Origin of the sequence: Pectobacterium quasiaquaticum (genome assembly GCF_014946775.2) — a bacterium.
Classification (GTDB): domain Bacteria; phylum Pseudomonadota; class Gammaproteobacteria; order Enterobacterales; family Enterobacteriaceae; genus Pectobacterium; species Pectobacterium aquaticum.
Window position 1 is genome coordinate 401,464 of record NZ_CP065177.1, and the last position, 230,686, is coordinate 632,149.

A 230,686-nucleotide genomic window follows, 5' to 3' on the forward strand; every position below is an offset into this window, starting at 1 on the left:
CCACCCATCATTCGGCCCATCATGTAGCCAGCCATCAACGGCATCCAGGACATACCGCCGCCCTGCTGAGATTCTGCTGCCATACCAGCCTGTGCTGGTGCAGGCGTTTGAGTACACTGCGCTTCGCCAAATTCTGCTACGCAGTCTTCTTTCGTTGCGTATTTTGGTGCCGTTTTTTCTGCTTCTTTTAACGCATTATTGTATGCAGTGGTGCACTGGGCAGCCATTGATGGGTTAGCTGACGAACAATCATCCGCATTCTGGTAGAGGGAGACGGTTTCGTCAGTTTGTTCGCAGCCCGCGAGGAAAAATACGGCGCTGACGGCCAAAGCAACAGGTGCCAAACGGTGCGTCCGCCATTCCTTGCGGAACGTTTCCTGATTAATATTTTTTGTACGTTTCATCGTGTTTATCCCAGAGCAAAGCATCACGGCCAATAACCAATAAGTGTGCCTAAGAATAGGGGAACGCTGCTTGAATTTAAAGCGGCAATAGGTGTAACGGGAGGTGCCTTTACGTTGCTATACATTCTGTCGTGCAACGTTTCGCTTTATAAAGAAAGAAGACGGTTTCCGCATTCTGATGCGTTGCGTTATTTTTTGGGAAAGGCGCGAGTATAAAAAAGGGGAACCGTGGTTCCCCTGTATTTGATGCGTGTAAACGCGGCTACCGATTAACGCTGCGCCGAGGCGGTAGTGGCCTGTGGAGCATTGTTGTCCGTTAAGGCTGGCGTGGTGGATACCGGTTGACCCAGTGACGCATTCAGCGCTTGCAGGTCGGTCTCGCTCAGCGTGCCTTGCGCGGATTTGATGTTTAACTGATTGATCAGGTAATCATAACGTGCGTTGGAGAGCTGTTGTTTGGCGTTATACAGCGTGGTGGTGGCATCCAGCACGTCAACGATGGTGCGCGTTCCTACCTGATAACCGGCTTCCATCGCATCCAGAGAGCTTTGTGCAGACACTTCAGCCTGTTTGTAAGCGTTGATGCTGCTGATGGAGGCAGAAATATTGTTAAAAGATGAACGTACCGTCTGGATCACAGAACGGTGTGCGCTTTCCAGCAGTTCGCTCGAGCTAACATAGCTGTGCTGCGCCTGTTTGACCTGAGAGCTGGTCGCGCCACCGCTATAAAGCGGCAGAGTGAAGTTAATGCCGACTTTGTGCTGCCCAGCGTCTGAGTCGTTAAACGAGTTGCTGTTATTCGTCCGTGAGCCGGAGTAACGAGTATCACTCACGCCCGTTGATGCGGTGAGATCCAGCGTCGGCATATAGCCTGTTTCGGCGGAGCGAATCTGCTCACGTGCCAAATCCTGGCTCAAACGTGCGGACAACAGGTTCAGGTTGCGATTTTCAGCTTCTTTCAGCAGGTTGTTAACGGCTTCAGGCTTCTGCGTAGAGAAACGCTCAATGTTCAGGCCAGCCAACTGCGGGTAGAAATTACCGGTAATCTGGCGCAGTGATTCCAATGCGTTATCCAGCGTATTACGCGTCAACACTTCATTGGCCAACACGCTGTCATACTGAGCACGGGCGTTCTGGACGTCAGTAATGGCAACCAGACCCACGTTGAAGCGTTGTGTCGTTTGGTCTAACTGGCGATAAATCGCCTGCTTCTGCGCATTGATGTAGGAGAGCGAGTCAATCGCACGCAGGACGTTGAAATAGGCGGTTGCCGTGTTTAGCATCAGGTTTTGCTGAGCGGTCTGATAGGTAACGTCTTCAATACCCGCTTGTTTTTCCTGCAACGTCAGCGCACGCCATTTGGACATGTCGAACAGGGTCTGAGTCAACTGCAGTGAAGCGCCTTTGACGTTGCTGTCGACGCCTTTGCTGTCACGGTAGCCCCTGTTATAGGTATAGTCGGCCCCTAGATCGAGTTGAGGCAGTAACGGGCTGCGCGCTTGATTAATTTTTTCAAACGCGGCGTCGCGGGTTGCCGCAGAGCTGCGTAAATCAGGGTTGGTGCTTTTTGCCTGCTGGTAGACCTGTAACAGGTTTTCCGCCTGACTCATGGCGCTAAAACCGCCCAGGCTCAGACCAATAAGAAGAGGGAGCAATTTCTTCATTTGCATTCCTTGTTGTGCAGCAATCTCGCGATGGTAGCGCTGTCTGTAGACGAATAATTGTCGATTCTATCAGAATCTGCCAATAGGATAAGGTAGCTGAACGTGCCATCTTTCAGCGGAATATGTCCACAGAGTCAGGTAAATTGACCTGTTGGATGATTCAGTGCGGCGTTTTGCTGTTCAGTAAGGCACCGAAAAGTGATGCGATGGGTGGGAATCCCCTCACTTGGCCGACGTCACGCCTAATAAATGTTCAAAAACAATGATGAGTATAATGACAGCGGATTCCGCCATACAATACCAGATTCCATTAATACTTGTTACAGGAGTACAGCCATGTCGTCTTCCGCATCCAGTTCGGTTACTTTCACTAAAGATGATGTAGAAATTATTGCACGCGAAACGCTGTACGACGGTTTTTTTTCGCTGGAGCGCTACCGTTTCCGTCATCGCCTGTTTAATGGCGGCATGAGCGGTGAGGTCAGCCGTGAGATCTTCGAACGTGGCCATGCCGTCGTGTTGCTGCCTTACGATCCGGTGCGTGATGAAGTGGTATTAATAGAACAGATTCGTATCGCTGCCTACGACACCAGCGCGTCTCCCTGGCTGTTTGAGCTGGTGGCTGGCATGATTGAGCCAGGAGAAAGCCACGAAGAGGTGGCGCGGCGCGAAGCAGAGGAAGAAGCTGGATTAAGGGTTGGCCGTTGCCGAGCAATAATCAACTATCTTGCTAGCCCCGGCGGCACCAGTGAGCGTCTGGCGGTGATGGTGGGCGAAGTGGATACGCGTACGGCGAAAGGGATTCACGGCCTGGCGGAAGAAAATGAAGATATCCGCGTACATGTGGTGAGCCGTAAACAAAGTTATCAATGGGTTGAAGAAGGCATCGTTGATAATGCGGCGTCTGTCATTGCCTTGCAATGGTTGGCATTGCACCATGAAGAACTGAAACGTGAGTGGGTGGATTGAATTTATGAAACGTTATACTCCGGATTTCCCAGCCATGATGAGGCTATGTGAAACCAACTTCATGCAATTGCGGCGTTTGCTGCCAAAAAATGATGAAGTCGGCGAAATCGCGGTTTATCACGTCAATAATGCGGTCTATCAACTGACGATTCTTGAGTCTACTCGCTATACCTCATTGGTGGAAATTAAGCAGACAGCGCCCACTGTCAGCTATTGGAGCCTGCCAATGATGAGCGTTAGGTTGTATCATGATGCGTTGGTTGCGGAAGTGTGTGCCAGCCAGCAGATCTTTCGCTTCAAAGCACGTTATGATTATCCGAATAAGAAGTTACATCAACGTGACGAAAAGCACCAAATTAATCAGTTTCTTGCTGATTGGCTAAAGTATTGTTTGGCGTATGGTTCGATGTCGATACCGGTTTTTGATACCCAATAGATTTCAACACGCAGGAAAGTGGCTGGCGAGCCACCAAGGGAAACCAACGTATTCTGCAATTTGAAAGATGACGGGTAGAGACAGATTTACGTAACCAAGGACACCATTTGGAAAGCCTGTTGACACTGCCTGTGGCGAGTGGCGCCAGAGTCAGGATTTTACAAATAACAGATACCCATCTTTTTGCGGGCGAGCATGAAACCTTGCTGGGTATCAACACCTATCGTAGCTATCACGCTGTGCTGAATGCCATCAAGGCTCGGCAGGATGTGTTTGATTTGATCGTCGCGACAGGCGATTTGGCACAGGATCACACGCTGCAAGCCTATCATCATTTCTCGCGCGGAATTGCGGAGATCCCTGCACCTTGCGTATGGCTTCCGGGTAACCACGATTTCCAACCGGCGATGGTCGATGCGTTGGCTGACGCCGGTATTGCGCCGTCCAAGCATGTGCTGCTGGGCGACAAGTGGCAAATTATCCTGTTGGACAGTCAGGTGTTTGGCGTGCCGCACGGTGAGCTGAGCGAATACCAGCTTGAATGGCTGGAGCGCAGCCTGAAAAGTCAGCCCGATCGCTTTACGCTGCTGCTGCTGCATCATCACCCGCATCCTTCCGGCTGTACCTGGCTCGATCAGCATAGCTTGCGTAACGCGCATAATCTGTCTGCGGTGCTGGATCGCTATCCACAGGTGAACACCGTGCTGTGTGGTCATATTCATCAGGAGATGGATTTTGACTGGCACGGCCGCCGCTTGCTAGCCACGCCGTCGACCTGCGTACAGTTTAAACCGCACTGCACTAACTTCACCATTGATGACGTGGCGCCGGGCTGGCGCTATCTGGACTTGCTGCCTGATGGCCGTCTGGAAACCGAGGTCTATCGTCTTTCAGGCAGCGAATTTCTGCCTGACATGGATTCGGACGGTTACTAATGCCAACGCTTCTTTATCTGCACGGCTTCAACAGTACGCCACAGTCGGCGAAAGCGACGGCACTGAAAACGTGGCTGGCAGAGCGGCACCCTGAAATTGACATGGTGATTCCCCAGCTTCCACCGTATCCGTCGGAAGCGGCCGAGATGATGGAGTCGCTGATTATGGAGCGGGCCGGTCGTCCGGTGGGCATTGTTGGCTCTTCCCTCGGTGGTTATTATGCCACCTGGCTATCCCAATGTTTTATGCTGCCTGCCGTGGTGGTGAACCCTGCGGTGAAGCCGTTTGAACTGTTGCTGGACCATCTGGGCGACTATCAGAACCCCTACACCGGTGAAAAATATGTGCTAGAGTCTCGGCACGTTTACGATCTGAAGGTCATGCAGGTTGACCGACTGGAATCGCCGGATTTGCTCTGGCTACTGTTGCAGACAGGGGATGAGGTTCTGGACTATCGTCAGGCAGTCGCGTATTACACGGCCTGCCGTCAAACTGTGGAGTCAGGGGGCAATCATGCCTTTGTCGGATTTGAGCACTTTTTCGCACCGATTGTGAATTTTTTAGGGCTCACGACAGACTGAATCACCACACATAGGCATTGAAAAACGAAGCGCCGAAAGCGGTTCGTTAAACACCATTCACTGAACTCAAAGAATTAACGCAAACTATGGCTCAATCAAGTTATAACGCTGATGCGATTGAAGTACTCAGCGGACTGGAACCGGTGCGCCGTCGTCCGGGAATGTACACCGATACCACGCGTCCTAACCATCTGGGACAAGAGGTCATAGATAACAGCGTTGATGAAGCGCTGGCGGGCCATGCACGCCGTATTGATGTGATTCTGCACGCCGATCAGTCGCTGGAAGTCATTGATGACGGCCGTGGGATGCCGGTGGATATCCACCCGGAAGAAGGCGTACCTGCCGTTGAGCTGATCCTGTGTCGCCTGCACGCGGGCGGCAAATTTTCCGGTAAAAACTACCAGTTTTCGGGCGGCTTGCACGGCGTAGGGATTTCCGTGGTGAACGCCCTGTCTACCCGCGTTGAAGTTACCGTTAAGCGCGATGGTCAGGTGTACGACATCGCGTTTGAAAACGGCGATAAAGTGCAGGAACTCACTGTAACCGGCACCTGCGGACGTCGTAACACCGGAACACGCGTGCATTTCTGGCCGGATGAGAAGTTCTTCGACAGCCCCCGTTTTTCCGTCTCCCGTTTGACGCACCTGCTGAAGGCCAAAGCGGTCTTATGTCCCGGTGTGGAAATCATCTTCAAAGATAAAGTTAACAACACCGAGCAGCGCTGGTGCTATCAGGATGGCCTGAATGACTACCTGTGCGAAGCGATAAATGGCCTGATCACGCTGCCGGAAAAACCGTTTCTAGGGTCGATTACTGGCGATACTGAAGCCGTGGACTGGGCGCTGCTCTGGCTACCGGAAGGCGGTGAGCTGTTGACGGAAAGCTACGTGAACCTCATCCCGACGCCAATGGGCGGGACGCACGTTAACGGCCTGCGCCAAGGCTTGCTGGATGCGATGCGCGAGTTTTGCGAATTCCGCAATATTCTGCCGCGCGGCGTGAAGCTGAGTGCAGATGACATCTGGGAACGCTGTGCTTACGTGCTGTCGGTCAAAATGCAGGAACCGCAGTTTGCCGGGCAGACCAAAGAGCGTCTCTCTTCCCGTCAGTGCGCCGCGTTTGTGTCCGGCGTGGTGAAAGACGCTTTCAGCCTGTGGCTGAACCAGAACGTACAGGCTGCGGAGCAGTTGGCCGAGCTGGCGATTTCCAGTGCTCAGCGCCGTATGCGTGCCGCCAAAAAAGTGGTGCGTAAAAAGCTGACCAGTGGGCCTGCGCTGCCAGGCAAACTGGCGGATTGTACCTCGCAGGATCTCAACCGGACGGAACTGTTTCTGGTGGAAGGGGATTCGGCGGGCGGATCGGCGAAGCAGGCGCGCGAACGTGAATTCCAGGCGATCATGCCGCTGAAAGGTAAGATCCTGAATACCTGGGAAGTCTCCTCCGATGAGGTGCTGGCGTCGCAGGAAGTACACGATATTTCAGTCGCGATCGGTATCGATCCTGACAGCGCCGATCTCAGCCAACTGCGTTACGGCAAGATCTGTATTCTGGCGGATGCGGACTCCGATGGCCTGCACATTGCCACGCTGCTGTGTGCGCTGTTTGTCCGCCATTTCCGGGCGCTGGTTCAGGGCGGGCATGTTTATGTCGCGATGCCGCCGTTGTACCGCATCGATCTGGGCAAAGAAGTTTACTACGCGCTGGATGAAGAGGAAAAAGCGGGCGTGCTGGAGCAGCTTAAGCGTAAGAAAGGCAAGCCTAACGTGCAGCGCTTTAAAGGTCTGGGCGAAATGAACCCGCTACAGCTGCGCGAAACTACGCTGGATCCGAATACTCGCCGTCTGGTGCAGTTGACCATCAGCGAAGAGGATATCGATCAGACGATGGCGATGATGGATATGCTGCTAGCGAAGAAACGCTCGGAAGATCGCCGCAACTGGCTGCAAGAGAAAGGCGATAAGGCGGAGATCGAGGTCTAACGCTTGAGTAAACACCTCATCGAGGCAGGTATATTCGTTTATAAAAGTCACGCGGTGTATTATCGCAATAGTCAGCTAGTGGCGCGCATTACCTGCTTTCTCGATTTTATGAGCGAGGAACTCACAGAAAATCCGCTGTGAGGTGTTGCCCACAGCGGTAGAAAGGTACCTAAAACGTCGATCTGGCAAAGTGTTCGTCCAGGTGCCTGCGTTAATCAGCAAAATGCGCGCTTGCGCATAACACTATTGATTAAAAGTCCACATTCACACCCAGTTGGAAGGAACGACCAGGCTGCACGGAGAGGGCGCGGTCATACTGTCCCTGCCGATCGTTGGTTTCAATCTGACGGCTGCTGAGATAATCCCAATACTTACGGTCAGTCAGGTTATACACGCCACCGCTGACTTTCACGTTCTTGCTAATGCGATAGTAGGCGGTCAGGTCAACCATGCCATAGCCGGGAATGCGCATATATTCGGTATTCGAGGTGGCGATCGCGTTGCCAGCATTGGTATAGCTTTCGCGACTGGTATCCTTCGCCTGCTTACCTTTCTGGAAGGTAGATGTCAGGGCAGCACCGTAGCGTTGGGCAGGATCATCATAGGCGATACCTACCACGGCTTTCATTGGCGCAACGCTGTCGAGATCGACATAGCGGTCGCCGAGGTAGCGCGATTGCGATTGGCCTTTGGTGTAGCCAAACGCCAGCGTGGTGCTGAGCCCATCAACCGCTGGGAACCAGGTGCCTAGCTGTATTTTGCTGCTGACCTCACCACCGTAGATGTAGGCTTTATCGCGGTTTTCCGCCTGATATATCGTGCTGATATTACTTGGTACATTGACGAATTTATCGGGGTTGGCGCTACGACGGTAGCGGGTATTGGCGATAAAGTTCTTATACGTGTTGTAGAACAGCGCGGTACGGAAGGTGACCCCCTCCGTCGCTTCCCCTTTTAATCCCCACTCTACGTTGTTGCTGGTTTCCGTTTTGAGGTCGCTATTGCCGATAAAGGCATACTGAACTGGTCCGGCATAGTTGGCGTCCAGGTTGGTGCTGCCATAAAGCTGGCTGGCATCCGGGAACTGTGCGCCACGACGGTACTGCAAATAGGTTGTCAGCGTCGGCGTGATGTCATAGAGGAAGCTCAGAGACGGCAGGACTTGCGTATCGCTGTTGGCTTTGCCGTACAGTTTGTTGACATCGGATTCACTGATGACACTGCCGTCACCGCTCAGGCGAACCGTATTGGTCGGTTTGGTACGCTGGTGGATGGCGCGTACGGCAGGGACAACCGAGAAGGCGTGCCCCGCCAGATCCCACGTAGCGGTATCCTGCACAAAGCCGCCGACGGTGTAGCTGTTGCTATCGGCTTCTGGCTGCATGAGGTTATTGGCACCCGTTTGATTCGGTGATTGCCTGAACGGGCGCTCTGTCTTGCTTTGGCTGGCGTTAAGACCCCAACTGAACTCGTGGCGATCCCAGCTTTTCACCATATGGGTATCGAACCCATAGGTGGTGACATTGTAGTCAGAATAGACGCGGTGGCTATCTGCTGCCGCCATCCCTGTGGTTGCGGGCAGCCAGGTATTGTCGTGTGATTCGCTGTTTTGGAAGTAAATGCGGCTATCAACCAAATCGACCAGCGTGTTGTTAACGGGCGTCCAGCGATCTTTCAGGCTGGCGGTCCAACGGCGTGTCTCGCTGCTCTGTTGCGCCGTGCCGTAAATGGTGTTGTTGCTGCTTGGCAGACTACCCCAGTAGTCATAATGGGTGTGGTTAGTTTTATGGTAATAATCCAGCGTACCGGTGAGCTGATGCTCATCGTTAGCCTGCCAAATACCGGACGCCAAAATGGCGTTAGAGTGCCAGTTGGCGGGGTAAGCGGCGATCTCGTCGCTGTTATTACGCGTTTGCTGGCCGTCGCGGCGGCTGAGCACGACAATGCCGCGCAGTTCGTCATCACCGCCTGCGGCGGTGATGCCATTATGCCAACCATGGTTGGCGGAATCGTAGTCACTCTGGAAACCGAAGTAGTCCTGCTTGCCTGCTTTTAGGTAATTATCGGCAGATTTTGGCCGAAAGGAGACGCTGCCCCCGAGTGCGTTGACCGTATTTTCTGCGGAGGTGACGCCCGACTCAATATCGACGCTGCTGTACACGTAAGGGTCGATATAGTCCCGTCCCATGCCGAAGGTATTGAATCCGGCACGGCTGGCGTAGCTGCGGCCCGTGGCATTAGGCAGGGCGATGCCATCGGTATCGATCGCTACACGGTTGCTTTCAATGCCGCGAATGTTGTAGCCCGTGTAACCGCCGCGGTCGAAGCCGCTTTTCCCTGTATTGCTGCCGCCGCTGGATCCTGTTGCGCTCACCAAAGGTTGATAGCGCATGATCGTGCCGAAATTGTTGCCGCCTTCTCTTTGCATGTCTGCGGCAGTCAGCGTCGTAATTGAACCGGCTTTTTTCTCGACTTTTGGCGAGTGAACCGTCATCACATCGTCAGTCTGTCCCGTTTTCGACGCCGAATCGTCTTGATTCTTCACGTTGAGTGCGTTGTTACCTGTGGTGCTATCCGCTGCCATCCCGTTCAGCGCAACGCCAGTCAAGATGCCGGTGAGAAGAATTTTATTTAAATTCTTGTTAATTAACATAATGATACTCTGCTATAAGGTTGTTCTGGCCAGCGGCGTTGGGGAAACATGGCGTGCTGGTCGCTAACGTCTGCAAGGGAAATGCAAAACGGCAAATAACATTAATTATCATGTGGTAATGATAACCATTATCAATATGCTAAGCATTATCATCTGATGTTGCAACGATGATGAATAATTCTTAATGAAACGGGATGGTTGCTATCAAAATGAAAGCGACTGGCTATGCCTCAATGAGGCGTAATGAAATGACTGACTTATGAAACCGAACACTACGAGCTGGACGATGATGAAGCGCTTAACCGCGAGTACCCGGACTCATTCTGGATACCGGCTAAAGAAGTACGTGACTCACTCCTGTGGCGCGGTTCCCTGCGAATGGTTCCCTGTGACATCACCTCATTAGATAAGGTACTATTCTCGCCAAACATACCGCCGCTATGGCGTGCCGGAAAGCGTAACCATCGCGCCGCGATGTGAGGGAAGTGAGATAAATGAGTGAGATGACTCATGACGGCGCAGAAAGCCTTGCGCTGCGCACGTTTACCGAAAATGCATACCTAAATTATTCCATGTACGTCATCATGGACAGGGCATTGCCGTTCATTGGCGATGGCCTGAAGCCTGTGCAGCGTCGCATCGTGTATGCGATGTCCGAGCTGGGACTGAATGCCAGCGCCAAATTCAAAAAATCTGCCCGTACCGTGGGTGACGTGCTGGGTAAATACCATCCGCACGGCGACAGCGCCTGCTATGAAGCAATGGTGCTGATGGCGCAGCCGTTCTCGTACCGCTATCCGCTGGTGGATGGTCAGGGGAACTGGGGGGCACCGGACGACCCGAAATCCTTCGCCGCCATGCGTTATACCGAATCGCGGCTGTCCAAATATGCGGAACTGCTGCTGTCCGAACTCGGGCAGGGCACGGTCGATTACACCCCGAACTTTGACGGCACGATGCAAGAGCCGAAGATGCTGCCTGCGCGTCTGCCGAATATTCTGCTGAACGGCACCACCGGAATCGCCGTAGGGATGGCCACGGACATACCGCCGCACAACGTGCGTGAAGTCGCCGCCGCTGCGGTAATGCTGCTGGAAAACCCGAAGGCCTCGCTGGACGAGTTATTGCAGCATGTTCAAGGGCCGGATTTCCCAACAGAAGCTGAAATCATCACGCCACGCGATGAAGTGCGCAAACTCTACCAGAATGGCCGTGGTTCCGTGCGTATGCGTGCGGTGTGGAAGAAAGAAGACGGTGATGTCGTGATTACCGCGCTGCCACATCAGGTTTCTGGTGCCAAAGTGCTGGAGCAGATTGCCAGCCAGATGCGTGCGAAGAAGCTGCCGATGGTCGAAGACCTGCGTGATGAATCGGATCACGAGAATCCAACCCGTCTGGTATTGGTGCCGCGCTCGAACCGGATCGATATGGATCAGGTGATGAACCACCTGTTCGCCACGACCGATCTGGAAAAAAGCTATCGCGTTAACATGAACATGATCGGTCTGGATGGTCGCCCGAGCGTGAAAGGGCTGGTCGAGATCCTGAGTGAATGGCTGGTCTTCCGTCGCGATACCGTGTGCCGCCGTCTGAACTACCGTCTGGAAAAAGTGCTCAAGCGCCTGCATATCCTTGAAGGTTTGCTGATCGCGTTCCTGAATATCGATGAAGTCATTCATATCATCCGCACGGAAGATGAACCGAAGCCCGTTCTGATGCGCCAGTTCAGCCTGAGTGAAACACAGGCTGAAGCGATCCTGGAGCTGAAATTACGTCATTTGGCCAAGCTGGAAGAGGTGAAAATCCGCGGTGAGCAGGGCGATTTGGCAAAAGAGCGCGATCAGCTTCAAGCACTGCTGGCGTCAGACCGTAAGCTCAGTAACCTGATTAAGAAAGAAATTCAGTCCGATGCGCAAGTCTATGGTGACGATCGTCGTTCTCCGCTGCATGAACGCAGCGAAGCCAAAGCGATGAACGAGCACGAGTTAACGCCTTCCGAACCGGTCACCATTGTGCTGTCGGAAATGGGCTGGGTACGCAGTGCCAAAGGGCATGATATCGACCCAACTGGGCTGAGTTATAAAGCGGGTGATAGCTTCCGTGATGCTGCGAAAGGGAAAAGCAATCAGCCTGTGGTGTTTATTGACTCTACTGGCCGCAGCTATGCACTGGATCAGAATGAGTTGCCTTCTGCTCGTGGTCAGGGTGAACCGCTAACAAGTAAACGCACGCTGCCGCCGGGTGCGAAGGTGGAACAAGTGCTGATGGCCGCAGACGATCAACTGCTACTGATGGCATCGGATGCAGGCTATGGTTTTGTGTGTACCTTCAGTGATTTGGTGACGCGTAACCGCGCAGGAAAAACGCTGATCACGCTGCCGGATAATGCGAAGGTGCTGGCACCGATCGAGATCAACGGCGACGATAATCTGCTGATGGCGATCACTGCCGCAGGCAGAATGCTGCTGTTCCCTGTATCCGAGCTGCCACAGCTGTCGAAAGGCAAGGGCAACAAGATTGTCTCCATCTCTTCGGCTGATTTTGCGGAAGGCAAAGATCGTCTGGCTCAGTTGCTTCTATTACCGCCGCAGGCTTCTGTCACGCTCTACGTTGGTAAGCGCAAACAGTTGCTACGCCCCAATGATTTTCAGAATTATCAGGGCAAACGCGGACTGAAAGGCACGTTGCTGCGTGGGTTAAAAGGTATTGACCGGATTGAGGTGGATGCACCCCAGCAGGTTGACACCACCGGCAGCAGTGAAGAATAACGCTTCCGTATTGTCTTGTGCATGTTGAGAAAGGCGGTGTCATATCGCCTTTCTTTAGTTTCTGGTTGCCATCCCGCTGCAAATTGAATCACCGTGTGTTTTAGCGCGGAATCGCTATACTAGCGGCGGCTGTCGGCTCATGAGGTTGCTATGTTATCCATTTTGCGTTTTTTTATTGTCATTATATTTTCGATTTTGATCTGTATTTTTGGCTTGTTTTACTGCCTGTTCAGCCCTCGAAATCCCCGCCATGTCGCGACCTTCGGCCATCTTTTTGGTCGCTTGTCTGTGGTGTTTGGCTTGAAAGTAGAAATGCGGATACCGGAAGAAGCGGCGCATTACGGCAACTGCATCTATATCGCGAACCATCAGAACAACTACGATATGGTCACGGTATCTAGCGCGGTTCAGCCTCGTACCGTTACCGTGGGTAAGAAAAGCCTGCTGTGGATCCCGTTCTTCGGGCCACTTTATTGGCTGACGGGTAACTTGCTGATTGACCGTGAAAACCGCGCCAAAGCGCATGGCACCATTGCCCAAGTCGTGAAGCATATTAAAGAGCGCAACACGTCTATCTGGATGTTCCCTGAAGGTACGCGCAGCCGTGGACGCGGCCTGATGCCATTCAAAACCGGTGCCTTTCATGCTGCGATTAGCGCAGACGTGCCAATTGTGCCGATTTGCGTTTCTACGACCAGCAACAAGGTGAAGTTGAACCGCTGGAATAACGGACTCGTTATCGTAGAAATGTTGCCACCCATCGATACCCGCGCATATACCAAAGAGCAGGTTCGCGAACTTGCTGCACACTGCCATGATGTGATGGCTGCTAGGATTGCGGAGCTGGATGCGGAAGTCGCGGCACGCGAAGCAGCAGACAAAAAATAAACTTACCCCATCGAGTTACGCGATTATTGCTTCCGATTGCCTATTTAAGAACGAATCGGAAGATAAACTTTGCTTACGGTTTATTGGAGTTACGGAGTCATTATGTCACTCAGCCGACGTCAGTTTATTCAGGCATCGGGCTTTGCGTTATGCGCGGGTATGACACCACGGGTGGCGAAAGCCAGTGGGAATCCCATCGCATTGCCGATACCGCCATTACTGGAGTCGCGCCGAGGCCAGCCTCTTTTTCTAACCATGCAACGTGCCCATTGGGCATTTTCCGGTGACCGTAAGACCGCCATTTGGGGCATCAATGGCCGCTATTTAGGGCCGACGGTGCGGGTCTATGACGGCGATGACGTTAAGCTGATTTATAGTAACCGCCTGAATGAGCCTGTCGCGATGACGATCGGTGGGTTGCAGGTGCCGGGGCCGTTGATCGGTGGCGCGGCTCGTATCATTTCTCCAGGAAGCGACTGGTCACCGGTGTTGCCCGTTCGTCAGCCAGCAGCGACCTGCTGGTATCATGCGAATACGCCGAACCGCATGGCCCCGCATATCTATAACGGGCTGGCTGGGCTCTGGCTGGTGGAAGACAGCACCAGTAAATCCTTACCGCTTCCCAATCACTACGGTGTTGATGATTTCCCACTGATTATTCAGGATAAACGACTGGATAACTTTGGTGTTCCTCTCTATAACCCGCCTTCTAACGGTGGATTTGTGGGGGACTCGCTGCTCGTCAACGGCGTGCAAAATCCTTTTGTTGAAGTGTCCCGTGGCTGGGTTCGCCTGAGATTGCTGAATGCCTCGAACTCCCGGCGTTACGTGATGCGGTTGAGCGATGGGCGAGCGATGCGTGTGATCGCCAGCGATCAAGGGTTGCTGCCTGCACCGATGGCGGTGAACCAGCTTTCTCTCGCACCCGGCGAACGGCGCGAAATACTGATCGACATGTCGCAAGGCGAAGACGTCACGCTAACGGCAGGTGAGTCGGCTGGGATTATGGATCGTCTGCGCGGGCTGTTTGAGCCTTCCAGCATGCTGATTTCGACTCAAATACTCACGCTGAAGCCGACGGGGCTGTTGCCATTAGTCACGGATAACCTGCCGATGCGTTTACTGGCCGACAACATCATTGAAGGCAGCATTAGCCGCACGCGCGAATTCCGGCTGGGTGACAGTCTGCCTGGCATCAACGGCGCGATGTGGGACATGACGCGTGCTGATGTACAAACCCAGCTTGGCCGCTGTGAGCGCTGGATAATCCACGCTGACACGCCGCAGGCTTTCCACATTCAGGGCGTCAAGTTCCTGGTGCGCAGTGCCAATGGTAGACCACCGGCGGTGGAAGACAGCGGCTGGAAAGATACGGTGTGGGTGGATAACGATGTCGAGCTGTTAGTTTATTTCACGCAGCCCTCCTCAATGGCGTTCCCTTTCCTGTATTACAGCCAGACGCTGGAACTGGCCGATCGCGGTTCGACGGGACAGCTCATCGTACAGTCTGCGATGTAAACCAACCGATAGCCTGCCGGTTTCTCTGCGTTACCCTCCGCCGTGGCAAATGTGACGCCCTCCCCGTCTGACGCACCGCTCGCTTGTCAGACGGCAACGCTTCCGAGACTCATCTGTTTCTTAATGTGATCCACCTCTATTCAGACAAACCAAAATTAAAGATGCGAAGCTGTGCGGACGATACCTTACATATTGATGTTGCTATTAATTAAGGGTGAATAGCGTTTTTGCGTCGTGCGCTGCTTCGGATCGGATTGTGCTAAAAGAACATTTTTTATTACAACAATGCCAGAGCCCGTGCGTTTCGTTTCGTCATGAAATCAGGTCCACTTTCTGTTTTAACCTGTACGTAGCCAGAACGCTGCGTCACTAAAAGGGCTGCACTATGCGGGAATTACTGCTTTGGGTCAGGGATCAACTGGCTGGAGCGCCGTCGGCGCCTCGCTACATGCAGCTCGCGTCGTTGCTTGAATCAGAAATCAGCCGTCGTAAGACGTTATCTGGCCAGTTCTTACCCGCCGAAAGACTGATTGCTCAGCAGTTGGGATTGTCGCGCGTAACGGTTTCCCGTTCCTTGTCGCTGCTGGAAGAAAAAGGGCTGATTGTGCGACAACAGGGGGTGGGAACCCGCGTGGCCCAACGGCTTAACTACACGTTGAGCGCCGAGGATGAAGGTTTCACCGCGCTGATATTGAAACAAGGCGGCGTAGCTGGCAGCCTGTGGTTAGAAAAGACAATACAGATTCCATCCGCCGCCATTGCCGCGAAAATGTCTCTGCCGGAAGGCGAGGCTGTCACCTATCTGCGACGCGTCCGGCTCAGTAATGGCGAGCCCGTTTCACTGGAAACGACCTGGATACCGCAAGAATTCCTACCCGACCCTGAAGCGCTTGAGCAGTCTCTCTATCAGTATTGGATGACGCGTGATATAGCGCCTGACAAAAAACGCTATCGTTTCAAAGCGATTGCCTGTACGGCAGACATTGCCACGCTTCTTGGTATCGTGGCGGAGTCCCCAGCGCTGTATTGCCAACTGCATGTTTATAACGAACAGGGTGAACTGTTGGAATACAGCGAAGCACACTGCCGTAGCGACGTGTATGAGATTCAGTTTGCTGATTAGGATGAGAAGAAAAATGCCAGCACGGTGAAGGCTGGCATCGAAGGGGGATAGAGTCGATCCCAGTAGCCCTAATGGGATGAGTTCTTAGTCGTTTCTCGGTTCGTCAGGGTCCGATCCCAGACGTTTCCCACAGTCCAGCTTGGCAATGTCACTAAGCTCGTCTTTATCCAGACGGAAATCAAACACCTCGAAATTTTCCTTGATACGCGACGGCGTGACCGATTTAGGAATCACCACCAGCCCACTGTCCAGATGCCAGCGGATCACGATCTGTGCCGGCGTTTTGCCGTATTTTGTCGCCAGTTTACGGATAATGGGATGGTCGAAGACGCCTGCGCCACCCTGCGCCAGCGGGCTCCAGGATTCGGTCTGGATATGGTGCGTGGCGTTCCAGGAATGAAGTTGCTTTTGCTGGAGAAGAGGATGCAGCTCGATTTGGTCGATGACCGGCAAGACGCCCGTTTCTTCTTTTAGCCGCTGTAAGTGGTGAGTATGGAAATTACTGACGCCGATACTTTTCGCCAGACCCTGCTCTTGGAGTTTGATGAGTCCACGCCAGGCATCCACGAAGGTGTTCTGTTGCGGGAGCGGCCAGTGAATCAGGTAGAGATCGATATAATCTAATCGAAGTTTTCTCAGGCTCTCTTCCAGCGCTTTTTGGGGATCGGTGTGATCGCCATTCCAGAGCTTGGTGGTGATGAACACCTCTTCACGCGGCAGGTTCGCGGCACTCAGTGCCTGACCAACGGCCTCCTCGTTCTTATAAATCGCGGCGGTATCGATCGCCCGATAACCGATGGACAATGCTTCAGTCACGGCGATCACTGTGTCCTCACTGCTTGCTCGCCAGACACCAAGGCCCATCTGGGGCATGATATTGCCGTCCGCCAGTTTAACTTTCGGTTGCGTCATCTCACTCTCCTTTTATATCCATTAATCCATGCAAATATCATAGGGTTAACGGGATGGGCGACCTGTTCATATCACGGGCAGAGAGGAACGTAATCCCACGCAGGAACAGGCATATGATTTTAGTTTAGTAGAAAATTTGGTCGGTTATAGGTTGGCTGATGAAATCAAGCCCGTGCATATTTTGCATTATATACATAAGTAATTACTCACTTACACGCTAATCAAAATTGAGCAAATTATCGCCTCATTTACCATTAGCCTATCAAAACAACACATTTAAATTGGTTATTCCTTTGAATAATTTATCACTAACGCAAACTTTCAGCATAACTGCGCATTCTGCGCAACTTCTTGCTCACTTTCTGGTTGAAATCACTTTTTGCGCAATAGATGCCGTTTTTTCGCGAGGTCTGCGCAACTTCTTGCTCAAATTTTGCTTAAGGAAAATTTGAGTTAAGTAAATATCGTTATAAAACATGCAGATGAAAGTTGGCATGTGGATTGCTATACAGAGCGTGAAGTTATTCATTCTGTTTAATAACTCATTTCGTTCAACAACTCATTTCGTTCAACAACAAGGAGCAAGACTATGCCAACTCCATGCTATATCAGCATCGAAGGTAAAACTCAGGGCAACATTACTGCGGGTGCTTTCACGTCTGATTCGGTCGGTAACATCTATGTGCAAGGCCACGAAGATGAAATGCTGGTACAGGAATTCAAACACATTGTCACCGTCCCAACCGACCCACAGTCTGGTCAGCCGTCCGGTCAGCGTGTGCACAAGCCGTTCAAATTCACTGTCGCGCTGAACAAAGCCGTTCCACTGATGTACAACTCCCTGGCGTCCGGCGAAATGCTGCCGACCGTGACCCTGAAATGGTATCGCACCTCGGTGGAAGGCAAGCAAGAACACTTCTTCTCTACCGTGCTGACCGATGCCACCATCGTCGACATCGACTGCAAAATGCCACACTGTCAGGACCCGTCCAAACTGGACTACACCCAGTTGATTGAAGTGTCGCTGGCCTACCGCAAAATTGACTGGGAGCACACCGTTGCCGGGACTTCCGGCTCTGATGACTGGCGTGCACCGGTCGAAGCGTAATCCTTCTGTTTCTAACCCGGCCACCGTGCCGGGTTTTCTGCGTTTTTCTCAACGCGATGCTTTATCAACATGAACTGTGGTGTGAGCAGACTCAGACCACAGCGCAGGTTTTTATTTTAATCAGGATAGTGACGTGCCGCTCTGGGAAAACCCGAGGCGTGCGGTAGCCATGGTAACGGCGAAGGAAAAAGGAGAGGACAGGTGGCAAACAGTACAGGATTACAGTTCACCGTAAAGGTCGGTGCCCTGGATGCAGGCACTTTCGCGGTGGTGGATTTCAGGCTGGATGAAGGGCTGAACCGGCCTTTCAGCCTGTCGCTGAGTCTGGCGAGCGCGCTGCCGGATGTCGATTTCGGCGCGGTGCTGGACCAGCCGTGCGAGCTGATGATCTGGTATGAAGGCGAGCTGAAACGTCGGGTCAGCGGGATTATCAGCGGCTTCACGCAGGGTGACACCGGATTCCGGCGCACGCGCTATCAGATAGACGTCCGTCCTGCCCTGTGGCGACTGGGATTACGCACCAACGCCCGCATCTTTCAGGCGCAGAAGCCGGAAGCGATTATCGGGGCGCTGCTGGAAGAAGCCGGTATCACCGACTACGCCTTTGCGCTGCGCCATGCGCACGCGCCACGCGAATACTGCGTGCAGTATCGGGAAAGCGATTTAGCCTTTATCACCCGACTGGCCGCCGAGGAGGGCATGTATTTCTTCCACGAATACGAAGAAGGTAAGCACCGGGTGGTGTTTGCCGACGATGCGGGCGCACTGACCAAAGGCCCCGAGTTGTTCTTCAACTTGGCGACACAAGGGCTGAGTGAGGGCGAATATGTCCGGCGCTTCCACTACGCAGAGCGGGTGAGTACGGCCGAAGTCGAGTTGAAAGACTACAGCTTCAAGACACCGGCTTACGGGCTGTCGCACAAGAAAATGAGCAGTGAGCTGGCACACCAGCGCGAAAGCTATCAGCATTACGACTACCCGGGGCGCTATAAGCAAGACCCGAGCGGCAAGGCGTTCAGCGGCTACCGGCTGGATGCGCTGCGCTCAGGGGCGGTGACGAGCGAAGGCGAATCCAACTGCGCGGGGCTGATGCCGGGTAACACCTTCACGCTGACGGAGCACCCGAATGCGGCGCTGAATGCGGTGTGGCAGACGGTGAGCGTGACGCACGTCGGGCAGCAGCCGCAGGCGCTGGAAGAAGAAAGCGGCGGCGAACCGACGACCATGAGCAACAGTTTTGCGGTGGTGAAAGGCACGACGACGTGGCGTGCTGCCATGCCCTACAAACCGATGGTGGACGGCCCGCAAATCGCCACTGTCGTCGGCCCAGCGGGGGAAGAGATCTACTGCGATCAGTATGGTCGGGTAAAACTGCAATTCCCGTGGGATCGCTACGGTGCGAGTAACGACCAGAGTTCCTGCTGGGTGCGCGTCAGCCAGGGCTGGGCGGGCGGCCAGTACGGGATGATCGCCATCCCGCGCATCGGGCATGAAGTGATCGTCAGTTTCCTTGAAGGCGATCCGGACCAGCCGATTGTCACCGGGCGTACTTTCCACGCCACCAATCCGACGCCGTATCCGCTGCCTGCTAACAAAACGCGTACCACGCTTCGCTCCAAAACCCATAAAGGCAAAGGGTTTAACGAACTCAGCTTTGAGGATGCGACCGACAACGAAGAAATCTTCCTTCACGCCCAGAAGAATATGGCGGTGCGGGTGCTCAATGCTAAAGATGAGCGCGTGGACTATAACCGCACAACGAGTATCGGACATGATGAAGAACTGGTGGTCGCCAACAATCGTAAAGTTACGGTGGAAGGCAGTCAGGATCACAAAACCACAGGCCATCATTTATCGTTAACCGAAGGCGATCAGGGTATACAGGTTAAGGGCGATCTGACGCAGAAAGTCAACGGCGTATTCAGCGTGGACAGCAATGGCGATCTGACGCTGCAAAGCGGCAGCAAACTGACACTCAGAGTCGGGGGCAGTTTTGTGGTTATCCACGCTGGCGGGGTGGACATCAAAGGACCGGCGATTAACCTGAATTCAGGTGGTAGCCCGGGCGATGTGGCACTCCCTGCCGATCCGGCGATATTGAAAGCGGCCGCCGCCACAGGGACGCTGTTTGTCGCGCACTGTCCGGTAAAGGAGAAAGGAAACAGTGAGTGAAATCGTACAATATGCCGTTATCGACGGTTCCATTGAAGAGGGGCTACTGGATTTTTTGGCTGAACACGATGCGCCGCATTGTTGCTTATATGCAGAGCCATTACAGCAGGAGTTAATCCCGTTGGCTCCCTATTTAGTTGAAGTCACGCAGGAGGTTTCATCCTGGTTGGTGAATAAAACTTCTCCGTGGGGGATCTATTTATTTACGTCGGTAAGCATGAAGGATTTACGCCAACACTTGCGTAAATATTTACAGGTTCTTCTTCCCTCAGAAGATAAACCCGTGTTTTTCCGTTTTTACGATCCACGGAATATCTGGGATTTATGCCATGTTTTGAGTGAATGGGAATTGCATTGTTTTATGGGCCCGATTGAAAAAATGATGACTGTCCATAGTGCAATAATCCGGGAAGAGCATTTTCAGCCCGTCCGTGCCCAGTTTCCGCCAACGGCTAAAAGTCGAATGAAATTGTTCAGAATCAGCCAGCCACAACTTGATTTACTGAATCACTATGCGGAAATGAAATACATCGGGGGGTTAACGACTAAAACGATTACTCAATACGCAGAAAAAATACAATATGTTGTACCGCATACTCCCGAATGGAAAATGAGCCAGACGGAGGACATTTATAACGGCTTAAAAGATAGCCCTGAGCGCTTAACAGTCAACGAGTCTGTGAGCGAGTGTTATCATTTTTGTAAGGCAAAAGGCATTGAAGACGATCGCGCTATTCGCGGATTATTGCATTTGTTAATAGAAAAAGAGATGTATTCATTAAAAAAAATCCCGCCGCTATGGCTGGATTTATTAAGTAATGAAAACTTTCCCGGCCATTACCGGGTTGAACGTTTGCTTAAAGACACTCTGGGATATATTCCCCGCTAAAGGAAAAGCCTATGTCTGAAGGAAAAGTCTCACTTGCGGCGGGCAGTGCCTGCGCACATTGCAATCATCCCGATCCCTGTACTTATGAGATAACGCTCGATGCATTCGATGAGAAAACGCATGCCTGGCCTGTGGAGCAGAACATTCATCTCAAAGTCTTAGATGATGGAACCGGCAGTCAGGGAACGATAAAAATAGAAGGGAAGTGCGAGAAGCCAACCTGTCCGCAGGCCACGTTGGAGAGTGGAAATGAGACAATTGCGTTAAAGAACGGAACGCCAAACCCCATCACGCTCTATTACAAGAAACCGGCTGATAGTGAGCAGGATGATCCGCCCGTCGATCCGATATGGTCCTATTTCAATCGTATTCATTTGCCCTCTGATGCGATTGCTGCGCCTCATCGTTATCAACTGATTACACAGGGCTGTACGGGGAAAGCGAGTTATGCACAAATAGATGTTTATCCTGAAGTGGAGCTACGGGCTGTTATCGGTTTCAGCTATGCGCTAAGGGGAAAAGAACGCACCTGGAAAGAGCGGCGGGATGAACAGATCGCTGCCAGAAAAAAGATGGAGAATACCCAGCCTAAAAACGGCAATAAACTGCGGAGTGGCTGGACATTGCAGACCGATCAGTTTCAAATCACGCAGGAGCAGAAGCTGAATATTGAGTACGGGTTAAAAATCGGTGGTACGGAATATTCGGCTAAGTTTGCGGAGATGACGCGCAATAGAGTCAAAACGGTCAAAACGCTGGAACAGATTGGCAAAGTAGAGCGCTTTTTATCGAATATCAACAAATATCTCCTGCCTGAGCCCGACCCTGAAAAAAAGGGAACGCGTGAGTATCGTCCTTTTGATTTCTCCGTTGAGCCGATTAATCTTGGGGTGTCCTATGCGTATCAGTGCAAGGACAGCGTAGATGACGCTACGCATTTTATGGGTTTTTACGCCGCGCCATTTCTTAGCATGAGTATGAAAATAGACCTGATACAGCTTCTGGCGGCCTATTGTAAAGTAGAACGTATTGCCGCGAAGTGCCGGGAATATATCGCGAAGGGCGGCAGTTCCCTCGAGTGTTATATACAACTGACGGCAGAGCTGCATTTTTCTGTCGGTGCGGCCTATAAGCAAGCACAGTGGACCTTCGCGCCAGAGGACGACAACAATAAACTGGCTTTTGTTCTAGAAGGGGTTGTCAGCCAATCATTTGAAACAGAAGTATTATTTGTTGAAATAACCTTAAAGGCAAAAGGAAGCCTCAAAACGGAAGCCGGAATGAAACTGGATCCACATAAGGACGGTATCGATTTGGTGGGATATCACGATGGGATTAAGGCTGAAGTAGCATTAATGGCTGATTTTAAATCAGCACCAGATCGTGGTATGAAAGGCAGTACGGACGATGAATATTCATACAAATCAACAACCGAATTGGCTGGGCCATTAAAAGCGGATGAGTCTGCGATGAGAATTAATTTGTTTGGTAAAGAGAGAGTCATTACCAAGCCAGAAGTGATACCTGCCCAGCCGTGGGCAATGGGATCGAATCCCAACTATAATGCAGTGCAAAAAACGAGTCAGGAACCTTGGGCCATGGGATCCAATCCAAAACGCTAGGAATACAAGGAAAGCGCATGATGGGGAAGTTTTTTCAATGGAAATGCCTAATACTGTCAGGAGTGATGATGTCTACCGCCAACGCAGCTAATGAACCGTTAAGAATCCGTAGTGTATTCGATATTAACTCGGCGTTCTGCGCCATCAAGACTAACGGCGTCCTTGGTATGGATAACCGAGATTCTGCGGTGGCTGGGAGAGGGTTTGGTACATCCAGTACTAACGCATTGCTTGCGTTGGAAAATGGCGAAAATGAGATTACGGTTGAAATAGGAGCGCTGGGCTGGTTCTCACAGGAAACCATTAGTGGCAATACGAGTAAGGCATTTAAGCCGGATGCAGGGTGTAAAGTGGCCCTCACTGCGTTTAAAGGTGAACAGTCGAAGATATTGAGCCAGCTCGCAATCGCTATCGGTAAAGACGGTATTCCTTATGCGCAATCAGGCGGGGAAGTGGACAGTGCTAAACCTGAAAAAGTGATGGTAAAGAAAATCACAGCACAGCAGGTTGAAATGGGACATCTCTCCTCGGATTATCTGATCGATAACTATTTCCCTGCTGGTATGGAGCTCTATCAGTTTACTAAAAAAGTCCATCTTAAGAATATCCCTGAGTGGAAATGGACAAAAGCAACCCCGTTCACGGGCAAGCCAGAACAGATTCAGGCGCTAAAGATTGCTTATCTCGATCTCTGGCACCTTTTAGCAGAAAAGAATGATATAGAAATAAAGAGATATCTTAATGAGTCTTTGAAAGCATGGGCAATGACTACTGGGGATAATATTGATGATGTTTACAAGAGTAATACATTTGTAGATGATTTAAAAAGTAATAATTTTAAAATGATTAACATCAACTGGAATGATTATGAAGTTGAGGTGATGAATAATCATAGAATGGTTCGTTTTATAAACAAATCTGATCCAAGTTTCTCTCCATTAAGTTATTTTATAGTAAATGAAAATGGCAGTAAGCGGCTTAGAGGATATTCACCAATTTTTTCCTTCATTGATGGTAAGTTTATTCCTGTTATCTAATTTTAGGGAAGGTTAAATTCGCTAATATCTGGAGTGAGTGAATAACTTACTCCAGTGATTCATGTTATTAATCTAAGTAATGGAAAAGTCAGTGATGAGTATCCTTAACGATTGGCAGAATAATTTTTATCAATATTTTACTTTATTACTAATGTGTGTGATAGCTTATAAAAATTCGGTAAATCAGGCTACCAATTCTGAACGCGGTATAGAGAAAAAGTCGGGAGAAATCATGAGGGGAAAATGGCGTAAATGTATGCACGTGGTTTTTGTGGGGCTAATCATGATGTCTACCGCTAATGCTACTGAGGAACCGTTACGAATTCGCAGCGTATTTGATATTAACTCGGCGTTTTGTGCTATCAAAACTAACGGTGTTATTGGGATGGATAACCGTCATTCGGCGGTCGCTGGAAGAGGATTTGGCACCTCCAGTACTAATTCATTGTTATTTTTGGAAAATGGCGAAAATGAGATTACGGTTGAAATCGGGGCGCTGGGTTGGTTCTCACCAGAAACCATCGGTGATGAAGCTCGCGGGGTATTTAAACCGGATGCAAGATGTAAAGTCGCTTTAACCGCGTTTAAAGGTGAACAGTCAAAGGTATTGAGTCAGCTCACTATTGCTATTGGTCAAGACGGACTTCCTTATGCGCAATCAGGCGGAGAAGGAGGGGCAAACAGCGATAAAGCCGAAAAGGTGGTGGTAAAGAAAATTTTCGCGCAGCAGGTGGAAAAGGGACATATTCCTGATAAATATTTCTCTGATAATGATTTTCCTGCTGGGATGGAGCTCTATCAATTTACGCAGAAAGTCCATCTTAAGAATCTCCCCGAATGGAAATGGACGAAAGCGACTCCATTTACTAACAAACCAGAACAAGCTTTGGCACTTAAACGTGCATACCTTGACCTCTGGTATATTTTAGCTGAAAAAGATAATGCAGCGATAAAAAAAACTTTTAATGAATCGTTGCAAGCATGGGCAATAACTACAGGGGAGAGTGTCGATGATATATATTCTGATCTTTTCTTTGATCTTAAAGATCCTTCATTCAAAATGATCCCTATCAATTGGAGTGATTATGAAATTGAAGTAATGAATGATCAGCGGATGCTTCGTTTTATCAATAAGTCAGACCCTACATTTTCTCCCATTTCTTATTTCACTGATGAGGGGGGGGAGAGGTTTATTGGATCCTTTTCCCCCATATTTTCCTTCATTGATGGAAGGTTTATTCCTGTTATCTAGTTTTTAGTGAAGATTAAAAATATACGGATCTCTGGAGTAAGTGAACCACTTACTCCAGTATTTTAATTTAACGCCTAAAATAGTCATGTTATTCGTTTGAGCAATAACAAATTTAGTGATGAGTATCCTTGGCTGATAACGGAATTGTGTGCATTAAGTTTTAATTCGTTAAAATAATGTGTAATACTAAATTGAAAATGAGAAAGTTTAGGCTGCTATTTTTATTTTAGTCATCGATAAAATCAGGGAGACATCATGAGGGAAAAATGGCGTAAATGTATGCACGTAGTTTTTGTAGGACTAATCATGATGTCTACCGCTACTGCCGCTGAGGAACCGTTACGAATTCGCAGCGTATTCGATATTAACTCGGCGTTTTGCGCCATCAAAACTAACGGTGTGCTGGGGATGGATAACCGTCATTCGGCGGTGGAAGTGTGACGATTGGCTGATTGGCTGTGGTGCTTATGCTCTATACGGGCATAGGGCATATCCGCTGGCATCTCTTTTCCGATCACGACGAGTCTACAACGACAGGAGCGTTGATGTATCAATATGTGGTTTAAATATCTGTCTCGTTTTTTAAACGGAGCCGGCTTTCTGTTGCTACCGGTCATACTCTCTGCCCTGCTTATCGCTGCTGGCAAAATTTTTCATCTGATCTTTGGCGATGCGTTTTTCAATATGCTCTTAACGCCAGTTGGGATTATTGCGCTGGTTACCGTACCTGCTCTGCTATTTTATGGCTGTTCTGCACTTCTTCGCGTCGCTAAGGATGATGGCTCGGGTACGCCTGAACCTCCTCAGGGAAAGGCCGCCTCCTGCCATGTTGCTACCCGCAGCCCAACAATAAACATCACAACCACTACGACAAAACGTACGCCATTGTGGAAAATCGTGCTGAATAGTCTGACGCTTATCGCGCTGATACTGATTCCTTTTTTCGGCGTATTGGGCATTATTGCACTTATGGGTATCGTAATTTTCCGAATTATGCAGCCATCAGCTCAGCGCCGTTTTATGCGCTTTCAAGAAATGTTACCTGGCAGTAAAGTGCGTTCAATGACGGCCGGCATGGTTCAATTGGAAGGCAAACTGGTGGCGCAACAGCAGATGTTGGCACCGCTGAGCGAAGAGCGCTGTATTGGTTACTACCACTGTGTTACTGAAGAAAAACGCGACCGTGAGGGGAGAACGCATTACCGGATCATTCATGAGGAGCAGTGTTGCCATCCATTTCTGCTGCGTGACGGCACGGGTAGTGTGCGGGTTGATGCCATCGACTTGGACTTCCATCTGTTATCGGTTAATGCACAGCGGCGCAGTGGACGCGAAATTGAGCGAGAATATATTGTTAAACAAGGCCACAAGTATCTGTTGATTGGTAATGCAGTCCGGCATGGTGATGACTGGGTGATCACGCGCGACAAATTGCACCGTGTATTCGGCATTGCTCCCATCGGCAATATCCAGCGCCGCAAAAAATTAACGGTTGTGTTTAGCCGTGCTCGTTACTTTTTGGTCGGCATCGCTCTGGCGATAGCGCTGATACTCGCGGTTCCCATTGAAGTAAAACAACATCAGGTCGATATCCACTTTGAGCAGTTGTTTTCGTTCTCTTTTTACTCACCCTCAATGTAAGAGAGTATGAAATGAATTACCGCAGCGTTTGCAGCAGCATGCTATCTGCGTGGGAAGATAGAATCGCCGAGCGATGTGAATGCCCTAACAAAATACCACCTTGTATAATCGTGGCATCAATACGTTTCCTAGCCTGACGCTGGCGAAGCTGATGTGTGATCATCTCCATCCGTTATTACAATTATTTCTGAAGAGACATGTCATGCTGACCTTACCTTTTAATTTTCTTTTTCTGGTGCAAGAGCCGGGCTACGCACTGTTGATCGCTTTCTTAGGCCCATTGGCAATAATTATTATCCTTGGACCTTTCTTACACTCCCCGACATTTAAGTGGCTGAGTGGGGTGTTAGCAGGAACTGCCGCAATCGTGTTTTTTCCAGGGTTTGCACTGTCCATTATTCTGTTGTTCTGTGGGGTCAGTGGAGTAAAAATTTTGTTCTGCTGGCTGGCGCTACTTTTAGGCGTTTTGAGTTTTGTGCTGCTTAATCACCGCCGGCTCAGTGTGGTTGTCAGTGAATATAACCGTAAGGCTGGCTCTGATATAGGTTGACACTTTTCCGATATTAAAATGCCCGATTCGGTGCATCAAGCGTTTGGTATTTTAGGGGGATTACCTTCTTATTCGAGAGTAACTCGCACACGTATTTAGGATAATTCAGAATAATATTTCTGGAATAAATAGCTTTCTTAGCTCGATATTGTAACGGATATATTAACAAGGACTAAAAATGGGCAATGCCGTTAAATTAGGCGATAACGACACCGGGCACGGTAGTCATCCGCCAACCTCCGTCGTAGCGGGTTCCTCAACCGTTAAGGTTGATGGTTTGCCACTGGCTCGCCAAGGCGACCCTCTGGCTCCGCACGGACATAGTCGAAGCATCAGCGGTGGTTCATCGAGTGTATTTATTGATGGTAAACCTGCGGCGCGTTCTGGGGATGGAGTAAGTTGCGGTAGTGTGTTGGTTGGCGGGGGAACGGTAAATATTGGATGACATTTTATCGATACTTGGCTGAACAGGTGTGGTGAGTATTTGGTTCCACTGTGTTACTGCCTATCTGTTATTTTTAGATAGGCAGTGGCGTAGCTAAATACGGGGTATCTTAACGTGCTGCCTCGTAAATCTTCTGGCTTTCTTCCAGCGTGATGTCGCGATGTTCGCCTAGCGCCGTCAGGCCGTGCTCGCTGAGTTTGGCGACCAGCGTCGGAATGGCGCTGCCATCCAACTGATAGTCAGACATGCGAGTCGGCACGCCCATTGTCTCGAAGAAGTCACGCGTGGCAGCAATCGCGCCGTCGATGCGCTGATCTTCGCTACCGTCACGCAGGTTCCAGACGCGCTCGGCGTATTGCAGCAGTTTGTCGCGCTTCTGGGATTTTCTTGCCGCCAGCATGGCAGGCAGAACGATAGCCAGCGTCTGGGCATGGTCAAGACCGTGCAGCGCCGTTAATTCGTGTCCCAGCATGTGGGTTGACCAGTCCTGCGGCACGCCTGCGCCAATCAAGCCGTTCAACGCCATGGTGGCGCTCCACATCACATTGGCTCTGACCTTGTAGTTTTCCGGTTCAGCCAGTGCGCGCGGGCCTTCTTCAACCAGCGTCAGCAGTAAACCTTCCGCAAAACGGTCCTGTACTTTGGCATCGACGGAATACGTCAGGTACTGCTCAACGGTGTGAACGAAGGCATCGACCACGCCGTTCGCGATCTGGCGAGCGGGCAGGGTGTACGTCACGACCGGATCGAGCACGGCGAAAAGCGGCTGCGTGTGACGTGAGCGGAAAGCGAGCTTATCGTTAGTCGATTTGCGCGTGATGACCGCGCCGTTGTTGGATTCCGAACCGGTCGCTGGCAGGGTGAGCACCGCCGCCATTGCGACGCCGCGATCGATTTCCGCGCCGCCGGTTTGCAGAATATGCCAGGGGTCTTGTGCGGCCTGATAGTCTGCGGCGGCAGCGATAAATTTCGTGCCATCAACCACAGAGCCACCGCCAACCGCCAGCAGGAAATCAATCTTCTCCGCCCGGACGATCTCGACGGCTTTCATTAGCGTTTCGTAGGTCGGGTTGGGTTCAATGCCGGAAAACTCACGGACATTACGGCCTTCTAAGGCACGATAGACCTGATCCAGTACGCCATTGTACTTCACGCTGCCGCCGCCGTAGGTGATGAGGATACGGGCGTCGGCAGGGATTTCTTTACCTAATTCAGCAATCTGGCCTTCGCCAAACAAAATCTTGGTAGGGGTATGGAGTGTGAAATTTAGCATAGGTTATTTGTCCAGTTTAAAGCCCTGTTGGAGGATCGTGGGCAAAACTTTCGGGAAGTAGATGTGCTGATAGTAACTGGCGGTGTTATCACCCCAGTTGTCGCCGTCTGCGCGGCCGGTTTGCTGCCAGTGTGCCACCAGCGTGTGGTTATATTGCTCAATCGCCGCAGGCAGAACGTCCTGATGATAGGTTTCATCATGGCGGAAGGAATTCAGTGGCAGGCGCGGTTTCTGATGCGCAGGGGTATCCACGTAGCCAATCGCAACGCCTGCAACGGGGAACGTCAGTTCAGGCAGTCCCAGAAAGTCGATCATCGCCTGTGGTTCGCGACGAATACCGCCAATCGGGACGATGCCCAGCCCAAACGAGCGTGCGGCGGCCATCAGCGTGCCGAGCGCGATGCCGACATCCGTTGTGCCGGAAATCAGGCTTTCGAGGCTTTCATGCGCGTGCTGCTGCTTGTCGCTCATGGCAATCCCAACCTGCGTTTTATGCATGTCCAGTACTACGGTGATGAAGATCGGTGCTTGGGCAATCCACGGCTGGCCGCCAGCCAATTCGGCAATGCGTGCTTTGCGTTCTGGGTCGCGGGTGACGATGAGCGAGACCTGCTGAGAGTTTACGGACGTCGGTGCCAGATGTGCAGACTGAATAATGGCATCCAGCACGTCATCGGGAATCGCTTTATCAAGATAGCTACGTTCACTGCGGTGTGAAGTGAACAGTTCAATCGTTTTATTCATGTCTTTTCCCGTGGGATGAAAGGGTAACGGTATGCTCAGTATTGTCATCAACCCACGTAAGACGTTCAATGCACATTTCTGTTTGCTTATTGCCTATTTCTCCAAAATACAGGAGAAAAGGGTGATAATAATTCGCGAGTATGTCATTTTGTTTCTTCTGTCAGGAGAGAGGCTTCGGACAGGAAAAGCAAACCCGTAGCGAGAGAACACCATTTTGACGCGAACCCAATACATGTTGACGGACAGCCAAAGCATGTCGACGGAAAACCCATGTGGGCAGCTTGTTCAGAAACAAGATGTTCAGAAACAAGATGTTCAGAAACAAGACGTTCAGAATCCAGTAGAACAGCAGCAGACCGTGCGGCAGCGCATCGTGCAGCAGGCAATACGCTGTTCAGCTAAAAGCTGGGCTACGCCGTCGCTCGTCCCGCAGGTCAGAATCCTGTATACGGAACAGCACCATCCGCGTGTGCCGGTGATGTATGAACCGACGATCGTCATCATTTTTCAGGGGCAAAAGATTGGTTATCTGGGCGGGAAAACGTTCCAGTATGACCCAGAAAACTACCTGTTGATGACCGTGCCGCTGCCGTTCGAATGTGAAACGATAGCCAGCGTTGAACACCCGCTGGTCGGGATGGCGATTCGTATTGATATCCAGATGCTTCAGGATTTACTGATCGATATCGGTGACGACGACAGCGCGATCCGCCCCTGTTCCTGCACGTGTGGAGTGAACAGCGTGTCGCTGACCGATGAGATTTTGTGTGCCGTTGAACGACTACTGGATGCGATGAATAACCCGCGTGATGCCCGTGTGCTGGGCCCAGCGATTGTGCGCGAGATTATCTATCATATGCTCTGCGGTGAACGCGGTGCGGCGTTACAGGCGTTGGTGAATCGGCACACGCATTTCAGCCAGATAGCAAAATCTCTGCGACGTATTGAAAACCACTATGCCGATAGCCTGAATGTGGAACAATTGGCGGCTGAAGTGAACATGAGCGTCTCGGCGTTTCATCACAACTTTAAGGCCGTCACCAACACATCGCCGTTGCAGTACCTGAAATCCTACCGCTTGCATAAAGCGCGGGTTCTGATGATCAACGAGGGGCTGAGAGCGGGCGTTGCGGCAGCTCGCGTAGGGTATGAGAGCGTGTCGCAGTTTAGCCGGGAATTTAAGCGCTATTTCGGTGCGACGCCAAGCGATGAAGTCACGAGAGTAAAGGCCAGTAACATGGCGGTTGAGGGAAGCTGAAGACGTGAAGAAAACGTGCCGTTGCGCGATTAGGCGACCGCACGTTTTTTGCGCCACACCATAACAGCCATGCCGATCAGGCCGCTAACCAGCAAAATAATCGGGAGCAGGATCAGCGCGGTCATCACCTGATCTTCATAGCGTTTGACTAGCGGAATGTGGCTGAGCGCATAGCCGAGCGTGACAATACCCCCAACCCACAGTAGACCACTGAGCCAGTTGAAAATCTGAAAGCGCGTATTGTTTAACCCAGAAATGCCCGCCATCGTTGGCAGCAGCGTGCGGATAAACGCTAAAAAGCGGCCAACCAGCAGCGCCGCCAGACCGTGCTGGTGGAACAGATGATAGGCGCGCTGGTGGTAATGGGCGGGAAGCTGTAACAGCCAGCCCTTTACCAAGCGCGTATCACTCAGCCAGCGCCCTTGAAGGTAGCTGAGCCAGCAGCCGAGGCTGGCGGCGATGGTGAGCAGAATCATTGTAGGGAAAAAGCTCATCACGCCTTTGGCAATCATGGCGCCCGTGAGCAGCAACAGGCTATCGCCGGGCAGAAAAGAGGCAGGGAGCAGACCGTTTTCCAGAAACAGTGTCGTGAACAGAATGCCGTAAACGACCCAAACAACGTGGGGATCGGCCAGTGCACTAAAATCCTGCTGCCAGAGCGCCTGAATAATGTCGTGAACCACACTCATATGACTTCCCGCAAGTGACGATATTCACTATCTCTCAGGCTGCGGCGTGGAACGCTGGGCTACCTGAAATCTACTGCCTATCAAGCCCTAATGGGCAAAATGCCTTGCCGCATGATGAGAATGCGACAGGGCTTAATGCTTAATTTTGGTTAAGGTAACGCAGTTTTTTGGTAAGCGTTGACTCACGGTTATCATAACGCATTACCCACCGCGCCGCAGGGGAAATCAAGACGCGTCGGTTTTATGGCCGTCACACTTTCTCTATTTTGTTTCCTGCAGGTCGTTTGGCTGCGTTGATTCTGCTGACGACTTGCTAGGTTCTCAGTCTGCTGAAACCCGCAGCCAGATCGTCAATCAGATCGTCACTGTCTTCAAGTCCAATATGTAACCGAATAAGAGTACCAGTAAAATCCACGCCGCCAGCAGGGCGGATGGCGGCCAGATCTTCCGGCTGATTCGCCAGAATTAGCGACTCAAAGCCGCCCCAAGAGTACGCCATGCTAAAGTGCTCAAAGTTATCCAGATAATGCGCCAACGCTTCTTTGCTTAATTTCTCTTTCAACACAAAAGAGAACAAGCCGTTGCAGCCCTTAAAGTCGCGTACGTAGAATTCATGCCCTTTGCACTCTGGTAAGGCTGGGTGGTTAACCACTGCGACGTCGGGTTGTTCCGCTAGCCATTTCGCAATGCGGATGCTGCTTTCCTGATGCTGTTTGAGTCTAACGCCCAATGTGCGCAGGCCACGGCTGGCGACATAGGCGGTATCGGCATCGACCATTTGTCCCATCAGGTAAGAGTGTTCACGTAGTTGCGCCCAGCAGCGTTCGTTAGCGACTGCCGTGCCTATCATGGCATCGGAATGGCCGACAATATATTTGGTGGCGGACTGAATGGAGATATCAATATCAAAGTCGAATGCCTTGAACAAAATGCCTGCCGCCCAGGTGTTATCAATCATGACAATAATGTCGGGATTGATGCGGCGCACGGCTTGTACGATGGCGGGCACATCGTGGACTTCCATCGTGATGGAGCCGGGCGATTCGAGAAAGACCACTTTGGTATTGGGCTGTATCAGCTCGGCAATATCGGCACCGATCAGCGGGTTAAAGTAGGTGGTGCTGACGTTCATCTTGCTGAGAACTTTATTACAGAAATCCTGCGTGGGTTCATAGGCCGAACCGGTCACCAGCACATGATCGCCTGCTGAGACGAAAGAAAGAATGGCGTTAGAGATAGCCGCTGCACCGCACGGGTACAACACACAGCCCGCGCCGCCTTCCAGCTCAACCATTGCTTCCTGAAACGAAAAGTGTGTCAGCGTACCGCGGCGACCATAGAACAGCGCCCCCTTTGCTCGGTTAATCGTGGCGTTTTTTTTGTCCTGCACGGTATCGAATACCAGAGAGGACGCGCGCTGAATCACGGGGTTGACGGAGCCGTGGGTGAATTTCTTGCTGCGTCCTGCGGCGACTAATACTGTTGCCGTTTTTTTGCTTGTCATAACCACTATCACCTTTTCTGTTCAGTTCTGCCGGATGACTCACTACACCGACGATTACCAACGGCGAATGCAGAGGGAATCGTGGGGCGGGGCATGATTGGATGTATAAGCGTTCGATTGATGAGGTCTACGTTATCACGGCTTGGACGGCGTGTGGGCGGGTTTTGTCACGGCGGGAAAATGCGCCGCACCGCTGGCATACCCGTGGAGAACGGGCTTTCTGCCCGTTCTGCGGTGAGAAGGTCGGAAGTAGGTGAAAATATTTCAGGTCAGAAAATGTCGGGAAAGCGCCATGTTGTTTGCATTGCTGCGAACAACATGGCGCAATGGGGCGTGCGTTAACCCGTATGGACGCCAAAGAGCTTAGGCAGCCAGAGCGAGATGGCCGGAATATAGGTGACCAGCATCAGCACAAAGAAGAGCCCGCAGTAGAAGGGCAGCATCGCTTTAACGACCTGTTCTATTTTCTGCTTACTGACTGCACTGGCGACGAATAATACTGAGCCAACTGGCGGTGTGATTAGGCCAACGCCCAAATTCACCATCATGATCATACCGAAGTGAACAGGGTCAATGCCGAGTGATACCGCTACCGGTAAAAGTACTGGAGTGAGGATTAAGATTAACGGCGCCATGTCCATCAGCGTGCCAAGTATCAGCAGCATGATGTTAATGTACATCAGGATGACGTACTTGTTATCCGAAATGGAGGTGAAAAACGCGGTAATGCGGCTCGGTAGCTGCATGTAAGTCATAACGGCCCCGAAGGCGGCGGCAAAACCGATCAGGATCATCACGATTGTGACGGTTTTCACCGTGCGGTACATCAGCGTAGGCAGTTCAGACCACTTATAGTCCTTGTAGATAAACATGGTCACGAAGAAGGACCACAGACAGGCGATGGCTGCTGACTCGGTTGCGGTAAAAATGCCTGACAGAATTCCGCCCATAATGATGACAACCGTCATCAAGCCCCACAGGGTATCAACAAAGATTTTCAGCGCTTCACGAAAGGGAACCACTTCGCCTTTTGGATAACCCCGTTTATGCGCAAAACCTACACACATGACCATGAGTGTTAAACCCAGTAAAATCCCCGGTAGAATGCCTGCGATAAATAAAGCAGCGATAGACACTGAACCGCCAGCAGCCAGTGAATAAATAACAGAGTTATGGCTGGGAGGGATCAATATTGCCTGAACGGAACCGCTGGCAGTAACGGCAGCAGCGAAATCACGTGGGTAGCCTTTTTTCTCCATCTCAGGGATCATCACTGAACCAATCGAGGCTGTATCTGCTACCGAAGAACCGGATATGGCACCGAAAAACGTGGAAGCGACAATATTAACCAGCGACAGGCCGCCGCGAATAAAGCCAACGAAGATATAGGCAAAATTAACCAGACGGCGGGCGATGCCGCCTTCGGCCATAATGGCTCCAGCCAGAATAAAGAACGGGATAGCCAGTAATGAGAACTTATTGACTCCACTGGTGATTTGAATCATCACCGCTTCCAGCGGAATGTCGATCCAAAAGGCACCGATAATGGCACTCAAGCCAACGGAATAGGCGACGGGCACACCAACGGCGAGCAATATCGCTAATGATGCAAGTAAAACAAAGGCATCCATAATACTCGCTCCAGATTAGGCATTGCCCATTATGACCACAGGGCGTTTATCCTGCGGGCCAAAGCAAATGCGTTCGATGATGAATAAAAAAGTGATAAATGAACCTATCGGAAGAGGTAAATAAGTTTGCCCAGCACTTAATAACGGAAATTCGGCAACCTGTTGTTCCCAAAGTTCAAGACAAAGCTGAATGCCGTAATAAAGAATAAATAGTGTTATTAACATCATTAAAAGATCGGCTAGAAAAGCACAGCCTTTTTTCATCGTTTCTGATAAACGATCGGTTAACATCGTGACAGCAATATGCGTACAGGCTCGGTAACTGACGGCAGCACCAACAAAGGTGAACGTCACCATACAAAGAATTGATATGGGTTCTGGCCAGGATATTCCCTCATTCATGATGTAACGAGAGAATATGCCAATTGGAATAATTATAGTCATGATGAGTAAAGCAAGGCCGGATACCCACATAGCAATTTTATAGAGGATATCCATGGCTAAAATATATTTATTTGCCATCTTATTTACCTGATGAAGATAAGAACGGGTAAATGCATCGTGATTTACCCGTATTTTTAGCGGTTATTTCACGTCGGCGACGGCTTTAATCAGATCCTGATATTTGGCACCAAACTGATCGCGTACGGACTGAGTGGCTTTGAAATAATACTCGGTATCAATGTCATGGAATTGAACGCCGCCGGCTTTCATTTTATCCAGAGATTGTTGCGTATATTCCTTCCACAGTACACGCTGTTCCTGCTGCGCTTCTTTCGCCAGCTTCAGGATAAGATCCTGATCTTCTTTGGAGAGTTTGTCCCATTTGGCTTTGGAATACAGGAATAGCTCAGGAATAATGAAGTGACGGCTCCAGGTATAATTTTTCGCTACTGGTAGGTAGTTGTGTGCGACAAACGTTGGTGGGTTATTTTCGGTGCCGTCAATCACGCCGGTTTGCATGCCGCTGAAGACTTCACTGACGCCCATGGCGATTGAGTTAGCCCCCATCGCTTTGAGTGTGGCCAGCGCAACTGGGCTACCCTGTACGCGAATTTTCATGCCTTTGAGGTCTTCTGGTTTCACCACCGGATCTTTGGTGATTAAGTTACGCGTTCCCGCGTCCATCCAGCCCAGGAAAACCAATTTTGATTTACTGCTCTGGGTAATCTTGTCACCAATTTCCTGTCCGATTTGGCCATCCAGCACTTTATGCAGATGATTTTCATCACGGAAAATATAGGGCAGTGTGAAGACTTCTATTTCCGGTAAAATCGCCGCAACAGGCGTCATTGATACGCGAATAATATCAATGGCACCGAGCTGCGCCTGCTCAATCATTTGTTTCTCATCACCCAATACTCCGCCGGGGAAGGTTTTAATTTCCAGTCTGCCATTTGTGGCAGCTTTTAATTTCTCTCCCATTTTCTGAACGGCGACGACATTCGGGTAACCTTCAGGGTGGACATCAGAGGCTTTAATTTGTTGTGCCTGAATCGCGTGGCTCATCAAGAGTGCAGTAGAACCCAGACAAACGCCGATCAATGTTTTCGACAGCTTCATTGAGTTATCTCCAGAGGTGGGGTGATATTATCGGTAATAAAATGGTGATTTAAAAATATAAACCCATGAGAAATAGTATGATGAAGAATGGGTTTAATGATGAGAAAACGACCGCCTATTACGTATTATTGTGGCGTATGTCAGTATTCTCTGCGAGTTAAGCTAACCTATTATACAACTTCGTAGAATGACTCGCGTCACAAAAGAAAAAGCTAATATGAAATGCTGTTTTATATGGATTTAATTTCTATTTGACTTATAGAGATATACATAACTTTTTGTTTTTATTTATCTTATCGTGTGATTATTCATCTGTTTACTTCAACAAACTTATCGCCAGCCATCATGAAATGGTGTAATAACTTAATGTTGATCACAAAAGCCGATCATAAAAATCTTGGCTATCGCACTGTGTTTTAGGGGGAGCCTCTGTCTGATATATTCTTGAACGCTATTCTTCTTGTCGTTCTTATGCCTTTCCTGTCGATGTGCAGGTAATACCCCCAAAAACCCTGTCAGAACGCAAGAAAAAGTGTGTTATCTGGTGTAAATAATAATGAGAACGACTATCAATTCGTTCAGGGTTTGGTATCATTTCAGGCTGCGTTATTGCGGCATTATACCTGCGGGTATGTGCAGGTATTGTACAGAACGAACGGTGGAGGCACAGCGTGAAGACGGCTGTCAGTAATACAACTCAACAGGTGTTATCAACCTGGCAAAAAAAACGTAGCGCGTTCAGCGCATTTTCCCGTAGCGTGCTGGTTATCCTGCTGTGTACGGCGGGACTAAGTGGAAATGCGTTTGCGGCTCCCGCAACGGCGCCGTTGTCGACACAGAATGCAACGTCAGCCGCGCAGCCTGCTGCTGCGTCCCCTTCTGCCCCTGTGACGACCAACGCACAGGCTTCGGCATCAGCACTTGCGCTGCCTGCTAGTGCTGCACCGGGCACCAATAACCTGATGAAAACCGATTTGTCCGTCTGGGGTATGTACCAGCACGCCGATGTCGTGGTGAAGACGGTGATGATCGGTTTGCTGCTGGCCTCAGTGATTACCTGGGCGATCTTCTTCAGTAAAAGCGTTGAGATGGCTGGCGCGAAACGCCGCCTGCGCCGTGAGTATCTGGCGTTGGAAGAGGCGAAAACACTGGAGGACGCGCTGGAAACCGCGGACGCGTTCAAAGCTGGCAGCGTCGCACAGCAACTGCTGGTTGAGGCTCAGAACGAACTGGAGCTTTCCGCACGTTCTGATGACAACAACGGAATTAAAGAGCGCACCGCGTTTCGTCTGGAACGTCGCGTGGCGGCTACAGGGCGTTACATGGGGCGCGGTAACGGCTATCTGGCGACGGTCGGCGCGGTTGCCCCGTTCGTGGGGCTGTTCGGTACGGTATGGGGCATCATGAACAGCTTCATCGGTATCGCACAGACGCAAACCACCAATCTGGCGGTAGTGGCGCCGGGGATCGCAGAAGCTCTGCTGGCAACGGCGATCGGTCTTGTTGCTGCGATTCCTGCGGTGGTCACCTATAACGTCTTTGCTCGTTCGATTGCTGGCTACAAAGCGATGGTCGGCGATGTGGCTGCACAAGTGCTGCTGCTGCAAAGTCGCGATCTCGACGTGGCTGCCAGCAACGATAACCGAGCGTCTTCAGTTACGCATAAACTGCGGGTGGGCTAAGTCATGGCGATGCATTTGAAGGAGGACGTGAGTGATGACGGTGAAATGCATGACATTAACGTCACGCCGTTCATTGACGTCATGCTGGTTCTGCTGATTATCTTCATGGTGGCTGCGCCGTTGGCGACGGTCGACATTCGTGTCGATCTGCCTGCTTCATCGGCAGCACCCCAGCCGCGACCGGAAAAACCGCTCTATCTGACGGTAAAGGCGGATAAGCAAATGTTCCTGGGTGAAGAGGTGGTTAGCGAGCAGTCGCTGGCGCAGGTGCTGGATGCGAAAACCAGTGCTAACAAAGAAACGACCATCTTCTTTCAGGCGGATAAAAGCGTCGATTATGAAACCATCATGAGCGTAATGGATTCACTGCGTAAAGCGGGCTACCTCAAGGTCGGCCTGGTCGGTGCGGAAACCGCTGCCGCTAAATAACGGCAGCGGGTTGTGTTGTAAGAAGGAATGCGGGGTGAACGTTCAAACCGCGTTCCTTTTTTTACGTCTGTAGGTTTACGTCTAGATGATTTGGGCGTTAGCCTACGCCCGCGAATCAGGATGACGCCAGTGAATACGCGTCGGGATATAGCGTCGATCTTCTTCAAGCGGCTGTTGTGCAATCAGGCTGGTCACCATCTCAAAGCTGTTGCGCGCCAGATTTTCACAATCCTGTGCCACGGTATCGATCTTCAGTGGTAAGCAGTCAAACAGATAGTGATCGTCAAAGCAGCACAGTCGAATGCCGCTTTCCATCAGGTTATGCTGGTTCATATAGCGCAGCACGCCTTCCATCAGGCCACAGGCGGCAACAAACAGCGCTTTTGGCGGACGACCCAACGTTGCACATAGCTGAGCAAACATTTCATAACCCGCACTGGGGTGATAGCTGCCGTGAATAATCCACTCCGGCTTGTAGTCGATACCTGCGCGCGTGAGTCCAAGCTGGAAGCCTTCCAGACGGTGGCGAGTCGGGGAGATTCGCGGCTGGCCGCCAAGGAAATAGAATTCATCACGATGCTGGCGGGCGATACGTTCGACCATTTCTGCCGTGGATTCTACCGCTTCGGAAATCACCATTGGCAGCGTGGAATCACCAATCATTCGGTCAAACTGTATGACGGGCAACTGCTGATTAATTTTCTGATATTCGACATCGCTTAACAGGCTGGAAGCGACAATCAGGCCATCGACCTGACGCTGCACCAGACTGTTGACCGCCATCATCTCCTGACTGGCGTTTTCGTCTGTGCAGGCAATCAGCAGTTGTAGCCCCGCTTCACGGCACAGCATTTCCAACTCGCGGGAAATCACGGCAAAGCCGTAGTTGGTCATTTCTGGCACCACCAGCCCCAGCGTGTTGCTGCGTGAGGAACGCAGCGAACGGGCGTGAATACTGGGCTGATAACGTTGTTCGTGCGCGACGGCTAAAATGCGGTCGCGGGTTTCATCAGAAACCCGAAACTCTTTGCTACGCCCGTTAAGCACCAGGCTGGCAGTGGATTTTGATACACCGGCCAGCGCGGCGATGTCACTGATTGTTATGCGTTTAGTCGGTTTCACCGCGAGGTCTGCTATCAGAAAAAAGGAGAGTTATTCTATCACGCATGGCGCTAACAGCCAGTGCTGTAGCGTTAATCGCCCAGAGCCGCTGAATGTCATGGTTGCTTCGCTTTCTGGGAAATAGCGTGCAGACATCACGGCTTCACCGTCGTTGATAAAAATTTCAATGCTGGAGCGATCGCACAGGATCTGCAATTGGTTCAGATCGCCGCGCCAGTAGCGATGCTCGGGCTCGCCGGTGCGACGGTTACGTCGGCTCAGCGTGACGCGTTCACCGTCCCAACAGAGAACCAACTGGGAAGCGAGGCTTAGCTGGAATTCTCCCTGCACGGTGATAAGGATTTCCGCGCTGCTAGCGTCCAGCGGAGACGCGTAGTCTGCGGCACCCTGCCAGGCGTAATGCTGTCTGCGCAGCAACTGCAACTCGCGCGCAGGACGTTGATAAACGCGATCGTCATGCAGCGTGAGTTCACGCGGGCAGGTCATGGTATGGATCCAGCCATGTTCGATCGTCGGTTCAAAAAATTCATTATCGTCGGGAATCGACATCCAGCCGAACAGCAGGCGTCGCCCGTCTTCACTCAGCGTGGTTTGTGGAGCGTAAAACTCGAAGCCGAGATCCAGTTCGTGGAAATCCTGATGCGGGTAAGCGCCGTTTTCGTAATTGAGTGAGCCGATGAAATAGCCAGCCTGAAAGGTATTCAGGTAGCGTTCCTCTTCGGCGGGAACCCCCTGTGGGCAACAAATCAGGACGTCTTTGCCATCCAATGGGAACAGGTCTGGGCACTCCCACATGTAGCCAAAATCACCAAGTCCGCCTAGACGGGAACCGGCGATCTCGCCGATCTTCTCCCACGCCAGCAGATCGGCAGAACGGTAGAGCAGCACCTTGCCCTGAAGAGCGAGATCCTGTGCGCCGAGTACCATGTACCAGTGGTCGTCATGACGCCACACTTTGGGGTCGCGGACGTGACCGGTGTAGCCGTCGGGGAGCGTTAGGACTGCTCCCAGCTTGTCATATTCACCGTTAGGATTCTCACGGGCGAGGCACTGAAACGCGGTACGCGAACCGTTATCGTATTTCACGTTACCGGTGTAGATCAGCGTGATCGCGCCATGATCCACTACGGCAGAACCGGAGTAGCAGCCGTGGCTTTCATAGCTTTCGCTCGGTACCAGCGCGACGGGTTCATGCGCCCAGTTCACCAGATCGGCGGAACTCCAGTGCCCCCAGAATTTCGCTCCGTGGGCACAGGCTAAAGGATTCCACTGATAAAACAGATGGTAACGCCCGTTGTGATGAATAAATCCGTTCGGATCGTTGAGCAGACCAACGTTCGGAGACAGATGCCATTCTGGGCGATACGGATCTTCCTGTTTGCGTGAATGGCCTGACATCAGGGCGTGGACCATGCGTTTTAGTAAGTGGACTTCCTTCATTATTCGCTATCCGTTTTATATTTCAGCAGTAAGGAAAGGATAAAGGCGGCACCAAACGCAATTAACATCCCAATCAGGTAGTTAAGCATTGAGCCCCCTTGCACAATCGCCAGTCCCGGAAAACCGGTCAGCCCGACGGCCGTCATATTGACGTGATTGAAAACCACCCATGCGCCACCGAGTGCGCCGCCTGCCAGCGCCGCCAGGAACGGTTTAATGAAGCGCAGGTTGATACCAAATATCGCTGCTTCCGTGATGCCTAGCAGACAAGAAAGCCCAGCGGGAACGGCAATCGCTCGGGTTTTGGCATCACGCGTTTTGAAGTATACCGCCAGACACGCGCCGCCCTGCGCCACATTCGCCATCGCCCAAATTGGCAGCAGGAAGTTGACGCCGATATTCGGGTTGCCAAGCAGTCCAGCTTCAATGGCATGGAAGCTGTGATGGACGCCAGTGATCACGATAACTGAATAGAGGCCGCCGAACAGTAAACCGGCCAGCCAGCCAGCGTGAGCAATCAATGTGCTGAGAACCAAAGAAATGCCATCGCCCAGCGCCCGTCCAGCCGGACCGATGAGCAACATGGCGACAAAGCCGGAAATGATGACGGTTAAAAACGGTGTGACGATGATGTCTAGCGCATCCGGTACGACTTTACGCAGGCGTTTTTCCACGATGCTCATGAACCAGACGGCCAGCAGGACCGGAAACACGGTGCCCTGATAGCCGATCATGGCGATGTCCATGCCGAAGAAATGCATGGTCTGGAAACCACCGGCGACGCCCCAGGCGTTGGTCAACGCTGGATGGGTTAGGATACCGCCCAACGTCGCGCCCAGATAAGGGTTGCCGCCGAATTCCCGCGCGGCGGTAAAGCCGATCAGAACCGGTAGAATAATAAAGGCAGCGGAGCTGAACATATCCAGCATCACAAAGATCGCGCTGCTGGAATCGACCCAGCCGTAGGTCTTGATCATGCCGAGCAGCCCCATCAGCAGACCGGACGCGATAATCGCCGGCATGATAGGGACGAAGATGTTCGATAGCAGGCGCGCCAGACGTTGCAGCGGGTTCAGTTTTTTCGCGGCAATCGAGGCGGCTTCGGATTTGCTTGATTCACTGATGCCTGCCGCTTTGATGAACTCGGCATACACCTTGTTGACCAGCCCTGTGCCGAAAATGATCTGCATTTGTCCGGCGTTCTGGAAGCAGCCTTTCACGCCGTCGACGTTCTCGATCGCTTTCTTGTCAGCCAGACTGTCATCATTCAGCACCAGACGCAGGCGAGTCGCACAGTGAGCCGCGCTGTCGATATTCTCTTTTCCGCCAAGAAGGGGGATGAGCGCGGCGGCGGTTTTGTTGATATCCATGTTATTCCTCTTTTTCAATCGGATATGCAGTGTCTTTGGCGTCGATTAGCGTGTAATCGACGCCAAGGCCGGGCAAGGGTTAGAACCAGGTTTCCATCTGGATACCGAAGTTCCATTCGCCGCCTGCTTTAAAGCCGGTGGAGCCAAACGTATCTTCACTGGAGTAGTTATCCAGTCGTTTATCCCAGTCCATGTAGCTGGCAAACACGCGCAGTTCAGGGCGGCTAAAGAAGTTACCGATATCGCCAACCTTGAACGTCGGTGCGAAGGTCAGCTTGTAGAAGCCGCCGCTCACCTGATTCAGGCTGCGATAGCCGCGCGGATCGAGGTCCATGTATTGATAGCTGCCTTCATAGGCCAGTGCAAAATTTTCGGTGATTTCCTGAATCAGGCGCGCATTAAACGTCACCCATTCGTAGCTATCCCCGCTGACGTAACGGTCTTTGCTGGTTTGCGCCAGAATGGACGGGGCGAAGCTCCAGGTCTTGTTCAGCGCGGTAGTACCGTAGGTCGCAAAGCGCCAGGTGTTGGCATCGTTGGTCAGGTTGCCGTCGGCACCGATGTTTTTCACTTCGCCACCCAGACCGTGACCGTAGAGGATCGCAGTTTTCGATGTCCCGTCGCGCAAGCCGTAGAAGCTGTCGCCGTGGTAAGCCACCATCGCGTGATAGCCTTTGTCGCCCGCATTGGTGTTAGTAACGACGGTGTTATCGCGGCTGGTGCCCGTGTTTTCTTTTACATCGTTGTTCTTCGCGGTTAATCCGCTCAGCATGAACTGGAATGGCCCGACGTAGTTATTAGCAGTAAAGACGTAGTTTTTGATGTCGTTATCCAGCGAGGTAATTTCGCCGAGGCTGCGGCCATACAGTGAGAAGTTACTTTTGGCGCTATCCGCCCATTTCACGTCATAGATCCCGCCGCCGGTGCCCGCGAGGAAGACCACGTCGCTGTCCAGCCAATGAATATCAAAGTTATCGCGATCGAAGCGTTTACCCGCCCACAGCGTGGTGTCCTTAAAGGCACCGGTGAAGGTTGGCAGTGAACCCAGCTCGACGAAGGCTTCACGGATGTTCAGGTCGCTGGTGGCTGCCGTCCAGTCGTTATAGCTGCGTTGGCCGTCCGCCATCATCACCTTGAAGCGGGTGGTTGCGCCGTTATCCAGCTTTTGTTTGTGCTCCAACTTGAGCTCGACGTAGGTGTCGTCTTCATTGCCTAAACGGCCAATATGTCCGCCAGTTTGACCCGCAGGGGACATACCTGGTCCGATATCAGTTTTGGAACTGGTGGCAGAATCATTGATCGACAGGCCAGAACGCGCGTAGCCGTGGAATTCAAATCCATCAGCGAATGTTTTTTGCTTAGCCAGCGCCGTTGTGCGCTGTTCCACCTGCTGGGTTTTTTGTTCGGTTTGGGTCGTGCGGGTGGCTAGCTGCTGGGTTTGCTTTTCAGCCGCATTGGCTCTGGCTTCGGCGGCCTGAGCGCGGGCTTCAGCCTGTTGCAAACGCTGCTCCATGGCGTTCAGACGGGCTTCAATACTGTCGGTGTTGGCAGCGGCAACATAAAACGGGGAGGAAAGTAATAATCCTATCGTCACAGCAAGGTGGCTTGGTTTCATTTTTTCGTTCTCGTCGTGAAGGCGATTTATTGTTTTTGTATTTCTCATGTTTAGCTAAATTGCTAAACCGGTTTTTCAAGAGGAAAATAAAAGCCAGCAGAAGGGTTAGCAAGAAATTTCACTCACCCGATTCTGTAACTGTGATCCTGACTACAAAACCGGGTGGTAACCGTATCAAACGAGGGGATTAGGGCTTGGCTAGGGGCGTGCGTGCAACTGCTGAGCGTGGGGGAGTGCGGTCATCGCGCCTTTCGCCGTGGTAGCCAGTGCGCCGCACCGCTGCGCCTGCTCGATAATTGGGTCCCAGCTACGCGGTTGTGACAGGTCGTCATACTGCGCCAAGCCGTGCAGCAAACCGGCGACGAAGGCATCCCCCGCACCGGTGGTATCGACGGGCGTCACCGACGGTGCGGCAAAGTGTTGTAGCCGATGGCGATCGTGCAGCCAGACACCTTCGCCGCCCAGCGTCACTAGCAAGAGCTGGGTAGGATAGTGCTGCATAAACTGCTGAATCCCCGCTTCAACATCCGGTGTTGAACAGAGAAAGGCCAGTTCTTCACGCGATAGCTTCACCACGTCGGCCAGCATCAGCGCCTGTGTCAGGCAGTCGCGCAGCTCCTGCTCGCTTTGCCAGAGATCGTCACGGATATTCGGGTCGAAGCTAATCCATCCCTGTGCGGCTTTCACCTGCTGCATCGCCGCAAATGCGGTGCTGCGCGAGGGCTCCTGTGAGAGTGCAATCGAGCAGAGGTGCAGCCATTCTCTCTGGCTGAACACCGGCAGGTCTTCCGGTTGTAAAAACAGATCGGCACTTGGGCGCACCATAAACGTGAAGGTGCGTTCTCCTGTTTCATCGAGGCTCACGACCACGGTTGAGGTTCGGTGGAGCCTATCGTGCGCCATATAGCGAGTATCAACGCTTTCCTGTTCCAGCACTGTTTTTAGAAAATGGCCAAAAACATCGTCACCGACACGACCAACAAAGGCACTGTTTCCCCCGAGTCTGGCAATGCCGACCGCCACATTGGCGGGCGCGCCGCCAGGACATTTCAGATAGCGTTCCGTATCTTCTGGGATGAGATCGACAACCGCGTCGCCCATGACCCAAATTCTGTTTGCCATAACGTTACTCTTATCCATGATAATTAAACTATTTGCTAAAATAGAAGAATCGGTTTAGCTGTGCAATATCATTATGAGAATGTCTGAGGATAAAATAACAGTAAAGAAATAAGCTGGGGGAGACGTTGTGAGTTACAGGAATATTTTAAGTGTATGGGTAATCATGTTTTTTTTGACATAAAGGCGTAGAAAAAGGAAAGTGAACGCGATCGAGTTTTCGAACACGCGGGCTAAATAAAATACATTTTTGCCCGATACTCTTTATGTCGTTTAGCGGTACTGCGCGGCTGTCATAAGAAGGAAGATACCAAGAAGGAGAGAATGGCATGGCTCATAAAATCTTGGATAACATGTTGGATGAATTAAAAACGGTAGTGAAACAGCACGTCGGTGAGAGTGCTGATGTTCAGATTGACATACGCTATCTGGAAGGTGGACGTAAAGCGCTTCGTATTACCATTCCTGATATTTCCACCCTGGAAATTGAATTTAATCGGCGTTCCGATCGTGCGTAGTTACAACCTGCTTTGGGGAATATGGGCGATATGGGCTTTATTGGTTATCGCCTGGCTTATTGATATTTATAGCGAATTTCCCCTTCACTATTACGGTCAGGGAGTGGCTGCCGTCCTCGCCGCAAGTGCCACGATCGCATTTTTCTATACTGTTAAAAGGAATAACACGATGTTTTCATTCGATAAAAACAAAAAAGACGCCAAAGAATCGCAAGAGCGCAGTGAAATAAACAGCTCTCCCGCTATCAGCCCATCGAACGAGTTGATTAATTCAGTGAACCCTGTGCGCGTGAAAAAAGACACCTTCATTTCTCAGGGCGCGCGTATGACGGGCTCTCTGGCCGTGGATGGCAACATTACCGTAGAAGGCCGAGTAGAAGGTGATGTGCAGTGTGATAACACGATTAAAGTGGAGCACACCGGTCAGGTCAACGGCGAAATGAAATCGCAGCAGATCGTTATCAACGGTCGCGTAGAAGGACGCATAGCCGCCAGCGTCGTTGCCATTCTGGCGCAGGGAACAGTCTTCGGCGATATTTTCACCGATGAACTCTCTATCGAAAAAGGCGGTGTCTTCACCGGCCAATCCCACCCGCTGACCCCGCCAGCGCAGAGCCAGGAAAAACTGACCTACGTGGAAAAGAAAAAAGAGAAAACCAGCAAAGCCCCCGCAGAGCAAGAGAACGTCGTCGCGCTAGCGAGTAATGCGCCGACGGCGTGAGGCTCGTTCTTAACCTCTGAATGATTGCTTAGTCTTCCCCGCGTCAGCGGGGATAAAGCATTGAGGATTGAGGCAGCTAAAGGATTAGCTGTTCTGGTTCGCAGTTGTAAAGCTTAGCCAGCTTTTCTCGGGTGCGCTTCTGCGGCCTTGAGTCTGGGGACTCGAGCTGGGAGACGGCTGCTTGGGTCATGCCAAGTGCGGTTGCCACCTCTTGCTGAGAGAAGCCTCTGAAAATTCTCCAGGCTGCCTGTAAGCTGACGTCTTGATCAATATGAATGCTAACCACTTCATGAGGAATGGAGACGTCATCCTCTGCGCTATGAGTGTAGGGAATACTCTCATAAAGGGCTGGGTCGTCAGCGTTTTCAATAAGTTTCTGATATAACTCATACGGAACAACAGCATATTCAGGTTTGCCGCTTTTATCCCGAATCACTTGTATGCTCATAGTGTATTGCTCCAACATTTTCTTTCTATGGGTGAAAATCAGTTGTGGTGTAAAAGAAGAATGCGCTTTCCTTCTCAGTATGTCGTCGTTGTCCTTCGCTTGACTTCAAGTATCTCGCACACTTGTGGTACATCGTTGATTAGCTGAAATATAATGCGGTAATCCCCAACCCGTAGCCGATATTGCTTGCCAGACGACTCGAGTTTTTTCAGATCCAGATTCACATCTGGAAATGTACTCAGCTCGCCCACTTTTTCTTTGATTCGTTTTCGATATCTGGTGTCAATGGTGCCGAGTTGTTTTAATGCCCGTTTTGACCAACTAACCTTAATCATGAATCCCTCAAACGAAATCCTTCCCTGATATAAGTTAATTATAAGACAATTTAAATATTATTCTCTTTTTTCTTATTTTTTGTTTATGGTTCTGCTGGGTTTTCAGAGATACACCTACAGAGCAGAGCACTTGGTCGCCTTTGCCTGTGTGTCCCCCGCACGGAACCAAATCCCGCCTCTGGCTGGCGCGATGGGGGATTACGTGTCAGTATTAAAGCACGCCATTTTTGCACTCATCGTCACGGTGAGGCGCTATACCAATGATTTTTGTCTTCCATACGTTACCGTAAGGAGGTGATATGAAAGTTGAAGCCGCAGAGTCGTCCGTCTTTGCCAGCCAGCAGGTGATGGCGAAGCGTTCAACAGAGCATGCAGAGAAAGCGGCGTTGTCCGAACAGCTCCAGTCTTATCAGGCGGGCAGCGGTGCCGTTCCTGTGGGCCAGACGACGCGGTATGATTTCACCCGCATTAGCCCTGCCGAACTGTATGAAACAGTAGAAGGCCTTGTCAGCAGTGGGCGGTTGGGACGTGAAGAAGGTTCCGCGCTGCTGGGTTTTGTCTCGTCGCCAAGATCCGAAGGGGGGAGTATTCCGCCTTCCAATGTATTCCAGCCGATTAATGTTTTCGACACCATTCAGCAAGGCGTAGCGGGCGCATCATCCCGCAGCGAAGTGCAAAATACCGAAAGCCTGCAACGTGCGGCCGAGGCACTGAATCGCTTTCAGGGGCAGGTCTCCAGTATTAGCGTTTACGTCTAGCGTATTCCAGTGCGCAAATAGCCTGATGACATCATCCTTTTCCCCTATCCCCGCGTATGTGGGGATAGTCGTTTTACCGCGTGTTCAGCGCTGGGTCCGAGCTTTTATCTCCGTCAGCAATGCGCTCATCGGCATCCGCGAGTAACGTCAGTTCGCTCATGTTTTTTCCTTTATCAAGATGATGTTAATGCTGTTAGTGACGGAGCTGAGATGTGCAGCGTCATTTTCCAGAAGAGCAGCGCTAGCAGGTTGGCGGCTGCGCTAAGGATGCTCATGCCTGACCAGCCTACAACGCCATAAGCTGTCGTGGTTGCCATCGCACCAAGGGCTGCGCGTAGTAAACATTGGCGATGCATTGCGGTAAAGATCACCTTCGGTGACGGATGACGTGGTATGAATAGGGCTCGTTTTCATAGTACGTTTTTTTGCAACCAAAAGCGGTGGTCAGTTTTTCAGCTTGCGGATAAGGCCAGTAGGATGAACAGAAAAAGGAGAGGAAATATTTATGGTGAAGCGCACAAGTCTGAAAGAGGATGTGTGCCCTGTCACCCGCGCGCTGGATGAGGTTGGCGATCGCTGGGTGTTGCCAAAAATATGCCATGCTGCCGCATTCTGCGGAAGGGCAGTTAGTGGTCGGGCAGGATACGTTCGTTCAGAAAGTGGATTGAGGCAGCGTAATGCAGAAAAAACTGAGAGAAGCAGGTAGCGATCTTGAGGCAATCTCCCGCTATTTGAAGAAGTTGCACGTACTGACGTTATGCGTAGGTGAAAATTCGGAATTATGGTGTGCGAGTTGCTTCTATACTTATGACGATCAACAGATAGCCTTCTATCTAATGACGGAGTTGCAGACGCGCCACGGAGAAATAATGGCAAGGCTGCCGCAGGTGGCCGGTACGGTGAGCGGCCAGCCGAAGAGCGTCATGTTGATTAAAGGCGTGCAGTTTCGGGCGCAGGCGGTGCAGTTGGAAGGGGATGACGCGCAGCAGGCCAGAGCGCGATACAACGCGCGTTTCCCTATTGCCCGGGCATCGCAAGCGCCGGTTTGGCGGCTCGATCTGACAGAAATCAAAATGACGGACAATACGTTAGGCTTTGGTAAGAAGCGCCACTGGCAGCGCTAACGTTTGTCATAACTAACATTTTCCATACATAACAACAGAAACGTAAAAAGATGGGATAGTGAAAGACGTTGAGCAAGGGGGAAAACCGATGAGCCGAGTACTGTTATTAGGTGCAACGGGGTTAGTGGGGCACGAGTTGTTAGCGCTGTTGAAAGCCAATAATCGGGTAGAGACGATCTATGCGCCGACCCGTAAGCCGCTGGCACCGTCAGAGAAAGTGGTGAATCCGCACGATCCCGATCTCTCAGCCGCGCTGGCGCAATTGACCGATCCTGTCGATATCGCGTTTTGCTGTCTGGGATCGACGCTCAAGACGGCAGGCAGTAAGCAGGCGTTCCGCTATGTGGATTACACGCTGGTGGTGGAAGGCGCAAAAGTGGCGCTGGCGCTGGGCGCGACGCACCTGTTAGTCGTCAGTTCGATGAGCGCGAGTGCGACGTCGCCTTTCTTCTATTCGCGCGTGAAGGGGGAAACGGAAAAATCGCTGCGTCAGCAAGGCTGGCAGCATCTGACATTGGCACAGCCGTCGATGCTGCTGGGGGAAAGAGAAGATAGTCGTCCGCTAGAAAGTCTGGCCGCCCCGCTGTTTCGCCTGTTCCCAGCAAAATGGCGAGCCATTGAAGGGAAAACGGTCGCGCAGGCGTTGCTGAATCAGGCGTTCTCACCCGAGCCCAAAGCGCGGGTCACCGTGCTCGAATCCGATCAATTACGTTCACTGGGTAAGCAGCAGGCGCTTCAGTAACCTCTTGTCGATCAACGCAGGCGGTGGACAACCTGATTGCTGCTGCCGCGCCAGATCAGTGCGGGATCTTTCAGATCTTGCACAAACTTTCCATCGACTAACACGTTGATGAGATCGACCACCCGCTGTTGCTCCGGCGTCAGCTCTGCCAGCACGTAGCCCGTCCAGACCCAGATATCTTTGCCGGGGCATTCCGCGCGTATCCGTTCGACCAGACGCAGGATGTCAGGCACGTTCTGTGGGTGAAGCGGATCGCCACCAGACAGCGAAATGCCCTGCCGTGGGATCGTCGTATCCTGGAGATCGGCGATGATCCGATCTTCCTGTTCCTGCGTAAACGGCTGACCGGAGTTGAGTCTCCAGGTGCTTTTGTTGTAGCACCCCACACACTCATGCACGCAGCCAGCGACAAACAGCGTGCAGCGGGTGCCAGGGCCGTTGACGACATCAACGGGATAATACTGGTGGTAATTCATACGGTAAGCCCATGTTGTAAAGCGGGCGCGTGTTGACGGTGCCGCGTAAGTGGGGCCGCATTGCGGCGGCCCAGAAGGGATCACCCCAGTTGACCGTTGCCTAAATGCTTGATGCGGCGCTTCACTTCTTCCTGCTTACCGGCGTTGAACGGGCGTGCATCCGGGCTGCCGAGGTATCCGCACACGCGGCGCGTGACGGAAACGCGGGCCGAATCGTGATTGCCGCATTTCGGGCAGGTGAAGCCTTTGCTGGTGCACTCAAATTCACCGGTGAAGCCACACTCATAGCATTCGTCGATCGGCGTGTTGGTGCCGTAGTAAGGCACGCGGCTGTAGCTGTAATCCCACACGTCTTCCAGCGCTTTGAGGTTATGTTGCAGGTTCGGGTATTCGCCGTAGCAAATGAACCCCCCGTTAGCCAGCGGCGGATAGGGCAGCTCGAAGTCGATTTTCTGGTAAGGGTTCACCTTCTTCTCCACATCAAGGTGGAAGCTGTTGGTGTAATACCCTTTGTCCGTCACGCCCTGAACGACGCCAAACTCGGCGGTATCGAGACGGCAGAAACGATCACACAGGTTTTCGCTCGGTGTGCTGTACAGGCTGAAGCCATAACCCGTTTCGTCTTTCCACTGCTCGGTGGCGGCTTTCAGGCGGGCGATAATAGCCACGGCTTTGGCACGCAGCGTCTCGTCATCAAACACGTGTGTTTGGCTACCGAAGAGCGCGTTAATCGTTTCATGCAGGCCGATGTAGCCCAGTGAAATCGAGGCGCGTCCATTCTTGAAGATATCCGCAATGTTGTCGTCCGCTTTTAAGCGCACGCCGCAGGCCCCTTCCATATACAGGATTGGCGCAACGCGGGCTTTCACGTTTTCCAGCCGCGCAATGCGCGTCATCAGCGCTTTCTTCGCCAGCGTCAGACGCTGGTCGAGCAGCGTCCAGAAGCGGGTTTCGCTGCCTTCGGCTTCCAGCGCGATGCGCGGCAGGTTCAGGCTGATCACACCTAAGTTATTGCGGCCGTCGTGAATCTGCTGGCCGTCTTCTTCATAAACACCGAGGAAGCTGCGGCAGCCCATTGGCGTTTTGAACGAACCCGTGACGTTCACGACCTGATCGTAATTCAGAATATCTGGGTACATGCGCTTGCTGGCGCACTCCAGCGCGAGCTGTTTGATATCGTAATTTGGATCGCCCACTTTGTGGTTCAGACCGTCGCGAATCGCAAAGACCAGTTTCGGAAAGACCGCTGTTTTGTGGTTTTTACCCAGCCCGGCAATGCGGTTGCGCAGGATCGATTCCTGAATCAGACGCGATTCCCAACTGATGCCGAGCCCGAAGCCAAAGGTCACGAACGGCGTCTGACCGTTAGCGGTGTGCAGCGTGTTGACTTCATATTCCAGTGACTGGAAGGCGTCGTAGCACTCTTTTTCCGTGCGGGTTAAAGCATAGTTTTCCGCATCCGGAATCTGCCACTCTTCTGCCACCGCTTTATGTTTCGCATGGCTGGCGGTGACGAACGGCGCCAGAATTTCATCAATACGGTTAATCGTGGTGCCGCCATAAATGTGGCTGGCGACCTGCGCGATAATCTGCGCGGTGACGGCGGTAGCAGTGGAGATCGACTTCGGCGGCTCAATCTCCGCATTACCCATTTTGAAGCCGTTGGTTAACATGCCATCCAGGTCGATCAGCATGCAGTTAAACATCGGGAAGAAGGGCGAGTAATCGAGGTCGTGATAGTGAATCTCACCGCGCTCGTGCGCCAGCACCACATCACGCGGCAGGATGTACTGTTTGGCGTAATGCTTGGCGACAATACCAGCCAGCAGGTCGCGCTGGGTGGGAATCACTTTACTGTCTTTGTTGGCGTTTTCGTTCAGCAGCGCCATGTTGCTCTGCTCGACCAGACCGCGAATTTCCTGATTCAGACGACCGTGGCGTTCACGCGCAATATCGCGGTCATGGCGATATTCGATGTAGGTACGCGCCAGTTTTTTGTAATTGCCGGACATCAACAGGTTTTCGACCGCGTCCTGAATATCGCGGATATCTACGCGCGATTTATCCTGCATTTGTTGAGCGACCGCACAGGCAACAGTTGCACAGTAGTCTGCATCATTGACACCGGCTGCATGTGCCGCACGTTCGACCGCCTCTTTGATACGCACTTCATCAAAAGGCACCTGGCAACCGTCCCGTTTAATCACGACTGGTTTCACGTTTTCTTCCTCTGGAAAGGTTATCCACAGGCGAAAACCGTAACTGACAAGGGTTACAGGGGGCTGTGGATGACATTGTGGATAAACACTATATGTAGTTCGTGTTTACAGGATAGGCACTATATATTGAAATTGCATCGGGGTGTTTGCGCTTTTATCGCTGTAAAATTGATGTAGAGCAAAGAAATTCCCACCTAGTAGATAAATCGAACTTGAACAACATTTGACCAGGTTGAGTGTGGGGGGCGCGAAGGCTTGCGATACGCAGTCTGGCGGCTTATTGGGAGTTTTTTTATGGGCAGGAGAGTAAAAGTACAGAAATATCTGAAATGCCAGATGGTGTTTTTCGGCATTCGTCGTAAGCGTGATGGTGACTACTGAATGCCGATGACCGATGAAGGGGCGAGTTACTGTTGACTATCAGGGAAGGGGGGAAGCTGACGGAAGGTATTTACTAGCCCTTCTGACCAGGCTTTGCGGATCGTGTTGAAATAGGCGTTGTTTTCGGTAACGCGCTGTTGCTCACTGCTGTCAAAACTGCCAGTGCGGTAAATCATCACGTCCAGTGGCAGGCCGACCGACAGATTACTGCGCAGGGTGGAGTCGATAGAAATCAGCGCACAGCACATGGCTTGTTCCAGAGGGGTATCCATCGTCAACACGCGATCGATGATCGGTTTTCCGTACTTACTCTCGCCGATCTGGAAATAGGGAGTGTCTGGCGTGGCCTCAATGAAGTTGCCTTCAGGATAAATGTGGAACAGCCGATGTGTTTCACTACCAATCTGGCCGCCTAGCAGCAGGTTGCAGCCGAAATTGGTATTACTGCCGCTCTGCTGCGCGCTGCTATCGCGGTGAATCACTTCTCGCACGGTTTCCCCGAGTAGCATCGCGGCGTCATACATGGAGTTAACCTGCATGAGATTGGGCGTATGCTGCGCGTCAATACGGGCGTTGAGCAGGCTGATAATGCTTTGCGTTGTCGCCAGGTTTCCCGCGCATTGGATCACTAACACGCGTTCATTCTCATGCTGGAAAACATAGAGTTTCTTGAACGTTGCAATGTGATCGACGCCCGCATTCGTGCGGGAATCGGAGGCAAAAACCAGGCCGTCAGACAGACACATGGCGACACAGTACGTCATAAGGTACCTTTTCGTTAAAAATTCTACTGTTGCTGCTGCACCTGCTGTTGTTGTTCAAACAAGCGGACTTCAGCTTCTGAAAACATCTCTTCGCATCCCCCTCCCAGTCGTGTACCGCGAACCGGGCAGGCATCCATATAATCCATGCCTACGGCCAGTCGCAGATGCTGATGGAGCTGTCGGGCATTGTTGGTAATATCAAACCCTTGCCAGTACCCGTTTAGCCACACCTCTGCCCAGGCATGCATGGCGACATGGTGGGTATCCTGACTGTACACGTAACCGCTGACATAGCGTGCTGGAATACTTAGGCTACGGCAGCAGGCGAGAAACACATGCGTGTGATCCTGACAAACGCCTTTCTGCATAGCAAATGTTGCCGCCGCGGTATCCTGTACCTGCGTCGCGCCGGGAGTATACGGCATTTTCAGCCGTAATTCCGCCATCAGCGTATTCAGGCTCTCTTCCGCTGCATCCGGACGGTAATAGCGTTGTGCAAACGCGCGAATCTCACTGTCGGCTTCGGTCAGCGGCGTCGGGCGTAAAAAAACTAACGGTGACAGCCCATCCTGTATTGCGGGATTTTCTGCTGCGCCGCTGTCGAGAATATCGACCACGCCTTCCGCATAAATCGTAATGTCCTGATGCGGGTGATCGAGTGTCAGCACATGCAGTACATTACCATACGCATCGGTGGTTTGAACCGCTGAGGTGGGTAGCGTTAGCTTCCACTCCCGTATTCTCTGATGGGCGGAGTTTTGCGGCGTCAGGCGCAGGTACTGGGTGCTAAACTTCACTTCTTCATCGTAGCGGTAGTGGGTGAGATGGTTGATGGTGAGTTTCATAGCGCCTCCAGATAGGTATGACGAATGCTGTCTGCCAGTTCATTGATTTTAATTATGAAATTGTTGAGGTACGTGGATAAATCCTGCGCCAGAATGTCATCCAACGTACTGAAACGTAGCTCGACGTGCAGCAGATGAGCGAGCCGATGTGGCACTTTGGCGCGTTGACTGCCGATGGCTTCCAACTGAAGCACTAGATCGCCGACGCAGGCGTGCAGCGAACGCGGAACGTCCTCGCGTAAGACCAGCAGTTCGGTAACGGTTTCTGGGCTGATAGGCTGGCGATAGATGCTGTGGTAAGCCTCGCGTGCGCTCACTGCACGCAGCAGAGTATCCAGACGATAATACTCGCGTACTGGGTCGGGGTCGTTATTGAGCTGTTGGTGTTTCACTTTCAGCAACTGCGCGGTTGCATAGGCGCGCTCAATCAGTGTGCCAACACGAATGAAGCACTGGGCGTCATTGCGCAGCAGTGTGCCGAACATCGCACCGCGAAACAGATGGGAACGCTCTTTCACCCAGTCAAAAAACGCATCAATCCCGATATGATCAACACCCTGATGCCGCAGGTTCCGAATATCGATGCGGGTCGCGTTGATACACTCCCAGACCTCGGAGGACAGGCTGCCGCGCACGGCGTGCGCATTGTTCCATGCCATTTCGATACAGTTGTAGATGCTGCTGGGGTTCTCGCTATCTAGCGCGAAGAAATTCAGCAGGTTATTCATGGAAAATTGGGGGTAGCGCTGCTGAAATAGCTCATGCGTGACGGTCAGGTTCAGGGGTAGATACAGATCGCGCTGCTGCTGGCTGTGGCGCGGCATCATCGAAAGTTTGTAGGTGACATCCAGTACACGGGCGAGGCTTTCTGCCCGTTCCAGATAGCGAGCCATCCAATACAGTTCACTGGCAGTACGGCTTAGCATGATTCGTCCTCCTCCATGACCCAGGTGTCTTTGGTGCCGCCGCCCTGTGAGGAGTTGACGACCAAAGAACCTTCGGTGAGTGCGACACGCGTCAGGCCGCCGGGAATCAGTCGGATTTCCTCACCGGACAAGGCGAAAGGGCGCAAATCGATATGTCGGGGAGCCAGACCGTCATCGATGAATGTTGGGCAGGTGGAGAGCGCTAAGGTTTCCTGACCGATATAGTTGTGCGGGTGCGCGAGTAAACGCTGGCGGAATGTCTCGATTTCCCCACGCGTGGCCCGCGGGCCGACCAACATACCGTAACCGCCTGCACCGTGAACTTCCTTCACTACCATGCTATCCAGATGATCGAGCACATAGCGCAGATCGCTGGGGTTGCGGCACTGCCAGGTAGGAATGTTGTGGAGAATCGGCTCTTCAGACAGGTAGAAACGAATCATTTCTGGCACATAGGGATAGATGGATTTATCGTCGGCGACACCGGTGCCGACAGCATTCGCCAGTACGACGCCACCAGCACGATACACGGACAACAGACCGGGCACGCCGAGCATCGAATCCGCGCGAAACGCCAGTGGGTCGAGGAAGGCATCGTCCACGCGGCGATAAATCACATCCACCTGGCAGGGGCCTTCCGTGGTGCGCATATACACGGCCCCCTCTTTCACGAATAAATCCGCGCTTTCCACCAGCTCGACACCCATTTGCTGCGCCAGAAAGCTGTGCTCGAAGTAGGCGCTGTTGAAACGGCCCGGTGTCAGCACGACCACGGTAGGGTCGTCAACGAGTGTGCTTTCACGTAGGGTCTGTAGCAGATAGCTGGGGTAACGTTCAACAGGGGCGATGTGCTGGCTGGCAAAGAGGTCTGGGTAGAGCCGCATCATCATTTTGCGGTTTTCCAGCATGTAGGAGACGCCGGATGGGGTGCGCAGGTTATCTTCCAGTACGTAATAATGGCCGTCGCTGTTACGCACCATATCGATCCCAGTGATGTGGGCGTAAATGTTGTTATGCAGGTTCACACCCTGCATACAAGGTTGATACTGCTCATTCGCCAGTACCTGTTCACTGGGGATAATACCGGCCTTGAGTATGTGCTGCTGATGGTAAATATCGTAGAGAAAGGCGTTCAGTGCCTGTACCCGCTGACGGATGCCGCGATCGAGCAACTGCCATTCGTGGGCGGGAATAATGCGCGGTACGCTATCGAAGGGGATTAAGCGCTCGGTGCCCCCTTCCTCGCCATAAACGTTAAAGGTAATCCCCACGCGGTGAAACAACAGTTCCGCCTGCTCTTTCTTCTGTTTAATGGCCTGTTGGTCGGTTTGTTGAAGCCATTGCCAATAGGAATTGTAATGTTGACGTTGTTGGCCTTGTGACGAAAGCATCTCGTCATAATAAGGCACAGATGGAAGTTTCATTTTTATCATTGTCATCCCCAGGCAGCACGCTTAATAGCGATAATGGGACAATGCATAAAATGCGCCATTTTGAGAAAAGCGTGATGTAGTCAGAGGGGAAGAGGATTTTTTCCTCTAATTGGTGCGTAGCAAGGAAAGTCTGCACTGAGGGGGGAGAATAAAGACGCTAGAAATCAGCAAGACGCAGCCATAATGGTGCGTCTTGCGAAGGGAACGAGCAATAATGGTGCTTAGCGACGAACGGCGATCGCTTCGATCTCGATCTTCACGTCTTTTGGCAGGCGTGCGACTTCAACGCAAGAGCGAGCCGGGAACGGTGCGCTATGTTCGTTGAAGAAGGCTTCATACGCGGTGTTGACCAGCGCGAAATCGTGCAGGTCTTTCACGAACACGGTCATTTTCACGATATCGGAAACTTTCAGGCCAGCGGCTTCTACGATCGCCTGAACGTTTTCCAGTGACTGACGCGTTTGGGCGGTGATGTTATCTGCCACCAGACCGCTTTTCGGGTGCACGGGGATCTGGCCGGAGGTGAAGATCATGCTGCCAAGGTCGACGCCCTGAACATAAGGGCCGATGGCGGCTGGGGCGTGCTCAGTGCTGATAATGCGTGACATGGTATCTCCTTGATGGGGGCGTAAAAGGAATGCGGACGCCGCCATTATTCAAAAAAGCCCCGCGACAGGCAATGTTCATCGCGGGGCAACGCAGAAAACTAGCGATCTTGCAGTACCGCCTGACGCTCAAATTCTTTCTCGCAGTACTTACATTTGAGGTGAACGTCGCCGTCGCGCTGCTTCACGCTGAATGACGATGAAACCGGCTCGCTGCGGCTGATGCAGTTGCTGTTCGGGCAAGTTAGCACGCCAGTAATGTGGTCTGGCAGTGTCGGCACCAGCTTGCGCACCACGTCATAATCATCGATCTGATTGACGGTCGCCTGCGGTGCGTAGATCGCCAACTGATTCGCCTGCTGTTCGGTCAGGAAGACGTTCTCGATCTTGATCAGATCTTTGCGCCCAAGATGGTTGGACGGCAAGTTCAGGCCGATGGTGATGCGCTGGTCTGTCGCGGTCAGTTTAAACAGCGTCAGCAGCTTAAAACCCACCTGTGCGGGAATGTGGTCGATCACCGTGCCACGTTTGATCGCTTCAACCTGTAATTTATTATCGTGTGTCATGATGGCTTCTTCCTCTTACAGAACCAGTTCGCGATTCAGGACCAGCGCCAGCAGCGCCTGACGAGCATAAATACCGTTGCCTGCCTGCTGGAAATAATAGGCGTAAGGCGTGGCATCCACATCAATGGTGATCTCATCAACGCGCGGTAGCGGGTGTAGTACTTTCAAATTCGGGCGGGCGCTGTGCAGGTCAGCCGCGCGCAGGACAAACTGGGATTTGATGTTGATGTATTCGGACGGATCCAGACGCTCTTTCTGCACGCGCGTCATGTACAGAATATCCAGCTCGCCGACGACCTCATCAATGCTGTTGTGCAGGCTGTAAGCAATATTCTTCTCTTTCAGCATGCTCAGAATGTAGTCCGGCATCGCCAGCGCATCTGGAGCGATGAAGTAGAAGCGGTTGCCTTCAAACTTCGCCAGCGCTTGCGTGAGTGAATGCACGGTGCGGCCATATTTCAAATCACCGACCATCGCGATATTAATGTTATTCAGTCGGCCCTGCGTTTCCTGAATGGTGAACAAATCGAGCAGCGTCTGCGTCGGGTGTTGGTTCGCGCCGTCGCCAGCGTTCAGAATCGGAATACCGCCGGAGAACTCGGTCGCAAGGCGGGAAGCACCTTCCTGCGGGTGACGCATCACGATGGCATCCACGTATTGGCTGATGACGGAAATGGTGTCGGCCAGCGTTTCGCCTTTTTTCCCCAACGACGTGTTGTTGCTGTCAGCGAAACCGACGACGGATGCGCCCAGACGATGCATCGCGGTTTCAAAGGATAAACGCGTCCGGGTGGAGGCCTCGAAGAAGCAACTGGCAATCACTTTATGTTTCAACAATTCAGGCTGAGGTTTGGCTTTCAGGCTGGCGGCGACACGCAACGCCAGTTCCAAATCTTCCCGACTGAGGTCGTTAATCGAAATAATATGTTTTTGATAGAGCGGATTGACCATGTTGTCTTTCTCCTAACGTGTACACAGGAAATGTCGTATCGGGTTGCCCAGATTGTGGGCCAAAAAAAAGCCCCTCATTGAGGGGCTTTCTTCATTGAATAATTGAGCAACGGAAAGGAAAACGCTAGCTGGCTGCCGGATGGCAGTTGTGGTTGAGAACCAACATAAGCAGCGGATTTTTTGGTGTAACGGTGCATGACCCCTCCCAGCAAACTGTCGGGAATTATACGCGCCGACTAGGCTATTTCAAGCAGAAAACGTGGTTTTTTACGCATCGCAATCGGTTGCGGGTCGCGTGCGGTATGCATAGCGCTCGCGGGTGTAAGAGGGGAGACTGAGAAGAGTGATGGGCAGTTCACTTTTTCGTATTAACGCGCTGGCGGGCGTCACATTTGGAGAGTATAAGGTTTGTAAAACAGGGTTTCATTTTTATATCAACGAGGGTTTTTATGATTACTGGCAACGTCCACCACCTTGAACTGGTTCCTTATCTGCCTGCCAAACTGCGTGAAGCAATTGAATACGTGAAGAAAAATATTACGGCGGATACCCCGCTGGGCAAGCATGATATCGAAGGTAACAGTGTGTTTGTGCTGATCTCCAACGACAGCACCGATCTGCTGGAAAAACGCCGCGCCGAGTATCACGCCAAATATCTGGACATCCAGATCGTGCTGTCCGGCGTGGAAGGGATGACGTTCAGTAACCTGCCAGCGGGCAAGCCCGATACCGATTGGCTGGCGGATAAAGACATTGCTTTCCTGCCTGCGGGCGAGCAGGAAAAACAATTTGTGATGCAGGAAGGGGATTTTGTCGTCTTCTTCCCTGGCGAAGTGCATAAACCGCTGTGTGCCGTTGGCGAACCCGCGCACGTACGCAAAGCTGTAGTGAAAATCGACGCATCGCTGGTGTAGGATTGCTGTGAACAAGGACGTTCAATCATAAAATGGAGAAAATAATGGCAATAATTCCTCAGATGCCCGCTGGTGGTTTTCCTCTTCTGCTTAAAAATCTCTATGAGGCTCGCAGAAATGGTATGCCACGGAGTATGGCTGTTCCGCAGACCTACTATTGGTTTTATCAGCAGGTTCGTAATGGTGGCCCGTGGGATTACAAGCAGCGTGATCGTTCGCTGGCTAACTTCGGTAATTTTAATTACGGTGCGGCGGGTACGGCTGCGGGAATTATGCCAAATATATTGTTGATGGGAGCTGGCTGGGCCCAGAGTCGGGCAGGCACTTCTCGACCTGACTGGGGATATTGGTATCATCGGCCACCCTATGGTGATGATCCACGCGATCAGTTCTGGATTCAACAAGGAATAGACTATGCACGCCTGCACGGCTATTAAGTGGGGGCATCGTTTATTGACAGCGGTACTGCTCGTTGCTGTCGTCGGTTTCTGTATGATTCAGTTCTTATCATCTGGCCGCTATAATGATCGGCTTTACAGCCAAAAACCGCTTACTGATAAAATCTGGCTCTATGTGACCCAGTACCAGAATGCTGGCGCGACGGATTCTGACGTTTATCGCTACTATCTTTACCGTCATATTGATGGCGATCCAATGAACGTACTTGGCGATTCTGCGCCATTTCTGACGGCAGACCGTAGCGACGTGTCAGTTTCCGGAGTGGGGAGCCGTATTACGGTCAAAATGACAGGCAAAATTTATTCATTTAGCAATTCATCATTTTTTTATGACGGTAAAATGCCAGTCATGCCTACGATTGATATTGATGCAAAAGGGATCAATGCTTGGAGAGAGTAGCGGCTTGTTTCAATATGCAGAATTAAGGCAAGAATCGTGTTTTCTGTGGTTCAGCAACAAAAACTATTACTGTTTTGAGCGATGAAACAGTCTGCCTCTGATCTGTTTTTAAAACATCTCAGAGGCAGGTTAAACCTTAATCCTGAACCAGCGTAGCGACCATCACCGCTTTGATGGTGTGCATGCGGTTTTCCGCCTGATCGAACACGATGCTGTGCGCGGATTCAAAGACCTCATCCGTGACTTCCATTCCACCGTGCAGACCATATTGCTCCGCCATTTGTTGGCCCATCGTCGTCTGATCGTCGTGGAACGCAGGTAGGCAGTGCAGGAACTTCACCTGCGGATTGCCCGTCTCGGCGATCATTGCCATGTTCACCTGATACGGTTTCAGCAGCGCGATACGCTCTTTCCAGGTCTCTTTCGGTTCCCCCATAGAAACCCAGACATCGGTATAAATGAAATCTGCGCCCGCGACGCCCGCAGCGATATCTTCCGTTAGCGTAATGCTGCCACCGGTTTGTTCTGCCGCCGCCTGACACTCAGCCACCAGACCAGCATCCGGCCAGCAGGCTTTTGGCGCAACGAGGCGTAAATCCAGCCCGGTGAGCGCCGCCGCTTCCAGCATGGTGTTGCCCATGTTGTTGCGCGCATCGCCAACATAGACGAGCGTCATTTCTGACAGCGATTTACTCGGCAAATGTTCCTGCATCGTCAGCAGATCTGCCAGCAGTTGCGTAGGGTGGAATTCGTTCGTCAGCCCGTTCCAGACCGGCACGCCCGCGTATTGCGCCAGCGTTTCGACAATTTGCTGGCCGTAGCCGCGATATTGAATACCGTCGTACATTCTTCCCAGTACGCGTGCAGTATCCTTGATGGATTCTTTATGGCCGATTTGGCTGCCGCTTGGGCCGAGGTAGGTCACTTGCGCGCCCTGATCGTATGCAGCAACTTCGAAAGAGCAGCGAGTACGAGTCGAATCTTTTTCGAAGATGAGTGCGATGTTTTTACCTTGCAGGCGGCGGGCTTCTGTCCCGTTTTTTTTGTCGGCTTTCAGTTTCGTTGACAGGGCTAAAAGATTGGCAATTTCTGCGGGTGTAAAATCCATTAACCTTAAAAAGTGACGCTTATAGAACGGTTGCATGATGTACCTCTCCATGTGGCTCAACACTATCCCCGTCATACTTCAAGCTGCATGTGCGTTGGCTTCTCTTACTCACCCCAGTCACTTACTTGAGTAAGCTCCTGAGGATTCGTGCGATTGCCGCCTTCCTGCAACTCGAATTATCTAGGGTATATCTATCGGATTAAAAGCTATTCATTGAATTAAAATTCACTTTATATGTGTAATTATTCAAATTCAAGTGGTGATATCAAACTTTGTGGTGGAGCAAGCCGCAGGGCTGTGGGACAATAAGTAATATTACGTCGATTAATGAGGACTGAGGCATGGCAAACCGCGAATTACTGGAAGAGCAACGGGAAGAGACACGCCTGATCATTGAAGAACTGCTGGATGATGGCAGCGATCCTGACGCGCTCTATACCATTGAACACCATTTCTCTGCTGAGAAGTTTGAAGTGTTGGAAAAAGTCGCTGTAGAAGCCTTCAAGTTGGGTTATGAAGTGACGGATGCGGAAGAACTGGAAGTGGAAGAGGGCGTGTTACTGATGTGCTGCGATGCTATCAGTGAAGTTGCGCTGAAGGCGGAGATAATCGACGCGCAGGTAGAACAACTGCTGGCGCTGGCAGAACGCCACGGCGTGAATTACGACGGATGGGGCACCTACTTCGAAGATCCTGATGGTGAAGGCGAAGAAGACGGGGATGATGAAGATTTTTATGATGAAGATGATGACGGCAAGCGCCACTAATTATTGAGTCATTAACTCGAAAGAATACGCCTCACTGAAAACGCCGCCGGAACCCCTGCGGCGTTTTTTATTCGATATGACAGCGCGTGATTACTGCATCTTAAGCCGATTACAGTACCTTCAACATCGTCACTTCACAGTCGGTGTGGCCCGTGTTACCCATTGAGTGGGGAATCAGCTCGAAGCCCAGTGACTCATACAGTCGGATCGCGCTGGTCAGGTGGCCGGTTGTTTCCAGATAGCAGCGGCGAAAGCCGTGCTGACGCGCAAAATCAAGCGCCTGTATCGCCAGCTGACGTGCCAGCCCTTTGCCCCGTACGACGGGTAAGAAATACATTTTCTGTAATTCACACACATCTTCTTCGCCTGCGACTAGCGGGGCAATGCCGCCACCGCCAACCACGCGGCCTTCATATTCAACCACCCAGTAGGCGCTTTTCGGCTGGCTATAGAGGGCAAACAGCGCGTCCAAATTGGGATCGGAAACGGTATAGCCTTTATCAGCCGTCAAACCAAATTCAGCAGAAACCTGACGGATGACCTGAGCGATAGCGGCATCGTCTCGCGCAGTGATTGGGCGTACCTGAAGATTGGCGGAGGTCGCGGTTGTCATAATACGTACTCTTGCTCTTACGGTTTACGAGGGGGACTGATCTTAGCCGATTGTAATACCATTTCAGACCACATTGATGCAACGTCTATACCCGTTCTTCCTGGTGTTCTTCGCGTGGTATCTGTGGTGATTTTTATTCCATATCCACACTCACGCGCCAGCATTTTCTACTGTTAAAGCCATAATATGACACTCTGGAGCTTGAATTATCTAAGATATAAGTAAAATTTCCTGCAATCTCTTAAGATATAAATATTTAGATAGCGCTATTCCTTACGGTTTATAAGACTACTCAGTTGTTTAATTACTGTTAAGTTTTATTGTTGTCGTTAACAAGGCATGCTTAAATAAGCCGCTTTTTGTATGCCAATAACGTGTCTAATGAAACGTTATTGAGTCTTATTTCTTTTAGGATGAAAGGGTTATGACAATCAATATTTCAGAAAATAGCGCGCAGCATCGCGTGCAGTTTCATGGTAAGGCTGGGGAATATTTTGCAATTTGGCTGGTGAATGCATTATTAACAATAATCACCTTAGGTATTTATTCTGCCTGGGCAACAGTGCGCCGCCGCCGTTATTTCTACGGTAATACGGAAATTAACGGTGACCGTTTTGATTACCACGCACAACCCATTCAGATCCTCAAAGGGCGTTTGCTGGTTATCGCTGGAATCGTTTTGTTTTATATTGTGATGATGATGTCACCTGAGCTTGGTACTGTTATCGCGTTGGCATTTGCGGCATTGATTCCGATTATTGTGATCCGCAACTGGCGTTATGACGCCATTATGTCCAGCTACCGTGGCATCCGTTTTAACTATCATTGCCAGACTGGCCGCGCGTATTGGGTATTACTGCTTTGCCCTATTCTGCTGCTGCTGGCGTTTTACGCCGTGTTGGCCGTAGCGCTGTTGATTGGCTCGCAGAGCGATAGCCCGATTCTGATTGGATTCATCTTGCTGGTAATTGCTATTCCAGGGTTTGCCGCAGTAAACGGCATCATGAAAATGATGCAACTTGATTTTTATGTGAATAACCTGTTCTTCGGCAAAACAGCGTTTAAAGCGGAATTGACGAAGGCAGCATTTATTAAATTCACCCTCATTAGCCTGCTGATTTTTGTTCCTTTCTTGATCGCGTCGCTGTCATTTATGAGCTCATTCTTTTTCACGCTGTTCCAAACGATGATGATGGGTGGTGGAAATGAAGAACTCGTGATGATGATGCTGCTGAGCAACATCTTCAATATGGTCATGATGGTTGTCGTGGCGCTGTTGGGTGTGCTGGTTTCCAGCAGCTATCTAGTGGTCGCACAGCGTAATTATCTGTTTAATCAGACGTCGCTGAATGGCGGTGTGAAATTGCACTCTTCCATGCAGACGCTGTCTTACATGGGGCTGCTGATAACCAATAGCCTGATCACTATTTTCTCTTTTGGCTGGGCTGCACCGGTGGCAGAGATTCGTCACGCGCGCTATATTGCGAATGCGACAGCGGTTGAAGGCGATCTAGCACTGCTGCATGTTCAGGCTCATCAGGACACAGCAAACAGCGCACTGGCCGAAGAAGCCGTGCAGGCGCTCGATTTGGGTGTCGGTCTCTAAGGCAGGAATATGAATATTGAGGGGCATTATCAATACCCCGGATTGGCGGCCCGCGTGGCCGCTTCTCTTCATTTAACGGACAACGGTTCGATGATGGTGTTGAACACTGGGTCATCGAATACGACATTTGCATTAGAGCAGGTCACGGTTTCCGATGCGCTGGGCTCGATTCCTCTAACGCTCACCTTTCCTGACGGTGGTCGCTTTGTTCCTGCCGACGATCCCACTTTTCGCACCTGGTATTCCGCACGACGTCGCCCAGGACTTGTCCATCGTCTGGAACGCCATAAACGTGGCGTCATTCTCACGCTACTCGCCACAATTTTGCTCGTCATAAACTACGTTTACGTCGTTCTGCCGTGGGCAAGTTCCGCGCTGGCGCTACGGATGCCTAGCGCTATCGAACAGCAACTGGGGCAAAACACGCTAACGCTGTTACGGCACAGTGATTTTAAGCCTTCGGAACTGCCTGTTGAGCGTCAGCAGGCGATGCAAGCGCTGTTTCAACAGGTTATGCCTGCTGATATGCGGGAAGATAAAACGCCACTGCGCCTGGAAATTATGTCTGCGCCTATCGGGCCGAATGCCTTTATGCTGGCGGATGGCACGCTAATTATCAGTGATGATCTGGTGAAGCTGGCGAAAAATGACAACGAGCTGGCCGCCGTGATGTTGCATGAAATGGGGCACCACGCCTATCGCCACCCAATGCGCATGGTGGTGCGTTCATCGCTGGTATCCCTGACTTTCATGTGGATGACGGGGGATGTTAGCGGCGTGGGGGATACGTTGTTGCAGTCTGCTGCTTTTATCAACGAGATGCAGTTTTCCCGCGATATGGAACGGGAAGCCGATGCATGGGCAATAGCAGAAATGCAGCTACAGGGCCGTTCGCTTCAGTCGATGCAGGCAATGTATCGGGCCTTGATCGCTCACGACCACACTCAGGATGAGATTGATTCGCTGGATTTACCTGACTGGCTGAGTACGCACCCCGATATGGATGAGCGGCTGAAAGTCATTGAAAGCGAGATCAATAAGTACTAATCCTCAGGTCTCGCTTCTCACCTCGATCTAACCTACCTTATGCCGATCGTGTGTGGTTTCACAGCACACGATCCCTTTTCTGCTAGACGTTTGAACAAAAAAAATACGACTTGCTGTTTTTATAAACGAGAATGTCGAACGAAAAGCATGAGCTACGTAGCCAGTCGATTAACAAAAATGCGTTAAATATCATCCTATTAAAAACTATCTGTAGAATCTCTCGCGATAAATAAAAAAATCAGAGAATAATATCTTTTTATTATTAGCTTGCTTATGTTTATTGGGATTTTTCCTAATAGGCATTAAAATCGCTGCTTCACGACTTCATGATTACCGACGAGTTATTTATGATTAACCGAATTTTATCAGGGGTGGTGGGTGCATTTCTGTTAATGCTGTCACCATTAACGCATGCACAGGCCAATTTCCCAGAGCCCCAAGAAGGCGACTGGATTGCGCCAGAATTTACCTTCAACAGCGGCGAAAAATTAAAAGATCTGCGTATTCATTACTACACGATCGGTGATAAGACCAAGCCCGCCATCTTATTGTTACATGGAACGAACCAGCCGATTAAGTCACTGCTAGCCAATGGCTTTGGCGGGGAGCTGTTCGGACCAGGTCAGGCGCTGGATAGCAGTAAGTACTTTATTATCATGCCGGAGAGTATCGGTTCTGGAAAATCGTCCAAACCGTCAGACGGCTTACGGATGAAATTCCCACAGTACGATTATAACGATATGGTGCAGGCACAATATCGCTTAGTTAAAGAAGGGCTGGGCATTAACCACCTGCGCCTGGTGATGGGATATTCCATGGGCGGCATGCAAACCTGGCTCTGGGGTGAAAAATACCCAGACATGATGGATGCGCTGGTGCCAATGGCATCGCTGCCGAATGAGCTGTCTGGTCGTAACTGGATGATGCGCCGCATTTTGATTGAATCCATCAAGAACGATCCGGTGTGGAATAACGGTGATTACACACAGCAGCCGCCAACGCTGAAAACGGCCAACATTATGTTCAGTATTGCCACCACTGGCGGTACGCTCGCGTATCAGAGCAAAGCGCCGACGCGCGCGCAGGCGGACAAACTGGTAGAAGATCGCCTTGCGGCACCATCTACAAGCGATGCGAATGACTTTATTTATATCTGGGGTTCGTCTGCAAATTATAATGCGGCACCGGAACTGAATAAAATTAAGGCCCCTGTTCTGGTGATTAACTCTGCGGATGATGAGCGTAATCCTATTGAAACAGGCATCCTAGAGAATGAGCTTAAAAAAATTAAGCAGGCGACATTGTTCCTTATTCCCGCCAGTAAAGATACCAGCGGACATGGCACCATGATGTCGGCGAAGTTTTATAAAGATGAGTTGCAACGCTTCTTAGAAAAAAATCATTCTCAGAAAAATAATAAAAAATAAAAATTAATGGTCGGCAGAAATCTTTTTCTGTCGGCCATCTTTTTCTCTATACGTTTCTTTATTCGTTTCTTTTTTTTATTACGGTTTTATAACAAGTTTATTTCAGTTCGTGGAAATTCACACGTCTGGAAGATGAACAACGACTATTACGTAAATAACGGAACGGCTCTGCTCTGGAGCTGGTGCTCATCCTTTCTTATTCTCAGACTACAGGGATAATTTATGTTTCGTAAGATAAAGATCCGTACTGCACTTAGCATGATGGTGTTTTCGTTAGCGGTATTACTGCTTTTCGTCGGCGTGTTAGGGTTGGTTGCCGTTCAGTCAGGGAATAAATCATTTGCTCGCGTTGATATGGACGTGCTGCCAGGGCTGGTTGCGCTGAATGACAGCTCAGAGCTGCTGTTGCGTGGTCGGTTGGATTTGCGTCTGTACGAATCATTAATGGGGAAAGGGGACGTCGAAGCAGCTAAAGTTGCGCTAGGGCGCGCCAGAGGCAAAGTCGACGGTGCCAGTGAAAAGTGGCAGGAATACCTGAAATACCCGCAGTCCGAAGCGGAGAAGGTCATTTCGGCGGACATGGCTGAAAAGCGTAACACGCTGATGCAGGAGTTTATCGATCCGGCATTTACGGCGCTTAATGCAGGGAATCTGGATGAATATCGCCAGCGTGCTGGGAAATCGACGGTGCTGTATGCCGCGTTTGATAAATCCTCTAAAGCGCTGGTTGCCTTTAAGTTGAAGAGCATTGATGAAGCCTACGCAGATTCAAATGGGCGTGTGGCGCTGATGGAAACCATCCTGTACGGTGCGATCGCCTGTGCTCTGCTGCTGGCGGTGCTGGCTTGGTCTGTGGTGACCAACATGATCGTGAAACCGCTGAATCAGGCGATTTCCGTCTTTGATCGCATCGCCGAAGGCGACCTGCGGGCACAGATTGATAGCAGCGGAAAAAATGAAATTGCACAGTTGTTTGCTGCGGTTCAACGTATGCGTGACGGGCTGGAAAATATGGTGCGTGTGGTGCGTAACGGTACCGATGCAATCAGCGTAGGGGTTGAAGAAATCGCCTCCGGCAACATCGATCTTTCCAGCCGTACCGAGCAGCAGGCGGCTTCGTTGGATGAGACGGCTTCAAGTATGGAGCAGATCATGTCGACGGTGAAAAACAACGAAGACAACACGCGTAAGGCTAATCAACTGGCGCAGAAGGCCTCTGACTCCGCGTCTCGCGGCGGAAATGTTGTCTCCGAAGTGGTGGATACCATGCGTTCTATTAAGGTGAGCTCTGCGAAGATCTCAGACATTGTAGGTGTGATCGACGGTATCGCTTTCCAGACCAATCTGCTGGCGCTGAACGCGGCGGTGGAGTCTGCGCGTGCGGGTCAGTATGGTAAAGGCTTTGCGGTGGTGGCTTCGGAAGTGCGGATGCTGGCTGCGCGTAGTGCGACGGCCGCGAAAGAGATTGGCACCATGATCGACGATTCGCTCAGCCGTATTGAAAAGGGTGCAGGGCTGGTTGAAGTCGCGGGCAACACGATGGACGAAGTGCTGATGGATGTGGAAAAAGTGGTCGACATCATGGATGAGATCACGCTGGCTTCCAGTGAGCAGAGTCGCGGCATTTCGCAGATCAGTATCGCCATCAATCAGATGGATGGTGTGACGCAGCAGAATGCGTCTTTGGTATCCGAAGTGGCGACCTCGGCGAATTCACTTCAGGAGCAGGTTATTAATCTGCAACAGTCCGTTTCCCGTTTCCAGATCGCAAGAGAAAGCATGGAAATGGACAACGTGCTGCCCGGCTTGCGCCGGAACATTGCGCTGGCCGATGCGCGCTAATCGTTAACCGATCCCCATCGCCTGTTTTCGCTCATGCTGGTTGGGCAGCGAAGACAGGCGATTTATGTACGCACTCATCAATCCATAAATGGTGTGGAATCGATAAACGACACGGGAACCGTTAGCGTTAACCAGACGCCGTTATCCGCTGATAAAAAAGCCTCGTTTTGCAACGAGGCTTTCGTACTTACCGTACTACCGCTAGAAAATCGGTGAGCGTTACAGCGCAGCGATGACTGCGTGCTGCTCCAGCAGTTTGGCTTTCGCTACGGCGTAACCGTCCAGCTTCTCACGCTCTTTGGCGACGACCGCTTCCGGTGCGCGTGCCACAAAGCCTTCGTTGGACAGCTTGCTTTCGATGCGCTCAATCTCTGCTTCGATTTTCGCTACTTCTTTCGTCAGACGATCCAGCTCTGCCGCTTTATCGATCAGGCCTGCCATCGGAATTAACAGCTCGGCACCATCAATGAGTTTAGTGACGGAAACCGGACCTTTATCGCCCGCAGGCAGCAGCGTAATGCTTTCCAGACGTGCGAGCGTTTGGATAAAGCTGCGGTTCTCTTCCACGCGACGCTGTGCTTCACCAGTGACATCACGCAGTAAGACTTCCAGCGGTTTGCCCGGCGCGATGTTCATTTCCGCACGAATGTTACGCACGGCGATAATCGCCTGCTTAATCCACTCCAGATCGTTCAGCGCCAGCGTATCTTCCTGCGCGGCATCAAACTCAGGGAACGGCTGCAACATGATGCTTTCATTTGTACGAACAGCGGCGCTAATGCCTTTGAGCGCTTTAACGCGTAGCCAGATGGTTTCGGTAATGAACGGAATAATTGGATGTGCCAGACGCAGCAACGCTTCCAGTACGGTAACTAACGTGTGACGCGTACCGCGCAGTTCCGCTTCTGAACCGCCATTCATCACAGGTTTCGTCAGCTCCAGATACCAGTCACAGAACTGGTTCCAGGTGAACTCATACAGAATGTTGGCCGCAATATCAAAGCGGTAGCTGTCCAACGCCTCGCGGTAGGCTTTCACCGTGCGGTTGAATTCCGCCAGAATCCAGCGATCAGCCAGTGACAGCACTTTCTCGCCTGTGCCAAAACCGCAATCCTGATCTTCGGTGTTCATCAGCACAAAACGGCTGGCGTTCCACAGCTTGTTACAGAAGTTGCGGTAACCTTCCAGACGCTTCATGTCCCAGTTGATGTCGCGGCCGGTAGAGGCCAGCGCCGCTAGCGTGAAGCGCAGGGCATCCGTACCGTGCGGCTCGATACCGTTCGGGAACTGTTTCTCGGTACGCTTGCGGATTTTTTCCGCCAGTTGCGGCTGCATCATGTTGCCAGTACGTTTCTCCAGCAGGGCTTCCAGCGAAATACCGTCCACCATATCCAGCGGGTCGATCACGTTCCCTTTAGATTTGGACATCTTCTGGCCTTCCTCATCACGGATCAGACCAGTCATGTAAACGGTGTGGAATGGCACCTGTGGTTTGCCGTCTTTATCTTTGATGAAGTGCATGGTCAGCATGATCATACGGGCAATCCAGAAGAAGATGATGTCGAAGCCGCTGACCATCACGCTGCTTGGGTGGAACGCTTTCAGATCGGGCGTTTGCTCTGGCCAACCCAGCGTAGAGAACGTCCACAGCCCGGATGAGAACCAGGTATCCAGTACGTCTTCGTCCTGATTCAGAACGACATCGTCAGCGAGGTTGTTTTCACTGCGTACTTCCGCTTCGGTGCGACCCACATAGACGTTGCCATTGGCATCGTACCAGGCCGGAATGCGGTGACCCCACCACAGCTGGCGGGAAATACACCAGTCCTGAATGTCACGCATCCAACTGAAGTACATGTTTTCGTACTGTTTTGGTACGAACTGGATGCGGCCATCTTCCACCGCTTCTACCGCTGGCTTAGCCAGCACGGCAGCCCGCACATACCACTGGTCGGTCAGCATCGGCTCAATGACAACGCCGCCACGGTCGCCGTAAGGAACGGTCAGATCGTGCGCTTTGATCTCTTCCAGAAGGCCGAGCTCATCGAATGCAGCGACTAACGCTTTACGCGCGGCAAAACGCTCCAGACCCTGGAAGGCTTCTGGAATCTCGCTGCTGCAAGCGGTGCTGGTTTCGCCATTGGTATCAAAAACTTCAGCACTCTGGCGGATATCGCCGTCGAACGTCAGGATATTGACCATCGGCAACTGGTGGCGTTTACCGACTTCGTAGTCGTTGAAGTCGTGAGCTGGCGTGATCTTCACGCAGCCGGTGCCTTTTTCCATATCGGCATGTTCGTCGCCAACGATCGGAATACGACGGCCAATCAGCGGCAGGATCACCTCTTTGCCGATCAGATCTTTATAACGCGGATCTTCCGGGTTAACGGCGACGCCAGTATCACCCAGCACGGTTTCCGGACGGGTAGTCGCGACAACCAGATAGTCTTTCCCGTCAGCGGTTTTCACGCCATCGGCCAGCGGATAGCGCAGGTGCCACATCGACCCTTTCACTTCGCGGTTTTCGACTTCCAGATCGGAAATTGCGGTGCGCAGTTTTGGATCCCAGTTCACCAGACGTTTGCCACGGTAAATCAGGTCTTCTTTATACAGACGGACGAAAACTTCTTTCACCGCATTGGACAGGCCTTCATCCATGGTGAAGCGCTCGCGTTCCCAGTCAACGGAGTTGCCCAGACGGCGCATTTGATTGGTGATGTTGCCACCGGATTCGCCTTTCCACTGCCAGATTTTGTCGATGAACGCTTCGCGGCCGTAATCGTGGCGAGTTTTGCCTTCTTCGGCGGCGATCTTGCGCTCAACGACCATTTGTGTGGCGATACCGGCGTGGTCGGTACCTGCCTGCCACAGGGTATTTTTGCCCTGCATACGCTGATAGCGAATCAACGTATCCATAATGGTTTGCTGGAAAGCATGACCCATGTGCAAGCTGCCGGTGACGTTGGGCGGCGGGATCATGATGCTGAAGCTTTCTTTACTCGTGTCGCCGTGCGGCTTGAAGTAGCCTTGCTTTTCCCAGTGTTCGTAGAGCGGCTGCTCGATATCTTGCGGGTTATATTTCGTTTCCATTATGCTCAAAATTCAGTGAGTTGGCGGCGTAGCCGTGGTCAATTGGAAGCCGACGCTGCGATAGGTTTTATAGCGGTCGCGCGCCAACTGTTTCAAGGAGTCTTCGTAAGGAACAAAGTCTATCACTTCATGGAAAGCGGTGGCAAAATCTGCGAACTGCGGCAATAGGCTAATCAGCAGATCCCGTGGCGCGTTGCCACGCCGCTGTGGCCAGGCCAGTTCGACCGGCGCACCGTGACGCGGCCCTTCGCCTGCCAGATTGTGCGGCACGAATGCGCTGGGGTCACGCTGCCACAGTGCCTCGTCCAGCCTGATGGCCTGCTGCTCGTCTTCACAGGCAATCAGCACGCGCTTTCCTGCTCGCCAACGTTCTGCCGCCAGATCGCATGCCAGTGCCTCATGGGCGCTGAGCTCACCGCTTTTGCTGTCGTGTTCGAGAAGATAGAACGTTGCGTTTTTCATTGTTTACACTATTGATTGCTAAGAGCCAGAAAGTGATAAGGGCCGGAAGTCCGGCCCATAAGACGGCAATCACCTTATAAGGATAAGGCAATCGCTGGCTTTGGTCATCGCCGTTGACGTGAAAGTCTTATTCTACGTCGTTCTGTCCGGCGCGGTTAAGCAGGAACTGTGATAACAGCGCGACCGGTCGACCCGTTGCGCCTTTGGCTTTACCAGAACGCCAGGCGGTGCCTGCGATATCCAAATGCGCCCAGCTGTACTTACGCGTAAAGCGCGACAGGAAGCAGCCTGCGGTAATCGCACCGCCTGGACGACCGCCAATATTCGCCATATCGGCAAAATTGGATTCCAGCTGTTCCTGGAATTCGTCGGTCAGTGGCAGACGCCATGCGCGGTCGCCAGACTGCTCGGACGCGCTCAACAGCTCGTGCGCCAGCGGATTGTGGTTCGCCATCAGCCCAGTGATGTGGTGCCCCAGCGCAATCACGCACGCGCCGGTCAGTGTCGCGACGTCAATTACCACGTCCGGCTCATAACGCTCGACATAGGTCAGCGTATCACACAAGACCAGACGGCCTTCCGCATCGGTGTTCAGTACTTCTACCGTTTGGCCGGACATCGTGGTCAGCACATCGCCCGGACGGTATGCGCGCCCATCGACCATGTTTTCACAACCCGCCAGCACGCCGATGATATTCAACGGCAGCGCCAGTTCGGCCGCCATGCGCATCACGCCGTAGACCGTGGCCGCGCCGCACATGTCGTACTTCATTTCGTCCATGCTGTCGGCAGGTTTGATGGAAATGCCGCCGGAATCGAACGTCAGCCCTTTACCGACCAGCACAATCGGGCGGGTTTCCGGATTTGGATCGCCTTTATATTCGATCACGGACATCAGTGATTCATTCTGCGAGCCCTGACCCACGGCCAGATAGGCATTCATGCCCAGCTCTTTCATCTGCTGCTCGCCAATCACGCGTGTGATGATGTTCTGGCTGTAGGTATCGGCCAGTTGACGCGCTTGCGAAGCCAGATACGCGGCATTACAGATATTCGGCGGCATGTTGCCGAGGTCTTTCGCGGCTTTGATGCCCGCAGCAATCGCCAGACCGTGCTGAATGGCACGCTCGCCGCTGGTCAGCTCACGGCGCGTCGGCACGTTGAAGACCATTTTGCGCAGCGGACGGCGCAGCTCGACCTTGTTGCTCTTAAGCTGATCGAAGGTGTACAGCGTCTCTTTTGCGGTTTCGACCGCCTGGCGTACTTTCCAGTACGTGTTACGGCCTTTCACGTGCAGCTCGGTCAGGAAGCAAACCGCTTCCATCGAGCCGGTTTCGTTTAGGGCGTTGATCGTTTTCTGAATCACCTGTTTGTACTGGCGTTCATCAAGTTCGCGCTCTTTACCGCAACCAATCAGCAGAATGCGCTCGGAAAGAATGTTAGGTACATGGTGTAAGAGCAATGATTGCCCCACTTTGCCTTCTAATTCACCACGGCGAAGCAACGCGCTGATGTAGCCGTCGCTGATTTTATCGAGTTGTTCGGCAATAGGGGACAGACGACGCGGTTCAAACACGCCGACGACAATGCAGGCACTGCGTTGTTTTTCCGGGCTACCGCTTTTTACGCTGAACTCCATGTACTCTCCTGAATCTTAAAGACAACCGCGGGGGCAACGGCTAGAATGTGACACTCCGTAATACTTCCCGCCGTTGCGTTAACATAACCTGTGTTAATCTTAACGACGTAACGAACCTGTTTTAGTGACTAATAAGCAGGTTCTGATACAACAGCTCAAACGCAGTGTGTTGTAATACAGTTTTAGCTAAGAAGGCAGCCAAAAATGAGTATAAATGGCGCATTAGCGAAGAAACTATCGATTTTCCTGCAAAAAGACAAGTTTTCACAGGCGTAATTAAGCGTGATCATCATTCGATATCTGGTACGGGAAACCTTTAAGAGTCAACTGGCCATCCTTTTCATTCTGTTGCTGATTTTCTTTTGCCAGAAATTAGTACGGATACTGGGCGCCGCTGTTGATGGTGAAATCCCGACAAATTTGGTTATCTCCCTGTTGGGATTGGGCGTGCCAGAAATGGTGCAGCTCATCCTGCCATTAAGTCTGTTTCTTGGCGTATTGATGACGTTTGGCCGCCTCTATGCGGAAAGCGAGATCACCGTCATGCACGCCTGCGGGTTGGGCAAACGCGTGTTGCTGAAAGCCGCGCTGGTCCTGGCGGTGTTCACTGCCATCGTCGCAACCATTAACGTCATGTGGCTCAGCCCATGGTCGTCCCGTCATCAGGAAGAAGTGCTGGCGGAAGCGAAGGCGAACCCCAGTATGGCGGCATTGGTAGAAGGGCAGTTTCAGTCCGCACAGGGCGGCAACGCGGTGCTGTTTGTCGGCAATGTCAAAGGATCGGAGTTTGAGCACGTCTTTCTGGCACAGTTGCGCCCCAGTGGTAACGCACGGCCTTCTGTCGTCGTGGCCGATCGCGGTCATATCAAGCAAAACGAAGACGGCGTGCAGGTCGTGACCTTGGATAACGGTTCGCGTTACGAAGGTACGGCGCTGCTGCGTGATTTTCGTATCACGGATTTCACCAACTATCAGGCTGTGATTGGTCACCAGAGCGTGACGCTCAATAATAGCGACGTGCAACAAATGGATATGCAGACTCTGTGGTATTCGGATGCGCACGATGCGCGCGCAGAGTTCCACTGGCGGCTGACGTTGATTGTTTCGGTGCTGATCATGGCGCTGATGGTGGTGCCGCTGAGTGTAGTGAACCCCCGTCAGGGCAGGGTATTGAGCATGCTGCCTGCGATGCTGCTGTATCTGATTTTCTTCCTGCTGCAAAGCTCGCTGCGTTCTAACGCCAGTAAAGGCAAAATCGATCCGATGGTCTGGGTCTGGCTGACCAACCTGACGTACTTCGGTATTGCTGTGATGCTTAACCTATGGGATACCGTGCCGATGCGCAAAGTGCGCGCCCGCTTTAAGCCTCGTACGCTTAGAACACAAGGAGCGGCCTGATGTTTGGTGTATTAGACCGCTATATCGGCAAAACGATTTTCACCACCATCATGACGACACTATTCATGCTGGTGTCGCTTTCCGGCATCATCAAGTTTGTCGACCAACTGCGTAAAGTTGGCCAGGGCGAGTATTCGGCGCTGGGCGCTGGGCTGTACACGCTGCTCAGCGTACCTAAAGATATTGAGATCTTCTTCCCAATGGCGGCGCTGCTCGGCGCATTGCTCGGGCTGGGTCAGCTTGCGACCCGCAGCGAACTGGTGGTGATGCAGGCTTCTGGCTTTACCCGCTTGCAGATTGCGACGGCCGTGATGAAAACCGCGATCCCGCTGGTGTTGCTGACGATGGCGATTGGCGAATGGGTTTCTCCGCAAGGGGAACAGATGGCGCGTAACTACCGCTCTCAGATGATTTCCGGTGGGTCGATGATCTCTACGCAGGGCGGACTGTGGGCAAAAGACGGCAATGACTTTATCTATATCGAACGAGTGACGGGCGATAAAGAACTGTCTGGCGTCAACATCTACCACTTCGACGATAAGAACAAGCTGCTATCTGTGCGCTATGCGGCCTCTGCCGAGTTTGAAGATGACAGGAATGTCTGGAAGCTCTCGCAGGTTGATGAATCTGATTTGAGCGACGGTAAACAGATTGGCGGCAGCCAGACGTTCAGCGGAGAATGGAAAACTAACCTGACGCCGGATAAGCTCGGCGTGGTGGCGCTGGAGCCGGATGCACTGTCGATCAGTGGGTTACATGATTACGCCAAGTATCTGAAACAAAGTGGGCAAGAGTCGAACCGCTACCAACTGAACATGTGGAGCAAAATTTTTGCACCGGTCTCAGTGGCGGTGATGATGCTCATGGCGGTCTCTTTCATCTTCGGCCCGCTGCGCAGCGTGTCGGCGGGTTCACGTATAGTTATAGGTATCAGCTTCGGCTTCCTCTTCTACCTGCTGAATGAGATTTTCCGCCCACTCAGTCTGGTCTATGGTATCCCGCCGATTCTGGGCGCTATCTTGCCGAGCTCTGTGTTTCTGTTCATTAGCGTCGCGCTGCTACTGAAACGCCGGTAGCACTCAATAAATCAGAGAAAGCGCCGAGTGTGTTACCCCTTGGCGCTTTTTTATTTGGCTGTGACAACGTGCTCTCTGCAACGTCCATTACCGTACCCTATTAAGGCGAAACGGGCTTAACACGTTGCTAAAGATGATTTTTTCAGCACTTAACCAAACATGGAGTGGATTAACGTTGCGTGAGAGCCGTCAAACGGTATAATGCATCCGTTTTCCGCATACTACTTCTGTGCCGAAGTGGCGAAATCGGTAGACGCAGTTGATTCAAAATCAACCGCCGCAAGGTGTGCCGGTTCGAGTCCGGCCTTCGGCACCATAGTATGAAAATTAAGTCACCTCAGGGTGGCTTTTTTTGTGTCCGCAATCGTCCAGTAATGTCCATATCTATTTGTAAAATAACGATTTTAATTTCATTTCTCTCGCTGCGATTTTGTCTGTTTTATCCACAGTGGTCTTTTTTCGTCCATTGACATCCAGATGATTTGGGGGTCAAGATAAGGGTCAATTCACTTCGATTATGAGTTGACCCCCAAATTATGGCACTAACCGACGTTGTTGCCCGTACCGACAAGCCTCGCGAGAAAGCCTACAAACTCGCGGACGCGCACGGCCTGTATCTTTTGGTTAGTCCTAACGGCTCTAAGCGCTGGTATCTCAAGTACCGCTTTGAAGGTAAGGAAAGCCGGATTGCGTTCGGTGCCTATCCGCTAGTTTCGCTGGCAAAGGCCAGAGAGAAGCGTGATGGGGGCGATAGCCGCGCCCAAGGCCACCCATCGGCCAGCCCTGAAACTGAATAAACTGCCTGATTTTCTGGCAAGGATAGAACGCCACAAAGGGCGGGCGTTAACCAGACTGGCGTTAAAACTCACGCTGTGCGTTTTTATCCGCTCCAGTGAGCTACGCTTTGCCCGCTGGCCGGAAATCGATTTTAAACGTGCTATGTGGACGATACCGGCTGAACGTGAAGCCATTCTTTGCGTGAAGCACTCGCAGCGCGGTGCAAAGATGCGCTCTGAACATCTGGTGCCATTATCCCGACAGGCTTTAGCGCTGCTGGAAGAGATTAAGTCCATCAGCGGTGCTCATGAACTGATTTTCCCCAGCGATCGTCTGCCAACCAAACCGATGAGTGAAAACACTGTCAACAACGCATTACGACCCATGGGCTATGACACCACTACCGAAGTGTGCGGACACGGCTTTCGCACCATGGCCTGTAGCGCACTGGTGGAGTCCGGCCAGTGGTCGCGGGATGCGGTAGAGCGCCAGATGAGTCATCAGGAACGCAACGGCGTCCGTGCTGCCTACATCCACAAAGCGGAGCATCTGGATGAGCGCAGGCTAATGCTGCAATGGTGGGCGGATTATCTGGATGCCAATCGGGATGAGTATGTGGTGCCGTATGAGTTTAAAAATATTTGATTCATTAGAGATCTGGCGATGAAAGAAACGAAAAAACCAGCGGTAGCGCTCACTTCTCTGATTGAGGAGGCAGAACAGCGTCATCAGAGGGTCTTACAGGGACTTGCCGATGTTGATGCAGGGCGTGTTGTTAATCAATTTGATATGCAGGCGTTTATCGCCAGACTGAAGCAAGTATAATCAATAGAAATACAGGGCGTATCCTGTATCTAAAGCCTATGCATTAAGCTCCGCGCCAGCCCCTTTTTGCGGAGGGGCTGGCGCTCATTGTTCTTATGTGGATGATTTTTCTGATTCTCTTAATACCTAGATATCATTTCCGCCAGATCGTCTTCTACCATGTAGAAATAGCAAGCGGCACCTGTAGCACCAATGCTAATCGGCAAGCCAGTGCAAAATCCGGCTTATAAATACCGCGTGAATCTTAACCCAGTGACAGTTTAAGCTGCATCCCGCAAGCAGCGGCATACCGTTGTAAGGTTGAGATACTCGCACTGGAAACATTTCTCTCAAGGCGGCTCACCGCAGGTTGGCTTACACCCATGCGAGCGGCGATCTCTGTACTTGTCAGACCTGACTTGGACTTCATTTCGATCAGAACCGCGCGAAGCGCTTCTTCTTGAGTTTCGTCCTCATACGCTTTTTTAACTTCAGGATTGGAAAGCGCTTTCGCTTTAACTTCAGAGAAGTTGATACCTTTAACTGCCATCTTTCAATTCCTCCCATCTTGACTTTGCCAGTGCTATTTCAGCTTTCGGGGTCTTAGGGGTTTTCTTTACGAATGTCCTTAAAATATAGATCTTACGTCCTTTTGCGTAAGCAAAAAACGTTCTGCTTATGTCTTTTCTACCAACCCGTAGCTCAAACAACCCACCTTCGATGATGTCCGTGTCGGGATATCTTAGCTCGGGCCCTTTAGCTTCAAGCTTTTCAAGCCCTTTAAGCGCTTTCGCCTGCATAACAGGTTCGAGGTCATAAATTTCGCTTGCAGCTTCGGGGTGAAAAATCAATTCATACATGTCAGTCCCCTTATTAATGGGGAATATAACTTATAAGTTATAATAACTCAAATGTTATATTTAGCGTGTATCGGCAAAGTAAACCATTAGCAAACCATCCCCCACCTTATTCCGTTGCGATAGCGGTGTAATCCGCTCCCCCTCAAAGGCGATCAGGCCATCTTTTTCCAGCTTGTCCAGCCAACGGGTAAACTTCTTGTTCACATCAAAGCCCATTGCCCGCATATCATCCCGCACTAATGAACGGGTGCAGTCTTCGCCGACGACATAAATCACCACACCCTGTGTCACCAGCTTGCCTGCCCACGGTTTGCCAGTGGCGATGTGGCATCCCCTCGATACCGCTGTAACCACACAGATAATCACAATCGCCATAAAAAAGAATCATATACCTAACATTGGATTGGACTTATGCTGAAACGCAGTGCCTACGTTGGGTGGCGTACAGAAGCTCAGGAATCTCTGAAACTATATTTTCAGCCGAGCACTATTCATACGAGGCCATTACTTTTAATTAACGGGAACTGGAGAGGGTGGGTGGAATTAATCGTGACACACGACATTATGGATAATGATCGGGAAGAACTTTTTGCGGGTCTTCGGAGCTATAACTACCGATTTATTAATCCTGCCTCCTTTGGGCAAATCGGTATTTTTCACCGAAATAGCGCCGGAGTGATGACGGGCGGGTTGATCGCCACGCGTAAAGGATTATGGCTGTGTATTGATTATTTATGGGTTGGGGAAGAATCCAGAGGCCTGAAGCTCGGTAGCGCGCTGGTGAAGGAAGCGGAACAGGAGGCGATGCGTCTTGGGTGCCGTCATGCGCTTGTGGATACCTTTAGTTTTCAGGCACTTCCTTTCTATGAAAAGCAAGGTTATCAGCTGCACATGTCTTTACCAGATTTTCCTGAGGAAGGCATGTTACGGCACTATCTAATAAAGAAAAATATGCAGTCTGCATGATAGTTATCCGCCCATTGACCAATGACAAAGTAGATAAGGCGTGGCCTTCTTTATAATCAGGCCCGTTTCTCTTCTCACTGGTGTGGACGCATGGCTTACCAACTCAACCTTAACTGGCCTGAATTCTTAGAAAAATACTGGCAAAAACAACCTATTGTATTGAAGAATGCTTTCCCGAATTTCGTCGATCCGATTACGCCGGATGAGCTGGCGGGTCTAGCGATGGAGCCGGAGGTCGATAGCCGTTTGGTCAGCCATAAAAATGGTCAGTGGCAGGCCAGCAACGGGCCGTTTGAGCATTTTGATAATCTGGGTGAAACCGGCTGGTCGCTGCTGGCTCAGGCAGTGAACCACTGGCATGCGCCGTCTGCTGAACTCGTGCGTCCGTTCCGCGTGTTGCCGGACTGGCGTTTGGACGATCTGATGATCTCCTTTTCCGTACCGGGCGGCGGCGTGGGCCCGCATATCGATCAGTATGATGTCTTCATCATTCAGGGGATGGGCAGCCGTCGTTGGCGTGTGGGTGACAAGTTGCCGATGCGTCAGTTTTGCCCGCATCCCGCGTTGCTGCATGTCGATCCTTTCCCACCGATTATTGATGAGGATCTTGAGCCGGGCGATATTCTCTATATTCCACCAGGCTTCCCGCACGATGGCTTCACGCATGAAACCGCACTCAACTACTCCGTGGGGTTCCGTGGACCGAACGGCAGAGACTTAATCAGCAGCTTTGCGGACTATGTGCTGGAGAACGATCTAGGCGGTGAGCACTATAGCGACCCTGATTTGACCTGTCGGGAGCATCCTGGCCGGGTTGAGGCGTATGAGTTTGACCGCCTGCGCGAGATGATGATCGACGTGATCAATCAGCCAGAAGCGTTGAAGCAGTGGTTCGGCCGCTTTGTGACGACGCCGCGCCACGAGCTGGATATCGCTCCGGCAGAACCGCCCTACAAGCCGGATGAGGTTGTGTGGGCGTTGATGGACGGCGGTGTACTGACGCGTCTAAGCGGGCTGCGCGTTCTTGAAGTGGGTGGTAGCTACTTCATTAACAGTGAACGGCTGGATACCGTTGATCCGAAAGCGGCGGATGCGCTGTGCCGTTATACCGTTCTCGGTAAAAAAGAGCTGGGTGCGGCGCTGAAAAATCCGGCATTTGTGGTTGAATTAACCGAGCTGGTTAATCAAGGATATTGGTTCTTTGACGAATAAGTGAACTATCTGTTAGGGAGATGTGAAATCAATCACTCGGAGAGATGTCATGCTCCCTTTACCTCAGTTACTGCGTTATTCAGTCCCTTTCGTGCTGAAAAATTTGCACGCTGACACGGCAAAACCGTAAGCGGCAGCTTAAGCCAACGCCGTGTCACGATTGCTGGAATAGTGTCAGTAGGGAATAAGCCACCGCAAATATTCAAGAGCAATCAGTACTCGCGTACTGCAAATAATGCGCAAGAAAAAGCCCGAAGTTTCCTTCGGGCTAGCGCGACGGAAAACGAAAATTAAACGGCTTCGTTTTCGTCGGTGTAGCGTTTGGCTTTGTAAGCCGGGTGCATCAGGTTCTGAATAGAGAAAATGTCGTCCAACTGTTCTTCGGTCAGCAGGCCGCGTTCCAGTACCACTTCACGCACGCTCTTACCAGTTTCGGCACAGATTTTCCCGACGATATCGCCGTTGTGGTGGCCGATGAACGGGTTCAGGTAGGTCACGATACCGATAGAGTTGAAGACGTAAGCTTCACATACTTCTTTGTTAGCGGTGATGCCGTCAACGCATTTTTCCAGCAGGTTGTAGCAGGCGCTGGACAGAATCTGGATGGATTCGAACATCGCTTGGCCGATAACCGGTTCCATCACGTTCAACTGCAACTGACCCGCTTCTGCCGCCATGGTGACGCAGGTATCGTTGCCGATGACTTTGAAGCAGACCTGATTGACCACTTCTGGTACGACTGGGTTAACTTTGGCTGGCATGATGGACGAGCCAGCCTGCAGTTCCGGCAGGTTGATTTCGTTAAGGCCAGTGCGCGGACCGGAAGACAACAGGCGCAGGTCGTTACAGATCTTCGACATTTTAACCGCGACGCGTTTCAGGGCGCTGTGCATCATCACGTAAGCGCCACAGTCGGAGGTCGCTTCGATCAGGTCTTCAGCCGGTACGCAAGGCAGACCGCTGACTTTTGCCAGATGTTGAACGGCCAGCTTTTGGTACTCGTCTGGCGTGTTCAGGCGCGTACCGATGGCGGTTGCGCCCAGGTTCACTTCCAGCAGCAGTTCGGCGGTGCGCAGCAGGTTGCGGTTTTCTTCTTTCAGCAGCACGTTGAACGCGTGGAATTCCTGACCGAGGGTCATCGGCACGGCGTCCTGCAACTGGGTACGGCCCATTTTCAGGATGTTTTCGAACTCTTTCGCTTTGCGCTCAAAGCCATCGCTCAACTGGGTAATCGCTTCGACCAGTTTCAGAATAGAGGTGTACACCGCGATACGGAAGCCAGTCGGATAGGCATCGTTGGTAGACTGGCATTTGTTCAGATGGTCGTTCGGGTTCAGGTATTGGTATTCACCTTTCTGGTGACCCATCAGTTCCAGACCGATATTCGCCAGCACTTCGTTGGTGTTCATGTTGACTGACGTACCCGCACCGCCCTGATAGACATCGACAGGGAATTGGTCAAGGCATTTACCGTTATTCAGCACTTCATCACAGGCTTGCAGAATGGTATCGGCAATTTTACGTGGGATGGTTTGCAGTTCTTTGTTCGCCAGCGCGGCTGCTTTTTTTACCATCACCATAGCGCGAACAAATTCTGGAATATCGCTAATGGTGCTATTGCTGATATAAAAGTTCTCAATCGCACGCAGCGTATGGATACCATAATAGGCATCAGCAGGGACTTCACGGGTACCTAACAGGTCTTCTTCAATACGGATATTCATTGACATGGTTCTTCTTCCTTTTTCTTGTTCGATGTACATAGCATCGTTTTCAATATTAAGACTATGATTTTTTAGGGTTTGTCTTTCCTGTTTTTTGATTTTCAGGTAATACGAACCCATCACGATTTGTATAAAATCATGACTAAAAAGCGTTCTCGGGGAGACGAACATTGAATTAGCATCGTTAAATGACTAGTGGTGGATATATTCCCCCATTATTTTTCTCCCCATCGTTAATAGGTTATTCCGTATTATCCGGGTTAATCTCAACCAACTTTTCTATTCCGCGGTTCAGCGTTTTCAATTTCGGAATAAATACGGTTTTGATAATGTCATGCGTGACATCGCACGCTTCTTCAAAGAATGCGCTGTATTCATCACGGTGCCCAACAATATAAAGCGAGCGCTTGATATTCACAGGTTCCGGCATATGCGTCAGCACCTCGCGAGAATGTGCAACGGATTGCAGGAAACTGAGCGGAGTGGTTACCGCCCAACCGATACCTGCCGCCACCATCGAGGTTAAGGTATCCGCATTATCAAATTCGAGCATGTTTGGTACGCGGACATCAATGCGGCGCAGGTAGCGCTCAATCTGCATCCCAATCTGCGAGTTCCGGTTAAAACGCACCAGCGGCAGTGCGGCGGAAAGCTCGCGGATGTCCTCGACCGTTTTGATGCGTTTGCGGTAATCCGGCGGCGTGATAATGAAATAGCCTTCGGAAAACAACTGATGACGCACCACGCTATCGCTGTCGATCAACGGGTCGCTGGTGACGATCAAATCCAGCTCGCGTCGCATTAACGCTTCACCCTGCTGCGGGCTGAGCCCGGTACGAATCAGCAACTGCGATGAGCTCTTCATCAAACTCTTGGTAAACACCGAACCGCAGGTGATAGCAAACGAATCCACCAGGCCGATACGCAAGTCAGGTTTAATCCCTTTTCCTGCTTCCAGCACCTGCGCCTTCAGGTTCGCGATCTCCTCCGTCAGGATTTCTCCTCGGTTTTTCAACGCAATGCCGTAAGGCGTCAGGACAAAGGGGCGACGAGCCCGGTTTACCAATTTGACGCCGAAATCTTCTTCCAATAACCGGATCGTTTGCGAAATGGCAGAGGGCGTCAGGCCTAACCGCGTGGCGGCTGCCGTCATGCTTCCTGCTTCCGCCATCGTCACAAAAACATAGACGGCGTACATATCGATCGATTTATTGGCGGACACTGTGCGTTTAACCATGTGAGTTTGCCTACGCTGCAAGGTGAATGTCGTCGAAATATGAAGCGTTAGTCTATCTCATCTCGCTGACTACGACCTCGCTAACTGAGGTCAGAATAGTCGGCTAACTTCAGAAAAAATACAGGTTGCATCACTGATTCATTTTTTCTTATTTCTAGCTTTAGCGGATCTGAAGATAAAATGAATGACACGGTGTGGCTGCTAGAGCACCGATTGTATTCTTCCCCTTTTTAGTGTTGTTTTTATACATAAATACAGGGGATTGCGGATTTTGCTGTTATCAGGCGTAAAAAATTATGCTGAGGAGATAGCTTGCTTAGGATGAGCCGCAGGACGCGGCGAAAGCTTGCGCCACGTCGGACAAAAACGTCAGAGACGTTTTTGAACAGCACTCGTGCTGGCCCGAAGGGCGAGCCCCATTTATGGGGCGAGTAAACGTGCCGCAAGCGGTCCGCTAAGTCAGATACCGACGAAGGTACCGCGTCAGCGGCATAATTTCCGCCGAAAGCCTGGGGTCACGGGGCGAGCGGCGTGTGAGCCGTCCCGTGTCGGGCGCGTGCTACGAAGTCGCATGAAAATGACGTCATTATCGCGCACGAAACTACCTCAACGGCAGCATAAAAATGTGGCTAAGACCAACCTAAGTAGTCATAAGGTATTGTTTTTACTGTGTTGTAAGAAGCTCGTCGCTCACTGGCGTTACTGTTCGCACATGGCGTTCCGCCTGTTCGCACATTTCCAGCAGTGCCGGAATCAGGTGTGCGGTGGCGTTGAGGCACGCGCCGAGCTGGCTGAGGCTTTCTTGCGGCAGTTCAACGTCATTTTGTAGCGTGTCGCCGAGGTAATGCAGGCCGTGGCACAGGCCTTCGACCGATTCGGCGGCAATTGCGCCGAGGTCGCAGAGCTGAACGTCATCTAACTGCGCGAAAGGCAGGCTGGCGATCAGGTCGCGGAAAATAGTAATGGTGCTGTCAGCGGGTGTGGCGTGAGTGTCCGTCATGGTCATTTTTTCCTTGAGATAATTAAGTCCGCCACCACACAAGGTTCCAAACTTGGGGGGTGACACAGACAGGATTGGAACCCCGGCTCTCAAGAAGACCGGTCAACCTTGCGGTTGCCCTGCCTGCGTCACCGTAAAGAGTGTGCACGCAGCCTCTGAAAAAACAAAGCGTTTTTCAGTCTTGAGAGGTTCGGGGTTCCAAGCCCGGCTGCGGATGTTGCCGCAGCACAGAGACTGTATTCCAACGGCGGAAAACGTGGAATAGGGTGGATGGATTTACAGTGGAATTACAGCAGGTTTTGGAATGGAGCTCGCAGAAACAGGCTTGAAAGCCTCCGCTGGCAAACCGCGATACACGGGGCGACCACAGGGGTGAGGCCTCCCTACGGGAACCTCCCCCTGTGTTTCCCCTAAAATGAGGCGACTACGCTGCCTGTGGGGGCGGAAAAGTTTTCTGTTTATCGAGCGGTATCTTATGGAACCCATCAGCTCAACACATGATAGCGATAAAGCATTTTTTCAAGGTCCTGTTTCATGCTGACAAAAAGCAGGATCTCTATGACGCCATGCTCTTCATCAACATCATATAAACAGCGAAAATCATCTTCTATCGAGAGGCGCTCGCGGAGTGCGATTCCCTTATCGGATAATATTGCATTATGCCTGTAGCGGGCAGGATCTTGAGAAATGGCCTGTATGGATGATAAGAACAGGGATTCAGACCACGTAGCGGCCTGCGCAATACCGATATAGTGAGATTTATAAGACTCTGCGTCCTGCAAAGACCAGACAGCCGCGGGAGCGACTTTAATGGTGTACGAATTGGCCAAATTGGCTCCTTATTTACGTTCGCGCTTCACGTAATTTTTGTAGGGCTTCCTCGGCGGACATTCCCTGACCGTCTTTAATTTCTTTTTTGGCCGTCATCACCAGTTTCAAGAGTGCGTTAGATTGCCTTTCTCTTTCTCTTTCAAGCAGTTCTGCTTCCCGCTCTGCCGCTGTTTGCACAAAGAGTTCTGCGGAACCATTTTTCGTTACATAAACGCCCCCCTGGAACAGTTCAGGGTTGCCAAGGCCTTCACGGGCCGACTTCTGAGACATTGTGGTTTTCATATCATCTGCCTTAATTAAACCAATTGCTTATGTTGAATATGGCTATAAGCGGTAGATTTCTGCTATGTGGCGATAGCGAGTAATTTTCATCTTGCTGTTGCCTTGAGAATAACAGAGTAATGATATCGTAGCCTACACGTTAAGGTATAAATTTATGATGAATTTATACCCGTCTCACCCCCTCCCAGTTCAGTCCAAAACGTGCCAGATACTTCCGTAGTCGGTCAGCATCGTTGGGCTTTTGTTTGGTTCATCGCGCTTTAGCGGGGACGCTGCTTTTATCTTCAGGAAGAAGTAGTCGTTATCCCGGTATCCATATGCCATGCGTTTGATTACCTTGATTTTATTATTCATCCCCTCCAGTACACTGGTGTTCAGGTGATGCGTCGCGCTGGCTATAATCCCGCCTACATACCCTTTCAGCCTGTCGGCGAACTGTTTCAGCGCCTTTATGCCGCTTTCCTGTGATTGCCTGTACCATTCATTCCACCGTTGCCTTGCCTCCTGTTCATCCGGGGCGTACCACAGCTCTTTCAGCGCCGTTTTCATCACATACACCGTATTTAGCGGCTGGTTGGCTTCCAGTAACTCTGACAGCTTCACCTCATGCCCATCCGGCAGATTTTCCGCATTACGCAACAACAACCAGCGACTGCGTTTGATGACCTGCCTGGCTTTCGGGTTATCACGCAACTGATTCGCCTAGTCGACCCTCACTCTGTCGATGACTTCGCGGCCAAACTTCGCCACCACATGGAACAGGTCATACACTACCTTAGCCCGAGGGCAGTGCTCCCTGACTTCAAGGTCAAAAGCGGTATTCATGTCCATGGCAACCGAGTCGATACTGGCGCATCCCTCCGGCCCCAGCCAGATGAAGGAGGGACGCAAGGCGGCTCTGCTGCGGCCTTCCCCCACCCACAGGACCTGTTGCGTATCCGCATCCGCCACGACAGTCGCGTAACGGTGTCCCTTAAACAGGGCGAATTCGTCCATCATGAGACGACGAAGTGTATGTCGTTCTGGCTCCGTGACTTCCCGTTGCATACGCCGGTAATCGATATTTTTAACGGTATGCCAGTGCAGCCCAGTCAGTCTGGCTACGTGCTTAATCGGCAGCAGACGAGCCAGTGACTCAACCCATGTCGCTAAGGCAGCGGTGTAGCGCTGACGTTCGGGCAGCCAGTCGATTTTTTCGGTAGTGATGCCACAGGACGGACAGCGTAAACGACGAACAGGAATATCCAGCCAGACCTGCCAGTCAAGCAACTCGCGCTCCCTGACACGGCGCAGGGTCGTATCGTGTATCGCGCAGACATGCTGGTTACAGCGTCGACAGCAGGCAGGTGGTGAAGGGAGAGGCTCAAGACGGATGAGCAGAGTATGAAAGGCAATTACAGTGCAGGAGGAGACACCGAATCCTTTCCAGAAAAGCGAAGTCAGGTTAGCATTCATGGTAGCGGCAGTTTTGAAGGTTCAGGGTGTTTTTTGGCGAAGACAAACCTAAACGTTCTGACTGCCGTTTTCTATTCGTTCACGCTAAAGCGCGATGAACCAAAAATATGCTCACGATGGTATGCCATCTGTAACAGGTTGGACGGGGTAGGTGGCTGGCAGGTTTATTTGTTTGCCTTCGTACTGGGCGAAATTAACGTTGCTGATAAGCGACAGCGCTCTCCGTTGCAGGCGCTGTCGTGATGTTTTCTGTGGGGCAGGTCTCTTTTTGCTCTACCTGGCTAACAGCGCTTGTCGCAAAGTCTGCTGCGGTGCGCTGTCCTCAACCTTGAAGCGGCTGACCAGCGATTCCATTTCAATTGCCTGTTCATCCAGTAACTGGCTGGCAACGGAAGCCTGAGAAACCAGCGTCGCATTCTGCTGCGTGACCATCTCTAACTGGCTGAGTGCTTCGTTAATTTGCGCGATGCCCAGCGATTGCTCATCGGTGGCGACCGCGATTTCATTTACCAAATCGCGCACTTTACGGGTGCCAGTGACAATATCGTTAATCCCCCGATTCGATTGGTTCACCAGCTTCGTCCCTTCGCTGACGCTGGCAATACTGTCAGCGATGAGCGCGCGGATTTTGCCTGCTTCGTCTGCACTGCGCTGCGATAGCTGACGAACCTCTGCTGCGACGACAGAAAACCCGCGGCCATGCTGCCCCGCTCGTGCGGCCTCAACCGCCGCGTTTAGCGCCAGCAGGTTGGTCTGAAAGGCAATGGCATCAATGGCGGAAACCACTGCATTCACGCGTTGGCTAGCATCCTGAATTTTTTCCATCGCGCCGCTGGCGGATTCGGTAATGGTTCCGACGCGGTGGGCCTGATCGTCCACCTCTGTCGTCAACTGGCGTGCTTGTCCGGCAAAGTCGGCGGTTTGTTTTACCGTGGCGGTAATCTCTTCCATGCTGCTGGCGGTTTGTACCAGCGAAGCGGATTGCTCTTCGGTACGCTGCGCCAGATCCTGATTGCCATTGGCGATCTCGCTGCTGGCTTGTCCGATCGTCTGTGAGCTGCGTTTAATACTCACCACCATATTGGCGATGTTTTCCAGTGAGGCGTTATACGCCTGATTCAGTTGTGACAGTTCATCGGTTCCTGGCACGCGCAGGCGACGAGTAAGATCCCCACCCATCTCGCGAATGGTTGTCAGCGTTTGTTGAAGCTGCTCGTTGATACTGCGTATGATCATGAAAGCAAGGCCGAGCGCCATGAGTAGAGAAACCAGCACACCGGCCAGATAGCTAATCCACGACTGGCGGGCCTTGGCGGCTAAGGTATTCACCTGTGTCGTCAGGTCGTTGGTGGCAAGCTGTTCAACCTTTTTCAACTCATCGATTTTTGCCGTTTGTTGGTTAAACCACTGAGTAGCATCGATATCAAAATTACCGCCAGGAGAGGTGATGGCCTTGTTGCGCATCTGAAGTGCGCTTTGTGCAGAAGGATTGTTGAGGGCCTGTTCAAAAGCCCTGCGCAGCTCGGGATTGGCGAACATGTTATAGGCCGTGGTGTAGGCCTCTCCTTTGCCAACCATTTGGTTCAGGCGTTCAAACATGCTGGGAGCAAAGCTATTGGCAGAGAACGTGTTGGAAAGCACCGCGCGTTCAAGCCCGGCCTGCTCTTTGACGTTCAGCAGGTTGTAATAGGCTGCCAACCGCTGGGCAATACTGCCGTCGCTAACCATATGGGTCATATCCCCAACGATACTTAGAAGATTGCTGACCGAGTCGGAATAGTAGCCAATGGCTTGGGCGACGGGTATCGATATGCTATCGACACTGCGGCGATGTTCCCCAAGCTGATGTATTTTTTGGGTGACGCGATCGAGTTCTTCGCTGACGGCATCGCCAAGCTCCGCGCGGCTCAGGTTTGCGGCGGTTTGCTCAAGCACCTGCTGTGCCCGATCGGTGGCTTGCCGCTGCGTGGTAAGCTCCGGGCCAAAATTTTTCCCCTTACTGCCAAAATAGCCTGCGCTCAAGCCGCGCTCACGCTGTAATTGGTGAACGTACTCGCCTGCATCGCGCGCCAGTGTGATGAGTTTCTCCATACGGATCATTTCATTTTCTATGTTGCGGCGTTCCATCACGCCGGAAAAACTGAACCAGAGGAGGGCGAGGATGGGCGGGAGAAGGGCAAGAATGAACTTACTACGGATCGAGATGTGATGAAGTGATTTCATAGGTGTGCTCCATAGTCTGCAAGTAGTTCGTTCCTGACATGTGCAGTGTGCAAAAATAGACAAGGGTTTATTCTAGTTTCGGCCTAATAAGAGAATGGTTTAGCGCTGACGCCATGCTTCCCTTAAAAAAACCATGTCTATTTTGTGTACCACCCTGTCAATAATAATATATTGCTTATTATTTAATTGTTTATATCTTTTTTCTCTCTTTTTTTACAATAAGATCGTTAACTTATACCACATCTAAGGTGGTATTTGTTTTTGCTGCTGTATCGGTATTTTTACAGTTTAGATTACGGTGAACAGTATTGTGATGTTAATCAGTGAAATCAGGGTAAGAAAGACAGCGATCCTGAATGTATGGCGAGAAGGTTTCATCGGGGGGCCTGATTCGGCAGGCGGTGTCCGCACCATCGATTTCAGTGCTTCGGCGGCTTTATTAGTCCGAAACTCCTGCCAGAACCGCAGCAGGCCGCTCAGGTTCATCAAAGATGATGATCACACCAGCACGTGCGGCGTATTGTGCCGTTATAGGGGAGAGGCTTGGAAGGGCTTTTATCAGAAGCAATAGTGCTCAGAAATAGTACTCAGAAATAGGTGTCAGCCCCGCCGAGTCGCCAGCGGGGCTGATGAGCATTAATGAATTCTCAGCGTGTGATCTTGATTAACTTTGAAGAAACGAACGGCATCGCGCAACTGCGCACCCTGTTCGGTCATGGATTGTGCGGCCATGGCGGATTCTTCAACTAGCGCGGCGTTCTGCTGCGTGACGCGATCCATCTGTTCTACCGCCACACTGATCTCTTTGATGCCAATGTGCTGCTCGTTCGAAGCCTGCGAAATTTCTGCCACGATATCCGTCACCTTTTTCACCGACTGCACAATCTCCGACATCGCCTGACTGGCTTTATCTGCCCGTGCGGAGCCATCGGTGATTTTCTCGACGGTGCCTTCGATTAGTGTTTTGATCTCTTTGGCGGCGTTGGCGCTCTTCTGTGCCAGCGTCCGTACTTCACCAGCCACAACGGCAAAGCCTTTCCCTTCACTGCCCGCTCTGGCTGCTTCTACCGCTGCGTTCAGCGCAAGGATATTGGTCTGGAAGGCAATACCTTCAATTACGGCGATAATATCGACGATCTTCTGTGAACTGTCGGAGATTTCATGCATCCGTTTGAGCATGTCGTCTACGATAAGCCCACCCTGAGAAGCCGTTTCGGAGGTTTGCTGCGCCAACTGGCTGGCTTCTTTGGCGTTATCTGCGTTCTGTCGCACGGTATGCGTCAACTGCTGCATATTGGCCGAGGCCTGAATCAACGAGGCTGCTTGCTCTTCGGTACGCTGTGACAGGTCACTGTTGCCCTGAGCGATCTCGTTGGATGCCAGCGAGATGGATTCACTGCCGCTCATGATGGTATGCACTATGCTCATCAACTGCTGGTTCATGTAGTGGATTGAAGCAAGCAGGCTGCTGTTGTCCCCTTGGCGCAGGTGGATTTGCGCTGTCAGATTGCCGGAGGCAATCTCAGTCATGATTTCTTGTGCGTAATGTGGATCGCCGCCGAGTTGACGAGAAATATTACGTGAGATGATGGTCGCGATAGCAATGGTTGCCAGCAGCGCCAACACCAGCAGCCCCCAAACATAGTATTGTGAGGTGCGGTACGTGCTTTCCGCGCTGTCTACGATCGCTTTGGTTGTCGCGATTTCCATCTCGACGAGTTTCGCCAGATCTTTCATGAGTTGGCCGCGATACTTGCCAGAGCTTGCTCCACTTATTTTACTGGCTTCTTCCAAATCGCCCCGATTCACGATGTCAATCAGCGTGGCGTTGACGGAGTTGAAAGCAGAGAAGTTTTCGCCAATCACCTTAATCAGCGCTTTTTTATCCTCAGTGCTGGCAACGGTTTGGTAATTCTTAAACGCCGTCATGAAGGCATCAGCATTTTGCAGTAATTCTTTACGGTGGCCTTCGCGTTCCTCGGGGGTTTTTGAGTCAATATACTGTACTTGCTGCAAACGTGTTTCAGACAGTACACCGCGCATTTCCAGACTATATCGCACGCCGGGGAGGCTGCTGCTGCTTAATTCATCAATACGACTATTGTTAATACTAAGCTGTAAGAGTGAAACTACGCCTAATAGCAACATCATAACTATCAGGACGGAAAATCCGAGTAACAATTTGGAAAGCACTGTGAGTTGAGAGAATTTCATCGCTATTCTTATTGATTATAGAGAGAAGGTAGTAGTGATAACGGCAAAGAAAATAAGATCTTTATAATATGTAATTCGATAAAGAGAGGTTGGCGAATAAACAGGATTTAACAACAACAATGTTAATAATGGCGAGATTAAATCCTGTTAATTTTTAATATTTTAATAAATATTTTTATTTTTAATGTGAGAGGTGGATGTTTCACAAATAGGGAAAATAAAATGTGACCACCATCAATAATCGATAATTATTTATACCGTTAAAATAACGATCACAGGTAACAGAATTCATGAGTTAAATGACACATTATTTCTTTTTTATAGCTTCAACAGTAATGACGCAGCGGTAATGTTATTACCGCTACACGATGATGCTTGGTTCAGAGAATGCGTTAGTCCAGATAGAACACCGGTTCCAGTGCATCGCTAACTGGGCTGTTATCAGGGTTGGAGGGCATGACGTCGCTCATGTGTTTCCACCAGCGCTGGCAGACTTCCGTTTGTGCAATCGCTTCCCAGCGTGCTTCGGACTCGACCTCGACATAGCCGAACAGCAGATTGCGCTGCTTATCCAGAAAAATGCTGTAGTGGTGCGCCCCGTGGTTCTTGAGCACCTCAGCCAGTTCCGGCCAGATAGGATTGTGGCGACGCTGATATTCATCGTGGCTGTTAGGAAAAACTGACATCACAAAAGCCTTACGCAACATGGATGAATCCCCCGTAGTCATTGGCAGAAGGCCACGGCGGTGATGCCGTGGCGAGTTGAGGCTGACGGTAATTTTATGCTGAAAATAATTTATGCTTAAAGTCTGCTACACGCGCAGCGCAGCTTCCAGTGGCGTGACGCCGAAACGTTTACCCAGCGCGATCAGTTCTTCGGTTGAGATCGTCTGTTTCTTACCGCCCATCGATCTCACTTTCACCATCACTTCAGCGGATTTTTCTGCGGTATCGATCAGGCCGAAGGCGTCATCCAGCGTTGGGCCGGTGCCAAAGATGCCGTGGAAGGGCCACAGCACCAGCGAATGACGCTTCATTTGTTCGGAGGTGGCATCGCCAATGGCATCGGTGCCCGGCACCATCCACGGCACAATCCCCACGCCGTCTGGGAAAACGACCAGACATTCCGTGCTGCCTTCCCACAGTTCACGGGTGAACGTAGCGGTATCCAGCTCCAGCACATAGCTCAGGGCAATTAGATTGGTCGCGTGGCAGTGCATGATGACGCGGTCGCGTCCGTGAGTGACGCCCATACGCACAATGTGCGACTGGAAATGCGAAGCCAGTTCAGAAGTCGGCAGGCCGCCGTTGGTGAGCCCCCAGAAAATGCGGTAGCCTTTACCGTCGCTATCGACCTGCAACACCACCAGTGAATCGGCCGGATCCAACTGCACGTTGCGGAAAAATTTGCCGGAGCCGGTGACGATAAACCAGCAGTCAGCCAGCGCAGGCATCGGCTGTGAAAGGGCTTCATGACGCGGCTGCGGGTAGAAATCGCTTTCATAAGGCGTCACATCCTCAGCCGTCAGGCGCAGGCTGACGTTACCGCCGTTACGTTCGTCCCAGCCTTTGAGCCACATGTCGCTAGTGGCTTTAATCATTCCCTGTACAAACCAGGAAGAGAGAATTGCTTGCATAATCTTACCCTTGACGTTGAGTGAGGATGGTTTCTTCATACTGACGTACCTGTTGCAGCCATTCGCTGCCTGGGATGACGTCATGACGCTGGCAGTAATGTTCCCACACGGCCTGCCACGGCAGCGATTTTTGTTCTTCCAGCAGGGCCAGACGCGCGGTGTAATCGCCGTTTTGTTCCAGTGTGCGCAGCGTTTCCGTCGGTTCCAGCAGTGCGCGCAACAGGGCTTTCTTCATGTTGCGGGTGCCGATGACCCATGCGGCGATGCGGTTGATCGAGGCATCAAAGAAATCGAGCCCGATATGCACGCGGTTAAGCAACTTATGGCGCACGATTTCGTGAGCGATGGCCTGCGTTTCGTCGTCCAGCAGCACCACATGGTCGCTGTCCCAGCGTACTGGGCGGCTGACGTGCAGCAGCAGGCGCGGGACGTACAGAATTGCGCTGGAAATCTTGTCGGAAATCACTTCGGTTGGGTGGAAGTGTCCGGCATCCAGACAGAGCGCGGTGCCGCGGCTGGCCGCGTAGCCAAGGCAGAATTCACTGGAGCCGACGGTAAAACTTTCCGCGCCGATCCCGAACAGTTTACTTTCCACCGCATCGATATGGTGTGCCTGATCGAGTGGTTCGGCGATGACCTCATCCAGCGCGCTGAGCAGCCGCTGGCGGAACGCCAGACGATCGATGGTCAAATCTTTCATGCCGTCCGGCACCCAGATGTTCATTACAGACGGTGTGCCGAGTTCGCGTCCGAAGTAGGCGGAAATCCGGCGGCTGGCCTGACAGTGTTCAATCCAGAAACGGCGGACTTTTTCATCCGGGTGCGACAGGGTAAAGCCGTCTGCGCTTAGCGGATGAGAAAAGCAGGTCGGGTTAAAATCCAGCCCGAGCTGGTGGCGCTTGGCCCATTCAACCCAGGTGCTGAAATGCTCGGGGGCAATCTCGTTGCGGGCGACGGGCTGTGCGGATTCCAGATAAATGGCATGCAGGTTCAGTCGTTTAGGGCCGGGGATCAGCGCAAAGGCCTGTTCCAGATCGGCACGCAGTTCATCCGGCGTGCTCGCTTTGCCGGGGTAGTTGCCGGTGGCCTGAATACCGCCGGTGAGTGGCCCGCCGGTGTTCTCGAATCCGACCACATCGTCGCCCTGCCAGCAGTGCATTGACACCGGAATCTGGTCGAGCTGTTCCAGCACGGCCTCTACGTCAATATTCATGCTGGCGTAGCGTGCTTTTGCCAGTTGCCAGGCGGTTTCAATTGGTGTGCTCATTGCGTAGTCTCCTTTTTGCCCTGTGGGGCGGTTTCTGGCTGGCTGAGCGCCTGAAAACGACGCCAGTGCCCGGCAAAATCACTCTCCGCACATGGGGTATAGCGATGCAGAGGGAAGTTATGAGTCAGCATGTGCCGGAATGCGTTAAGGTCGGCAACGGCGCCTAGCGCCATCAGTTGGCAGCCGATATTGCCAAGTGTCGAGGCCTCGACCGGCCCGGCCAGAACCGGAATCTGGCACACATCGGCGCACAGTTGGTTCAGGAAGGCGTTCTGGCTGCCACCGCCGACAATATGCAACTGGCGGATTGGCGCGTGGCACAGTTCGCCCAGTTCCAGTACCACCTGCCTATAGAGCAGCGCGAGGCTGTCGAAGATGCAGCGTGCCAGCTCGGCATCGCTGTGGGGCACGGGCTGGCCGTGCTCACGGCAATAGTCGCGGATCGCCTGATGCATGGACGGCGGATTGATAAAGCGATCGTCATTCGGATTAATCAGACTGACAAAAGCGGGCAGAGCGGCGGCGGACTGAATCAGCGCGCCTAAATCCTTGATGTCACGCTCCTGACAAACGCGCTGTAGCAGCCACAGCCCCATGATGTTTTTCAGTACCCGATAGGTGCCGTCCACGCCACCTTCGTTGGTGATATTGGCGGCCAGCGCCTGCTGGCTATTAAACGGCGTGTCGCTCTCGATGCCCATTAGCGACCAGGTGCCGGAGCTGAGATAGGCGCTGTCGCGGCTTAGCAACGGTGCGCCGACCACCGCGCTGGCGGTGTCGTGCGTGGCGACAGCGGTGACGGGAATCTGCCGTCCGCTTGGCGCTGTCCAGTTCCCCACGGCGTGCCCCGGCTGCACCGGATCGCTCAACCAGCGGCGCGGGATGCCCAGATAGTCCAGCAGTTCGCTGTCCCAGGTTTTCTGTTCCAGATTAAGCAGTTGGGTTGTGCTGGCGTTGGTGTATTCGCAGACGACATTCCCCGTGAGGCGATAGTGAAAATAGTCGGGAATCATCAGCAGGTGTGCCACCTGATTCAGATCGTCAGACGGTGCGTCACACAGCGCTTTAAGCTGATAAAGCGTATTAAATGGCAGGAACTGAATGCCGGTACGCTGATAGATCGCCTCACGTCCCAGTTCGGCAGTGACGGTAGCCATCACGCCGTCGGTGCGGTGATCGCGATAGGAATACGGCAGGCCAACACGCTGCCCGTCCTTATCGAGTAGCACATAGTCCACGCCCCAACTGTCGATCCCGATGCTATCGGGGGTGATACCCATGGCATCGATTTGGTGTAATCCGGTGAGGATGTCACCTTCCAGCGCGGCCAGATCCCACTGGTGATGGTTGTCCTGAAACACCAGCGTATTGCTGAAACGGTGAATTTCTTTCAGCGTCAAATGCTGCGTTGCGGTGTGCAAGGTTGCCAGCATGACCCGACCACTGGATGCACCTAAATCCACCGCCACGATATTCTTCACCGCCATAGCCGCACTCCTTACTTGTTGGATGTGTTGCAGTGTAAGGAGCGGTAACAGAAGCCACCTTCCTATGAGTGCCATCTACAACAGGCGGCTGGCAAAATGACAAAGCTGACCGTGAAAGGGCTCACAATCTGGGAAATTACTTAGGGAATAACCATGAGGAAATCAGGGGAAAAGGCGATGTGATCCTTGCCACACTTCAATCAATTAGGCGATGAGATCTTAAAAAAAGAGCAGTCAGATGGCGTGTGGGCGACGGTATTTGAAGGCCGGTTTTGTGGCTTCTGACTACTCTTTTCAAAGGCTACACTTTTGCCAGAGGCTGAATGGAGAACTGAAATGACGTTACTTCGTGGTGATGATTTTTTTACTTCGCGTGCCGTAACGGTTGCGGTGGAACCGCGTACCCCACAAGTGGCGTTTCCTGAGCATTATCATGATTTCTGGGAAATCGTGCTGGTGGAGCAGGGTGCGGGTGTCCATGTGTTTAACGACCAACCTTATGCGCTGTGCAGCGGTTCGGTCTTCTTCGTTCGCGATAACGATCGGCATCTGTTTGAAGACGTCGAAGGGCTGTGCCTGACCAACATGCTGTACCGCTCGCCGCGCGGGTTCCGCTTCCTTTCCGATATCGCCGCCTTTTTGCCGTATGGCCCGAACGGCGAATGGCAAGGGCAGTGGCAGGTGAATGCAGCGGGGATGCAGCAGTTGAAACAGTCGTTGAACAGTCTGGCTGAACTGGCGCAGAGCGATGCGCCAGAGGCTATTGCTGCCAGCGAAAGCCTGTTTCTGCACATTCTGGTGCAACTGCGTCAACACTGTTTCCAGACGGAGGGCAACGGCTCCGAGCGTCAAGGAGTGCAGGCGCTGCTGGGCTGGCTGCAAAACAACTACAGTGAAGAAGTGAACTGGGGCGACTTGGCTGACCAGTTCTCGCTGCCGCTGCGTACGTTGCATCGTCAGCTCAAACAACACACCGGTATGACGCCACAACGCTATCTGAATCGGTTAAGATTACTGGAGGCTCGTCGGCGGTTGCAGCAGAGTGATGATTCTATCACCACGATTGCGCACGCCTGTGGATTTAGCGACAGCAATCACTTCTCGACGCAATTCCGCAAGGCATTCTCGCAGGCACCTAAGTCACTACGCCATCAGGCGTTTTCTCGTGAAGAGTAGGTAATAGCAACTGCGGGTGAGGGAATGGCGACAGTAATACGGGGTTTGAAATTACAGACTGAAGACTATTTTCTCACCGACAAAAATGCCGTGATGGTTGCTGAACGGCATCCTCAGCCGGTGTTTCCGCTGCATCATCATGATTTCGACGAACTGGTGATTGTCTGGCGTGGCAATGGCCTTCACCTCTGGAACGATGTGCCTTACCGCATTACCCGTGGCGATATGTTCTATGTCTCCGCGAATGATCGCCACAGCTATGAATCCGTCCACGGGCTCGAACTGGACAATATTCTCTATATTCGCAATCGCCTGACGCTATCCGCCGACTGGCAAGCGTTACTGCCGGGCGGGGAGCTGCCACAAAGCCAGCGTCACTGGTGCTTAGGCTCGCAAGGCATGGATACCCTCCGTGAGAAGGTGGACGCGCTGACGCAGGAGTGTATGAAGTCGGATACGCTGTCGTTGCAACTGAGTGAAGCACTGTTGTTGCAGATTGCACTGCTGGCGGCACGTTATCGCCATTCTCCGGATAGCCCACAGTTGGCGGACGCGCACCAGTTGGATATGTTGATGAATGCGCTGCGTGCCAGCATTGCCGCGCCGTTTCGCTTTGAAGCCTTCTGTGAACAGCACCACTTCAGCGCCCGCACTTTACGTTCGCGCTTTAAAGAACAAACCGGCATGAGCGTGCCGCACTACTTGCGCCAGCTGCGGCTATGCAAGGCGATGGAGCTGCTGCGTTATGACCTGCAAACCATTGGCGACGTTGCCGCACTGTGCGGTTTTGAAGACAGTAACTACTTCTCCGTGGTGTTCCATCAGGCGTTCGGCGTTTCGCCCAGCGCTTATCGCCAGCGCTTCCTGAATGTGGAGTGACACCCGCATCGTTCGGGGTTAATATCACTGGTGACACCAATGATATTAACCGGAGCATATTATGGCTGACACCACACGTCAAACCACGACGCTGCGCATCGATCAGGACATTAAGGAACGACTGAAAACGCTGGCCGATGACCGCAACAGCTCAGCCCATGCGCTGATGCTGGAAGCGATTGCCGAATACGTTGAGCGGGAAGAAAAACGCAGCCAGTACCGTAAAGAGGCGTTGGCCGCGTGGGAAGACTATCAGGACACTGGCAAACATATCACTGCAGATGAAACCGTTACCTGGTTAGAATCTTGGGGTTCTGGACATGAACAGGATGCGCCTGCATGCCACAAGTGATCGTTTCAGAACGCGCGAAGCGTGATTTGCAGCGTCTGCAGGATTTTCTAAAAAACAAAAATGCGCTGGCTGCGAAAAAGGCCGCTGAAGTTTTGATTCGCGGCATTCGTCAGTTAGAAGCGCTGCCGAATATCGGGCGACCCGTTGAACATCTCCCTCTTGAATATCAGGAACTGGTGATCGAATTCGGCAGCAGCGGGTACGTGATGCTTTACCGTCATGATGAACTGACTGACAGAGTGGTGATCCTGACCGTCAAGCATCAAAAAGAAGCCGGTTACCAAAACCCTTAATCCTGTCTTCTGAGATTACCCATTCGCCAAATTCAGCGTGCCACTACACGTCAACACCCCTACTCCGCCACCGTTGAAAGCAGCAGGCGCGTGTAAGGGTGCTGCGGTTGATTGAAGATCTGCTCGACCGTCCCCGTTTCTACGATATCCCCATCTTTCATGACCGCGATGCGGTGGCTCATATGCTGTACCACGCCCAGATCGTGGGAGATGAACAGCATCGTCAGCCCTAACTGGCGTTGCAACGCCACCAGCAAATCCAGCACCTGCGCCTGTGTGGTGACGTCCAGTGCCGATACTGGTTCGTCGCAGATCAGAATCTCGGGTTCTGAAGCCAGCGCTTGTGCGATGGAGACGCGCTGACGTTGCCCACCGGACATCGCCGTTGGGCGGCGGCTTAGCAAGTCAGGCGTCAAGCCGACATACTCCAGCAGCGTCAGAATGCGGCGCTGTTTCTCATCGTCGCTTAGATCGCGACGCAGGCGCAGCGGCTGGCGCAGAATCTGCGCGACGGTAAATTGCGGATCGAACGAGCTAAGCGGATCTTGTGTGATCGTCTGAATGCGTGCGCGCAGCGGTCGGCGTTCGCGTTCCGTTAATGTGCTCCAGGCATTGTCCGCGAGTCGGACTTCACCGCTGTCCGGCTTTTGCAGCGCCAGAATGACTTTGCCCAGCGTGGTTTTCCCCGAACCGGATTCCCCGACGATGCCCAGCGTTTCGCCGCGCTTAATCTGGAGAGAAACCTGATTGACGGCGTGCATCCGACTGCCGTCAGGGCGCTTGAACGACACCGCAATCCGATCCGCCGTTAGTGCAATGGCGTCGTTGGTGTTGGTGTGATTGGCTGCCAAAAAAGCGGGTGACGGTGCAATGCCGCTCTGTAACGGGTCAGCACCAGCCAGCCACTTTCCACGGGTAGACGCGGTCGGGATCGCCGCCAGCAGCTTGCGGGTGTAGGGATGCGTCGGCGCGGACAGGATCTGCCGCGCCTCACCGCCTTCTACCAGCGATCCTTGTTGCATCACGATGACGCGATCTGCCACCTCTGCGACGACGGCAAGATCGTGGGTGATCAGTAAAACGCCGTGCCCTGCCTGCGCCAATGCGGTGAAGACTTTCAGCACCTGCTTTTGCACCGTGGCATCCAGCGCGGTGGTGGGTTCATCGGCAATAAGCAACTGTGGACCCGCCGCCAACGCGGAAGCGATAAGTGCACGCTGACGCAGTCCGCCGGACAGTTCATGCGGATACTGCGCTGCGCGATTCTCTGGATCGGGAATGCCCGCCTTCGTCAGGAGTTCAGCAACGCGGGCGGGAACCTGCTGACGAGGCAACAGGCGATGAGTCAGAATCGGTTCGGCGACTTCCTGCCCGATCTTGCGCAGCGGATCGAGAGACACCAGCGCATCCTGCAAAACAAAACCGATTTCACGGCCGCGAATCGCCCGCCAGTCGCGGTCGGTCAGATAGCGTAAATCACACAGGCTGCCATCATGGCGCGTGAGCTCAATCGCGCTTGCCTGTACGTCAACGTTTTCACCGGCCAGACCTACCAGCGTGCGGGCGGTAACGGATTTCCCTGAGCCCGATTCGCCGACCAGCGCCAGAATTTCTCCAGCATTCACCTGAAAAGAGAGGTTTTTAACCGAACGAATGGGGCCGGATGGGCTGGGAAACGTGACGCTCAAGTTCTCTACACGTAGCAGCGGCGTCTTCGCGGGTGCATCTGAAGATGAATGAGAGGAGTGAGGGAGTGTGTTCAGGCTCATCGTGCCTCTCCTTTTGCCAAAATAGCCTGTAAACGACGCCCCAGCAGCGTGATGGAAATCACCGACAGCGCCACAACGCTGGCGGGCAGCAGGCTGACCCACGGTGCGATATCAAGGAAGTTGCGTCCGTCGGCCAATAGCGCGCCCCATTCGGCGGTCGGTGGGACAACGCCCAATCCGAGAAAGCTCAGCGCAGAGGCGGACAGCACCGCGTGGCCGACGCCAATGGTGGCGACAATCAGCAACGGGCGCAGCGTATTGGGAATGATGTGGCGGAAAACGATATACAGCGGGTGTTCACCCAGCGCAATCGCATGCTCGACGTAGCCGGATAGCCTGACTTGCAGCACCTGAGAACGAATCAAACGCGCATAGCCAGCAATCCCCGCCAGACCGACGGCCAGCATGGTATTTTCCGGTCCGCGTCCCAGGACGGCGATCACCAGCAGTGCCAGCAGCAGATCGGGAAACGCCAGCATGATGTCCAGCAGGCGCACCAGAACCTGACGGATGCGCAGCGGCGCGAGCACCGACAGCGTGCCAAACAGCACACCGCCGAAGCAGGCGATCAGCATCGCGCCGACGCCAATACCCAGCGACAGCGAAGTACCGTGAACAATACGGGAAAAAATGTCGCGCCCCAGTTGATCGGTGCCGAACCAGTAAGTGCTATTCGGCGACTGGAATACCGCCCCCATATCCATTTCATCGGCGGTGCGACTGGTAAACAGTGAAGGGAAAAAGACCGCTAGCGCCAGTAGGAAAACGATAGCGGCAGGCAGCAGCGTCGCCGTGCTCAGCCACGGGCTGCGATAGGTTTTTCTTGATGGCGTCTGCGTGAAGGGCATTGGTTCACTACTCATGGGCGCTCGCCTTCTTGCGTAAGCGGGGATCGATGAGGAGATACAGCGCATCCACCAGCAGGTTGATAACGACGAACAGGAATGCGGACAGCATGACGACGCCGAGCACCAGCGGCATGTCGCGGTTTTCAATTGCGCTCAACGTGACCTGCCCGATACCCGCGCGGCCAAAGACGGTTTCGGTCAGCACGGAGCCGCCGAGTACGCTTGCCAACAGCGTGCCAGTCAGCGTTGAGGCAGCCAGCGCCGCGTGGCGTAAACCGTGGCGGAAGCGTAGCCGGATTTCACTGACGCCGCGCGTGCGCACGGTGAGCGAGAACGGTTGGGAGAGCGCATCTTCCAGACCGTCGCGCAGTACCTGACTCAAAATAGCGGCAATCGGTAGGCCCAGCGTGATGACGGGCAGTACGAGCGACATGACGCCATCGTTGCCAGTGACCGGAAACCATTGCAGACGAAAACTGAACAGGCTTAGCAGCACGATACCAATCCAGTAGACCGGCGTGCTAAGCAGCGTGAGTTCCAGCCAGGACACGGTGGTACGCATTACACCATAGCGGCCTGCGGTCAGCAGTGCGCTGGTGATGGCAAGGAGCAGCGCCAGAATTAAGCCGCCAAGCGCCAGCGGTAGCGTTTCATGCATCGCATCGCTAATCACGCTGCCGACTGGCAGGCGGTAAAGATAGCTGACGCCAAAATCACCCTGTAGCGCCTGTCCGCAGTAGCGCAGGTATTGCACCCACAGCGGCTGGTCGAGCCCAAATTGCTTGATGAGTACGGCGCGATAGGCTTCATCCACCACGTTATCGCCGCCGCTGAGAATAGCGACGGGATCGCCGGGGATCAGTTTGACGGCAATAAACGTCAATGTGGCTGCGCCCCAGAGCACAGCCAGAATGGTGAAAAGACGTTTACCTATCGCGTACAGATTAACGTTTAATCCAGACATCATAGAAGTTCGGTTTTGCGTTGGTAGCCCAGCCTATGCCCTGTACCTGTTTGGACAGGCCGAGTTGGTAGGCAGGAATGTATAGCGGAACCACATACGCCTGATCGATGACCTCACGCTGTATTTCGCTGTAGAGCTGTTTACGTTCCGCGTCACCCGCGCCAATGGCTTTTCTCAGCTTGTCATTCAGCACGCTGATACGCGTAAAGTTGTTGCCGTTCGGTGGTGCATAGGCTGAATCGAACACGGTACGCAGAATATCCGGCTCTGCTCGCACGAAGAAGTTAGAAGCGATATCGTACTCGTTAGCATTGGTGCGCGTGGTGAATTCACCCGCATCAACCGGCGTCAGTTTGACGTCGAAGCCTGCCTGCTTCACCTGATATTGCACCGCCTGGAACAGCGCGACATCCGCGGCTTCAACGTTGGTTGAAGCGTAAACGAAGCTGACGCTCAGGCGTTGGCCATCTTTGGTTCGGAAGCCTTCGCCGTCTTTCTGTTTCCAGCCTGCGTTATCCAACAGTTCGTTGGCTTTTTTCACATCAAAGCCCCAGCGGGAGGCAACGCTCTGATCGTAGTACAGCGTGGCGGGGCCGAGAACGTTATCGGCGGCTTTCAGCGTGCCGAAGAAGGCAACTTTCACCGCCGCGTTGGTATCCACCGCGCTTTGGAATGCCTTACGCACCGCGACATCCTGGAAAGGGCCTTTGGTGGTGTTGAGATAGAGTACGCGGTTAACGCCCGGGTTCTCATAGGTAATCACTTCCAGCTTTGGATTGCGCTTCACCGTCGGGAAGTTAGCAGGTGGTACGGCGTCAATCGCCTGAATCTGGCCGCTGCTCAGTGCGCCGAGGCGAACCGACGCTTCCGGCAGATATTTGAACACCAGACCGTCCAGATAGGCTGGACCCGTGTGCTTGGCATAACCCGGTCCCCAGTTGTAATCAGGGCGCTTCGTCAGCTTGCTGCCGCTGCCTTTCACAAAGGAATCAAGAATAAACGGACCGGAACCCACCACGGTGGTGCTGGTGTTTGGTGTTTTCTTCAGGTACGTCGGTGATTGAATGCCCAGATAGGGCAGGCTTAGACCCTGCAACAGCGCCGCAAACGGTGAGCTGTAGTGGAGCACAATCGTATAGTCATCCGGCGTTGAGATCTTGTCGATAGGGCCTAACAGTGATTTCGCGTAGCTGGAGGTGGTTTTCGGATCGAGAATACGCTCGATGTTGTATTTCACCGCTTCCGCATCCAGCTTGGTGCCGTCGCTGAACGTCACGTCCTTGCGCAGGTGGAAGGTGTACTCGGTGTTGTTGTCGTTAATTTTCCAGCTTTCCGCCAACCAGGGCGTAAAGCGGTTATCTTCCGCCTGTCCTACCAGTGAATCCACCACGTTGCGGGAAATCAGCGCGGTAACGCCATAGGCCGTAATGTGCGGGTCGATAATCGGCGTATCGCTGCCCAGACCTACGTTCAGAATACCACCTGATACCGGTTTTTCACCGCTTTGTGCAGCGTAAGCACCGGGATTGAGTGCGAAAAGTAACGAGAGTAATCCTGCGGCGAGAGTCGTAACTTGCGGGTGATTTTTTTCCATTCCCTGTGTCCTTTACGATGACATGAGGCCATACACGGCGGTCTTTTCGCTACTCTAGAGGGCGGGCTTATGCATGTAAAAGAATAAAAATTGATTTTCAATTCCATAAAAATATATATGCGGGAAGCTCTTACGTTCGCTATTGCATAAGGTTTTTCCTTAAAACTCAGTGGTGGTGTCGGTTTTTATCACTACCATTGATTGAAGTCCCTACTGATGCGCATCAGCTATTAGGAAGCAATCCACGATGACGAAATCTTTAAGGAGAGGCTAATCGTATGACTCACGAACCGAACCCTGAAATTCCGTTGAATACTGCACGATAGGCTGTGATTTTATTTTAGATAATGTGAAATATTGGGATGCTTATTATTTTAGTATCGCACTACAGAGCCGAGATCTGTGTGTTAATTTGCACCATCTCCTCGTTTAATTTTCCGGTCTGAAGAATTATTGATGCAACCCTTTCTGTCACTTTTTTCTGCTCTTCTTTGTAAAGTAGCTCACCCTGTATCGTCTGGGTGTGCAGATATGTCACGTCATCCGTCATTGCAGTGACCACCGCTATGGCTTCCTCCTTGCGCTGATTATGCAGATGACTGGCGGCTTCAGTTAAACTCGCGACCACCTTTTTGAATTCGTCTGAGGTAGGTTGCAACTCGTTTTTCGCATAGAACTGTATTTGATTATTCATCTCTATGATTCCTTGTTATTGCGCAATAAGGATGGCTCGTTGTTGTTCCAACTCGATGCTCTGGTTACGGGACGCAAGCAGATTATTTTGTACAATGAGTGCAAGATTTTTGGCTAGCTCTGGCGCTTTGCGTATGGCCTCTTGGATCGTCGGGGATTCACTCAAATATTGGACCGCTTTTTTCTGCGCGTCGGTGGCGGCCAGGAGGTAATCTCCCGACAAACCATTTACCGCCACCCATTGGCATAGATAGAGGAAGAACGATTTCATAAAATTTGGATCCTGATATTCTTCCAGACGGGTTTCGAGATCCATTTCCTTGAGATCTTCCAGATCACGCTGAAATCCGCTGCTGGTCATCCGGTCGCAATATTGTGACATTTGGTCCCAAAACAGGCTGGCGTTGGTCAGCGTGCCGATGACTTTGCCCAAAGCATCTATCGCGCTGTGCAGAGAATTCACTGAAAGCGTGGAGTTACCCTGTTCGACTTTGAGGTTTTTCAGGCTTTCTGCATATTCAGCCAGCGCAACCAGTGAGGCACGCTTTTCTTTCTGTAGTTCAAGCTGTTTGTTGAGTAGATTTGTTAAGGGGCTATCTGCTCAAGAATTGATTAACATCGCCGCAGGACTTTTCCCTATTTCCCGCCTGTATATAGTGAATTATGGAACGTTTTATTGAGAATCTGATGTATTCATCGCGCTGGCTGCTTGCCTCGGTTTATCTTGGGCTGTCGGTGGATTGCTGGTGATGGTGATGCTGTCCGGTTACGAGAACTTTGTCTCGGTGCTGGATATCTCCAAAGGCAGAGAAAAGCTGAACTTGCTCGGTAAGATGGACTCCGGCTCGCTGAAAAATAAAGTTGCCGCCTCGATTGTCGCTATCTCGTCGAACCATCTGCTGCGTGTGTTTATGGATGCCCGTAATATCCCGGATAACAAGCTGATGTGGTACGTGATTATCCATTTGACGTTTGTGCTGTCTGCACTGGTCATGGGGTATCTGGATCGCATGTCGCGTTACGAAAAAAGCAAAACGGCATAATAAATGCCGCACGGTCTGCGTAGCCAGATGAAAGAACCGATCCTATTGTTAACGAAGTGATGTTATCAACACGCTTTGTTTAACGGAGGATATTATGCCGCAAACCGATCAAATTAACCGCCGTGTGGTTCTGGCTCAGCGCCCGCACGGCGCGCCAACACCAGAGACTTTCCGTCTAGAACAGCAGCCTGTCCCACAGGTCGATTCAGGACATATCTTGCTGCGTACGGTGTTCCTCTCCCTTGACCCTTATATGCGTGGCCGCATGAGTGACGCCCCTTCTTATGCTAAACCCGTCGAACTGAATGACGTGATGGTCGGCGGGACAATCAGCCGCGTGGTGGAATCAAAACACCCAGATTATCAGACCGGCGATTGGGTGTTGTCCTTCAGCTGCTGGCAGGATTATGCAATTTCCGACGGCAAAGGATTAACCAATCTCGGTCAGTCGCCGACAAATCCTTCCTATGCGTTGGGCGTGCTGGGTATGCCGGGCTTCACTGCGTATATGGGGCTAACAGATATCGGCCAGCCTAAAGCGGGTGAAACGCTGGTGGTGGCCGCCGCGACTGGCCCAGTTGGTGCGACGGTTGGGCAGCTCGGAAAATTGAAAGGCTGTCGGGTCGTTGGCGTGGCGGGGGGCGCGGAAAAATGTCGCTATGCGGTTGAAGTACTGGGATTTGATGCTTGCATCGACCACCGGGCGGATGATTTTGCGGAACAACTGAAACAAGCCTGCCCGAAGGGAATCGATATCTACTTTGAAAATGTCGGCGGGAAAGTCTTTGACGCCGTGCTGCCGCTGCTGAATACCTCGGCGCGTATTCCGGTGTGCGGGTTAGTCTCTGGCTACAATGCCACAGGGCTTCCGGATGGGCCGGATCGTTTACCGCTGCTGATGGGGACGATCCTGAAGAAACGTATTCGGATGCAGGGGTTCATTATCTTTGATGATTATGGTCATCGCTTCGATGAGTTCTGGAAGGACGTTTCGCCGTGGGTGGAGGAAGGTAAGATCAAATATCGCGAAGAGATCGTCGACGGATTGGAAAACGCTCCCGAAGCCTTTATCGGCCTGCTACATGGCCGCAACTTCGGTAAATTAGTGGTCAGAGTCGGACCCGACGCCTGATACACTGGACTCGCCGCTGCGGCGGCGAGTTTTAACATAGAGTAAAACGGAGATAAAAATTCCATAAATAATAAATTAAAACAATAAGATAAGTGATTATTCTGGCGATGCTCTTTTTTACAAAAAAGAAAGGAATGGATAGGGGAATAATAATAAACGCAAAGGAACCGTCGGAATCTGATTCAGGTATCTCACAGAGATCTCTTATTTCTATCCCATCAATCATCCCTTCATAGTCTCTTATTGATGTGACCAAGATTATCATGGCACAGAGAATTGAATAGAGATAAAAACATAGAGCAAAGAGTAATGTATTTATGTTTTTCATAGTGAATTATCTGTACGGACAGAGGCTAACCCGTGTATAGAAAAGAAATAAGACCGAATGGAAATGAAAATTGACGTTATAAATGTAGTCGTTTTTTATTAATGATAACGAGTTTTGGACTTATTTATAAGCCACTACGTCACTCACTTGATTATCCTTGTTCCTTAGAGAAAATCAACATTAGACATTCGCTTTCTTTTCCTGTTTTGTTGTTTTTTTCTTTTGTTTTTACAATCTGAAAATATTCTTGAAATGTCGGGTAATTACCTAAACTAAAACCATCGATTAATGGTATTTTGGTACTTTCAACATAAGAAAGCAATTCCCTGTAAGTATCATTAATATGAGTTAAATCACAAAGATATATAGCACTAGTTTGAGGGGTTGCCTCATCGCTCGGCCCATAAGAAAAATAATAATTATTTGATAGTCTCGGTACGTCCCTGATTTCTTTATAAGTTAATGTATAGTACTTAAAAATGTCTTTCTCCGTATAAATGGTATAAGGAACGATGATAAGCCATCCCCAAAAAAATAGCAGGGAAGATAATGAAATGAAGATAGTTAAGATCGTTTTCATTACAACTTAAATCCCAAAAATACATTCTCATCAATCGTGTTGATAACCAGATCGTTTTCGTAAGATGAAAAAGGTTTTATCGCTGACAAATAAGGTGGTAATGGTCTTTTATAAGGATAAGCATGCATTTCTGGATCGGGGAAAATGAGTGGTCTGAGTTCATTATTCTTATATCTTCCCACTGGGCCATAGTAATCCCATATTTTAAAAGCATATTCTTTCGATTTTTTCTGACTAAGTGAAATATAATCTCTGGGAAGAACTACTGAATAAAAACCGACTAAATTGGAAACCAGATCTTCACAGCTAAAACCGCTATCCGTAGCAAGCGAGAACAGAGGATTAGACTGTAACCCTTCAAACTTTAGAGATACATAAAACATTATAGAGAGTGCAATAGAACGTTTAGTCTCTATCGATAACCCTCTTTTTATCTTCCATTGCGCATGAACCCCCGTCTGTACACGGCGATAATGCATGGCCTGAGAATAATTAACCAGGAAATATCCTTTGAGTAACGGATTCGCAGGTTCACTGATGAGCTGCCCCCACAAATCCCTCGCATCATCACCTTTTGCGTGGCCTAAATCAATCCACCCAAGCTGTTCGGTATAAATTAAACGCTCATTTTTTATATGTTCTCTTGTTGTCATTCCAATTGACTCCGACTGAAGATTTTATCACTGAGTTGCCATTTGTTGCTCACTATCCCTCCTCATAAAAAACCATAATGCATTAAAGAATTAATGAGGTGTATTTTATGGCTTATCAGTACATATTTTCAGTTAATATGCTGTATCCCGATGTCCCTGCGATATTGTGCTGGCAGGTAATGCTTTCATAACGCAGGCTTAGGATTTCAAAAGGCTGCATATCGCTATGCGTTAATGAGTTGGGGTTTTGGTTCGAGAGGTTGACAATAGACGCATCTCTCAATGTGATTGTCATGTAGTTCTCTTGGGTCCCGCTGGCGGAGGTGCGGTAATACCTCAACTCAATTTCCAGCAGTTCATTATTAGCGATGCTAGTTAGGACTAACGGTGTAGACTTATCAACGACTTTGGTCACAGAAAAGGGATGATGATTGACGTGTCGATCTCTTGATAGGTCGTAATTTGTGGCATAAACAAAAATTTCATCTTCGTGACCAGAGATATGTTTATTTCCTACAGAATCGATACTTAAACACCCTTCAGATATCAGTCCCTGAATTTTTCCGGTGATCTTCATGAAAATAGAATTAGCCATTCGTGTAACTCCTTGTTAAAAAATCCTTGTTGGGAAAGTTATAACGTAAATCTTGATTGAAAAAAAGAAGAAATCGACTATTTAATAAGAAATAGGATTCCTATCAGAAAGATATCCTTTCCAAGATACCATAATTGATTGTTTTAAATGATAATTAGTTGTTCGGGCAGATTTTATTATTCTGCTAATTATATTTTGATGATAAATTTATTATATAAAAAAAGATCGAACGCTTAAATAAAAAAGGCGATGGCTAAAGAAATTATTGATTTAATTAAGATGAAAGCGTTATTGATAACTCGCCGCTTAAGCGGCGAGCTTTATTATCTATTCTGGTTTTATTATTTTCCGATGCTAAGCCAGTCTGGCAGATCGTGTAATCCCATTGCCTGACGTACCAGTGTGGGTTTAATGCCGGGCAGTTTATCCGCCAGAACCAGACCGACATCACGCAGCAGCTTTTTCGCCGGATTATCGCCGTTAAACAGCTCGCGGAACCCCTGCATGCTGGCGAGCATCACTGCGGCGCTGTGCTTGCGGCGGCGTTCATAGCGTCGCAGATAAAGGTGTTGGCCGATGTCTTTGCCCTGCGCCTGTAAGCGCTTCACTTCCGCAATCAGTTCGGCGACATCCATGAAACCCAGATTGACGCCTTGCCCCGCCAGCGGATGAATGGTGTGCGCTGCGTCGCCGACCAGCACCAGCCGGTGTGCCGCGAAGCTGCGAGCGTAGCGTCCGGTCAGTGGGAAAGTCTGGCATTCGCTTTCCAGTTCACATAGCCCCAGGCGCATATCAAACGCCATCGCGACCTGACGATTGAATTCTTCTGCTGGCAGGCTTTGCATCGCCTGAGCCTGTTCCGGTGAAAGTGACCAGACAATTGAACAAAGGTGAGGCTCGTCCAGCGGCAAGAACGCCAGAATACCGTCGCCGTGAAACGTCTGACGTGCAACGGACTGATGAGGGTGTTCAGTTCGAATAGTGGCGACCAGTGCGTGATGGCCGTAGTCCCAAAAGGTCAGCGGAATATCCGCATGCTGACGTAGCCACGAATGCGCACCGTCCGCGGCGACCACTAGCCGGGCGGTCAGCATGCTGTCGTCCTGCAACGTAATAAAGGCTTCGTTCTCGCCCCAGGCGACCTGTTTTAACGAGGCGGGGGAGAGCAGGGTGATGTCGCTTAACTGAGAAGCGCGTTGCCACAGCGCCTGCTGAATCACTGGGTTTTCAATGATATGCCCAAGGTGGGAAAAGCCGAATTCTTCACCGCTAAAACTGATTTTGCCGAAGCTGTCTTTGTCCCATACCTGCATATCGTTGTAAGGGCTGACGCGTTGCGCCACAAGATTTTCCCAGACGCCGATATGGCGCAGGAGGCATTCGCTGGCGGCATTGATGGCGGAGACGCGCAGGGCATGGTCTTTCCCGAGCGGCTGAGGTTCGGCCGCCTGTTTCTCCAGCACGGCGATACGCAGGCCGCTGCCCTGTAAGCCGCAGGCTAGCGCCAAACCGACCATACCGCCACCGGCAATAACCACGTCGAATGATTGCATTTCCGTCTTTTCCTGTTGGCGAGCTTAATTAACGTTCTACCCAGCCCAGCGTGCGACGAGCAAAGGCGTCGCGCATCAGCGGCAGGTTATTCATGGCGATCAGACCCAGATTACGGCTGATTGTCAGCGCGGCATAGCGGTTAGCGAACAGCCTGACCAGTCCATCGGTGATCGCCACCGTGCTGTGTTGATCGGGCGTGCGCCGCTGTTGATAGCGGTTGAGTACTGTGTAATGGCCGATATCCTGCTGATTTTTTGCTGCCTCGATGACGGTTTCCGCCAGCGACATCACATCGCGAATCCCCAGATTAAAGCCCTGTCCAGCAATCGGGTGCAGCGTTTGTGCCGCATTACCCACCAGCGCCAGCCGATGGCTAATATGCTGGCTGGCCTTGAGTAAGCGCAGCGGATAGCTGTGGCGTTCGCCGATGTGGGTGAACTGCCCCAGACGCCAGCCGAAAGCCTGCTGTAGTTGTTGGCGAAATTCGGCTTCGCTCCATCCATCGACCTCATGTTGACGGTGTTTGTCATGGCACCAGACAAGCGAGCAGCGCCCGTTGCTCATCGGCAAGAGTGCCAGCGGGCCGTGCGGGGTAAATCGCTCGAACGCGCGGCCGCGATGGGGTTCGGCAGTCGTCACATTGGCGATGGTCGCAATCTGATCATAATCATGCTGCTGCCATTGAATCCCGCAAGACTGTGACAGCATGGAGCGCGAACCGTCGGCAGCGACCAGCAGTTGACCCGTTAGTTCGGTGCCATCGTCCAGCGTTAGCGTCGCATTATCCTGCGTCCGCGTGACGGTAACGACTTTGGCCGGGCAGTATAGACGCACGCCCGGTGACTGTTGCAGCAGGGAAAACAGGCGTTGTCCGACGTCGTACAGTTCAACCACATGGCCTAATGCCTGAACGTGATAGTCTGAGGCTTGCAGATTCACTACGCTGGCGTGCCCGCGTTCGCTGACGTGAATGTCGGTTATCGCCGTTGCGTTACCTGAGAGCGCTTGCCAGATGCCCAGCGCTGCGAGCTGCTGACGTGTGCCATCAGACAGCGCGAGGGCGCGTGCGTCAAAACCCGGATGTTCCTTGTCGAGTGGCGAGTGCGCCTCGATAAGATCGACCGAGACTGTGCCCTGCGAAAGTTGCGAGATCGCCAGCGCCAGCGTTGCACCCGCCATCCCGCCACCGACAATCATGACCGCCATGCTGTTGTCCTTTGCAATGATGTCATCGCCCTTTGAAAGCACTGCTTAGTGTTGTTTATCATGCCTTTGCGCCATGAGTGCTTCAATGGCATCAGCGTCTTTGACTACGCCAGCAGTCAGGTTTTCATTGCCGTTTTCGGTGATCACGATGTTATCTTCGATACGTACGCCAATTCCTCGGTACTGCTGCGGCACTTTGGCATTGGGCGCGATGTAAAGGCCTGGTTCGATGGTCAGTACCATACCCGGTTCAAGCGGGCGGCCCCGATCGGTGGTGCCGTAATTGCCTACATCGTGCACGTCCAGACCCAGCCAGTGGCTGAGGCCGTGCATGAAGAACTGGCGATGTGCTTGTTCGGCAATCAACTCTTCCATTTCACCTTTCAGCACACCGAGCTTGATAAGCCCGCTGACCATGATGCGCACCACTTCTTCGTTCACTTCACGGATGCTGCGACCCGGACCAAACAGTTCCAGCGCCCGTAGCTGTGAGCGCAGCACGATGTCGTAAATGGCACGCTGTGGTGCGGTAAATTTACCGTTGACGGGGAAGGTACGGGTAATGTCGCCAGCATAGCTTTTGTATTCACAGCCAGCGTCAATCAGCACCAGATCGCCGTCGCGCATTTGCATTTCATTTTCTGTGTAATGCAGGATGCAGGCATTCTCTCCGCTGCCGACGATGGTGTTGTAAGAAGGATAGCGCGCGCCGTGACGGGTAAATTCGTGGTGAATTTCGCCTTCAAGCTGATATTCATACATGCCGGGGCGGCATTTCTGCATGGCGCGCGTGTGGGCCAGTGCGGTAATTTCACAGGCGCGGCGCATCACGCTAATTTCTGCAGGCGATTTGAACAGGCGCATCTCATGCACCCACGGGCGCCAGTCGGTCAGTGTAGCAGGGGCAGCAAAACCTTGACGCGTACCGTTGCGCAAGGTATCCAGCGCGGCGAAGACCAGTTTGTCGGCATAGTCGTACTGCCCTTGCGCGTGGTACACCACGTCCAGCCCATTCAATAAGAGATGCAGCTGTGCGCCGATTTCGCCAAACGGCAGTGCACGGTCAACGCCGAGCTTGGCCGGAGCTGCTTCCTGACCAAGACGACGACCAAACCAGATTTCAGCTGTTAGATCGCGTACGCGGTTGAAGATTACGCTGTGATGATGTTTTACATCGCTTTTTACCAGTAGCAGCACGGCTTCCGGTTCGTTGAAGCCGGTGAAATACCAGAAATCGCTATTTTGACGATAAGGATAGTCACTGTCGGCATTGCGCTGCGCTTCCGGCGCAGAAAAAATAATCGCCGCGCTGCCCGGTGCCATTTTTTCCAACAGACCCTGACGACGACGAAGAAATTCTTGTGGATTCATCACCTGCTCCTGAAAATAGTCCGTGCGGTTACCTTTCCCTTCCGCCTTGCATAAAATCAATGCAGCGTTGGTTTTTGCTGCTCGGGCGCAGTCACAACGCGCTGGCTGGTAAATTCGGTATGGCACAAAATGGCAGAAACGCGAACATACTCAATCACTTCTTCCAGCGATTGCTCTAGCTCTTCCTGATCTTCATCTTCGTCGTAGCCAAGCTGCGCAATGTTGCGTAAATCTTCGATGGCTTCTTTCAGCTCACCTTTGGCTTTATTCAACTGGGGTTGAGCCACGCCCAGCCCAAGCAGGAAGTGATTGACCCAGCCTGCCAGCGCGTCAGCGCGATCGAACACGCTTACGTCATCCAGCGAGTCGTCCGGCAGGAAAAGCTGGAACAGAAAACCATCATCTTCCAGCGCTTCACGCGTGGCCTGATACAGGTCCTGAAGCGGCTGCGACAGCGTCTGGGTAAACGCCATGCCTTCGTTAGTCAGTTCAAAAACCAGCGTTCTCCAACTGTCATCATGGTTTCCACCACACAGCATCCCGCTGATCAAACCGTGCATTTCTGCTGCGGTCAGCGCGACCTGCTGTTGGTGAAGCAGTTGGTCAAGGCCTTCATAGGCGGGAAACGTATTCTCTATAGACATGCGGATTCGTCATCGTTGGCTGGATGGGTTCGTGCTATGCTACCACCAAGCTCCCTTTCGATACCAGAAAGCGCTTGTATCTTAGATCTCGGCTATATATAGTTGCGCCCGCTTTAACGAGCCCGATGTAACGGGTCATGCTATGCGGGACGCGGGCGCAAGAACGACAGAAGGCAGGAAGGTGGTATGTCTGCACAACCAGTAGATATTCAAATTTTTGGCCGTTCGTTAAGAGTGAATTGTCCGCCAGAACAACAAGATGCGTTGAATCAGGCGGCGGAAGATCTTAACCAGCGGTTGCAAGATCTTAAAGTTCGCACTAGAGTCACAAACACTGAGCAACTGGTGTTTATTGCCGCACTGAACGTGTGCCATGAGCTGGCGCAGGAACGGGGTAAGACGCGTGATTATGCGTCGAATATGGAACAGCGTATTCGTATGTTGCAGCAAACCATCGAACAGGCGTTGCTGGAGCAGGGCAAAATCACCGAACGTCAGGGTGCACAATTTGAATAACGTCGTATTTTGACAAAAGTACGGTGTTTTTACGCGATAAGACGTGCTAAGGTTTATCGCAAGTAACGAATAAAATTTCTCTGAGATGTTCGTCAGCGGGCCAGTCCCCTGAGCCGATATTTCATACCAACAGAATGTAATGCTCTGCGGTTGGTGAGCACGCTCGGTTCGTCCGAGAAGCCTTAAGACTGCGACGTTATGTTCACCTTGAACCAAGGGTTCAAGGGTTACAGCCTGCGGCGGCATCTCGGAGATTCCCTTTCTATTATCACTTTTGACCCGTGGCGAATGCAGCCCATGTCATCTTCTGATTCATCTTCATCGGCACTCCCCGATACCTCATTCTTTTCTACGGCAGCATCGCGTCAACAGATTCGTCAGGTTGTGCGTCAGCAGCGTCGTTTACTGACGCTAGAGCAGCAGTCGCGCTTTGCGCAGCAGGCGAGTGAACGCGTCATGGCACACCCGAAAATCATACAGGCAGATAGTGTCGCGGTATTTCTGTCATTTGATGGCGAGCTGGATACGTCTGCGTTGATTCAACAGCTGTGGCAGCAGGAGAAACGCGTTTACTTGCCGGTTCTGCATCCGTTTCGTACCGGGTATCTGCTGTTCCTGCGCTATGCACCGGACACCGAACTGGTGCGCAATCGTTTGAAGATTATGGAGCCGCGTCTGGACGTGCGTCAGGTGCTGCCGTTACCGCAATTGGACATCCTGCTGACGCCGCTGGTGGCGTTTGATCATCTGGGACAGCGGTTGGGTATGGGGGGCGGGTTTTACGACCGTACGTTGCAGTATCGCAACCAGATGTCGCGTGGGCCTTATCCGATCGGTCTGGCCCACGATTGTCAGCAGGTTGACGCACTGCCAGTGGAAAGCTGGGACATTCCGCTGCCGGAAATTATTACCCCCTCCCGCCATTGGCAGTGGACCACACGCTAGCTTTTGATCGGTCCGGGCACCCGATCGTGACCCAACATTTGTTGTACCAATTCCACACAGTGCAGGAAGCGCGAATCGTAGTCCGACTCTTTGATGTAAACGTACGGGATATTATTGTTAGCCAGCATCGTTTTCAGCAGGTCCTGGAACTCCGAACGGGCGGTGGTGCTGCCTAAGCTACGCAACCCATCGGCGACCCACGGCGTGTTGTTTTCCAGCAAAATCACTAGATCGAAGCGGTATTCATCGATTAGTGCCTGAACGAACGGGTGCTCACGACCCTCGTATTTCTTGCAGAACGCCTGCGTGGTGACGAAATCAGTGTCGATAAAGGCCACTTTATTGGCATATTTCACTGCAAAATCAATGTACTGTGCCTGACCCAGCGCAATCTTGTCGTAGTCGGAATACTGCAACGCCATCTCGTCGCCGCCCAAATGGGAGAACACGTAATCGCGACCATATTCCCAGGCGCTGGTGGTGTTGAAGATATTCGCCAGCTTGTTCACCAGCGTGGATTTACCGCTGGATTCGCCGCCAAGAATGGCAACGGTACGCACAAAGAACGGCTTCACTTCGGTCGGGATATAGTCCCAGTAACGGAAGGGATCGTGGCGAATCTGCGAACCGCTGATGTTCATAAAAGAGCGCTGTGGGTCGATCAGGACGGCCTCAATGCCTAGGTGCTCGCGGTATTGTGCGGCATCCTGCTCTTCGCTGGTATAGACGAAATTTGGCGTGATGCTTTTTTCCTGCATAAACGCCTGAATCCCTTTGCTCCACACATCCCAGCCGTGCGGGTAAGGCTCCATTCCTTGCTCATTGAAGGCGTGAATATGAATATTTTTCTGATACTTAAAGGTCTGTAGCAGCCAGCGCAGGCGGTCGCTGACGGTAGGCTGCTGTGACATCGAGCTGTTCTCAAACAGCAGGCGGTCGCGCGGTTCGTCGTAACCTAAAATCACATGCAGTTCGTCAACCTGGCTACAGGCGCGTTGAATCAGGTAAATATGGCCGGTGTGTAGCGGATAGAACTTACCGAAGACGACACCAACGCTCTTTTCGTAGCGCGGGAATTCCAGTTCAAGAAAGCGATGCAGCGCTTCCAGTTTCTGGGCGCTGGGGCTTTTGATTTTGGCATTAAGTAATTGACTGAGATAGCCTTTGGTCATATCGGTTGCGTCGGCAACCTGCTGTAGGGTGCAACCCTTCTGCCGGATGGCGGATTTCAGGTAATCAAATGATGACATAGTGCAGCACTCTTGTTTAGCTTACTAAACAAAGTACCACAGAACAGGGCAACATCCGCTACGCTTTCATCCCCTGTTTAGCTCAGGATGAAAGGGGCGGATGGCCTTCTGTGGTCCGTTTAGAGATCGTCGAGGATCGTCAGCGCGTCGGCTAGCTTTTTCACGCCGAACACCTGCATGCTGGCAGGGGCTTTCTTCGGCATATTGGCATGAGGAACGATGGCGCGTTTGAAGCCGTGCTTGGCGGCTTCGGTAATCCGCTCTTGGCCGCTCGGAACCGGGCGGATTTCACCCGCCAGACCGACTTCACCGAAGATGACCAGATCCTGCGGCAGTGGGCGATCGCGGAAGCTGGAGACCAGCGATAGCAGCAGCGCCAGGTCGGCGCTGGTTTCGGTGACTTTAACGCCGCCGACGACATTCACGAACACATCCTGATCGGACATCTGCAAGCCGCCGTGGCGATGTAATACCGCCAGCAGGATCGCCAGGCGATTTTGCTCCAGCCCGACCGCCACGCGACGCGGGTTAGCCATCATCGATTGATCCACCAGTGCCTGAATTTCGACCAGCAGCGGACGCGTGCCTTCCCATATCACCATGACCGAACTGCCGGACGTGACTTCGTCCCCGCGGCTGAGGAAAATTGCCGACGGATTACTGATCTCGCGTAGACCCTGTTCCGTCATCGCGAACACGCCCAGTTCGTTAACGGCACCGAAGCGGTTTTTATGGCTGCGCAGGGTACGGAAGCGCGAATCGGCATCGCCATCCAGCAACACGGAGCAGTCGATGCAGTGTTCCAATACTTTTGGCCCAGCGAGCGAACCGTCTTTGGTGACGTGGCCGACCATCACGATGGCAACACCGCGCGTTTTGGCGAAGCGGGTCAGGTAGGCGGCGGTTTCACGCACCTGCGCCACGCTGCCGGGAGACGATTGAATATCCGCGAGATGCATGACCTGAATGGAGTCGATCACCATCAGCTTCGGCTGTTCCTGCTCGGCAATCAGGCAAATCTGTTCGATGCTGGTTTCTGACAGCATATTGAGATTCTGGGTCGGCAGGTTGAGACGATGCGCCCGCATCGCCACCTGCTGTAATGATTCTTCGCCGGTGACGTACAGGGTTTTCATGTTCTCTGACAGCTTGCAGAGCGTTTGCAGCAGCAGTGTACTTTTACCCGCGCCGGGGCTACCGCCGATCAGAATCGCACTGCCCGGAACGACGCCGCCGCCCAAAACGCGGTCAAATTCCTGAAAGCCAGTAGAAAAGCGCGGCAGGGCTTCAAGACTGATTTCCGAGAGCTTTTGTACCCGGCTGACGCCAGCGCTTTCGCCTGCATAGCCGGTGAGACGGTCGGAACGTGATACTGACGCCGAGGCCAGACGGACTTCGGTAATGGTGTTCCAGGCATGGCAGGCGCTGCACTGCCCTTGCCAGCGCGGGTAGTCAGCCCCGCATTCATTACATACAAACGCCCGTTTGACGGCTTTTGCCACGTATCACCTCCCACTGATTAACGCTTTTCGTGTCTCATACTGCCGCTAAGGATGCACAGCACGCCGATCAGATCGGCATGGCGGATGGTCACCGCAGACTGTTCATTGACCTTCGGTTTGGCGTGATAGGCAATGCCTAAGCTGGCTACCTTGATCATCGGCAGATCGTTTGCGCCGTCGCCAATCGCAACGGTCTGATGCATGGGGATTTCCAGCTTTTCCGCTAGCTGTTGCAGCGTGGTCGCTTTATATTTTGCATCGACAATGGTGCCGATGACGTCACCGGTCAGCTTGCCGTCTTGCATGCCTAATTCGTTGGCAACGGCGGCGACCAGACCTAATTCATCACGTAAATAATCAGCAAAGTAGGTAAACCCGCCCGATGCAATCGCGACGTGCCAGCCTGCTTCCTGAAGCTGGCTAACCATATTACGCAGGCCCGGCATCAGCGGCAGTGTTTTACGCACCGTCTGTAAGATAGTGGCGTCGGCACCTTTTAATGTTCCCACGCGCTGGCGCAGGCTGGCCGCGAAATCCAGCTCGCCGCGCATCGCGCGTTCGGTGACTTCAGCGACCAGTTCACCCGTGCCCGCCAGTTTGGCGATTTCATCAATACATTCGATCTGAATCGCGGTGGAATCCATGTCCATCACCAGCAAACCCGGCGAACGCAGCGTTGGCGCGTTACGCATGGCCGCGACATCGATGCCCAGTTCGTGAGCCAGTTTGGTTGCGCGTGGCGTCAGCGTGCCGGCTAAACGCACGACCTGATAATCGCCCACGTTCCAGGCGCTCACAATCACCATCGCGCACCCCAACTTACGCTGGTAGCGGGAAATCAGGTTCTTATCGAGGACATCGCTGTAAATCAGCCAGCCAGTGTCGCCAGCGCGGTAGTCAAGCGGCATCACTTCGTCACCGCTCAGTGATAATGGCAGTCCCGGCCAACAGTTGATCTCATCAGGGAGGTCACGATAGGTCAGACTATTCGACATGGGGTAAATCCTCTGCTGGCAGTAGGGCGATAAAGTCGTGCGATAAAGAGGGATGCGGCGTCGACCAAACATATCCCTCCAAAAACTGGGCAACAAGCTATCCTATCGTCGGCGCTTCTGGCAACATGAAAGTATCCAAATCGTGTAAGGATTATCATGGTTCGCGCCCGGGTGAAATTTCGGCTACACCGCACGGCAATTGTGCTGATTTGCCTCGCTCTGCTAGTGGTATTAATGCAAGGTGCGTCCTATTTCAGTTTGAGCCACCAGATGGCGCGATCTGAACAGGTTGAAGATCTGGCGCGTACGCTTTCCAGACAGGTGGCTTACAGCCTTTCGCCGCTAATGGGCAGCGTGGACGATAATAGTCAAAAAATTAATACCATCCTCACACAGCTTACCGATCACAGCCGCATTTTGGATGCCGGCGTGTATCAGCAAGATGGCTCGCTGGTGGCGCATATCGGTGAGCAAGTGCAACTGAGAGACCGGCTGGCGCTGGATGGCAATCGGGTCGGTAGCTACTTTAACCATCAACTGGTGCAGCCGATTGAGGGAAAAGAAGGGCCGATCGGTTTCCTGCGGATTACCTTAGATACGCATGTACTGGCGACCGAAGCCAGACAGGTCGATAACACCACCAATATTTTGCGTCTGATGATTTTGCTTTCACTGGCTATTGGCATCATCCTGACCCGCACGCTCTTACAGAATCGTCGAACTCGCTGGCAACAGTCGCCTTATCTTCTCACGGCCAGTACACCAGTGAAAGAAGAAGAGGATGAGGTAGAACGTGAAACGCTGCCGGACAGCGGCGCGGGTGTGAAAAAAAATGGGGAAGAGAAAAGCCGCTGACACGCGGACGGACACCCCGTACAAACGGTCTGTTTGTACGGAGAGCGCAGCGGGTTATTTCAACGCCAGTTGAAACTCCAGCCAATGACTATCGAATTGATTGAGTATCGAGGTGTATTCGCTTTTGGTGTAGCGATCGGGGGAAGTAACGGAAATATAGTGACGAAAACGGCTAAACAAGGTGTCGCTGTCGCTTGATGCGGCCAGAGAAAAGATTTGCTGGCGCTGAACCTGTGTGGCTGACGTGCCTTCCGCGTTTTTCTGTAGTTCCAGAAACGTGGAGCTTGCCTCATCGGTGTCTCCTGCATCGACGCTGCGCTGATACTCATCTTGCAGAATGTTTTTTTCTACATTACTCAGTGCATCAGACTGGTACTGGATGAAATCCTGAATATCCTTATCGGCTTGCTGGTGCGCGCGGCTATCCACATAGCGGTTTTTGAGTTCTTCCAACTTTGCGGCTTTTATTGTGATTTCCATGCTATCGGTGGTGTAGTTCCATAATGTCACGCCGAACGGTCTCGATAGCGCCTGATTAATCAAGCTGACAAAGCCTTCTTTGCTGATATCGCTCCCTGCCTTGAGATTATTTGACCAACCTTCGAGTGCCATTTTATTGGTCTCGACATCATTAACAGATAGTTTGATATTCAGGCTGGGATCCGTGGTGTTTTTTTGCCGTTCGAGATCAATGGCCTGTACCTCTTCCCGCTGCATGTTTTCATCTATCTTGGTCACGCTAGGGGGTGGGGGAGTGCCCCCGTTTTTTTTCAAACGCGCGATCGCTTCCGTAGTGATGTTTATATTGCTGGGGAAGGTGAGCGTCGTTTTCCCAGTAATCGGATCGATAATGTGTGTGATGTCGCTGCTGGCCGCGGTGGGCTCTGCTGTCGTGGATCGTGCTGTGTTCGATGATGTCGCGGTGCTTTGGGCCTGAGAATTGCTATAACCCGTATTATTTACAGACAAGCTCATACTCTCTCCTTAAGTGCGATCAAATGGTTAAATATTGACCCAGATATTATCGGCAAAGATAAATGATAACTTTATAAATGATTTATGGCGTAATTGTTGATAGCGATATCAGAACGGTGACGGCGGGCATGATATCTCCGCGCTGTTTATGCCATCACCGATTGTGTCTGCACGTTAAATCAGGGAAAATGCTCGGCTACCGTTTATTTCCGCTTTGCCTGACGATCTGACATCGGTGTGTTGTTGACTTGATGCTGACGCCGGGTGGCTAACAAAAGAAACCTGAAAATCATGTCTCCAAGTGAATACGCCCGCGAAGTCTCCAAAAGAAGAACGTTCGCTATCATTTCTCACCCCGATGCCGGTAAAACCACGATTACCGAAAAGGTCCTGCTTTTCGGACAGGCGATCCAGACTGCCGGTACGGTAAAAGGGCGTGGTTCGAACCAGCATGCGAAATCCGACTGGATGGAGATGGAAAAGCAGCGTGGTATCTCCATCACCACGTCCGTGATGCAGTTTCCCTACCGTGATTGCCTGGTGAATCTGCTCGATACCCCAGGGCACGAAGACTTCTCCGAAGATACCTACCGTACGCTGACGGCGGTCGACTGCTGCCTGATGGTGATCGATGCCGCAAAAGGCGTCGAAGATCGTACGCGTAAGCTGATGGAAGTCACGCGCCTACGCGATACCCCGATTCTGACGTTCATGAACAAACTTGACCGTGACATCCGCGATCCGATGGAAGTGCTGGATGAAGTCGAGAGCGAGCTTAAGATTGCCTGTGCGCCAATTACCTGGCCGATTGGCTGCGGCAAATTGTTCAAAGGCGTGTATCACCTCTATAAAGATGAAACCTATCTGTATCAGACCGGTAAAGGCCATACGATTCAGGAAGTACGCATCGTTAAAGGGCTGGATAACCCAGAACTGGATACTGCCGTTGGCGAAGAGCTGGCTGCACAGCTGCGTGAAGAGCTGGAACTGGTGCAAGGGGCATCGCACGAATTTGAGCTGGAAGCATTTCTGGCCGGTGAGCTGACGCCGGTCTTCTTTGGTACGGCACTGGGTAACTTTGGTGTCGATCACATGCTGGATGGGTTAGTCGCTTGGGCTCCTGCACCGATGCCGCGTAAAACGGATACCCGTGAAGTAACGGCGGCGGAAGAGAAATTCACCGGTTTTGTCTTCAAGATTCAGGCCAATATGGACCCGAAACACCGTGACCGCGTGGCGTTTATGCGCGTGGTGTCCGGGAGATATGAAAAGAGCATGAAGCTGCGTCAGGTGCGTACGGGCAAAGACGTGGTGATATCAGACGCGCTGACCTTTATGGCGGGCGACCGTTCCCATATTGAAGAAGCCTACCCGGGCGATATCATCGGGTTACACAACCACGGTACTATCCAGATTGGCGATACGTTTACCCAGGGTGAAGACATGAAATTCACCGGTATCCCCAACTTTGCGCCGGAACTGTTCCGTCGTATCCGCCTGCGCGACCCGCTCAAGCAGAAACAGCTGCTTAAAGGGCTGGTACAGTTGTCTGAGGAAGGTGCGGTGCAGGTCTTCCGTCCATTAACCAACAACGATCTTATCGTGGGTGCGGTCGGCGTGCTGCAGTTTGATGTGGTTGTTGCCCGTCTGAAAACGGAATACAACGTTGAGGCGATTTACGAGTCGGTGAACGTTTCTACCGCGCGCTGGGTTGAGTGCAGCGATGCGAAGAAATTCGAAGAGTTTAAGCGTAAGAACGAACTGCATCTGGCGCTGGATGGCGGGGATAACCTGGCCTATGTGGCTCCGACGATGGTGAACCTGAACCTGACGCGGGAACGCTACCCAGAAGTGACGTTCCACCAAACGCGCGAGCATTAATTTTTTATTTTTATAATGACATGGATTGGTGGTTCTACGGTTTCATGAAAATCATCGAGGCTGTGGCGTTTAAATAGTGACCATGTTGTTAAAATAATCATCACCCGGTTATGCTTGGCTTTAGGCCAAAAATGCTGGGTGTTTTTATTTTTAAATGTATTGAAAACAATATATTAATCTGATTTTTCCTCTGCTGTGATTTCTCGCCTCGGTGTAACAGACAAATCTGAATTGCCGCGCATATCCCCTTGTTCCCCTGTGATTTTCCATTCTGTAGGCTATAGTTAACGGCGTGTTAACTGATTTAGCTTGTTCAACTGTTAGTACAATTTAAGTTGGTTCATTATTTTGATTTGTTTCGCCTTTGCAATTCAATGCACTGATTTTTTTATGTAATAAGAGATAATCATCGGAGTATTGATAATGTCATTATCACCTTGATTTGCTGATGACTATGCGGGCGTTAACGTGGCCCAAAGTAGGCTACTTCGGGTTTATAGAAAACATAAGAAGGAAGAGATCGATGAAAAAGACCAAACTGACACAATCGCTGATCATCGTTGCCCTGGGTTCAATTCTGGCTGGCGGTGCCATGGCTGAGGAAACATTAGGGCAGAAGGTGGAACGTATCGCGGACACTACTGGTACAAAAATCGATAACTCCGCCAATAAAGCCTCTGGCTACGTCAGTGACAGCGCGATCACAGCCAAGGTGAAGAGTGCGTTGTTGGAAGACAAATCGATTACCAGCAGCGACATTTCCGTTGAAACATCAAATGGCGTCGTCACGCTGAGCGGCTTTGTCGGTAGTCAGGAATTGAGCACCCGTGCGGTGCAAATCGCGACGCAGGTTGAGGGTGTCCAGTCCGTCAGCGATAAACTGCAGGTGAAAGATTCCCAATCACAATCGGTTGGCGCTTATGCCGATGATGCGGTGATTACCAGCACGATTAAAGCCAAACTGCTGGCAGATAACATTGTTCCGTCCCGTAAAGTGAAAGTCGAAACGCAGGCTGGCGTCGTGCAACTGAGCGGCGGGGTGGATAACAAAGCGCAGTCCGACCGTGCTGAAAGTATTGCGAAGGCCGTTGACGGCGTGAAAAGCGTCAAGAACGACCTGACAGTGAAATAACCATCGCTATACCGTACAGGGTTATCCGTAATGGCGGATAACCCTACCTAATCCGCATAACAAACACCCTCTGTGGATACGCAGTCAGGACGCAAGACGCGCGTCAGGATGACCACCATGATTATTTTTCATTTTTGTCTGGTAAGGAGAGCGTATGTTTCGTTGGGGCATTATATTTTTAGTTATCGCACTGATCGCGGCAGCACTGGGTTTCGGCGGATTGGCCGGTACAGCAGCGGGTGCGGCGAAAATCGTCTTTGTGGTCGGTATTATTCTGTTTCTGGTTAGCTTGTTCTCGGGTCGAAAACGGCCGTAGCACAGCACCTTCTTTCATTCTTTCTCCATAGAAAGAAATGTCATACAGAGCACACAGCCGCGCCACGCGGCTGTCATATTTTACCGGCACACTATCTTTTACCGGCACACTATCTTTTACTGATACAAATCTTTTACTAATACGACCCGCGTATTTGCTGCATTTCGACAGTTTATCAGGAGGGTGATGATGAATAGCGATATCGTTGTTGGTAAATGGAAACAGTGGAAAGGGAATTTTCTGGCGCTGTGTGCCGATTGGTTTGACAGCGACTGTGCCTGGCTGGAAGGGAGTAACGATTACCTGTCCGGCGTGTTGCAAGAGGGTTACGGAAAAGCGCACGAAGAGGTATCCTCAGAGAAAACCACGCTACACTGAGGCCTCACCGCAACGACAAGTCCGATTCTGCCATGAGGCTTTTGGCAGGATATTACTTGGGTGTAGATTAGGTCGCCTCATCTTGACGTGCCTAATCTTGACGGAGAGAAGCAACGTGCTTTCTGAACGACACCGCTTTATCGATACCCACTGCCATTTCGATTTCCCCTTATTCCATGATGATGCACCGGAAAGCCTGCGTCTGGCGCAAGACGCAGGAGTTGAGCGCATCATTATTCCGGCTGTGGCTTCTCAGCATTTTGAGCGCGTGTTGACGCTTGCTCGCACCTACTCTCCACTTTATGCCGCTCTGGGCCTTCACCCGCTTTATATCGCTGAACATCAGGAAAGTGACCTGCTCCGTCTGGAAGAGGAACTGCGCCAGTGGCCTGTCACGCTGGTGGCGGTGGGGGAGATTGGGTTGGATCTCTATATGCCGGAACCGCAGTTTGAGAGGCAACTTACCTTTCTTGAGGCTCAGCTTCGGCTGGCGAAAAAATACGATCTCCCGACGATCCTGCACTCGCGACGCAGTCACGACAGGCTGGCGCAATGGCTCCGCCGTATCGATGTGCCGCGTACTGGCGTCGTCCATGGGTTTGCAGGCAGCCTGGCGCAGGCGCAGGCCTTTATCCGGCTGGGCTATTACATCGGTGTGGGGGGAACCATTACCTATGACAGAGCGAACAAAACGCGTCAGGCGATCGCGCGGCTACCGTTAGATAGGCTGCTGCTGGAAACTGACGCGCCCGATATGCCGATGAGTGGCTATCAGGGGCAGCCCAATCGACCCGAGCGTATTTCGTGCGCGTTTCAAACGCTGTGTGAGCTACGAGCAGAACCGCCTGAAGAGATTGCTGAGGCGCTGTGGCAGAATTCGTTCAGGCTGTTTGGGCGGCTCACTCCGACATAACACCGTTACCGTTATGCTGAAACGCTTCCCCTAAAGCGGGAGCCTGTTTGCTTTCACTTTTCTCTTATTTCTGTGCAACAGCAGACAGAACAGTCATTCCGATTTCATATATCATCCATCAAATTGTGATGCAGATCACTTTTCAGTGTTTTGGACTGTTCGATGTTGTGTGTATTTGTGACATAAATTAGCGACCTTTTCGGGCCACTCTTTATAATCGGCTCGCCAAGGCGTACTTACCGTTCTGGCGACACGATTTTTATTCTGTTTTCACTTTTTCACGCGTTATAGGGAACTGCACATGCAACTCGTTATGAGTCTCATCGGCATGCTTGTTCTGATTTTGTTCGCGGTTATGTTGTCCAGTAATCGTAAAGCGATCAGATTGCGCACCGTAGTGGGTGCTTTCATTCTTCAGATTGGTATCGGTGCGCTGGTGTTGTATGTGCCAGTAGGACGCAAAATTCTGGAAGGATTGACGGGCGGTGTAGCAAACGTTATCGCCTACGGAAACCAAGGGGTTTCATTCATTTTTGGCGGTCTGGTTTCCGACAAAATGTTCGAAGTCTTTGGCGGTGGTGGGTTTGTTTTCGCATTCCGTGTTTTACCGATCATCGTCTTTTTCTCTTCCCTTGTGGCGGTACTGTATTACATGGGTGTGATGCAGTGGGTCATCCGTTTATTAGGCGGCGGGTTGCAGAAACTGTTGGGAACCTCCCGTACTGAATCGCTCTCTGCAACCGCCAACATCTTTGTCGGCCAAACGGAAGCGCCGCTGGTGGTTCGTCCCTATATCGCCAACATGACGCGTTCTGAGCTGTTTGCGGTGATGTGTGGTGGATTGGCTTCCATTGCGGGATCGGTGATGGCGGGCTATGCCCAGATGGGGGTGCCACTGGACTACCTGATTGCGGCCTCCTTCATGGCGGCACCGGGTGGATTGCTGTTCGCCAAATTGATGGTGCCGGAAACGGAGAAAACGCACGACCATGACGAGATGGTTGGCTTTGTCGATGAAGACGATCGCCCAGCTAACGTCATTGATGCCGCGGCAAGTGGCGCGGCGTCCGGTATGCAGTTGGCGCTGAATGTGGGGGCGATGCTGCTGGCTTTTGTCGCGTTGATTGCTCTTCTTAACGGCATTCTGGGCGGCATCGGTGGCTGGTTTGATTATCCGCAACTGTCGCTGCAACTGATTCTGGGGTGGGTGTTCTCGCCCGTTGCTTTCTTGATCGGTGTACCGTGGCATGAAGCAACGGTTGCGGGCTCGTTCATTGGGCAAAAACTGATCGTCAACGAGTTCGTCGCTTACATGAATTTCAGCGAGTACCTGAAGGCAGATGATGTGGTTGCCGCTGCGGGCTTGCAGGTTCTGTCGGAGCATACCAAAGCGGTGATTTCGTTCGCGCTGTGCGGCTTTGCTAACCTTTCGTCTATTGCTATCCTTATTGGAGGTTTGGGCAGTATGGCACCGACTCGGCGTCAGGATATTGCCCGATTGGGTTTGAAAGCGGTTGCGGCAGGTACGCTTTCTAACCTGATGAGCGCCTGCATCGCAGGGTTCTTCCTGACCCTGTAAATGTAACCAGGCATTCTTGCAGTAGCGAGATGATGGGCGGCGAAAGTCGCCCATTGTTCGTTTAAATCCCCGCATTTCCTAGGGTTTAAGCGTGACTTATGCAGCATTTACCGAATGCGGGCGCGATAGGCTTGCCAGAGTGGAGCAACATGCTTTCTGCTTTTATTGATGATGTTGAATGGATTACGTTTCCACGGGCAACGGACGGTGTCGCTTATCCAGGTATTACTGCTCGCTGCCATTTCCACTTGTCTGCCTACGACGACGCGCTTTTTGCCGAGGCGAACATTCCTTTTTCCGACGCGCTAGAGCGTGCGGTGCCGAAACGCCGCGCTGAATTTCTGGCTGGGCGCTGTGTGGCCAAACACGTGTTGAACAAGCTAGAACACCCTGATTTTGTTCTGCATAGCGGGGAAGACCGCTCGCCACAGTGGCCGGGAAATATTGCCGGTTCACTGAGCCATAACAAAGACAGCGTACTCTGTGCCGCCCATTTACGTAGCGATGCGCTATCGTGCGTGGGTGTGGATATCGAAGGATTGATGTCCGACGAGCGTGCGCAATCGCTGTGGCCCGGCATCATTGGTGACGAAGAATTCCAATGGTTGCAGGAGCGGGAAGAAGCATTTAGCTGTTTGCTGACGATCAGCTTTTCGGCGAAGGAGAGCCTGTTTAAGGCGCTTTACCCGCAGGTCAGGCACTATTTCGATTTTCTGGATGCCAGACTGGTGGCGCTGGATATCACCAAACGCGAGTTCGAGCTGGAACTGCTGACCGATCTGACGCCGATGTTTTACGCCGGACGCCGTTTTAAAGGCGCATATCTGTTAAGAGAGTACGACGTCACCACGTTTCTCTGCTGCTAAAAAAGCCCGCGTTAGCGCTGAGGTTGCTGACAACGTCCGTAGAGCGGGAGTAACGGATAGATCGTAAAGACGCTGTAAATACGTCCATGTAAGCTCGGTTTGCGCCATCCTTGGCGCAAACGCTTTACTCTTCTATTCCGTTACTCCCGTTTTCATTCGGCAAATAGGTTTGTCAACGGCCTGAAGCCCGCGTTAGCGGGCTAGAGCTATGACCATCAGAACTTATAGCTCACGCCGCCGTATACCGTACGTCCAGACAGAAAATAGTCGTTGTCGGTAGCAACATAGTCGCGTTTTTCGTTAGTCAGGTTCGTGACACCCAGTTTCAGATCCACGTTTTTAACCGGCGTATAGGTGGCACCGATATCCACGGTATTAAAGCCCCTTGTTCTAATCGTTTCTTTATCACGCAAGTATTGGTTGCCCGTGTACTGATAGGACACATAGGTTGATAAGTTATCCAGCGCCTGCCAGTTCAACTGAGTATTAACCGTATTTTTCGGCGTTTGCTTCAGGCGCTTTCTGGTGGTGCGGTCTTCGGCATCGACGATGGTCCAGTTGGTGGTCCAGTTCAAATCCTCCGTGATATCGACCCAGAATGAGGTTTCGATCCCCTGAATTCGCGCTTTATCCACGTTGTAATAAGTAATCTTAGTCGGAGTTGCCCTAACTACACGATCCCACACCTCGGCTTGGATCATATCCTTGATATCATTATTAAATAAGGTAACGCCTGCGCCGAAGCGTTCGGCTTCATAAGCCGTACCGATTTCATAACTGATAGAGGTTTCAGCTTTGAGGTCTGGATTGCCTATGCGTCGGCAATCTCCGCGGCAGTCAGCTTTGGAGTAACCTTTGGTGAACTGAGCCAGTGTTGGTGCTTTAAACGCTTTATTGACGCCGCCTTTAATCACCCAGTTGTCGGTTAAACTATAAGTAGCGTAGGCGCGTGGGCTGAATTCGGTGCCATAGACTTCATGATGATCGACGCGGCTGCCAAAGGTGAGGGCTAAATCCGCGATCTTGAATTCATCTTGCAGGAAAAGAGCACTCTGATCGACGGTTACTTTACCGCCCGTCATGTTCATGCTGTGTTCCAGCGATGTGATGCGGTATTCACCGCCGCCGGTCAGCAGGTGATCGCCCAGATAGCCAGAAATTTGTCCGTCAACCGTCTGATTATTCTGGGTAATATCGGCTATACCCTCATTAAGCTGAGAGTTGTCCATTAAGTCGATGTTTTCGTAGTAATAGCGTAGCCGCGTATCAACATTGTCCCAGCTACCGTTATGCGTGAGACCCATACCAAGGCGATCAATTTTTTGTGTGTTATGGGCAACTTTTTTAAAGTTGTTCCAGTCAACGGATCGGTCATCCTTGCTGTATGTCGCATCAAAATCCAGGCTCTGCTGGGAATCGATCAACCACGTCAGGTTACCCAATACGCTGTAGTTATCACGTTTTTCCAACGCGTCCGTGTTGCGGTTTTGCGATTGCTCAGTACGCCACGCGTCACGTTTTCCGCCATCGACAATCAAACTGCCCAGCAACGTATTCTCTATCAATGGGCCGCTGACGTAGCCATTCAGGCGATTGTTGTCACCGCCGGAACCTTCGGTCGGTGCCTGAAAGTTATAGCCGATCTCACCAGCAACGTTCTCCCCCGGCTGGCGAAGAATCACGTTTACCACCCCGCCCAACGCATCGGCACCGTACAGAGAAGACATCGGGCCGCGAATCACTTCGATACGTTCAATTGCGGAGATAGGAATGGAGCTCAGATCGAAATCATTCCCCATATCGGTCGCAAGCGATTCTTGCGCATTAATTCGACGACCGTTCACCAGCAGCAGCGTGTAGTCTGCCCGCATGCCACGGATTTTGATTTCGTTACGACCATAGGTAGATGACGGATTGATGTTAATGCCCGGCAGCTTTTTCACCGCGTCGGTAACGTTATTCACCGACATCTTTTCCAGCTCGGCGCGGGTGATGACAGAAACGCTGGCGGGGGCGCTTAGCGTGGTGTGTTTCGTCTGTGTTGCTGTCACAACGATTTTTTCATCTGCTGCGTTTTCCGCCTGTGCGAGTGCAGGCAGTGCCAGTAACCCCGTCACCAGCAGGGCGTTATACACCTTGCTGTGTGGGAAATGATGATGTGAAAAACGACTTTCTGGTTTTAGCTGCATGTCAAAGACCCCATCAAAGAGTGGAAAAATATCCCCGTAAATAACGTGTTGTATTACCTATCTTGCCGACCCACTCGCGGTGTGAATCGATCGATTCATTGCTCTAAAGCCCGCGCGGATTGGCGTTGAGCCATCTTTCGGCTGCGTTCAGCCAACTGCGGAATTAAGCGCAGGGTCAGCAGCATGGCGGCCAGCGCAAATACGGTGCTGGCGATGGCGAGCTGTGAGAATCCATCAATTTTTCCCTCAACGGAGGTGCTCAGATAAGCGGCAGAAGCGACGCTGGCAAGCCCGGATGCCACGTTGGCTGCGGTTCCCTGATAGGACATGAACGCGGCGCGCTGATGCGGCAGCGGAATACCGGCGGTAATTGCCAGCGTGCTGCTGGATCGGGCTGCGCTGAGCGCCATGAACAGGGTGAACACCAGATACAGGGAAAGTGAAAAAGGCAAAACGAAACCGCAGAGAATCACAACGGCCAGCAGCAGCGTTGTGACTACAATCGTTCGGCTGGCATATCCCCGATCCAACAGATTGCCGCACAGCTGCATGGTCACCATGCTTGCCAGCCCGCCGCAGAGATAGAGCAGGGAAATATCATCCCGCGGGAAGGCCAGATTGAACTGGAAGTAGTTGGAAAAGTGGGGAATCAGCAGGAAATGACCGAACATTTGCAGCGAAATTACCGTCAGCCCCAGCAGGAAAAGGGGGGATGCTAACAGGTCATGTAATACCGACGTGGGTGCCGTCGTGGGGGAATTACCTTGCTGAACCCGATGCGTCGGCGGCATGGAAGGAAAGAGCCACAGCACCAACAACACCAGCAACAGGCCACCGAGGCCGAAAGTATAAAACGGCGCTTGCCAGTTAATACGGTGAGCCAACTCCAACGACAGCGGCATGATGACAATCGCCGCGAGCGAAAAGCTCATGCCGACATAGGCAAGCTGCTTTCCGCGCTCGTTGGCCGGCACAATATCAACAACCGCAGCCATCAAGACACCGGATGCCGGCCCGGCAACGCAGCCCGCCAGAATAAACAGCAGCAAAAGATCGGTTTGGCTGGTGGAAAACATGCAGGCTGCCGTCAGGCCAAAGCGTAGCGTCAGCAGCACGATCAGAGCATGTTTACGGTTAAATCTGTCCAGATAGGGAGCGGCGAGGAAGCCGACGATGGCGGAGGCAAACGTTGCACCGCCGCTAATGTAGCCGATGTTCTTGGCATCCATAGACAGGGCGCTGACGAAATCGGGGCCTAGCGGCATCACCATCATCAGGCTACCGAGAGAAAGCATGTTAATGAGCAGCGCCAGATGCACAACGGATCGGGTGTGCGGGCGGTACATGCTTTCATCCATGACAGGCTCACATTTAGACATAATTAGTAAAATATTTGCGCAGTCTAGCGCAGCTTAATTTTTCTGACAATGAATGATAAGTATTTTCATTATCATCTGTGATGTGGGTTTTATAATCAATACATTCCTGTTGCTAACCATTATCCATTATGAAACATGCACAAAAAAATTGATTAACATCAATATAACCCCTAATTAATGGGTGTGAATAACCATTCTGTGGAAGGATTGACCGAACACGTTACTTCAGTGTAATTTAACTGCGCTTAATATAAATGATAATGATTTTAATAATCATTGGTATTTAATTTGCGAGCGCAGGAGCTGTCTTGTGGATACACTGATTACAAAAACTGAAGCATTTAGCGGGTTAACCTATTCGGAACAAACCGCTTTTTTATATGCATCGGAACACCGAAGCCTGTCTACTTCAGGCTTATTTGAACGTATTTCGTCCCCTGTTTGTGTTCCTGGCTCGCACGATGACAGGCTTAGCCCTGCAATCGCGCAGGCATTCCAGCGAGCGCGTCAGGCAGGGCAGTCGCTGCCTATTGTTGTGGGAGCGATTCCCTTTGATACCACGCAACCGTCTTGTCTCTATATCCCTGATAGTTATAACGTTACGACGAAATCTGAACTCGTCAGCCGTGCCCGTAAGCACACGGCTGCGGGCCCTACCGCGCTAACGTTAAACAGCGTCCCAGACGAATGTCAGTTCAAGTCCATCGTGGCAGAGGCCGTTGAGCGGTTCCGCCGTGGTGAACTGAGCAAAGCGGTGCTGTCACGCGTTTTGGACATTGAGCTGACGAGCCCCGTTAAGGCGCAAACGATCCTCAATAACCTGATGGTGCAGAACGCGGGTGGATACCATTTCTCACTGCCGCTGCCGGATGGTTCGGTATTGCTGGGCGCGAGCCCGGAACTGCTGGTGCGCAAGCAGGGGAACGTCATTGTCTCTAATCCGCTGGCGGGATCGGCGCGACGGATGAACGATGAACATCTGGATTATCTGAACAGCCAGCGTCTGCTGAAATCGGGTAAAGACAAGCATGAGCATAAGCTGGTGGTGGACGACATCCGCCAACGCCTGATGCCGCTATGCTCGTCGTTAACGATTCCATCGGCTCCTTCGTTGATGCACACCGCCTCCATGTGGCACCTGTCTACCGCTATCCGCGGTGAACTGGCGAACCCGGAGATGACGGCGCTTCAGGTCGCCTGCCAGCTCCATCCTACCCCCGCACTGTGCGGCTTCCCCACGCAGGAAGCGCGTCAGCTGATTGCCGAGCTGGAGCCGCACGATCGCGGCGTATTCAGCGGTATCGTCGGCTGGTGTGATGCCAACGGCGATGGTGAATGGGCGATAGCGATTCGCTGCGGCACCATCAAACACAACAAAGTCCGCCTGTTTGCCGGTGCGGGCATTGTTGAGGCGTCCGTCCCCGAGGACGAATGGGCTGAAACCGCCGCTAAATTAAACACGATGCTGAATGCGTTTGGGCTTAACTCAGGTGTGGATGGACTATGAGCATTGAATTTACGCCCTGGCCAGAGGAACTGGCACAGCGTTATCGCGACAAGGGGTACTGGGTTGGCCTGCCGCTAACGGATGCCTGGGAACGTCATCTGGCGACGCAACCTGATGCCGTTGCGGTAGTGTGCGGCGAGCGCCAGTGGAGCTATCGGGAGCTGGATCGACAGTCTTCCGCACTGGCATCACGCCTGACGGAAAGCGGCCTGCGCTGTGGCGACACCGCGCTGGTGCAGTTGCCGAACGTGGCCGAATTCTACCTGACCTTTTTTGCGTTGCTGAAAATGGGCGTTGCGCCTGTTAACGCACTGTTCAGCCATAACAAGCTGGAGCTGCTGTCGTACGCCACGCAGATCGAACCACGTTTGCTGATCGCCTCGGCTGAACATTCGCTGTTTGGCAACGGTGAATTTCTGGATCGGCTACAGACGCAGGTTCCCCGCCTGCAAACGGTGGTGATGCTCGGCGACAGCCCGCTGGGGCACAGTCTGACGGACTGGCTGCAACCGTACGCGTCGACCAGTCAGTATCAGCCTTCTGCATCGGGGCAGGTCGCTTTCTTCCAGCTTTCTGGCGGCAGTACCGGTACGCCGAAGCTGATTCCCCGTACCCATGACGATTATTACTACAGCGTGCGCCGCAGCGTGGAAATTTGTGAGCTGACGCCACAAACCCGCTATCTGTGCGCGTTGCCTGCTCCACATAACTTCCCGTTAAGTTCGCCCGGTTCGCTTGGGGTGTTCTACGCTGGTGGACGGGTCGTGCTGGCGCCCGATCCGGGGGCGATGACTTGTTTCCCGCTGATCGAACGCCATCAGATCGATATGACCTCGCTGGTGCCGCCCGCTGCCGCGTTGTGGATCCAGGCGGCCGAACAGTTTGGTGGCGCGCTGCGTAGCCTGAAGATCTTGCAGGTGGGGGGGGCAAAGCTGAGCGAAACCGTCGCCCGTCGTATTCCGGCGGTATTGGGCTGTCAGCTACAGCAGGTGCTCGGCATGGCGGAAGGGCTGGTGAATTACACCCGACTGGACGACAGCGACGAGCACACTTTCACGACGCAAGGCTATCCGATGAGTCCGGATGATGAAGTGAAAGTGTTGGATATCGACGGCAATCCGGTGCCGAGAGGCGAAGCGGGGCTGCTGGCGACGCGCGGCCCGTATACCTTCCGCGGCTATTACCGCAGTCCGGAACACAACGCCCGCGCCTTCGACAGCGAAGGCTTCTACCACTCGGGCGATGTGGTGCAGATGACCGAAGAGGGCTATTTGCGCGTGGTCGGGCGGGAGAAAGATCAGATTAACCGAGGTGGTGAAAAGATTGCCGCGGAAGAGATCGAAAACCTGCTGCTCAAGCATGACGGCATCCTCCATGCCGCGCTGGTGTCAATGCCCGATCCGATCATGGGCGAAAAGAGCTGCGCTTTTCTGGTGGTCAGCGATCCCGCGCTGAAAGCCATCACGTTAAGAAAATATCTTCGCAATCAGGGTATTGCTGAATTCAAACTGCCGGACCGCTTCGAGATGATCGACACTTTGCCCGTTACGCCGGTCGGCAAGATTGATAAGAAATCACTCCGTCAGCGCATCCAGACCCAACTTAGCACTCAAAACCGAACTTAGTATTCAAAACAAATAAGGATTTTGTGATGGCAATCCCTTCTATTGCGTCTTATCCCCTGCCGCGCGCACAGGATTTCCCTGAGAACAAGGTTTCTTGGGCGTTTGAACCTGAGCGCGCGGTGCTGCTGATTCACGACATGCAGGACTATTTCGTGAATTTCTATGGCGCGGACAGCCCGCTGGCGCAGCAGTTGATCGAGAACATTGTGGCGTTGCGAACCTACTGCAAAGCACAGGGGATTCCGGTGGTGTATACCGCGCAGCCGAACGAGCAAAGCGCGGCCGACCGGGCGCTGCTGAACGACATGTGGGGCGCAGGGCTGAATAATCATCCGGAAAAACAGCGCGTCGTGAGCGCACTGGCACCAGATGAGCGCGACACGGTGCTGGTGAAGTGGCGCTACAGCGCATTCCACCGTTCACCGCTGGAACCGATGATGAAAGAGATGGGTAAAGATCAACTGATTATTTGCGGCGTTTACGCACATATCGGCTGCATGATTACCGCGACGGATGCCTTCATGCGCGACATCAAGCCGTTCATGGTCGGCGATGCAGTGGCGGATTTCTCACTTCAGGAACACCAGATGGCGCTGAAGTACGTGGCGACGCGCGCCGGACGGGTGGTTAGCACGGCAGAACTCACAGGAGCAAAAATGGCACAGGCACTGACGAAACAAGGACTGAGAGCACACCTGCTGACCTTGATCGACGAAGAAGAAGATCAGTTCGATGAAGATGAAAACCTGATCGACTACGGTCTGGATTCGGTGCGCATGATGGCGCTGCTGACCGAATGGCGCAATCAGGGCGTCACGCTGAGCTTTGTCGATCTGGCGCGTAACCCCAGCCTGAATGCCTGGTGGGCGCTGATCGAAAAACAGCAGGGAGTTGCATCATGAAGCCGTTGAGCGTTGCGCAGCGCGGGCTGTGGTTAGGCCATGCCCTGAACGATGATAAGGCGACGTTCAACACGGCGGAGTGCATTGCGTTTGACGGCAAAGTCGATATCGAAGCCATGCTGAGCGCGATCCGTCAGGCGGTCATGGAGTGCGAGTGTCTGTACTGCCAGTTTGTTGAAGTGGCGGGTGAGCACGCCGACCAGCCGGAAATCGGCTTTGTGGCTTCACAACTGCCAGTGCCGATCGGCGTACTGCCGATTAGTGAACTGTTGCCTGCGCCGATGACGGATGAAGCGCAGACGATACGCCAGTGGGCGCGTGAGGAAATCGCCCAGCCGCTGGATTTGCTGAATGGATTACCCTGCCGCTTTGCGCTGCTGTGCGGTGAAAAACGTGATTTTCTCTATAGTTGCGTGCACCACATTGCGCTGGACGGCTTTGGCACGACGATGCTGTTTCAACGCATCGCCCAGATCTATACCGCGCTGACGGCGGGGCAACCCGTGGCGGTGGCGGAGTTCGGCCCGTTCAGCGAGGTACTGGAAGAAGAACAGCAGCGCGATGCCAGTGGGCAGACGGCGCAGGCGCGCGATTTCTGGCTGGAAACACTGAACGCGATGCCGGAACCGGCCAGTTTCAGCGAGAAGAAAGCACCGATTGCGGCGCGTTTTTTGCGCCAGAGCAGCGTGTTGCCGACGGATATCTGGCAGCCGCTGACCGCGCTGTGTGAAGGCAATAAAATCAGCTGGCCGGATCTGTTTCTGGCGATGCTGGCGACGCACCTCAAGCTGGTGTCCGGCAGCGACAGACTGACGTTCGGCATGATGGTGATGAACCGCATCGGCTCCGCCTCGCTGACGGTGCCGAGCATGCAGATGAATATCGTGCCGCTGTGCATTCAGGTCGATGAGCAGGCGGACTTTGTCACACTGGCACAGCAGGTTGCCCGCACCAAACGCACGCTACGTCGTCATCAGCATTATCGCTATGAGCATTTACGGCGCGATCTGAACCGCGTCGGCGGCGAGCAGCGACTCTTCGGCCCGCTGATCAATATCATGCCGTTCGATCATCCTCTCAACTACGGATCGCTGTCGTCCAGCACGCTGAATCTCAGCGCCGGACCGGTAGAAGATCTGACGATCGAGATCCACTTCAAACCCGATGGCACACCGGTATTGGATTTTGATGCCAACCCAGCCTGTTACAGCGCAGAAGCGCTTGCCAACCTGCAAGAAACGCTGTTCACGCTGCTTCAACGCTGGCTGGCACAGCCGCAGCAGACCAGCGGCGAGCTGTTGGGACGCTGGCTGCGTGAAGAACGCGAACTGGCGCTGATCACCAGCCGCGAACCTGAACCTTTTGTCGAACCGGTTCTGACCGCGATTGCCAGGCAGGCGCGTAAAAACCCGCATCATCCAGCGCTGACGCAGCGCGACCGGCAGTACAGCTACCAGCAGTTGCTGGATCTGAGCGGTCAGGCCGCTGCGGCGCTGCATGAGCGCGGCGTTCAGCCCGGTGAGCGCATTGGCATCATGCTGAATCGCAGCCCGGAAACCATCATTTGCCTGCTGGCCGTGATGCAGTGCGGTGCGGTGTATGTGCCGCTCGATCCTGAACAGCCGCACGAACGTCAGCAGCACATCATCCAGATTGGCGGGCTGCGCACGATTGTGACGCAGGCGGATTACCAGCATCGGCTGGCGTCGGTCTTTTCCGGCGAGATCGTTCTTGCGGGGCATCTTCTGTCATCCAGCGCACAGGCTGCCGCGCGGCCACCTGTGGAAGCGAGAGACGGGCAGATTGCCTATGTCATGTTCACCTCGGGATCGACTGGATTGCCGAAGGGCGTGGAGATCGGCGCTGACGCGTTAGATCACTTCACGGCGGCGGCACGTCAGCGCTACGGCCTGCGAGCGGTGGATCGCGTGCTGCAATTTGCCCCGTTCAATTTCGATGCCAGCATTGAAGAAATTTTTGCCACGCTGACCAGTGGTGCGACATTGGTGCTGCGCACCGATGAGATGCTGGAATCGATTCCGACCTTTGTCGAGCAGGTCGAAGAGCAGGCGATTACGCTGCTCGATCTGCCGACCGCATTCTGGAACGAATGGGTGGTGGGGCTGAAAACCGGCACGCTGACCATGCCTTCCGCACTGCGTGCCATCATCATCGGCGGTGAAGCGGTGTACCCCGAACAGCTGGCGCAGTGGCAACGCCATGCGCCGGATACGCTGCGCTTAATCAACACCTATGGCCCAACGGAAACCACGGTGGTGGCGACCAGTTGCGATCTGCAAATACAGTCTGCCGATGTGGCGCAGCTTCCTATCGGTCTGCCGCTGGCGGGTGTCAACGCGCTGATTCTGGCAGCGGGCGATCGTCCTGCGGCAGAAGGGGAACTGGTGCTGCTGGGGCCAACGCTGGCGGCGGGTTACATCGGTACAGAACATACGGCGTTTACGCAAATAGCGGTGGGCGATCGGGATCTTCCGGCTTACCGCACGGGCGACAGAGTCCGGCTGGAAAAGGGACAGCTGCTGTACCTCGGACGTATGGACAACGAATTTAAAATCAGCGGCTACCGGATTCAGCCAGGGGAAGTCGAAGCCCATCTTCTGGCGCAGCCGGACGTTGATGAAGCCTGCGTGCAGGGCATTGTTTACCCCAACGGCGTGCGGCGTCTGGTGGCATTTGTCGCCACGAAAGCCGGTGAGATTGATGCGCGTGCGCTGAAACAGCGTCTGGGCAGCGTACTGCCGCCAGCAATGATCCCGACCGATTATCGCGCCTTCCGCCAGTTGCCGAAAACTGGCTCCAACAAGGTCGATCGCAAGCGTCTATTAGCGGAATACCGCGACGAGGCACCGGCGCAGGCGTTAGCCAGCGAAACCGAGAATCGGGTTAGCGCCATCTGGCAGCAGATCCTCGGCGTGTCGGGGATCCAATCGCGGGATAACTTCTTCGAACTGGGCGGACAGTCGTTGCAGACCATCCAGATCGTCAACCGTCTGGCCGCTGAATTTTCCGTCAGCATCAAGGTGTCTGATGTGTTCGATCATCCCCAGCTCAGCGACTTCTGCCGCTATCTCGACGACCGGCTGTCACAGGATGAAAACAGCGTGGAAATGGTGTGGTAGGGAAAATGATGAACCAGGCACAACCTCTTCAGTTTGATTTCAGCGGCCAGACCGTCTGGGTCACCGGTGCGGCGAGCGGCATTGGCGAAAGCATTGCCCGCCAGTTTGTCACGCTGGGCGCGAACGTGATCGGCTTCGACCGCGCATTTCGACATTACGATCATCCGTTTACCTGCGTGACGCTGGATATCAGCAAACCGGACAGCGTGGCGGCGGTCTGTCGCCAGCAGTTAGCAGAAACGGGGCTCGACGTGCTGGTCAACGCCGCCGGGATTCTGCGCTTGGGCGACATCGACGCGCTGAGCGTGGACGACTGGCACCAGTGCATCAACGTCAACGCCTCCGGTGCGTTTTACCTGCTGAACGCACTGGTTCCGCATTTCAAGCAGCAGCGCCGTGGCGCGATTGTCTGTGTCGGCTCCAATGCTGCGCATGTCCCCCGTCTACAGATGGCGGCGTACTGCGCTTCAAAAGCGGCGCTCACCAGCCTGTCTCACTGTGCCGGTCTGGAGCTGGCACCTTACGGCGTGCGCTGCAATCTGGTGTCACCGGGATCGACGGATACGCCGATGCAGCGCGGCATGTGGCACAGCGCCGATGCCGAGCAGCGCACTATCGCGGGCTTTCCTGACCAGTACAAACTGGGGATTCCGCTGGGCAAGATTGCTCAGCCGGAAGAGATTGCCAATACCGTGGTTTTTCTGGCTTCCGATCTGGCCAGCCACATCACCATGCAGGACGTGGTGGTGGATGGCGGGGCAACGCTGACGGCCTGATTTGCTGAGAGAGTGACAAGTCATGAAAGATATCGTAACGCTGTTAAAGCAGTTGGAACGGCAGGGCGTTCGTCTGGCGTTGAATCCACAGGGGCAGTTGATTTCGCAGTCCAACAAAGACGCGATCACGGCAGACATCGGGCGCACGATTAAGGAAAACAAAGACGCCATTGTGCGCTGCCTGACGGCGCAGCAGGCGTTTGAGCGCCCCATCACGCCGCAAAATGCCACGTCTGGCCCGCTGTCGTCATCGCAAAGCGGACTGTGGTTTATCGAACAGTACGAAGAGCAGTCACACCTCTACAATATGCCGGTCTATTTTCGCCTGACCGGCACGCTGGATGTGGCGGCGCTGGAGTTTGCCTTTGACGCGCTGGCGCAGCGCCATGCCAGCCTGCGCACCCGCTTTGTGGTCAATGAACAGGGCAAGGGTGAACAGCGTATCGATGCCTATCAACCGTTTGTGATACAGCATGATGACTTCTCACCGCTGCCGGAAGCCGAGCGGGAAGCGCGCTTGCAGCAGCAGGTAAAAGCGGAAATCAGTCGCCCGTTCGATCTCACGGCGGGCGATCTCACCCGCGTGCGGCTGGTGAAAATGAGCGAGCGAGTGCACGTTCTGATGATCACCCAGCACCATATTATTTCCGACGGCTGGTCGGTGAAGAATATGTTTGCGGACTTCAAACCGGCTTTTCTGGCCTGTCAAAACCGCCAGCCTCATCCCGCCGAGCCGACGCAGCTTAACTATATTGACTACGCACATTGGTTCAATTCCGCCTCGTTTCTGGATTACCACAACGAGTTCAAACCGTTCTGGGTTGAGCGGCTGACGGGGATCCCTGAGGTGCACAGCCTGCCGCTGGATAAACCGCGTCCGGCACACCAGAACAGCGGTGGTGAGGTGATCTTCTCCGCGATCAACAACGATCTGTGGGATAAATTCAAACGCCTGTGCCAGCGCTACAACACGTCTAATTTTATCGGCTTGCATGCGGTGTTTTCCCTGATGCTGGCGCGGATCAGCGGCGAGAAAGATATCGTCATTGGTTCACCGCTGGCCTACCGCGAGCGGCCGGATATCGAAGATGTCGTCGGCTTCTTCGTTAACACCATCGTGCTGCGCACCCAGTTGCAGGACAGCCAGAGCTTTGTCGATTACCTGCAATACTGCCGTGAGCAGGATCTGTCAGCGTTCGATCATCAACTCTATCGTTTTGAAGCGCTGAGCGAGGCGATCGGTTCCGATCGCACCACCGCGATCAACCCGATCTTCCAGGTAATGCTGGTGTATCAGGCCAAAGTGGATTTTAACGATCTGATCCCCGGTTGTGATGCGGCGGAAGAAACGTCGCCGGTGCTGCCTGCCAAGACCGATATTTCGGTCAAGGTGACGGAGCTGATGGGCGAGGTGCGGCTGGACTGGCTGTTTGCCACTGCGCTGTTTGAGCGTCAGACGATCCAATATTACGCCGACCGTTTTATCCGGCTGATTGAGGCCGTGGTTGAGGCACCGGAAACCGATGTCTGGCATCTGCCGCTGATGGAAGCGGATCGCTTTGCCGCCATGCTGGCGGAAAGCCAGCAGCTACCGCGTAGCTATCCGCAGCCGCAGCTGACGGTAACCGACGTGATTGAAGCCATCGCCCAGCGCGATCCCCAGCAACTGGCGATAGCCTTTGATGGCGAACAGCGCACCGATACGCTGACGTATGCTGAACTGAACAGGCAGTCGAATCAGCTTGCGCACTGGCTGCACCGTCAGGGGCTGGGCGAACAGTCGCTGGTTGGCGTGCTGGCGAAGCGCGATCGCTATTTTGTCATTGCGCTGCTGGCCGTCTGGAAAGCGGGTGCTGCCTATGTGCCGTTGGATCCTGACTATCCGCCGGAACGGCTGCGCCACATCATTACCGATGCTAATCTTGCCGTCATTCTCGGCGGCGATGGGCAGCAGCTGGCACAGTGGTCTGCCGAACAGTGCATCGATCTGACCGATCCTACGGTTGTCGCGCAGTGGCACGATCTGCCGGGCGATCAACCGCCAGCCATTCTGCGCCATGCACAGCAACTGGCACAGGTGATCTACACCTCGGGATCGACCGGTCTGCCGAAGGGCGTCATGATCGAACACGGTTCGCTGATCAATCTGCTGGACGATCATCGCGATCGCATCGCGTTCACGCCGCGAAGCACCATGTTCAACTGCATGTCGCTCTCGTTTGACGCCGGTAACATGACGACGCTGTTGCCGCTGAGCAGCGGTGGCACGCTGGCGTTTGGCGAACCCAACGATCGGGCGATTGTGCAGGCCGAACAAGCGGGGGCGACGCATCTGATCCTACCGACGGCGCTGATGTCAATTCTCGATCCACTGCACGTTAACGGCATTCAGGCGATTGGCATGGGCGGTGAAGCTTGCCCGAACGCCGTGGTGGAAAACTGGGCCGATAAGGTCGCGCTGTACAACATGTACGGGCCGACGGAGTGTACCGTTACCGCGTTGAGCACCCGCCTGCGTAAAGGTCAGCCTGTGACCATCGGCAAACCCATCGCCCATATTCAGGCGTTGATTCTGGACGCAGCAGGACAGCTGTGTCCGGCGGGCGTGCCGGGTGAACTGTGTCTTGCGGGGCTTGGGTTGGCGCGCGGTTATCTCAACCAGCCGCAGATGACCGCCAGCCGCTTTGAGCACATCACGCTGAATGACGTGAACAACACCGAACAGAGCACGGCGACGCTGCGTATTTATCGCACGGGTGATAAGGCCAGACTGCTGAACAACGGCGACTATGAATACTGTGGCCGTATTGATGAGCAGATTAAGCTGCGCGGCTATCGCATTGAGCCGGGTGAAATTGAGGCACAGCTGGCGGCGGTATGTCCGTCGCTGAAGCAGATGAAAGTCGTCGTGGCACAGGTCGGAAACCGTCCGGCGCTGGTTGCCTATGGCACGGTGAAAGCGGGCAGCAGCACGCCGGAACCTGCCGCCGTGCTGATTGATGTCGCGAAGCACCTGCCGGAATACATGGTGCCGTTCCGACTGATTCTGCTCGAAGATATGCCGCTGACGCCAAACGGCAAGCTGGATACGAAACAGCTGCCGCCGGTGCTGGAGGCAAGTGAAGGCGACGGTGAAGCCGATAATCCGCTGGAAGCGGACGTACTGGCGATTTGGCGCAGCGTGCTGAATACGCCGCTGGGCGTCGAGGATGATTTCTTCCGCTTAGGCGGTGATTCCATCCTCAGTATCCAACTGACGACGCGCTTGCGCAGCGCGGGCTATGTTTGCACGGTGAAAGACGTTTTCGAAGCAAAAAGCGTGCGGCGTCTGTGTCGCGTGCTGGCGCAGAATAACCACGACACAGGAATTGTGGCGGAGCAGGGCACGCTGGAAGGCGAATTCGCGCTGCTGCCGATTCAGCGCTGGTTTGTGGAACAGCCATTGGCACGTCCTGAGCACTGGAATCAGGCTGCGATGATCCAACTGCCGGACGTGGATACCGAACGCCTTACCGCGATGTTGCAGGCGCTGATGGCGCAACATGACGCGCTACGTCTGGCCTGTGATGCCGACGGGCAGCGCTATCTGACGGATGTGCCTTGTCCTGCGGTGTTGACGCTGGATTATCGCCAGCTTGGTGACGACGGCCTGCAACAGGCGTTTACCGCGCTACAGAGTGAATTCGATCCCGCGCAGGGAAGAACGATGGCCGCCGCACTGGTGCGTCACCATCCGCAGGCAGACACGGCTGTGTTCCTCGCTTTCCATCATCTGGTGATTGATGCCGTCTCCTGGCGCATTCTGGTCGACGATCTGGAGCGGCTGTACCTCGGTGAACCGCTGCTGCCGAAAACGTCGAGCTATCGCCAGTGGGGGGCGGCACTGCAAAACTACGCCACACAACATGCGGAACAGCTGACGTACTGGCTGGCGCAGGAAGACGGCGTAGATCAGACGGCACTGCTGGCGGCGAAAGATCCGCAGGGCCTGGCTAGTGCTGCGATTCTGACGCTGGACGCGGAAACCACAGGCCAACTGGTGAGCGAGGCTAACCGTGCCTTTAATACCGACGTCAGCGATCTGCTGCTGGCGGCGCTGACCCGCACGCTAAACGATCTCGGCTGGGGCGACAAAGCGCGCATCATGCTGGAAGGGCACGGCCGCGAAGCGATTGAGCCGACGCTGGATGTCAGCCGCACGGTGGGGTGGTTTACCAGCACCTATCCGGTGTGTCTGCAAGATCGGTTCGACTGGGCTTCCTTGATTAAATCCAGCAAAGAACAGCTGCGTCAGGTGCCGGATAAAGGCGTTGGGTTTAACCCGCTGCGCTACCACCATCCGCAGGGCAATGCGCTGACGCTCTCGCCGATTGTATTCAACTATCTCGGGCTGTCGGTTCAGGCGGCTGGCGTGTGGCGTCCGGTGGATGTTGCGCCGGGAGGCTGCGTTTCGCCGGAGAATAAACCGGCGGAGATTATCAGCCTTCACGGCGGTATTGCGCGCGGACAGCTGACGCTGCGTCAGGTGGGTTGCCTCAACCAGCGCGACAGCGAACGTCTGATGGCGCGGTTCACGGAGAATCTGCGTGCGCTGACGGCAGCCTGTCTGGCACAGCTGCGTCACGGCACGGTCTTTACCCCCAGCGACTTCCCAGCGGTGACGCTGAGCCAGACGCAACTCGACAGCCTGTCGCAGCGTTATGACATCGACACGTTGCTGCCGCTGTCATCGCTCCAGCAGTCGATGCTGTATCACCGTCTACGCTGTCCGCAGGACGATGCTTATCATCTGCAAACGCCGATTCGCTACGCGCAGGCGCTGGACGTGGAAGGCTATCGTCAGGCATGGCAGCGTCAGATTCAGCGTTTCCCGGCGCTACGTGCCGCGCTGGAAAGCGAGTATGCCAGCGTGCAGGTGATTGTGACGCAGGCAGACCTGCCTTTCTACTATCAGGATGTGGCGCAGGAGGCCGACCCACTGGCTGTCATCGAACGCTATCGCCAGCAGGATTTACGCACCGGATTTAACTTGTCGCAGCCGCCGCTGTTGCGTATTGCCTGTTTCCGTTTGGGTGAGCAGGATTATCGGGTGCTCCTGAGCTGTCATCACAGCGTGATTGATGGCTGGAGTGGTCCGCAGCTGCTAGGCGCGGTGCATCGTGATTATCAGATGTTGATGAACGGCGAAACATTTATGCACGGCGAAACATCCGCGATTCAGGTGGATCGTGCTTATGTGGATTATGCGCGGCATGCCGTGGCGCAGCAGTCCGCTGTTGAGGCTTTCTGGCAGCAGCGGCAGCCGCTGCTGGCGCAGACGAACGATGTAGCGATGCTGTTTGCGGCGGCGGGGAAACGCGCCGATCTCAGCCAGCATCTTACGCAGGTTGAACCGCAGGTCACCGGCGTGAGCCTGAACGAACAGGATCAGGCGACGTTAACCGCTTTTGCCCGTGAGGTGGGCGTTACGCACAGCATTATCGCGCAATATGCCTGGCACCGGCTGCTGGCGCGGTCAACCGGTGATGCGGTCAGTATTGTCGGGAATGTGCTGTCGGGCAGGGAAAGTCCGGTGGAGGACGTGGCGAGCAGCGTGGGTCTGTACATCAACAGCCTGCCGCTGGCGCTGAGCTGGCAGCAGCTGGTATCGCTGCAACAGCATCTGGTGCAGTTGCAGAATGAGCTGATGGCGATGAACCAGCATGCTACGCAGTCGCTGATTGCGCTGACGGCCGGACGCTCGCGTCTGTTCAACAGCCTGTTTATTTATGAAAACTATCCTATTTATGAAAAGCAGCCCGGCGCAAAAGCAGAGCAGGGCCAATGCGCTGACGATCCGCATCGGCTATCTCCCGAGTTCTCCGCCGCCTATGAAAAAGTCGAGATGCCGCTGAATCTGGTGGTGCGTGAGCAGGCGGGCTGCATGCTGCTGCGTTTCGAGTTTGACGCTGATGTGCTGGACAGTGCGCAGGCGCGTCGGGTGCTGATGCGCTGGCATGACGAAGTGGTCGCACTAATCAATAGCTCACCGCAGCAGCCAGCCGAGATTATCGGGCATGAGAAAGCGACAGGCTCGGTGGTTGCGCAGAAAACGGTGGCAGATAGCGGTATTAGCCAGCCGGATACGCCGTCAGCCCAGTCGCTGCTGCGCGTGTGGGCGCAGGTGCTACATCTCAATGAATCCGGCCTCTGGTCGCAGACGTTGTGTGAAAGCGGTGTTGATTCGCTCCAGCGTATTGCGTTGGCACAGGCATTGAGCCGTGTGTTAGCGCAGCCGGTGAGTGTGGCGCTTTTACAACGCTACCCGTCACCGCAGGCGCTGAGCGGGTATCTGGCACAGTCGAGGGTTACCGCCAATGAGGAAACGCTGTCATGACAGGGAACGATGAAGCAGTGGGGAATCCGCTGGCGGATATCCAACAACCCACGGCCTTCGGGCAGCGGGCGGGAGCAGCGCACAGTGAACAGCGGCACAGCAGTGAATTGGTTAAGCACTATCCCACGTCGCTGGTGAGCGCGGCGTGGAGCTGGCTGCTGTACAAATACAGCGGTGAAGAGCAGGTGTGTGCGGCGCTCGTCACAGGCGATCTTCCTGACAGCGTAAGGCCGCTGATCGTGCATTTTCAACAGCGCGATCGTCTCGTCAGCGAGTGGATCGCCGCCGTGGGATCGTCATGCGATCCGCAGTCTGCGCCAGAGATTCCGGCCGCAGATACCCAGCATGCGCTGTTTAGCAGCCTGCTGATCGTGGGGGAGAGGGCATCGTTACCTGCCGTAGCTCAGAATGTGGCGCTCATCGTGCAGGTTCAGCACGATCGGGTCATTCTGACCGCGCCTGATGGGCAGTTCGACAATCGGCAGCTACAGCGTATTGCCTGCGATCTCACGCAGCTACTTGATGGCCTGCTGACACAGCGCTGGGAGCGTCTGGCGCAGATTCGCTTCAGTCCGCAGGTGGCACCGCTACCGCACAGGGCGACGACGCTCGCGCTGCACGATGAACTGCTGGCGCGTCTTACTGAGGAAACTCGTCAGGATCGTGTGGCGATCGCCTTTCAGGAACGCGAAATTCGCTATCGGGAACTGCTGCAACGCGTGGCGCTGATTCAGCAGGCGCTGGCGGCGCAAGGGGTGACGGCCGGTCAGCGCGTGGGGCTGCACCTTAGCCGTCAGCCTGACACCGTGGCGGCGCTGCTGGCCTGCCTGTTTTCTCAGGTGACGTTTGTGCCGCTGGAGCCGGATTTTCCGGGAGAGCGTCTACAGGCGATTCAGCAGGAAGCGGCGCTGGCAGCGGTCTTGCAGGACGGCTATACCGGCGGTTCGCTGGCGTTTGATTGCCCGATACTGAACCTGTGTGATTTACCGTATGCCGCCAGCGATTCCACGGCGAGCATACAGTTGGCGCGGATCGGTGGGCCGGAAACCGCGGCCTACATGATGTTTACCTCCGGTTCGACGGGGAAACCAAAGGGCGTGGTGATTGGTCAGCGGGCGCTGCAAACCTTTATTCATGCCAGCGTAGATCGGCTGGCTTTAACGGATAACGCCAACTGGCTGCTGATTACCACGCTGGCGTTTGATATCTCCATGCTGGAAGTGTTTGCGCCGCTGTGGGTTGGCGGCGTGCAGCATCTGACTACGCATGAGGAATACAAAGATCCGCAGGCGGTCGCGGCCTATTTGCAGGCTAGGCCTGAGATCAACGTATTGCAGGCCACGCCCGCGTTTTGGCGAATGATGTTCAAGGCGGGCTGGCAGGGCAAACCCGATCTGGTGGCGCTGTGCGGCGGTGAAGCGCTGGATCTGCGACTGGCGCAGCGTCTGGTCAGCCGTTGTAAGACGCTGTGGAATTGCTATGGACCAACCGAAGCGACAATTTGGTCGCAGATGGCGCAGATTGACGGCGCGGCATTGGAGAACCAGCACACGGTCGCGCTGGGCAACACGCTGGCGGGCTACCAGCATCTGGTGATCGATGACGATCGTCATCCGCTGTCGGAAGGGATGGTCGGCGAACTGTGCATTCTCGGTGAAGCGCTGAGCAGCGGATACTGGCAGCGTGACGATCTGACGCAGGATCGTTTTATTCAGCAGGCGGAGTCTGGACAGCGAATGTACCGCACCGGGGATAAAGTCCGGCTGCTGGCGGACGATCGCTATCAGTATCTGGGGCGTTTCGACGATCAGGTGAAGTTACGGGGATTTCGCATCGAGTTAGGGGAGATCGAGGCGCAATTGAAGCGGATCGAGCAGGTGCAGGATGCGGCCGTCAAACTTCAGGGTGAAGGGGATGAGGCGGTGCTGGTCGGCTACGTGGAATATAAACCCGGCTCGGAGATGACTAAACTGGCGTTGCGTAAACAGCTGCATCAGTTCTTACCGGCTTACATGGTGCCGGGACGCATTGTGGTGCTCGACAAGCTGCCCAAAACTGGCAGCGGTAAGGTCGATCGCAAGCGCCTGACGGATGTCTGATCGTAAGTGGGGCAGCGGTGCTGCCCTTTCACCGCGATTAGCGGTTTCCTGGTCACATTCTATGTGAATGCGGAGACGGTTTCGTGCGCCACAATACTGCTATTCTCATGCTACCTCGTAGCACGCGCCCGACACAGGGCGGCTCAGTTGCCGTCGCCCTGTGAACCCTGGCTTCCGGCTAAATTATGTCGCTGCGCGATGCCTTCGTCGGTATCAGGCTTAGAGGACCGCTTGCGACACGTTCCATACGTGGCGCAAGCTTTCGCCGCGTCCATGCGGCTCATCCTAAGCCTGCTATCTCCTCAGCATAATTTTTACGCCGGGTAACGATCCCTCCCTGTTCCATCGCTATATTATTTTTATATAAAACAGCATGATGATAAGGGGAAGTCGCGGTTTACTGGTGCTCCTGACGGGCGTCATCGCCAAACGTAATTGAACGTCCACGTGCATCCATTTTTGCTTTATCGCGGTTGAAGCCCATTTTGGCGCGAACGCCGCCCAGCATGCGGCTTCGTTGATAGATTTGATAAAGACGATAGTTATGCCGCTACATCACAAGTCAAACCTCAACTTGCTTCAGCGTGAATCTTTTGGACGTTACAATAGTTATAATCGTTACTATATTTGATAAATTTCAAATAGTTATAACAGTTAAGATATTTGTAAGTTTTAGGGGATTCTGACTTTAAAGCCATATCCAGAAGTGAGTTCTTCGCTTAGCGAAGAGCCGATGTTCCGGAGGAATTTAAAATCCGGAACATCGGACATTTATCATATTTGTGCTAATTCAGCGGGAAATAGTGAGCATAACATTCGTTAATACTCACTATGAAAAGTAGTCCGCCAGGCTAGCTACCTACACGACTCTCGTCGCACTACATCATGCCGCCCATACCACCCATGCCGCCCATACCACCAGCGCCACCTAAGTCAGGTGCATCGCTTTTCGGCAGGTCGGTAACCATACATTCGGTGGTGATCATCAGACCGGCAACGGAAGCCGCGAACTGCAGCGCAGAACGGGTGACTTTGGTTGGATCCAGGATACCGAAGTCGATCATGTTGCCGTATTCTTCCGTTGCTGCGTTGTAACCGTAGTTACCTTCGCCCGCTTTAACGCTGTTCGCAACCACAGATGGCTCTTCGCCAGCGTTGGAAACGATCTGACGCAGTGGTGCTTCCATCGCGCGCAGCGCAACTTTGATACCCACGTTCTGGTCTTCGTTTTGAGCAGTCAGAGAAGCCAGTTTGGCTGCAACGCGAACCAGCGCAACACCACCACCCGCAACCACGCCTTCTTCTACCGCGGCGCGAGTCGCAGCCAGGGCATCTTCAACGCGTGCTTTCTTCTCTTTCATTTCAACTTCAGTTGCTGCGCCAACTTTGATAACGGCTACGCCGCCAGCCAGTTTAGCCACACGCTCTTGCAGTTTTTCTTTGTCGTAATCAGACGTTGCTTCTTCAACCTGCTGACGGATCTGAGCAACACGGCCCTGGATCGCAGCTTCTTCACCCGTACCATCGATGATGGTAGTGGTGTCTTTGTTGATCACAACGCGTTTTGCCTGACCCAGATCTTCCAGCGTCGCTTTTTCCAGCTCCAGACCGATCTCTTCAGAGATAACGGTACCGCCAGTCAGCGTCGCGATATCTTGCAGCATTGCTTTACGACGGTCGCCGAAGCCCGGTGCTTTCACCGCAGCAACTTTAACGATGCCACGCATGGTGTTAACCACCAGCGTTGCCAGCGCTTCGCCTTCAACATCTTCAGCAACGATAACCAGCGGTTTGCCGGCTTTCGCTACGGCTTCCAGTACTGGCAGCATTTCGCGGATGTTGGAGATTTTTTTATCAGCCAGCAGGATGAACGGGCTTTCCAGTTCTACAGCACCCGTTTCCGGCTTGTTGATGAAGTACGGAGACAGGTAGCCACGGTCGAACTGCATACCTTCAACCACGTCCAGCTCGTCTTGCAGACCGGTACCTTCTTCAACGGTGATCACGCCTTCTTTACCGACTTTGTCCATGGCTTCGGCAATCATTTTGCCTACGGTTTCGTCGGAGTTAGCAGAGATGGTACCAACCTGAGCGATAGCTTTAGAGTCAGAGCACGGTACAGACAGTGCTTTCAGCTCTTCAACAGCAGCGATAACGGCTTTATCGATACCGCGCTTCAGATCCATCGGGTTCATGCCCGCTGCAACAGCTTTCAGGCCTTCAGTGATGATAGCCTGCGCCAATACGGTTGCGGTCGTGGTGCCGTCGCCTGCTGCGTCATTCGCTTTAGAGGCAACTTCTTTCACCATCTGTGCGCCCATGTTCTCGAACTTGTCTTCCAGCTCGATTTCACGCGCAACAGATACGCCGTCTTTAGTAATGGTCGGTGCACCGAAGGATTTATCCAACACGACATTACGGCCTTTCGGGCCTAGGGTAACCTTCACTGCATCAGCCAGTACATTTACGCCGCGCAGCATTTTCACGCGAGCGTCATTACCGAATTTTACGTCTTTAGCTGCCATGGTCTATTTCCCTCAAATTCTTTCAGTTCAGATGATTACGCGCAATTACGCTTCAACAATTGCCAGAATGTCGCTTTCAGACATGATCAACACTTCTTCGTTATCAATCTTCTCTGCTTTCACGCCATAGCCATCATTGAAAATAACGATGTCGCCAACTTTCACATCCAGCGGCTTCACTTCGCCATTTTCCAGGATACGTCCGTGACCTACGGCCAGCACTTCACCGCGGGTAGATTTACCAGCAGCGGAACCAGTCAGTACGATACCGCCAGCAGATTTTGACTCAACTTCTTTGCGCTTGACGATCACGCGGTCATGCAATGGACGAATATTCATTGATAGCTCTCCTTTGAGAAAGTCCATATCGGTTTAGGATAAACGCCGACTATGTCTTCATAACAACTATGTTTCATAACGATTATGCTTTTCATAATCGGCCTTGTGGTGTTCTAAGTGGGGGCGTTTCACCGCCCTTCAAGGGAAAAAATTCATTTTTTTTGCGTTAGGCGTCGGCCTATCGCTGACATCTGATAAAAAATAAGGATTATCAATATGATAATCCTTATCTGCTTTTCAATTCGTCTTGACGTTAACGGTTGTCATTATCGTCACGGTGTTCAATATTTGTGCTTGCGCCATCTTTGCGCTGGTATTCACCTTCAAAGGTGTTACCGCCGGAAGACGACGCACCAGGGCCTGATCCAGGACCAGAACGCCAGACATGCAAGTGAGGCATCAGTTTGAGCGTCAGCCTTTTCTGCACCGGCGGTAGCAGCAACAGCAGCCCCAGAAAGTCAGTCAGGAAGCCCGGAATCAGGAGCAGGAAGCCCGCCAGCACCAGTGAAACGCTTTTTACCATCTCAGCCGCTGGGCTTTCACCTGCCGCCATTTTCTGCTGCATCTGCACCAGCGTTTTCATCCCCTGATTACGCACCAGCGAGACGCCCACGCAGGACGTGAAGACAACCAGCAACAGCGTCATGGCGACGCCAAGCACCTCAGCCACCTGAATAAACAGCGATATCTCGATGTAAGCCAAAAGAAAAATAAGTAATAACGGTAACCAGCGCACCCGGTACTCCTGTGTGTTTTACGCGTACTGTTTTAATAAAAACGTCTGTTAATAAGAACGTGTTAAGCCATCGCTATTGAAAACCCAGTACGCTTTACTCCCCATCGGATTTACTACCAATGGGTTAGGTAAAATGCGCGCCTGCTCTGCGATCCGGCACATCATGATTTACTGAAATGGGTACGGCTTTGCGCATTTTCAAGCCGCCGCCCTACGATTATTGTTCTAAAATAGTGACGCGTGACTACAGTCACAGTTCATTTACCGTCGTGGTAGAGAACGCCAGTATAGTGATCTAAACACCTGTTTTTCGCTGTCGTAACGACATATCCTCACGGCAATGGATTCCTGGTTGGTCAAACATCCCGAGACTATTGCCGCGATAAGACGGTTTATCCGAGACCACATTGTTTTTAAAGATAATGGTTTTTCGAGATAATGGTTTTTCGAGATAACGCCGCCCGACACACCAGCCCACAACGTCTAATTGCATCACTAGTCGCACAACAGGATAGGCACGCTCATGTCAGAAAACATCCGTATTGAAGAAGACCTGTTAGGCACCCGAGAAGTTCCCGCAGACGCGTATTATGGTGTTCACACGCTGCGCGCTGTCGAAAATTTCTATATCAGTAACAATAAAATCAGTGACATACCCGAGTTCGTGCGCGGTATGGTCATGGTGAAGAAAGCCGCGGCGCTGGCGAACAGAGAGCTGCAAACTATCCCGAAAAAAATCGCCGACGTCATTATCCGCGCCTGCGATGAAGTGCTGAATAACGGCAAATGCATGGATCAGTTCCCGGTCGATGTCTATCAAGGGGGCGCGGGCACGTCGGTTAACATGAATACCAACGAAGTATTAGCCAATATTGGCCTGGAGTTAATGGGCCACCAGAAAGGCGAATACCAGTATCTAAACCCTAACGATCACCTGAATAAATGCCAGTCCACCAATGATGCCTACCCCACCGGATTTCGTATCGCGGTCTACGCGGCCGTACTGAAACTGACGGAGGCGATAGCGAAGTTGAGCGATGGGTTCGAGCGCAAAGCCAAAGAGTTTGAAGACGTGCTGAAAATGGGCCGCACCCAGTTGCAGGACGCCGTACCGATGACGCTCGGCCAGGAATTTCATGCATTTAACGTGCTGTTGCAGGAAGAAATCAAAAACCTGCTGCGCACGTCGGAACTGCTGCTTGAAGTCAATCTGGGCGCGACCGCAATCGGTACGCGCCTGAACACGCCAGACGGCTATCAGCAATTGGCGGTTCAGCGTCTGGCGGAAGTCAGCGGCCTGCCGTGTGTGCCAGCAGAAGATTTGATTGAAGCCACGTCAGACTGCGGTGCCTATGTGATGGTGCACAGTTCGCTGAAGCGTCTGGCCGTGAAGCTCTCAAAGATCTGTAATGACCTGCGCTTGCTCTCTTCCGGTCCTCGTGCAGGCCTGAATGAAATCAACCTGCCGGAGTTGCAGGCAGGTTCTTCAATCATGCCAGCTAAGGTGAATCCGGTCGTGCCGGAAGTCGTCAACCAGGTGTGCTTCAAGGTCATCGGTAACGACACCTGCGTCACGATGGCATCAGAAGCCGGGCAATTACAGTTAAACGTGATGGAACCGGTGATCGGTCAGGCGATGTTTGAATCGACCCACATTCTGACCAATGCCTGCTACAACCTGCTGGAAAAATGCGTCAACGGCATCACCGCCAATAAGAGCGTGTGCGAAGCCTATGTCTTCAACTCCATAGGGATTGTGACGTACCTGAATCCGTTCATCGGCCACCACAACGGCGATATCGTCGGCAGAATCTGTGCAGAAACGGGGAAAAGCGTGCGTGAAGTTGTCCTGGAGCGCGGCCTACTCACGGAAGCCGAGCTGGATGACATTTTCTCCATCCAGAACCTGATGCATCCGGCGTACAAAGCTAAACGCTACACCGATGAAAACGATCTTCCCTAACACCAACACCTAATACCAACAGGCACGTCCGTTCACGAAGAACGCCGTGCCTTTATTTTTTGCTGCATACAGCCATAAGAATAAGTTATGAAATTTTTATTATTAATTAAGGAGCATAGTCATGCTTGGTCTTGAGTTACTGATCGTTCTGCTCGCCATCTATTTGGGGGCGAGGCTAGGAGGCATCGGCATTGGTTTCGCCGGGGGCCTTGGGGTGCTTGTTCTTACACTGGGGTTTCAGATAAAGCCCGGCGTCATCCCTTTTGATGTCATTGAAATTATCATGGCCGTTATCGCCGCCATCGCCGCCATGCAGGTGGCGGGCGGAATGGATTATCTGGTCAGTCTGGCGGAGAAACTGCTGCGTAAGCACCCGAAATACGTCACCTTTCTCGCGCCGCTGGTCACCTACTTCATGACGATTCTGGCCGGAACCGGACACACCGCGTTTTCCACCCTGCCCGTTATCGCCGAAGTTGCCAAAGAGCAGGGGATTCGCCCTTCTCGTCCGCTTTCGATTGCCGTCGTTGCCTCGCAAATCGCGATTACCGCCTCGCCGATCTCGGCGGCGGTGGTGTTTGTTGCCGGTATTCTTGAGCCGCACGGGGTCAGCTATTTGCTGCTGTTAGGCATCTGTATTCCTACCACGCTGGCCGCGATCATGCTGACGGCGATTGTGACCAACTTTCTGGGTAAAGAGCTGAAAGACGATCCGATTTATCAGGAACGTCTGAAAAAAGGTGAAACCACGCTGCGCGGTAATAGCCAGCATGAGGTCAAACCGGGTGCCAAACTTTCCGTGATGCTGTTTCTGATCGGCATCGTCGCTGTCGTTCTGTATGCCACGGCGATCAGCGGCACGGTTGGGCTGATTCAGAATCCGGTTCTGCCACGTAACGAAGCGATTGTGGTCTTTATGCTGACGATCGCTACGCTGATTTGCATCACCTGCAAAATCGACACCTCTCGCATCCTCTCTGCCAGCACGTTTAAGTCCGGCATGAGCGCCTGTATCTGCGTGATGGGTGTGGCCTGGCTGGGCGATACCTTTGTTAAAGCACACATTTCCGATATTCAGGATACCGCTGGTGCGCTGCTGCAAAGCTACCCGTGGATGCTGGCCGTCGTGCTGTTCTTCGCCGCGACACTGCTTTACTCGCAGGCGGCAACGGCAAAAGCACTGATGCCTGCTGCGCTACTGCTGGGTGTGTCTCCGGTCACGGCCGTAGCGTCTTTTGCTGCCGTTTCCGCGCTGTTCGTACTACCAACTTATCCGACGCTGTTAGCCGCCGTGGAGATGGACGATACCGGCTCAACGCGCATCGGCAAGTTTGTGTTTAACCACTCCTTCCTGATTCCGGGCGTGATGGCGATTACGCTGTCGGTGATATTTGGCTTTATCCTCGGCAGCATCCTGATCTAAAGATTGCCTTTCAGGCAGTCCCTCGCGGATCGGCTTAACTCGTCGATCCGCCGCATTCCCTTCAAACAATAAAGCAAGGTATAGTGTGGCTCTGGTTGTCTGGAATTTGTTCATCTGACACGGAGGATGTGATGTCTGACCGCCCGCTTTGCGATGCTGTCGTTATATTATGTACCGCACCTGATGACGCCTGCGCGCAACGGCTTGCCGACTCGCTGTTGGAAACGCGGCTCGCCGCCTGCGTCACCCTGCTGCCCGGCGCACGTTCGCTCTACTACTGGGAAGGCAAGCTCGAACAGCAATCAGAAGTACAAATGCTGATAAAAAGCGATACCTCACATCAGCAAGCCCTGCTGACTCACCTGAAACAACAACACCCTTACGATACGCCGGAGCTGTTAGTTCTGCCGGTATCCGGGGGCGATAGCGATTATCTGACATGGCTCAACGCATCTTTACGCTGATTTTCCTGTTATGGACGGCTTTCGGCACACCCAATGTGGCCGCCTCTTCTTTCGGTCAGAAACTGTTTGGCAACAGCACGACGTCACGCTTTCTGCCGGTCGATAGTGCTTTCGCCTTTGAGTTTCAGCAGCAGGATAACCAGCTCAACCTGCGCTGGGATATCCATCCCGATTACTACCTGTACCGCGCGCAAATCAAGATCGAAGGGAACGGTGCCACGTTTGGCAAGGTGGAACTGCCACAGGGTGAAAGCCATAACGACGAATTCTTCGGTCAGGTCTTTATCCTGCGGGATCGGCTGGCGCTAATGGTTCCGATTCAACAGGCCGAAAGCGGCGCGACGGTTAAAGTCATCTATCAAGGCTGCGCCGATGCGGGTTTCTGCTATCCGCCGGAAACGCGAGTTGTTCCTCTCAGTCAGGTGCTGGCTAACTCAGGCACAGACACAGCGAATACCGCATCAGCCCAGACGCCACAGACTACGCCGATGCCGTTCTCGCCGTGGTGGGCGCTGTTGATTGGTATCGGTGTCGCCTTTACACCTTGCGTCCTGCCGATGTACCCGCTGATTGCCAGCCTGGTGCTGGGCAGAAAAGAGCAGTTGACGCCGCGTCGAACGCTGCTGCTGTCTATGACCTATGTGCAGGGCATGGCGCTGACCTACACGCTGCTCGGGCTGGTTGTCGCCGCCGCCGGATTACGCTTTCAGGCCGCGCTCCAGCATCCCTATATTTTGATTGGTCTGTCGGTGATGTTTGCCGCACTCGCGCTGTCCATGTTTGGCCTGTATACGCTCCAACTCCCGTCCTCGGTACAAACCCGACTGACAGAGTGGAGCAACCGTCAGCAAGGCGGCTCCGTCACTGGCGTATTCTGCATGGGCGCGCTGGCTGGGCTGATTTGTTCCCCCTGCACCACGGCGCCGCTCAGCGCCATCCTGCTTTATATCGCCCAGAGCGGCAACATGCTGGCAGGTGGCGGCACGCTTTATCTCTACGCGCTCGGCATGGGCTTACCGCTCATTCTGGTCACGCTGTTTGGCAACAAACTGCTGCCGCGCAGCGGCCCGTGGATGCAGTACGTTAAGGAAGCGTTTGGCTTCATCATTTTGGCACTGCCCGTCTTCCTGCTTGAACGCATTCTGGGTGAAACGTGGGGAATGCGGCTGTGGAGCGCACTGGGCATCGCCTTCTTCGGCTGGGCGCTCATGCTGACGCTGCGCAGTAGCAAAGGCTGGATGCGTGGCGTACAGCTACTGCTGCTGCTGGCAGGCATGGTGATCAGCGCCAAGCCGCTGCAAGACTGGGTATTTCCTCCGGCTGGCGTGGTGCAAGCTCATACCTCAGCACTGAACTTCGCCCCTGTCGCCAATATTGCCGATCTCAACAGTGCGCTGGCAAAGAGCGCTCAGCCTGTTATGCTCGATCTTTACGCTGACTGGTGTGTTGCCTGCAAAGAGTTCGAGAAATACACGTTCAGCGACCCAGCGGTGCAGAACCATCTGTCGCGCATCACGCTGCTACAGGCGGACGTCACCGCTAACCGCGAAGAACAAAACGCGCTGCTGAAAAAGCTACAGGTTTTAGGGCTGCCGACCATCGTATTCTTTGACGCTCAGGGGAAAGAAATACCCGGCTCGCGCATCACCGGTTTTATGAATGCTGAACAATTTCAGGCACATTTACAGAAGTTCAGCCCATAAACAACACGTTATATGTGCTTCTGGAGGAGACCTAATGCAACGGGAAGACGTTCTTGAACATGCGCTTACTCTGCTGGAGCAGCACGGCTTTGCCATGACGATGCTGGATATGCTGGCGGAGAAACTGGAGGTTCCCGTAGGGGAACTGACGCCATTCTGGCCGGATCGGGAGGCACTGCTGTACGACGGCCTGCGCCATCATAGCCAGCAGGTCGATACCTGGCGGCGTCAGCTTCTCTTGGACGACGAGAAAAGCATCGAGCAAAAGCTGCTGGCGCGCTATCAGGTGCTACATGAGTCGGTGAATCAACAGCGTTATCCAGGCTGCTTGTTTATTGCCGCGTGCAGCTTCTTCCCTGATATCAACCACCCTATTCACCAAATTGCGGAACAGCAGAAGCAGGCATCTTACCAATACACTCGCGACTTGCTGGAAGAGCTGGAAACCGACGATCCCGAGATGGTGGCACAGCAGATGGAATTGATTCTGGAGGGCTGCCTGAGCAACCTGTTGGTCAAGCGTCAGGCTGCCAGCATCGCCACTGCCCAGCGGCTGGCAGAAGATGTTTTACGCTTTGCACTGTGCCGCAAAAATGGTGCGTTGACCTAAGCGAGCATGCCTGCCCAGGCGGAAACGAACAGGCGCTGAAAGCGCACCATGACAACGGTGGTGCGCTTTCGCTAAACGGAGCTGGATAAGCCAGGCGTGCGGAGCCAGATGAAATTGACGTTTAAAGCACGTGTCAGCGTGAAGCGATCGGTGCCCGTCTCTCGCGCGAGGTCAGACAGAGCGATATTTTCACCGTCGTGGATTTCACCTAGCTCCAGTAAAAAGGCATCACTAGGACGACAATGATGTCGTTCACGACGGCAGTGAAATTGCTGCGTACCGGAAAGGGTCACCCCACGAGGTAGCTGTCGTACCAGTGTGGATCATAGGCGTGCCCTTCAAAATGTGCCTTGATCGTTTCAATCCCCCAATCTGCATGCTGACGTAGCTCAAGCCAGTTGTTCGCCATCTCGTCCCCCTCTTTTCACTATCAGCATTGCCCGTTCATACGCATCAACCTGGAAGATTTGTGCAAAATAGACGCCTACCCGAACAGATTGCCGTAAACTTAAGCAGTTGAACGGTTTTTCCCTAAATAGGGTTGACGATAATACGGGATTAAGGTTTAATGCGCCCCGTTGCCCGGATAGCTCAGTCGGTAGAGCAGAGGATTGAAAATCCTCGTGTCCTTGGTTCGATTCCGAGTCCGGGCACCACTTGCATCAAAGCACGCTGGTTAAGAATGAAAAGCTTAACGGGCGGTTAATACAGGGTTCGGTCATAAAATCGTTCCTGTGCAGAGATAATCGAAAGGCTGCACTGTGAATAAGAACTAAAATCCTCAAGATAGGGAATCTGCTGCTAGGCAAATTCCCTTTTCTCGTTCCCGTGTATGGTTACAGTGAATTACATTACTGTCAAGTCATGTAAAACGGGTTGCGCATAAATATCCGTATGTAACGCCAGCTCTTTTTCCAGTGTTCGTCCCACGATCTCCATGTCCAGCTCGACATATTCCATTGTCGTACTCACATTTCGATGCCCCAGCAGATCCTTGACCAGCAGCAAATTACGCTCCGGTGCTTTCATCAACTCCGTAGCCAACGTATGACGGAAACGATGTGCTGGCACCAGAAATCCACAATCTCGGGACAATCTGGTAATGCCTCCAATTAGTAGAACATATATTTTTCGATGAAGGCTCCAATGACTTTTTCGTGGATTTCTATTGAGCGCGAGAAGCAAATCGTTTTGCGAGCCAGCCTCTTGATTCGCGTACGGAGAGTCAGGTTGTTACGCTCAATGCGCTGCGTAAAGATTTTACCCGTCAGATGCTTATCCCTCGGCACCTCTCTGGCATAGCTGCCCCATCACTGGTTATCATGCCAATGCTGAACGGCGTCAAAAGTGCCAGCAACTCCCGACATGTATCATCGGTACGTGGACCGAAGGTGTAGGCCAGTACACCACCGGTTTTGGTGTTGTAAGCGTACCAGAGCCAGTGTTGTCGCGCCTTACTGCCAACGAAGCTCCACTGTTCATTAAATTCACATATGAGTGCCACATCCGCATGGGCAACCGGAGATGACGTTATTCGTTTCGGCGCGAGTTTTTTAACGTGCGAATACGGTGTTAATACCGACGTTGAGTGTCCTTGCCGTATCTCGGACGCCCGCTCCGTTGAAGGCCATTTCGGTAATTTGCTCTTTGACACTGGGCTTACGGGCTTCATAGGTATAAGTGAGGAGGAACACGCGGTAGCAATCGCGGTAGCGAAACCGATCACGGCCTTTAGGGTTCTGCCCATGTCGGTAAACCAGAGCAGACTGACAACGGGGACAATGAACAGTAACGCTGGCCATAAGAAAACCTCAAAAGCGAGCAGTATAAGTCAATTCAACCAATTAGAGTCATTACCGTCTTGTCATCAGTCTCCACCGTTTAAGAGAAATCTCAAAATCAGGTGGTTATTCTGCCGACAAGCCTAAACAGGACAACGCTAAACTAAAAACGAGCTCAGAAAAGAAAAACGCTGGCCGAAGCCAGCGTTAGTGTCCCATTGCTACATGGAAAAAGTTAATTTGGCCAAAAATCGGCGTACAACACCTCTTCTACCGTCCAGATTTGTTCATCAGGCAGGTTTTCAAGCTGTGTTTCCGACGCAGCAATAGCCACGGCTTTAGACCAGATCACATCATACCAATCAGGATCATTCAGTTTGGTTTTCAGGCTGGGAGACTCTTTCAACGCATACGCAACATCTTTGCGCTGTGCCTTAATCGTCTTTTCCCAGCTCGAACCACGGCGTTCCGGTTGATATTTCCATTTCAGCAGGTGAGCAATCAAGACAGCCATGCGGTTTGCCAGCTCCCGTTGTTCGCTCTTACCCACGTCTGCAATCTCCTCCGCGATATTCTCGCAGTCGATCTCTGAAAATTTACCGGAGCGTAAAAGTTCAGCCTGCTCATTAGACCAGGCGACAACATCAGTCTCGTATCGAGTATGAATAGTCATTTTACCCCCGAAGAATCACAGAAAAAGTAAGTGTTTTACTAAGTCTGTCATGTAAGAAAGTACCCGTCAATTTAGCTAGCAAGAGCAAGAATTTCCGGATGCTGCCGCCAGTGCCGATCGACATCAGCAAGCAATAGAGTGTTTGCCTTATCTCTCATTCGTTCCGCGGTCGAATAATTATCCCATGATGCTTCAATCGCTGCTTCTTTGCGGAGTTCTTCACATTGGGAATACAATTGATTCGCCTCAACATCACTAGAAACAGGCGGAGTCCACAGAATACCATCGCCAGTTCACTGGGGTTCATCGTGTGTACAACCCCAGTACGTAGCCCGGAAAGCAACGGCATGGCAGAATCGTTCGTCAAGACGTTGAAGCGGGATTACGTCTACGTAAATGACCTGCTGGATGCAGTATCAGTGATGGAAAAAATGGCAGAATGGATGGAGGACTATAATAACCTGCATCCGTACAAGGGGCTGAATATGAAATCCCCACGCGAATATCGCGATGCCATGTTAGCTGTTAATTAGCCGTGTCCGTTTTAGTAGGGGCAACTCCAGGAAGTGATGAGAGCAACGGTATTTAATTATATCGAGTGCGATTATAATTGCTGGCGCCGACATAGTGCTTGCGGGGGGCTTAGCCCGGAACAATTTGAAAACCAGAACCTCGCTTAGGGCTGTGTCCACAATTCGTGCGTAAGATCAAGGAAGTAAAAACGCCCTGAGAGGACATCAAGGCGTTATGGAATTAATTTTAATTTTTACGGCTAATTTATTTCAAAGCTAATTTATAGTGCGACACTTAAATAATAAGCATCGCACTATTTCACATTATCTAAAATAAAATCACAGCCTATCGTGAAGCACTCAAAGGAATCTCTGGATCCGGTTCGTGAGTCATTCGATTACGTAAATCACGACGAATAATCTCAATAGACCAGAACCAAATGAGATGGCCCACGATTTCTGATACGTGCTCATACCAAGGGAGAACAAACAGAGATGGCGTAAGCCCCATCAATGGGAAGGAAATCATATGAACAAACAGTTGAGCCAGCGCACCAGCAAACAGACCTTGCCATAATTTTATTTTAGGAAATACTTCCGCAACAACGCAATAACCTAAAGCAAAAACAATAGAGAAAATAATATGTGTCACACCAACCCAGTTGAATACGTGGCCGGCAAAGGTATAAACCGCCGAATTAGGGTCAACAACCCCAAGCCAATCGCGTAAAAAGATGTAGGGAGGGTTAAGAAAATTACGAGAGCAATCAATGTGCTCGGCAGCTCTAATCAGTGATTCAGGTGCGCAAGCACTGGTGAACATATCTGTGGGGCTACGTGGAGGAAGCGGATTTTCTGCCCCCCACTTTACGAAAGATGAAACAATGCCTGCAATCAAACCAATAAAAGCAGCTAATCCATAGCGTCTCCGAGATGGAGGTGTTTGTTCAAAAAAGTTCATTTTTTTACCAATCTAACCATTAAAGGTTATAGTCTTACATAGACATCATGTACTTATAAAGAGGTTAATTGATATATCGAACAATCTCTCTAGCATATTTTGTTATTAGCAATGTGGTTTTAAATTTTTATCACACAGCAAAATGATGACGTTAGTTGATTTTTTGTGAATTTTTTATTCAAAAATGAAAGAAAGATTCAATAAAATATACAAAATGTATATTTATTACGAGAGAAATGAATACAACTCACCAATAAATAGCCGATAAAAAATAGTTTAGGGCGGATTCGACCCTGTACATAAATTTGTGTAATTGCCTGATTTTGATATGTTCAATCTAACATCAAAAGCAGATTGCTTTATGGACGAAAAACCGTTATTACGGGCGATGATCCGCTGGAATTGTGTACTCCGCGCGATCGCCGCTGCATTTAAAGCGTTGTATGGTGCTGATGTCCCACATTCGCTGAGCTCAAAGGTCACTAATGCGGTTACGGACAGGTTGTTGAATGGCAGATTTATCCACTGAATTCCATTTAACTCATTGTTTTTTTAATTTATTTTCCTCATGATCCGACAGTGTAGCCGAGTGATCAATAAATCGGTGTTCCTTGCACTGGGGATTAACATTGCAGGCCAGCAAGCGTTGCTGGGTATGTGACTGGCTGAACACGAAGGTGCAACGTTCTGGCTTAACGTGCTGACAGAGCTGAAAAATCACGGCCTTAACGATATTCTCATCACCTGTGTTGATGGACTGAAAGGGTTCCCTGACGCCATTAACGCGATGTATCCGCAGACGCGCATCCAGCTATGCATCGTGCATCAAGGGTAATGCCATCGCGTCCGGTACCCGCTTTGGTGGCACCGAACGCGATGATAAGGCGCTTACACGGCCATTCCTAGTCCGACGATATTCGCCGCCAGAATAATGACCATGCAGCCGAGAACCAGCACGCGTACTGGCTTCTGACCAACGGCTTTCCATTCTTTAAACAGCAGGCCGACGATGCCACCGCACAGTATGTAGAAACTCATGTGCAGCATTCAACTGATGTAGGTGTAATCAGCCGGAATGTTGGCGTGTCCCCAGGCATAGAAGAAGAACTGCAAATACCACATGACGCCGCCCAGAATGGCGAAGAGCGCGTTGGCAATCAGTGCCTGTGCCAGATCGGCTTTTAATGAAATCCCCTTGCAGGTTGCCAAACGGATGAAGCAGAAACCCAGATTGACGATGGCACCACCGCCCATAATCACCACGTAGCTGGGGAGTGCGACATACAGCGCATTGATTCCCAGCGTTTGTGCCGCGGTGTACATGGGTTTCGCGGCATCCATTTAAACGGCGCATAGAAGCAGGCCGCGCTGGCCGCTCCGATGAAGTGCCAGAAAATACCAAGCAAAATCGGATTGCTCATGCCTAACCCCTTGTTTTATTTTGTGGTAAGCCTGTATTCGGCTCTGAATGTAGAGTGCCGTGTATGATTGCTGCCAGACCTGCTGGCGCTAGACTGTGTAGGGAGGTGAAAAAGGGTGAGCCTTCAGATGCGTGCCACGAGCAACAGAAGGACGGCATCGGTTTGAAGGTGAGTGCAGGCCGGCTCACAAAACGCGGAAATCATCGCTGAGTGCACGGCAGGGCATTCTGTAAATGGTGCATTCTGCTCAAGAATTGATTAACACCACAGTAGGACTTTTCGCTATTATTTCTCTCTTTTCCACCTGCATATAGTGAATTATGGAACGTTTTATTGAGAATCTGATGTATTCATCGCGCTGGCTGCTTGCCCCGGTTTATCTTGGGCTGTCGGTGGGGTTGCTGGCCCTGGCGATCAAGTTTTTCCAGGAGGTGTTCCACGTCCTGCCTAATATCTTGGATATTGCTGAAGCCGATTTGGTGCTGGTGCTGCTGTCACTGATCGATATGACGCTGGTCGGCGGATTGCTGGTGATGGTGATGTTGTCCGGTTACGAGAACTTTGTCTCGGCGCTGGATATCTCTAAAGGCAGAGAAAAGCTGAACTGGCTCGGTAAGATGGACTCCGGCTCGCTGAAAAATAAAGTTGCCGCCTCGATTGTCGCTATCTCGTCGATCCATCTGCTGCGCGTGTTCATGGATGCCCGTAATATTCCGGATAACAAGCTGATGTGGTACGTGATTATCCATTTGACGTTTGTGCTGTCTGCACTGGTCATGGGGTATCTGGATCGCATGTCGCGTTACGAAAAAAGCAAAACGACATAATGAACGCTGCACGGTTTGCGTAGCCAGATGAAAGAACCGATCCTATTGTTAACGAAGTGATGTTATCAACACGCTTTGTTTAACGGAGGATATTATGCCGCAAACCGATCAAATTAACCGCCGTGTGGTTCTGGCTCAGCGGCCGCACGGCGCGCCAACATGCGATCTGTGACTGCCCAGACCGCTTGCCGCTGCTGGCGGCGAGTTTTTCACTCGACAGAGTATGTTACCAGTACGGGCAGATAGTCACACGTGTATAGAAACTACCTGAGTAATACATGAGAATAACAAGGTAAGTCATTATTCTTGGTGGTGTTCGTTTAACCAAAAGAAAAGGGATAGACAAAGGGATGATAATGAAATTTGAAAAACAGGCCGCTTAAAATGGTCAATGGTGACAACTAGCTTTAAAAACGCCAGCTATGCCAGAGAAGTGCCCAAGGATAAGCATCTGGTAGGCAAAATCTTCACTCAACGTATTGAGCGTAACAACCTGATATTGAGGACGTGCATTAAACGTCTGGCCCAGAAAACACTCTGTTTCTCACGCTCGATTGAATTGCATGAAAAAGTCATCGGGCGTTCATTGAAAAACATATGTTTTACTAATTGGAAGTATTACCCAAAGAGCACTATCTGGTCGCGAGGCTGGGTGGCGCTTTTTTTATGCGCGGCATTGCTGAAATGTTGCCGTATCGTTGATGAATGCGTTTATAGCCTGTTATCGGGGAAAGCATTCTGCGCTACAATGGCGGTGTTACTTTATTTACAAATACCTTTTTATTCAAAACAACTCTGTTCGGAGTAGGGACAATGTCTGACGATGCGTCTACGCTTCTGCGCTCTATTTCCTGGTTTACTGAGCCCCCTTCGGTATTACCTGAGCACATTGGTGACTGGCTGATGGAAACCGGCTCTATGACGCGGCGGCTTGAAAAATATTGTGCCCAACTGAAGACCACGCTGTGTAGTGAGAGATTCATTACGCCACAGGCGCTGGGCGAAGAACGCGAACAACTGCCGTACAGTGAGCGTTACTGGCTGCGTGAGGTGGTGCTGTATGGTGGCGATCGTCCTTGGCTTTTTGGCCGAACCATTGTTCCGCAACAAACGCTCGACGGCACGGATTCAGCCCTGACGAAAATAGGTAATCAGCCGCTAGGCCGCTACCTGTTTGGGCAAAAGGCGCTGACGCGTGACTATATCCATACCGGATGCAGTGAAGGCTTATGGGCGCGGCGTTCCCGCCTCTGTGTCTCGGGTTATCCGTTACTGTTGACTGAGCTTTTCTTACCGGAATCACCGATTTATTTCAGCCGGTGATGAAGGTTGGCAGGTAATTTGGGGAGATAAATCCTTGGAAAGAAGTGTTACAGCAGGGAAATGGCTGGCTTATTGCCGCTTGATGCGGATTGATAAACCGATAGGTTCTCTGTTGCTCCTGTGGCCAACGCTATGGGCGCTGTGGCTGGCGGGTGGGGGAGCGCCTGCACCGTGGACGCTGCTTGTTTTTGTCGCTGGCGTTTTCTTGATGCGTGCGGCGGGCTGCGTCATCAATGATTATGCCGATCGCCATTTTGACGGCCATGTAAAACGCACCGCTTCTCGCCCCTTGCCCAGCGGTGAGGTGAGTGAGCGAGCGGCCAAAGTGCTGTTTGTCGTACTGGTCTTGCTGGCGTTTGGCTTGGTGCTGACGCTGAATAAGATGACGATCTGGCTGTCCGTTGCGGGGCTGATTCTGGCGTGGGTTTACCCGTTTATGAAACGGGTCAGCCATCTTCCTCAGTTTGTGCTGGGTGCGGCGTTTGGCTGGTCGATCCCGATGGCGTATGCCGCGGTGAGTGAAAGCCTGCCGGCGAGCTGCTGGATGATGTTTTTAGCGTATATTTGCTGGACTGTCGCCTACGATACCCAATATGCGATGGTGGATCGTGATGACGATCTGAAGATCGGCGTGAAATCCACCGCGATCCTATTTGGTCGTTTTGACAATATCATCATCGGGTTGCTGCAGTTTAGTATGCTGGCGTTGCTACTGGCTTTGGGCATCACCACCGGATTAGGAACGCCATACACTATTTCGCTGCTGGTGGCTGCGGGGATGTTTGTTTATCAGCAAATCCTGACCGCTGGGCGCGAGCGTGATGCCTGTTTCAAAGCCTTTCACAATAATAAATACGCAGGTATGGCAATATTTATTGGCGTGCTGTTTGGTCTGTAGCGCAAACCGTCAAAGACAAAAAGCAGCGATTTCTCGCTGCTTTTTTTATGGTGGAATGCTCAGAGATGTTTGTTATGCCAAACGCATTTACGGCTTTATGGCGGCGTGTTATCCGCCATTTTCCCGTTACTGTCTGGCTACGCCTGCTTTGTCTCTTCCACTTTTTCTACTGCCTGACTATTGGCTTCCATTTCAGCAGATGAGCTGGCGCTTTCGATAGTCAACCGAACTTCTGGGGTGATCAGATCACCGAGGATGCTGTAAATTTCCAGGATATCGCCTTGCGCTGTTTCCTTACTGTCGGTGATATACCCTTCCGTACGTAAGGTCGCGACCAGCGTTGAGAACACTGCTTTATCAAAGAATTCCGGCGCGTTGATGCCGTGCAAAACGGACAGACGCTGTGCCATGTTCCGGCTTTCTTTCTCCAGCGTTCCACGGTTAATTTCTGGATTCGCGCACAGTAAGGACAGCGTAATCGCATAACGTTGCAGCGTTTCACGCACGCCTGCTGACAGCAGTTGCAGCGTACGGATGCGTGGCGGATTGATAGCTAATTGACCGTCACGGCTACACAGCAGCTCTTGTCGAATCAGTTCGTTAGCCAACGTTTCCAGCACGCTTGGCAATTGTTCTTTGGAATAGTGCAGGAACAGCTCGGCTTGCAGCAGCGGATAGACCAGCGTGATCTGTCGCACGACATCGGCAAGCGTAATCCGGCGATGATGGATGACGATGCTGGCGATCAGTGACGGCAAGACCAAAAGATGCTGGATGTTATTGCGATAGTACGTCATCAGTACCGCCTGCTCGCGCGGCAGAATGATGATATCGCCAATGCTATCCTTCTCTACTTCAAATTTGTTCATGCCCAACGCGTGTTCCAGCAGTTCATCCGCTGTCTTTTTGGGCACCGTAATATCTTTGTGGTAAGGCACCTGACGTAGCAGTTGCAGATAGCAATCCAACTGCTCGTGCATTTGTTCGCGCGTGAGTGAACGCTGGCGCGAGGCTAATAAGGCCGTAGAGCACAGGTTCATCGCGTTTGCTGCCGCAGAATTGTTGATGCGCACCATGATATCCATAGAGATATCCTGCACCGTCGGCGTTAGCCAACTCGGACGCTGTGCTTCGATGGGATCGATCGCGTCACGCCATTGCGGAACATGCTGATTCAGATAGGTTGTCAGCGGGAGGGGTTCGCCGAAGTTCACATAACCCTGACCCAAATTACGCAGTTTGCGCAAACCTCGCACCATCTGCATAAAGCCTTCTTTTTCCTTCACCGCCCCGCGCAGCTCTTTCGCATAGGTGCCGACTTCCATTACATGCTCGTAGCCGACATAAATCGGTACCAGCGTGATGGGGCGCGTGCCGCCTCTGAGCATGGCCTGAATGGTCATGGCCAGCGTACCGGTTTTCGGCTCTAACAGACGGCCCGTGCGTGAACGTCCGCCTTCCATGAAGTATTCAACCGAATAACCTCGGGCAAACAGCTCACCCAGATATTCACGGAAAATCGTGGAATACAGCTTGTTGCCTTTGAAGGTACGGCGAATAAAGAACGCGCCAAGACGGCGGAAGATCGGCCCCGCTGGCCAGAAATTAAGGTTGATGCCAGCGGCGATGTGCGGCGGCACTAAGCCTTGATGGTACAGGACGTAGGACAGCAGCAGATAATCCATGTGGCTGCGGTGGCAGGGCACATAGACAATGCCGTGACCATCCTGCGCCAGTTGGCGAACGCGTTCGGCGTTATGGACGTTAATCCCTTGATAAAGACGGTTCCACGTCCAGCTTAATACGCGATCCGACAGACGCACGGCCTCATAGGAGAAGTCAGCAGCGATTTCTTCCATCAACGCAATTGCATTCTGCTGCGCTTTTTCAGTAGAAATCTTCTTACTGCGCGCCTCATCGTCTACGGCTTTCTTGATCGCTTTGGAATCCAGCAACTTGTTAAACAGTTCCTGACGCACTGGCAAGCGCGGCCCAACTGCCGCCAAGCGTTGGCGGGAGAAGTGCATACGTGCGACACGCGCCAGTTTGTGGGCTATGGTTTTGTCAGTACCATGCTCGGTCGCCATATAGCGTAGTGATACCGGGCTGGAGAAGCGGACAAAGCTGTCGCGGCCTAGCCACAGGACGGCGAAGAATTTCTCGATACCGTTGAGCAAGCGCAGGTGTGGTGCGGCCTGAGCGTGACCTTCCCGACCCGGAGAACGTCCAAACATCACAGAAACCGGCACCATCTGTACGTCTAAATCTGGATTGGCACGATGCAAATCCAGATAGTCGTGGAACAGCTTGACGGATTTCTGTTTGGGAACGTAATAGCGGAAGACGCGCGGCCCGTCATTGATAAAGACGTGGCTAGGCAGTTCGACGCCATCGAATTCGAACGGCTGCGAGGGATCGGGTAGCCCCAATGCCAGGCATTTCGCTCGTAGCGTCAAGAGATCCGCCTGAGAGTTATAAGGCAGAACATAGAGTATAGGACGTGAGGGATCTAACCCCAGCTCGACCACCGGATCTGCGGGAACAACTTTGCTCTTCACCAGCAGTTTCAGTGGGAGATTCAATAATTTATAGTAAATTTTACGCCAACCTGACATAACAACATGGAGCCTCTTGTTAGCAATGCGCCGCAAGGATACCAGAAACTGCGCCGGAGATCTGTGGTGATGAGACAACGTAAGCGCGTTAAAATGCGAATTATTTAGAGTCTAAAAATGGAGGATAAATGAATAAAGCAACGGGGATGACCCGGATTATTAAGGCGACCGGTTATTCCTTTAAGGGGCTGAAGCAGGCGTGGCAGCATGAGGCGGCATTTCGTCAGGAAACGATACTGACCCTTGTCGGCGTCATTATCGCGTGTTTACTACCGATTACGCTGGTCGAGAAATTGCTACTGATCGGGTCTGTGGTACTGATTATGCTGTTTGAGCTGGCCAATAGCGCCATTGAAGCCGTGGTCGATCGCATTGGTCTCGAGCACCACGAATTATCCGGTCGGGCGAAAGATATTGGCTCGGCGGCTGTCTTTGTTGCCATCTTGTTAGCTGCTGTCGTGTGGGGCTGCATCCTCTGGCAACATTTTGCCTGACGGCACGCATAAATGAGTAAAAGTCAGGGGCTTTGCCGATATCTTCATTTCCAATTGTGGCTTACCTGTATATACTCACAGCAAAACTGTATAAACAACCAGGGGGCGGAATGAAAGTATTAACAGCAAGGCAGCAGCAGGTTTATGACCTGATCCGCGATCATATTGCGCAAACCGGAATGCCGCCAACGCGTGCGGAAATTGCTCAACAACTGGGGTTTCGCTCTCCTAATGCGGCTGAAGAACATCTGAAAGCGCTGGCGCGTAAAGGTGTGATTGAAATTGTTTCGGGCGCGTCTCGTGGTATTCGTCTATTGATGGAAGAAGAGACGGGTATTCCTCTGGTTGGTCGCGTGGCCGCAGGTGAACCGCTGCTGGCACAGGAACATATCGAATGCCGCTATCAGGTTGATCCTGCGATGTTCAAACCCAGCGCTGACTTTTTGCTGCGGGTGAGCGGCATGTCGATGAAAAATATCGGTATTATGGATGGCGATTTACTGGCTGTGCATAAAACAGAAGATGTGCGCAACGGCCAGATTGTCGTCGCGCGTATTGACGATGAAGTGACGGTGAAGCGCTTGAAAAAGCAGGGCAATACGGTACACCTCCTCGCTGAAAATGAAGAGTTTGCCCCGATTGTTGTCGATCTACGTCAGCAAAGCTTTTCGATAGAAGGCTTGGCGGTTGGCGTGATTCGTAACAGCGACTGGAGCTAACCGTTCCACAGTAATAGGAGATGCCCGAGTTTTTTCTGAATTCGTTCGTGCTTCTCAAAGAAAACGATAGCTTTTGGGCTATCGTTTTCTTTGTATACAACGTCCTGTCACGAAGGAGATTCCATCAATGGATACTATCGTTTTTTAATCGGAACGGTATGGTCGTGATCGCAATGGTCCGTCTGTTTGCATAATGCGACTTCCTGGCAGCTTCCGCACAACCCATGCGCTTCCACTACGCTATGACGCAGCGTAAATCCCGACTGCTGTGCCAGACTACGCAGCGTTTCTTCCACACCTTCGGTTTGACGTTCCGTGACTTGCCCACAGCGGTCGCAGATGAAAAGGGCAGATGTATGGCTGTGGTCTTCGATATGGTGACACAGCACGTAGCTGTTGTTTGATTCGACGCGATGAATGAAGCCTTGTTCCAGCAGAAAATCCAGCGCGCGATAGACAGTCGGCGGTTTCGCCTGAGGTTCGGAAACGCGCAGCAGATCCAGCAGGTCATAAGCGCTGATAGCACCCGACTGCTGTGCCATAAGGCGTAAAACCTCTAACCGCTGTGGCGTGAGACGCACAGCGCGCTGCTGACAAATCTGTTCAGCCTGGGCAAGAAGTTTGTCCTGTTGGGTTGAATCCATTGTCATATCACCCTGACGCATTGAGGAACAAGACGGATATCTTACCACGACTGAATAAAAACGCCGAACTGGCGGCGTTTTCCTGCGAAAACCACTTCCTGTAAAAACAACTCTCTGCAAAAAACAACGGACAGAAGCGCTACACGACCAGATCGATGAGCAGCGCCCGCAAAGGCGACTCTGCCTGTAGCGTCAACGCCGTTTCTTCCTTAATGAAGGCTCCGTCGCCGCAGTGCAGTGTTTCACTGTTCTGGCTGCCTTTTACCGCCATTGAACCGTGAATCAGTTGGAGATACGCCTGATTTCCCTGTAGCGCGATTGTGCTTTGCTCATTCTGCTGGAGATCGACATGATGAACCCAAACCTGCTGGCGCAGTTGCAGGCTATTGTGCTCACCTTCCGGTGAGGCAAGCAGCGTATAATTTACTGAACTCAGCCCCATGCGCTGCAACGGGCTGTTTTCTCGCGTTTGGCAAGCATTCAGCCATAATTGCAGCCGCGTCAGCGGTTTGTTGGCGTTGATATTATGTTCGCTATAGCTGACATTCGGCTGCGTGGCGAGCAGCAGCACATCTCCGGCTTTGGCCTGAATGTGGCAGCCGTTGCTGTCGCGGTATTCCGCTTCGCCCTGAAGAATAATATTCAGAATATCAACCCGTGGATAGGTTCGCGGCTGAAATGATGCCCCTGGAGCCAATACTTCCTGATTGAGCACGCGCAGAGACGCGTAGCCCAGCAGCTGTGGGTCAAAATAGTGACCAAAAGAAAAGGTATAGCGCGCCTGCAACCAGCCATAGTCGGCCTGGCCGCATTGACCTGCTGCTCTTCGTGTGATCATAATTTTTATCCCCCAGAGAATTATTTATTGAACTGATAGTAATTGTGTGGACGTTGGATTGTTAGCTAGTTAATCTGGTGGGTATATTCAAAATTCCTGAATGAGTACGAAGATGGCGAGAGAACGAGCACTGACGCTGGAAGCGTTGAGGGTGATGGATGCGATCGATCGTCGTGGCAGCTTTGCCGCTGCAGCAGACGAACTGGGTAGGGTGCCTTCTGCGCTGAGCTATACCATGCAGAAACTGGAAGAAGAGTTAGATGTAGTGTTGTTCGATCGTTCTGGACATCGTACTAAATTCACGAATGTTGGGCGGATGCTGCTGGAACGTGGTCGTATCCTGTTGGAGGCCGCGGATAAGCTCACGACGGACGCAGAGGCGCTGTCACGCGGTTGGGAAACGCACCTGACGATTGTGACGGAGGCGCTGATCCCGACTCAGCGAATTTTCCCATTAATCGATAAACTGGCACTTAAAGCCAATACGCAGGTATCGATTCTGACGGAAGTGCTGGCTGGGGCATGGGAGCGTCTTGAGCAAGGGCGCGCCGATATTGTGATTGCGCCGGACATGCATTTTCGTGCGTCTTCTGAAATGAATACCCGCAAGCTGTACACAATGAATAACGTTTATGTCGCCAGCCCAGATCATCCGATTCATCAGGAGCCTGAACCGCTCTCGGATGCAACCCGAGTGAAATACCGTGGGATTGCGATGGCGGATACCGCGCGTGAACGCCCGGTACTGACCGTGCAGTTGTTGGATAAACAACAACGTCTGACGGTGAGTTCGCTGGATGATAAACGGCGTGCGCTGTTGGCGGGATTGGGCGTCGCGACCATGCCGTATCAGATGATTGCGCAAGATATTGCCGAAGGGCGTTTGCTGGTGATTGGACCGGAGCATCAGATGGAAAGCCAGATTATTATGGCGTGGCGGCGAGACAGCATGGGCGAGGCGAAATCTTGGTTCCTGCGTGAGATTCCGAAACTATTGAACCAACCTTAAATTCCGCGCATTTTGCGGCAAGGTGTTCTCCACACCTTGCCGCACTATTTCACTCCTGCTTAGCGAAAATCGGCCAAAACCTAGTATAAATCGACAAACGTCTTATCACGCTCGTGGGGCTGGTTCAGATCTTGCTCTGGACCCAGCGAAATCACGCCATGCGGATTAATCGTGCCGTGGCTACGGTAGTAGTGGTGACGAATATGCGCCATATCGACGGTATCGGCGATGCCGGGCATTTGATAAATATCACGCAGAAAACCGAACAGGTTGGGATAATCGCTCAGGCGATATTTATCGCATTTAAAATGCGTGTGATAGACCGGATCGAAACGGATCAACGTCGTCCACAGCCGCAGGTCGGCTTCGGTTAACTGCTCACCTGTCAGATAGCGTTGTTTTGCCAAAATGCGTTCCAGATCGGAGAGCGCAGCAAAAACGGTTGTGGCGGATTCATCATAGGCTGACTGGCTTGTCGCAAAACCGGCTTTGTAAACACCGTTGTTGACTTTGTCGTAAATCCAGCCGTTCAATTCGTCAATCTGAGCACGTAGCGCTTCTGGGTAATAATCTCCCGCCGTTGCCCCTACGCCATCAAAAGCGCTGTTCAGCATGCGGATGATATCGGCGGATTCGTTACTGACAATGGTGTGCTGCTCGGTATCCCACAGGACAGGCACGGTCACCCGACCGCTGTAGTCTGGCATAGCGTGCAGGTAGAGCTGGTAGAGGAATTCGTGCTGATAGAGTGAGTCACCCGTCGCGGCTTCAAAATCGGTACCGAACGTCCAGCCATGATCGAGCATGAGTGGATTAACCACCGAAACGGCGATGTGATCTTCTAACCCTTTCAACTGTCGCATGAGCAGCGTGCGGTGCGCCCACGGGCAGGCAAGCGAAACATAGAGATGATAACGGCCGGACTGGGCAGGAAAGCCACCTTTGCCGGTGAGGCCGGGTGCGCCATCGGGCGTTACCCAGTTGCGGAATGCGGATTCTGAACGCTTAAAATGGCCGCCGGTAGATTGGGTTTCATACCAGGTATCGTGCCATACGCCGTCAACCAGTTGTCCCATAAATCCCCCCGTTAGTGAGTGATGATAAAACAACGGCAAGCCTTATATGCTTGCCGCCTCATTCGGTATTCGACTATTAAGTGTAGTACAGGCCGGAAAAGGCTCGTCTTACCACTTTTTGCCCAGCAGGCGGTCGATACTGAATGCGCCTGGGCCTGTTACAGCCAGCAGGAGGTAGCCGCCAGCGATGGTCAGGTTTTTCATGAACATCAGTTGGTTCATGCCTTCTGCAAAGTTAGAGTGGAAAATCAGTGCAGTCAGCAGCGTAAAGCCCGCAGTGAACAGCGCGACGGTACGTGTCAGCAGACCGAACAGCACCGCGAGGCCACCACCCAGTTCCAGCAGAATGGTCAGCGGCAGCAGGAAGGTTGGTACGCCCATCGCCTGCATGTATTGTTGTGTGCCCGCATAGGCATCACCCAGCTTACCGTAACCTGCAACGATAAACAGAGTCGGCATTAAGATACGTGCAACCAGCAGTGCAGTGCTTTCTAAATTTTTCATCATCTCTCCAATTGATTTTGTTGTGGGCTATATCGCCCTATTGTGTTTGTTGTAGCAGGTGTGGTCTGAAAACCTGGCCCGCCATCAGGTTATGGGCAGATAGTATAGAGAGATGATTTGCGCTGCCAGCGAGTATAATTGTTGTTTTATTTCAGAAAAATTGATGTTCAGTTAGTTAGGCAAGAATACGCTGTGATGGCGTGAGCGCGTTAGGTAAAAGTCAGATGAAAAGTGGTGTATAGATAAGGCAGATGGCCGAGGTGATAGGAAGGATTACGGACGTGGCTCAAACGTTTTACGGACGAGCCTGAATGTCCCCCACAGCCCGACGAGGCGGCGTCCCCAGCGGATCATGCGGCTAGGATGGCGCACGCCATAGAGCGCCACGAGGCTGGAGCCCACGATCCAGTATTTACGCCACTGCATCAGGCTTTGCCAGCCGCGATCGTAACGTGCGGTGGTATCCAGCCAGTGTTTTTTACCTGCTGATAAATCCAGCCGCTGCTGCTGTATCTGGCGCAGTAGCTGGGCTTTTTCTCTGTCTCGCTGTTGACGCTCGTTCACTTGGGCTCGTCCTCCAGCAGCGATCTGTCGGTCGCAAGCTCCTTGCGCGTCGCTTTGAGCAAGGTGGAACGACGTACCTTCACGAGTGTCCATATGCCGCCTATCAGCGCTAGTCCTAGCAAGGTGGCGGTAATACACCCCAGCGCAAAAAGACGATACTGCGGATCGATGCCCCAGATGATCAGCGCAATCAGGCTCATAATGCCAAAAGCGGCAAAAAGTAGCGTCAGGCCGACCATTATCAGCAACTGAATCAGATTGGCTTTCTCTTCCTCTAATTCAATGACCGCCAGTCGAACACGGCTTTCCACCATGCTGACAATAATGGAGATGATGCGCTGAGCAGAAGCCATGACCCCGCTTGCGGGGCCTTGTTGTGATTTATCCGTCATAACGATCCGCTAATTAGCGACGAGACAGCAGGACGCCAAGCACGACACCGACTGCTGCACCAATGCCGACACCGGTCCACGGATTCTGGCGTACATAATCGTCCGCAGATTCAACCGCTTCTTTGGTTTGGGAAGCGATGCGCTCACCGGTATCGCTCAGGCGACTGCGGGTTTCTTTCAGCGCGCTTTCTGCCTTATTACGCAGCTTGTCGAGTTCCGCTTTAGATTTATCGCTGGAGGTGCTTAATACTTCTTCCAGCGTGTCCGCCAGTGATTTCAATTCGGCGCGTAGGTACTCAGAATTTTGATCTTTAGCCATATTAATAACCCTTCATGTTATAAACCTGAACGTTAACTATAGCTTAAGCTGATATTTATGCCGCCCTAAACAGTACGGAAAATTCTGATAACTCGCTGTAAATTTTAGCGATTTGGTTTTTGAATGCAAAATGAACAGTGGTCGTGTGTTTTGTAGGGAATGGATGGAGATAGTTTCTATAGAGATAGTTTCTATGGAGATAGTTTCATCGTCGTCACCCCAGTTTGGATTGTTTCTGTGTCAGTTTTTGCTGCCAGAAGGGCGTCGGAGTTGTTACTTGCTGCGCGGTAATCGTGACTTTGGGTAGAGACAAACGCAGGACATCTCTGGCAGCGATACTCTGTTCCGGCGAGGCCAGACGGACGATCAGGCTATCTTGCTCTGGCGTAATGCTTTTGATCGCAATTCCTTTTTCGTTGAGACGCTGATATACGTAAAAGCCATCGGGCAACGCGGCACCGTCATAAGGCCTGATGTGTAGCATCGCATCGTCCTGAGAGCGGCGTAGTGACTGAGACTGCGTCAATCCAATCATCGATAGTGTAATCAATAGCAGTACTCGAGCTGCTTTTCTGGAGAAGAGCTTAGGGAATAACCCGCTGATTGACACAGTTAGTTCCCTTTTTCTGCATTATTTGCCTTAGCGTCACGTTTTTTACGCCACAGGACAAAAAGCGATCCAAACAGGCCGATAAACAGCAGCACTAGTGGCAGCATCATCAGGCAGAACATCAGCTCGTCTTCATATTTCAGGAAGACTGTCGTTTTTCCTAAAGCAAAGCCTAGCGTAACCAGAATAAATACCCACATGAACCCGCTCATCCAGTTAAAGAACTGAAAGCGCGCGTTATTCAGGCCAGACAAGCCTGCGATGGTTGGGAGTAACGTTCTGACAAAAGCCAGAAAGCGGCCAACTAACAGCGCGGACAAACCATGACGATGGAAGAGTTGGTGGGCGCGTTGGTGATAGTGCGCGGGCAAATGTGATAGCCAGCCCTGAACCACTCCCGTATTGCCAAGCCACTTCCCTTGAATATAGCTGGCCCAACAGCCGAGGCTGGCGGCCGTCGTCAGGAGAAATATCGTAAAAGGGTAATTCATTGTGCCCTTGGCAACGAGGACGCCGACTAAAATGAGCAGGCTATCGCCGGGCAGGAACGCGGCGGGGAGCAGGCCATTTTCCAGAAAGATAATCAGAAACAGTAGTATGTAGATGGTCCATACCAGCTTAGGGTCGGCTAAAATATCGAAATCCTGATGCCAGAGTGCGTTTAACAGTTCTTTGATTAATTCCATCCGGTATTCCTAATACTGCAGTTGCATTTTAGCCTTGGCGACAATCACGCACGCTTCTGGACATGATAAGAGTGAATACAGTGTTAATCCCGTCATACGTCAAGTTGCCTGAAACTCGAATTATTCAGGGTATATCAGGGCACAGGATTATGATTTTTTGATGATCTCTGTTTTTCTGCCTGATAGCGAAGCTGGCGTCTGACTTGATGCTCGCTTTTCGCTGCGAACCCGATAAACAGGTTGCTTGGGGATTGTTTGGTCTTGGCAGACTTTGCATCCAAAGCGACGGATTAAGCGTAAGAAAGACGCGTTAACTGTAACAAAATAGGTGTTACTGAGACAGAAAAATATTACGACAACTGGGGCGGTTTAGGGGGATTTTTCGAAGAAGAGTGGGGATTTCTGCGATATTTTACACTCGCTGACAGAAATCAACGTTTTCTGACTTTTTCCCTTTGGTGCAAAATTTTCCCCCTTCGCTCAAAACAAGGGGGAGGATGCCTATTTAGGACTTGCCAGTGTGTATCTGGTCGAGGTGGACGACCGGATTTTCGGCGAACATATAGCGGTCGACGTTAAACTCGAAATCATCCGTTGTAGCGCGAAATAGCATCTGTTTGGTGTTTTCCAGATGTTGCCACATCGCCAGTTTGGCTGCATAAGGATCTTTGCGAATCAATGCCTTAAGGATGCGGTCGTGCTCTTCGCACCAGCTTTCAATCGATTTGTCGTCAATGTGCTCATGCAGTTTGCGCCAGTAGGGATTGTGGATCCGTTGGCTCCACATTTTCTCGACGATGGTCGCCATCGCGGAGTTCTGTGTTGCCAGTGCGACCTGAACGTGGAATTTGAGATCCCACTGAGAATCACGGAAGCGATCTTCCTGACGCGCATATTCCTGAATTTCCATCAGTTGGATGATGTCCTGACGGGTCACCTGCGTGGCCGCAAATTCAGCAATGTTGCTTTCAATAAGCTGGCGAGCCTGAAGCAGCTCAAAGGGGCCTGCCGCGACAAATTCACTATCGCCGCTATTAATGAACGGATTCTTCTGCTGGTTGGAAATAACGTGAATGCCTGAACCCTTTCGTACTTCAACGTACCCTTCGACTTCCAGCATGATGATGGCTTCGCGCACCACGGTGCGGCTGACGTTCATTTCTTCAGAAATATAGCGCTCTGCCGGTAATTTTTCGCCGACCTGATACATACCACTTTCGATGCGCTGTTTTAATTCTGCGGCTAACTGCTGGTATAGCCGACGGGGTTCAGTGAGTGCCATGATGATGTCTACTCTCGATAGATGACGGTCCATGTGCCACGTCAGGGCCTGAGTGTCTATCTCGTTAATCTTTCAAGGATGATTTGTTATACCACTTAATCATAGCTGCAACCAATGTTGTGGTCACAGTTATCGCGGTGTGTTATCGGAGGGAGGTGGCTCACCCAGTCGCAGATCATACCGGATGAGCCAGGATAATGCAGGAATTATCAGTGCTGGCTGGCTTCTTTCAACGTTTCCGCTGCGGCGGCGACTTCTGATGCCGGTTGGTTTTTCAACACCGTCCAGATGACGACAGCACCTAGCAGATCGAAGACTGCCAGTGCAGCAAACAGCGGGCTGAAACCCAGTGTATCGGCCAGCGCACCTACAACCAGTGCAAATAGGGTACTTGCCATCCAAGCTGCCATCCCGGTTAAACCGTTCGCTGTGGCGACTTCATTACGACCAAATACGTCAGATGACAGGGTAATCAGCGCGCCGGACAACGACTGGTGCGCGAAACCACCGACGCACAGCAGGGCGATGGCGACGTAAGGGCTGGAGAACAGCCCGATCATGCCAGGTGCAATCATCAGCACTGCGCCCATCGTAACCACCAGCTTGCGAGAAACGATCAGGTTCACTTTGAAATGCTTTTGGAACAGCATTGGCAAGTAGCCGCCCAGAATGCAGCCGATATCGGCAAACAGCATTGGCATCCAGGCGAACATGGCGATTTCTTTCAGGTTAAAGCCGTAGGCTTTAAACATGAACAGCGGGATCCACGCGTTGAAAGTCCCCCACGCGGGTTCAGCCAGAAAACGCGGCAGTGCGATACCCCAGAATTGGCGGTTACGCAGGATCTGCCAGGCGGACATTTTTTTCGCGTTATTGGTCTGGTGCTGTGCTTCCTGCCCGCTAAGAATGTAGTCGCGCTCTTCGTCGCTGAGTTTTTTCTGATCTTTTGGGTGTTTATAGAAAACGAGCCAGCAGAGGGCCCAGATCAGGCTCAGTACACCGGTAATGATAAAAGCCATTTCCCAGCTATGAGCCACAATCGCCCACACGACCAGCGGTGGCGCGATCATGGCGCCGATCGATGACCCCACGTTGAAGTAACCCACCGCAACAGAGCGCTCTTTTGCCGGAAACCATTCGCTACTGGCTTTCAGGCCAGCAGGGATCATGGCCGCTTCTGCCATACCGACTGCGCCACGGGCGATCGCTAATCCCCCCCAGCTGTTTGCCAGCGCGGTGCCCATACAGCAGATGGCCCACAGAATGGCGAACATGGCATAGCCGATTTTTGTGCCAAGCAAATCCAGTACATAGCCAGCGATAGGCTGCATAATGGTATAACAAGCTGAGTAGGCTGCAACGATGTAAGAATACTGCTGTGTCGTGATGTGCAACTGATCTTGTAACGTCGGTGCGGCAACAGACATTGCATTACGTGTCAGATATCCCAGCACGGTGCCAATGGTCACCAGGCCGATCATGTACCAGCGTAATCCTTTGATTTTACGCATTTACTTTTTCTCCGAGTCAATAAAAAACACCGTAATGTCTCTTGAGTGGCATCAGGGTGTGATGTGTCTTGTGATGTCGTGCGACACGTTTTGTTGTTGTGTTGAACAGGAAAACCCTTCTCTTTGTGAGATAGCGATTGAATCCCTGCTTAAGGCAGCGCTACAATAATTTGTCATACAACTTTAAAAGTTGAGTGATATCACAAAACCATTATTTTTATAATGGAATAGCGAGTTCCTCGTTTAAACCGAGAGAGACAGCCGTTTACGGCGATAAATGCTGGGTTATTGTACTGTTTGTGACATTTTTGCGATCATGACCTCACAAATACTGTGAGATATCGCGCATAATTGGTGTGATATCTTTTAACGGTTAACTAATTTGGTGCACAAGAAGCACGGTAAGGAAGAGAACATGCCCCAGTTTATGAGTGAAGATTTTCTGTTAGACAGTGAATTTGCCCGTCGTCTTTATCATGAGTATGCCGTCGACCAACCGATATTTGACTATCACTGCCATTTGCCGCCTGAGCAGATCGCAGAAAACTATCGCTTTAAAAATTTGTATGACATCTGGCTGAAAGGCGATCACTACAAGTGGCGCGCTATGCGCACCAACGGCGTGCCTGAGCGTTTGTGTACCGGTGATGCCAGCGATTGGGAAAAATTTGAAGCTTGGGCCGCTACCGTGCCGCACACCATCGGCAACCCGCTTTACCACTGGACACACCTGGAACTGCGTCGTCCGTTCGGTGTAACCGGCACGCTGCTGTCACCGAGCACGGCAAAAGACATTTGGGATCGTTGTAATGCCATGCTGGAGCGCGATGACTTTACCGCGCGCGGCATCATGCAGCAGATGAACGTGAAAATGGTGGGTACGACAGACGATCCGATTGACGATCTGCGCCACCATAAAACCGTTGCTCAGGATTCAAGCTTCTCTATCAAAGTGTTGCCGAGCTGGCGCCCGGATAAAGCGTTCAACATTGAGCTGGCAACCTTCAACGACTACATGGCGAAACTGGGTGAAGTCTCCGACACTGACATTCGTCGTTTCAGCGATCTGCAAACGGCGCTGACCAAGCGTCTGGAGCACTTCGCGGCACACGGCTGTAAAGTGTCTGACCACGCGCTGGATGTGGTGATGTTTGCCGAAGCGGATGAGGCAACGCTGGATAACATTCTGGCGCGTCGTCTTGCGGGTGAAACGCTGAGTGAACATGAAGTAGCACAGTTCAAGACCGGCGTTCTGGTCTGGCTGGGTGCGGAATATGCCCGTCGCGGCTGGGTTCAGCAGTATCACATTGGTGCTCTGCGTAACAACAACCTGCGCCAGTTCAAGCTGCTGGGGCCGGATGTGGGCTTCGATTCCATTAATGACCGTCCGCTGGCTCAGGAACTGTCTCGCTTGCTCAGCAAACAGAATGAAGAAAACCTGCTGCCGAAAACCATCCTTTACTGCCTGAACCCGCGCGATAACGAAGTACTCGGTACCATGATCGGCAACTTCCAGGGCGAAGGGATGCCGGGCAAGATGCAGTTCGGTTCCGGCTGGTGGTTCAACGATCAGAAGGACGGCATGCAGCGTCAGATGACCCAATTAGCACAGCTTGGTCTGCTGAGCCGCTTCGTCGGTATGCTGACCGATAGCCGCAGCTTCCTGTCTTATACCCGTCATGAATATTTCCGCCGCATCCTGTGCCAGATGATTGGTCGCTGGGTGGAAGATGGCGAAGCGCCAGCCGACCTGCCGTTGCTGGGCGAAATGGTGAAAAACATCAGTTTCGATAACGCTAAAAACTATTTTGCTATCGAGCTGTAATTCCACCGTATCGGTGTGAGTTGCACGAGGGCGCGGCAGTAAGATTCCTAAAGGGGATTAAGCCGCGGCTCTCGGTGTCTCGGTCTTTTGTCATCGGCACCGGTGGTGATTCGGTGCGGGTGATTATGAATATAGGGCAAGGATGACGGTGGTCGATCGGTCGTGCCCTGAATGTGAGATTCGTCCTAAGGTAGCCTGTTAATGCAAACGTTAAATCGTCGTAACTTCCCCGGTCGTCAACACCCAGATCGTGTTATCCAGTTTGGTGAAGGCAACTTCCTACGCGCTTTCGTCGACTGGCAGTTGGATTTGCTGAATGAGCACACCGATCTGGATGCGGGTATTGTCGTGGTTCGCCCGATCGATTCCGATTTCCCGCCCGCGCTTGACACGCAGGATGGGCTGTACACTACGATTATCCGTGGTCTGAACGAGCAGGGCGAGGCGGTTCGCGAACCCCGTCTGATCCGTTCGGTAAACCGTGAAATTAACGTGTACCGTCAGTTCGATGAGTATCTGGCGCTGGCGCACGATCCGAATATCCGCTTCGTGTTCTCCAATACCACTGAAGCGGGTATCAGCTATCACGCCGATGACTGCCTGAACGACGCGCCGCCTGTCAGCTTCCCGGCGAAATTAACCCGTCTGCTGTATGAGCGCTTCTGTCATTTTGACGGCGCAGCGGATAAAGGCTGGGTGCTGCTGCCGTGCGAGCTGATTGATTATAACGGCGTGGCGCTGAAAGCGCTGGTGCTGCGCTATGCCGCACAGTGGAAACTGACGCCAACGTTTACTGCCTGGCTGAACGATCACAATACCTTCTGCTCAACGCTGGTGGACCGCATTGTGACGGGTTACCCGCGTGCCGAAGTGGAAGCGCTACAGCAGGAAATGGGCTATCAGGATACGTTTTGGGATACAGCGGAACACTTCTACCTTTTTGTGATTCAGGGACCACAGTGGCTGGCGGAAGAATTGCGTCTGAATAAGCTGGATCTGAATGTTCGTATCGTTGATGACATCAAGCCGTACAAAGAACGTAAAGTCGCGATTCTCAACGGTGCTCATACTGCGCTGGTGCCGGTGGCATTCCTCGCAGGTCTGGATACCGTTGGCGAATCGATGAATGATGCCCTGATTGGCAAATTCGTGGAAAAGACCATTGCCGAAGAGATTGTGCCGGTATTGGATTTGCCGCATGACGAACTGACGTCGTTTGCTCAGGCTGTATTAAGCCGCTTCCGTAACCCATTCATTCAGCATCAGCTGTTATCTATCTCGCTGAATGGCATGACCAAATTCCGCACCCGCATTCTGCCACAACTGCTGACCTACCGTGAGCGTCACGGTGAACTGCCTGCTCGCTTGACGTTTGCGCTGGCGGCCTTGATTGCATTCTATCGCGGCGAGCGCAGCGGTGAAGGCGATGCGTTACAAACCTATCCATTGCAGGACGATGCACACTGGCTGGAACGTTATTCCACGCTGTGGGCGGGCGTAAAAGAAAACACCGTCAGCCTGGCTGAGCTGGTGAATGTCGTACTGCGCGATGCCGATCACTGGGAACAGGATTTAACACAGGTTCCTGGCTTGGCTGCGCAGGTGACTGAACAGTTGCAAACCATCGTTGAGCGCGGCATGCGCGCAGCCGTGGAAGGTTATTGCTAATCAGTAAGAAGGGTTATCCATGCAAAGTATTATAAAAATTCATTCTCTGGACAATGTGGCTGTCGCCCTGCGTGATGTCGAGCAAGGCGAAACGGTGTCGGTGGATAGCCATACGGTGACACTTCAGCAACCTGTCGTGCGCGGACATAAGTTCGCGCTGGAAACCATCGCACCGGGAGAAATGATTACCAAGTATGGCCTGCCGATTGGCCATGCGTTGGTGTCTATTGCTCCCGGAGAACACATCCATTCTCAGAATGCGAAAACCAATCTGAGCGATCTGGATGAATATCAGTATCAGCCTGAGTTCCTCGAACTGCCGCCACAGATGGGCGATCGGGACGTGCAGCTCTATCGTCGCAAAAATGGTGATGTGGGTATCCGTAATGAGCTGTGGATCCTGCCAACCGTTGGCTGCGTGAACGGGATTGCGCGTCAGATTCAGCAGCGTTTCCTGAAAGAAACCAACGATGCCGAAGGGATCGACGGCGTTTACCTGTTCAGCCATACCTTTGGCTGTTCACAGCTCGGTCAGGATCACGAAAACACCCGTACGATGCTGCAAAACATGGTGCGTCACCCGAATGCGGGGGCAGTACTGGTGATCGGTCTGGGCTGTGAGAACAATCAGGTTGACGCCTTCCGTACGACGCTGGGCGATTTTGATTCCGATCGCGTGACGTTCATGGTGTGCCAGCAGCAGGACGATGAAGTCGAAGCCGGTCTGGAGCGGCTGCATACTCTGTATGAGGCGATGCGCCATGACAAACGCGAGCCGGGTAAGCTGAGCGAGCTGAAGTTTGGTCTGGAATGCGGTGGCTCCGATGGGCTGTCTGGTATTACTGCCAACCCGCTGTTAGGGCGTTTCTCTGACTATCTGATCGCCAACGGCGGCACTACTGTGCTGACCGAGGTGCCGGAAATGTTCGGTGCGGAACGTATTTTGATGAGCCGCTGCCGTGATGAAGCGACGTTTGAGAAAACCGTGCACATGGTGAATGACTTCAAACAGTACTTCATCGCGCACAACCAGCCGATTTACGAGAACCCCTCGCCGGGTAACAAAGCGGGGGGGATCACCACGCTGGAAGAGAAATCTCTGGGCTGTACGCAAAAAGCCGGACAGAGCAAAGTGGTGGACGTGCTGAAATATGGTGAGCGCTTACATACTCCGGGGCTCAACCTGCTCAGCGCACCGGGGAATGATGCCGTCGCAACCAGCGCATTGGCGGGAGCCGGTTGCCATATGGTGCTGTTCAGTACCGGACGTGGCACACCTTACGGCGGATTTGTGCCTACCGTAAAACTGGCGACCAACAGCGAGCTGGCGAAGAAGAAACCGCACTGGATTGATTTCGATGCGGGGCGTCTGATTCACGACATGCCGATGGATGAGCTGCTGAGCCAGTTTGTCGAGCTGATTGTCGAGATTGCTGACGGCAAGCCGACGAAGAATGAAGTGAACGACTTCCGCGAATTAGCCATATTTAAGAGCGGTGTGACGTTGTAAATTACATTTATTCCAATTAAAATAAAACGGCGTTTCATTTTTGTAATGGCGCCGTTTTTTTTCGCCACAACTTTTTAGAGGCAGGGATCATGACACAGTATTGGATTGCCCAGTCTGTTGGTGTACTGGCATTTCTGGTCGGTATCACCATGTTTTTCAACCGTAACGATCAAAAATTCAAAATACAGCTATCGGCATACAGCGCCGTTATTGGTCTGCATTTCTTCCTGATGGGGGCGAATGCGGCAGGTGCCAGCGCATTGTTGAACTCGGCACGTACGCTAATCTCACTGAAAACGCACAACATCCTCGTGATGTTTGTCTTTATCTCACTGACGCTGCTCTTTGGTTTGTCGGGCATGAACCATGCGATGGAACTGCTGCCGATAGCGGGCACGGTAGCCAGTACCTGGGCGCTGTTCCGTACGTCTGGGTTGACGACGCGCTGCGTGATGTGGTGCTCAACCGCCTGCTGGGTCGCGCATAATATTTGGCTGGGCTCGATTGGTGGGTCGCTGATCGAAGGCAGTTTCCTGCTAATGAACGGTTTTAACATCATCCGCTTCTGGCGCATGCAGCAGCGCGGCATCGATCCATTCAGCGTAGAGAATAAAGCGTAATTTCAGGCTTTGATTTGGTCGAGATGCGGTAGTGTAGACGTTATCTGGCGTAAGAAATTATGCTGAGGAGATAGCAGGCTTAGGATGAGCCGCATGGACGCGGCGAAAGCTTGCGCCACGTCGGGAACGTGTCGCAAGTGGTCCGTTAAGCCTGAGACCGACGAAGGCATCGCGCAGCGACATAATTTAGCCGGAAGCCAGGGTTCACAGGGCGACGGCGATTGAGCCGCCCTGTGTCGGGCGCGTGCTACGAGGTAGCATGAAAATGATGGCACGCTGGCGCACGAAACTGTCTCTACGTCTGCATAAAAATGTGACTAAGAGACAGTTCAGCGGAAGGCATAGCTCCTTGAGCGGTTACAGCAGATTCAAACGCTCTTTTTCCGCCAGTTTGGCATCTTCTGCCTGACACACGGCGGCGGTAAAAATCACGTCCGTTGATGAGTTTAATGCCGTTTCTGCGGAGTCCTGCAATACACCAATGATGAAGCCAACCGCAACCACCTGCATGGCGATATCATTGGAGATGCCGAACATACTGCACGCCAGTGGAATCAACAGCAGTGAACCACCCGCCACACCTGATGCACCACAGGCACACAGCGACGCTACGACACTGAGCAGCAGCGCGGTCGGCACGTCAATCTGAATTCCCAGCGTATGGGCGGCTGCCAGCGTTAGCACTGTGATGGTAATCGCCGCACCAGCCATATTGATGGTGGCACCTAGCGGAATGGCGACTGAGTAGCTATCTTCATTCAGGTTTAATTTGCGGCACAGTTCCATATTCACCGGAATATTGGCGGCAGAGCTACGGGTAAAGAAGGCGGTCACGCCGCTTTCACGCAGACAGCGCAGCACCAGCGGATAAGGGTTGCTGCGAATCTTCCAGTAGACGATCAGCGGGTTGATCACCAGCGCAACCAGCAACATACCACCGATCAACACCATCAGCAGGTGGGCGTAGCCCCACAGTGCACCGAAGCCGGTTTCCGCCAACGTTGAGGCGACCAGACCAAAGATCCCCAGCGGTGCGAAGCGGATCACAACACGCACGATAGCCGTTACTGCATGAGATGCATCGCTGATCAGGTTCTTTGTGGAAGCTGACCCATGACGGAAAGCTAACCCCAGACCTACAGCCCACACCAGAATACCGATGTAGTTGGCATTGAGCAGAGCGTGAATCGGGTTAGCGACAACACTCATCAACAGGCCTTTTAATACTTCGACAATACCCGATGGTGGCGTGATGTCAGTAGCTTGCGCACTCAGTGCTAGCGTAGAGGGAAACGTGATACTCAACACGACGGCAATGAAGGCCGCAGAGAAGGTGCCGATGAGGTAGAGAAACAGGATCGGGCGGATATTGGTTTTCTGCCCTTGTTGGTGGTTGGCGATAGATGCCATGACCAGCATCAAAACCAGAATGGGGGCGACGGCTTTCAATGCGCCGACGAACAGCGTTCCCAATAAGCCAGCCGCCAGTGCAGCCTGTGTGGACAGTGAAGCCAGAATAATACCAGCCGCAAGTCCCAGAAGAATCTGTTTAACCAGGCTGCCGTGGGTAATGTACTGCAAAAAACGAGAGTGTTGAGTTGCCATAATTTTGACGGGATAACCGTTCCGCTAAGTGGTTGTTTGTACGGAGTTGGCACCTCTGACATGTGTCGGGTGACTTTTTCTTTCCGTAACGATATGTGTTTGCGCGTATCAGTATATGAGAATTTGTTCTTGAGAAAAGCAATGATGTAGTTTTTTATGACGGACATCCGTGTCCGTCACCCTGCGGGCCGTTGCTGCGCATGTGTAGGAACGGAAACAATGGAATGAGGAAAGCGAACGCCGCACGGGCGAAACCGTGCGGCGAGAGGGGGGAAGCGTTAACGCCCGGCGCGTTTGTTCACCCAGACGTTGATCAGCATAGTGATAATCAAAATACTGGCAACAACGCTCAGAGAAACGGCCACCGGAATATGGAAAATGTCGATGAGCATCATCTTGGTACCGATGAAGATCAGGATGACAGCCAGACCATATTTCAACAGCGAGAAGCGTTCAGCCACGCCAGCCAGCAGGAAGTACATCGCACGCAGGCCCAGAATAGCGAACAGGTTCGATGTCAACACGATAAAGGGATCGGTCGTGACGGCGAAAATAGCTGGGATACTGTCTACGGCGAAAATCACGTCGCTGATTTCAACCATAATCAGCACCAGAAACAGCGGCGTGGCATACAGGATGCCATTACGACGGACGAAGAATTTTTCATTCTCGATGCTATCCGTCATGCGCAGACGACTACGCAGCCAGCGCACCAGCGGCTTGTCGCCGATCGCTCCGTTATCTTCTTTCGCCAGCGCCATTTTAAGACCGGTGAACAGCAGGAATGCACCGAACACATAGAGCAGCCACTGGAACTGCGTGACTAACCAACTGCCGCCAAACACCATCAGCGTTCTGAGAACGATGGCACCCAGCACGCCGTAAATCAGCACGCGACGTTGGTATTGCGGGGGAACGGCGAAGTAGCCGAAGAGCATCAGCCAGACGAAGACGTTATCGACGGCAAGCGCTTTCTCGATCAAATAACCAGTCAGGAAGGCGAGCGACTGGGCGTTGGCCACCTCGCGGCCCATCGTACCATCCAGATACCACCAGAAACCGGCGTTGAACAGCAGAGAGAGCGTGACCCAGATGATAGACCAGACGGCAGCCTGTTTGAACGTCATTACCGTCGACCCTTTGCGCCCTTGATAGAGCAGGTCGATGGCCAGCATCACTATAACAATGGCAGCGAAGCTGCCCCATAACCATGGCGTGCCGATGGTGTGCATAGCAAGATCCTTAAATAGAAACAAAAACGGCCAACATCGGAAGGACGCTGGCCGCTTGTTATTAAAGCTGCAGATGCACCTCGCCTTCCGGCAAGGTCTCACTTACAACATTAATGAAGCTGTCTCATCAAGGTTGCCCGGTAACCGGATGCGTAAAGCATCGTAATGACGATTGACCGGCGGAAAAGTTACTCCCCTTTGCCTGACAGAAGATAGGTGAAAAGATGATCTTGGTCAAATAATTATCGCTGCCTTACTCCGCATTTCCCAGCGTTGCGGCATCGGCAGGAAATACGACACCCGTTTGGCGGCGAATTTCCGTCAGCAGCCCCGCGACGGTACGCGAACGTGCCAGTTCCGCATGGTTAATGTCGTTATCGTTGACCAGCGTGGCAAAGACCTCGGCTTCGTACAGCATGCTGTTGATATGCTGCGGCTGGCTGAGATCAACCTGCTTGCCTCCACGCGGGATGAATTTCACGTTCTGGCATTCGGACACTTTTTCAATCACCAGCGACCCGTCTTCCCCCTGAATTTCACTGGGGATAGAGGAATGGCTGACTTTGGAGTGGACGATGGTCACATCGAAATCGCCGTAATTCAGGACGACGCTGCCATGCGCATCAACGCCACTTTCCAGCAGTGTCGCGCTGGCCTGCGTGGTGCACGGTTCTCCCCACAGCGCCACGGCGAACGCCAGACAGTAGTAGCCAATATCCATGATGGAACCGTTGGAAAACGTCGGATTGAACGTGTTGGGGTTCTCGCCGGCCAAATAGAGCGGGTAGCGCGAGGAATATTGGCAGTAATTCAGCACCACTTTACGCAGTCTGCCGACTTTTGGCAGCGCCTGCTGGATCACGCTAAAGTTGGGCAGGCTGGCAGTTTTGAAGGCTTCAAAGAGTACGACCTGATTTTCTCTGGCGCAGGCGATCATTTGTTCGACTTCATAGCGGTTGGAAGCCAGCGGTTTTTCGCAGATGACGTGCTTGCCATGGCTCAGGAAGAGCAAAGCCTGTTCGCAATGCAGGGAATTAGGACTAGCCAGATACACGGCGTCGATAAGATCGGATTTCGCCATGGCTTCCAGTGAATCAAACAGCGTATCCACCATGTAATCGGCTTGAAACGGCTGCGCTTTTTCTGCCGTACGTGAATAGATAGCGGTGAGCTTCAGTTTGCCGGTTTCGTGGGCGGCGTCAACAAACTGGCGGGTGATCCAACTGGTTCCTACAATGGCGAAGCGAATCATAAGCGTTTGGTATCCTGAAGGCATTTGTGATGGCTATGCAGATTATCACGGTGAAATGACAAGGCAACGTCAATCATTTCCGGTTCTGGCAGAGAAAAGCATTTACTGATGGGCTATTTTAAGGGATAAACAGCGCAAATTTTATGATGCAGGAGAGGCTAATGAGCCAACTCGAATTGGAAACGTGCAACCTGACGTTGGTGCGTTACCCTCAGGTCGCTGAAAACTCGGCGCTACAGGCGTGGGATGCCGCAGATGAATATCTGCTGCGTGAACTGGCTACCATGGAAATCGCGCCGGGCCCGCGCCTGATTTTCAATGATACGTTTGGTGCGCTGGCCTGCGGTTTACAGGCGCAATCGCCCATTAGTATCAGCGACTCTTACCTGAGCCAACTGGCGACGCGACATAATCTGGAACTGAACGGTTATGCTGTCGATGCGGTAACCCTGTTGGATAGCATGGCGGAACTACCGGATGCGCCCGCGCTGGTGGTGATAAAAATACCGAAAACGATCGCGCTGCTGGAACACCAGTTGAGAATGTTGCGCAAGGTCGTTACGCCGCAAACGCGTATCATCGCCGGGGCGAAAGCACGGGATATTCATACCTCTACGCTGCAACTGTTTGAACGCGTGATGGGGCCGACGAAAACCTCGCTGGCCTGGAAAAAGGCGCGTCTGGTTCACTGTGAGTGGGCGGAACTAAAAGTCAGTGAGCAGCCACTTACTACTGAGTGGGAGCTGGATGGTTACGGCTATCGCATTCAAAACCTGGCTAACGTGTATTCGCGTAATGGGCTGGATATCGGTGCCCGTTTCTTTATGCAGCATTTGCCGGAACAGATAGACGGTAAGATCATCGATCTCGGCTGTGGCAACGGCGTCATTGGGCTGGCGGCGCTGAAAGCTAACCCGGAGGCCACCGTCGGCTTCTTTGATGAATCCTACATGGCGGTAGCCTCAAGCCAGATGAACGTTGAGGTTAACTGCCCGCAGGATATCGAGCGCTGTAGCTTCGTGGTGAACCACGGATTGGCTCGCGTTAAGCGTGATACGTTGCAGGCCGTATTGTGTAATCCGCCATTCCACCAGCAGCAGGCTGTGACGGACGAAATCGCCTGGCAGATGTTTATGGATGCCCGCCGCTGCCTTCAGGTTGGTGGAGAACTGCGCATCGTGGGGAATCGCCATCTGGATTATTTCCACAAGCTGAAGCGCCTATTTGGTAACTGTGAAACCCTCGCTAGCAACACGAAGTTTGCGGTACTGCGCGCGGTGAAAACGGGGTCGTCCCGCTAAACTTGCCTAAACTACAGCGTTAACGCCAGCCGGGTGGCCTGATCGATCGCCCGGCGTGCGTCTAATTCCTGCGCCACATCGGCACCGCCAATCAGATGAACGTGACATCCGGCAGCGAGTAAAGGGTCATACAGCTTACGGTTAGGTTCCTGACCGGCACAGATAATGATGTTATCCACCGGCAGACAATGCATTTGCTGGTCGTGGATAATGTGCAGCCCCTCATCATCAATATGATGATATTCCACGCCGCCCAGCATCGTCACGCCATGGCGCAGCAGCGTGGTGCGATGTATCCAGCCTGTCGTTTTCCCCAGATTTTCACCGGGCTTGCCGGTTTTCCGCTGTAATAAGGTAATGTCCCGCTGGTGAGGAAGTCCGTCAGGCTGTTGTGGCAGCAGGCCGCCCCGATGCTGCAACTGCTTATCGATGCCCCATTCCGCATAAAAGTCGTCATGTCCTGCCTGAGAAGACTGGGGATTAAGACGATGGCTGTCGTTAAGAAGACGATTATTGTTCAAAAGATAGTGCGTATTGTTCAAAAGATAGTGCGCGGTATCGAAACCGATACCGCCTGCGCCGATAATGGCAACCCGTTTGCCGACTGGCTTTTTGTCGCGCAGCACGTCCAGATAGCTCAACACGCTAGGGTGATCGATACCTGCAATCGCGGGAATACGCGGCACGATGCCACAGGCCAGAATCACGTCATCAAAACCGAGTAAATCAGCGGCGGTTGCCTGCGTGCTCAGGCGCAGCGTGACGCCGAGTAGCTCTAACTGCCGACGGTAGTAGCGCAGCGTTTCATAAAATTCGGCCTTGCCGGGGATCTGTTTGGCAATATTGAACTGGCCGCCGATATAAGAAGACGATTCGAATAGCGTAACCTGATGGCCGCGTGCGGCGGCGTTGACGGCAAAAGCCATACCAGCAGGCCCCGCACCGACTACCGCAAAGCGTTTACCGACTCTGGCGGGCTGGATAGGCAGTTCGGTTTCGTGGCAGGCACGCGGGTTGACCAGGCAGGACGTGACCTTGCCGACAAAAATCTGATCGAGGCAGGCCTGATTGCAGCCGATACAGGTATTGATTTCATCTGCACGTCCCGACTGCGCTTTTGCCACCAGTTCCGCATCGGCGAGAAAAGGACGCGCCATCGACACCATGTTGGCACAGCCTTCGGCTAAAAGCTGTTCTGCGACGCTGGGATCGTTGATGCGGTTGGTGGTAATCAGCGGGATGCGGACTTTCCCCATTAGCTTCTGCGTTACCCAGCCGAAGGCACCGCGCGGCACCAGCGTGGCGATAGTCGGAATCCGCGCTTCATGCCAGCCGATACCGGTATTGATGAGGGTGGCACCTGCCTGCTCAATTGCCTGCGCCAGTTGCACAATTTCTTGCCAGCTTGAACCTTCTTCTATCAGGTCGAGCATCGATAAACGGTAAATCAGGATGAAGTCCGGGCCTGTTCGTTCCCGCACGGCGCGAACAATCTCAAGCGCGAAGCGGCTACGGCGCTGGAAATCGCCGCCCCATTCATCATCACGATGGTTGGTGTGCGTCACCAGAAACTGATTAATCAGGTAGCCTTCCGATCCCATAATTTCCACGCCGTCGTAACCCGCCTGCTGCGCCAACGCGGCGCAACGGGCAAAGTCGTCGATGGTTTGCACGATATCCTGCGTGCTCATTTCTCGTGGTGCAAAGCGGTTAATCGGTGCCTGAATGGCCGATGGCGCGACCGGATCGGGTTGATAGCTGTAGCGGCCGGTGTGGAGAATTTGCAGTGCGATTTTCCCGCCCGCGTCATGTACCGCCTGCGTTAGCACCTGATGATGCGCGATCTGCGCCTCGTCATGCAGAGTCGCGCCGCCTTTGGCAACGGCACCTTTGGCGTTTGGCGCAATGCCGCCTGTTACAATCAGGCCTACACCGCCCTGCGCCCGCTCACGGTAAAATGCTGCCAGCCTTTCGGTGCCGTCTGGGTGTTCTTCCAGACCGGTATGCATGGATCCCATCACCACACGGTTCTTTAACGTCGTGAAGCCAAGATCGAGTGGAGAAAGCAGCGTAGGGTAGGCAGTCATTACACTCTCCGGTGAGGTTAACTGGTCTGATGAGTCATGGTGTTCAATCTAGCCGTAATTGAGGGAATTGTGAAATTTATGTTTATTTATTGTGATTGATGTCATTGCGAATCTTGGGGAGAAGCGCGGGCAGGCAAGGGATCGTGTGCCGGAGTGTTTGTTGTCGGGGGCGTGTGACATTATAATCCGCGGGTTTATCGGGCAAAGGTACTGTTATGCGGGTGGAAGAGTTGGAATATCGTCTGGATAGCGCACTCCGTGCGTTAGAGCAAAGCGTTCAGCGTCAGCAGCAGACGTGGCGGCAGGAGCATCAGTCCCTCCAGCAGCAGTTGCTTCAGGCGAAAGAGCGTGACGCTTACCTTTGTACGCAGATTGAACGGCTCTCTGCGCAGTTGGGTGCGATGGATAGTTCGCCGGAACGAAATCCGCTGCTTCAGAAAATGAAGGTCATTCATGCCCACCTTGATGCACTGGCACAAGAAGCCAGCGCGTTCAGACGCTCACTGCGGTAACCGCTCCGCTGGCATTTTTCAGCCATATCGTGCCGCAGTGTTAATACGATATTTCGTACGCCCTATTTCGTTAACGTAATACTTCCGCTTCCTTACACAATTCCTCCTCATTCTCCATAATTGCCGCAAATGTGGAGCTGACGCTTGCAGATATTTACCCTTGCTCTAATTAACTGAAGGTGTCGGGCCTATACTTTCTCTCGTAGCACGGCACTCGCCGTCGACAAGTCAATTCAGAGAGAGGAATAGAATATGCGTAAACTCACTGCAATGCTGGTTGCTTCTTCTTTTGCATTGGGCGCGGCAGGTATCGCGCAGGCTAATGACGCACCGAAAGGTCCTGGCCCGGAACACAAGATGATGATGAAAGAGGGTCGGGAGCATCGTGGCATGATGGGGCCCGATGCGATGTTTAAGGAGCTGAATTTGACTGAAGCGCAGAAACAGCAAATTAAAGACATCATGAAAGAGTCCCGCGAGAAAATGCACAAAACGATGCAGGATGATCGTCGTGATATGCATAGCCTAGTTGCATCCGATACCTTTGATGCCGCAAAAGCACAGGCACAGTTGGATAAAGCCGACGCAGTGCACAAAGCTAGAATGCTGAGCGGTCTGGAAACCAAGAACAAAATTTACAACGTTCTGACGCCAGAGCAGAAAAAGCAGTACAACGACAATTTTGAAAAACGACTGACTCAACCGCCAAAACCTGACGGCAAGCCTGTTCCTGCGGAATAACATGTTATTTCATGAATCGGCGCGATAGCTAAAATACTCAAGTCAGTAGACCACCGGATTGACGCATTACCTCATGGGTAATGCTTCGGTCCGGTGGTTTTTTTATTTATTTTCCCGCGGCCATCGCACTGTGAGTAGGGAAATGATTAATGCTATTCTCACGCGGAGACAGCAGGTGAAATGATCGGATAGCGGGCGGTAAAGGACAGATGAATCACGATTTGACGTTAAAAACTATAAAATTCATGCCGCTGCTGTTTCTGACCACTCTCATCGTGAGCTGTATGGGATTTCGGTTTCGGGTGTTGGATGAGCTGTCGCTGTTTTGGCCCGCCAACATTCTGGTGTTTTGCCTCATGATCAGTTTCAGAGCCAGAAAAGGGACGATAACAGGTAAAACGCTCTTTATCTGTAGCAGTTTTTTGGTGAGTTATGTCGCGATGCTGTCGGCTGCGTTACTGATGGACAATAACTCACCGTTAAAAACCAAGGTGCTGTTATGTTTGTGCAATATGGTTTTTGTGGTGACAGCCTGGTGCGCGTTTTGCCTGATGTGTCGGTTTACCGGAAAGTGGTCGACATTTGAAAAATTCACCAAGTATTACGTCTATATTATTTTCGCTTCGACGTTTGTCGGCGCGTTCTTATCCGGTGTGGCGTATGGGGTTTATGCGTATGTCTACGATACGGGAAACCGCTATGCTGAGTTTATGGACTGGTTCAGTGAGCAACTCGGAACCGGTATTATCCTCGCGTTCTTTTTCCTGCGGGGTAAAGACATCCTGCGCGCGTTACGGAATATTCCGTTGTGCCCTAAGAACATCAGAGAAAATATCTTTCCCTTTCTGGTCTTCATCATTTTCTTATTAGTGAGCCTCTTTTTCCTGGATGCCAGCCTGATTACGCTGTCCGTTATTCCACTCACGCTGTGTGCGTTCAATTACTCTTTTACTATCATGTCGTTGCTCTGTGCGATTACCGGCGTGATACTGAATTATCTCTATATTAATCAAGTCGGTATACTCATCGATTCGAATTCCGAAGCATACATTAATTCGTTTCTCACTACGGCGCGCCTGAATATCGCGATGTTAATTATGGCGATGTTAAGCGTCTCTCATTTTGTTTCGATGAACCGACGACTGATTAAAATCATCGAAAGCAGCAGCTTGAAGGATGCGCTCACCAACACTTTCAATCGTCGCGCTTTTCTCAGCATGTTGAACGGGCGGCAGGGCGTGCTGATGAATAAGAAAAAGCGCCAATTAACGCTGCTGTTTTTGGATATCGATTATTTTAAGCAGGTCAATGATACCTACGGTCATGCCTGTGGCGATGAACTGATCGCCAGCTTTGCCCGTATGCTGAGTGCTACGATTCGTCCGAGCGACATCCTTTGCCGCTGGGGTGGGGAAGAGTTCGTCATTGCGGCTTATGACCTGACGGCTGAGCAATCCGAAGCCATGGCTGAAGCGTTGCGGCACCTTACGGAATCCACGGCGCTGACGCTGTCCGACGGCCGGAAAATCCATTTTACGACCAGTATTGGCGTTGCCATGTTTCCCCAACATGAAGGCGGCAATATTTACGATCTGATCGGGCTGGCGGACGAGCAGTTGTATAAAGCGAAAGCGCAGGGGCGTAATCGCGTCTGTATGCGTCTGGTCGAAGAGGTCTGACTCTTCCCTTGACCTTCCCCTTACTGGAACGTCTACCCTCAAAGTTACTGTGACTGATTGAGGGGTTGTGATGAAGAAAGTCCATTTGTTATTAACGGCAACGTTGCTGATTCCGTTTCTCTCGTTCGCTGCCGACAACGCGCATAGCGGCCACGGTGCTGCGAACGACGCATCGTCCTCCCAGCAGGCGTACATGAAAGGGATGGATGCGATGCATACCGAGATGATGGAAGGGATGCAGTCCAGCGACCCTGATATTGCCTTTGCCAAAGGGATGATTGCGCATCACCGTGGCGCGATTGATATGGCAAAAACGGAGCTGCAATACGGCAAAGACCCGGAGTTGCGTAAGCTGGCGGAAGAGATTATCAAAGCCCAGCAGCCGGAGATCGACCAAATGGAAGCCTGGTTGAAGAAGCAAAGCAAGCCGTAAATTTGCCCATGGCGCCTCTTCTGAGAGGCGTCATTTTGTTTTTATCAGGCCGTGGAGCGGGCGGCTTCGCACGATTGATGAAAATTTAGTGACTGTTTTCACAGAATAAAACGTAGAGATAGCTTTCTCCGTGTGAACTTGTTAGAAAACAGGAAAGGACGTCACCAGAATTTTCTGGGCGAGACCTGGATAAAGCAGCGTATAGCACGCTGCTTTATCCAGGTTTTTTTTTGCTTATTTTCCAGCTGGCCAGCGGATAACAAGTGGGATGACGTGTATCAGGCGGTTGCAGCCATTGACGAAACGGGAAGTCATTATGAATAGCAAAGTGCTCGCTGAAAATATTCTGAGGTTGGTCGGAGGAGAGACGAACGTTTCGACTCTGGTGCATTGTGCAACACGCTTGCGCTTTAAGATTGTGGATCACGGTAAAGTGGATGTGGCTGCGCTTGAGGCGCTGGATGGCGTCATTACGGTCATCAATGCTTCAGGGCAATTGCAGGTGGTGATCGGGAATCGGGTGCCGGAGGTGTACCGCGCTTTTGGTTCGATCTCCAAGCTGCTGGAGGATGGCGACGGGAAACGCCAGACGGCGGGAAGTGAGGCATCAACGTCTGCGATGGGGCGGCTGATTGATCTGGTTGCTGGGATCTTTACCCCATTGCTGGGGGCGATGGCGGCAGCGGGGGTGCTGAAAGGCGCATTGTCTATTGTGATTGCGCTCGGGTGGCTGAATACCAAAGAAAGTACCTATGTCATCCTGCACGCGGCATCTGACAGCCTGTTTTATTTCCTGCCGATGCTGTTGGCAATTACGGCTGCGCGTAAATTCGAAACCAACATTTTTGTGGCCGTGTCGGTTGCTGGCGCACTGGTTTACCCCACGATTCAGGGGTTGTTCGACGCCGGTCAGCCCGTGACGTTTTTCGGTCTGCCCGTTGTGATGATGAAGTACACCTCGTCGGTGATCCCGATTATCTTCAGCGTGTGGCTGATGTCATATATCGAGCGTTTCCTGAATCGCCATATTCACGAAAGCGTGCGCAATATCCTGACGCCGTTCTTCCTGCTGGTGCTGATGGTGCCACTCACGCTGATGACCATCGGGCCGATTGGCATTTCAGCCAGTAAGCTCATTGCGTCGGTGTTCGTCAGTATCTATGAATTCAATCCTATTCTTGCCGGGGCGTTGATGGCGGCGTCATGGCAGATCTTGGTGATCTTTGGCGTTCACTGGGGATTTGTGACCGTGTTCATCAACGATCTCTCTGTCATGGGGCACAGCTACCTTAAAGCCGCCTCCAGCCCGTCGGTCTTTGCCCAGTCCGGCGCACTGCTGGGCGTCATGGTGCGTACCAAAGATAAAAAGCTTAAAGCGCTGGCGGGTAGTACGTTTATCGCCTCGCTGTTTGGCATCACGGAACCCGGAGTTTACGGCGTGACGCTGAAGCTGAAAAAACCGTTTATCTGCGCGGTGATCGCCGCTGCAATCGGGGGCGCTATCGTCGGCTATGCGAAAAGCTCTGCGGTCTCTATGGGGATGCCCGGCTTGCTGACGCTGCCGATTTTCTACGGCGAAGGTTTTGTTGGGTTCCTTATTGGTTGCGCTATCGCCTTCGCGGTGAGTTTTGTGCTGACCATCATTGTTGGGTTTGACGATCCCGTACCGCCTGCTGAAAAAGCGCCAGTGCCAACGCACTCTTCAACAGCGACACCTGCTGCGCCTGTATCACGTCAGAACGCGAATGCTGTGCCTCTGGCGCTGAAAGACGCACCTGAAACGGCTGAACAGCTGGGGTCGCCAGCAAAAGGTGAACTGATTTCGCTGGAAGCGGTAAATGACAAAGTGTTTTCTTCCGGCGTCGTCGGGCAGGGTGTTGCCATTCTGCCGCAGGAAGGGCGCATCTATTCGCCGGTGGACGGCGTGATTGCCAGCACGTTCGCTAGCGGCCATGCCGTCGGCATTCTCTCGCAAAAGGGGGCGGAGATTCTGATTCATGTCGGCATCAACACGGTACAACTGGAAGGCCAGTATTATCAGATGCACGTTGCAGAAGGTGATAAAGTGACAAAAGGCCAACTGCTGCTGGAGTTTGATTTAGAGGCGATCCTGAAGGCGGGCTACGACACGGTGACACCGATGGTTATTACGAATGCAGAGGAATATCACGTATTCAGCCCGGGTACAGCACGTCAGTTGAGGGTAGGAGACACGGTAATCGCGCTGGCGTAGGGTTTTAGCCTCTTAATAAATCAGACGGCGCTGTGTGAATATGCCGTCTGATTTTCTCTATCGTCTTATGTTCTACAGAGTTACAGCGATTTTCCGTTGCTGCTAATCACATCCTGATACCAGTAGAAGCTGTCTTTGCGCCGACGCTCCAGCGTGCCTTTGCCGTCATCATCGCGATCGACATGAATAAAGCCGTAGCGTTTTGACATCTGCGCCGTCCCCGCGCTGACCAGATCGATCGGTCCCCAACTGGTGTAGCCCAGCAGCTCGACGCCATCGTCGATGGCTTCACGCACCTGAATCAGATGGCGACGCAGGTAATCAATGCGGTAACTGTCGTGAATGCTGCCGTCCTCTTCCACCACGTCGCGTGCACCCAGCCCGTTTTCCACGATGAACAGCGGCTTCTGATAGCGGTCATACAGCTCGTTCAGCAGGAAGCGCAGGCCTTCGGGGTCGATCTGCCAGCCCCATTCGGAGGCTTCAAGGTGCGGGTTAGGAATCAGACGGATGATATTGCCGCGTGAGGACTGATATTTCTCCGGCTCGAAGGTCGCGCAGCCGCTCATGTAATAGCTGAAAGAGACAAAGTCTACGGTGTGGCTCAGGTCGTCTTTATCCTGTGCGGTAATGGTGAGCTCGACGCCATTTTCCCGGAAATAGCGCTGAATCCAGGCCGGATAGGTACCGCGAACCTGCACGTCACCAAAGAACAGCCATTCCCGATTCTTGCTCTGCGCTTCCAGCACATCTTTCGGATGGCAGGTCATGGGGTAGCGTACCGCGCCCAATAGCATGTTGCCGATTTTGGCGTCTGGGATAATGTCGTGGCAGGCTTTTACCGCGCGTGCGCTGGCAACCAACTGGTGGTGGATAGCCTGATAAATATCCTGTTTTGAAGGTTCACCGTCTAGCCCGATGCCCGTAAAGGGTGAATGCAGCGCCATGTTGATTTCATTGAAGGTCAGCCAGTACTTCACCTTGTCTTTATAGCGACTGAAAACGGTACGGGCATACTTCTCAAAATGGTCGATGACGGCACGGTTGCCCCAACCTCCCAGTTTTTTTACCAGCCCGTAAGGCATTTCATAGTGCGACAGCGTAATCAGTGGCTGAATCTGATGCTTTGCCATTTCATCGAACAGACGATCGTAGAAGGCCAGACCGGCTTCGCAGGGCTCGGCTTCATCGCCTTCGGGGTAAATACGCGTCCAGGCAATCGAGGTGCGCAACACCTTAAAACCCATTTCGGCAAACAGCTGAATATCCTGCGGATATTGATGATAAAAATCGATGGCCCGATCTTTGATGCAGCTAATGCTCTCATTGCGTTCCGTCACCGGACCATGCACGCCCTGTAGCTGAAGATCGGAGGTCGACACACCTTTACCGTCCTCATTCCATGCCCCTTCAACCTGATTTGCTGCAACTGAACCGCCCCATAAAAATCCGTCGGGGAATGCTTTCATGGTATTTCTCCTTATCGTTTTCTACATCATTACGCTGCGCGGTGGCTCCGCACTGGGAACCGCCGGATGACAGGCAAAAAAAAACTTGGGCAGAAGAGAGTATCACTACTCACCTCTGCCCAAGTCTCGCCCGCCATTGGCGGTAACGTCTTGTTAGAACACTATACAATCCTGAATCTCTGCGGCAATGCCCCCGTCTGGTTATGTGACGCGAGTCACGGCATCTTTGCGTGCGGGTATGATTCGCGCCGACAGGCGTTAGGTGTTTTCCCCTAACGCCTGCTGATACGGTAATTACGCTTTCGCTTTCAGTGCTTTGACGACGGCTTCGCCCAGCGCTTGAGCAGATGCCGGGTTTTGGCCGGTGATCAGTCGCCCATCAACGACGACTTTATTTTCAAAGATTGGGGCTTCTTCAAATGTTGCGCCATCTTTTTTCAGTGCCGCTTCAAGTTCAAACGGAACGATCTTGTCGTAATTACGGGACACTTCTTCTTCCGCGGTAAAGCCGGTAAGGCGACGGCCTTTAATCAACAGTTCACCATTGCTGAGCTTCACATTCAGCAAGCCTGCCGGACCGTGGCAAACGGCACTGATGATGTCATTTTTCTCGTACATGGTACGCACGATGTTGATCAACTCAGGATTGTTGACGAAATCCCACATTGGTCCATGTCCTCCAACCAGCAGGATCGCGCTATATTTCGCGGGATCAACCTTTGCCAGCGGGATTGAATTAGCCAGTTTGTTGCGGTGTTCCGGGTTAGTCCAGAAATCCAGACTTGCCCGATCTTTGAGATCGAATCCGTCAAACGGAGGCATCCCGCCTTTGGGGCTCGCAATATCGTAATCCAGCCCAGCTTTGTCAAAAACCTCGACCGGATGAGTGAGTTCTGGGAACCAGAAACCGCCAACGAGATCGGGGGTTTTTTTATCCAGACTGGAGACGACGATTAATACCTTCTCTTCTTTCAAATTGGCCTGAGCGAAAACAGGGGAGGCTGCGGCAAACACAGCCATCGCGGCGATAAGACCAGCACAGCGCTTGATAATTGACATAAAAAACTCCTTTCAGCAGGTGGTGATGGTCGCCACTATATCCGTGATAATTGGCTGAAAACAGACGGTAAAAACGGAACGTATTGTTTAAAAAATCGATGTAATCACTTTATATTGCCGTGATAAATTATCGTAAAATGCGTTTTATGATCCCTGTGTTGCATGACGATGAGGAACCCTGATGGGGCAATCCGATAGTTTTGATGGACTGGCAGAATTTCTGGCGATAGCGAAACGCTTGAGCATTCGCAAAGCCGCGCTCGATCTGGGTAAGACGCCGGGAGCGGTGAGCCTGTCGCTCCAGAAACTGGAGCATCGCCTCGGCGTGCTGCTTTTCCACCGCACGACGCGCAAGATGGCATTGACGGAAGCGGGGGAAGAGCTGCTGCTGAGAATCGGGCCTGCGGCACACGTTATCGCAACAGGTTTTGAAGATGTGGCTCAATCGGCAAAAAAACCATCGGGGACGTTGAAGCTGATCGTCGAGCGATTAGCATTGCCCCATGTTATCGAGCCGCTCATCCCTGCATTTCGTCAGGCGTGGCCGAATTTGAATATCGATATCACGGTGAGTAATCGTCACGATAACTTCGTCTCTGAAGGCTATGACGCTGGTATCATGATCGGTTCATACATCGAACAGGATATGATTGCCGTGCGGCTTTCCCCGCCATTCAAGTGGGCGGTATTTGGTTCGCCGGACTATTTCAAAGCGAATGGTAAGCCTAAAGCGACGCACGATCTGGTGCATCACGAATGTATTCGCTTTCGTCGCCCTGAAAAGGGGGATATTTATCGATGGGAGTTTGTCGAAAATAAAGAAACTGTAAGAGTTGAGCCAACTGGTACCATTACCGTGAACGATGGCGAACTCATGCGTAGCCTCGCGGTCAGGAGCGTTGGGCTTATTTACTCATCCACGTTCCATACTTCACGCGAGCTGGCAAACGGCACGCTGGAAGCCGCGTTACTCGATCTCTCACCCGGAAATGACGGCCTCTTTCTTTATTTCTCAAGAGCTGCGAGGAATCAACCCAAATTGCGCGCGTTTATCGACGTGTGTTCGCAGATAATTAAGACGTGAATGTGTGGGCTAATTCATCCGTTAGTTTTTCGACGCATACTCAACTGAACCTGTTTTACATTCGTACATGGCAAACAGCGAGTGTGTTTTCTGTGGACCGGAGACGGTGAATGCCAGGAGGTAAACCTCGGGGTTGGATAACGTAGATGAATCGGCTTTATCAAAAGCAATCACTGGTGTTGCGGTACCGAGGTGTTCGGGTTGGAACTTAACCCAGCGTGGAATGCGGAGTGTCAGGAAATCGTGCTTCACATAGTCGATGGCTTGCTCATACGTCACCTCCAGACAGGATGGGCCGCTATGCTTGAAGTAATAATTGTAGCCCGCTAAGGCACTAGCTGCCGCCAGCACGCAACAGATCGTCTTGGTTTTCCATTCCATCCCGCTTCTTCCTGATAAACATAAACCGACGCCCAAAAATAAAGGAGCTGCGCTATTAACGCAACTCCTTGAATTTGGTGGCCCCTGCTGGACTAGCGTTGCGGTTGGGGGGTACTAGTTTAGTGAATGAGTCACCATTCACTTTTAACCGGATGGTAATTATGCAAAATTATTTACAGGGGTTGCGTTAGATCAGAATAAAGCAGCCTCAACGTGCAGCATCAATAGCCTTTTATACCCAATATTTCTGATATAGATTTCAATTTTTTGTCATTGCCTGTCTTCTACTTCTCAAGAATCTTCATCAACATTTCATGAAATTCAGGGTCATCACCTTCCCTCAATGCAATCTCTGGTAAGAGATACGGAGCTGGGCACCAACTGACTTCATCTTCATTACGCAATGGATGAGGAAATAAAGGAGCCCCATTTTTGAAGGAAGCAAGGAGCTCTTCAACTGCTAATTTCTTGCCATCCAGGGTCATACATTCTTGGCACTGCTTGTCAGAGCAAATCACCTTCACCTTAGTAGAGTCTTTAAGCTGAGCACTTCGTAATGCCGTATAGATTCTTCCCAGGTCCTGGACAAGCTTTTCAGATAGGTAGGTATCACAGAAGAGAATCAAGGCATCTCTTGCTTCACTATGCTTGTAGGAATATGGTTGAGTGAATTCAAACAGCACCATCCATAACTCTTTGCCTTGCCTATCCTTCAGATAAGGGTCAGGCAATAGCCCAAACCTTGAGAATGTGGGGACTACATCCTTCAAAAAGTCTTCTTTGGTTAAGGCATATGGTTCTTCTTGGACATACTCGGTCTTAACAAGCTCACCAGTAGCAATTTTCTTTAGATTAATGTCAATCTTCTGCCGAATGTCATCTATGGTCTTTGACCATTGTTCATGTGTTGGGTTTTCACCTTCTGGCAGGTATCGTTGAATTACCCATTCAGCAGTGAGATAGTGATCTTCAGCAGTAAACTCTTCAGGATACTTACTCTCTAGATACAGTTTCTTTTCTTCAAGCTCAGAATCAGACCAGCGCCGAAATACTTCCTGCTTCCCTAGGCAGGGTAAGATCACGAATGTTTTTTAGACAATTTCCGATGATTGACTCGAAGAGATGGCTATGATCTGATAGCGCTTTTCTCCGCGAGCCGCCCATGAGCTTTGATACCTTTACGCACTATTTTTCCGATATTCAGGAACCACGTCAGTCAGCGAAAATTTCCTATCCGCTCATCGACATACTCTTTTTAACCTTATGCGCCGTCATCGCCGGTTGCGACGGATGGGAAGACATCGAGGATTTTGGCGAGGCCCGGCTTGACTGGCTGCAATCTCACGGCTTCTTTACTCTTGGGCTTCCCGTTCATGACACCATTGCACGCGTTATTTCACAGATAGACGCCGCACAGCTCCAGCGCAGTTTTATCCAATGGGTACAGTCCGTTAGCATCAAAACAGACGGGAAAGTCGTGGCTATCGATGGAAAAACGGTTCGTCGCTCATATAACCGGGATAGCCGCCGTTCAGCTATCCATATGGTCAGTGCCTTCGCCACCGCCAATGGCGTAGTCATGGGGCAGGTGAAAACGGATAGTAAATCCAATGAGATAACAGCAATACCGGAGCTTTTGTCCTTACTGGAACTAAAAGGCTGTCTGGTCACGCTGGATGCGATGGGATGTCAGAAAAAAATAGCGGAAGCCATTGTGGCCAAAGAGGCGGATTATCTGCTGGCAGTGAAAGGCAATCATCCGGTATTGCATGAGGCGCTGAAACAGGCGCTGCGGCCTCCCTTGCAACAAATCAGTAATGAAAATATTGTGATTGAACAGGGGCATGGTCGAACAGAATGTCGGGAATACCATGTACTGGACGCATCGGAACTGAAAGAGGGTGTTGCGGAATGGCCCCAGTTAAACACGATAGGGGTGGCTGTAAGCTATCGCATTGAAAAAAATAAAAAAGAGTCATTGGAATACCGCTATTACATCAGTTCGGCAAAATTGAGTAATGAAGAGTTTGCGGCGGCAGTGCGCGGGCATTGGCGCATAGAAAACCAGTTACACTGGGTGCTGGATGTGGCGATGAGAGAAGATGCAATCGCGATCTATCGGGGTAATGCTGCGGAGAATCTGGCGAGTATCCGCCATATCAGTTTGAACATGATAAGGCAGGAGAAAGGGAAGAAGGCGAGCGTACCTCGTAAACGGCGAATGGCGGCAATGAAAATGGACTATCTTGAAGCGATATTGCTGGCGGGACTGGGTATGAACAAATAATAAGCGTTCATGCTCTCGCCCTGCTTCCCTAGGCCCATTGCTTTCTTTATTTTGCTGAAGAGTCCCATGCAGTTCACTCGGTAAGTTCATATGATTTTTATTGAAAGGTAAGCAGTCACTGTCGGCGATATTTTTCCATAACTGCTTTATGCCCTTCTTCTGGAGTCCATTCAATAGGAACAGCTATGCAGTGAGCAAGTTCATTGCCTCTTGCTTCACCTTTAAGTTGTAAGCGATAGCCAAGGCCTGACAGCTCTTCTTTGTTGATAGGAGAAATAATTTGCCCGTCAAGGTTGCCACCAATGAATTCAATATTCATGTCTGCCATTCTTGAGCTCTCTAAGAAAAAAAGCCACTACAATGAGTGGCTTTTAGGTGTTTGGTGGCCCCTGCTGGACTTGAACCAGCGACCAAGCGATTATGAGTCGCCTGCTCTAACCACTGAGCTAAGGGGCCGAATGGGCGATGATTATACGGTAATATGCGGGGGGAGGTCTATAGCCTATCTGCTGGGTGGTGGTTTTATACTCAAGATAGCTTGTTGTTATTCTTATCAGAATTTACGATGGCTGTAGTCAACGGAAGTAGGGAAAGACATGATTACCGATATTCTGGCCATGAATCTTCAGGTTGTTTTCTGCGGCATCAATCCCGGGCTGTCGACGGCCCATTATGGTTATCACTTCGCTAATCCCAGTAATCGCTTCTGGAAAGTGATTTATCAGGCAGGTTTTACCGAGCGGTTGCTGACGCCTGCGGAAGAACAGCATCTGCTGGACACCGGATGCGGCATCACCATGCTGGTGGAGCGCCCAACGGTTGAAGCCACCGAACTGGGGCGAGACGAGCTGCTGCAAGGTGGCAACGCGATTGTCGAGAAGATGACGCACTATCAGCCGCGTGCGCTGGCGGTGTTAGGGAAGCAGGCGTTCAGTCAGGCGTTTGGTATCAAGAAGGTTTCGTGGGGGCGTCAGGAGCAGCATATTGGCGAGACGCAGGTTTGGGTACTGCCGAACCCTAGCGGACTGAACCGTGCGACGCTGGAGTCGCTGGTGGCGTCGTATCAGGAACTGTATCAGGCATTGCAGAATAAGGCGTGAAACCAATCTGAGCGTTTTGACGGGCAAAAAATAACCCCGGCAGACCGGGGTTATTTATCATGTAGTTATCTGGAGTGTGGATTAGCTGAGGAATGAATTAATCATCCAGGAAGCTACGCAGCACTTCGGAACGGCTTGGGTGGCGCAGTTTACGCAGCGCTTTCGCTTCGATCTGACGAATACGTTCACGCGTAACGTCAAACTGTTTGCCCACTTCTTCCAGCGTATGGTCGGTGTTCATATCGATACCGAAACGCATGCGCAGGACTTTCGCTTCACGTGCGGTCAGGCCAGCCAGTACGTCGTGTGTCGCAGAACGCAGGCTTTCCGACGTGGCGGAATCCAGCGGCAGCTCCAGCGTCGTATCTTCAATGAAATCGCCCAAATGTGAATCTTCATCATCACCAATCGGGGTTTCCATTGAAATCGGCTCTTTCGCGATTTTCAGCACTTTACGGATTTTGTCTTCCGGCATCAGCATACGCTCAGCCAGCTCTTCCGGCGTTGGCTCGCGGCCCATTTCCTGCAACATCTGACGAGAGATACGATTTAGTTTGTTGATCGTCTCAATCATGTGCACCGGAATGCGGATGGTACGCGCCTGATCGGCGATAGAACGGGTGATCGCCTGACGGATCCACCAGGTCGCATAGGTCGAGAATTTGTAGCCACGGCGATATTCAAACTTATCTACCGCTTTCATCAGACCGATGTTGCCTTCCTGAATCAGGTCGAGGAACTGCAAACCACGGTTGGTGTATTTCTTCGCGATAGAAATAACCAGACGCAGGTTAGCTTCCACCATTTCTTTCTTGGCACGACGCGCTTTCGCTTCACCAATCGACATACGGCGGTTGATGTCTTTCACCTGCTCGATCGTCAGGCCAGTTTCTTCTTCGATCTGCTGCAGTTTTTGTAGGCTGCGGGTGACGTCTTCTTCAACATCATTCAGCTTTTCAGACCATGGCTTGCCCATGGCGACTGCTGCGGCAAACCAGGTGTTGTTGGTTTCATTGCCAGTGAACATCGTGACGAAGTTTTTCTTCGGCATTTTGCACTGTTCAACACACAACTTAATGATCAAACGTTCCTGAGTACGAACGCGATCCATCATGGAACGCATGCTGTTAACCAGGAAATCAAACTGTTTTGGCACCAGACGGAACTGTTTGAAGACTTCTGACAGATTCAGGATTTCCTGTGCTGCCAATGCATGGCTACGGCCGTGAGCTTTGATAACCTGACGGGTCGTTTCATATTGCTCACGCAGCTCGGTGAACTTCTCACGCGCCAGCTCAGGATCGATGCTGTTGTCGTCCTCTTCTTCCTCTTCGTCTTCTTTTTCCTCATCGTCATCGTCCATTTCTTCGCTCGAAAGCTCGGAACCAACGTGAGTCGCGGTAGGCGCAATGTCCTCTTCCGCATTAGGATCGACGAAGCCAGTGATCAGGTCGGACAGGCGGCTTTCGCCCGCTTCGACGCGGTCATACTGCTCCAGCAGGTAAGTAATAGCTTCAGGATACTCGGCAACAGAGCACTGAACCTGGTTGATACCGTCTTCGATACGTTTGGCGATATCGATCTCGCCCTCACGCGTCAACAGCTCAACGGTACCCATTTCACGCATGTACATGCGAACCGGATCGGTGGTGCGACCAATTTCCGATTCGACACTGGATAGAACCTGCGCAGCAGCCTCTGCCGCATCTTCATCGGCATCATTGGTGTTTTCGGCCAGCAACAGATCGTCTGCATCCGGTGCTTCTTCCATCACCTGGATGCCCATGTCGTTAATCATCTGGATGATATCTTCGATCTGATCCGAGTCGATGATATCTTCCGGCAGATGGTCATTGACCTCAGCATAGGTCAGGTAGCCTTGCTCCTTACCACGGGTGACAAGCAGCTTCAGCTGTGACTGCGGGTTTTGCTCCATAAGACGGTATCCACACTTCAGAGTATTTGGGTTGGTGTCGGTCAGCGTAGTTCGCTAACAATAGCATTAGGGGTATTTTTCTTATCGCCGCGCCCCTGTAGCGGCTCTTTGCAGGGCTCAACCCTGCTATTTATCGGCAATTAAGCCTCTGTATCAGTGTTTTCTGGTCAACGCCAGTTGCAACGACCAAAGCTCTTTTTTTTCTTTGGCGTTGAGCCCATTCGGATTTGTCCTGTCACGGGCAATCAAAATTTCTAATCGCTGGTTCAATAACTGATCGTAGAGCTCTGCCAGACTAATTCTGAACTTCTCTTCGAGCTCTTCATCTACGATCATATGGTTCCATACCGCGATGGTTTCAAGTTGTTTATAGTATTTGCTGTCGCGATATTGTTCTAACAGCAGAGCCATACTCATCCTCGGGCTGGCGTTACAGGTTTTCACCAAGTCCTGAAACAGCGATAAACCTGGGACTTTGTCTTGCTCAACACCTTCCAACGCAAGGTCAGGCACCTCTGCCGCCAGTCTTGGGTTTTGCACTAAGAGTCCTATAAGTATACGCATAGTTGTGACTTTTAGTTGCGGCGTCTGGTAAGACTGCTCCAGCTCTGCGGCTTTGGGCAGCAGCCGATCCAACTGGCTGTCGTCCAAAATACCCAGCTTGTTGCCAAGCTGCTGGCGTAGGTAAAGCCGCTGTGTTTCTCCCGGCACCTGGCCAATCAATGGCATAGCGAGAATACCGAGTTTGGTTCGACCGTCAGCAGAACTCATATCCACCTGCTGTTGCAGCGTCTCAAACAGAAACTGCGACAGCGGCAATGCTTGTACCATACGCTGCTCAAAGGCGGCTTTGCCTTCTTTACGTACCAGCGTGTCGGGATCTTCACCGTCTGGCAGGAACATAAAACGTAGCTGGCGACCATCGTTCAAATAGGGTAGCGCAGTTTCCAACGCACGCCATGCCGCTTCACGTCCGGCACGGTCTCCGTCGTAACAACATACCACCTGGTCTGTGGCGCGGAAGAGTAACTGAATGTGCTCAGCTGTGGTGGAAGTACCCAGCGATGCCACCGCATAATCAATACCAAACTGCGCCAGCGCCACCACATCCATATAACCTTCAACAACCAAGAGTCGTTTGAGATCTTTATGGCTTTGCTGTGCTTCATACAGACCGTACAGCTGGCGACCTTTATGGAAAATGCCCGTTTCTGGTGAGTTCAGATACTTCGGCGTATCGTTACCTAACACACGTCCGCCGAAGGCAATCACTCTTCCCCGTTTGTCACGGATGGGGAACATCACTCGCTCGCGAAAGCGGTCGTACGTTCTGCCCTGGTCGTTAGTCACCAGCATACCGGCATCGTTCAATACGTTGCGATCGCTACCTTCACCAAACCGCTTGAGAACGTTATCCCAGCCGGATGGGGCGAAGCCAATTGCAAAATGGCTGATCACCTCTGCACTTAAACCACGCTGTTGCAGATACTGCAACGCAGGAACTCCGACAGAATGTTGCAGTGCTTGCTGATAAAACGAGCTGATGTGTCCCATCAACTCGTACTGATTATGTCGTTGGTGAATTTCTTGTTTAGTTGGGCCTGTGCCAGTTTCATAAGGCACTTCCAGACCATGCATCGTAGCCAGTTCTTCAATGGTTTCAACGAATTCGAGACGATCGTAATTCATTAAAAAGTCTATGGCAGTGCCGTGTGCGCCACAGCCAAAACAGTGATAGAACTGTTTGTCACCGTTTACGGTGAATGAGGGGGTTTTCTCGTGATGGAACGGGCAGCACGCATGATAGTTTTTGCCCTGCTTTTTCAGTTTGACGCGCGCATCAATGAGATCGACGATGTCGGTGCGAGCCAGCAGGTCATTAATAAATACGCGTGGGATTCGTCCAGCCATAAGCCCCTAGTGTATATCTTTCTGTAAGATGATTACATTGGATATAGCTTATAAACGACAACAAGCCGCGCTTCCTTTCGGAAAGCACGGCCTTACGTATGCAACTGCTAAGTCTGCGGATTAATCACGCGTTGGAGGGAAACCCTCCTGAAAATTAATACAGACGAGTGCGGCGTGCGTTTTCTCGAGCCAATTTCTTTGCGTGACGTTTCACTGCAGAAGCTTTAGCGCGCTTGCGTTCTGTCGTTGGTTTTTCATAAAACTCACGACGACGAACTTCAGCCAGAACGCCTGCTTTTTCACAGGAACGTTTGAAGCGACGCAGAGCTACGTCGAACGGCTCGTTTTCACGTACTTTAATTACCGGCATGTGCCTCTCACCTCAATAAATTCGGTTTGCCGCTGGCCTTGTGCCAGCCTTTTCAAAATGGTGCGGAATTCTACTGCAAACGTGACGTCTTTGTAAAGCATTGCGGTGATCATAAAACGCCCAACCACGGCCAGCGCAGAAATCAGGCTGCTTATGGTAGACTATCCGCAGTTTGAAGCAAGCGGCATTTAACGCGTGCTCGTATCATCATCAAAGTTAGGAACAGCAATGCGCGTATTGGGTATCGAAACATCCTGTGATGAAACCGGTGTGGCCATTTATGACACGGAAACCGGTTTGCTCGCCAATCAGTTATACAGCCAGGTCAAATTACATGCCGATTACGGCGGCGTAGTGCCTGAGCTCGCCTCACGCGATCACGTGCGTAAAACGGTTCCGTTGATTCAGGCGGCGCTGTGTGAAGCTGGGCTACAGGCTGACGATATCGATGGTGTGGCTTACACCGCAGGCCCAGGTTTGATTGGCGCGCTATTGGTGGGTGCAACGATCGGTAGGTCGTTGGCATTCGCCTGGGGTGTCCCGGCGATTCCTGTGCACCATATGGAAGGGCATTTGCTGGCGCCGATGCTGGAAGATAATCCGCCAGCGTTTCCTTTCGTAGCACTGCTGGTTTCTGGTGGTCATACGCAGCTCATCAGCGTGACAGGCATTGGTGAGTACCGTTTGCTGGGCGAGTCGATTGATGACGCGGCGGGTGAAGCGTTTGATAAAACGGCAAAATTACTGGGATTAGATTATCCCGGTGGGCCAATGTTGTCGAAAATGGCGCAGGCGGGGAATTCCCAACACTTTACGTTTCCGCGCCCGATGACAGACCGGCCGGGGTTGGATTTTAGCTTTTCTGGGCTAAAAACGTTTGCTGCCAATACGATTCGTAGCAACGGTGATGACGATCAAACGCGTGCCGATATTGCTCGTGCGTTTGAAGACGCCGTCGTAGATACGCTGGCGATAAAATGTCGTCGTGCGTTGGATGAGACGGGCTTTAAACGACTGGTCATGGCGGGGGGGGTGAGTGCAAACCGGACGTTGCGCCAGCGCTTAGGTGAAGTGATGGCGAAACGCGGTGGTGAAGTGTTTTATGCACGCCCCGAATTCTGTACAGATAACGGTGCGATGATTGCTTATGCGGGCAGTGTACGTCTGGTTCATGGCGCGAGCCAGACGCTGGGCGTATCCGTTCGGCCACGTTGGCCGTTGGCTGAATTGCCTGCGGTGTGAGTGTTCGAGCGATAACCACTACGTGTAGATAACTGCTTTACACGTAGTGAAGAAAGCGTAGCAAAAAAGCGCATTACAGCTCTTGTTCGAATAGAACCAGAATCGCTTCGTAAAGCTGTTTGACGCTGAAGCCTCTTGCTGGGGTGGTAAAGATAGTATCATCCCCCGCGATGGTGCCGAGAATGCCTTCTGACTTACCTAATGAGTCCAGCAGGCGAGCAATGAGCTGCGCAGCGCCAGGGCTGGTATGGATCACGACGACGGCATCATTGTAATCCACGTCCAGTACAAGGTTCTTCAGCGGGCTGGACGTCGTCGGGACGCCAAGTTCAGCAGGGAGACAATACACCATCTCCATTTTGGCATTGCGAGTGCGCACGGCGCCAAATTTCGTTAGCATGCGTGACACCTTGGATTGGTTGATGTTTTCAAATCCGTCGTCTTGCAATGCCTGAACAATTTCACTTTGAGAACTGAACTTCTCTTCTTTTAACAGCGCCTTGAACGCTTTAACGAGGTCTTCTTGTTTTGTCGAATTTCGCATTCTGCACCGGATTAATTGTTATGGTTAATCTTCCTATTATGCAGTTGTGTGAATTTTTATGCAATTAAATTGCGTATAATTCCAATCCATTTCACCAGATATGCGTTAGTCGCTGTTTTCAAAAAAAATCGACTCTCGGGTAGTCCGAAAAATGCGTCCTGCGTCACATAAAAGTAAATCAAATGTTATCAGAATGATGTTGTTTGGACGCCACCGATCGGTGTAATGTAGCGCACAGGTTAATTGCACGTGAATGAACACCGCGTTATAGCTCAATAGCTTATTAACTTTACTTACCTTTTAAACGAATGGTTGTTTTTGATTTATTATTAGAGACATAGCGTATTTTTGTCTCTCATACAATTTGTGGAGAGATAAGTAGGTTGCTCGTATTCCCATTTTTATATTCTGTTTATAACCAAATGAATTCACGGCACTTTTTTATTTTACGATAATAAGGAGTTTAGGATGAAAGTTGCAGTTCTCGGAGCAGCAGGTGGTATCGGTCAGGCACTCGCACTCCTCCTCAAAACCCAGCTTCCTTCAGGTTCAGAACTATCCCTTTACGATATCGCTCCGGTCACGCCGGGGGTTGCCGTCGATCTGAGCCATATTCCTACAGCCGTGAAGATCAAAGGTTATAGCGGTGAAGATGCTAAACCAGCGCTTGTTGGTGCAGATATCGTGCTGATCTCCGCGGGTGTGGCACGTAAACCTGGTATGGATCGTTCCGATCTGTTCAACGTCAATGCTGGCATTGTGCGTAATCTGGTTGAGCAAATTGCGGTTACTTGCCCGAAAGCCTGTATCGGTATCATCACCAACCCGGTGAATACAACCGTTGCCATCGCAGCAGAAGTGCTGAAAAAAGCTGGCGTATATGACAAAAACAAACTGTTCGGCGTCACCACGCTGGATATCATCCGTTCCAACACGTTCGTTGCTGAGCTGAAAGGCAAACAGCCGCAGGACATTAATGTGCCGGTTATCGGTGGACACTCTGGTGTGACGATTCTGCCACTGCTGTCTCAGGTTCCTGGTATCAGCTTCAGCGAGCAGGAAGTGGCCGATCTGACCAAGCGTATTCAGAATGCGGGTACTGAGGTTGTTGAAGCCAAAGCGGGTGGCGGATCGGCAACGCTGTCTATGGGTCAGGCAGCTGCGCGTTTTGGTCTGTCTCTGGTTCGTGCGCTGCAAGGTGAAAACGGTGTGGTTGAATGTGCATACGTTGAAAGTGATGGCAAATATGCCCGCTTCTTCGCTCAGCCGATTCTGTTAGGTAAAGACGGCGTCGCCGAGCGTAAAGACATCGGCACATTAAGTGCTTTTGAGCAAAATGCGCTTAGCAGCATGCTGGATACGCTGAATCAGGATATTGAGTTAGGCGAGACATTCATCAAGAATTAATCATTGAGATGTTTCTAATACGTGACGTTGAATAAAAAGCCGGAGATGTCCATCTCCGGCTTTTCTTTTTTTAATCGGGGCGGATGAGTTTTTTTCTGTCGATAAGCTCATTAGTTTCTGGATTGTAGTACCGGCTGGGCCAAATCTCTGATGGGTGAATACCCAGCGCATCGGCAATAAGCCACTCCCCTTTGGGCCAAGGGCGTGATAGTGCATTAGCTAGTGTAGATGAGCTTAATCCGGCCGCTCGCGATACCGCCGCCAGCGTCGTGTTTTTCTTGCGCAGTGCAGCAATGATATCAGCGGGATGCCAGTCTTGTTTCCTTAAAATCATAATCCTTCCCTTATTTGCTATAAGACGACTATAGATTAGTGGTATAAATAACGGATGTTAGTTATATGCCGAACTAACATGACATTATTATTTGGAAATAATATAGCATTAATTTTCCTTAAAATTCTCAATTAATTTCCAAATAGTCGCGTTTTTGTTAGGGATGGCACTATCAGGATGAAAGGCAATGAAAAAAGAGTGGTTTGCTACCAGCGAATTGGTTGGAGTCGGCGGCCTTCCGAAATCAAGACAAGGATTAAATAAACGCGCCCGCGAGGATGGATGGGAGAAGCGTCGCCGTAGAGGCGTCCAGGGAAGAGGGGTGGAATACTCAATTCACAGCTTGCCGGATACGGTAAAAAAATCCCTATTACTCGAAATCGAGCCTTCCGCCTACTCGGCGAAACAGCCTGCGGCACTGGCCGTATGGATGCAGATCTATCAACAACTATCTGAAAAAGAAAGAAATGAGTTAATCGCTTATATTTTGCGAGTCGGGGTCTCTACCACGCTGAGCCAGTTAGGCATTACACCGTCGGATGAGGAACCTATCTCATCGATGGTGATTGACTGATTCGCTACTGGCGATCTTTTTGAACGTTAATCATCAGCGATTTGAACGTTAATCATCAGCGATGAAAAGGAACCTGTGCTTTCTTTTGCTTTATAGTCCGTTATGTTGCCGCGGTGGTTGGGTATCACGCTGGATTTCATCATTTCTTCTATTATTTAGGTGTACTGGTAACATGTAAGAGTTAGCGGTTTAGGTAACAATAGTCTATTATATGGAAACTTTTGGGCGAGTTGACGTAATGCCTGTTCAAAACAAACAAGGGAGTGACGAGTATGGACAAAGAGTGGTTTGCAACAAGTGAGCTGGTTGGCGTAGGTGGTTTGCCGAAATCACCGCAGGGGCTGAACAAACGGGCGCGTGACGACGGTTGGGAAAAGCGCAGGCGGAAAGGGGTTCAAGGGCGTGGTGTCGAATACTCTATTCGCAGTTTGCCAAACGAGGTCAGGAACTCCCTACTGGTAAAGGAAAATCCTCCAACCGAGTATTATCGTATAGATAATGAGCCTACCCTGCTGTCATCGTGGGTGCATATCTTCCATCAACTTTCCGTTGATGAACGAAGTCGGCTGATTAATTTCATCTTGCGTGAAGGGACAATAGCGATGCTGTCTCGGCTGGATGATGTCACACTCGACCAGACTGCCTAAGTCTGGCGAACGAGTAGCGCTGCAAGACAGCGCTACTTATGAATCAACGATCTTATCAGATAAGAACCTTACACCACGTTAGAAATCGCGCTGTACGGCTAAGTGAGCAAGGCCTTCGAGCGCCATACGGTGTGGCGTTTCCGGCAGCAGTTGTAGTGCGCTAATCGCCTTATCTGCCTCTTCTTCGGCACGCTGACGCGTATAATCAAGTGAACCACATTGCTGCATGGCGGCAAGAACCGGTCCCAGCAGATGACGCCCGTTTCCTTCTTCAATCGCCTTGCGAATCATCGAACGTTGTTCTGCATTACCATGACGCATCGCATGCAGCAGCGGCAGTGTTGGCTTGCCTTCATTGAGGTCATCGCCCGTGTTTTTACCCAGCGTTTTGCCGTCCGCGCTGTAGTCGAGCAGATCGTCAATTAACTGGAACGCAGTGCCCAAGTAGCGGCCATAGTCCTGAAGCGCTTTTTCTTGCTCTGGCGTTGCGCCGGCAAGAATGGATGAAGATTGCGCTGCTGCTTCAAATAAACGCGCTGTTTTACTGTAAATGACGCGCATGTAGCTTTCTTCAGTGATATCTGGGTCGTTGCAGTTCATTAGCTGCAAGACTTCGCCTTCAGCAATCACGTTCACTGCCTCTGACATCAGCGCTAGCACACGTAACGATTCGAGGCTGGTCATCATCTGGAAGGCGCGAGTATAGATGAAATCCCCAACCAACACGCTTGCTGCGTTGCCAAAGGCGGCATTTGCTGTCGCTTTACCCCGACGCATGTCGGACTCGTCTACCACATCATCATGTAGCAGCGTTGCGGTGTGGATAAATTCGATCAGTGCGGCGACAGTGACATGCTTATCACCGGTATAGTCGAGGGCTCTGGCTGCAAGTACAGCAATCATCGGGCGTATACGTTTTCCACCACCGCTGATGATGTAATGTCCAAGCTGGTTTATCAAAACGACGTCGGAATTCAGTTGTTCAAGAATGACGTTATTAACAGCCGCCATATCCTGTGCAGTCAATGCTGTAATTTGTTCTAGATTCATGGTTTGTGCCAACGTATGTCTTCAACACTGCCGTAAGATATGCTGTTGCATATCGGCAAGACGGAACTTATTGCGCCGATTGTACTTGAAAAATGAGAGAGATAAACGGCAGTTGATACGTTGTATTCTTTTTCTTCACATCCGTTGATTATGCACTTGTCATCCTCAGTATTTTTGCGTAGAATTCGCGCCCTATTATGAATATTTATAGCGTGCTCTGAAACCTATTAACGGGTGCGCGGAAAGCGGAGTTTTATATGTACGCAGTTTTCCAAAGTGGTGGTAAACAACACCGAGTAAGCGAAGGTCAAACCGTTCGCTTGGAAAAGCTGGACATCGCAACTGGTGAAGCCGTTGAGTTTGACCAAGTTCTGATGGTTGCCAACGGTGAAGAAATCAAAATCGGCGTTCCTTTCGTCGATGGCGGTAAAATCAAAGCTGAAGTTGTTGCTCATGGTCGTGGCGAAAAAGTGAAGATCGTTAAGTTCCGTCGCCGTAAACACTACCGTAAGCAAGCAGGCCACCGTCAGTGGTTTACTGACGTGAAAATTACCGGCATCAGCGCTTAAGATTAGGAGAGCGGATTAAATGGCACACAAGAAAGCTGGCGGTTCAACCCGTAACGGTCGTGACTCTAACGCACAACGTCTGGGCGTAAAACGTTTTGGCGGCGAAAGTGTACTGGCTGGCAACATCATAGTTCGTCAACGTGGTACTAAATTCCATGCAGGAACTAATGTTGGCTGTGGGAAAGATCATACTCTGTTTGCTTTGACTGATGGTAAAGTTCAGTTTGAAGTTAAAGGCCCGAAAAACCGTAAATTTATCAGCATCGTTGCTGAATAATTTTTCGCTTTAGGTCTGACGGATTTAAGCCCTGCAATTCTTTGCGGGGCTTTTTACATTCTGATTCTGAGTAAACCATCTGGATAAGTATGAATACTAAACAACAGACGGGCATCGGTCTTTGTCTGGCGCTGACTACGGCTGTTTGCTGGGGGGCGTTACCGATAGCCATGAAACAGGTTCTGGTGGTGATGGAACCTTATACGATTGTTTGGTATCGCTTTTTTATTGCTTCCATTGGACTTGGCATTATTTTGTCATCCCGTAAGACGTTGCCACCAATGCGTGTTTTCCGGCATCGGCGCTGGTGGGTTCTGCTATTGATTGCGACGGCTGGGCTGCTGGGTAACTTTGTTTTCTTTAGCTCGTCTCTCCAATATCTGAGCCCGACAGCGTCTCAGGTTATCGGGCAGCTTTCCCCTGTTGGGATGATGTTCGCCAGCGTACTTATCCTAAAGGAAAAGATGCGCGGTACGCAGGTTATTGGTGCGATCATGCTGATCTGTGGTCTGCTCCTGTTCTTTAATACCAGCCTGATTGAGATTTTTACCCGACTGACAGACTACACGTTGGGCGTGCTGCTGGGTGTTTGCGCCTCGGCGGTATGGGTATCCTATGGTGTAGCGCAGAAAGTTCTATTGCGACGTCTGACATCACAGCAGATTCTGTTTTTGTTATATGCTCTGTGTGTCGTCTTTATCACGCCTTTTGCCAAGCTTGAGGTTATTTTTCAACTGAGCAACTGGCAGCTTCTTTGCCTGTTATTCTGCGGTGCGAATACGTTGATTGGATATGGTGCGCTGGCGGAGGCAATGGCTCGCTGGCAGGCGTCGCAGGTTAGTGCGGTCATTACGCTGACGCCGTTGTTTACGCTGCTGTTTTCCGATCTGCTGGCATTAGGGTGGCCGACTTTCTTTGCTGTGCCAGTATTGAATTGGATTGGTTACGTCGGTGCGTTTGTGGTTGTTGCTGGCGCCATGTTTTCCGCTATTGGACATCGTTTCCTTCCTAGAAAGAAAGAGCCTGTGCTGCCATTGGTCGCGAAAAAATAGCTTAAGAGAAAGTGTATTGCAGTGGTCACTGCCATCTTTTGACAGCCTGCATGTGTTGTTTATTTTTAATACAGATGAAATTATTGGAGCGGGCAGGTACAATCCGCTCCTTTGCTGGAATGCGTTCTGGTGCGTCAGTTTTTTAATGGTGAGTAGAAATACGCTACATGCCGTAAAATCAAAAAGTTACGCCAAGAAGAACCAATAACAAGCCTAAAACACGTAGATATTCTCTATTGGTTTTTTGCGGAGAGAATCAATGAAGTTTGTAGATGAAGCCACAATTCTCGTTGTGGCAGGCGATGGCGGTAACGGTTGTGTCAGCTTTCGCCGTGAAAAATATATTCCCAACGGCGGTCCGGATGGTGGTGACGGCGGCGACGGCGGCGACGTTTATCTGTTGGCAGACGAAAACCTGAACACGCTGATCGACTATCGTTTTGAAAAATCCTTTCGCGCTGAGCGTGGACAAAACGGGCAAAGTCGTGACTGTACGGGTAAACGCGGCAAAGATATTACGATTAAAGTCCCTGTTGGTACCCGTGTTCTGGATCAGGGAACCGGCGAAGTTCTGGGCGATATGACGCGTCATCAGCAAAGCCTGATGGTGGCGAAAGGCGGCTGGCATGGTTTAGGTAACACGCGTTTTAAATCGTCCGTCAACCGTGCTCCTCGTCAGAAAACCAGCGGTACGAAAGGCGAAGAACGTGAGCTGACGCTAGAACTGCTGTTGCTGGCGGACGTGGGCATGCTTGGCCTGCCTAACGCAGGTAAATCGACCTTTATCCGCGCAGTATCAGCAGCAAAGCCGAAAGTGGCGGATTATCCGTTTACCACACTGGTGCCGAGCCTTGGTGTTGTCCGTATGGATAGCGAGCAGAGCTTTGTTGTGGCGGATATCCCTGGTTTGATTGAAGGCGCATCTGAAGGCGCTGGGTTAGGGATTCGTTTCCTGAAACACCTTGAACGCTGTCGTGTCCTGTTGCATCTGGTTGATTTAGCACCGATTGACGAGTCAGATCCAATTGAAAATGCCAAAATCATTATCAACGAGTTAGAGCAGTATGGCGCGGGTTTGGCAGAAAAACCACGTTGGCTGGTTTTCAACAAGGTTGATTTGATCGACAAGGCTGAAGCGGAAAAACGTGCCAAAGAGATTGCGGCTGCGCTTGGCTGGGATGATAAGTACTATTTGATTTCTGCAGCGAACCGTGAAGGCGTCAACCCACTTTGCTGGGATGTGATGAACTTCCTGAAAGCCAATCCGAAAGTAACGGCGATTGCCGAAAGCGCACCGGAAAAAGTGGAGTTCATGTGGGATGATTATCACCGCGAACAGCTGGCTGAGATAGAAAAAGAAGCTGAAGAAGAGTGGGATGATGACTGGGACGATGAAGATGATGAAGGCGTTGAAATCATCTATCAAAAATAATTCGTTCTTCTGCTAGTCATGTCTTACATACGCGGGCTTATCCTATCAGGGTAAGCCCGCGTTGTTCTTTTAATTGCTCTGGTAAATATCTTTATAGAGACGGCTTTCAAATCTCACCAGAGGGACGCGACGTGCGCGCTGGTCTTCTGGTGGCACGGCATAGCCGGACAGGAACTGGACGAATGCCATGCGCTGGCCGCTCGCAGTAGTAATGAAGCCTGCCAGATTGTATACGCCCTGCAATGCCCCTGTTTTAGCCGAAACCTTGCCATCGACGCCAGCTTCATGCAGGCCTCCACGATAACGCAGCGTGCCGTCATAGCCGGAAAGCGGAAGCATCGTGATGTAATTCAGTTCATTATCGTGCTGTGCGATGTACTGCAAGACCTGCATCATCGTCTCCGGTGAAATCAAGTTGTGTCGTGACAGGCCTGAACCATCGACAACAATGCTGTTTCCTAAATCTACACCCGCTTTCTGACGCAGAATTTGTCGCACGGCATCAGCGCCAGCGCGCCATGTTCCTGATACGCTAAAACGCTCGTGCCCAATAGTACGAAAGACCGTATCGGCAATCATGTTGTCTGATTTTTTCAGCATGATAGTGAGCAAGTCGTGCAGCGGAGGCGATTGCGTCTGGGCCAGTACGCTTCCCGCTGGACGAAGCTGTGTTTGGCGGCGAAGGCTGCCTTTAATACGAATATCTGCCTGCTGTAGCTCATCTTTAACGATAGCGCCGGCATAGCTGGCGCCATCCTGAATCGCGAATGCCAACGGAAGCGGCTCTGTGCGTTGAACCAGACAACCTGTAAGCGTAAAGTGATTTAATTCCCCAGGGACTACATCCAATTCGCAGTATTGGGCATCGGCTGAACCTTTAGCCAGCGTGCGGACTTCGCTGAACATTTGCACCGGATAATAGGATGCAACGCGGATAAACGCATTATCACCCGCTTTAGGCGCACTGTAGAGTGAGACGGAGAAGCAGTTGCGATCGACAATCGCAGCACTCGGAGGGGCGCTGAAACACTGTGTCATGTCGTTCCAGGGCCAGCCCGGCGCTTTATCGTGACTGGCGAACACTGAGGTGTCGATCAGCACGTCCCCCGAGATTTCCTGTATCCCGCGCTTTCTTAATTCCTGCACCATATTCCGTATTTGCTGGCGCTTAAGCGTAGGATCGCCGCTAAACCGTACAATGAGATTACCGTTCAGAATACCGCTGGTAACAGGCCCGTGGCTTTCCATCGTGGTGATGAACCGATAATCTGGACCTAATTGCAGTAATGCAGCTAATGCGGTTATCACCTTTTGCGTACTGGCTGGAAGCGCCATTTGCTGGCTATTGAAGGCCATACTGGGTGTTGTTGCGCCAACTTTTTGTACCAATAGCGCCAAATTGGCACCATCTGGTAAATATTGGCGATGATCCTCAACAGAAGCTGCATTGGCATGCAGAACAAAAGCGCAGGCAAGTCCGGTAACAATCGATGAAAAACGCATAATCTCAGCTAATAACGGGGTAACGTGTGGTCATACTACGGCGCAACAAGGGCTAAAGTAAACGATGACCCTCATTGAACTCTGGGGTAAAATACGTATCAAAATGCAAAACCACTGCTAGCCTGGAAATTTTGTTCTGGGGCTGGTTGCTTTTGTTTTATGTCCAGTGAGGACTTGCACGTTGCAGAGACTCCGTCGCCTTTGATTTTTAGCGCGTCAGGATGACGATTATTTGAGTCTTACGGACTTTTTTAGAGGTATAGACAATATGAAACAATTTCCGATGACATTGCGTGGCGCTGAAAAATTGCGTGAAGAGCTTGACCACCTGAAATCTGTGCGTCGACCTGAAATTATTGCCGCGATTGCCGAAGCACGTGAGCACGGCGATCTGAAAGAAAATGCAGAATATCATGCTGCCCGCGAGCAGCAGGGTTTTTGTGAAGGACGTATTCAAGATATTGAAGCAAAACTGTCTAACGCACAGGTTATCGATGTCACGAAAATGTCAGCGAACAATGGGCGTGTTATTTTTGGTGCGACTGTGACGGTGATGAATCTGGATAACGAAGAAGAGCAAACCTATCGAATTGTTGGCGATGACGAAGCGGATTTTAAACAGAATCTGATCTCTGTGAATTCCCCTATCGCGCGTGGCCTGATCGGCAAAGAGCAGGATGACGTTGTGGTCATCCGTACACCGGGCGGCGACGTGGAATATGAGATCCTGAAGGTCGAATATCTATAAATCTTGCCGAGTTGTTGATTAAAACAGCAAAAATTGTAAAGAAAAGAAAAAGGCCGCTTGCGGCCTTTTCTCTAACCGATAGGCATGGCACCTTTCCGTTAAAACCGAGTATCCTGAAATAAAAAGTGTTATCGTGGTAACACAATTTTACGTTCTTTTGCAGGCCGGTAGAGCACCAACGTATGGCCGATAACCTGAACGTTAGCGGCACCCGTTTCACGAACAATTGCCTCCACGATCAAGGCCTTGGTTTCGCGATCTTCCGTCGCTACTTTTATCTTGATCAGCTCGTGATGTGCCAATGCTTGTTCGATCTCAGCCAGAACACCTTCGGTGAGACCGTTATTACCCAGCATGACAACCGGTTTTAGCGGATGTGCCAAGCCTTTCAGGTGTTGTTTTTGTTTATTACTTAGGTTCATTGTCTTTTTTACTTAGGTTGGGATTGAAAACGGGTCATTCTACCGCCATCTCATAATTATAACCAATTTGACTGCTCTGATTGGTAATATGTGAGAAGTTTCTCCCCACACACGAGCGTGTTACTGAGAATAGTTGGAAAATCGATGGCGAATAAAAAGCGTTCTGCAAGTTCCAGTCGCTGGTTGCAGGAACACTTTAGCGATAAATATGTGCTGCAGGCCCAGAAAAAAGGGCTGCGCTCACGTGCTTGGTTTAAACTTGACGAAATACAGCAAGGCGACAAACTGTTTAAACCCGGTATGACAGTTGTGGATTTAGGCGCGGCACCTGGCGGCTGGTCACAGTATGTGGTCACGCAAATAGGTGGAAATGGTCGAATTATCGCGTGTGATATTTTACCGATGGATCCGATTGTCGGCGTCGATTTCCTGCAAGGGGACTTTCGTGATGAACTGGTCCTCAAAGCCTTGCTCGAAAGGGTTGGCGATAGCAAAGTTCAGGTGGTGATGTCTGACATGGCCCCTAACATGAGTGGTACTCCAGCTGTTGATATTCCGAAGTCGATGTATCTGGTTGAATTAGCACTTGGTATGTGTCGAGATGTATTAGCACCAGGCGGAAGTTTCCTGGTGAAAGTGTTTCAGGGAGAAGGTTTTGATGAATACCTGCGGGAAATTCGCTCCCTGTTTACGAAAGTGAAAATTCGTAAACCAGACGCCTCACGTGCCCGGTCTCGTGAAGTGTATATTGTAGCGACAGGGCGCAAACTGTAGTACCCTAACGCTGTTTTTTAACACAGTTGTAATATGAGGTTAATCCCTTGAGTGACATGGCGAAAAACCTAATTCTCTGGTTAGTCATCGCAGTGGTGCTGATGTCTGTTTTCCAGAGCTTTGGGCCCAGCGAGTCGAATGGCCGTAGGGTGGATTATTCAACCTTCTTGACTGAAGTGAATCAGGATCAGGTCCGTGAAGCACGTATTAACGGGCGTGAGATCAGTGTTATCAAAAAAGACAGCAACAGATACACGACTTACATTCCTGTCAATGACCCCAAGCTACTGGATAACCTGCTAACGAAGAACGTGAAAGTCGTTGGTGAGCCGCCGGAAGAACCGAGCTTGCTGGCTTCTATCTTTATTTCTTGGTTCCCGATGCTGTTACTGATTGGCGTCTGGATCTTCTTCATGCGTCAAATGCAAGGCGGCGGCGGTAAAGGCGCTATGTCCTTCGGCAAGAGCAAAGCGCGCATGCTGACTGAAGATCAGATCAAGACGACGTTTGCTGATGTAGCGGGTTGTGACGAAGCGAAGGAAGAGGTTAGCGAACTGGTCGAGTACCTGCGCGAGCCTAGCCGTTTCCAGAAACTGGGCGGTAAAATTCCAAAAGGCATTCTGATGGTCGGCCCGCCGGGAACAGGTAAAACGCTGCTGGCAAAAGCGATTGCCGGTGAAGCGAAAGTGCCTTTCTTTACGATTTCCGGTTCTGACTTCGTTGAAATGTTTGTCGGTGTCGGTGCTTCTCGTGTCCGTGACATGTTCGAGCAGGCGAAGAAAGCTGCGCCTTGTATCATCTTTATCGATGAAATCGACGCCGTTGGCCGTCAGCGTGGCGCAGGTCTGGGCGGTGGTCACGATGAACGTGAACAAACGCTTAACCAAATGCTGGTTGAGATGGACGGCTTTGAAGGCAACGAGGGCATTATTGTCATCGCCGCAACTAACCGCCCTGATGTTCTTGACCCCGCGTTGCTGCGTCCAGGTCGTTTTGACCGTCAGGTTGTGGTTGGCCTGCCAGATGTTCGCGGTCGTGAGCAGATTCTGAAAGTTCACATGCGTCGCGTACCGCTGTCTCCAGATATTGATGCGTCAGTGATTGCACGTGGTACGCCAGGCTTCTCTGGTGCAGATTTGGCTAACCTGGTTAACGAAGCCGCATTGTTCTCCGCTCGTGGTAACAAACGCGTTGTTTCGATGGTCGAATTTGAGAAAGCGAAAGACAAAATCATGATGGGTGCAGAGCGCCGTTCCATGGTTATGACTGAGAAGCAGAAAGAATCGACGGCGTATCATGAAGCTGGGCATGCGATCATTGGTCGCCTAGTGCCAGAACACGATCCGGTTCATAAAGTGACGATCATTCCGCGTGGTCGTGCGCTGGGGGTGACGTTCTTCCTGCCTGAAGGCGATGCGATCAGCGCCAGCCGTCAGAAGCTGGAAAGCCAGATCTCTACGCTGTACGGTGGTCGACTGGCCGAAGAAATTATTTATGGCGTGGAGCATGTTTCTACGGGCGCGTCCAATGACATCAAAGTGGCAACCTCGATTGCTCGTAACATGGTGACGCAGTGGGGCTTCTCTGAAAAACTCGGTCCGTTGCTCTATGCGGAAGAAGAGGGTGAGGTATTCCTCGGTCGTTCTGTGGCAAAAGCCAAGCACATGTCTGATGAAACCGCGCGTATTATCGATCAGGAAGTAAAATCGCTGATTGAACGTAACTATGTGCGTGCTCGTGAACTGTTGATGGCAAACATGGATATTCTTCACTCAATGAAAGATGCGTTGATGAAGTATGAAACCATTGATGCGCCGCAGATCGATGACCTGATGGGACGTAAGAAAGAAGTACGTCCGCCAGCCGGTTGGGAAGCGTCTCGTTCTGACAACGATTCTGGTAACGGTGGCGGTACACCTAAAGCCCCTACGCCAGTGGATGAGCCGCAGACGCCTAATCCTGGTAATACGATGTCTGAGCAAGTGGACGACAAATAATCCGCCTGCGATTCACATCTGTAACTTACGAAACCCCAGCTCAGGCTGGGGTTTTTTACTGGGAGCGTTCTTCGAACCACATTTCATGCTAACTACACCAGACTGCGGAGGTAAATCATGCAACTGGTCGCCAGAGACTCAACGTTGGATCTTTCCTGCCCACACATCATGGGTATCCTTAACGTCACGCCGGACTCTTTTTCCGATGGAGGTAAACACAACAAGCTCGATGCGGCATTACTGCACGTTCAGGAGATGGTTACCGCGGGGGCGACCCTGATCGATATTGGCGGTGAATCGACACGCCCCGGTGCGGTTGAGGTAAGTACGGAAGAAGAGCTGGACCGTGTGGTGCCCGCGGTTGAAGCCATTGCTAAACGCTTTGACGTATGGATATCGGTCGATACGTCAAAGCCCGAAGTGATGACGGCGTCGGCGCAGGCGGGGGCACATCTGATTAATGATATTCGCGCTTTGCAAGAACCCGGTGCTCTGGAGGCGGCCGCAGCTACAGGTTTACCAGTCTGTCTGATGCACATGCAAGGTATGCCGAGAACCATGCAGCACAAACCGCATTATGATGACCTGATGCAGGACATTGGCGATTTCTTGCAGCAGCAGATTGATCGCTGTGTGAATGCTAATATTCCGAAAAGTAAGCTATTGCTGGATCCTGGGTTCGGATTCGGTAAGAATCTTGCCCATAATTATGCGCTTCTGGCTCGCCTGAGCGAGTTACATCGTTTTGAACTGCCTCTTCTGGTTGGTATGTCGAGGAAATCCATGATTGGACAGATCCTCAACGTACCGCCTGCGCAGCGTGTTCATGGCAGCGTCGCTTGTGCGGTGATCGCGGCGATGCAGGGGGCGCAGATTATTCGCGTTCACGATGTTAAAGAAACGGCTGATGCTATGCGCATTGTTGAGGCCACCCTTTCTGCGAAGGAATGAAAAACGAGATGAGTAACCGCAAATATTTTGGTACCGACGGTATACGTGGCAAGGTTGGTGATACGCCGATTACCCCTGATTTTGTACTTAAACTGGGCTGGGCTGCGGGGAAAGTGCTAGCTCGGCATGGTTCGCGTAAAATTATTATCGGCAAAGATACCCGTATTTCTGGCTATATGCTGGAGTCTGCATTGGAAGCTGGGCTGGCCGCCGCCGGTTTATCGGCTTCTTTTACTGGCCCGATGCCTACGCCTGCGGTTGCTTATCTTACCCGCACGTTTCGTGCTGAAGCGGGTATCGTGATTTCGGCTTCTCACAATCCTTATTACGACAACGGTATTAAATTCTTCTCGATTGACGGCACCAAGCTGCCAGATGAAGTAGAAGAAGCAATCGAAGCTGAACTGGAAAAACCACTGACGTGCGTTGAGTCCTCAGAGTTAGGTAAAGCCAGCCGCATTGTTGACGCTGCCGGACGCTACATCGAATTTTGCAAAGGAACGTTTCCGAGCGAACTTAGCCTTAATGGCTTAAAGATTGTCGTCGATTGCGCCAATGGCGCTACCTATCATATCGCCCCTAGCGTATTGCGCGAGCTTGGCGCTAAAGTCATCGCGATTGGCTGTGAGCCAGATGGCATGAACATCAATGAAGAGTGCGGGGCGACGGATGTCAGGCAGCTACAGGCGCGTGTGCTGGCTGAAAAAGCGGACGTTGGTCTGGCGTTTGACGGCGATGGCGATCGGCTCATCATGGTCGACCATTTAGGCAACAAGGTTGATGGCGATCAGATTCTGTATATCATCGCTCGCGAAGGTTTACGCCAAGGGCAACTACGCGGTGGCGCGGTGGGCACGCTGATGAGTAACATGGGGCTTGAGGTGGCGTTAAAACAACTGGGTATCCCGTTTGCTCGTGCCAAAGTGGGCGACCGCTATGTATTAGAAATGATGCAGGCAAAAGGGTGGCGCATTGGTGCGGAAAACTCCGGTCATGTGATTCTGCTGGACAAAACCACGACGGGTGACGGTGTGATTGCCGGTTTGCAAGTCCTTACCGCGATAGTGAAAAACCATATGAGCCTGCATGATTTATGCAGCGGTATGAAGCTGTTTCCACAGATTCTGGTCAATGTGCGGTTTACGGGGGAACACGATCCGCTGGAAGACAAAAATGTGCAGCAGATTACGCAGGATGTGGAAAAAGAATTGGCTGGACGCGGACGGGTATTGCTGCGTAAATCCGGTACTGAGCCACTCATTCGCGTTATGGTTGAGGGTGAACACGAAGAGACGGTCATCGTGTTGGCGAATCGTATTGCCGATGCAGTAAAAGCCGCTGGCTGAGGGCGTTTTTGATTCGCCAATCAGTGAGATAAGGCTTTCGATAGGTATCTTGCGTCGAAAGCCGCTGTTTTTTTCTGCAATCAACCTGTGTTGACTAAATTACCCTTGCGTACGCTACATCCTTTGGTTAGTATTCAGACCCGCTTGATAAGGGATGTTCTACATCCTGCTTCGCGGAATGACACGCGGTTTACCGCCAGAATATAGCATCTCCATGAATCATGGAGAAAACGGTTAACGGGTACGACTATGTACGAAGCTCTATTAGTAATTTTCCTGTTAGTATCGATCGGGCTAGTTGCTTTGATCATGCTTCAGCAGGGTAAAGGTGCTGATATGGGGGCCTCGTTCGGAGCAGGTGCTTCTGCCACTTTGTTCGGTTCGGGTGGCTCTGGTAATTTCATGACCCGCATGACAGCAATACTGGCGACCCTGTTTTTCATTATTAGTCTCATTCTGGGCAACTTAAGTTCGTTGCAGAAAAGAGGCGGAACATGGGACAACCTGAACCAGCCAGAAAAAGCAGAGCAGACGACAACGCCTGTTGCGCCTTCAACGCCGGTGAGTGATATTCCGAAGTAAGCGTTTTAAATCAGCGATTGTGATGCCGTGGTGGTGGAATTGGTAGACACGCTACCTTGAGGTGGTAGTGCCCGATTGGGCTTACGGGTTCAAGTCCCGTCCTCGGTACCAACATAAAAAATAGACGTCTATCGACGTCTATTTTTTTTGTCTTTAATTTACTGTCTCAGCGCCTTACAGGCGCACCAACTGCTTGCCAAAGTGTTTGCTGTCTAATAAGTCGATAAAGGCTTGAGGCGTATTCTCTATTCCCTCAATAATGTTCTCTCGATATTTTAACTGCCCTTTCTCCACGGCATCCAATAGCCAGATATTTGCTTCTGCATAGTCTTTGAACCACTCGGTGACGAGAAAAAAGCGGCTCAGCGGCGCATCGGGGAGAGAAGAAAAAAATGCCACTATGTTGGACGCGTCAACGTCAGGATCCTGATTGTATTGTGCCGCACTGCCACAGACGGGGACTCTTGCGCCTTCGTTAAGCAGTTTGGCAACGAAAAGTGAAACTCTGCCGCCAACGTTTTCAAAATAGATATCAATTCCGTTAGGGCAGGCAGCCCGCAAAGCGTGATTTAAGTCATCTTCTTTATAGTTAACACAGGCATCAAAGCCTAATGTCTCAACGACATAGCGACATTTTTCTTCGCTTCCAGCCAGACCGACAACCCGACATCCAGCCTGTTTACCTAACTGACCAACGACGGAACCTACGCTCCCTGACGCGGCGGATACCACCAACGTTTCTCCCGTTTTGGGTTTGGCAATTTTGTTCATGCCAAAATAAGCGGAACGTCCCGGTGTGCCCACCACGCCGAGAAAAACAGAGGGTGACAGGGCCGTTGACTGCAGGCGATGCGTAATAAAATCCTGAGGCGTGCCGACATAGTATTTCTGCCAACCTGAAAACGTGAACACACAATCTCCAACCTTAAAGTGTGGGTTCTTCGTTGCCACGACGTAGCCTACCGTTTCACCTTGAATCACTTCTCCCTGTTTGATTGGGCTCACATAGGCTGTGTTTTTGTTAAGCCGTGGGCGTGTATAAAGATCAATGGATAGCCATTTATTTTCAACCAGATATTCGCCAGGCTGTAGTGCATTGATATGGCGTTCTTCGAGCCTGAAATCCTCTAACTGTGCGGGGCCATCAGGATGACGATTCAGTACAATCAGCTTGTTTTCTAACGGGTTCATAATATTCCCTATATTTAATATTCATTATGTTATGCACTACCTGCAACGCTGATCAGGCAGCGTTATTGTGTGCGAGTGATGACCAGCGATGCTTTGGCCATCGGAAACTGAAGATCACCAGCAGTAGCGTAAGAGGCCATCCGCTGATGAGGACAAGCGTATCCATCGGCAAACCAGACTGGCGGGAAAGTAGGTAGATAATGATGGCTTTCACCAGGTAAACCAGAATCCAGACCAGTGATACCTCGTTCCAGACTCGGACGTACTGCGGTGTGCCATAAACGGGGAGTGTCTTAAGCTCTGGCGTGGCTTGTTCCGCCAATGTTTGTATGACCGGACGCCCCTTGATGCTGTAAATGGTAAAAATAATCACGGTTGAAATTGCGCCGCTGACCGACAAAAAGACGCTCTCTTGATGGATATCAAACAGGATGATGCCTTCCAGATAAAGGTAGTGGCTAAGCCCCGATACCAGAATGAGAGCAATGATTGGCAGATAACCTTGCCAGCGGCTGATGAGTTGCAGTACACCGGAATAGATCGCGGTTATTAACAGCGCGACGCCAGCCCCCCATTGTAAAAATGCGATGTTATACATAACGACCGGTATGATGATGGTCAGAAGCGCATCGCGCGATACCAGATATCGCCAAACGGTTAACGACGGGGGATGGCCCATGTTTTCTCCTCACTTGCGTAATAAAACCGCCGTTCTGCGTTTGAAACCGCAGACGGCGAATGTGTTATTGCCATACTTTTTTGAGCTGTTCGGCTATGCGGGAAATGTGCGGTGCGTTCATCATTGAGATATGATCGCCGGACGTCGGCAGTACCGTCAGGCAACCTGAAGTGAGGCGACGCCACCCCAGTCCTGACTCTGGCAGGCGGATACGGCCGGGTAAAATATCTTCTGCCTCGACGACCAGCACATCACCTGAGTAGCGCTCGCCACGGTAAGCGTCCGTCGCATAGATATGGGTTTGCAGGATATTAATAAAGTCCTGAAATTCTCCAGGCCCAATCGACTCAGGAACCAGCCCCACACGTTTAAATTCGGCCAGAAAGCGCGACGTTCGTTGCGCATTGCTCATGTCTGCAAGCAACTGTTCTGAAAGATCGAAAGATGCACCGGTAAACAAAGCCACTTTATGCGCAAAATACGCCAGACGTTCAGCCTCGTTCATGTCTGTTGAGCCATCAATGTTGATCTCTGGAGCAGGCTGGTCCAACACTAACACCGTCGGTGTTATGCCTTTTTTCGCGAGCTGCTGCGCCATTTCAAAAGCAATAGTTGCACCGAGAGACCATCCTCCGAGTACCAGGCGGGAGTGATGAACGATGTCGCCAGCTTCTGAGAGATAGAAAGCGGCAAGCGCTTTGATATCGGCGTTATAAGGCTGGTTAACACTGAAATCGGGCACCTGAATACCATAGATCGGATAGCGCTCGCCCAGTTCACGCGCCAGCCCGGAATAACACAGCACGTTACCGCCAGCGGGATGGATCAGAAGCAAAGTGGGGTTATCTTCAGGCTGCCCACGATTGATCGTCACCCTTGCGGCTTGAGTCTGCGATCCCTTGTCTTCAATCACGCGGGCCAACTGGGCAATGCTGCTGTTTTCGAACAACTGCCCCAGAGACAGGGATGTCCCAAAGTGCTGATTAACGCTCAGGATGAGCTTTAATGCGCTGAGAGAATTCCCACCAAGAGTAAAGAAGCTCTCCTGCGTATCAATCGTCTCGCTTTGTAAAATGTCGCGATAAATTTCATGCAGGTCGTGTTCACGCTGATTTTCCGGGGCATGGAATGCTACGCGCTTTTCTGCTGAAGGCAGGGGTAACGCAGCATAATTTATCTTACCGCTGGCGGTTAATGGCATCGCGTCTAGCCATACCCAGCGTTCTGGCTGCATATAGTCTGGCAGCTTTTTTTG

The 230,686-nt window shown here is 51.9% G+C and carries 203 protein-coding genes, 4 tRNA genes, 1 other RNA gene and 15 pseudogenes (2 of these 223 running past the window's edge); 111 read left to right on the plus strand and 112 right to left on the minus strand.

Going from position 1 to position 230,686, the window contains the following annotated elements:
• Together IG609_RS01890 and tolC are read right to left on the minus strand one after the other, a co-directional pair.
• Nucleotides 1-404, minus strand: the 5' portion of a protein-coding gene (locus tag IG609_RS01890; RefSeq protein ID WP_193397175.1) for a DUF1190 family protein. 271 nt of this gene lie to the left of the window's left edge; the window shows 404 of its 675 coding nt (coding positions 1-404); its start codon is at nucleotides 402-404; its stop codon lies beyond the left edge, outside the window.
• A 269-nt stretch (nucleotides 405-673) separates the two neighbouring features.
• Nucleotides 674-2,068 (minus strand): outer membrane channel protein TolC, encoded by a 1,395-nt coding sequence (gene tolC / locus IG609_RS01895; RefSeq protein ID WP_193397174.1) that lies wholly within the window; start codon nucleotides 2,066-2,068, stop codon nucleotides 674-676.
• A gap of 336 nt (nucleotides 2,069-2,404) precedes the next feature.
• Between tolC and nudF the strand changes: the two genes are divergently transcribed.
• From nudF to parE, 5 genes are all read left to right on the plus strand, one after another.
• Nucleotides 2,405-3,037 carry an ADP-ribose diphosphatase gene (nudF, locus tag IG609_RS01900; protein WP_193397173.1) on the plus strand — a complete coding sequence of 211 codons (633 nt, stop codon included), beginning with the start codon at nucleotides 2,405-2,407 and terminating at the stop codon, nucleotides 3,035-3,037.
• Between the two features lie 4 nt (nucleotides 3,038-3,041).
• Nucleotides 3,042-3,473 (plus strand): DUF1249 family protein, encoded by a 432-nt coding sequence (locus IG609_RS01905; RefSeq protein WP_039482244.1) that lies wholly within the window; start codon nucleotides 3,042-3,044, stop codon nucleotides 3,471-3,473.
• A 107-nt stretch (nucleotides 3,474-3,580) separates the two neighbouring features.
• Nucleotides 3,581-4,408: a 3',5'-cyclic-AMP phosphodiesterase gene (gene cpdA, locus IG609_RS01910; protein WP_193397172.1), complete on the plus strand. Its 828-nt coding sequence runs from the start codon at nucleotides 3,581-3,583 to the stop codon at nucleotides 4,406-4,408.
• Complete coding sequence (gene yqiA, locus IG609_RS01915) at nucleotides 4,408-4,989, plus strand: esterase YqiA (protein WP_193397171.1); 582 nt, start codon at nucleotides 4,408-4,410, stop codon at nucleotides 4,987-4,989. The genes cpdA and yqiA overlap by 1 nt, the downstream gene beginning before the upstream one ends.
• Before the next feature lie 86 nt (nucleotides 4,990-5,075).
• Nucleotides 5,076-6,971 (plus strand): DNA topoisomerase IV subunit B, encoded by a 1,896-nt coding sequence (parE, locus tag IG609_RS01920; RefSeq protein WP_193400973.1) that lies wholly within the window; start codon nucleotides 5,076-5,078, stop codon nucleotides 6,969-6,971.
• Between the two features lie 250 nt (nucleotides 6,972-7,221).
• On the opposite strand, the gene IG609_RS01925 is transcribed toward parE, so the two are convergent.
• Nucleotides 7,222-9,624, minus strand: a complete 2,403-nt coding sequence (locus IG609_RS01925) for a TonB-dependent receptor domain-containing protein (RefSeq protein WP_193400994.1) — start codon at nucleotides 9,622-9,624, stop codon at nucleotides 7,222-7,224.
• A gap of 494 nt (nucleotides 9,625-10,118) precedes the next feature.
• On the opposite strand from IG609_RS01925, the gene parC reads away from it, so the two are divergent.
• From parC to IG609_RS01945, 4 genes are all read left to right on the plus strand, one after another.
• On the plus strand, nucleotides 10,119-12,392 hold the full coding sequence (parC, locus tag IG609_RS01930) for a DNA topoisomerase IV subunit A (protein ID WP_193400992.1): 2,274 nt from the start codon (nucleotides 10,119-10,121) through the stop codon (nucleotides 12,390-12,392).
• A 150-nt stretch (nucleotides 12,393-12,542) separates the two neighbouring features.
• The gene (locus IG609_RS01935) at nucleotides 12,543-13,280 is read left to right on the plus strand and encodes a 1-acylglycerol-3-phosphate O-acyltransferase (protein ID WP_193400969.1); all 738 of its coding nucleotides are present in this window, start codon (nucleotides 12,543-12,545) and stop codon (nucleotides 13,278-13,280) included.
• A gap of 102 nt (nucleotides 13,281-13,382) precedes the next feature.
• Complete coding sequence (gene ftsP / locus IG609_RS01940; RefSeq protein ID WP_193400967.1) at nucleotides 13,383-14,798, plus strand: cell division protein FtsP; 1,416 nt, start codon at nucleotides 13,383-13,385, stop codon at nucleotides 14,796-14,798.
• Nucleotides 14,799-15,183: 385 nt separating this feature from the next.
• The gene (locus tag IG609_RS01945; protein WP_102117120.1) at nucleotides 15,184-15,921 is read left to right on the plus strand and encodes a GntR family transcriptional regulator; all 738 of its coding nucleotides are present in this window, start codon (nucleotides 15,184-15,186) and stop codon (nucleotides 15,919-15,921) included.
• An 84-nt stretch (nucleotides 15,922-16,005) separates the two neighbouring features.
• On the opposite strand, the gene dkgA is transcribed toward IG609_RS01945, so the two are convergent.
• The gene (gene dkgA, locus IG609_RS01950; RefSeq protein WP_193400989.1) at nucleotides 16,006-16,833 is read right to left on the minus strand and encodes a 2,5-didehydrogluconate reductase DkgA; all 828 of its coding nucleotides are present in this window, start codon (nucleotides 16,831-16,833) and stop codon (nucleotides 16,006-16,008) included.
• Nucleotides 16,834-17,422: 589 nt separating this feature from the next.
• On the opposite strand from dkgA, the gene IG609_RS01955 reads away from it, so the two are divergent.
• From IG609_RS01955 to IG609_RS01985, 8 genes are all read left to right on the plus strand, one after another.
• Nucleotides 17,423-17,941 (plus strand): Hcp family type VI secretion system effector, encoded by a 519-nt coding sequence (locus tag IG609_RS01955; RefSeq protein ID WP_116186550.1) that lies wholly within the window; start codon nucleotides 17,423-17,425, stop codon nucleotides 17,939-17,941.
• A 201-nt stretch (nucleotides 17,942-18,142) separates the two neighbouring features.
• Nucleotides 18,143-20,113 carry a type VI secretion system Vgr family protein gene (locus IG609_RS01960; RefSeq protein ID WP_250127231.1) on the plus strand — a complete coding sequence of 657 codons (1,971 nt, stop codon included), beginning with the start codon at nucleotides 18,143-18,145 and terminating at the stop codon, nucleotides 20,111-20,113.
• Nucleotides 20,106-21,002, plus strand: a complete 897-nt coding sequence (locus IG609_RS01965) for a DUF4123 domain-containing protein (RefSeq protein ID WP_193397806.1) — start codon at nucleotides 20,106-20,108, stop codon at nucleotides 21,000-21,002. Before IG609_RS01960 ends, IG609_RS01965 begins: the two co-directional genes overlap by 8 nt.
• 11 nt (nucleotides 21,003-21,013) lie before the next feature.
• On the plus strand, nucleotides 21,014-22,624 hold the full coding sequence (locus IG609_RS01970) for a hypothetical protein (protein WP_226374044.1): 1,611 nt from the start codon (nucleotides 21,014-21,016) through the stop codon (nucleotides 22,622-22,624).
• 17 nt (nucleotides 22,625-22,641) lie between these two features.
• The gene (locus IG609_RS01975; protein ID WP_193397807.1) at nucleotides 22,642-23,661 is read left to right on the plus strand and encodes a hypothetical protein; all 1,020 of its coding nucleotides are present in this window, start codon (nucleotides 22,642-22,644) and stop codon (nucleotides 23,659-23,661) included.
• 94 nt (nucleotides 23,662-23,755) lie between these two features.
• Nucleotides 23,756-24,913, plus strand: coding sequence for a hypothetical protein (locus IG609_RS01980; RefSeq protein WP_226374045.1), 1,158 nt, complete (start codon nucleotides 23,756-23,758; stop codon nucleotides 24,911-24,913).
• A 306-nt stretch (nucleotides 24,914-25,219) separates the two neighbouring features.
• Complete coding sequence (locus tag IG609_RS20445; protein WP_264177033.1) at nucleotides 25,220-25,354, plus strand: hypothetical protein; 135 nt, start codon at nucleotides 25,220-25,222, stop codon at nucleotides 25,352-25,354.
• A gap of 114 nt (nucleotides 25,355-25,468) precedes the next feature.
• The gene (locus tag IG609_RS01985) at nucleotides 25,469-26,554 is read left to right on the plus strand and encodes a hypothetical protein (RefSeq protein WP_193397808.1); all 1,086 of its coding nucleotides are present in this window, start codon (nucleotides 25,469-25,471) and stop codon (nucleotides 26,552-26,554) included.
• Between the two features lie 16 nt (nucleotides 26,555-26,570).
• Here IG609_RS01985 and IG609_RS01990 read toward each other — a convergent pair whose 3' ends face one another.
• Nucleotides 26,571-26,717, minus strand: a complete 147-nt coding sequence (locus tag IG609_RS01990) for a hypothetical protein (RefSeq protein ID WP_193397809.1) — start codon at nucleotides 26,715-26,717, stop codon at nucleotides 26,571-26,573.
• Nucleotides 26,718-26,756: 39 nt separating this feature from the next.
• On the opposite strand from IG609_RS01990, the gene IG609_RS01995 reads away from it, so the two are divergent.
• Nucleotides 26,757-27,104 carry a hypothetical protein gene (locus tag IG609_RS01995; RefSeq protein WP_193397810.1) on the plus strand — a complete coding sequence of 116 codons (348 nt, stop codon included), beginning with the start codon at nucleotides 26,757-26,759 and terminating at the stop codon, nucleotides 27,102-27,104.
• 178 nt (nucleotides 27,105-27,282) lie between these two features.
• Nucleotides 27,283-27,549 carry a type VI secretion system PAAR protein gene (locus tag IG609_RS02000; RefSeq protein WP_193397811.1) on the plus strand — a complete coding sequence of 89 codons (267 nt, stop codon included), beginning with the start codon at nucleotides 27,283-27,285 and terminating at the stop codon, nucleotides 27,547-27,549.
• A 109-nt stretch (nucleotides 27,550-27,658) separates the two neighbouring features.
• On the opposite strand, the gene yqhD is transcribed toward IG609_RS02000, so the two are convergent.
• Complete coding sequence (gene yqhD, locus IG609_RS02005) at nucleotides 27,659-28,822, minus strand: alcohol dehydrogenase (protein WP_193397812.1); 1,164 nt, start codon at nucleotides 28,820-28,822, stop codon at nucleotides 27,659-27,661.
• A 3-nt stretch (nucleotides 28,823-28,825) separates the two neighbouring features.
• On the minus strand, nucleotides 28,826-29,566 hold the full coding sequence (locus tag IG609_RS02010; RefSeq protein WP_116163570.1) for an NADPH-dependent oxidoreductase: 741 nt from the start codon (nucleotides 29,564-29,566) through the stop codon (nucleotides 28,826-28,828).
• A gap of 232 nt (nucleotides 29,567-29,798) precedes the next feature.
• On the opposite strand from IG609_RS02010, the gene IG609_RS02015 reads away from it, so the two are divergent.
• A complete protein-coding gene (locus tag IG609_RS02015) occupies nucleotides 29,799-30,824 on the plus strand; it encodes an AraC family transcriptional regulator (protein ID WP_193397889.1) in 1,026 nt (341 codons plus the stop codon).
• Between the two features lie 29 nt (nucleotides 30,825-30,853).
• Here IG609_RS02015 and IG609_RS02020 read toward each other — a convergent pair whose 3' ends face one another.
• From IG609_RS02020 to IG609_RS02040, 5 genes are all read right to left on the minus strand, one after another.
• Nucleotides 30,854-31,513: a DedA family protein gene (locus IG609_RS02020; RefSeq protein WP_010297510.1), complete on the minus strand. Its 660-nt coding sequence runs from the start codon at nucleotides 31,511-31,513 to the stop codon at nucleotides 30,854-30,856.
• Nucleotides 31,514-31,826: 313 nt separating this feature from the next.
• On the minus strand, nucleotides 31,827-33,017 hold the full coding sequence (metC, locus tag IG609_RS02025) for a cystathionine beta-lyase (RefSeq protein WP_116163573.1): 1,191 nt from the start codon (nucleotides 33,015-33,017) through the stop codon (nucleotides 31,827-31,829).
• A 338-nt stretch (nucleotides 33,018-33,355) separates the two neighbouring features.
• Nucleotides 33,356-34,648 (minus strand): TRAP transporter large permease, encoded by a 1,293-nt coding sequence (locus IG609_RS02030; RefSeq protein WP_116163574.1) that lies wholly within the window; start codon nucleotides 34,646-34,648, stop codon nucleotides 33,356-33,358.
• A gap of 15 nt (nucleotides 34,649-34,663) precedes the next feature.
• The gene (locus IG609_RS02035; RefSeq protein ID WP_102117128.1) at nucleotides 34,664-35,170 is read right to left on the minus strand and encodes a TRAP transporter small permease; all 507 of its coding nucleotides are present in this window, start codon (nucleotides 35,168-35,170) and stop codon (nucleotides 34,664-34,666) included.
• 63 nt (nucleotides 35,171-35,233) lie between these two features.
• The gene (locus IG609_RS02040; RefSeq protein ID WP_193397813.1) at nucleotides 35,234-36,211 is read right to left on the minus strand and encodes a TRAP transporter substrate-binding protein; all 978 of its coding nucleotides are present in this window, start codon (nucleotides 36,209-36,211) and stop codon (nucleotides 35,234-35,236) included.
• Between the two features lie 671 nt (nucleotides 36,212-36,882).
• Between IG609_RS02040 and exbB the strand changes: the two genes are divergently transcribed.
• Nucleotides 36,883-37,893 carry a tol-pal system-associated acyl-CoA thioesterase gene (gene exbB / locus IG609_RS02045; RefSeq protein WP_193397814.1) on the plus strand — a complete coding sequence of 337 codons (1,011 nt, stop codon included), beginning with the start codon at nucleotides 36,883-36,885 and terminating at the stop codon, nucleotides 37,891-37,893.
• 3 nt (nucleotides 37,894-37,896) lie between these two features.
• Nucleotides 37,897-38,322, plus strand: coding sequence for a TonB system transport protein ExbD (gene exbD / locus IG609_RS02050; protein ID WP_010280259.1), 426 nt, complete (start codon nucleotides 37,897-37,899; stop codon nucleotides 38,320-38,322).
• Between the two features lie 102 nt (nucleotides 38,323-38,424).
• On the opposite strand, the gene IG609_RS02055 is transcribed toward exbD, so the two are convergent.
• The 5 genes from IG609_RS02055 to cscK all read right to left on the minus strand — a co-directional run bounded on the left by IG609_RS02055 (nucleotide 38,425) and on the right by cscK (nucleotide 44,991).
• Nucleotides 38,425-39,444 (minus strand): LacI family DNA-binding transcriptional regulator, encoded by a 1,020-nt coding sequence (locus IG609_RS02055; RefSeq protein ID WP_193397815.1) that lies wholly within the window; start codon nucleotides 39,442-39,444, stop codon nucleotides 38,425-38,427.
• Between the two features lie 30 nt (nucleotides 39,445-39,474).
• Entirely contained in the window at nucleotides 39,475-40,884 is a 1,410-nt protein-coding gene (locus IG609_RS02060) for a sucrose-6-phosphate hydrolase (RefSeq protein ID WP_193397816.1), read from the minus strand.
• The gene (locus IG609_RS02065) at nucleotides 40,884-42,254 is read right to left on the minus strand and encodes a sucrose-specific PTS transporter subunit IIBC (protein WP_193397817.1); all 1,371 of its coding nucleotides are present in this window, start codon (nucleotides 42,252-42,254) and stop codon (nucleotides 40,884-40,886) included. Before IG609_RS02065 ends, IG609_RS02060 begins: the two co-directional genes overlap by 1 nt.
• A 79-nt stretch (nucleotides 42,255-42,333) precedes the next feature.
• Entirely contained in the window at nucleotides 42,334-43,869 is a 1,536-nt protein-coding gene (locus IG609_RS02070; RefSeq protein WP_193397818.1) for a carbohydrate porin, read from the minus strand.
• 198 nt (nucleotides 43,870-44,067) lie between these two features.
• On the minus strand, nucleotides 44,068-44,991 hold the full coding sequence (cscK, locus tag IG609_RS02075) for a fructokinase (protein WP_193397819.1): 924 nt from the start codon (nucleotides 44,989-44,991) through the stop codon (nucleotides 44,068-44,070).
• Between the two features lie 326 nt (nucleotides 44,992-45,317).
• On the opposite strand from cscK, the gene IG609_RS02080 reads away from it, so the two are divergent.
• Nucleotides 45,318-45,506 (plus strand): hypothetical protein, encoded by a 189-nt coding sequence (locus IG609_RS02080; RefSeq protein ID WP_102117137.1) that lies wholly within the window; start codon nucleotides 45,318-45,320, stop codon nucleotides 45,504-45,506.
• A gap of 169 nt (nucleotides 45,507-45,675) precedes the next feature.
• Complete coding sequence (locus IG609_RS02085; protein ID WP_193397820.1) at nucleotides 45,676-46,227, plus strand: bactofilin family protein; 552 nt, start codon at nucleotides 45,676-45,678, stop codon at nucleotides 46,225-46,227.
• A 76-nt stretch (nucleotides 46,228-46,303) separates the two neighbouring features.
• Here IG609_RS02085 and IG609_RS02090 read toward each other — a convergent pair whose 3' ends face one another.
• Nucleotides 46,304-46,675: a helix-turn-helix domain-containing protein gene (locus IG609_RS02090; protein WP_039279503.1), complete on the minus strand. Its 372-nt coding sequence runs from the start codon at nucleotides 46,673-46,675 to the stop codon at nucleotides 46,304-46,306.
• 74 nt (nucleotides 46,676-46,749) lie between these two features.
• Complete coding sequence (locus IG609_RS02095; RefSeq protein ID WP_193397821.1) at nucleotides 46,750-47,010, minus strand: type II toxin-antitoxin system RelE family toxin; 261 nt, start codon at nucleotides 47,008-47,010, stop codon at nucleotides 46,750-46,752.
• Between the two features lie 299 nt (nucleotides 47,011-47,309).
• On the opposite strand from IG609_RS02095, the gene IG609_RS02100 reads away from it, so the two are divergent.
• The 3 genes from IG609_RS02100 to IG609_RS02110 all read left to right on the plus strand — a co-directional run bounded on the left by IG609_RS02100 (nucleotide 47,310) and on the right by IG609_RS02110 (nucleotide 49,634).
• A complete protein-coding gene (locus IG609_RS02100; RefSeq protein ID WP_193397822.1) occupies nucleotides 47,310-47,768 on the plus strand; it encodes a hypothetical protein in 459 nt (152 codons plus the stop codon).
• Nucleotides 47,769-48,445: 677 nt separating this feature from the next.
• Nucleotides 48,446-48,892: a YhbP family protein gene (locus tag IG609_RS02105; RefSeq protein WP_193397823.1), complete on the plus strand. Its 447-nt coding sequence runs from the start codon at nucleotides 48,446-48,448 to the stop codon at nucleotides 48,890-48,892.
• Nucleotides 48,893-48,980: 88 nt separating this feature from the next.
• Complete coding sequence (locus IG609_RS02110) at nucleotides 48,981-49,634, plus strand: Rossmann-fold NAD(P)-binding domain-containing protein (protein WP_193397824.1); 654 nt, start codon at nucleotides 48,981-48,983, stop codon at nucleotides 49,632-49,634.
• An 11-nt stretch (nucleotides 49,635-49,645) separates the two neighbouring features.
• On the opposite strand, the gene nrdG is transcribed toward IG609_RS02110, so the two are convergent.
• From nrdG to pyrB, 9 genes are all read right to left on the minus strand, one after another.
• The gene (nrdG, locus tag IG609_RS02115) at nucleotides 49,646-50,110 is read right to left on the minus strand and encodes an anaerobic ribonucleoside-triphosphate reductase-activating protein (RefSeq protein WP_102117154.1); all 465 of its coding nucleotides are present in this window, start codon (nucleotides 50,108-50,110) and stop codon (nucleotides 49,646-49,648) included.
• An 80-nt stretch (nucleotides 50,111-50,190) separates the two neighbouring features.
• On the minus strand, nucleotides 50,191-52,329 hold the full coding sequence (gene nrdD / locus IG609_RS02120; protein ID WP_193397825.1) for an anaerobic ribonucleoside-triphosphate reductase: 2,139 nt from the start codon (nucleotides 52,327-52,329) through the stop codon (nucleotides 50,191-50,193).
• Between the two features lie 407 nt (nucleotides 52,330-52,736).
• Entirely contained in the window at nucleotides 52,737-53,474 is a 738-nt protein-coding gene (locus tag IG609_RS02125; RefSeq protein WP_193397826.1) for a proteasome-type protease, read from the minus strand.
• A 23-nt stretch (nucleotides 53,475-53,497) separates the two neighbouring features.
• Nucleotides 53,498-54,319 carry a transglutaminase family protein gene (locus IG609_RS02130; protein ID WP_193397827.1) on the minus strand — a complete coding sequence of 274 codons (822 nt, stop codon included), beginning with the start codon at nucleotides 54,317-54,319 and terminating at the stop codon, nucleotides 53,498-53,500.
• Entirely contained in the window at nucleotides 54,316-55,245 is a 930-nt protein-coding gene (locus IG609_RS02135; protein WP_193397828.1) for an alpha-E domain-containing protein, read from the minus strand. Before IG609_RS02135 ends, IG609_RS02130 begins: the two co-directional genes overlap by 4 nt.
• Nucleotides 55,239-56,678, minus strand: a complete 1,440-nt coding sequence (locus IG609_RS02140) for a circularly permuted type 2 ATP-grasp protein (protein ID WP_193397829.1) — start codon at nucleotides 56,676-56,678, stop codon at nucleotides 55,239-55,241. Before IG609_RS02140 ends, IG609_RS02135 begins: the two co-directional genes overlap by 7 nt.
• Nucleotides 56,679-56,899: 221 nt before the next feature.
• Nucleotides 56,900-57,286 carry a 2-iminobutanoate/2-iminopropanoate deaminase gene (gene ridA, locus IG609_RS02145; protein WP_014913940.1) on the minus strand — a complete coding sequence of 129 codons (387 nt, stop codon included), beginning with the start codon at nucleotides 57,284-57,286 and terminating at the stop codon, nucleotides 56,900-56,902.
• Between the two features lie 98 nt (nucleotides 57,287-57,384).
• Nucleotides 57,385-57,849, minus strand: coding sequence for an aspartate carbamoyltransferase regulatory subunit (pyrI, locus tag IG609_RS02150; protein ID WP_010284552.1), 465 nt, complete (start codon nucleotides 57,847-57,849; stop codon nucleotides 57,385-57,387).
• Between the two features lie 15 nt (nucleotides 57,850-57,864).
• Nucleotides 57,865-58,800 carry an aspartate carbamoyltransferase gene (pyrB, locus tag IG609_RS02155; protein ID WP_116227065.1) on the minus strand — a complete coding sequence of 312 codons (936 nt, stop codon included), beginning with the start codon at nucleotides 58,798-58,800 and terminating at the stop codon, nucleotides 57,865-57,867.
• 449 nt (nucleotides 58,801-59,249) lie between these two features.
• On the opposite strand from pyrB, the gene IG609_RS02160 reads away from it, so the two are divergent.
• From IG609_RS02160 to IG609_RS02170, 3 genes are read left to right on the plus strand one after another with little or no spacing between them, the layout of a single operon-like run.
• The gene (locus tag IG609_RS02160) at nucleotides 59,250-59,714 is read left to right on the plus strand and encodes a NanQ anomerase/TabA/YiaL family protein (protein ID WP_102117157.1); all 465 of its coding nucleotides are present in this window, start codon (nucleotides 59,250-59,252) and stop codon (nucleotides 59,712-59,714) included.
• Nucleotides 59,715-59,758: 44 nt separating this feature from the next.
• Complete coding sequence (locus IG609_RS02165) at nucleotides 59,759-60,151, plus strand: polymorphic toxin type 44 domain-containing protein (RefSeq protein ID WP_193397830.1); 393 nt, start codon at nucleotides 59,759-59,761, stop codon at nucleotides 60,149-60,151.
• Nucleotides 60,129-60,572 (plus strand): hypothetical protein, encoded by a 444-nt coding sequence (locus IG609_RS02170; RefSeq protein WP_193397831.1) that lies wholly within the window; start codon nucleotides 60,129-60,131, stop codon nucleotides 60,570-60,572. The genes IG609_RS02165 and IG609_RS02170 overlap by 23 nt, the downstream gene beginning before the upstream one ends.
• A gap of 136 nt (nucleotides 60,573-60,708) precedes the next feature.
• On the opposite strand, the gene argF is transcribed toward IG609_RS02170, so the two are convergent.
• Nucleotides 60,709-61,716, minus strand: coding sequence for an ornithine carbamoyltransferase (gene argF / locus IG609_RS02175; RefSeq protein ID WP_116164332.1), 1,008 nt, complete (start codon nucleotides 61,714-61,716; stop codon nucleotides 60,709-60,711).
• 305 nt (nucleotides 61,717-62,021) lie between these two features.
• Between argF and rraB the strand changes: the two genes are divergently transcribed.
• Nucleotides 62,022-62,447 (plus strand): ribonuclease E inhibitor RraB, encoded by a 426-nt coding sequence (gene rraB, locus IG609_RS02180; protein ID WP_193397832.1) that lies wholly within the window; start codon nucleotides 62,022-62,024, stop codon nucleotides 62,445-62,447.
• Nucleotides 62,448-62,556: 109 nt separating this feature from the next.
• Here rraB and IG609_RS02185 read toward each other — a convergent pair whose 3' ends face one another.
• Entirely contained in the window at nucleotides 62,557-63,060 is a 504-nt protein-coding gene (locus IG609_RS02185) for a GNAT family N-acetyltransferase (RefSeq protein WP_039282688.1), read from the minus strand.
• Between the two features lie 424 nt (nucleotides 63,061-63,484).
• Here IG609_RS02185 and IG609_RS02190 point away from each other — a divergent pair, with 424 nt between their 5' ends.
• From IG609_RS02190 to IG609_RS02205, 4 genes are all read left to right on the plus strand, one after another.
• Nucleotides 63,485-64,666 (plus strand): YjgN family protein, encoded by a 1,182-nt coding sequence (locus IG609_RS02190; protein ID WP_193397833.1) that lies wholly within the window; start codon nucleotides 63,485-63,487, stop codon nucleotides 64,664-64,666.
• Between the two features lie 9 nt (nucleotides 64,667-64,675).
• On the plus strand, nucleotides 64,676-65,713 hold the full coding sequence (locus IG609_RS02195; protein ID WP_193397834.1) for a M48 family metallopeptidase: 1,038 nt from the start codon (nucleotides 64,676-64,678) through the stop codon (nucleotides 65,711-65,713).
• A 347-nt stretch (nucleotides 65,714-66,060) separates the two neighbouring features.
• Nucleotides 66,061-67,140, plus strand: coding sequence for an alpha/beta fold hydrolase (locus IG609_RS02200; RefSeq protein ID WP_193397835.1), 1,080 nt, complete (start codon nucleotides 66,061-66,063; stop codon nucleotides 67,138-67,140).
• A 222-nt stretch (nucleotides 67,141-67,362) separates the two neighbouring features.
• A complete protein-coding gene (locus tag IG609_RS02205) occupies nucleotides 67,363-68,982 on the plus strand; it encodes a methyl-accepting chemotaxis protein (protein ID WP_193397836.1) in 1,620 nt (539 codons plus the stop codon).
• Between the two features lie 219 nt (nucleotides 68,983-69,201).
• Here the strand turns inward: IG609_RS02205 and IG609_RS02210 are convergent, their stop codons facing one another.
• The 3 genes from IG609_RS02210 to pepA all read right to left on the minus strand — a co-directional run bounded on the left by IG609_RS02210 (nucleotide 69,202) and on the right by pepA (nucleotide 74,173).
• Nucleotides 69,202-72,072 carry a valine--tRNA ligase gene (locus tag IG609_RS02210; protein WP_193397837.1) on the minus strand — a complete coding sequence of 957 codons (2,871 nt, stop codon included), beginning with the start codon at nucleotides 72,070-72,072 and terminating at the stop codon, nucleotides 69,202-69,204.
• A gap of 12 nt (nucleotides 72,073-72,084) precedes the next feature.
• Nucleotides 72,085-72,534: a DNA polymerase III subunit chi gene (locus IG609_RS02215; RefSeq protein ID WP_193397838.1), complete on the minus strand. Its 450-nt coding sequence runs from the start codon at nucleotides 72,532-72,534 to the stop codon at nucleotides 72,085-72,087.
• A gap of 127 nt (nucleotides 72,535-72,661) precedes the next feature.
• Nucleotides 72,662-74,173: a leucyl aminopeptidase gene (gene pepA, locus IG609_RS02220; RefSeq protein ID WP_010284628.1), complete on the minus strand. Its 1,512-nt coding sequence runs from the start codon at nucleotides 74,171-74,173 to the stop codon at nucleotides 72,662-72,664.
• A 282-nt stretch (nucleotides 74,174-74,455) separates the two neighbouring features.
• On the opposite strand from pepA, the gene lptF reads away from it, so the two are divergent.
• The 5 genes and pseudogenes from lptF to IG609_RS02245 all read left to right on the plus strand — a co-directional run.
• On the plus strand, nucleotides 74,456-75,571 hold the full coding sequence (gene lptF / locus IG609_RS02225) for an LPS export ABC transporter permease LptF (RefSeq protein ID WP_193397839.1): 1,116 nt from the start codon (nucleotides 74,456-74,458) through the stop codon (nucleotides 75,569-75,571).
• Complete coding sequence (gene lptG / locus IG609_RS02230) at nucleotides 75,571-76,647, plus strand: LPS export ABC transporter permease LptG (protein WP_193397840.1); 1,077 nt, start codon at nucleotides 75,571-75,573, stop codon at nucleotides 76,645-76,647. Before lptF ends, lptG begins: the two co-directional genes overlap by 1 nt.
• Nucleotides 76,648-76,878: 231 nt before the next feature.
• Nucleotides 76,879-76,963: transfer RNA gene (locus tag IG609_RS02235), tRNA-Leu, on the plus strand.
• A 220-nt stretch (nucleotides 76,964-77,183) separates the two neighbouring features.
• A pseudogene (locus IG609_RS02240) lies at nucleotides 77,184-78,069 on the plus strand (tyrosine-type recombinase/integrase).
• Nucleotides 78,070-78,114: 45 nt separating this feature from the next.
• A pseudogene (locus IG609_RS02245) lies at nucleotides 78,115-78,249 on the plus strand (CopG family transcriptional regulator); the annotation flags it as partial.
• Nucleotides 78,250-78,493: 244 nt separating this feature from the next.
• On the opposite strand, the gene IG609_RS02250 reads toward IG609_RS02245, so the two are convergent.
• From IG609_RS02250 to IG609_RS02260, 3 genes and pseudogenes are all read right to left on the minus strand, one after another.
• The gene (locus tag IG609_RS02250) at nucleotides 78,494-78,778 is read right to left on the minus strand and encodes a helix-turn-helix domain-containing protein (RefSeq protein WP_005971242.1); all 285 of its coding nucleotides are present in this window, start codon (nucleotides 78,776-78,778) and stop codon (nucleotides 78,494-78,496) included.
• On the minus strand, nucleotides 78,768-79,088 hold the full coding sequence (locus IG609_RS02255; RefSeq protein ID WP_005971241.1) for a type II toxin-antitoxin system RelE/ParE family toxin: 321 nt from the start codon (nucleotides 79,086-79,088) through the stop codon (nucleotides 78,768-78,770). Before IG609_RS02255 ends, IG609_RS02250 begins: the two co-directional genes overlap by 11 nt.
• Before the next feature lie 60 nt (nucleotides 79,089-79,148).
• Nucleotides 79,149-79,349 (minus strand): annotated as a pseudogene (locus IG609_RS02260) (hypothetical protein); the annotation flags it as partial.
• 303 nt (nucleotides 79,350-79,652) lie between these two features.
• Between IG609_RS02260 and IG609_RS02265 the strand changes: the two are divergent.
• Together IG609_RS02265 and IG609_RS02270 are read left to right on the plus strand one after the other, a co-directional pair.
• Nucleotides 79,653-80,054 (plus strand): GNAT family N-acetyltransferase, encoded by a 402-nt coding sequence (locus IG609_RS02265; RefSeq protein ID WP_226373328.1) that lies wholly within the window; start codon nucleotides 79,653-79,655, stop codon nucleotides 80,052-80,054.
• A gap of 90 nt (nucleotides 80,055-80,144) precedes the next feature.
• Nucleotides 80,145-81,266, plus strand: a complete 1,122-nt coding sequence (locus IG609_RS02270; protein WP_193397843.1) for a ribosomal protein uL16 3-hydroxylase — start codon at nucleotides 80,145-80,147, stop codon at nucleotides 81,264-81,266.
• 290 nt (nucleotides 81,267-81,556) lie between these two features.
• Here IG609_RS02270 and aspA (IG609_RS02275) read toward each other — a convergent pair whose 3' ends face one another.
• From aspA (IG609_RS02275) to IG609_RS02300, 7 genes and pseudogenes are all read right to left on the minus strand, one after another.
• Nucleotides 81,557-82,996 carry an aspartate ammonia-lyase gene (aspA, locus tag IG609_RS02275; protein WP_193397844.1) on the minus strand — a complete coding sequence of 480 codons (1,440 nt, stop codon included), beginning with the start codon at nucleotides 82,994-82,996 and terminating at the stop codon, nucleotides 81,557-81,559.
• A 235-nt stretch (nucleotides 82,997-83,231) separates the two neighbouring features.
• Nucleotides 83,232-84,227: a LysR family transcriptional regulator gene (locus tag IG609_RS02280; RefSeq protein ID WP_039539586.1), complete on the minus strand. Its 996-nt coding sequence runs from the start codon at nucleotides 84,225-84,227 to the stop codon at nucleotides 83,232-83,234.
• 664 nt (nucleotides 84,228-84,891) lie between these two features.
• Nucleotides 84,892-85,227: a hypothetical protein gene (locus IG609_RS02285; RefSeq protein ID WP_193397845.1), complete on the minus strand. Its 336-nt coding sequence runs from the start codon at nucleotides 85,225-85,227 to the stop codon at nucleotides 84,892-84,894.
• A 485-nt stretch (nucleotides 85,228-85,712) separates the two neighbouring features.
• Nucleotides 85,713-86,057: a type II toxin-antitoxin system RelE/ParE family toxin gene (locus IG609_RS02290; protein ID WP_193397846.1), complete on the minus strand. Its 345-nt coding sequence runs from the start codon at nucleotides 86,055-86,057 to the stop codon at nucleotides 85,713-85,715.
• Between the two features lie 13 nt (nucleotides 86,058-86,070).
• Nucleotides 86,071-86,340, minus strand: a complete 270-nt coding sequence (locus tag IG609_RS02295; protein ID WP_193397847.1) for a hypothetical protein — start codon at nucleotides 86,338-86,340, stop codon at nucleotides 86,071-86,073.
• 163 nt (nucleotides 86,341-86,503) lie between these two features.
• Nucleotides 86,504-86,587 (minus strand): annotated as a pseudogene (locus tag IG609_RS20695) (hypothetical protein); the annotation flags it as partial.
• Between the two features lie 11 nt (nucleotides 86,588-86,598).
• A pseudogene (locus tag IG609_RS02300) lies at nucleotides 86,599-87,795 on the minus strand (ISL3 family transposase); the annotation flags it as partial.
• On the opposite strand from IG609_RS02300, the gene IG609_RS02305 reads away from it, so the two are divergent.
• Entirely contained in the window at nucleotides 87,724-88,038 is a 315-nt protein-coding gene (locus tag IG609_RS02305; protein WP_193397894.1) for a hypothetical protein, read from the plus strand. The pseudogene IG609_RS02300 and the gene IG609_RS02305 sit on opposite strands and share 72 nt — an antisense overlap.
• Nucleotides 88,039-88,068: 30 nt before the next feature.
• On the opposite strand, the gene IG609_RS02310 is transcribed toward IG609_RS02305, so the two are convergent.
• The 6 genes from IG609_RS02310 to rhaB form a co-directional block, all read right to left on the minus strand.
• Nucleotides 88,069-90,018, minus strand: a complete 1,950-nt coding sequence (locus tag IG609_RS02310; RefSeq protein ID WP_193397848.1) for a methyl-accepting chemotaxis protein — start codon at nucleotides 90,016-90,018, stop codon at nucleotides 88,069-88,071.
• 636 nt (nucleotides 90,019-90,654) lie between these two features.
• Nucleotides 90,655-92,232, minus strand: coding sequence for a methyl-accepting chemotaxis protein (locus IG609_RS02315; RefSeq protein ID WP_102117225.1), 1,578 nt, complete (start codon nucleotides 92,230-92,232; stop codon nucleotides 90,655-90,657).
• 392 nt (nucleotides 92,233-92,624) lie between these two features.
• Nucleotides 92,625-92,939, minus strand: a complete 315-nt coding sequence (gene rhaM / locus IG609_RS02320) for an L-rhamnose mutarotase (protein WP_193397849.1) — start codon at nucleotides 92,937-92,939, stop codon at nucleotides 92,625-92,627.
• Between the two features lie 105 nt (nucleotides 92,940-93,044).
• Nucleotides 93,045-93,869, minus strand: coding sequence for a rhamnulose-1-phosphate aldolase (rhaD, locus tag IG609_RS02325; RefSeq protein ID WP_193397890.1), 825 nt, complete (start codon nucleotides 93,867-93,869; stop codon nucleotides 93,045-93,047).
• Between the two features lie 4 nt (nucleotides 93,870-93,873).
• Nucleotides 93,874-95,136: an L-rhamnose isomerase gene (locus tag IG609_RS02330; RefSeq protein ID WP_193397850.1), complete on the minus strand. Its 1,263-nt coding sequence runs from the start codon at nucleotides 95,134-95,136 to the stop codon at nucleotides 93,874-93,876.
• Nucleotides 95,133-96,623, minus strand: a complete 1,491-nt coding sequence (rhaB, locus tag IG609_RS02335; protein WP_193397851.1) for a rhamnulokinase — start codon at nucleotides 96,621-96,623, stop codon at nucleotides 95,133-95,135. The genes IG609_RS02330 and rhaB overlap by 4 nt, the downstream gene beginning before the upstream one ends.
• Before the next feature lie 336 nt (nucleotides 96,624-96,959).
• Here rhaB and rhaS point away from each other — a divergent pair, with 336 nt between their 5' ends.
• The 4 genes from rhaS (at nucleotide 96,960) to IG609_RS02355 (ending at nucleotide 99,323) form a co-directional block, all read left to right on the plus strand.
• On the plus strand, nucleotides 96,960-97,799 hold the full coding sequence (rhaS, locus tag IG609_RS02340) for an HTH-type transcriptional activator RhaS (RefSeq protein ID WP_193397852.1): 840 nt from the start codon (nucleotides 96,960-96,962) through the stop codon (nucleotides 97,797-97,799).
• Nucleotides 97,800-97,823: 24 nt separating this feature from the next.
• Nucleotides 97,824-98,678 carry a helix-turn-helix domain-containing protein gene (locus IG609_RS02345; RefSeq protein WP_193397853.1) on the plus strand — a complete coding sequence of 285 codons (855 nt, stop codon included), beginning with the start codon at nucleotides 97,824-97,826 and terminating at the stop codon, nucleotides 98,676-98,678.
• 61 nt (nucleotides 98,679-98,739) lie between these two features.
• Nucleotides 98,740-99,030: a CopG family ribbon-helix-helix protein gene (locus IG609_RS02350; protein WP_010296210.1), complete on the plus strand. Its 291-nt coding sequence runs from the start codon at nucleotides 98,740-98,742 to the stop codon at nucleotides 99,028-99,030.
• Nucleotides 99,018-99,323, plus strand: coding sequence for a type II toxin-antitoxin system RelE/ParE family toxin (locus IG609_RS02355; protein WP_193397854.1), 306 nt, complete (start codon nucleotides 99,018-99,020; stop codon nucleotides 99,321-99,323). The genes IG609_RS02350 and IG609_RS02355 overlap by 13 nt, the downstream gene beginning before the upstream one ends.
• Before the next feature lie 59 nt (nucleotides 99,324-99,382).
• On the opposite strand, the gene IG609_RS02360 is transcribed toward IG609_RS02355, so the two are convergent.
• The 6 genes from IG609_RS02360 to IG609_RS02385 form a co-directional block, all read right to left on the minus strand.
• Entirely contained in the window at nucleotides 99,383-101,092 is a 1,710-nt protein-coding gene (locus IG609_RS02360) for a dipeptide ABC transporter ATP-binding protein (RefSeq protein ID WP_193397855.1), read from the minus strand.
• Complete coding sequence (locus IG609_RS02365; RefSeq protein ID WP_010285293.1) at nucleotides 101,089-101,955, minus strand: ABC transporter permease; 867 nt, start codon at nucleotides 101,953-101,955, stop codon at nucleotides 101,089-101,091. The genes IG609_RS02360 and IG609_RS02365 overlap by 4 nt, the downstream gene beginning before the upstream one ends.
• Nucleotides 101,948-102,907: an ABC transporter permease gene (locus IG609_RS02370; RefSeq protein ID WP_193397856.1), complete on the minus strand. Its 960-nt coding sequence runs from the start codon at nucleotides 102,905-102,907 to the stop codon at nucleotides 101,948-101,950. The genes IG609_RS02365 and IG609_RS02370 overlap by 8 nt, the downstream gene beginning before the upstream one ends.
• A complete protein-coding gene (locus tag IG609_RS02375; RefSeq protein ID WP_193397857.1) occupies nucleotides 102,885-104,498 on the minus strand; it encodes an ABC transporter substrate-binding protein in 1,614 nt (537 codons plus the stop codon). Before IG609_RS02375 ends, IG609_RS02370 begins: the two co-directional genes overlap by 23 nt.
• A gap of 385 nt (nucleotides 104,499-104,883) precedes the next feature.
• On the minus strand, nucleotides 104,884-105,192 hold the full coding sequence (locus tag IG609_RS02380; RefSeq protein ID WP_193397858.1) for a hypothetical protein: 309 nt from the start codon (nucleotides 105,190-105,192) through the stop codon (nucleotides 104,884-104,886).
• 15 nt (nucleotides 105,193-105,207) lie between these two features.
• Nucleotides 105,208-105,624 carry a hypothetical protein gene (locus tag IG609_RS02385; RefSeq protein WP_193397859.1) on the minus strand — a complete coding sequence of 139 codons (417 nt, stop codon included), beginning with the start codon at nucleotides 105,622-105,624 and terminating at the stop codon, nucleotides 105,208-105,210.
• A gap of 230 nt (nucleotides 105,625-105,854) precedes the next feature.
• Here IG609_RS02385 and IG609_RS02390 point away from each other — a divergent pair.
• Nucleotides 105,855-106,234: pseudogene (locus IG609_RS02390) on the plus strand (YqhA family protein).
• A gap of 94 nt (nucleotides 106,235-106,328) precedes the next feature.
• The gene (locus tag IG609_RS02395; RefSeq protein WP_193397860.1) at nucleotides 106,329-107,366 is read left to right on the plus strand and encodes an NADP-dependent oxidoreductase; all 1,038 of its coding nucleotides are present in this window, start codon (nucleotides 106,329-106,331) and stop codon (nucleotides 107,364-107,366) included.
• 31 nt (nucleotides 107,367-107,397) lie between these two features.
• Here IG609_RS02395 and IG609_RS02400 read toward each other — a convergent pair whose 3' ends face one another.
• The 8 genes from IG609_RS02400 to IG609_RS02435 form a co-directional block, all read right to left on the minus strand.
• Nucleotides 107,398-107,694 carry a DUF2645 family protein gene (locus IG609_RS02400; protein WP_193397861.1) on the minus strand — a complete coding sequence of 99 codons (297 nt, stop codon included), beginning with the start codon at nucleotides 107,692-107,694 and terminating at the stop codon, nucleotides 107,398-107,400.
• 151 nt (nucleotides 107,695-107,845) lie between these two features.
• Nucleotides 107,846-108,274 carry a hypothetical protein gene (locus tag IG609_RS02405; RefSeq protein WP_104212601.1) on the minus strand — a complete coding sequence of 143 codons (429 nt, stop codon included), beginning with the start codon at nucleotides 108,272-108,274 and terminating at the stop codon, nucleotides 107,846-107,848.
• The gene (locus tag IG609_RS02410; RefSeq protein WP_104212600.1) at nucleotides 108,274-108,927 is read right to left on the minus strand and encodes a hypothetical protein; all 654 of its coding nucleotides are present in this window, start codon (nucleotides 108,925-108,927) and stop codon (nucleotides 108,274-108,276) included. The genes IG609_RS02405 and IG609_RS02410 overlap by 1 nt, the downstream gene beginning before the upstream one ends.
• A 115-nt stretch (nucleotides 108,928-109,042) precedes the next feature.
• Nucleotides 109,043-109,522, minus strand: coding sequence for an Hcp family type VI secretion system effector (locus IG609_RS02415; protein ID WP_193397862.1), 480 nt, complete (start codon nucleotides 109,520-109,522; stop codon nucleotides 109,043-109,045).
• Between the two features lie 341 nt (nucleotides 109,523-109,863).
• Entirely contained in the window at nucleotides 109,864-111,075 is a 1,212-nt protein-coding gene (ubiI, locus tag IG609_RS02420) for an FAD-dependent 2-octaprenylphenol hydroxylase (protein WP_193400815.1), read from the minus strand.
• A gap of 28 nt (nucleotides 111,076-111,103) precedes the next feature.
• Nucleotides 111,104-112,282 (minus strand): 2-octaprenyl-6-methoxyphenyl hydroxylase, encoded by a 1,179-nt coding sequence (ubiH, locus tag IG609_RS02425; RefSeq protein ID WP_193400817.1) that lies wholly within the window; start codon nucleotides 112,280-112,282, stop codon nucleotides 111,104-111,106.
• Between the two features lie 45 nt (nucleotides 112,283-112,327).
• Nucleotides 112,328-113,653, minus strand: a complete 1,326-nt coding sequence (gene pepP, locus IG609_RS02430) for a Xaa-Pro aminopeptidase (protein WP_193400819.1) — start codon at nucleotides 113,651-113,653, stop codon at nucleotides 112,328-112,330.
• A 56-nt stretch (nucleotides 113,654-113,709) separates the two neighbouring features.
• Nucleotides 113,710-114,297, minus strand: a complete 588-nt coding sequence (locus tag IG609_RS02435; RefSeq protein WP_193400821.1) for a YecA/YgfB family protein — start codon at nucleotides 114,295-114,297, stop codon at nucleotides 113,710-113,712.
• A gap of 186 nt (nucleotides 114,298-114,483) precedes the next feature.
• Between IG609_RS02435 and zapA the strand changes: the two genes are divergently transcribed.
• The 3 genes from zapA (at nucleotide 114,484) to IG609_RS02450 (ending at nucleotide 115,758) form a co-directional block, all read left to right on the plus strand.
• Complete coding sequence (zapA, locus tag IG609_RS02440; RefSeq protein WP_010284667.1) at nucleotides 114,484-114,813, plus strand: cell division protein ZapA; 330 nt, start codon at nucleotides 114,484-114,486, stop codon at nucleotides 114,811-114,813.
• A 74-nt stretch (nucleotides 114,814-114,887) separates the two neighbouring features.
• A non-coding RNA gene (gene ssrS / locus IG609_RS02445) (6S RNA) lies at nucleotides 114,888-115,071 on the plus strand.
• A gap of 39 nt (nucleotides 115,072-115,110) precedes the next feature.
• Nucleotides 115,111-115,758: a 5-formyltetrahydrofolate cyclo-ligase gene (locus IG609_RS02450; protein ID WP_193400823.1), complete on the plus strand. Its 648-nt coding sequence runs from the start codon at nucleotides 115,111-115,113 to the stop codon at nucleotides 115,756-115,758.
• On the opposite strand, the gene nadR is transcribed toward IG609_RS02450, so the two are convergent.
• From nadR to serB, 3 genes are all read right to left on the minus strand, one after another.
• On the minus strand, nucleotides 115,755-117,008 hold the full coding sequence (nadR, locus tag IG609_RS02455; RefSeq protein WP_102117200.1) for a multifunctional transcriptional regulator/nicotinamide-nucleotide adenylyltransferase/ribosylnicotinamide kinase NadR: 1,254 nt from the start codon (nucleotides 117,006-117,008) through the stop codon (nucleotides 115,755-115,757). The genes IG609_RS02450 and nadR overlap by 4 nt on opposite strands.
• 119 nt (nucleotides 117,009-117,127) lie before the next feature.
• Nucleotides 117,128-118,510, minus strand: coding sequence for a DNA repair protein RadA (gene radA, locus IG609_RS02460; RefSeq protein WP_193400824.1), 1,383 nt, complete (start codon nucleotides 118,508-118,510; stop codon nucleotides 117,128-117,130).
• Between the two features lie 17 nt (nucleotides 118,511-118,527).
• Complete coding sequence (serB, locus tag IG609_RS02465; RefSeq protein WP_193397868.1) at nucleotides 118,528-119,505, minus strand: phosphoserine phosphatase; 978 nt, start codon at nucleotides 119,503-119,505, stop codon at nucleotides 118,528-118,530.
• A 156-nt stretch (nucleotides 119,506-119,661) separates the two neighbouring features.
• Between serB and IG609_RS02470 the strand changes: the two genes are divergently transcribed.
• Nucleotides 119,662-120,360 carry a YtjB family periplasmic protein gene (locus IG609_RS02470; protein WP_102117197.1) on the plus strand — a complete coding sequence of 233 codons (699 nt, stop codon included), beginning with the start codon at nucleotides 119,662-119,664 and terminating at the stop codon, nucleotides 120,358-120,360.
• A gap of 54 nt (nucleotides 120,361-120,414) precedes the next feature.
• On the opposite strand, the gene IG609_RS02475 is transcribed toward IG609_RS02470, so the two are convergent.
• Nucleotides 120,415-121,335, minus strand: a complete 921-nt coding sequence (locus IG609_RS02475) for a hypothetical protein (protein ID WP_193397869.1) — start codon at nucleotides 121,333-121,335, stop codon at nucleotides 120,415-120,417.
• 291 nt (nucleotides 121,336-121,626) lie between these two features.
• Between IG609_RS02475 and prfC the strand changes: the two genes are divergently transcribed.
• From prfC to IG609_RS02510, 7 genes are all read left to right on the plus strand, one after another.
• Nucleotides 121,627-123,216 (plus strand): peptide chain release factor 3, encoded by a 1,590-nt coding sequence (prfC, locus tag IG609_RS02480; protein ID WP_193397870.1) that lies wholly within the window; start codon nucleotides 121,627-121,629, stop codon nucleotides 123,214-123,216.
• Between the two features lie 523 nt (nucleotides 123,217-123,739).
• Nucleotides 123,740-124,348: a molecular chaperone OsmY gene (osmY, locus tag IG609_RS02485; protein ID WP_193397871.1), complete on the plus strand. Its 609-nt coding sequence runs from the start codon at nucleotides 123,740-123,742 to the stop codon at nucleotides 124,346-124,348.
• 154 nt (nucleotides 124,349-124,502) lie between these two features.
• The gene (locus IG609_RS02490) at nucleotides 124,503-124,664 is read left to right on the plus strand and encodes a DUF1328 domain-containing protein (protein WP_193397872.1); all 162 of its coding nucleotides are present in this window, start codon (nucleotides 124,503-124,505) and stop codon (nucleotides 124,662-124,664) included.
• 189 nt (nucleotides 124,665-124,853) lie between these two features.
• Entirely contained in the window at nucleotides 124,854-125,042 is a 189-nt protein-coding gene (locus tag IG609_RS02495; protein WP_102117193.1) for a CsbD family protein, read from the plus strand.
• A gap of 115 nt (nucleotides 125,043-125,157) precedes the next feature.
• Complete coding sequence (locus IG609_RS02500) at nucleotides 125,158-125,955, plus strand: TatD family hydrolase (protein WP_193400826.1); 798 nt, start codon at nucleotides 125,158-125,160, stop codon at nucleotides 125,953-125,955.
• Nucleotides 125,956-126,256: 301 nt separating this feature from the next.
• On the plus strand, nucleotides 126,257-127,534 hold the full coding sequence (locus IG609_RS02505) for a NupC/NupG family nucleoside CNT transporter (protein WP_193397874.1): 1,278 nt from the start codon (nucleotides 126,257-126,259) through the stop codon (nucleotides 127,532-127,534).
• 149 nt (nucleotides 127,535-127,683) lie between these two features.
• On the plus strand, nucleotides 127,684-128,400 hold the full coding sequence (locus IG609_RS02510; RefSeq protein ID WP_193397892.1) for a 4'-phosphopantetheinyl transferase family protein: 717 nt from the start codon (nucleotides 127,684-127,686) through the stop codon (nucleotides 128,398-128,400).
• Nucleotides 128,401-128,615: 215 nt separating this feature from the next.
• Here IG609_RS02510 and IG609_RS02515 read toward each other — a convergent pair whose 3' ends face one another.
• Nucleotides 128,616-130,589: a TonB-dependent receptor domain-containing protein gene (locus IG609_RS02515; RefSeq protein ID WP_226374169.1), complete on the minus strand. Its 1,974-nt coding sequence runs from the start codon at nucleotides 130,587-130,589 to the stop codon at nucleotides 128,616-128,618.
• A gap of 95 nt (nucleotides 130,590-130,684) precedes the next feature.
• Nucleotides 130,685-131,947 carry an MFS transporter gene (locus IG609_RS02520; RefSeq protein ID WP_250127232.1) on the minus strand — a complete coding sequence of 421 codons (1,263 nt, stop codon included), beginning with the start codon at nucleotides 131,945-131,947 and terminating at the stop codon, nucleotides 130,685-130,687.
• 331 nt (nucleotides 131,948-132,278) lie between these two features.
• On the opposite strand from IG609_RS02520, the gene IG609_RS02525 reads away from it, so the two are divergent.
• The 7 genes from IG609_RS02525 to IG609_RS02555 are packed head-to-tail and all read left to right on the plus strand — an operon-like array spanning nucleotide 132,279 to nucleotide 148,393.
• The gene (locus IG609_RS02525) at nucleotides 132,279-133,475 is read left to right on the plus strand and encodes an isochorismate synthase (protein WP_103861503.1); all 1,197 of its coding nucleotides are present in this window, start codon (nucleotides 132,279-132,281) and stop codon (nucleotides 133,473-133,475) included.
• Nucleotides 133,472-135,100 carry a (2,3-dihydroxybenzoyl)adenylate synthase gene (locus tag IG609_RS02530; RefSeq protein ID WP_193400827.1) on the plus strand — a complete coding sequence of 543 codons (1,629 nt, stop codon included), beginning with the start codon at nucleotides 133,472-133,474 and terminating at the stop codon, nucleotides 135,098-135,100. Before IG609_RS02525 ends, IG609_RS02530 begins: the two co-directional genes overlap by 4 nt.
• A gap of 26 nt (nucleotides 135,101-135,126) precedes the next feature.
• The gene (locus IG609_RS02535; protein ID WP_193397878.1) at nucleotides 135,127-136,002 is read left to right on the plus strand and encodes an isochorismatase; all 876 of its coding nucleotides are present in this window, start codon (nucleotides 135,127-135,129) and stop codon (nucleotides 136,000-136,002) included.
• Entirely contained in the window at nucleotides 135,999-139,142 is a 3,144-nt protein-coding gene (locus IG609_RS02540) for a non-ribosomal peptide synthetase (protein ID WP_193397879.1), read from the plus strand. The genes IG609_RS02535 and IG609_RS02540 overlap by 4 nt, the downstream gene beginning before the upstream one ends.
• 5 nt (nucleotides 139,143-139,147) lie before the next feature.
• Complete coding sequence (gene dhbA, locus IG609_RS02545) at nucleotides 139,148-139,918, plus strand: 2,3-dihydro-2,3-dihydroxybenzoate dehydrogenase (protein WP_193397880.1); 771 nt, start codon at nucleotides 139,148-139,150, stop codon at nucleotides 139,916-139,918.
• 22 nt (nucleotides 139,919-139,940) lie between these two features.
• The gene (locus IG609_RS02550; protein WP_193397881.1) at nucleotides 139,941-146,294 is read left to right on the plus strand and encodes a non-ribosomal peptide synthetase; all 6,354 of its coding nucleotides are present in this window, start codon (nucleotides 139,941-139,943) and stop codon (nucleotides 146,292-146,294) included.
• Nucleotides 146,291-148,393, plus strand: coding sequence for an amino acid adenylation domain-containing protein (locus IG609_RS02555; protein WP_193397882.1), 2,103 nt, complete (start codon nucleotides 146,291-146,293; stop codon nucleotides 148,391-148,393). Before IG609_RS02550 ends, IG609_RS02555 begins: the two co-directional genes overlap by 4 nt.
• Before the next feature lie 878 nt (nucleotides 148,394-149,271).
• Here the strand turns inward: IG609_RS02555 and groL are convergent.
• The 3 genes from groL to IG609_RS02570 form a co-directional block, all read right to left on the minus strand.
• The gene (gene groL, locus IG609_RS02560; RefSeq protein WP_010282899.1) at nucleotides 149,272-150,918 is read right to left on the minus strand and encodes a chaperonin GroEL; all 1,647 of its coding nucleotides are present in this window, start codon (nucleotides 150,916-150,918) and stop codon (nucleotides 149,272-149,274) included.
• Between the two features lie 45 nt (nucleotides 150,919-150,963).
• Entirely contained in the window at nucleotides 150,964-151,257 is a 294-nt protein-coding gene (locus IG609_RS02565) for a co-chaperone GroES (protein ID WP_005971295.1), read from the minus strand.
• A 253-nt stretch (nucleotides 151,258-151,510) separates the two neighbouring features.
• Nucleotides 151,511-151,993 (minus strand): FxsA family protein, encoded by a 483-nt coding sequence (locus tag IG609_RS02570; RefSeq protein WP_193397883.1) that lies wholly within the window; start codon nucleotides 151,991-151,993, stop codon nucleotides 151,511-151,513.
• 523 nt (nucleotides 151,994-152,516) lie between these two features.
• On the opposite strand from IG609_RS02570, the gene aspA (IG609_RS02575) reads away from it, so the two are divergent.
• The 5 genes from aspA (IG609_RS02575) (at nucleotide 152,517) to IG609_RS02595 (ending at nucleotide 158,156) form a co-directional block, all read left to right on the plus strand.
• Entirely contained in the window at nucleotides 152,517-153,956 is a 1,440-nt protein-coding gene (gene aspA, locus IG609_RS02575) for an aspartate ammonia-lyase (protein ID WP_193397884.1), read from the plus strand.
• 121 nt (nucleotides 153,957-154,077) lie between these two features.
• Nucleotides 154,078-155,379, plus strand: coding sequence for an anaerobic C4-dicarboxylate transporter (locus tag IG609_RS02580; RefSeq protein WP_103861485.1), 1,302 nt, complete (start codon nucleotides 154,078-154,080; stop codon nucleotides 155,377-155,379).
• 131 nt (nucleotides 155,380-155,510) lie between these two features.
• Nucleotides 155,511-155,843: a divalent cation tolerance protein CutA gene (gene cutA / locus IG609_RS02585; RefSeq protein WP_010286405.1), complete on the plus strand. Its 333-nt coding sequence runs from the start codon at nucleotides 155,511-155,513 to the stop codon at nucleotides 155,841-155,843.
• Entirely contained in the window at nucleotides 155,819-157,546 is a 1,728-nt protein-coding gene (locus IG609_RS02590) for a protein-disulfide reductase DsbD (RefSeq protein WP_193397885.1), read from the plus strand. The genes cutA and IG609_RS02590 overlap by 25 nt, the downstream gene beginning before the upstream one ends.
• Before the next feature lie 34 nt (nucleotides 157,547-157,580).
• On the plus strand, nucleotides 157,581-158,156 hold the full coding sequence (locus tag IG609_RS02595; RefSeq protein ID WP_193397886.1) for a transcriptional regulator: 576 nt from the start codon (nucleotides 157,581-157,583) through the stop codon (nucleotides 158,154-158,156).
• 63 nt (nucleotides 158,157-158,219) lie between these two features.
• Here the strand turns inward: IG609_RS02595 and IG609_RS02600 are convergent.
• Nucleotides 158,220-158,565 (minus strand): annotated as a pseudogene (locus IG609_RS02600) (AraC family ligand binding domain-containing protein); the annotation flags it as partial.
• Between the two features lie 171 nt (nucleotides 158,566-158,736).
• Between IG609_RS02600 and IG609_RS02605 the strand changes: the two are divergent.
• Nucleotides 158,737-158,812: transfer RNA gene (locus IG609_RS02605), tRNA-Phe, on the plus strand.
• Nucleotides 158,813-159,002: 190 nt separating this feature from the next.
• On the opposite strand, the pseudogene IG609_RS02610 reads toward IG609_RS02605, so the two are convergent.
• From IG609_RS02610 to IG609_RS02620, 3 genes and pseudogenes are all read right to left on the minus strand, one after another.
• Nucleotides 159,003-159,254, minus strand: a pseudogene (locus IG609_RS02610) (tyrosine-type recombinase/integrase); the annotation flags it as partial.
• Between the two features lie 14 nt (nucleotides 159,255-159,268).
• Nucleotides 159,269-159,958 (minus strand): annotated as a pseudogene (locus IG609_RS02615) (IS1 family transposase).
• 214 nt (nucleotides 159,959-160,172) lie between these two features.
• Nucleotides 160,173-160,610, minus strand: a complete 438-nt coding sequence (locus tag IG609_RS02620; RefSeq protein ID WP_193401178.1) for a DUF29 domain-containing protein — start codon at nucleotides 160,608-160,610, stop codon at nucleotides 160,173-160,175.
• A gap of 287 nt (nucleotides 160,611-160,897) precedes the next feature.
• Here IG609_RS02620 and IG609_RS02625 point away from each other — a divergent pair.
• Together IG609_RS02625 and IG609_RS02630 are read left to right on the plus strand one after the other, a co-directional pair.
• Nucleotides 160,898-161,143 (plus strand): annotated as a pseudogene (locus IG609_RS02625) (integrase core domain-containing protein); the annotation flags it as partial.
• 27 nt (nucleotides 161,144-161,170) lie between these two features.
• Nucleotides 161,171-161,290: pseudogene (locus IG609_RS02630) on the plus strand (IS3 family transposase); the annotation flags it as partial.
• A 178-nt stretch (nucleotides 161,291-161,468) separates the two neighbouring features.
• Here the strand turns inward: IG609_RS02630 and IG609_RS02635 are convergent.
• The gene (locus IG609_RS02635; RefSeq protein ID WP_102117231.1) at nucleotides 161,469-162,083 is read right to left on the minus strand and encodes a YagU family protein; all 615 of its coding nucleotides are present in this window, start codon (nucleotides 162,081-162,083) and stop codon (nucleotides 161,469-161,471) included.
• Nucleotides 162,084-162,495: 412 nt separating this feature from the next.
• Here IG609_RS02635 and IG609_RS02640 point away from each other — a divergent pair.
• A pseudogene (locus IG609_RS02640) lies at nucleotides 162,496-162,909 on the plus strand (transposase); the annotation flags it as partial.
• A gap of 62 nt (nucleotides 162,910-162,971) precedes the next feature.
• Here the strand turns inward: IG609_RS02640 and IG609_RS02645 are convergent.
• Both IG609_RS02645 and IG609_RS20555 read right to left on the minus strand, forming a co-directional pair.
• Nucleotides 162,972-163,424 (minus strand): annotated as a pseudogene (locus IG609_RS02645) (L-rhamnose/proton symporter RhaT); the annotation flags it as partial.
• Nucleotides 163,425-163,456: 32 nt separating this feature from the next.
• Nucleotides 163,457-163,504 (minus strand): annotated as a pseudogene (locus IG609_RS20555) (hypothetical protein); the annotation flags it as partial.
• A gap of 320 nt (nucleotides 163,505-163,824) precedes the next feature.
• Here IG609_RS20555 and IG609_RS02650 point away from each other — a divergent pair.
• The 4 genes and pseudogenes from IG609_RS02650 to ubiA all read left to right on the plus strand — a co-directional run bounded on the left by IG609_RS02650 (nucleotide 163,825) and on the right by ubiA (nucleotide 166,552).
• Nucleotides 163,825-164,331: a TIGR00645 family protein gene (locus tag IG609_RS02650; RefSeq protein ID WP_102117233.1), complete on the plus strand. Its 507-nt coding sequence runs from the start codon at nucleotides 163,825-163,827 to the stop codon at nucleotides 164,329-164,331.
• A 418-nt stretch (nucleotides 164,332-164,749) separates the two neighbouring features.
• Nucleotides 164,750-164,940 (plus strand): annotated as a pseudogene (locus tag IG609_RS02655) (IS1 family transposase); the annotation flags it as partial.
• Nucleotides 164,941-165,144: 204 nt separating this feature from the next.
• Nucleotides 165,145-165,654 carry a chorismate lyase gene (ubiC, locus tag IG609_RS02660; protein WP_102117234.1) on the plus strand — a complete coding sequence of 170 codons (510 nt, stop codon included), beginning with the start codon at nucleotides 165,145-165,147 and terminating at the stop codon, nucleotides 165,652-165,654.
• A gap of 34 nt (nucleotides 165,655-165,688) precedes the next feature.
• A complete protein-coding gene (gene ubiA, locus IG609_RS02665) occupies nucleotides 165,689-166,552 on the plus strand; it encodes a 4-hydroxybenzoate octaprenyltransferase (protein WP_193401180.1) in 864 nt (287 codons plus the stop codon).
• A gap of 137 nt (nucleotides 166,553-166,689) precedes the next feature.
• On the opposite strand, the gene plsB is transcribed toward ubiA, so the two are convergent.
• Nucleotides 166,690-169,167, minus strand: a complete 2,478-nt coding sequence (plsB, locus tag IG609_RS02670; protein ID WP_193399551.1) for a glycerol-3-phosphate 1-O-acyltransferase PlsB — start codon at nucleotides 169,165-169,167, stop codon at nucleotides 166,690-166,692.
• A 128-nt stretch (nucleotides 169,168-169,295) separates the two neighbouring features.
• Between plsB and IG609_RS02675 the strand changes: the two genes are divergently transcribed.
• Both IG609_RS02675 and lexA read left to right on the plus strand, forming a co-directional pair.
• A complete protein-coding gene (locus IG609_RS02675) occupies nucleotides 169,296-169,661 on the plus strand; it encodes a diacylglycerol kinase (protein ID WP_180784684.1) in 366 nt (121 codons plus the stop codon).
• 110 nt (nucleotides 169,662-169,771) lie between these two features.
• Nucleotides 169,772-170,380, plus strand: coding sequence for a transcriptional repressor LexA (gene lexA, locus IG609_RS02680; RefSeq protein WP_005971310.1), 609 nt, complete (start codon nucleotides 169,772-169,774; stop codon nucleotides 170,378-170,380).
• Between the two features lie 134 nt (nucleotides 170,381-170,514).
• On the opposite strand, the gene zur is transcribed toward lexA, so the two are convergent.
• The gene (gene zur / locus IG609_RS02685; RefSeq protein WP_180784686.1) at nucleotides 170,515-171,024 is read right to left on the minus strand and encodes a zinc uptake transcriptional repressor Zur; all 510 of its coding nucleotides are present in this window, start codon (nucleotides 171,022-171,024) and stop codon (nucleotides 170,515-170,517) included.
• A gap of 139 nt (nucleotides 171,025-171,163) precedes the next feature.
• Nucleotides 171,164-171,862: a pirin family protein gene (locus tag IG609_RS02690; RefSeq protein WP_180784688.1), complete on the minus strand. Its 699-nt coding sequence runs from the start codon at nucleotides 171,860-171,862 to the stop codon at nucleotides 171,164-171,166.
• A gap of 112 nt (nucleotides 171,863-171,974) precedes the next feature.
• On the opposite strand from IG609_RS02690, the gene IG609_RS02695 reads away from it, so the two are divergent.
• Complete coding sequence (locus tag IG609_RS02695; protein WP_193399552.1) at nucleotides 171,975-172,871, plus strand: LysR family transcriptional regulator; 897 nt, start codon at nucleotides 171,975-171,977, stop codon at nucleotides 172,869-172,871.
• A gap of 80 nt (nucleotides 172,872-172,951) precedes the next feature.
• Here IG609_RS02695 and IG609_RS02700 read toward each other — a convergent pair whose 3' ends face one another.
• From IG609_RS02700 to IG609_RS02740, 9 genes are all read right to left on the minus strand, one after another.
• Complete coding sequence (locus IG609_RS02700; protein WP_193397468.1) at nucleotides 172,952-173,947, minus strand: glutathione S-transferase family protein; 996 nt, start codon at nucleotides 173,945-173,947, stop codon at nucleotides 172,952-172,954.
• Between the two features lie 108 nt (nucleotides 173,948-174,055).
• Nucleotides 174,056-174,451: a DoxX family protein gene (locus IG609_RS02705; protein ID WP_102117243.1), complete on the minus strand. Its 396-nt coding sequence runs from the start codon at nucleotides 174,449-174,451 to the stop codon at nucleotides 174,056-174,058.
• A 273-nt stretch (nucleotides 174,452-174,724) separates the two neighbouring features.
• The gene (locus IG609_RS02710; RefSeq protein ID WP_180784694.1) at nucleotides 174,725-175,015 is read right to left on the minus strand and encodes a YqjK-like family protein; all 291 of its coding nucleotides are present in this window, start codon (nucleotides 175,013-175,015) and stop codon (nucleotides 174,725-174,727) included.
• The gene (locus IG609_RS02715; RefSeq protein ID WP_039524496.1) at nucleotides 175,012-175,407 is read right to left on the minus strand and encodes a phage holin family protein; all 396 of its coding nucleotides are present in this window, start codon (nucleotides 175,405-175,407) and stop codon (nucleotides 175,012-175,014) included. The genes IG609_RS02710 and IG609_RS02715 overlap by 4 nt, the downstream gene beginning before the upstream one ends.
• 13 nt (nucleotides 175,408-175,420) lie before the next feature.
• Entirely contained in the window at nucleotides 175,421-175,726 is a 306-nt protein-coding gene (locus tag IG609_RS02720; protein WP_005971326.1) for an ElaB/YgaM/YqjD family protein, read from the minus strand.
• A gap of 214 nt (nucleotides 175,727-175,940) precedes the next feature.
• Entirely contained in the window at nucleotides 175,941-176,336 is a 396-nt protein-coding gene (mzrA, locus tag IG609_RS02725) for an EnvZ/OmpR regulon moderator MzrA (protein ID WP_193397467.1), read from the minus strand.
• Nucleotides 176,337-176,338: 2 nt separating this feature from the next.
• Nucleotides 176,339-177,022, minus strand: coding sequence for a DedA family protein (locus tag IG609_RS02730; protein ID WP_193397466.1), 684 nt, complete (start codon nucleotides 177,020-177,022; stop codon nucleotides 176,339-176,341).
• Between the two features lie 505 nt (nucleotides 177,023-177,527).
• Nucleotides 177,528-178,304 (minus strand): transcriptional regulator ExuR, encoded by a 777-nt coding sequence (gene exuR / locus IG609_RS02735; protein ID WP_010282953.1) that lies wholly within the window; start codon nucleotides 178,302-178,304, stop codon nucleotides 177,528-177,530.
• Between the two features lie 209 nt (nucleotides 178,305-178,513).
• A complete protein-coding gene (locus IG609_RS02740) occupies nucleotides 178,514-179,815 on the minus strand; it encodes an MFS transporter (RefSeq protein ID WP_193397465.1) in 1,302 nt (433 codons plus the stop codon).
• A 415-nt stretch (nucleotides 179,816-180,230) separates the two neighbouring features.
• On the opposite strand from IG609_RS02740, the gene uxaC reads away from it, so the two are divergent.
• The 4 genes from uxaC to IG609_RS02760 all read left to right on the plus strand — a co-directional run bounded on the left by uxaC (nucleotide 180,231) and on the right by IG609_RS02760 (nucleotide 185,438).
• Nucleotides 180,231-181,640: a glucuronate isomerase gene (uxaC, locus tag IG609_RS02745; protein ID WP_193397464.1), complete on the plus strand. Its 1,410-nt coding sequence runs from the start codon at nucleotides 180,231-180,233 to the stop codon at nucleotides 181,638-181,640.
• Between the two features lie 201 nt (nucleotides 181,641-181,841).
• On the plus strand, nucleotides 181,842-183,308 hold the full coding sequence (locus IG609_RS02750; RefSeq protein ID WP_193397463.1) for a tagaturonate reductase: 1,467 nt from the start codon (nucleotides 181,842-181,844) through the stop codon (nucleotides 183,306-183,308).
• A gap of 19 nt (nucleotides 183,309-183,327) precedes the next feature.
• Complete coding sequence (locus tag IG609_RS02755; protein ID WP_039279336.1) at nucleotides 183,328-184,818, plus strand: UxaA family hydrolase; 1,491 nt, start codon at nucleotides 183,328-183,330, stop codon at nucleotides 184,816-184,818.
• 89 nt (nucleotides 184,819-184,907) lie between these two features.
• Nucleotides 184,908-185,438 (plus strand): YgjV family protein, encoded by a 531-nt coding sequence (locus IG609_RS02760; protein WP_102117251.1) that lies wholly within the window; start codon nucleotides 184,908-184,910, stop codon nucleotides 185,436-185,438.
• Nucleotides 185,439-185,795: 357 nt separating this feature from the next.
• On the opposite strand, the gene sstT is transcribed toward IG609_RS02760, so the two are convergent.
• From sstT to IG609_RS02775, 3 genes are all read right to left on the minus strand, one after another.
• Nucleotides 185,796-187,043 (minus strand): serine/threonine transporter SstT, encoded by a 1,248-nt coding sequence (gene sstT / locus IG609_RS02765; protein ID WP_193397462.1) that lies wholly within the window; start codon nucleotides 187,041-187,043, stop codon nucleotides 185,796-185,798.
• A 278-nt stretch (nucleotides 187,044-187,321) separates the two neighbouring features.
• Nucleotides 187,322-188,275, minus strand: coding sequence for a TerC family protein (locus IG609_RS02770; RefSeq protein WP_193397461.1), 954 nt, complete (start codon nucleotides 188,273-188,275; stop codon nucleotides 187,322-187,324).
• Nucleotides 188,276-188,528: 253 nt separating this feature from the next.
• A complete protein-coding gene (locus IG609_RS02775) occupies nucleotides 188,529-189,527 on the minus strand; it encodes a Gfo/Idh/MocA family protein (protein ID WP_193397460.1) in 999 nt (332 codons plus the stop codon).
• A gap of 161 nt (nucleotides 189,528-189,688) precedes the next feature.
• Here IG609_RS02775 and rlmG point away from each other — a divergent pair, with 161 nt between their 5' ends.
• The gene (rlmG, locus tag IG609_RS02780; RefSeq protein WP_193397459.1) at nucleotides 189,689-190,828 is read left to right on the plus strand and encodes a 23S rRNA (guanine(1835)-N(2))-methyltransferase RlmG; all 1,140 of its coding nucleotides are present in this window, start codon (nucleotides 189,689-189,691) and stop codon (nucleotides 190,826-190,828) included.
• A gap of 11 nt (nucleotides 190,829-190,839) precedes the next feature.
• Here the strand turns inward: rlmG and IG609_RS02785 are convergent, their stop codons facing one another.
• Nucleotides 190,840-192,915 (minus strand): NADPH-dependent 2,4-dienoyl-CoA reductase, encoded by a 2,076-nt coding sequence (locus IG609_RS02785; RefSeq protein ID WP_193397458.1) that lies wholly within the window; start codon nucleotides 192,913-192,915, stop codon nucleotides 190,840-190,842.
• 215 nt (nucleotides 192,916-193,130) lie between these two features.
• On the opposite strand from IG609_RS02785, the gene IG609_RS02790 reads away from it, so the two are divergent.
• From IG609_RS02790 to IG609_RS02810, 5 genes are all read left to right on the plus strand, one after another.
• On the plus strand, nucleotides 193,131-193,427 hold the full coding sequence (locus IG609_RS02790) for a hypothetical protein (protein ID WP_193397457.1): 297 nt from the start codon (nucleotides 193,131-193,133) through the stop codon (nucleotides 193,425-193,427).
• A gap of 252 nt (nucleotides 193,428-193,679) precedes the next feature.
• Nucleotides 193,680-194,168, plus strand: a complete 489-nt coding sequence (gene spy, locus IG609_RS02795; protein ID WP_193397456.1) for an ATP-independent periplasmic protein-refolding chaperone Spy — start codon at nucleotides 193,680-193,682, stop codon at nucleotides 194,166-194,168.
• 209 nt (nucleotides 194,169-194,377) lie between these two features.
• Nucleotides 194,378-195,847 carry a GGDEF domain-containing protein gene (locus tag IG609_RS02800; protein ID WP_193397455.1) on the plus strand — a complete coding sequence of 490 codons (1,470 nt, stop codon included), beginning with the start codon at nucleotides 194,378-194,380 and terminating at the stop codon, nucleotides 195,845-195,847.
• A 70-nt stretch (nucleotides 195,848-195,917) separates the two neighbouring features.
• The gene (copM, locus tag IG609_RS02805) at nucleotides 195,918-196,280 is read left to right on the plus strand and encodes a CopM family metallochaperone (RefSeq protein ID WP_193397454.1); all 363 of its coding nucleotides are present in this window, start codon (nucleotides 195,918-195,920) and stop codon (nucleotides 196,278-196,280) included.
• A 316-nt stretch (nucleotides 196,281-196,596) separates the two neighbouring features.
• The gene (locus IG609_RS02810; RefSeq protein ID WP_193397453.1) at nucleotides 196,597-198,513 is read left to right on the plus strand and encodes a beta-glucoside-specific PTS transporter subunit IIABC; all 1,917 of its coding nucleotides are present in this window, start codon (nucleotides 196,597-196,599) and stop codon (nucleotides 198,511-198,513) included.
• Nucleotides 198,514-198,593: 80 nt separating this feature from the next.
• Here the strand turns inward: IG609_RS02810 and IG609_RS02815 are convergent, their stop codons facing one another.
• Nucleotides 198,594-199,982 (minus strand): glycoside hydrolase family 1 protein, encoded by a 1,389-nt coding sequence (locus IG609_RS02815; protein WP_193397452.1) that lies wholly within the window; start codon nucleotides 199,980-199,982, stop codon nucleotides 198,594-198,596.
• Nucleotides 199,983-200,276: 294 nt separating this feature from the next.
• On the minus strand, nucleotides 200,277-201,041 hold the full coding sequence (locus IG609_RS02820) for a type 1 glutamine amidotransferase domain-containing protein (RefSeq protein WP_039282323.1): 765 nt from the start codon (nucleotides 201,039-201,041) through the stop codon (nucleotides 200,277-200,279).
• Between the two features lie 181 nt (nucleotides 201,042-201,222).
• Here IG609_RS02820 and IG609_RS02825 point away from each other — a divergent pair, with 181 nt between their 5' ends.
• A complete protein-coding gene (locus IG609_RS02825; RefSeq protein WP_193397451.1) occupies nucleotides 201,223-202,125 on the plus strand; it encodes a LysR family transcriptional regulator in 903 nt (300 codons plus the stop codon).
• Between the two features lie 21 nt (nucleotides 202,126-202,146).
• Here the strand turns inward: IG609_RS02825 and IG609_RS02830 are convergent, their stop codons facing one another.
• The gene (locus tag IG609_RS02830; protein ID WP_193397450.1) at nucleotides 202,147-202,506 is read right to left on the minus strand and encodes a YebF family protein; all 360 of its coding nucleotides are present in this window, start codon (nucleotides 202,504-202,506) and stop codon (nucleotides 202,147-202,149) included.
• Nucleotides 202,507-202,790: 284 nt separating this feature from the next.
• Complete coding sequence (locus tag IG609_RS02835) at nucleotides 202,791-203,588, minus strand: hypothetical protein (protein ID WP_193397449.1); 798 nt, start codon at nucleotides 203,586-203,588, stop codon at nucleotides 202,791-202,793.
• An 80-nt stretch (nucleotides 203,589-203,668) separates the two neighbouring features.
• Between IG609_RS02835 and IG609_RS02840 the strand changes: the two genes are divergently transcribed.
• Nucleotides 203,669-204,793, plus strand: coding sequence for an ISAs1 family transposase (locus IG609_RS02840; RefSeq protein WP_193397448.1), 1,125 nt, complete (start codon nucleotides 203,669-203,671; stop codon nucleotides 204,791-204,793).
• A gap of 115 nt (nucleotides 204,794-204,908) precedes the next feature.
• On the opposite strand, the gene IG609_RS02845 is transcribed toward IG609_RS02840, so the two are convergent.
• Nucleotides 204,909-205,112 (minus strand): hypothetical protein, encoded by a 204-nt coding sequence (locus IG609_RS02845; RefSeq protein ID WP_193397447.1) that lies wholly within the window; start codon nucleotides 205,110-205,112, stop codon nucleotides 204,909-204,911.
• Nucleotides 205,113-205,173: 61 nt separating this feature from the next.
• Nucleotides 205,174-205,249 (minus strand) — tRNA-Ile (locus IG609_RS02850).
• A 140-nt stretch (nucleotides 205,250-205,389) separates the two neighbouring features.
• On the opposite strand from IG609_RS02850, the gene mug reads away from it, so the two are divergent.
• Nucleotides 205,390-205,893, plus strand: a complete 504-nt coding sequence (mug, locus tag IG609_RS02855; RefSeq protein ID WP_193397437.1) for a G/U mismatch-specific DNA glycosylase — start codon at nucleotides 205,390-205,392, stop codon at nucleotides 205,891-205,893.
• A 97-nt stretch (nucleotides 205,894-205,990) separates the two neighbouring features.
• Here mug and rpoD read toward each other — a convergent pair whose 3' ends face one another.
• The 3 genes from rpoD to rpsU form a co-directional block, all read right to left on the minus strand.
• The gene (rpoD, locus tag IG609_RS02860; RefSeq protein WP_102118093.1) at nucleotides 205,991-207,829 is read right to left on the minus strand and encodes an RNA polymerase sigma factor RpoD; all 1,839 of its coding nucleotides are present in this window, start codon (nucleotides 207,827-207,829) and stop codon (nucleotides 205,991-205,993) included.
• Between the two features lie 153 nt (nucleotides 207,830-207,982).
• On the minus strand, nucleotides 207,983-209,740 hold the full coding sequence (dnaG, locus tag IG609_RS02865) for a DNA primase (RefSeq protein ID WP_193397436.1): 1,758 nt from the start codon (nucleotides 209,738-209,740) through the stop codon (nucleotides 207,983-207,985).
• A 154-nt stretch (nucleotides 209,741-209,894) separates the two neighbouring features.
• Nucleotides 209,895-210,110, minus strand: a complete 216-nt coding sequence (gene rpsU, locus IG609_RS02870; protein WP_001144069.1) for a 30S ribosomal protein S21 — start codon at nucleotides 210,108-210,110, stop codon at nucleotides 209,895-209,897.
• A 228-nt stretch (nucleotides 210,111-210,338) separates the two neighbouring features.
• Between rpsU and tsaD the strand changes: the two genes are divergently transcribed.
• Nucleotides 210,339-211,352 (plus strand): tRNA (adenosine(37)-N6)-threonylcarbamoyltransferase complex transferase subunit TsaD, encoded by a 1,014-nt coding sequence (gene tsaD, locus IG609_RS02875; protein WP_193397435.1) that lies wholly within the window; start codon nucleotides 210,339-210,341, stop codon nucleotides 211,350-211,352.
• A 73-nt stretch (nucleotides 211,353-211,425) separates the two neighbouring features.
• Here tsaD and argR read toward each other — a convergent pair whose 3' ends face one another.
• Nucleotides 211,426-211,896, minus strand: coding sequence for a transcriptional regulator ArgR (argR, locus tag IG609_RS02880; RefSeq protein WP_039274176.1), 471 nt, complete (start codon nucleotides 211,894-211,896; stop codon nucleotides 211,426-211,428).
• A gap of 468 nt (nucleotides 211,897-212,364) precedes the next feature.
• Here argR and mdh point away from each other — a divergent pair, with 468 nt between their 5' ends.
• On the plus strand, nucleotides 212,365-213,303 hold the full coding sequence (gene mdh / locus IG609_RS02885; protein ID WP_193397434.1) for a malate dehydrogenase: 939 nt from the start codon (nucleotides 212,365-212,367) through the stop codon (nucleotides 213,301-213,303).
• A gap of 70 nt (nucleotides 213,304-213,373) precedes the next feature.
• Here the strand turns inward: mdh and IG609_RS02890 are convergent, their stop codons facing one another.
• On the minus strand, nucleotides 213,374-213,637 hold the full coding sequence (locus tag IG609_RS02890; RefSeq protein WP_039470687.1) for a helix-turn-helix domain-containing protein: 264 nt from the start codon (nucleotides 213,635-213,637) through the stop codon (nucleotides 213,374-213,376).
• Between the two features lie 187 nt (nucleotides 213,638-213,824).
• Between IG609_RS02890 and IG609_RS02895 the strand changes: the two genes are divergently transcribed.
• Both IG609_RS02895 and IG609_RS02900 read left to right on the plus strand, forming a co-directional pair.
• Nucleotides 213,825-214,211 carry a DNA-binding protein gene (locus IG609_RS02895; protein WP_193397433.1) on the plus strand — a complete coding sequence of 129 codons (387 nt, stop codon included), beginning with the start codon at nucleotides 213,825-213,827 and terminating at the stop codon, nucleotides 214,209-214,211.
• 272 nt (nucleotides 214,212-214,483) lie between these two features.
• Nucleotides 214,484-214,858: a DNA-binding protein gene (locus IG609_RS02900; RefSeq protein WP_039485888.1), complete on the plus strand. Its 375-nt coding sequence runs from the start codon at nucleotides 214,484-214,486 to the stop codon at nucleotides 214,856-214,858.
• Nucleotides 214,859-214,936: 78 nt separating this feature from the next.
• On the opposite strand, the gene ispB is transcribed toward IG609_RS02900, so the two are convergent.
• The gene (gene ispB, locus IG609_RS02905) at nucleotides 214,937-215,908 is read right to left on the minus strand and encodes an octaprenyl diphosphate synthase (protein WP_193397432.1); all 972 of its coding nucleotides are present in this window, start codon (nucleotides 215,906-215,908) and stop codon (nucleotides 214,937-214,939) included.
• 257 nt (nucleotides 215,909-216,165) lie between these two features.
• Between ispB and rplU the strand changes: the two genes are divergently transcribed.
• The 4 genes from rplU to cgtA all read left to right on the plus strand — a co-directional run bounded on the left by rplU (nucleotide 216,166) and on the right by cgtA (nucleotide 219,238).
• On the plus strand, nucleotides 216,166-216,477 hold the full coding sequence (rplU, locus tag IG609_RS02910) for a 50S ribosomal protein L21 (RefSeq protein WP_010283026.1): 312 nt from the start codon (nucleotides 216,166-216,168) through the stop codon (nucleotides 216,475-216,477).
• Nucleotides 216,478-216,496: 19 nt separating this feature from the next.
• Nucleotides 216,497-216,754: a 50S ribosomal protein L27 gene (gene rpmA, locus IG609_RS02915; protein WP_005971498.1), complete on the plus strand. Its 258-nt coding sequence runs from the start codon at nucleotides 216,497-216,499 to the stop codon at nucleotides 216,752-216,754.
• An 89-nt stretch (nucleotides 216,755-216,843) separates the two neighbouring features.
• Nucleotides 216,844-217,806 carry a DMT family transporter gene (locus tag IG609_RS02920; protein ID WP_193397431.1) on the plus strand — a complete coding sequence of 321 codons (963 nt, stop codon included), beginning with the start codon at nucleotides 216,844-216,846 and terminating at the stop codon, nucleotides 217,804-217,806.
• 259 nt (nucleotides 217,807-218,065) lie between these two features.
• The gene (gene cgtA, locus IG609_RS02925; protein ID WP_039282291.1) at nucleotides 218,066-219,238 is read left to right on the plus strand and encodes an Obg family GTPase CgtA; all 1,173 of its coding nucleotides are present in this window, start codon (nucleotides 218,066-218,068) and stop codon (nucleotides 219,236-219,238) included.
• A gap of 69 nt (nucleotides 219,239-219,307) precedes the next feature.
• Here the strand turns inward: cgtA and dacB are convergent, their stop codons facing one another.
• Nucleotides 219,308-220,741: a serine-type D-Ala-D-Ala carboxypeptidase gene (gene dacB / locus IG609_RS02930; protein ID WP_193397430.1), complete on the minus strand. Its 1,434-nt coding sequence runs from the start codon at nucleotides 220,739-220,741 to the stop codon at nucleotides 219,308-219,310.
• Between the two features lie 268 nt (nucleotides 220,742-221,009).
• Between dacB and greA the strand changes: the two genes are divergently transcribed.
• Nucleotides 221,010-221,489, plus strand: coding sequence for a transcription elongation factor GreA (gene greA, locus IG609_RS02935; RefSeq protein WP_095701554.1), 480 nt, complete (start codon nucleotides 221,010-221,012; stop codon nucleotides 221,487-221,489).
• Between the two features lie 128 nt (nucleotides 221,490-221,617).
• Here greA and yhbY read toward each other — a convergent pair whose 3' ends face one another.
• Nucleotides 221,618-221,911 carry a ribosome assembly RNA-binding protein YhbY gene (gene yhbY / locus IG609_RS02940; RefSeq protein ID WP_010283039.1) on the minus strand — a complete coding sequence of 98 codons (294 nt, stop codon included), beginning with the start codon at nucleotides 221,909-221,911 and terminating at the stop codon, nucleotides 221,618-221,620.
• A 144-nt stretch (nucleotides 221,912-222,055) separates the two neighbouring features.
• Here yhbY and rlmE point away from each other — a divergent pair, with 144 nt between their 5' ends.
• The 6 genes from rlmE to IG609_RS02970 all read left to right on the plus strand — a co-directional run bounded on the left by rlmE (nucleotide 222,056) and on the right by IG609_RS02970 (nucleotide 227,672).
• The gene (gene rlmE / locus IG609_RS02945) at nucleotides 222,056-222,685 is read left to right on the plus strand and encodes a 23S rRNA (uridine(2552)-2'-O)-methyltransferase RlmE (RefSeq protein ID WP_095701555.1); all 630 of its coding nucleotides are present in this window, start codon (nucleotides 222,056-222,058) and stop codon (nucleotides 222,683-222,685) included.
• Nucleotides 222,686-222,741: 56 nt separating this feature from the next.
• Nucleotides 222,742-224,682 (plus strand): ATP-dependent zinc metalloprotease FtsH, encoded by a 1,941-nt coding sequence (gene ftsH / locus IG609_RS02950; protein WP_102118085.1) that lies wholly within the window; start codon nucleotides 222,742-222,744, stop codon nucleotides 224,680-224,682.
• A gap of 117 nt (nucleotides 224,683-224,799) precedes the next feature.
• On the plus strand, nucleotides 224,800-225,633 hold the full coding sequence (folP, locus tag IG609_RS02955) for a dihydropteroate synthase (RefSeq protein ID WP_193397429.1): 834 nt from the start codon (nucleotides 224,800-224,802) through the stop codon (nucleotides 225,631-225,633).
• A gap of 8 nt (nucleotides 225,634-225,641) precedes the next feature.
• Nucleotides 225,642-226,979 carry a phosphoglucosamine mutase gene (glmM, locus tag IG609_RS02960; RefSeq protein ID WP_193397428.1) on the plus strand — a complete coding sequence of 446 codons (1,338 nt, stop codon included), beginning with the start codon at nucleotides 225,642-225,644 and terminating at the stop codon, nucleotides 226,977-226,979.
• Between the two features lie 249 nt (nucleotides 226,980-227,228).
• The gene (secG, locus tag IG609_RS02965) at nucleotides 227,229-227,561 is read left to right on the plus strand and encodes a preprotein translocase subunit SecG (RefSeq protein ID WP_193397427.1); all 333 of its coding nucleotides are present in this window, start codon (nucleotides 227,229-227,231) and stop codon (nucleotides 227,559-227,561) included.
• Nucleotides 227,562-227,585: 24 nt separating this feature from the next.
• Nucleotides 227,586-227,672: transfer RNA gene (locus IG609_RS02970), tRNA-Leu, on the plus strand.
• A 63-nt stretch (nucleotides 227,673-227,735) separates the two neighbouring features.
• Here IG609_RS02970 and IG609_RS02975 read toward each other — a convergent pair.
• The 3 genes from IG609_RS02975 to IG609_RS02985 form a co-directional block, all read right to left on the minus strand.
• Nucleotides 227,736-228,752 carry an NADP-dependent oxidoreductase gene (locus IG609_RS02975; protein ID WP_116155143.1) on the minus strand — a complete coding sequence of 339 codons (1,017 nt, stop codon included), beginning with the start codon at nucleotides 228,750-228,752 and terminating at the stop codon, nucleotides 227,736-227,738.
• Nucleotides 228,753-228,804: 52 nt separating this feature from the next.
• A complete protein-coding gene (locus IG609_RS02980; protein WP_193397426.1) occupies nucleotides 228,805-229,431 on the minus strand; it encodes a hypothetical protein in 627 nt (208 codons plus the stop codon).
• A gap of 64 nt (nucleotides 229,432-229,495) precedes the next feature.
• Nucleotides 229,496-230,686: the 3' end of a non-ribosomal peptide synthetase gene (locus IG609_RS02985; RefSeq protein WP_193397425.1), read on the minus strand. 2,883 nt of this gene lie beyond the right edge of the window; only the last 1,191 of its 4,074 coding nucleotides appear in the window; its start codon lies off the right edge, out of view; its stop codon occupies nucleotides 229,496-229,498.

Excerpts from the sequence above, each read along its gene's own strand:
- tolC (WP_193397174.1), bottom strand. The coding sequence starts at position 2,068 with ATGAAGAAATTGCTCCCTCTTCTTATTGGTCTGAGCCTGGGCGGTTTT.
- nudF (WP_193397173.1), top strand. The coding sequence starts at position 2,405 with ATGTCGTCTTCCGCATCCAGTTCGGTTACTTTCACTAAAGATGATGTA.
- IG609_RS01905 (WP_039482244.1), top strand. The coding sequence starts at position 3,042 with ATGAAACGTTATACTCCGGATTTCCCAGCCATGATGAGGCTATGTGAA.
- yqiA (WP_193397171.1), top strand. The coding sequence starts at position 4,408 with ATGCCAACGCTTCTTTATCTGCACGGCTTCAACAGTACGCCACAGTCG.
- parE (WP_193400973.1), top strand. The coding sequence starts at position 5,076 with ATGGCTCAATCAAGTTATAACGCTGATGCGATTGAAGTACTCAGCGGA.
- IG609_RS01925 (WP_193400994.1), bottom strand. The coding sequence starts at position 9,624 with ATGTTAATTAACAAGAATTTAAATAAAATTCTTCTCACCGGCATCTTG.
- parC (WP_193400992.1), top strand. The coding sequence starts at position 10,119 with ATGAGTGAGATGACTCATGACGGCGCAGAAAGCCTTGCGCTGCGCACG.
- IG609_RS01935 (WP_193400969.1), top strand. The coding sequence starts at position 12,543 with ATGTTATCCATTTTGCGTTTTTTTATTGTCATTATATTTTCGATTTTG.
- ftsP (WP_193400967.1), top strand. The coding sequence starts at position 13,383 with ATGTCACTCAGCCGACGTCAGTTTATTCAGGCATCGGGCTTTGCGTTA.
- IG609_RS01945 (WP_102117120.1), top strand. The coding sequence starts at position 15,184 with ATGCGGGAATTACTGCTTTGGGTCAGGGATCAACTGGCTGGAGCGCCG.
- dkgA (WP_193400989.1), bottom strand. The coding sequence starts at position 16,833 with ATGACGCAACCGAAAGTTAAACTGGCGGACGGCAATATCATGCCCCAG.
- IG609_RS01955 (WP_116186550.1), top strand. The coding sequence starts at position 17,423 with ATGCCAACTCCATGCTATATCAGCATCGAAGGTAAAACTCAGGGCAAC.
- IG609_RS01970 (WP_226374044.1), top strand. The coding sequence starts at position 21,014 with ATGTCTGAAGGAAAAGTCTCACTTGCGGCGGGCAGTGCCTGCGCACAT.
- IG609_RS01975 (WP_193397807.1), top strand. The coding sequence starts at position 22,642 with ATGATGGGGAAGTTTTTTCAATGGAAATGCCTAATACTGTCAGGAGTG.
- IG609_RS01980 (WP_226374045.1), top strand. The coding sequence starts at position 23,756 with ATGAGTATCCTTAACGATTGGCAGAATAATTTTTATCAATATTTTACT.
- IG609_RS20445 (WP_264177033.1), top strand. The coding sequence starts at position 25,220 with ATGATGTCTACCGCTACTGCCGCTGAGGAACCGTTACGAATTCGCAGC.
- IG609_RS01985 (WP_193397808.1), top strand. The coding sequence starts at position 25,469 with ATGTGGTTTAAATATCTGTCTCGTTTTTTAAACGGAGCCGGCTTTCTG.
- IG609_RS01990 (WP_193397809.1), bottom strand. The coding sequence starts at position 26,717 with ATGATCACACATCAGCTTCGCCAGCGTCAGGCTAGGAAACGTATTGAT.
- IG609_RS01995 (WP_193397810.1), top strand. The coding sequence starts at position 26,757 with ATGCTGACCTTACCTTTTAATTTTCTTTTTCTGGTGCAAGAGCCGGGC.
- IG609_RS02000 (WP_193397811.1), top strand. The coding sequence starts at position 27,283 with ATGGGCAATGCCGTTAAATTAGGCGATAACGACACCGGGCACGGTAGT.
- yqhD (WP_193397812.1), bottom strand. The coding sequence starts at position 28,822 with ATGCTAAATTTCACACTCCATACCCCTACCAAGATTTTGTTTGGCGAA.
- IG609_RS02010 (WP_116163570.1), bottom strand. The coding sequence starts at position 29,566 with ATGAATAAAACGATTGAACTGTTCACTTCACACCGCAGTGAACGTAGC.
- IG609_RS02015 (WP_193397889.1), top strand. The coding sequence starts at position 29,799 with ATGTTGACGGACAGCCAAAGCATGTCGACGGAAAACCCATGTGGGCAG.
- IG609_RS02020 (WP_010297510.1), bottom strand. The coding sequence starts at position 31,513 with ATGAGTGTGGTTCACGACATTATTCAGGCGCTCTGGCAGCAGGATTTT.
- metC (WP_116163573.1), bottom strand. The coding sequence starts at position 33,017 with ATGACAAGCAAAAAAACGGCAACAGTATTAGTCGCCGCAGGACGCAGC.
- IG609_RS02030 (WP_116163574.1), bottom strand. The coding sequence starts at position 34,648 with ATGGATGCCTTTGTTTTACTTGCATCATTAGCGATATTGCTCGCCGTT.
- IG609_RS02035 (WP_102117128.1), bottom strand. The coding sequence starts at position 35,170 with ATGGCAAATAAATATATTTTAGCCATGGATATCCTCTATAAAATTGCT.
- IG609_RS02040 (WP_193397813.1), bottom strand. The coding sequence starts at position 36,211 with ATGAAGCTGTCGAAAACATTGATCGGCGTTTGTCTGGGTTCTACTGCA.
- exbD (WP_010280259.1), top strand. The coding sequence starts at position 37,897 with ATGGCGATGCATTTGAAGGAGGACGTGAGTGATGACGGTGAAATGCAT.
- IG609_RS02060 (WP_193397816.1), bottom strand. The coding sequence starts at position 40,884 with ATGAAGGAAGTCCACTTACTAAAACGCATGGTCCACGCCCTGATGTCA.
- IG609_RS02065 (WP_193397817.1), bottom strand. The coding sequence starts at position 42,254 with ATGGATATCAACAAAACCGCCGCCGCGCTCATCCCCCTTCTTGGCGGA.
- IG609_RS02070 (WP_193397818.1), bottom strand. The coding sequence starts at position 43,869 with ATGAAACCAAGCCACCTTGCTGTGACGATAGGATTATTACTTTCCTCC.
- cscK (WP_193397819.1), bottom strand. The coding sequence starts at position 44,991 with ATGGCAAACAGAATTTGGGTCATGGGCGACGCGGTTGTCGATCTCATC.
- IG609_RS02080 (WP_102117137.1), top strand. The coding sequence starts at position 45,318 with ATGGCTCATAAAATCTTGGATAACATGTTGGATGAATTAAAAACGGTA.
- IG609_RS02085 (WP_193397820.1), top strand. The coding sequence starts at position 45,676 with ATGTTTTCATTCGATAAAAACAAAAAAGACGCCAAAGAATCGCAAGAG.
- IG609_RS02090 (WP_039279503.1), bottom strand. The coding sequence starts at position 46,675 with ATGAGCATACAAGTGATTCGGGATAAAAGCGGCAAACCTGAATATGCT.
- IG609_RS02095 (WP_193397821.1), bottom strand. The coding sequence starts at position 47,010 with ATGATTAAGGTTAGTTGGTCAAAACGGGCATTAAAACAACTCGGCACC.
- IG609_RS02100 (WP_193397822.1), top strand. The coding sequence starts at position 47,310 with ATGAAAGTTGAAGCCGCAGAGTCGTCCGTCTTTGCCAGCCAGCAGGTG.
- IG609_RS02105 (WP_193397823.1), top strand. The coding sequence starts at position 48,446 with ATGCAGAAAAAACTGAGAGAAGCAGGTAGCGATCTTGAGGCAATCTCC.
- IG609_RS02110 (WP_193397824.1), top strand. The coding sequence starts at position 48,981 with ATGAGCCGAGTACTGTTATTAGGTGCAACGGGGTTAGTGGGGCACGAG.
- nrdG (WP_102117154.1), bottom strand. The coding sequence starts at position 50,110 with ATGAATTACCACCAGTATTATCCCGTTGATGTCGTCAACGGCCCTGGC.
- IG609_RS02125 (WP_193397826.1), bottom strand. The coding sequence starts at position 53,474 with ATGACGTACTGTGTCGCCATGTGTCTGTCTGACGGCCTGGTTTTTGCC.
- IG609_RS02130 (WP_193397827.1), bottom strand. The coding sequence starts at position 54,319 with ATGAAACTCACCATCAACCATCTCACCCACTACCGCTACGATGAAGAA.
- IG609_RS02135 (WP_193397828.1), bottom strand. The coding sequence starts at position 55,245 with ATGCTAAGCCGTACTGCCAGTGAACTGTATTGGATGGCTCGCTATCTG.
- IG609_RS02140 (WP_193397829.1), bottom strand. The coding sequence starts at position 56,678 with ATGATAAAAATGAAACTTCCATCTGTGCCTTATTATGACGAGATGCTT.
- ridA (WP_014913940.1), bottom strand. The coding sequence starts at position 57,286 with ATGTCACGCATTATCAGCACTGAGCACGCCCCAGCCGCCATCGGCCCT.
- pyrI (WP_010284552.1), bottom strand. The coding sequence starts at position 57,849 with ATGACACACGATAATAAATTACAGGTTGAAGCGATCAAACGTGGCACG.
- pyrB (WP_116227065.1), bottom strand. The coding sequence starts at position 58,800 with ATGGTCAATCCGCTCTATCAAAAACATATTATTTCGATTAACGACCTC.
- IG609_RS02160 (WP_102117157.1), top strand. The coding sequence starts at position 59,250 with ATGATTACTGGCAACGTCCACCACCTTGAACTGGTTCCTTATCTGCCT.
- IG609_RS02165 (WP_193397830.1), top strand. The coding sequence starts at position 59,759 with ATGGCAATAATTCCTCAGATGCCCGCTGGTGGTTTTCCTCTTCTGCTT.
- IG609_RS02170 (WP_193397831.1), top strand. The coding sequence starts at position 60,129 with ATGCACGCCTGCACGGCTATTAAGTGGGGGCATCGTTTATTGACAGCG.
- argF (WP_116164332.1), bottom strand. The coding sequence starts at position 61,716 with ATGCAACCGTTCTATAAGCGTCACTTTTTAAGGTTAATGGATTTTACA.
- rraB (WP_193397832.1), top strand. The coding sequence starts at position 62,022 with ATGGCAAACCGCGAATTACTGGAAGAGCAACGGGAAGAGACACGCCTG.
- IG609_RS02185 (WP_039282688.1), bottom strand. The coding sequence starts at position 63,060 with ATGACAACCGCGACCTCCGCCAATCTTCAGGTACGCCCAATCACTGCG.
- IG609_RS02190 (WP_193397833.1), top strand. The coding sequence starts at position 63,485 with ATGACAATCAATATTTCAGAAAATAGCGCGCAGCATCGCGTGCAGTTT.
- IG609_RS02195 (WP_193397834.1), top strand. The coding sequence starts at position 64,676 with ATGAATATTGAGGGGCATTATCAATACCCCGGATTGGCGGCCCGCGTG.
- IG609_RS02200 (WP_193397835.1), top strand. The coding sequence starts at position 66,061 with ATGATTAACCGAATTTTATCAGGGGTGGTGGGTGCATTTCTGTTAATG.
- IG609_RS02205 (WP_193397836.1), top strand. The coding sequence starts at position 67,363 with ATGTTTCGTAAGATAAAGATCCGTACTGCACTTAGCATGATGGTGTTT.
- IG609_RS02210 (WP_193397837.1), bottom strand. The coding sequence starts at position 72,072 with ATGGAAACGAAATATAACCCGCAAGATATCGAGCAGCCGCTCTACGAA.
- IG609_RS02215 (WP_193397838.1), bottom strand. The coding sequence starts at position 72,534 with ATGAAAAACGCAACGTTCTATCTTCTCGAACACGACAGCAAAAGCGGT.
- pepA (WP_010284628.1), bottom strand. The coding sequence starts at position 74,173 with ATGGAGTTCAGCGTAAAAAGCGGTAGCCCGGAAAAACAACGCAGTGCC.
- lptG (WP_193397840.1), top strand. The coding sequence starts at position 75,571 with ATGTTTGGTGTATTAGACCGCTATATCGGCAAAACGATTTTCACCACC.
- IG609_RS02250 (WP_005971242.1), bottom strand. The coding sequence starts at position 78,778 with ATGGCAGTTAAAGGTATCAACTTCTCTGAAGTTAAAGCGAAAGCGCTT.
- IG609_RS02255 (WP_005971241.1), bottom strand. The coding sequence starts at position 79,088 with ATGTATGAATTGATTTTTCACCCCGAAGCTGCAAGCGAAATTTATGAC.
- IG609_RS02265 (WP_226373328.1), top strand. The coding sequence starts at position 79,653 with ATGGATAATGATCGGGAAGAACTTTTTGCGGGTCTTCGGAGCTATAAC.
- IG609_RS02270 (WP_193397843.1), top strand. The coding sequence starts at position 80,145 with ATGGCTTACCAACTCAACCTTAACTGGCCTGAATTCTTAGAAAAATAC.
- aspA (WP_193397844.1), bottom strand. The coding sequence starts at position 82,996 with ATGTCAATGAATATCCGTATTGAAGAAGACCTGTTAGGTACCCGTGAA.
- IG609_RS02280 (WP_039539586.1), bottom strand. The coding sequence starts at position 84,227 with ATGGTTAAACGCACAGTGTCCGCCAATAAATCGATCGATATGTACGCC.
- IG609_RS02285 (WP_193397845.1), bottom strand. The coding sequence starts at position 85,227 with ATGACGGACACTCACGCCACACCCGCTGACAGCACCATTACTATTTTC.
- IG609_RS02295 (WP_193397847.1), bottom strand. The coding sequence starts at position 86,340 with ATGAAAACCACAATGTCTCAGAAGTCGGCCCGTGAAGGCCTTGGCAAC.
- IG609_RS02305 (WP_193397894.1), top strand. The coding sequence starts at position 87,724 with ATGAAAGGCAATTACAGTGCAGGAGGAGACACCGAATCCTTTCCAGAA.
- IG609_RS02310 (WP_193397848.1), bottom strand. The coding sequence starts at position 90,018 with ATGAAATCACTTCATCACATCTCGATCCGTAGTAAGTTCATTCTTGCC.
- IG609_RS02315 (WP_102117225.1), bottom strand. The coding sequence starts at position 92,232 with ATGAAATTCTCTCAACTCACAGTGCTTTCCAAATTGTTACTCGGATTT.
- rhaM (WP_193397849.1), bottom strand. The coding sequence starts at position 92,939 with ATGTTGCGTAAGGCTTTTGTGATGTCAGTTTTTCCTAACAGCCACGAT.
- rhaD (WP_193397890.1), bottom strand. The coding sequence starts at position 93,869 with ATGCAAGCAATTCTCTCTTCCTGGTTTGTACAGGGAATGATTAAAGCC.
- IG609_RS02330 (WP_193397850.1), bottom strand. The coding sequence starts at position 95,136 with ATGAGCACACCAATTGAAACCGCCTGGCAACTGGCAAAAGCACGCTAC.
- rhaB (WP_193397851.1), bottom strand. The coding sequence starts at position 96,623 with ATGGCGGTGAAGAATATCGTGGCGGTGGATTTAGGTGCATCCAGTGGT.
- rhaS (WP_193397852.1), top strand. The coding sequence starts at position 96,960 with ATGACGTTACTTCGTGGTGATGATTTTTTTACTTCGCGTGCCGTAACG.
- IG609_RS02345 (WP_193397853.1), top strand. The coding sequence starts at position 97,824 with ATGGCGACAGTAATACGGGGTTTGAAATTACAGACTGAAGACTATTTT.
- IG609_RS02350 (WP_010296210.1), top strand. The coding sequence starts at position 98,740 with ATGGCTGACACCACACGTCAAACCACGACGCTGCGCATCGATCAGGAC.
- IG609_RS02355 (WP_193397854.1), top strand. The coding sequence starts at position 99,018 with ATGCCACAAGTGATCGTTTCAGAACGCGCGAAGCGTGATTTGCAGCGT.
- IG609_RS02360 (WP_193397855.1), bottom strand. The coding sequence starts at position 101,092 with ATGAGCCTGAACACACTCCCTCACTCCTCTCATTCATCTTCAGATGCA.
- IG609_RS02365 (WP_010285293.1), bottom strand. The coding sequence starts at position 101,955 with ATGAGTAGTGAACCAATGCCCTTCACGCAGACGCCATCAAGAAAAACC.
- IG609_RS02370 (WP_193397856.1), bottom strand. The coding sequence starts at position 102,907 with ATGATGTCTGGATTAAACGTTAATCTGTACGCGATAGGTAAACGTCTT.
- IG609_RS02375 (WP_193397857.1), bottom strand. The coding sequence starts at position 104,498 with ATGGAAAAAAATCACCCGCAAGTTACGACTCTCGCCGCAGGATTACTC.
- IG609_RS02380 (WP_193397858.1), bottom strand. The coding sequence starts at position 105,192 with ATGAATAATCAAATACAGTTCTATGCGAAAAACGAGTTGCAACCTACC.
- IG609_RS02395 (WP_193397860.1), top strand. The coding sequence starts at position 106,329 with ATGCCGCAAACCGATCAAATTAACCGCCGTGTGGTTCTGGCTCAGCGC.
- IG609_RS02400 (WP_193397861.1), bottom strand. The coding sequence starts at position 107,694 with ATGAAAAACATAAATACATTACTCTTTGCTCTATGTTTTTATCTCTAT.
- IG609_RS02405 (WP_104212601.1), bottom strand. The coding sequence starts at position 108,274 with ATGAAAACGATCTTAACTATCTTCATTTCATTATCTTCCCTGCTATTT.
- IG609_RS02410 (WP_104212600.1), bottom strand. The coding sequence starts at position 108,927 with ATGACAACAAGAGAACATATAAAAAATGAGCGTTTAATTTATACCGAA.
- IG609_RS02415 (WP_193397862.1), bottom strand. The coding sequence starts at position 109,522 with ATGGCTAATTCTATTTTCATGAAGATCACCGGAAAAATTCAGGGACTG.
- ubiI (WP_193400815.1), bottom strand. The coding sequence starts at position 111,075 with ATGCAATCATTCGACGTGGTTATTGCCGGTGGCGGTATGGTCGGTTTG.
- ubiH (WP_193400817.1), bottom strand. The coding sequence starts at position 112,282 with ATGGCGGTCATGATTGTCGGTGGCGGGATGGCGGGTGCAACGCTGGCG.
- pepP (WP_193400819.1), bottom strand. The coding sequence starts at position 113,653 with ATGAATCCACAAGAATTTCTTCGTCGTCGTCAGGGTCTGTTGGAAAAA.
- IG609_RS02435 (WP_193400821.1), bottom strand. The coding sequence starts at position 114,297 with ATGTCTATAGAGAATACGTTTCCCGCCTATGAAGGCCTTGACCAACTG.
- zapA (WP_010284667.1), top strand. The coding sequence starts at position 114,484 with ATGTCTGCACAACCAGTAGATATTCAAATTTTTGGCCGTTCGTTAAGA.
- IG609_RS02450 (WP_193400823.1), top strand. The coding sequence starts at position 115,111 with ATGTCATCTTCTGATTCATCTTCATCGGCACTCCCCGATACCTCATTC.
- nadR (WP_102117200.1), bottom strand. The coding sequence starts at position 117,008 with ATGTCATCATTTGATTACCTGAAATCCGCCATCCGGCAGAAGGGTTGC.
- serB (WP_193397868.1), bottom strand. The coding sequence starts at position 119,505 with ATGTCGAATAGTCTGACCTATCGTGACCTCCCTGATGAGATCAACTGT.
- IG609_RS02470 (WP_102117197.1), top strand. The coding sequence starts at position 119,662 with ATGGTTCGCGCCCGGGTGAAATTTCGGCTACACCGCACGGCAATTGTG.
- IG609_RS02475 (WP_193397869.1), bottom strand. The coding sequence starts at position 121,335 with ATGAGCTTGTCTGTAAATAATACGGGTTATAGCAATTCTCAGGCCCAA.
- prfC (WP_193397870.1), top strand. The coding sequence starts at position 121,627 with ATGTCTCCAAGTGAATACGCCCGCGAAGTCTCCAAAAGAAGAACGTTC.
- osmY (WP_193397871.1), top strand. The coding sequence starts at position 123,740 with ATGAAAAAGACCAAACTGACACAATCGCTGATCATCGTTGCCCTGGGT.
- IG609_RS02490 (WP_193397872.1), top strand. The coding sequence starts at position 124,503 with ATGTTTCGTTGGGGCATTATATTTTTAGTTATCGCACTGATCGCGGCA.
- IG609_RS02495 (WP_102117193.1), top strand. The coding sequence starts at position 124,854 with ATGAATAGCGATATCGTTGTTGGTAAATGGAAACAGTGGAAAGGGAAT.
- IG609_RS02505 (WP_193397874.1), top strand. The coding sequence starts at position 126,257 with ATGCAACTCGTTATGAGTCTCATCGGCATGCTTGTTCTGATTTTGTTC.
- IG609_RS02510 (WP_193397892.1), top strand. The coding sequence starts at position 127,684 with ATGCTTTCTGCTTTTATTGATGATGTTGAATGGATTACGTTTCCACGG.
- IG609_RS02515 (WP_226374169.1), bottom strand. The coding sequence starts at position 130,589 with ATGCAGCTAAAACCAGAAAGTCGTTTTTCACATCATCATTTCCCACAC.
- IG609_RS02520 (WP_250127232.1), bottom strand. The coding sequence starts at position 131,947 with ATGGATGAAAGCATGTACCGCCCGCACACCCGATCCGTTGTGCATCTG.
- IG609_RS02530 (WP_193400827.1), top strand. The coding sequence starts at position 133,472 with ATGAGCATTGAATTTACGCCCTGGCCAGAGGAACTGGCACAGCGTTAT.
- IG609_RS02535 (WP_193397878.1), top strand. The coding sequence starts at position 135,127 with ATGGCAATCCCTTCTATTGCGTCTTATCCCCTGCCGCGCGCACAGGAT.
- IG609_RS02540 (WP_193397879.1), top strand. The coding sequence starts at position 135,999 with ATGAAGCCGTTGAGCGTTGCGCAGCGCGGGCTGTGGTTAGGCCATGCC.
- dhbA (WP_193397880.1), top strand. The coding sequence starts at position 139,148 with ATGATGAACCAGGCACAACCTCTTCAGTTTGATTTCAGCGGCCAGACC.
- IG609_RS02550 (WP_193397881.1), top strand. The coding sequence starts at position 139,941 with ATGAAAGATATCGTAACGCTGTTAAAGCAGTTGGAACGGCAGGGCGTT.
- IG609_RS02555 (WP_193397882.1), top strand. The coding sequence starts at position 146,291 with ATGACAGGGAACGATGAAGCAGTGGGGAATCCGCTGGCGGATATCCAA.
- groL (WP_010282899.1), bottom strand. The coding sequence starts at position 150,918 with ATGGCAGCTAAAGACGTAAAATTCGGTAATGACGCTCGCGTGAAAATG.
- IG609_RS02565 (WP_005971295.1), bottom strand. The coding sequence starts at position 151,257 with ATGAATATTCGTCCATTGCATGACCGCGTGATCGTCAAGCGCAAAGAA.
- aspA (WP_193397884.1), top strand. The coding sequence starts at position 152,517 with ATGTCAGAAAACATCCGTATTGAAGAAGACCTGTTAGGCACCCGAGAA.
- IG609_RS02580 (WP_103861485.1), top strand. The coding sequence starts at position 154,078 with ATGCTTGGTCTTGAGTTACTGATCGTTCTGCTCGCCATCTATTTGGGG.
- cutA (WP_010286405.1), top strand. The coding sequence starts at position 155,511 with ATGTCTGACCGCCCGCTTTGCGATGCTGTCGTTATATTATGTACCGCA.
- IG609_RS02590 (WP_193397885.1), top strand. The coding sequence starts at position 155,819 with ATGGCTCAACGCATCTTTACGCTGATTTTCCTGTTATGGACGGCTTTC.
- IG609_RS02595 (WP_193397886.1), top strand. The coding sequence starts at position 157,581 with ATGCAACGGGAAGACGTTCTTGAACATGCGCTTACTCTGCTGGAGCAG.
- IG609_RS02620 (WP_193401178.1), bottom strand. The coding sequence starts at position 160,610 with ATGACTATTCATACTCGATACGAGACTGATGTTGTCGCCTGGTCTAAT.
- IG609_RS02635 (WP_102117231.1), bottom strand. The coding sequence starts at position 162,083 with ATGAACTTTTTTGAACAAACACCTCCATCTCGGAGACGCTATGGATTA.
- IG609_RS02650 (WP_102117233.1), top strand. The coding sequence starts at position 163,825 with ATGGAACGTTTTATTGAGAATCTGATGTATTCATCGCGCTGGCTGCTT.
- ubiC (WP_102117234.1), top strand. The coding sequence starts at position 165,145 with ATGTCTGACGATGCGTCTACGCTTCTGCGCTCTATTTCCTGGTTTACT.
- plsB (WP_193399551.1), bottom strand. The coding sequence starts at position 169,167 with ATGTCAGGTTGGCGTAAAATTTACTATAAATTATTGAATCTCCCACTG.
- IG609_RS02675 (WP_180784684.1), top strand. The coding sequence starts at position 169,296 with ATGAATAAAGCAACGGGGATGACCCGGATTATTAAGGCGACCGGTTAT.
- lexA (WP_005971310.1), top strand. The coding sequence starts at position 169,772 with ATGAAAGTATTAACAGCAAGGCAGCAGCAGGTTTATGACCTGATCCGC.
- zur (WP_180784686.1), bottom strand. The coding sequence starts at position 171,024 with ATGGATTCAACCCAACAGGACAAACTTCTTGCCCAGGCTGAACAGATT.
- IG609_RS02690 (WP_180784688.1), bottom strand. The coding sequence starts at position 171,862 with ATGATCACACGAAGAGCAGCAGGTCAATGCGGCCAGGCCGACTATGGC.
- IG609_RS02695 (WP_193399552.1), top strand. The coding sequence starts at position 171,975 with ATGGCGAGAGAACGAGCACTGACGCTGGAAGCGTTGAGGGTGATGGAT.
- IG609_RS02700 (WP_193397468.1), bottom strand. The coding sequence starts at position 173,947 with ATGGGACAACTGGTTGACGGCGTATGGCACGATACCTGGTATGAAACC.
- IG609_RS02705 (WP_102117243.1), bottom strand. The coding sequence starts at position 174,451 with ATGAAAAATTTAGAAAGCACTGCACTGCTGGTTGCACGTATCTTAATG.
- IG609_RS02715 (WP_039524496.1), bottom strand. The coding sequence starts at position 175,407 with ATGACGGATAAATCACAACAAGGCCCCGCAAGCGGGGTCATGGCTTCT.
- IG609_RS02720 (WP_005971326.1), bottom strand. The coding sequence starts at position 175,726 with ATGGCTAAAGATCAAAATTCTGAGTACCTACGCGCCGAATTGAAATCA.
- IG609_RS02730 (WP_193397466.1), bottom strand. The coding sequence starts at position 177,022 with ATGGAATTAATCAAAGAACTGTTAAACGCACTCTGGCATCAGGATTTC.
- exuR (WP_010282953.1), bottom strand. The coding sequence starts at position 178,304 with ATGGCACTCACTGAACCCCGTCGGCTATACCAGCAGTTAGCCGCAGAA.
- IG609_RS02740 (WP_193397465.1), bottom strand. The coding sequence starts at position 179,815 with ATGCGTAAAATCAAAGGATTACGCTGGTACATGATCGGCCTGGTGACC.
- uxaC (WP_193397464.1), top strand. The coding sequence starts at position 180,231 with ATGCCCCAGTTTATGAGTGAAGATTTTCTGTTAGACAGTGAATTTGCC.
- IG609_RS02750 (WP_193397463.1), top strand. The coding sequence starts at position 181,842 with ATGCAAACGTTAAATCGTCGTAACTTCCCCGGTCGTCAACACCCAGAT.
- IG609_RS02755 (WP_039279336.1), top strand. The coding sequence starts at position 183,328 with ATGCAAAGTATTATAAAAATTCATTCTCTGGACAATGTGGCTGTCGCC.
- IG609_RS02760 (WP_102117251.1), top strand. The coding sequence starts at position 184,908 with ATGACACAGTATTGGATTGCCCAGTCTGTTGGTGTACTGGCATTTCTG.
- sstT (WP_193397462.1), bottom strand. The coding sequence starts at position 187,043 with ATGGCAACTCAACACTCTCGTTTTTTGCAGTACATTACCCACGGCAGC.
- IG609_RS02770 (WP_193397461.1), bottom strand. The coding sequence starts at position 188,275 with ATGCACACCATCGGCACGCCATGGTTATGGGGCAGCTTCGCTGCCATT.
- IG609_RS02775 (WP_193397460.1), bottom strand. The coding sequence starts at position 189,527 with ATGATTCGCTTCGCCATTGTAGGAACCAGTTGGATCACCCGCCAGTTT.
- rlmG (WP_193397459.1), top strand. The coding sequence starts at position 189,689 with ATGAGCCAACTCGAATTGGAAACGTGCAACCTGACGTTGGTGCGTTAC.
- IG609_RS02785 (WP_193397458.1), bottom strand. The coding sequence starts at position 192,915 with ATGACTGCCTACCCTACGCTGCTTTCTCCACTCGATCTTGGCTTCACG.
- IG609_RS02790 (WP_193397457.1), top strand. The coding sequence starts at position 193,131 with ATGCGGGTGGAAGAGTTGGAATATCGTCTGGATAGCGCACTCCGTGCG.
- spy (WP_193397456.1), top strand. The coding sequence starts at position 193,680 with ATGCGTAAACTCACTGCAATGCTGGTTGCTTCTTCTTTTGCATTGGGC.
- IG609_RS02800 (WP_193397455.1), top strand. The coding sequence starts at position 194,378 with ATGAATCACGATTTGACGTTAAAAACTATAAAATTCATGCCGCTGCTG.
- copM (WP_193397454.1), top strand. The coding sequence starts at position 195,918 with ATGAAGAAAGTCCATTTGTTATTAACGGCAACGTTGCTGATTCCGTTT.
- IG609_RS02810 (WP_193397453.1), top strand. The coding sequence starts at position 196,597 with ATGAATAGCAAAGTGCTCGCTGAAAATATTCTGAGGTTGGTCGGAGGA.
- IG609_RS02815 (WP_193397452.1), bottom strand. The coding sequence starts at position 199,982 with ATGAAAGCATTCCCCGACGGATTTTTATGGGGCGGTTCAGTTGCAGCA.
- IG609_RS02820 (WP_039282323.1), bottom strand. The coding sequence starts at position 201,041 with ATGTCAATTATCAAGCGCTGTGCTGGTCTTATCGCCGCGATGGCTGTG.
- IG609_RS02825 (WP_193397451.1), top strand. The coding sequence starts at position 201,223 with ATGGGGCAATCCGATAGTTTTGATGGACTGGCAGAATTTCTGGCGATA.
- IG609_RS02830 (WP_193397450.1), bottom strand. The coding sequence starts at position 202,506 with ATGGAATGGAAAACCAAGACGATCTGTTGCGTGCTGGCGGCAGCTAGT.
- IG609_RS02840 (WP_193397448.1), top strand. The coding sequence starts at position 203,669 with ATGAGCTTTGATACCTTTACGCACTATTTTTCCGATATTCAGGAACCA.
- IG609_RS02845 (WP_193397447.1), bottom strand. The coding sequence starts at position 205,112 with ATGAATATTGAATTCATTGGTGGCAACCTTGACGGGCAAATTATTTCT.
- mug (WP_193397437.1), top strand. The coding sequence starts at position 205,390 with ATGATTACCGATATTCTGGCCATGAATCTTCAGGTTGTTTTCTGCGGC.
- rpoD (WP_102118093.1), bottom strand. The coding sequence starts at position 207,829 with ATGGAGCAAAACCCGCAGTCACAGCTGAAGCTGCTTGTCACCCGTGGT.
- dnaG (WP_193397436.1), bottom strand. The coding sequence starts at position 209,740 with ATGGCTGGACGAATCCCACGCGTATTTATTAATGACCTGCTGGCTCGC.
- rpsU (WP_001144069.1), bottom strand. The coding sequence starts at position 210,110 with ATGCCGGTAATTAAAGTACGTGAAAACGAGCCGTTCGACGTAGCTCTG.
- tsaD (WP_193397435.1), top strand. The coding sequence starts at position 210,339 with ATGCGCGTATTGGGTATCGAAACATCCTGTGATGAAACCGGTGTGGCC.
- argR (WP_039274176.1), bottom strand. The coding sequence starts at position 211,896 with ATGCGAAATTCGACAAAACAAGAAGACCTCGTTAAAGCGTTCAAGGCG.
- mdh (WP_193397434.1), top strand. The coding sequence starts at position 212,365 with ATGAAAGTTGCAGTTCTCGGAGCAGCAGGTGGTATCGGTCAGGCACTC.
- IG609_RS02890 (WP_039470687.1), bottom strand. The coding sequence starts at position 213,637 with ATGATTTTAAGGAAACAAGACTGGCATCCCGCTGATATCATTGCTGCA.
- IG609_RS02895 (WP_193397433.1), top strand. The coding sequence starts at position 213,825 with ATGAAAAAAGAGTGGTTTGCTACCAGCGAATTGGTTGGAGTCGGCGGC.
- IG609_RS02900 (WP_039485888.1), top strand. The coding sequence starts at position 214,484 with ATGGACAAAGAGTGGTTTGCAACAAGTGAGCTGGTTGGCGTAGGTGGT.
- ispB (WP_193397432.1), bottom strand. The coding sequence starts at position 215,908 with ATGAATCTAGAACAAATTACAGCATTGACTGCACAGGATATGGCGGCT.
- rplU (WP_010283026.1), top strand. The coding sequence starts at position 216,166 with ATGTACGCAGTTTTCCAAAGTGGTGGTAAACAACACCGAGTAAGCGAA.
- rpmA (WP_005971498.1), top strand. The coding sequence starts at position 216,497 with ATGGCACACAAGAAAGCTGGCGGTTCAACCCGTAACGGTCGTGACTCT.
- IG609_RS02920 (WP_193397431.1), top strand. The coding sequence starts at position 216,844 with ATGAATACTAAACAACAGACGGGCATCGGTCTTTGTCTGGCGCTGACT.
- cgtA (WP_039282291.1), top strand. The coding sequence starts at position 218,066 with ATGAAGTTTGTAGATGAAGCCACAATTCTCGTTGTGGCAGGCGATGGC.
- dacB (WP_193397430.1), bottom strand. The coding sequence starts at position 220,741 with ATGCGTTTTTCATCGATTGTTACCGGACTTGCCTGCGCTTTTGTTCTG.
- greA (WP_095701554.1), top strand. The coding sequence starts at position 221,010 with ATGAAACAATTTCCGATGACATTGCGTGGCGCTGAAAAATTGCGTGAA.
- yhbY (WP_010283039.1), bottom strand. The coding sequence starts at position 221,911 with ATGAACCTAAGTAATAAACAAAAACAACACCTGAAAGGCTTGGCACAT.
- rlmE (WP_095701555.1), top strand. The coding sequence starts at position 222,056 with ATGGCGAATAAAAAGCGTTCTGCAAGTTCCAGTCGCTGGTTGCAGGAA.
- ftsH (WP_102118085.1), top strand. The coding sequence starts at position 222,742 with ATGGCGAAAAACCTAATTCTCTGGTTAGTCATCGCAGTGGTGCTGATG.
- folP (WP_193397429.1), top strand. The coding sequence starts at position 224,800 with ATGCAACTGGTCGCCAGAGACTCAACGTTGGATCTTTCCTGCCCACAC.
- glmM (WP_193397428.1), top strand. The coding sequence starts at position 225,642 with ATGAGTAACCGCAAATATTTTGGTACCGACGGTATACGTGGCAAGGTT.
- secG (WP_193397427.1), top strand. The coding sequence starts at position 227,229 with ATGTACGAAGCTCTATTAGTAATTTTCCTGTTAGTATCGATCGGGCTA.
- IG609_RS02975 (WP_116155143.1), bottom strand. The coding sequence starts at position 228,752 with ATGAACCCGTTAGAAAACAAGCTGATTGTACTGAATCGTCATCCTGAT.
- IG609_RS02980 (WP_193397426.1), bottom strand. The coding sequence starts at position 229,431 with ATGGGCCATCCCCCGTCGTTAACCGTTTGGCGATATCTGGTATCGCGC.